Annotated in this window: 211 protein-coding genes, 3 tRNA genes, 1 pseudogene and 5 riboswitches (1 of these 220 only partly in view); of the genes and pseudogenes, 130 read left to right on the plus strand and 85 right to left on the minus strand. The window is 70.5% G+C overall.

The genetic code is table 11. From position 1 onward, the window contains the following. Positions 1 to 61 precede the first annotated feature (61 nt). The 6 genes from IE069_RS00005 to IE069_RS00030 form a co-directional block, all read right to left on the minus strand. Complete coding sequence (locus IE069_RS00005) at positions 62 to 1,036, minus strand: IS481 family transposase (protein ID WP_189348063.1); 975 nt, start codon at positions 1,034 to 1,036, stop codon at positions 62 to 64. A gap of 517 nt (positions 1,037 to 1,553) precedes the next feature. After that, positions 1,554 to 1,943, minus strand: coding sequence for a hypothetical protein (locus tag IE069_RS00010; RefSeq protein ID WP_189348064.1), 390 nt, complete (start codon positions 1,941 to 1,943; stop codon positions 1,554 to 1,556). Positions 1,944 to 1,966: 23 nt separating this feature from the next. Then, entirely contained in the window at positions 1,967 to 2,746 is a 780-nt protein-coding gene (locus tag IE069_RS00015) for an ABC transporter ATP-binding protein (RefSeq protein WP_189348065.1), read from the minus strand. Beyond that, positions 2,743 to 3,813, minus strand: coding sequence for a FecCD family ABC transporter permease (locus tag IE069_RS00020; RefSeq protein ID WP_189348066.1), 1,071 nt, complete (start codon positions 3,811 to 3,813; stop codon positions 2,743 to 2,745). The genes IE069_RS00015 and IE069_RS00020 overlap by 4 nt, the downstream gene beginning before the upstream one ends. Before the next feature lie 25 nt (positions 3,814 to 3,838). Beyond that, a complete protein-coding gene (locus IE069_RS00025) occupies positions 3,839 to 4,885 on the minus strand; it encodes an ABC transporter substrate-binding protein (protein WP_189348067.1) in 1,047 nt (348 codons plus the stop codon). 66 nt (positions 4,886 to 4,951) lie between these two features. Continuing rightward, positions 4,952 to 5,911, minus strand: a complete 960-nt coding sequence (locus IE069_RS00030) for an EamA family transporter (RefSeq protein WP_189348068.1) — start codon at positions 5,909 to 5,911, stop codon at positions 4,952 to 4,954. 71 nt (positions 5,912 to 5,982) lie between these two features. Between IE069_RS00030 and IE069_RS00035 the strand changes: the two genes are divergently transcribed. After that, positions 5,983 to 6,903 (plus strand): LysR family transcriptional regulator, encoded by a 921-nt coding sequence (locus IE069_RS00035; protein WP_189348069.1) that lies wholly within the window; start codon positions 5,983 to 5,985, stop codon positions 6,901 to 6,903. Here the strand turns inward: IE069_RS00035 and IE069_RS00040 are convergent. Continuing rightward, positions 6,900 to 7,661 carry a DeoR/GlpR family DNA-binding transcription regulator gene (locus IE069_RS00040; protein WP_189348070.1) on the minus strand — a complete coding sequence of 254 codons (762 nt, stop codon included), beginning with the start codon at positions 7,659 to 7,661 and terminating at the stop codon, positions 6,900 to 6,902. The two genes, IE069_RS00035 and IE069_RS00040, sit on opposite strands and share 4 nt — an antisense overlap. Before the next feature lie 30 nt (positions 7,662 to 7,691). Here IE069_RS00040 and IE069_RS00045 point away from each other — a divergent pair, with 30 nt between their 5' ends. Together IE069_RS00045 and IE069_RS00050 are read left to right on the plus strand one after the other, a co-directional pair. Beyond that, positions 7,692 to 8,876 (plus strand): MFS transporter, encoded by a 1,185-nt coding sequence (locus IE069_RS00045; protein ID WP_189348071.1) that lies wholly within the window; start codon positions 7,692 to 7,694, stop codon positions 8,874 to 8,876. Continuing rightward, on the plus strand, positions 8,873 to 9,634 hold the full coding sequence (locus tag IE069_RS00050; RefSeq protein WP_189348072.1) for a class I SAM-dependent methyltransferase: 762 nt from the start codon (positions 8,873 to 8,875) through the stop codon (positions 9,632 to 9,634). The genes IE069_RS00045 and IE069_RS00050 overlap by 4 nt, the downstream gene beginning before the upstream one ends. 26 nt (positions 9,635 to 9,660) lie before the next feature. Here the strand turns inward: IE069_RS00050 and IE069_RS00055 are convergent, their stop codons facing one another. Continuing rightward, on the minus strand, positions 9,661 to 10,446 hold the full coding sequence (locus tag IE069_RS00055; protein ID WP_189348073.1) for a GAP family protein: 786 nt from the start codon (positions 10,444 to 10,446) through the stop codon (positions 9,661 to 9,663). Between the two features lie 118 nt (positions 10,447 to 10,564). On the opposite strand from IE069_RS00055, the gene IE069_RS00060 reads away from it, so the two are divergent. Both IE069_RS00060 and IE069_RS00065 read left to right on the plus strand, forming a co-directional pair. Beyond that, entirely contained in the window at positions 10,565 to 11,776 is a 1,212-nt protein-coding gene (locus tag IE069_RS00060; protein WP_189348074.1) for a sensor histidine kinase, read from the plus strand. After that, entirely contained in the window at positions 11,773 to 12,429 is a 657-nt protein-coding gene (locus IE069_RS00065; protein WP_189348075.1) for a response regulator, read from the plus strand. The genes IE069_RS00060 and IE069_RS00065 overlap by 4 nt, the downstream gene beginning before the upstream one ends. A 12-nt stretch (positions 12,430 to 12,441) precedes the next feature. Here IE069_RS00065 and IE069_RS00070 read toward each other — a convergent pair whose 3' ends face one another. Continuing rightward, a complete protein-coding gene (locus tag IE069_RS00070) occupies positions 12,442 to 12,813 on the minus strand; it encodes an iron chaperone (RefSeq protein WP_189348076.1) in 372 nt (123 codons plus the stop codon). Between the two features lie 68 nt (positions 12,814 to 12,881). Between IE069_RS00070 and IE069_RS00075 the strand changes: the two genes are divergently transcribed. Together IE069_RS00075 and IE069_RS00080 are read left to right on the plus strand one after the other, a co-directional pair. Continuing rightward, positions 12,882 to 13,319, plus strand: a complete 438-nt coding sequence (locus IE069_RS00075) for a VOC family protein (RefSeq protein ID WP_189348077.1) — start codon at positions 12,882 to 12,884, stop codon at positions 13,317 to 13,319. An 84-nt stretch (positions 13,320 to 13,403) separates the two neighbouring features. Further along, positions 13,404 to 16,490 (plus strand): alpha-mannosidase, encoded by a 3,087-nt coding sequence (locus tag IE069_RS00080; protein WP_189348078.1) that lies wholly within the window; start codon positions 13,404 to 13,406, stop codon positions 16,488 to 16,490. A 269-nt stretch (positions 16,491 to 16,759) separates the two neighbouring features. Here the strand turns inward: IE069_RS00080 and IE069_RS00085 are convergent, their stop codons facing one another. Both IE069_RS00085 and IE069_RS00090 read right to left on the minus strand, forming a co-directional pair. Further along, positions 16,760 to 17,476: a hypothetical protein gene (locus tag IE069_RS00085; RefSeq protein ID WP_189348079.1), complete on the minus strand. Its 717-nt coding sequence runs from the start codon at positions 17,474 to 17,476 to the stop codon at positions 16,760 to 16,762. A 186-nt stretch (positions 17,477 to 17,662) separates the two neighbouring features. Further along, positions 17,663 to 18,754: an LOG family protein gene (locus IE069_RS00090; protein ID WP_189348080.1), complete on the minus strand. Its 1,092-nt coding sequence runs from the start codon at positions 18,752 to 18,754 to the stop codon at positions 17,663 to 17,665. A gap of 296 nt (positions 18,755 to 19,050) precedes the next feature. Here IE069_RS00090 and IE069_RS00095 point away from each other — a divergent pair, with 296 nt between their 5' ends. From IE069_RS00095 to IE069_RS00130, 8 genes are all read left to right on the plus strand, one after another. Further along, positions 19,051 to 20,355: an endonuclease/exonuclease/phosphatase family protein gene (locus IE069_RS00095; protein ID WP_229790843.1), complete on the plus strand. Its 1,305-nt coding sequence runs from the start codon at positions 19,051 to 19,053 to the stop codon at positions 20,353 to 20,355. Positions 20,356 to 20,398: 43 nt separating this feature from the next. Further along, positions 20,399 to 21,196, plus strand: a complete 798-nt coding sequence (locus IE069_RS00100) for a hypothetical protein (protein ID WP_189348081.1) — start codon at positions 20,399 to 20,401, stop codon at positions 21,194 to 21,196. A gap of 92 nt (positions 21,197 to 21,288) precedes the next feature. After that, complete coding sequence (locus IE069_RS00105; protein ID WP_189348082.1) at positions 21,289 to 22,152, plus strand: glycerophosphodiester phosphodiesterase; 864 nt, start codon at positions 21,289 to 21,291, stop codon at positions 22,150 to 22,152. Continuing rightward, complete coding sequence (locus tag IE069_RS00110) at positions 22,143 to 22,874, plus strand: AzlC family ABC transporter permease (RefSeq protein WP_189348083.1); 732 nt, start codon at positions 22,143 to 22,145, stop codon at positions 22,872 to 22,874. The genes IE069_RS00105 and IE069_RS00110 overlap by 10 nt, the downstream gene beginning before the upstream one ends. Then, positions 22,871 to 23,194 carry an AzlD domain-containing protein gene (locus IE069_RS00115; RefSeq protein ID WP_189348084.1) on the plus strand — a complete coding sequence of 108 codons (324 nt, stop codon included), beginning with the start codon at positions 22,871 to 22,873 and terminating at the stop codon, positions 23,192 to 23,194. Before IE069_RS00110 ends, IE069_RS00115 begins: the two co-directional genes overlap by 4 nt. A 203-nt stretch (positions 23,195 to 23,397) precedes the next feature. Then, positions 23,398 to 25,095, plus strand: a complete 1,698-nt coding sequence (locus tag IE069_RS00120) for an ABC transporter substrate-binding protein (protein ID WP_373287775.1) — start codon at positions 23,398 to 23,400, stop codon at positions 25,093 to 25,095. Positions 25,096 to 25,188: 93 nt separating this feature from the next. Continuing rightward, on the plus strand, positions 25,189 to 26,193 hold the full coding sequence (locus tag IE069_RS00125; RefSeq protein ID WP_189348085.1) for an ABC transporter permease: 1,005 nt from the start codon (positions 25,189 to 25,191) through the stop codon (positions 26,191 to 26,193). Next, complete coding sequence (locus IE069_RS00130; RefSeq protein ID WP_189348086.1) at positions 26,190 to 27,173, plus strand: ABC transporter permease; 984 nt, start codon at positions 26,190 to 26,192, stop codon at positions 27,171 to 27,173. The genes IE069_RS00125 and IE069_RS00130 overlap by 4 nt, the downstream gene beginning before the upstream one ends. A 76-nt stretch (positions 27,174 to 27,249) precedes the next feature. On the opposite strand, the gene IE069_RS00135 is transcribed toward IE069_RS00130, so the two are convergent. Then, on the minus strand, positions 27,250 to 28,179 hold the full coding sequence (locus tag IE069_RS00135) for an NAD(P)-dependent oxidoreductase (protein WP_189348087.1): 930 nt from the start codon (positions 28,177 to 28,179) through the stop codon (positions 27,250 to 27,252). 112 nt (positions 28,180 to 28,291) lie between these two features. Here IE069_RS00135 and IE069_RS00140 point away from each other — a divergent pair, with 112 nt between their 5' ends. The 3 genes from IE069_RS00140 to IE069_RS00150 all read left to right on the plus strand — a co-directional run bounded on the left by IE069_RS00140 (position 28,292) and on the right by IE069_RS00150 (position 31,825). Then, positions 28,292 to 29,353, plus strand: a complete 1,062-nt coding sequence (locus tag IE069_RS00140) for a D-2-hydroxyacid dehydrogenase (protein WP_189348088.1) — start codon at positions 28,292 to 28,294, stop codon at positions 29,351 to 29,353. Next, positions 29,353 to 30,174: an IclR family transcriptional regulator gene (locus IE069_RS00145; RefSeq protein ID WP_189348089.1), complete on the plus strand. Its 822-nt coding sequence runs from the start codon at positions 29,353 to 29,355 to the stop codon at positions 30,172 to 30,174. Before IE069_RS00140 ends, IE069_RS00145 begins: the two co-directional genes overlap by 1 nt. 199 nt (positions 30,175 to 30,373) lie before the next feature. Next, positions 30,374 to 31,825 (plus strand): MFS transporter, encoded by a 1,452-nt coding sequence (locus IE069_RS00150; RefSeq protein WP_189348090.1) that lies wholly within the window; start codon positions 30,374 to 30,376, stop codon positions 31,823 to 31,825. Positions 31,826 to 31,848: 23 nt separating this feature from the next. Here the strand turns inward: IE069_RS00150 and IE069_RS00155 are convergent, their stop codons facing one another. From IE069_RS00155 to IE069_RS00165, 3 genes are all read right to left on the minus strand, one after another. Next, positions 31,849 to 32,355, minus strand: coding sequence for a methylated-DNA--[protein]-cysteine S-methyltransferase (locus tag IE069_RS00155; RefSeq protein ID WP_189348091.1), 507 nt, complete (start codon positions 32,353 to 32,355; stop codon positions 31,849 to 31,851). Beyond that, positions 32,352 to 33,974 (minus strand): DNA-3-methyladenine glycosylase 2 family protein, encoded by a 1,623-nt coding sequence (locus IE069_RS00160; protein ID WP_189348092.1) that lies wholly within the window; start codon positions 33,972 to 33,974, stop codon positions 32,352 to 32,354. The genes IE069_RS00155 and IE069_RS00160 overlap by 4 nt, the downstream gene beginning before the upstream one ends. A 65-nt stretch (positions 33,975 to 34,039) precedes the next feature. Continuing rightward, positions 34,040 to 34,930 carry a VOC family protein gene (locus tag IE069_RS00165; RefSeq protein ID WP_189348093.1) on the minus strand — a complete coding sequence of 297 codons (891 nt, stop codon included), beginning with the start codon at positions 34,928 to 34,930 and terminating at the stop codon, positions 34,040 to 34,042. 304 nt (positions 34,931 to 35,234) lie between these two features. Between IE069_RS00165 and IE069_RS00170 the strand changes: the two genes are divergently transcribed. After that, on the plus strand, positions 35,235 to 36,206 hold the full coding sequence (locus IE069_RS00170; protein WP_189348094.1) for a PDDEXK family nuclease: 972 nt from the start codon (positions 35,235 to 35,237) through the stop codon (positions 36,204 to 36,206). A gap of 79 nt (positions 36,207 to 36,285) precedes the next feature. Here IE069_RS00170 and IE069_RS00175 read toward each other — a convergent pair whose 3' ends face one another. Continuing rightward, positions 36,286 to 37,995 carry a dipeptide ABC transporter ATP-binding protein gene (locus tag IE069_RS00175; protein ID WP_189348095.1) on the minus strand — a complete coding sequence of 570 codons (1,710 nt, stop codon included), beginning with the start codon at positions 37,993 to 37,995 and terminating at the stop codon, positions 36,286 to 36,288. Positions 37,996 to 38,129: 134 nt separating this feature from the next. Between IE069_RS00175 and IE069_RS00180 the strand changes: the two genes are divergently transcribed. Beyond that, the gene (locus IE069_RS00180; RefSeq protein WP_189348096.1) at positions 38,130 to 38,462 is read left to right on the plus strand and encodes a nuclear transport factor 2 family protein; all 333 of its coding nucleotides are present in this window, start codon (positions 38,130 to 38,132) and stop codon (positions 38,460 to 38,462) included. A 118-nt stretch (positions 38,463 to 38,580) separates the two neighbouring features. On the opposite strand, the gene katG is transcribed toward IE069_RS00180, so the two are convergent. The 4 genes from katG to IE069_RS00200 form a co-directional block, all read right to left on the minus strand. Beyond that, positions 38,581 to 40,758: a catalase/peroxidase HPI gene (gene katG / locus IE069_RS00185; protein WP_189348097.1), complete on the minus strand. Its 2,178-nt coding sequence runs from the start codon at positions 40,756 to 40,758 to the stop codon at positions 38,581 to 38,583. A 21-nt stretch (positions 40,759 to 40,779) separates the two neighbouring features. Then, on the minus strand, positions 40,780 to 41,214 hold the full coding sequence (locus IE069_RS00190; protein WP_189348098.1) for a Fur family transcriptional regulator: 435 nt from the start codon (positions 41,212 to 41,214) through the stop codon (positions 40,780 to 40,782). Between the two features lie 130 nt (positions 41,215 to 41,344). Next, on the minus strand, positions 41,345 to 41,878 hold the full coding sequence (locus tag IE069_RS00195; RefSeq protein ID WP_189348099.1) for a P-loop nucleotide/nucleoside kinase family protein: 534 nt from the start codon (positions 41,876 to 41,878) through the stop codon (positions 41,345 to 41,347). Between the two features lie 108 nt (positions 41,879 to 41,986). After that, positions 41,987 to 43,429 (minus strand): amino acid permease, encoded by a 1,443-nt coding sequence (locus tag IE069_RS00200; protein WP_189348100.1) that lies wholly within the window; start codon positions 43,427 to 43,429, stop codon positions 41,987 to 41,989. A gap of 207 nt (positions 43,430 to 43,636) precedes the next feature. On the opposite strand from IE069_RS00200, the gene IE069_RS00205 reads away from it, so the two are divergent. From IE069_RS00205 to IE069_RS00215, 3 genes are read left to right on the plus strand one after another with little or no spacing between them, the layout of a single operon-like run. After that, positions 43,637 to 43,951 (plus strand): thiamine-binding protein, encoded by a 315-nt coding sequence (locus IE069_RS00205; protein WP_189348101.1) that lies wholly within the window; start codon positions 43,637 to 43,639, stop codon positions 43,949 to 43,951. Further along, positions 43,951 to 44,508, plus strand: a complete 558-nt coding sequence (locus tag IE069_RS00210; protein ID WP_189348102.1) for a GNAT family N-acetyltransferase — start codon at positions 43,951 to 43,953, stop codon at positions 44,506 to 44,508. The genes IE069_RS00205 and IE069_RS00210 overlap by 1 nt, the downstream gene beginning before the upstream one ends. Positions 44,509 to 44,516: 8 nt before the next feature. Continuing rightward, positions 44,517 to 45,380 (plus strand): spermidine synthase, encoded by an 864-nt coding sequence (locus IE069_RS00215; protein ID WP_373287776.1) that lies wholly within the window; start codon positions 44,517 to 44,519, stop codon positions 45,378 to 45,380. A gap of 104 nt (positions 45,381 to 45,484) precedes the next feature. On the opposite strand, the gene IE069_RS00220 is transcribed toward IE069_RS00215, so the two are convergent. Continuing rightward, positions 45,485 to 46,912, minus strand: a complete 1,428-nt coding sequence (locus IE069_RS00220) for an NCS2 family permease (protein ID WP_189348103.1) — start codon at positions 46,910 to 46,912, stop codon at positions 45,485 to 45,487. Between the two features lie 135 nt (positions 46,913 to 47,047). Between IE069_RS00220 and IE069_RS00225 the strand changes: the two genes are divergently transcribed. The 4 genes from IE069_RS00225 to IE069_RS00240 all read left to right on the plus strand — a co-directional run bounded on the left by IE069_RS00225 (position 47,048) and on the right by IE069_RS00240 (position 51,203). After that, a complete protein-coding gene (locus IE069_RS00225; RefSeq protein WP_189348104.1) occupies positions 47,048 to 48,028 on the plus strand; it encodes a universal stress protein in 981 nt (326 codons plus the stop codon). A 114-nt stretch (positions 48,029 to 48,142) separates the two neighbouring features. Continuing rightward, positions 48,143 to 49,333, plus strand: coding sequence for a type III polyketide synthase (locus IE069_RS00230; RefSeq protein WP_189348105.1), 1,191 nt, complete (start codon positions 48,143 to 48,145; stop codon positions 49,331 to 49,333). Next, a complete protein-coding gene (locus IE069_RS00235; protein ID WP_189348106.1) occupies positions 49,334 to 50,020 on the plus strand; it encodes a class I SAM-dependent methyltransferase in 687 nt (228 codons plus the stop codon). Further along, positions 50,013 to 51,203, plus strand: coding sequence for an FAD-dependent oxidoreductase (locus tag IE069_RS00240; RefSeq protein ID WP_229790844.1), 1,191 nt, complete (start codon positions 50,013 to 50,015; stop codon positions 51,201 to 51,203). Before IE069_RS00235 ends, IE069_RS00240 begins: the two co-directional genes overlap by 8 nt. 56 nt (positions 51,204 to 51,259) lie before the next feature. Here IE069_RS00240 and IE069_RS00245 read toward each other — a convergent pair whose 3' ends face one another. From IE069_RS00245 to IE069_RS00260, 4 genes are all read right to left on the minus strand, one after another. Continuing rightward, the gene (locus IE069_RS00245) at positions 51,260 to 52,354 is read right to left on the minus strand and encodes an NAD(P)/FAD-dependent oxidoreductase (protein ID WP_189348107.1); all 1,095 of its coding nucleotides are present in this window, start codon (positions 52,352 to 52,354) and stop codon (positions 51,260 to 51,262) included. A 173-nt stretch (positions 52,355 to 52,527) separates the two neighbouring features. Then, a complete protein-coding gene (locus tag IE069_RS00250; protein ID WP_189348108.1) occupies positions 52,528 to 54,129 on the minus strand; it encodes a C40 family peptidase in 1,602 nt (533 codons plus the stop codon). Between the two features lie 210 nt (positions 54,130 to 54,339). Beyond that, positions 54,340 to 55,269, minus strand: a complete 930-nt coding sequence (locus tag IE069_RS00255; RefSeq protein ID WP_189348109.1) for a cation diffusion facilitator family transporter — start codon at positions 55,267 to 55,269, stop codon at positions 54,340 to 54,342. Continuing rightward, positions 55,269 to 55,640: a metallopeptidase family protein gene (locus tag IE069_RS00260; protein ID WP_189348110.1), complete on the minus strand. Its 372-nt coding sequence runs from the start codon at positions 55,638 to 55,640 to the stop codon at positions 55,269 to 55,271. Before IE069_RS00260 ends, IE069_RS00255 begins: the two co-directional genes overlap by 1 nt. A gap of 127 nt (positions 55,641 to 55,767) precedes the next feature. Here IE069_RS00260 and IE069_RS00265 point away from each other — a divergent pair. The 4 genes from IE069_RS00265 (at position 55,768) to IE069_RS00280 (ending at position 57,358) form a co-directional block, all read left to right on the plus strand. Continuing rightward, positions 55,768 to 55,840, plus strand: a tRNA-Glu gene (locus IE069_RS00265). A 97-nt stretch (positions 55,841 to 55,937) separates the two neighbouring features. Beyond that, a tRNA-Asp gene (locus IE069_RS00270) sits at positions 55,938 to 56,011 on the plus strand. Positions 56,012 to 56,062: 51 nt separating this feature from the next. Next, positions 56,063 to 56,138: transfer RNA gene (locus IE069_RS00275), tRNA-Phe, on the plus strand. 119 nt (positions 56,139 to 56,257) lie between these two features. After that, positions 56,258 to 57,358: an SDR family oxidoreductase gene (locus tag IE069_RS00280; RefSeq protein WP_189348111.1), complete on the plus strand. Its 1,101-nt coding sequence runs from the start codon at positions 56,258 to 56,260 to the stop codon at positions 57,356 to 57,358. A gap of 81 nt (positions 57,359 to 57,439) precedes the next feature. Here the strand turns inward: IE069_RS00280 and IE069_RS00285 are convergent, their stop codons facing one another. Then, the gene (locus IE069_RS00285; RefSeq protein WP_189348112.1) at positions 57,440 to 60,850 is read right to left on the minus strand and encodes a glycoside hydrolase; all 3,411 of its coding nucleotides are present in this window, start codon (positions 60,848 to 60,850) and stop codon (positions 57,440 to 57,442) included. Between the two features lie 128 nt (positions 60,851 to 60,978). Further along, positions 60,979 to 62,013 (minus strand): LacI family DNA-binding transcriptional regulator, encoded by a 1,035-nt coding sequence (locus IE069_RS00290; protein WP_229790845.1) that lies wholly within the window; start codon positions 62,011 to 62,013, stop codon positions 60,979 to 60,981. Between the two features lie 131 nt (positions 62,014 to 62,144). On the opposite strand from IE069_RS00290, the gene IE069_RS00295 reads away from it, so the two are divergent. The 6 genes from IE069_RS00295 to IE069_RS00320 all read left to right on the plus strand — a co-directional run bounded on the left by IE069_RS00295 (position 62,145) and on the right by IE069_RS00320 (position 68,814). After that, positions 62,145 to 63,098 (plus strand): carbohydrate ABC transporter permease, encoded by a 954-nt coding sequence (locus IE069_RS00295; protein ID WP_229790846.1) that lies wholly within the window; start codon positions 62,145 to 62,147, stop codon positions 63,096 to 63,098. Between the two features lie 2 nt (positions 63,099 to 63,100). Next, on the plus strand, positions 63,101 to 64,003 hold the full coding sequence (locus tag IE069_RS00300) for a carbohydrate ABC transporter permease (protein WP_189348113.1): 903 nt from the start codon (positions 63,101 to 63,103) through the stop codon (positions 64,001 to 64,003). Positions 64,004 to 64,052: 49 nt separating this feature from the next. Then, complete coding sequence (locus IE069_RS00305; RefSeq protein ID WP_189348114.1) at positions 64,053 to 65,363, plus strand: ABC transporter substrate-binding protein; 1,311 nt, start codon at positions 64,053 to 64,055, stop codon at positions 65,361 to 65,363. A gap of 94 nt (positions 65,364 to 65,457) precedes the next feature. Further along, positions 65,458 to 67,491 (plus strand): beta-galactosidase, encoded by a 2,034-nt coding sequence (locus tag IE069_RS00310; protein WP_189348115.1) that lies wholly within the window; start codon positions 65,458 to 65,460, stop codon positions 67,489 to 67,491. A gap of 218 nt (positions 67,492 to 67,709) precedes the next feature. Continuing rightward, positions 67,710 to 68,582 carry a carbohydrate kinase family protein gene (locus tag IE069_RS00315; protein WP_189348116.1) on the plus strand — a complete coding sequence of 291 codons (873 nt, stop codon included), beginning with the start codon at positions 67,710 to 67,712 and terminating at the stop codon, positions 68,580 to 68,582. 31 nt (positions 68,583 to 68,613) lie between these two features. Then, on the plus strand, positions 68,614 to 68,814 hold the full coding sequence (locus IE069_RS00320; protein WP_189348117.1) for a hypothetical protein: 201 nt from the start codon (positions 68,614 to 68,616) through the stop codon (positions 68,812 to 68,814). A 52-nt stretch (positions 68,815 to 68,866) separates the two neighbouring features. On the opposite strand, the gene IE069_RS00325 is transcribed toward IE069_RS00320, so the two are convergent. Further along, positions 68,867 to 69,022, minus strand: coding sequence for a hypothetical protein (locus IE069_RS00325; RefSeq protein WP_189348118.1), 156 nt, complete (start codon positions 69,020 to 69,022; stop codon positions 68,867 to 68,869). On the opposite strand from IE069_RS00325, the pseudogene IE069_RS00330 reads away from it, so the two are divergent. Next, a pseudogene (locus IE069_RS00330) lies at positions 69,007 to 69,213 on the plus strand (transposase); the annotation flags it as partial. The gene IE069_RS00325 and the pseudogene IE069_RS00330 overlap by 16 nt on opposite strands. On the opposite strand, the gene IE069_RS00335 reads toward IE069_RS00330, so the two are convergent. Genes IE069_RS00335 through IE069_RS00350 form a run of 4 tightly spaced genes read right to left on the minus strand, consistent with a single transcriptional unit; the run spans position 69,210 to position 72,434 of the window. Further along, a complete protein-coding gene (locus IE069_RS00335; RefSeq protein WP_189348119.1) occupies positions 69,210 to 69,659 on the minus strand; it encodes a thioesterase family protein in 450 nt (149 codons plus the stop codon). The pseudogene IE069_RS00330 and the gene IE069_RS00335 overlap by 4 nt on opposite strands. After that, positions 69,656 to 70,630: a 3-hydroxyacyl-CoA dehydrogenase NAD-binding domain-containing protein gene (locus tag IE069_RS00340; protein WP_189348120.1), complete on the minus strand. Its 975-nt coding sequence runs from the start codon at positions 70,628 to 70,630 to the stop codon at positions 69,656 to 69,658. The genes IE069_RS00335 and IE069_RS00340 overlap by 4 nt, the downstream gene beginning before the upstream one ends. Next, positions 70,627 to 71,535, minus strand: coding sequence for a beta-keto acid cleavage family enzyme (locus IE069_RS00345; RefSeq protein ID WP_189348121.1), 909 nt, complete (start codon positions 71,533 to 71,535; stop codon positions 70,627 to 70,629). The genes IE069_RS00340 and IE069_RS00345 overlap by 4 nt, the downstream gene beginning before the upstream one ends. 41 nt (positions 71,536 to 71,576) lie before the next feature. After that, positions 71,577 to 72,434 carry a TetR/AcrR family transcriptional regulator gene (locus IE069_RS00350; RefSeq protein ID WP_189348122.1) on the minus strand — a complete coding sequence of 286 codons (858 nt, stop codon included), beginning with the start codon at positions 72,432 to 72,434 and terminating at the stop codon, positions 71,577 to 71,579. Positions 72,435 to 72,604: 170 nt separating this feature from the next. Here IE069_RS00350 and IE069_RS00355 point away from each other — a divergent pair, with 170 nt between their 5' ends. From IE069_RS00355 to IE069_RS00375, 5 genes are read left to right on the plus strand one after another with little or no spacing between them, the layout of a single operon-like run. Beyond that, positions 72,605 to 73,180: an Asp23/Gls24 family envelope stress response protein gene (locus IE069_RS00355; RefSeq protein WP_229790847.1), complete on the plus strand. Its 576-nt coding sequence runs from the start codon at positions 72,605 to 72,607 to the stop codon at positions 73,178 to 73,180. After that, positions 73,177 to 73,383 carry a hypothetical protein gene (locus IE069_RS00360; protein ID WP_229790848.1) on the plus strand — a complete coding sequence of 69 codons (207 nt, stop codon included), beginning with the start codon at positions 73,177 to 73,179 and terminating at the stop codon, positions 73,381 to 73,383. Before IE069_RS00355 ends, IE069_RS00360 begins: the two co-directional genes overlap by 4 nt. Then, positions 73,380 to 73,736, plus strand: coding sequence for a hypothetical protein (locus IE069_RS00365; RefSeq protein WP_189348123.1), 357 nt, complete (start codon positions 73,380 to 73,382; stop codon positions 73,734 to 73,736). Before IE069_RS00360 ends, IE069_RS00365 begins: the two co-directional genes overlap by 4 nt. Beyond that, positions 73,733 to 74,332 carry an Asp23/Gls24 family envelope stress response protein gene (locus tag IE069_RS00370; protein WP_189348124.1) on the plus strand — a complete coding sequence of 200 codons (600 nt, stop codon included), beginning with the start codon at positions 73,733 to 73,735 and terminating at the stop codon, positions 74,330 to 74,332. The genes IE069_RS00365 and IE069_RS00370 overlap by 4 nt, the downstream gene beginning before the upstream one ends. Positions 74,333 to 74,344: 12 nt before the next feature. Next, on the plus strand, positions 74,345 to 75,010 hold the full coding sequence (locus IE069_RS00375) for a protein-tyrosine phosphatase family protein (RefSeq protein ID WP_189348125.1): 666 nt from the start codon (positions 74,345 to 74,347) through the stop codon (positions 75,008 to 75,010). A gap of 76 nt (positions 75,011 to 75,086) precedes the next feature. Here IE069_RS00375 and IE069_RS00380 read toward each other — a convergent pair whose 3' ends face one another. From IE069_RS00380 to IE069_RS00390, 3 genes are read right to left on the minus strand one after another with little or no spacing between them, the layout of a single operon-like run. Next, a complete protein-coding gene (locus IE069_RS00380; RefSeq protein WP_189348126.1) occupies positions 75,087 to 76,841 on the minus strand; it encodes a glycoside hydrolase family 13 protein in 1,755 nt (584 codons plus the stop codon). A 58-nt stretch (positions 76,842 to 76,899) separates the two neighbouring features. Further along, positions 76,900 to 77,766 (minus strand): DUF8083 family protein, encoded by an 867-nt coding sequence (locus IE069_RS00385; RefSeq protein ID WP_189348127.1) that lies wholly within the window; start codon positions 77,764 to 77,766, stop codon positions 76,900 to 76,902. Between the two features lie 2 nt (positions 77,767 to 77,768). Then, the gene (locus tag IE069_RS00390) at positions 77,769 to 78,572 is read right to left on the minus strand and encodes an exodeoxyribonuclease III (protein ID WP_189348128.1); all 804 of its coding nucleotides are present in this window, start codon (positions 78,570 to 78,572) and stop codon (positions 77,769 to 77,771) included. 293 nt (positions 78,573 to 78,865) lie between these two features. On the opposite strand from IE069_RS00390, the gene IE069_RS00395 reads away from it, so the two are divergent. Genes IE069_RS00395 through IE069_RS00405 form a run of 3 tightly spaced genes read left to right on the plus strand, consistent with a single transcriptional unit; the run spans position 78,866 to position 80,981 of the window. Then, positions 78,866 to 79,279: a GntR family transcriptional regulator gene (locus IE069_RS00395; protein ID WP_189348129.1), complete on the plus strand. Its 414-nt coding sequence runs from the start codon at positions 78,866 to 78,868 to the stop codon at positions 79,277 to 79,279. Continuing rightward, positions 79,276 to 80,220: an ATP-binding cassette domain-containing protein gene (locus IE069_RS00400; RefSeq protein ID WP_189348130.1), complete on the plus strand. Its 945-nt coding sequence runs from the start codon at positions 79,276 to 79,278 to the stop codon at positions 80,218 to 80,220. Before IE069_RS00395 ends, IE069_RS00400 begins: the two co-directional genes overlap by 4 nt. Next, positions 80,217 to 80,981, plus strand: coding sequence for a hypothetical protein (locus IE069_RS00405; protein WP_189348131.1), 765 nt, complete (start codon positions 80,217 to 80,219; stop codon positions 80,979 to 80,981). The genes IE069_RS00400 and IE069_RS00405 overlap by 4 nt, the downstream gene beginning before the upstream one ends. A 179-nt stretch (positions 80,982 to 81,160) precedes the next feature. Here IE069_RS00405 and nadE read toward each other — a convergent pair whose 3' ends face one another. Continuing rightward, positions 81,161 to 81,982, minus strand: coding sequence for an NAD(+) synthase (gene nadE / locus IE069_RS00410; protein WP_189348132.1), 822 nt, complete (start codon positions 81,980 to 81,982; stop codon positions 81,161 to 81,163). Positions 81,983 to 82,138: 156 nt separating this feature from the next. Here nadE and IE069_RS00415 point away from each other — a divergent pair, with 156 nt between their 5' ends. After that, a complete protein-coding gene (locus IE069_RS00415; protein WP_189348133.1) occupies positions 82,139 to 83,110 on the plus strand; it encodes a phosphodiesterase in 972 nt (323 codons plus the stop codon). A 128-nt stretch (positions 83,111 to 83,238) separates the two neighbouring features. Then, positions 83,239 to 84,255, plus strand: coding sequence for a proline racemase family protein (locus tag IE069_RS00420; RefSeq protein ID WP_189348134.1), 1,017 nt, complete (start codon positions 83,239 to 83,241; stop codon positions 84,253 to 84,255). Between the two features lie 149 nt (positions 84,256 to 84,404). Here IE069_RS00420 and IE069_RS00425 read toward each other — a convergent pair whose 3' ends face one another. Together IE069_RS00425 and IE069_RS00430 are read right to left on the minus strand one after the other, a co-directional pair. Then, positions 84,405 to 86,036: a stealth family protein gene (locus IE069_RS00425; protein ID WP_189348135.1), complete on the minus strand. Its 1,632-nt coding sequence runs from the start codon at positions 86,034 to 86,036 to the stop codon at positions 84,405 to 84,407. Next, the gene (locus IE069_RS00430) at positions 86,037 to 86,495 is read right to left on the minus strand and encodes a MarR family winged helix-turn-helix transcriptional regulator (protein ID WP_189348136.1); all 459 of its coding nucleotides are present in this window, start codon (positions 86,493 to 86,495) and stop codon (positions 86,037 to 86,039) included. A 104-nt stretch (positions 86,496 to 86,599) separates the two neighbouring features. Here IE069_RS00430 and pyrE point away from each other — a divergent pair, with 104 nt between their 5' ends. Next, the gene (gene pyrE / locus IE069_RS00435; RefSeq protein WP_189348137.1) at positions 86,600 to 87,160 is read left to right on the plus strand and encodes an orotate phosphoribosyltransferase; all 561 of its coding nucleotides are present in this window, start codon (positions 86,600 to 86,602) and stop codon (positions 87,158 to 87,160) included. Between the two features lie 4 nt (positions 87,161 to 87,164). After that, positions 87,165 to 87,680 (plus strand): GNAT family N-acetyltransferase, encoded by a 516-nt coding sequence (locus IE069_RS00440; protein WP_189348138.1) that lies wholly within the window; start codon positions 87,165 to 87,167, stop codon positions 87,678 to 87,680. A gap of 144 nt (positions 87,681 to 87,824) precedes the next feature. Here IE069_RS00440 and IE069_RS00445 read toward each other — a convergent pair whose 3' ends face one another. Then, on the minus strand, positions 87,825 to 88,484 hold the full coding sequence (locus tag IE069_RS00445) for a hypothetical protein (protein WP_189348139.1): 660 nt from the start codon (positions 88,482 to 88,484) through the stop codon (positions 87,825 to 87,827). 657 nt (positions 88,485 to 89,141) lie between these two features. Between IE069_RS00445 and IE069_RS00450 the strand changes: the two genes are divergently transcribed. After that, positions 89,142 to 90,371 carry an AlbA family DNA-binding domain-containing protein gene (locus IE069_RS00450; protein WP_189348140.1) on the plus strand — a complete coding sequence of 410 codons (1,230 nt, stop codon included), beginning with the start codon at positions 89,142 to 89,144 and terminating at the stop codon, positions 90,369 to 90,371. 156 nt (positions 90,372 to 90,527) lie between these two features. On the opposite strand, the gene IE069_RS00455 is transcribed toward IE069_RS00450, so the two are convergent. Further along, positions 90,528 to 91,568, minus strand: coding sequence for a magnesium and cobalt transport protein CorA (locus IE069_RS00455; RefSeq protein ID WP_189348141.1), 1,041 nt, complete (start codon positions 91,566 to 91,568; stop codon positions 90,528 to 90,530). A 59-nt stretch (positions 91,569 to 91,627) separates the two neighbouring features. Continuing rightward, positions 91,628 to 92,797, minus strand: coding sequence for an ROK family transcriptional regulator (locus tag IE069_RS00460; protein ID WP_189348142.1), 1,170 nt, complete (start codon positions 92,795 to 92,797; stop codon positions 91,628 to 91,630). 135 nt (positions 92,798 to 92,932) lie between these two features. On the opposite strand from IE069_RS00460, the gene xylA reads away from it, so the two are divergent. Next, entirely contained in the window at positions 92,933 to 94,123 is a 1,191-nt protein-coding gene (gene xylA, locus IE069_RS00465) for a xylose isomerase (protein WP_189348143.1), read from the plus strand. Positions 94,124 to 94,165: 42 nt separating this feature from the next. Further along, on the plus strand, positions 94,166 to 95,548 hold the full coding sequence (gene xylB / locus IE069_RS00470) for a xylulokinase (RefSeq protein ID WP_189348144.1): 1,383 nt from the start codon (positions 94,166 to 94,168) through the stop codon (positions 95,546 to 95,548). A gap of 42 nt (positions 95,549 to 95,590) precedes the next feature. Here xylB and IE069_RS00475 read toward each other — a convergent pair whose 3' ends face one another. From IE069_RS00475 to IE069_RS00510, 8 genes are all read right to left on the minus strand, one after another. Next, positions 95,591 to 96,874, minus strand: a complete 1,284-nt coding sequence (locus IE069_RS00475) for a type II toxin-antitoxin system HipA family toxin (protein WP_189348145.1) — start codon at positions 96,872 to 96,874, stop codon at positions 95,591 to 95,593. After that, positions 96,871 to 97,314, minus strand: coding sequence for a helix-turn-helix domain-containing protein (locus IE069_RS00480; protein ID WP_189348146.1), 444 nt, complete (start codon positions 97,312 to 97,314; stop codon positions 96,871 to 96,873). Before IE069_RS00480 ends, IE069_RS00475 begins: the two co-directional genes overlap by 4 nt. A gap of 451 nt (positions 97,315 to 97,765) precedes the next feature. Beyond that, on the minus strand, positions 97,766 to 99,187 hold the full coding sequence (locus tag IE069_RS00485; RefSeq protein ID WP_189348147.1) for a GntP family permease: 1,422 nt from the start codon (positions 99,185 to 99,187) through the stop codon (positions 97,766 to 97,768). After that, complete coding sequence (locus IE069_RS00490; RefSeq protein WP_308425362.1) at positions 99,184 to 100,020, minus strand: triose-phosphate isomerase family protein; 837 nt, start codon at positions 100,018 to 100,020, stop codon at positions 99,184 to 99,186. Before IE069_RS00490 ends, IE069_RS00485 begins: the two co-directional genes overlap by 4 nt. Before the next feature lie 6 nt (positions 100,021 to 100,026). Then, complete coding sequence (locus tag IE069_RS00495) at positions 100,027 to 100,992, minus strand: 3-hydroxyacyl-CoA dehydrogenase family protein (protein ID WP_189348148.1); 966 nt, start codon at positions 100,990 to 100,992, stop codon at positions 100,027 to 100,029. Between the two features lie 36 nt (positions 100,993 to 101,028). Then, complete coding sequence (locus IE069_RS00500; RefSeq protein WP_189348149.1) at positions 101,029 to 101,493, minus strand: ribose-5-phosphate isomerase; 465 nt, start codon at positions 101,491 to 101,493, stop codon at positions 101,029 to 101,031. Between the two features lie 21 nt (positions 101,494 to 101,514). Continuing rightward, positions 101,515 to 103,236, minus strand: a complete 1,722-nt coding sequence (locus tag IE069_RS00505; RefSeq protein WP_189348150.1) for a dihydroxyacetone kinase family protein — start codon at positions 103,234 to 103,236, stop codon at positions 101,515 to 101,517. Then, positions 103,233 to 104,288 (minus strand): sugar phosphate isomerase/epimerase family protein, encoded by a 1,056-nt coding sequence (locus tag IE069_RS00510; RefSeq protein ID WP_189348441.1) that lies wholly within the window; start codon positions 104,286 to 104,288, stop codon positions 103,233 to 103,235. The genes IE069_RS00505 and IE069_RS00510 overlap by 4 nt, the downstream gene beginning before the upstream one ends. A gap of 116 nt (positions 104,289 to 104,404) precedes the next feature. On the opposite strand from IE069_RS00510, the gene IE069_RS00515 reads away from it, so the two are divergent. Further along, positions 104,405 to 105,088, plus strand: a complete 684-nt coding sequence (locus IE069_RS00515) for a GntR family transcriptional regulator (RefSeq protein ID WP_189348151.1) — start codon at positions 104,405 to 104,407, stop codon at positions 105,086 to 105,088. A gap of 40 nt (positions 105,089 to 105,128) precedes the next feature. Here IE069_RS00515 and IE069_RS00520 read toward each other — a convergent pair whose 3' ends face one another. The 4 genes from IE069_RS00520 to IE069_RS00535 are packed head-to-tail and all read right to left on the minus strand — an operon-like array spanning position 105,129 to position 110,685. Continuing rightward, positions 105,129 to 107,540, minus strand: coding sequence for a glycoside hydrolase family 3 N-terminal domain-containing protein (locus IE069_RS00520; RefSeq protein WP_189348152.1), 2,412 nt, complete (start codon positions 107,538 to 107,540; stop codon positions 105,129 to 105,131). 28 nt (positions 107,541 to 107,568) lie between these two features. Further along, the gene (locus IE069_RS00525) at positions 107,569 to 108,405 is read right to left on the minus strand and encodes a carbohydrate ABC transporter permease (protein ID WP_189348153.1); all 837 of its coding nucleotides are present in this window, start codon (positions 108,403 to 108,405) and stop codon (positions 107,569 to 107,571) included. Beyond that, positions 108,405 to 109,340 carry a carbohydrate ABC transporter permease gene (locus IE069_RS00530; protein WP_373287777.1) on the minus strand — a complete coding sequence of 312 codons (936 nt, stop codon included), beginning with the start codon at positions 109,338 to 109,340 and terminating at the stop codon, positions 108,405 to 108,407. Before IE069_RS00530 ends, IE069_RS00525 begins: the two co-directional genes overlap by 1 nt. A 10-nt stretch (positions 109,341 to 109,350) precedes the next feature. Then, on the minus strand, positions 109,351 to 110,685 hold the full coding sequence (locus IE069_RS00535) for an ABC transporter substrate-binding protein (RefSeq protein WP_189348154.1): 1,335 nt from the start codon (positions 110,683 to 110,685) through the stop codon (positions 109,351 to 109,353). Positions 110,686 to 110,863: 178 nt separating this feature from the next. Between IE069_RS00535 and IE069_RS00540 the strand changes: the two genes are divergently transcribed. Then, a complete protein-coding gene (locus IE069_RS00540; protein WP_189348155.1) occupies positions 110,864 to 111,877 on the plus strand; it encodes a LacI family DNA-binding transcriptional regulator in 1,014 nt (337 codons plus the stop codon). Positions 111,878 to 111,900: 23 nt separating this feature from the next. On the opposite strand, the gene IE069_RS00545 is transcribed toward IE069_RS00540, so the two are convergent. After that, entirely contained in the window at positions 111,901 to 112,560 is a 660-nt protein-coding gene (locus IE069_RS00545; RefSeq protein ID WP_189348156.1) for a DNA alkylation repair protein, read from the minus strand. Between the two features lie 13 nt (positions 112,561 to 112,573). Next, positions 112,574 to 112,927 (minus strand): MerR family transcriptional regulator, encoded by a 354-nt coding sequence (locus IE069_RS00550; RefSeq protein WP_189348157.1) that lies wholly within the window; start codon positions 112,925 to 112,927, stop codon positions 112,574 to 112,576. Positions 112,928 to 113,169: 242 nt separating this feature from the next. On the opposite strand from IE069_RS00550, the gene IE069_RS00555 reads away from it, so the two are divergent. Further along, positions 113,170 to 114,690: a SulP family inorganic anion transporter gene (locus IE069_RS00555; protein ID WP_189348158.1), complete on the plus strand. Its 1,521-nt coding sequence runs from the start codon at positions 113,170 to 113,172 to the stop codon at positions 114,688 to 114,690. Between the two features lie 72 nt (positions 114,691 to 114,762). Here IE069_RS00555 and IE069_RS00560 read toward each other — a convergent pair whose 3' ends face one another. Continuing rightward, entirely contained in the window at positions 114,763 to 116,352 is a 1,590-nt protein-coding gene (locus tag IE069_RS00560; protein ID WP_229790849.1) for a peptide chain release factor 3, read from the minus strand. An 81-nt stretch (positions 116,353 to 116,433) separates the two neighbouring features. Between IE069_RS00560 and IE069_RS00565 the strand changes: the two genes are divergently transcribed. The 3 genes from IE069_RS00565 (at position 116,434) to IE069_RS00575 (ending at position 118,138) form a co-directional block, all read left to right on the plus strand. Beyond that, the gene (locus IE069_RS00565) at positions 116,434 to 116,814 is read left to right on the plus strand and encodes a hypothetical protein (protein WP_189348159.1); all 381 of its coding nucleotides are present in this window, start codon (positions 116,434 to 116,436) and stop codon (positions 116,812 to 116,814) included. A 37-nt stretch (positions 116,815 to 116,851) separates the two neighbouring features. Then, positions 116,852 to 117,256, plus strand: coding sequence for a hypothetical protein (locus IE069_RS00570; RefSeq protein WP_189348160.1), 405 nt, complete (start codon positions 116,852 to 116,854; stop codon positions 117,254 to 117,256). Between the two features lie 78 nt (positions 117,257 to 117,334). Further along, entirely contained in the window at positions 117,335 to 118,138 is an 804-nt protein-coding gene (locus tag IE069_RS00575) for a MerR family transcriptional regulator (protein WP_189348161.1), read from the plus strand. Positions 118,139 to 118,172: 34 nt separating this feature from the next. Here IE069_RS00575 and IE069_RS00580 read toward each other — a convergent pair whose 3' ends face one another. Together IE069_RS00580 and nhaA are read right to left on the minus strand one after the other, a co-directional pair. Further along, positions 118,173 to 119,993, minus strand: a complete 1,821-nt coding sequence (locus IE069_RS00580; protein ID WP_189348162.1) for an SLC13 family permease — start codon at positions 119,991 to 119,993, stop codon at positions 118,173 to 118,175. A gap of 180 nt (positions 119,994 to 120,173) precedes the next feature. Next, positions 120,174 to 121,532: a Na+/H+ antiporter NhaA gene (gene nhaA, locus IE069_RS00585; RefSeq protein WP_189348163.1), complete on the minus strand. Its 1,359-nt coding sequence runs from the start codon at positions 121,530 to 121,532 to the stop codon at positions 120,174 to 120,176. A 207-nt stretch (positions 121,533 to 121,739) separates the two neighbouring features. Here nhaA and IE069_RS00590 point away from each other — a divergent pair, with 207 nt between their 5' ends. Further along, positions 121,740 to 122,345 (plus strand): TrmH family RNA methyltransferase, encoded by a 606-nt coding sequence (locus IE069_RS00590; protein WP_229790889.1) that lies wholly within the window; start codon positions 121,740 to 121,742, stop codon positions 122,343 to 122,345. 36 nt (positions 122,346 to 122,381) lie between these two features. Here the strand turns inward: IE069_RS00590 and IE069_RS00595 are convergent, their stop codons facing one another. Next, positions 122,382 to 124,262 (minus strand): HNH endonuclease, encoded by a 1,881-nt coding sequence (locus IE069_RS00595; RefSeq protein ID WP_189348164.1) that lies wholly within the window; start codon positions 124,260 to 124,262, stop codon positions 122,382 to 122,384. Between the two features lie 186 nt (positions 124,263 to 124,448). On the opposite strand from IE069_RS00595, the gene IE069_RS00600 reads away from it, so the two are divergent. The 11 genes from IE069_RS00600 (at position 124,449) to fdhA (ending at position 134,980) form a co-directional block, all read left to right on the plus strand. Further along, on the plus strand, positions 124,449 to 125,804 hold the full coding sequence (locus IE069_RS00600; RefSeq protein ID WP_189348165.1) for a lipase family protein: 1,356 nt from the start codon (positions 124,449 to 124,451) through the stop codon (positions 125,802 to 125,804). A 219-nt stretch (positions 125,805 to 126,023) separates the two neighbouring features. Beyond that, positions 126,024 to 127,046 (plus strand): class II fructose-bisphosphate aldolase, encoded by a 1,023-nt coding sequence (gene fbaA / locus IE069_RS00605; protein ID WP_189348166.1) that lies wholly within the window; start codon positions 126,024 to 126,026, stop codon positions 127,044 to 127,046. Positions 127,047 to 127,054: 8 nt separating this feature from the next. Next, entirely contained in the window at positions 127,055 to 127,474 is a 420-nt protein-coding gene (locus tag IE069_RS00610) for a DUF3151 domain-containing protein (RefSeq protein WP_189348167.1), read from the plus strand. Positions 127,475 to 127,559: 85 nt separating this feature from the next. Then, entirely contained in the window at positions 127,560 to 127,991 is a 432-nt protein-coding gene (locus IE069_RS00615) for an SRPBCC family protein (RefSeq protein WP_189348168.1), read from the plus strand. A 99-nt stretch (positions 127,992 to 128,090) separates the two neighbouring features. Next, complete coding sequence (locus IE069_RS00620; protein ID WP_189348169.1) at positions 128,091 to 128,495, plus strand: DUF6507 family protein; 405 nt, start codon at positions 128,091 to 128,093, stop codon at positions 128,493 to 128,495. Then, entirely contained in the window at positions 128,492 to 129,946 is a 1,455-nt protein-coding gene (locus IE069_RS00625; protein ID WP_189348478.1) for a hypothetical protein, read from the plus strand. Before IE069_RS00620 ends, IE069_RS00625 begins: the two co-directional genes overlap by 4 nt. Positions 129,947 to 129,984: 38 nt before the next feature. Further along, entirely contained in the window at positions 129,985 to 130,488 is a 504-nt protein-coding gene (locus IE069_RS00630; RefSeq protein ID WP_229790850.1) for a hypothetical protein, read from the plus strand. Next, positions 130,485 to 131,789 (plus strand): hypothetical protein, encoded by a 1,305-nt coding sequence (locus IE069_RS00635; RefSeq protein WP_189348171.1) that lies wholly within the window; start codon positions 130,485 to 130,487, stop codon positions 131,787 to 131,789. Before IE069_RS00630 ends, IE069_RS00635 begins: the two co-directional genes overlap by 4 nt. Before the next feature lie 86 nt (positions 131,790 to 131,875). Further along, entirely contained in the window at positions 131,876 to 132,940 is a 1,065-nt protein-coding gene (locus IE069_RS00640) for a hypothetical protein (protein WP_189348172.1), read from the plus strand. A gap of 57 nt (positions 132,941 to 132,997) precedes the next feature. Further along, positions 132,998 to 133,621, plus strand: coding sequence for a thymidine kinase (locus IE069_RS00645; RefSeq protein WP_189348173.1), 624 nt, complete (start codon positions 132,998 to 133,000; stop codon positions 133,619 to 133,621). Between the two features lie 141 nt (positions 133,622 to 133,762). After that, on the plus strand, positions 133,763 to 134,980 hold the full coding sequence (gene fdhA, locus IE069_RS00650; RefSeq protein ID WP_189348174.1) for a formaldehyde dehydrogenase, glutathione-independent: 1,218 nt from the start codon (positions 133,763 to 133,765) through the stop codon (positions 134,978 to 134,980). Between the two features lie 83 nt (positions 134,981 to 135,063). On the opposite strand, the gene IE069_RS00655 is transcribed toward fdhA, so the two are convergent. From IE069_RS00655 to IE069_RS00665, 3 genes are all read right to left on the minus strand, one after another. Continuing rightward, complete coding sequence (locus IE069_RS00655) at positions 135,064 to 135,492, minus strand: hypothetical protein (protein ID WP_189348175.1); 429 nt, start codon at positions 135,490 to 135,492, stop codon at positions 135,064 to 135,066. A 105-nt stretch (positions 135,493 to 135,597) separates the two neighbouring features. Then, positions 135,598 to 136,170: a TetR family transcriptional regulator gene (locus tag IE069_RS00660; RefSeq protein ID WP_189348176.1), complete on the minus strand. Its 573-nt coding sequence runs from the start codon at positions 136,168 to 136,170 to the stop codon at positions 135,598 to 135,600. Positions 136,171 to 136,201: 31 nt separating this feature from the next. Then, positions 136,202 to 136,705 (minus strand): Lrp/AsnC family transcriptional regulator, encoded by a 504-nt coding sequence (locus IE069_RS00665; RefSeq protein ID WP_189348177.1) that lies wholly within the window; start codon positions 136,703 to 136,705, stop codon positions 136,202 to 136,204. 118 nt (positions 136,706 to 136,823) lie between these two features. On the opposite strand from IE069_RS00665, the gene kynU reads away from it, so the two are divergent. The 16 genes from kynU to IE069_RS00745 all read left to right on the plus strand — a co-directional run bounded on the left by kynU (position 136,824) and on the right by IE069_RS00745 (position 155,217). Beyond that, on the plus strand, positions 136,824 to 138,101 hold the full coding sequence (kynU, locus tag IE069_RS00670) for a kynureninase (RefSeq protein ID WP_189348178.1): 1,278 nt from the start codon (positions 136,824 to 136,826) through the stop codon (positions 138,099 to 138,101). A 48-nt stretch (positions 138,102 to 138,149) separates the two neighbouring features. After that, the gene (locus IE069_RS00675) at positions 138,150 to 139,592 is read left to right on the plus strand and encodes an amino acid permease (RefSeq protein ID WP_229790851.1); all 1,443 of its coding nucleotides are present in this window, start codon (positions 138,150 to 138,152) and stop codon (positions 139,590 to 139,592) included. A gap of 261 nt (positions 139,593 to 139,853) precedes the next feature. After that, positions 139,854 to 140,630, plus strand: coding sequence for a GVDTG sorting domain-containing protein (locus IE069_RS00680; RefSeq protein ID WP_189348180.1), 777 nt, complete (start codon positions 139,854 to 139,856; stop codon positions 140,628 to 140,630). A 36-nt stretch (positions 140,631 to 140,666) separates the two neighbouring features. Further along, positions 140,667 to 141,410, plus strand: coding sequence for a class F sortase (locus IE069_RS00685; protein ID WP_189348181.1), 744 nt, complete (start codon positions 140,667 to 140,669; stop codon positions 141,408 to 141,410). 163 nt (positions 141,411 to 141,573) lie between these two features. Further along, on the plus strand, positions 141,574 to 142,764 hold the full coding sequence (gene bioB, locus IE069_RS00690) for a biotin synthase BioB (protein WP_189348182.1): 1,191 nt from the start codon (positions 141,574 to 141,576) through the stop codon (positions 142,762 to 142,764). Then, entirely contained in the window at positions 142,761 to 144,176 is a 1,416-nt protein-coding gene (gene bioA / locus IE069_RS00695) for an adenosylmethionine--8-amino-7-oxononanoate transaminase (RefSeq protein ID WP_189348183.1), read from the plus strand. The genes bioB and bioA overlap by 4 nt, the downstream gene beginning before the upstream one ends. Then, on the plus strand, positions 144,173 to 145,423 hold the full coding sequence (locus IE069_RS00700; RefSeq protein ID WP_229790852.1) for an aminotransferase class I/II-fold pyridoxal phosphate-dependent enzyme: 1,251 nt from the start codon (positions 144,173 to 144,175) through the stop codon (positions 145,421 to 145,423). Before bioA ends, IE069_RS00700 begins: the two co-directional genes overlap by 4 nt. Then, positions 145,420 to 146,502 carry a cytochrome P450 family protein gene (locus tag IE069_RS00705; protein ID WP_189348184.1) on the plus strand — a complete coding sequence of 361 codons (1,083 nt, stop codon included), beginning with the start codon at positions 145,420 to 145,422 and terminating at the stop codon, positions 146,500 to 146,502. Before IE069_RS00700 ends, IE069_RS00705 begins: the two co-directional genes overlap by 4 nt. After that, entirely contained in the window at positions 146,499 to 147,233 is a 735-nt protein-coding gene (gene bioD, locus IE069_RS00710) for a dethiobiotin synthase (protein ID WP_229790853.1), read from the plus strand. Before IE069_RS00705 ends, bioD begins: the two co-directional genes overlap by 4 nt. Before the next feature lie 186 nt (positions 147,234 to 147,419). Further along, positions 147,420 to 148,709, plus strand: a complete 1,290-nt coding sequence (locus tag IE069_RS00715; RefSeq protein WP_189348185.1) for an adenylosuccinate synthase — start codon at positions 147,420 to 147,422, stop codon at positions 148,707 to 148,709. A 99-nt stretch (positions 148,710 to 148,808) separates the two neighbouring features. After that, positions 148,809 to 149,798, plus strand: a complete 990-nt coding sequence (locus tag IE069_RS00720; protein WP_189348186.1) for a GNAT family N-acetyltransferase — start codon at positions 148,809 to 148,811, stop codon at positions 149,796 to 149,798. Between the two features lie 38 nt (positions 149,799 to 149,836). Beyond that, positions 149,837 to 151,114 carry a glutaminase gene (locus IE069_RS00725; RefSeq protein WP_189348187.1) on the plus strand — a complete coding sequence of 426 codons (1,278 nt, stop codon included), beginning with the start codon at positions 149,837 to 149,839 and terminating at the stop codon, positions 151,112 to 151,114. Next, positions 151,111 to 152,793, plus strand: coding sequence for an ABC-F family ATP-binding cassette domain-containing protein (locus tag IE069_RS00730; RefSeq protein ID WP_189348188.1), 1,683 nt, complete (start codon positions 151,111 to 151,113; stop codon positions 152,791 to 152,793). The genes IE069_RS00725 and IE069_RS00730 overlap by 4 nt, the downstream gene beginning before the upstream one ends. A gap of 173 nt (positions 152,794 to 152,966) precedes the next feature. Beyond that, the gene (locus IE069_RS00735) at positions 152,967 to 153,746 is read left to right on the plus strand and encodes a carbon-nitrogen hydrolase family protein (protein WP_189348189.1); all 780 of its coding nucleotides are present in this window, start codon (positions 152,967 to 152,969) and stop codon (positions 153,744 to 153,746) included. Between the two features lie 234 nt (positions 153,747 to 153,980). Continuing rightward, positions 153,981 to 154,532 carry an RNA polymerase sigma factor gene (locus IE069_RS00740; protein ID WP_189348190.1) on the plus strand — a complete coding sequence of 184 codons (552 nt, stop codon included), beginning with the start codon at positions 153,981 to 153,983 and terminating at the stop codon, positions 154,530 to 154,532. Continuing rightward, complete coding sequence (locus tag IE069_RS00745) at positions 154,525 to 155,217, plus strand: hypothetical protein (protein ID WP_189348191.1); 693 nt, start codon at positions 154,525 to 154,527, stop codon at positions 155,215 to 155,217. The genes IE069_RS00740 and IE069_RS00745 overlap by 8 nt, the downstream gene beginning before the upstream one ends. A gap of 141 nt (positions 155,218 to 155,358) precedes the next feature. On the opposite strand, the gene IE069_RS00750 is transcribed toward IE069_RS00745, so the two are convergent. The 4 genes from IE069_RS00750 to IE069_RS00765 form a co-directional block, all read right to left on the minus strand. Next, a complete protein-coding gene (locus IE069_RS00750; RefSeq protein WP_189348192.1) occupies positions 155,359 to 155,856 on the minus strand; it encodes a CoA-binding protein in 498 nt (165 codons plus the stop codon). Then, positions 155,853 to 157,235, minus strand: a complete 1,383-nt coding sequence (locus IE069_RS00755; RefSeq protein ID WP_189348193.1) for an O-acetylhomoserine aminocarboxypropyltransferase/cysteine synthase family protein — start codon at positions 157,233 to 157,235, stop codon at positions 155,853 to 155,855. Before IE069_RS00755 ends, IE069_RS00750 begins: the two co-directional genes overlap by 4 nt. Then, entirely contained in the window at positions 157,236 to 158,423 is a 1,188-nt protein-coding gene (gene sfnG, locus IE069_RS00760; protein ID WP_189348194.1) for a dimethylsulfone monooxygenase SfnG, read from the minus strand. A 120-nt stretch (positions 158,424 to 158,543) separates the two neighbouring features. Beyond that, positions 158,544 to 158,638: riboswitch (SAM riboswitch) on the minus strand. 65 nt (positions 158,639 to 158,703) lie between these two features. Continuing rightward, a complete protein-coding gene (locus IE069_RS00765; protein ID WP_189348195.1) occupies positions 158,704 to 159,453 on the minus strand; it encodes a ZIP family metal transporter in 750 nt (249 codons plus the stop codon). 96 nt (positions 159,454 to 159,549) lie between these two features. Here IE069_RS00765 and IE069_RS00770 point away from each other — a divergent pair, with 96 nt between their 5' ends. The 4 genes from IE069_RS00770 to IE069_RS00785 all read left to right on the plus strand — a co-directional run bounded on the left by IE069_RS00770 (position 159,550) and on the right by IE069_RS00785 (position 162,394). Further along, on the plus strand, positions 159,550 to 160,668 hold the full coding sequence (locus IE069_RS00770) for a DNA glycosylase AlkZ-like family protein (protein WP_189348196.1): 1,119 nt from the start codon (positions 159,550 to 159,552) through the stop codon (positions 160,666 to 160,668). After that, positions 160,665 to 161,168: a DUF2087 domain-containing protein gene (locus IE069_RS00775; protein WP_189348197.1), complete on the plus strand. Its 504-nt coding sequence runs from the start codon at positions 160,665 to 160,667 to the stop codon at positions 161,166 to 161,168. The genes IE069_RS00770 and IE069_RS00775 overlap by 4 nt, the downstream gene beginning before the upstream one ends. Before the next feature lie 31 nt (positions 161,169 to 161,199). Next, positions 161,200 to 161,751, plus strand: a complete 552-nt coding sequence (locus IE069_RS00780; RefSeq protein WP_189348198.1) for a histidine phosphatase family protein — start codon at positions 161,200 to 161,202, stop codon at positions 161,749 to 161,751. An 88-nt stretch (positions 161,752 to 161,839) separates the two neighbouring features. Continuing rightward, the gene (locus IE069_RS00785; RefSeq protein ID WP_189348199.1) at positions 161,840 to 162,394 is read left to right on the plus strand and encodes a hypothetical protein; all 555 of its coding nucleotides are present in this window, start codon (positions 161,840 to 161,842) and stop codon (positions 162,392 to 162,394) included. Positions 162,395 to 162,443: 49 nt separating this feature from the next. Here IE069_RS00785 and IE069_RS00790 read toward each other — a convergent pair whose 3' ends face one another. Continuing rightward, entirely contained in the window at positions 162,444 to 162,869 is a 426-nt protein-coding gene (locus IE069_RS00790; RefSeq protein WP_189348200.1) for a LapA family protein, read from the minus strand. Between the two features lie 180 nt (positions 162,870 to 163,049). Here IE069_RS00790 and IE069_RS00795 point away from each other — a divergent pair, with 180 nt between their 5' ends. From IE069_RS00795 to IE069_RS00815, 5 genes are all read left to right on the plus strand, one after another. After that, positions 163,050 to 163,568, plus strand: coding sequence for an RNA polymerase sigma factor (locus tag IE069_RS00795; protein WP_189348201.1), 519 nt, complete (start codon positions 163,050 to 163,052; stop codon positions 163,566 to 163,568). Then, the gene (locus tag IE069_RS00800; RefSeq protein WP_189348202.1) at positions 163,565 to 164,167 is read left to right on the plus strand and encodes a methylated-DNA--[protein]-cysteine S-methyltransferase; all 603 of its coding nucleotides are present in this window, start codon (positions 163,565 to 163,567) and stop codon (positions 164,165 to 164,167) included. The genes IE069_RS00795 and IE069_RS00800 overlap by 4 nt, the downstream gene beginning before the upstream one ends. Further along, the gene (locus IE069_RS00805; RefSeq protein WP_229790854.1) at positions 164,160 to 164,864 is read left to right on the plus strand and encodes an alpha-ketoglutarate-dependent dioxygenase AlkB family protein; all 705 of its coding nucleotides are present in this window, start codon (positions 164,160 to 164,162) and stop codon (positions 164,862 to 164,864) included. The genes IE069_RS00800 and IE069_RS00805 overlap by 8 nt, the downstream gene beginning before the upstream one ends. Before the next feature lie 90 nt (positions 164,865 to 164,954). After that, positions 164,955 to 165,317: a hypothetical protein gene (locus tag IE069_RS00810; RefSeq protein WP_189348203.1), complete on the plus strand. Its 363-nt coding sequence runs from the start codon at positions 164,955 to 164,957 to the stop codon at positions 165,315 to 165,317. 46 nt (positions 165,318 to 165,363) lie between these two features. Beyond that, positions 165,364 to 165,768, plus strand: a complete 405-nt coding sequence (locus IE069_RS00815; protein WP_189348204.1) for a hypothetical protein — start codon at positions 165,364 to 165,366, stop codon at positions 165,766 to 165,768. A 15-nt stretch (positions 165,769 to 165,783) separates the two neighbouring features. On the opposite strand, the gene IE069_RS00820 is transcribed toward IE069_RS00815, so the two are convergent. Further along, complete coding sequence (locus IE069_RS00820) at positions 165,784 to 167,172, minus strand: M23 family metallopeptidase (RefSeq protein WP_189348205.1); 1,389 nt, start codon at positions 167,170 to 167,172, stop codon at positions 165,784 to 165,786. Positions 167,173 to 167,281: 109 nt separating this feature from the next. Continuing rightward, on the minus strand, positions 167,282 to 169,327 hold the full coding sequence (acs, locus tag IE069_RS00825) for an acetate--CoA ligase (RefSeq protein ID WP_229790855.1): 2,046 nt from the start codon (positions 169,325 to 169,327) through the stop codon (positions 167,282 to 167,284). Between the two features lie 5 nt (positions 169,328 to 169,332). Beyond that, positions 169,333 to 169,448: riboswitch (SAM riboswitch) on the minus strand. 104 nt (positions 169,449 to 169,552) lie between these two features. On the opposite strand from acs, the gene IE069_RS00830 reads away from it, so the two are divergent. From IE069_RS00830 to IE069_RS00840, 3 genes are all read left to right on the plus strand, one after another. Next, positions 169,553 to 170,179 carry a hypothetical protein gene (locus IE069_RS00830; protein WP_189348207.1) on the plus strand — a complete coding sequence of 209 codons (627 nt, stop codon included), beginning with the start codon at positions 169,553 to 169,555 and terminating at the stop codon, positions 170,177 to 170,179. A gap of 81 nt (positions 170,180 to 170,260) precedes the next feature. Beyond that, the gene (locus IE069_RS00835; protein ID WP_189348208.1) at positions 170,261 to 170,890 is read left to right on the plus strand and encodes a hypothetical protein; all 630 of its coding nucleotides are present in this window, start codon (positions 170,261 to 170,263) and stop codon (positions 170,888 to 170,890) included. 36 nt (positions 170,891 to 170,926) lie between these two features. Beyond that, positions 170,927 to 171,529, plus strand: a complete 603-nt coding sequence (locus IE069_RS00840) for a hypothetical protein (RefSeq protein WP_189348209.1) — start codon at positions 170,927 to 170,929, stop codon at positions 171,527 to 171,529. Positions 171,530 to 171,550: 21 nt separating this feature from the next. On the opposite strand, the gene IE069_RS00845 is transcribed toward IE069_RS00840, so the two are convergent. From IE069_RS00845 to IE069_RS00855, 3 genes are all read right to left on the minus strand, one after another. Beyond that, on the minus strand, positions 171,551 to 172,471 hold the full coding sequence (locus IE069_RS00845; protein ID WP_189348210.1) for an ABC transporter permease: 921 nt from the start codon (positions 172,469 to 172,471) through the stop codon (positions 171,551 to 171,553). 3 nt (positions 172,472 to 172,474) lie between these two features. Further along, entirely contained in the window at positions 172,475 to 173,503 is a 1,029-nt protein-coding gene (locus tag IE069_RS00850; RefSeq protein ID WP_189348211.1) for an aliphatic sulfonate ABC transporter substrate-binding protein, read from the minus strand. Positions 173,504 to 173,631: 128 nt separating this feature from the next. Further along, positions 173,632 to 174,450 (minus strand): ABC transporter ATP-binding protein, encoded by an 819-nt coding sequence (locus IE069_RS00855; RefSeq protein ID WP_229790856.1) that lies wholly within the window; start codon positions 174,448 to 174,450, stop codon positions 173,632 to 173,634. 5 nt (positions 174,451 to 174,455) lie between these two features. After that, positions 174,456 to 174,548, minus strand: a riboswitch (SAM riboswitch). Positions 174,549 to 174,770: 222 nt separating this feature from the next. Beyond that, positions 174,771 to 174,872: riboswitch (SAM riboswitch) on the plus strand. 7 nt (positions 174,873 to 174,879) lie between these two features. Between IE069_RS00855 and IE069_RS00860 the strand changes: the two genes are divergently transcribed. From IE069_RS00860 to IE069_RS00890, 7 genes are all read left to right on the plus strand, one after another. Beyond that, a complete protein-coding gene (locus IE069_RS00860; protein WP_189348213.1) occupies positions 174,880 to 176,172 on the plus strand; it encodes an acyl-CoA dehydrogenase family protein in 1,293 nt (430 codons plus the stop codon). Positions 176,173 to 176,345: 173 nt separating this feature from the next. Next, a riboswitch (SAM riboswitch) is annotated at positions 176,346 to 176,441 on the plus strand. Between the two features lie 6 nt (positions 176,442 to 176,447). After that, a complete protein-coding gene (locus tag IE069_RS00865; RefSeq protein WP_189348214.1) occupies positions 176,448 to 177,284 on the plus strand; it encodes a methionine ABC transporter ATP-binding protein in 837 nt (278 codons plus the stop codon). Beyond that, the gene (locus tag IE069_RS00870) at positions 177,277 to 177,963 is read left to right on the plus strand and encodes a methionine ABC transporter permease (RefSeq protein ID WP_229790857.1); all 687 of its coding nucleotides are present in this window, start codon (positions 177,277 to 177,279) and stop codon (positions 177,961 to 177,963) included. Before IE069_RS00865 ends, IE069_RS00870 begins: the two co-directional genes overlap by 8 nt. A 9-nt stretch (positions 177,964 to 177,972) precedes the next feature. Then, positions 177,973 to 179,391 carry an LLM class flavin-dependent oxidoreductase gene (locus IE069_RS00875; protein ID WP_189348215.1) on the plus strand — a complete coding sequence of 473 codons (1,419 nt, stop codon included), beginning with the start codon at positions 177,973 to 177,975 and terminating at the stop codon, positions 179,389 to 179,391. Continuing rightward, on the plus strand, positions 179,388 to 180,638 hold the full coding sequence (locus tag IE069_RS00880) for an acyl-CoA dehydrogenase family protein (RefSeq protein WP_189348216.1): 1,251 nt from the start codon (positions 179,388 to 179,390) through the stop codon (positions 180,636 to 180,638). Before IE069_RS00875 ends, IE069_RS00880 begins: the two co-directional genes overlap by 4 nt. A gap of 31 nt (positions 180,639 to 180,669) precedes the next feature. Next, positions 180,670 to 181,560, plus strand: coding sequence for a MetQ/NlpA family ABC transporter substrate-binding protein (locus tag IE069_RS00885; protein ID WP_189348217.1), 891 nt, complete (start codon positions 180,670 to 180,672; stop codon positions 181,558 to 181,560). Positions 181,561 to 181,592: 32 nt separating this feature from the next. Next, a complete protein-coding gene (locus IE069_RS00890; RefSeq protein ID WP_189348218.1) occupies positions 181,593 to 182,489 on the plus strand; it encodes a MetQ/NlpA family ABC transporter substrate-binding protein in 897 nt (298 codons plus the stop codon). A 91-nt stretch (positions 182,490 to 182,580) separates the two neighbouring features. Here the strand turns inward: IE069_RS00890 and IE069_RS00895 are convergent, their stop codons facing one another. The 4 genes from IE069_RS00895 to IE069_RS00910 form a co-directional block, all read right to left on the minus strand. Further along, the gene (locus IE069_RS00895; RefSeq protein WP_189348219.1) at positions 182,581 to 184,734 is read right to left on the minus strand and encodes an alpha-galactosidase; all 2,154 of its coding nucleotides are present in this window, start codon (positions 184,732 to 184,734) and stop codon (positions 182,581 to 182,583) included. Positions 184,735 to 184,825: 91 nt separating this feature from the next. Then, complete coding sequence (locus IE069_RS00900) at positions 184,826 to 186,151, minus strand: ABC transporter substrate-binding protein (protein WP_189348220.1); 1,326 nt, start codon at positions 186,149 to 186,151, stop codon at positions 184,826 to 184,828. A 73-nt stretch (positions 186,152 to 186,224) separates the two neighbouring features. Next, complete coding sequence (locus tag IE069_RS00905) at positions 186,225 to 187,145, minus strand: carbohydrate ABC transporter permease (protein WP_189348221.1); 921 nt, start codon at positions 187,143 to 187,145, stop codon at positions 186,225 to 186,227. A 12-nt stretch (positions 187,146 to 187,157) separates the two neighbouring features. Further along, the gene (locus IE069_RS00910; protein ID WP_189348222.1) at positions 187,158 to 188,126 is read right to left on the minus strand and encodes a carbohydrate ABC transporter permease; all 969 of its coding nucleotides are present in this window, start codon (positions 188,124 to 188,126) and stop codon (positions 187,158 to 187,160) included. A 159-nt stretch (positions 188,127 to 188,285) separates the two neighbouring features. On the opposite strand from IE069_RS00910, the gene IE069_RS00915 reads away from it, so the two are divergent. From IE069_RS00915 to IE069_RS00925, 3 genes are read left to right on the plus strand one after another with little or no spacing between them, the layout of a single operon-like run. Continuing rightward, the gene (locus tag IE069_RS00915; RefSeq protein ID WP_189348223.1) at positions 188,286 to 189,509 is read left to right on the plus strand and encodes a Gfo/Idh/MocA family protein; all 1,224 of its coding nucleotides are present in this window, start codon (positions 188,286 to 188,288) and stop codon (positions 189,507 to 189,509) included. Positions 189,510 to 189,531: 22 nt separating this feature from the next. Further along, positions 189,532 to 190,545 (plus strand): LacI family DNA-binding transcriptional regulator, encoded by a 1,014-nt coding sequence (locus IE069_RS00920; protein ID WP_229790858.1) that lies wholly within the window; start codon positions 189,532 to 189,534, stop codon positions 190,543 to 190,545. A 20-nt stretch (positions 190,546 to 190,565) separates the two neighbouring features. Continuing rightward, entirely contained in the window at positions 190,566 to 190,883 is a 318-nt protein-coding gene (locus IE069_RS00925; protein WP_189348224.1) for a CHY zinc finger protein, read from the plus strand. A gap of 9 nt (positions 190,884 to 190,892) precedes the next feature. Here IE069_RS00925 and IE069_RS00930 read toward each other — a convergent pair whose 3' ends face one another. Next, positions 190,893 to 191,555, minus strand: coding sequence for a nucleoside/nucleotide kinase family protein (locus IE069_RS00930; RefSeq protein ID WP_189348225.1), 663 nt, complete (start codon positions 191,553 to 191,555; stop codon positions 190,893 to 190,895). 159 nt (positions 191,556 to 191,714) lie between these two features. On the opposite strand from IE069_RS00930, the gene IE069_RS00935 reads away from it, so the two are divergent. Beyond that, positions 191,715 to 193,343 carry a mannitol dehydrogenase family protein gene (locus IE069_RS00935; protein WP_189348226.1) on the plus strand — a complete coding sequence of 543 codons (1,629 nt, stop codon included), beginning with the start codon at positions 191,715 to 191,717 and terminating at the stop codon, positions 193,341 to 193,343. Positions 193,344 to 193,421: 78 nt separating this feature from the next. Here the strand turns inward: IE069_RS00935 and IE069_RS00940 are convergent, their stop codons facing one another. After that, the gene (locus IE069_RS00940) at positions 193,422 to 194,360 is read right to left on the minus strand and encodes a sugar-binding transcriptional regulator (RefSeq protein WP_189348227.1); all 939 of its coding nucleotides are present in this window, start codon (positions 194,358 to 194,360) and stop codon (positions 193,422 to 193,424) included. A gap of 204 nt (positions 194,361 to 194,564) precedes the next feature. Between IE069_RS00940 and IE069_RS00945 the strand changes: the two genes are divergently transcribed. The 3 genes from IE069_RS00945 to IE069_RS00955 are packed head-to-tail and all read left to right on the plus strand — an operon-like array spanning position 194,565 to position 197,813. Further along, positions 194,565 to 195,944 carry an ABC transporter substrate-binding protein gene (locus tag IE069_RS00945; RefSeq protein ID WP_189348228.1) on the plus strand — a complete coding sequence of 460 codons (1,380 nt, stop codon included), beginning with the start codon at positions 194,565 to 194,567 and terminating at the stop codon, positions 195,942 to 195,944. 3 nt (positions 195,945 to 195,947) lie between these two features. Beyond that, on the plus strand, positions 195,948 to 196,913 hold the full coding sequence (locus tag IE069_RS00950) for a carbohydrate ABC transporter permease (protein WP_189348229.1): 966 nt from the start codon (positions 195,948 to 195,950) through the stop codon (positions 196,911 to 196,913). Between the two features lie 3 nt (positions 196,914 to 196,916). Further along, entirely contained in the window at positions 196,917 to 197,813 is an 897-nt protein-coding gene (locus IE069_RS00955) for a carbohydrate ABC transporter permease (RefSeq protein ID WP_189348230.1), read from the plus strand. Here IE069_RS00955 and IE069_RS00960 read toward each other — a convergent pair. From IE069_RS00960 to IE069_RS00975, 4 genes are all read right to left on the minus strand, one after another. After that, a complete protein-coding gene (locus IE069_RS00960) occupies positions 197,806 to 198,693 on the minus strand; it encodes a TIM barrel protein (RefSeq protein WP_189348231.1) in 888 nt (295 codons plus the stop codon). The two genes, IE069_RS00955 and IE069_RS00960, sit on opposite strands and share 8 nt — an antisense overlap. After that, positions 198,690 to 199,523 carry a carbohydrate ABC transporter permease gene (locus tag IE069_RS00965; protein ID WP_189348232.1) on the minus strand — a complete coding sequence of 278 codons (834 nt, stop codon included), beginning with the start codon at positions 199,521 to 199,523 and terminating at the stop codon, positions 198,690 to 198,692. Before IE069_RS00965 ends, IE069_RS00960 begins: the two co-directional genes overlap by 4 nt. After that, on the minus strand, positions 199,523 to 200,356 hold the full coding sequence (locus tag IE069_RS00970; RefSeq protein ID WP_229790890.1) for a carbohydrate ABC transporter permease: 834 nt from the start codon (positions 200,354 to 200,356) through the stop codon (positions 199,523 to 199,525). Before IE069_RS00970 ends, IE069_RS00965 begins: the two co-directional genes overlap by 1 nt. A 199-nt stretch (positions 200,357 to 200,555) precedes the next feature. Beyond that, positions 200,556 to 201,875 carry an ABC transporter substrate-binding protein gene (locus tag IE069_RS00975; RefSeq protein ID WP_189348234.1) on the minus strand — a complete coding sequence of 440 codons (1,320 nt, stop codon included), beginning with the start codon at positions 201,873 to 201,875 and terminating at the stop codon, positions 200,556 to 200,558. A gap of 282 nt (positions 201,876 to 202,157) precedes the next feature. On the opposite strand from IE069_RS00975, the gene IE069_RS00980 reads away from it, so the two are divergent. From IE069_RS00980 to IE069_RS01035, 12 genes are all read left to right on the plus strand, one after another. Then, positions 202,158 to 203,183 (plus strand): SIS domain-containing protein, encoded by a 1,026-nt coding sequence (locus IE069_RS00980; protein WP_229790859.1) that lies wholly within the window; start codon positions 202,158 to 202,160, stop codon positions 203,181 to 203,183. Between the two features lie 19 nt (positions 203,184 to 203,202). Further along, on the plus strand, positions 203,203 to 204,066 hold the full coding sequence (locus IE069_RS00985) for a PfkB family carbohydrate kinase (protein WP_189348451.1): 864 nt from the start codon (positions 203,203 to 203,205) through the stop codon (positions 204,064 to 204,066). A 38-nt stretch (positions 204,067 to 204,104) separates the two neighbouring features. Next, positions 204,105 to 205,199 (plus strand): LacI family DNA-binding transcriptional regulator, encoded by a 1,095-nt coding sequence (locus tag IE069_RS00990; protein ID WP_189348235.1) that lies wholly within the window; start codon positions 204,105 to 204,107, stop codon positions 205,197 to 205,199. Positions 205,200 to 205,234: 35 nt separating this feature from the next. After that, positions 205,235 to 206,305, plus strand: coding sequence for a LacI family DNA-binding transcriptional regulator (locus tag IE069_RS00995; RefSeq protein ID WP_189348236.1), 1,071 nt, complete (start codon positions 205,235 to 205,237; stop codon positions 206,303 to 206,305). 108 nt (positions 206,306 to 206,413) lie between these two features. Then, complete coding sequence (locus tag IE069_RS01000; protein ID WP_189348237.1) at positions 206,414 to 207,742, plus strand: extracellular solute-binding protein; 1,329 nt, start codon at positions 206,414 to 206,416, stop codon at positions 207,740 to 207,742. Beyond that, the gene (locus IE069_RS01005) at positions 207,739 to 208,701 is read left to right on the plus strand and encodes a carbohydrate ABC transporter permease (protein ID WP_189348238.1); all 963 of its coding nucleotides are present in this window, start codon (positions 207,739 to 207,741) and stop codon (positions 208,699 to 208,701) included. Before IE069_RS01000 ends, IE069_RS01005 begins: the two co-directional genes overlap by 4 nt. After that, a complete protein-coding gene (locus tag IE069_RS01010) occupies positions 208,698 to 209,630 on the plus strand; it encodes a carbohydrate ABC transporter permease (protein WP_189348239.1) in 933 nt (310 codons plus the stop codon). Before IE069_RS01005 ends, IE069_RS01010 begins: the two co-directional genes overlap by 4 nt. A 29-nt stretch (positions 209,631 to 209,659) precedes the next feature. Then, positions 209,660 to 211,195 carry an arabinosylfuranosidase ArfA gene (gene arfA / locus IE069_RS01015; RefSeq protein ID WP_189348240.1) on the plus strand — a complete coding sequence of 512 codons (1,536 nt, stop codon included), beginning with the start codon at positions 209,660 to 209,662 and terminating at the stop codon, positions 211,193 to 211,195. A gap of 32 nt (positions 211,196 to 211,227) precedes the next feature. Then, the gene (locus IE069_RS01020) at positions 211,228 to 211,653 is read left to right on the plus strand and encodes a CoA-binding protein (RefSeq protein ID WP_189348241.1); all 426 of its coding nucleotides are present in this window, start codon (positions 211,228 to 211,230) and stop codon (positions 211,651 to 211,653) included. After that, a complete protein-coding gene (locus IE069_RS01025; RefSeq protein ID WP_229790860.1) occupies positions 211,650 to 212,078 on the plus strand; it encodes an MmcQ/YjbR family DNA-binding protein in 429 nt (142 codons plus the stop codon). The genes IE069_RS01020 and IE069_RS01025 overlap by 4 nt, the downstream gene beginning before the upstream one ends. A 74-nt stretch (positions 212,079 to 212,152) precedes the next feature. Then, positions 212,153 to 212,473: a putative quinol monooxygenase gene (locus IE069_RS01030; RefSeq protein ID WP_189348242.1), complete on the plus strand. Its 321-nt coding sequence runs from the start codon at positions 212,153 to 212,155 to the stop codon at positions 212,471 to 212,473. Between the two features lie 144 nt (positions 212,474 to 212,617). Beyond that, positions 212,618 to 215,005, plus strand: a complete 2,388-nt coding sequence (locus tag IE069_RS01035) for a LuxR C-terminal-related transcriptional regulator (RefSeq protein WP_189348243.1) — start codon at positions 212,618 to 212,620, stop codon at positions 215,003 to 215,005. 356 nt (positions 215,006 to 215,361) lie between these two features. Here IE069_RS01035 and IE069_RS01040 read toward each other — a convergent pair whose 3' ends face one another. Beyond that, positions 215,362 to 216,375, minus strand: coding sequence for a hypothetical protein (locus tag IE069_RS01040; protein WP_189348244.1), 1,014 nt, complete (start codon positions 216,373 to 216,375; stop codon positions 215,362 to 215,364). A 153-nt stretch (positions 216,376 to 216,528) separates the two neighbouring features. On the opposite strand from IE069_RS01040, the gene IE069_RS01045 reads away from it, so the two are divergent. The 4 genes from IE069_RS01045 to IE069_RS01060 all read left to right on the plus strand — a co-directional run bounded on the left by IE069_RS01045 (position 216,529) and on the right by IE069_RS01060 (position 220,581). Beyond that, positions 216,529 to 217,194, plus strand: a complete 666-nt coding sequence (locus tag IE069_RS01045; protein WP_189348245.1) for a TetR/AcrR family transcriptional regulator — start codon at positions 216,529 to 216,531, stop codon at positions 217,192 to 217,194. Further along, positions 217,194 to 218,153 carry an ABC transporter ATP-binding protein gene (locus IE069_RS01050; protein ID WP_189348246.1) on the plus strand — a complete coding sequence of 320 codons (960 nt, stop codon included), beginning with the start codon at positions 217,194 to 217,196 and terminating at the stop codon, positions 218,151 to 218,153. Before IE069_RS01045 ends, IE069_RS01050 begins: the two co-directional genes overlap by 1 nt. Continuing rightward, complete coding sequence (locus IE069_RS01055) at positions 218,150 to 219,766, plus strand: ABC transporter permease (RefSeq protein WP_189348247.1); 1,617 nt, start codon at positions 218,150 to 218,152, stop codon at positions 219,764 to 219,766. Before IE069_RS01050 ends, IE069_RS01055 begins: the two co-directional genes overlap by 4 nt. An 83-nt stretch (positions 219,767 to 219,849) precedes the next feature. Then, positions 219,850 to 220,581, plus strand: coding sequence for a VOC family protein (locus IE069_RS01060; RefSeq protein ID WP_308425363.1), 732 nt, complete (start codon positions 219,850 to 219,852; stop codon positions 220,579 to 220,581). A gap of 51 nt (positions 220,582 to 220,632) precedes the next feature. Here the strand turns inward: IE069_RS01060 and IE069_RS01065 are convergent, their stop codons facing one another. Next, positions 220,633 to 221,676, minus strand: coding sequence for an alpha/beta hydrolase family protein (locus tag IE069_RS01065; RefSeq protein WP_189348249.1), 1,044 nt, complete (start codon positions 221,674 to 221,676; stop codon positions 220,633 to 220,635). After that, a complete protein-coding gene (locus tag IE069_RS01070; protein WP_189348250.1) occupies positions 221,669 to 223,048 on the minus strand; it encodes an ABC transporter substrate-binding protein in 1,380 nt (459 codons plus the stop codon). Before IE069_RS01070 ends, IE069_RS01065 begins: the two co-directional genes overlap by 8 nt. 268 nt (positions 223,049 to 223,316) lie before the next feature. Between IE069_RS01070 and IE069_RS01075 the strand changes: the two genes are divergently transcribed. Continuing rightward, positions 223,317 to 224,232, plus strand: partial view of a pyridoxal-phosphate dependent enzyme gene (locus tag IE069_RS01075; RefSeq protein ID WP_189348251.1) — the 5' portion only. Its footprint extends 104 nt past the window's final position; the window shows 916 of its 1,020 coding nt (coding positions 1-916); its start codon is at positions 223,317 to 223,319; the stop codon falls past the right edge of the window.

Genomic DNA, 224,232 nt, shown 5'->3' on the forward strand with positions numbered 1-224,232 from the left:
GGTCCGCGACAACCAGCCGCGGACCGCTCAACTCTGCCTCTTGACAAGAACAACCTACATATCAGGTGTACTGACCTCGACCGTTGTTGACGCGGTCGATGGGAGCTTTACCTCCGATGCCGAGGTGGGCTCTGTCTAGGTTGTAGTAGTCGAGCCAACCTGACAAGGCCGCTGTGCGGTCGGTGTTCGATGCCCAGGGGCGTGCGTAGGCCCACTCGTTGGCCAGGGTGCGGTTCAGTCGCTCGACTTTGCCGTTGGTCCAGGGGCAGTGCGGGCGGATGAACTTCTGCTTGATGCCCCGGCTGCTCAGTGCCTCTCGGAAGGCCCGCGAGTTCCGGTAGGCGAAGGCGTTGTCGGTGATGACCCGCTCGATGTCTATGCCGAGCCCGGTGTAGAACGCGATCGCGCGTTCGATGAAGCCGGCGCTGGTGGTGCCTTTCTCGTCGTCGTGGACCTCGAGATAGGCCAGGCGGGAGTGGTCGTCGACGGCGGCGTGGACGAAGTCGTAGCCGGCGCCGCGTTTGCTCGTCGGGCGTTCACCGCGCCCGTGCGCGCGCCATCCGCCGCCGTCGGGGATGCGGCCGAGTTTCTTGACGTCGACATGGATCAGCGATCCGGGATGGTCGTGTTCGTAGCGGCGCCCCGACCGGCGGGAAGCGCGGATGACCGCCCCGGTCACCGGGTCCAGTTCACGCAGCAGCGGCATCTGGTTCCGGCGCAGGACCCTTCCGACCGTCGAGGCCTGCATGCCGAGCCTGCTCGCGATGAACACCGGCCCGCGGCGGGTCAACTCGCGCATGATCCGCACCCGGGTCTCCTGGCAGGCGCGGGTACGGTGCGGATGGCTGCGGGCGACGCTGGAACGGTCCCGCAGACCGGGCAGGCCGTGCTCGCGGAACCTGCGCCACCACCGCCACGCGGTCGTGCGAGAGACACCCATCTCGGACGCTACATGGGCCACCGCGCGCCCGGACTCGATACGCCGGACCATGGTCATTCTTCCGGCTGGAGTCAGCCGGGCGTTAGCGTGGGACATGAGAGACCTCCGTGGGAACGAGCTGAAGAATTAGACAGCTACAACTCGACCCCGGAGGTCTCTCCTACGTCAACAACGGTCCGGGCCAGTACACCTAGGGCAGGGCTTTGTCGAGGCGTTTCCTGCCGACCCGGTCCAGGACCACGGCATGGTGGTCGGTTTTGCCGACGGCGAGGCCGATGAAAACATCGACGGTTGCGGGATCATCGTCTTGCCTTCCTGGGAGCAGGGACTTCCAGCGGGTACGACGGTGCTGGCTTGTCCTGCGGCTCCAAGGCTCGGTATCCACGTCACAGCCGATTTGGACGGTAGTTCTCACTTCCGCATCCGGCCTTTATTAGCTATGTCCTCTGTGCCTATCGAACGCCGGTGACAACGCCCCCCCGTGTGAAGTCTCCCGGATCATTGGCGACTGGGGGCAGGAATCATGCCGGGGCCGACAGGCCAGCAACCTCTAAAGTCGCATTTTCGGGGGCGGCTGAGAAGGCAACGGGGGATTCGTGGGGAGCGGGGCTTGTCAGGCGGCGTATGGGCGGCGGGCGGCGACTTTGAACTCGGGCGCGCCATCGCCCGGGAGCGGCTCGATCTCCCAAACGCGCGCCGGGATCTCAGTCCCCGCGGCCGTGCGGTAGGCCTCGACGCTAAGGGTCCAAGCCGGTGCGGCTTCCGATGCGGTGAGGGCGGCCTCGGCGTCGGAGAAGTCGGAGAAGACCACGCGCACGTCGGTGGTGGTCGCGGATGGTAACGCGTGGTCGGCGCCTATCAGCCGCCGGCGCGTCCGCTCGCCGGGCCCGTCCGGTCCAGCCGGCTCCGCGCCCGGCACCCGCAGCCTGGCCCCGCGGAACAGGTGGGTGTGGGAGGCGTGCAGCACCAGGCCCGCCTCGCCGCCGCCCGCAGTCCCTGCCATGGTGCCCATCCTAGGGCGGACGGTCAATGCGCGGCGAGCGCCGCGGGCTCGAAGGAGATCGCAACCCGGCCGCGGGCGTCGTCGTACCGGACCTCCGCGTCCACCTCGTAGACGTCGCGGATCAGCGCCGGGGTGAGCACCTCGCGCGGGGTGCCGCCGGCGACCACGGCGCCGTCCTTGAGGACCACCAGCTGGTCGCAGAACATCGCGGCCAGGTTGAGGTCGTGCAGCGCCACAATGCTCGTGACCGGCAGCCGCGTGACCAGCGTGAGCAGCTCGAGCTGATGCCGGATGTCCAGGTGGTTGGTGGGCTCGTCGAGCAGCAGTTCGCGGGGTTCCTGCGCCAGGGCGCGCGCGATCTGCACGCGCTGCCGCTCGCCCCCGGAGAGCGTGTGCCACAACCGGTCCGCCTTGTCGGCGAGCCCGGTGTGCTCGAGGGCGCGCACGACGGCGGCGCGGTCCGCCTCCGGGTCCCCGCCCCACGTGCCGCGGTGCGGGATGCGGCCGAGCCGGACGACGTCCTCGACCAGGATGTCCATGTCCGTCTGCGCGTGCTGGCTGACCACGGCGACCGCGCGGGCGATGCTCCGGCGGGGGATGGAGGAGAGGGCCTCGCCGTCGAGCCGGACCGTGCCGGCGGACGGCTTGGCGACGCCCTGCATGAGGCGCAGCAGCGAGGACTTGCCGGAGCCGTTGGGGCCCAGCAGGCCCACCGTGTCCCCGGGGGCGGGGCGCAGGGTGACGCCGTCGACCACGAGCGTCCCCTCGCGGGACCAGCTGACGTTCTCGGCGGCGAGGCTCATGCGGCCCTCCGGCGGCGGGCGAGCAGCGCGATGAACACGGGCACGCCGATCAGGGCGGTGCCCACGCCGACGGGCAGCGGGGTCGGGGCGAACGCGACGCGCGATCCGGCGTCGACCCAGACCATGAAGATGGCGCCCAGCACGGCCGTCGCCGGCACGATCCGCGTGTGCCGGGACCCGAAGAGCAGGCGGGCCGCGTGCGGCAGGACGAGGCCGACGAACCCGATCGCCCCGGCCACGCTGACCAGGGTGGCGGTGATGAGGGCCGTCATGAGCAGCAGCAGGAGGCGGACGCGGCGCACGTTCAGGCCGAGCGAGGAGGCGACCTCGTCGCCGAAGGCGAACGCGTCGAGCGCGTGGGCGTAGCGCAGGCAGATCAGCGTGCCGGCCGCGACGACGGACAGGCACAGGGCGACGTCGTTCCAGCGCACGCCCTCGAGGGAGCCGAGCAGCCAGAACATGACGCCGCGGGTCTCGTCCGAGTCGGCGAACGCGAACACGATCAGCGAGGTCAGCGCGGAGAACAGCTGCGTGCTGGCGACGCCGGCGAGGACCACGCGGTCGTTGCCGCCGCCGGCCATCTTCGAGAGGCCGAGGACCAGAGCGAACGCCACCAGCGCGCCGATGAACGCGCCGCCGGAGAGGCCCAGCGCGGCGCCGCCGAGGCCCAGCACGCCGACAGCGACGGCGCCCGTGGACGCGCCCGAGGAGACGCCGAGGACGTACGGATCGGCGAGCGGGTTGCGCAGCAGCGACTGCATGATCGCCCCGCACAGGCCCAGCCCGGCGCCGCACGCCGCGGCCACCAGTGCGCGGGGCAGGCGCTCCTGCCACACGATCGCGTCCTCGGTGACGCGGACCGGGATGTCGGCCTCGGCCAGGTGGTTCAGAAGCACGTCGCGGACGTTGACCAGCGACACGTCGGCGGGACCGAGCGTGATCGCGACGCCGACGGAGAACGCGAGCAGGGCGATCCCGCCGAGCGTCAGGCCCGCCGCCGTGAGGATCGTGCGCGCACGACGGCGGCCGCCCGCCGCGGGTGCGGCGGACGCGGCCGGTGCCGGCACGGGGTCGGCTACGGGTGCGACGGTGCTAGTCAGCGTTCTGTTCCTTCCAGAATTCGCCGATCTTCTCGAGCCCGTCGACGAAGCGGATGGACGGGTTCATCTCCGCGCCGTGCAGGGCGATGTAGCGCTCGTTCTCCACGGCGTCGAGGGTGCTGGTCAGCGGGTCCGACTCGAGGAACTCGATCTTGTCCGCCAGCAGGTCGCCGGGGAAGCGGTTGCGCTGCAGGTCGCCGAGGACCAGGACGTCCGGGTCCTTCTCGACGACGGTCTCCCAGCCGGTCGCGGGCCAGTCGTCGGCGGTGTCCGCGAACGAGTTCTCCATCCCGGACATCTCGGCGAGCATGGCCGCGGAGCCGTAGCCGCCGGCGACGTACGGGGTGCGGGTGTCGGCGAACCAGAAGGCCACGGTGGCGCCGTCGGCGTCCACGCCCTCGAGGGCGGCGTCCGCGCGCGCCTGCAGGTCGGCGACCAGGGCCTCGCCGCGGGACGGGACGTCGAAGATGGCCGCGAGTTCGCGGATCTCCGTGTAGAGCGACTCGACCTCGAGCAGCTGGGTGCGGGTCCCGCCGCCGTTGATGATCAGGTCGCCCTCGCAATCCGTGGGGGAGAGGTAGGACTCGATGCCGGTCTCCGCGAAGCGGTCGCGGGTCGCGACGCCGTTCTCGCCCAGGTGGCGGCCGAACGAGGCCGTGATGAAATCGGGGTCGGCGTCGAGGACGACCTCGTAGGTCGGGGCGTTGTCGGCCAGGCGCGGCACGTCGGCGTTCGCCGCCTCCAGGCCCGGCAGGACCGGGTCGGTCCACGAGGCCGTGCCGGCCACGCGGTCCTCGAGCCCCAGGGAGTAGAGGATCTCGGTGGAGTTCTGGTCCAGGGAGACCACGCGCTCCGGCGGCGCGTCGAGAGTGACCTCGACGCCGCAGTTCTCGATCGTCAGCGGGTACTCGGTGGAGCCTTCGCCTCCGGCGGCCGCCGATGCGGACGGCTCATCGACGGGTTCGGAGGCGCCGCAACCGGTGGCGGCGAGCGCCAGCGTCGCCGCGATGGCGGCCCAGGCGGCCGAACGAATCTTCATCAACTTGCTCCCGTGGATCGTCTGGTGGGACCGAGACGCCGCACCGGGAAGACAGTTTAGCCTGCCCTAAGTTGATTTGGTAAATGAATCGTCATGAATGTCGATCGATGCCGGCGGGCGCGTCCCGCCGTCGAGTGCCGGCCGCCGCCGGCCCGGACGCCGCAGCGATGACGCGGAACCGACCAGCACTCCGGCGACGATCAGCACGCCGCCGACCAGCTCGCCGGCGCTCGCCTCCTCGCCGAGCAGCAGCCATGCCGCGCTCATGCCGAAGACCGGGACCAGCAGTGAGAACGGTGCGACGACGCCGGCCGGGTGGCGCGCCATGAGCCACGTGAAGATGCCGGAGCCGAGCACCGTCCCGATCAGGACCGTGTAGGCGAGGCCGGCCAGCGCCGCGATGCCCGCCGGGGTGCCGAGCCCGGTGAACGAGGCGGCGATCGCCTCCGGGCCCTCGGCGGCCAAGGACAGGGCGAGCATTGGAAGCGGCGGGACCACCGACATCCACAGGGTGAGGTGCAGCGGGTTCGAGGGCCGCGCCCGGCGGTTGCAGACGTTGCCGATGGCCCAGCCGAAGGCGCCGGCCAGAGTCAGGAGGAAGGGCAGCAGGCTCGCCGACTCCCAGCGCTGCCAGCCGACGATCGTGAGGCCGCCGACCGCGATCGTGATGCCGGCGATGCCGAAGGGGCCGATCCGCTCCCGCAGGAAGAGCGCACCCAGCAGGACCGTGAACGGCGCCGAGGCCTGCAGCACGAGCGAGGCCAGCCCCGCCGGCATGCCGATGGACATGCCCCAGTACAGGAAGAGGAACTGGAGGGTGCCGAAGCCGAGGCCGTAGCCGACGAGCCACCGGGTCGCGACGTCGGGGCGGGGGATCAGGATGATCGTCGGCACGGCGAGAAGAGCGAAGCGCAGCGCCACGAGGAAGAGCGGCGGGAACACCTGGAGCGAGGCGTCGATGGCGATGAAGTTCAGGCCCCACATGAGGGCGACTGAGACGGCGAGCAGCCGGTGGCGGGTGGGCATGGAATCATCCTCGCCGCTGCCTTCTTGAAGGACAATCGACAAATTTGGAAAGTACTCTGTAGGTTGTCTTCATGGAATACCGCCACCTGGAGTTGCTGCGCGAATTCGCCGACCGCGGCAGCGTCACCGCCGTCGCCGAGGCGACGTACCGGACGCCGTCGGCCGTCTCCCAGCAGTTGAAGACGGCCCAGCGCGAGGCGGGCATGGCGCTTGTCGAGCCCGCCGGCCGCGGCCTGCGACTGACCGGGGCCGGGCGGCTGCTCGCGGAGGGCGGGGCGGATCTCGCGACCGCCCTGGCGAGGGTCGAGGCGCGGTGGGACGCGTTCCGGGGCGAGCCGACCGGCGTCGTGCGCATCGCGGCGCTGCCCAGCGCGGCGACGTTCCTCATGCCGCCAGTGCTGCGGGGGCTGGGCGGCACAGGGATCGAGGTCGAGGTCAGCGACTACGACGTCGCCGAGGCCGAGTACGCGGACCTCGCCGCCGACAACGACATCGTGGTCGCCCACAGCCTGACCAGCGTCCGCCCCGCGGGAACGCGCGGCGAGTCTGTGGTGCCGCTCGCCCGCGAGCCCCTCGACGTCGCCATGAACGCCGCGCACGAGCTCGCCGGCCGGGACCATCTCACGCCCGCCGACGTCGCCGGCTGCGCGTGGATCGGCGTCCCGGTCGGGTATCCCTTCGACACCGTGCTCGAATCCGTGAGCGCCGAGACCGGTGCCGACCTCGACATCCGCCAGCGGATCCGCGACAACCGGCTCATCGAGGCACTGGTCGCCGACAGCGACCTCGTGGCGATCCTTCCCCGGTTCACGACGCCCACGGGCGGCGGGCTCGTGCTGCGGGAGCTGCGCGGGGCCTCGTCGGTCCGGCACGTGTCCGCCGTGATGCGGCCGGACCGCGCGGAGCGGCTCTCCGTCCGGACCGTCCTGGAGGCCCTGCGCGCCTCCGCGGCCGACACCGAGCGCCGCCATGAGGCCGGACCGCCGGCCTAGGCGTCGATATCCACCAGCTCGACCCCCGCCGCCGCCAGCCAGGCAGCCGCGTCGGCGGGTGCGCCGCTGGTGACGACCACGTCGACGGCGTCCGACGGGCAGACCGCGAACGTCGCCGTCATCCCGAGCTTCTCCGCCGTCGTGACGGCGATGACGCGGCGGGATGAGGCGAGCGCCGCCTTCTTGAAGTCGGCGTCCTGCATGCTGGTCGCCGTCAGGCCGATCTCCTCGCCCCAGGCGCACACGCCGAGCACGGCGACGTCCGCCCGGAAGTCGAGGACGTCGCGCGCCGCGCGGTGCCCCTTCCACGACAGCTCGTCCCCGTTCAGCTCGCCGCCGGGTGTCACGATGCGGGTCCCCGGGCGCTCGCCGAGCGCGGCGGCCCCGTGGATCGACAGCGGCATGGCCGTCAGGTCCCGCCCCGCGGCGGCGCGGGCGACCGCGGCGCACGTGGTGCCGTCGTCGATGATGACACTCGAGGCGTCGGGGATGAGGCCGGCGGCCGCGGCGCCGATGCGCTGCTTGAGGGCGGTGTTCGTCTCCTGCCGGACCTGGTACGGCAGGCGCGCGCCCCGGGCGGGCAGGCCCACCGCGCCGCCGTGGGTCCGGCGCAGCACCCCCTGGAGGGCCAGTTCGTCCAGATCGCGCCGGACGGTCATGGCCGAGGCGCCCGTGGCCCGGACCAGGTCGGCGACCCGGACCTCCGCCGTCCCCCGCACGGCGTTGATGATCGTTTTCTGCCTGATCGCACGTTGCATGTGTTTGATTCCACCGGAAGACTGCGGCGTATGCAATCCACACCCTCGCTCCGGCGGGCGCGCCTGTCCGCCATGCTGGCCTTCGCCACCAACGGCGCCCTGCTCGCGACGCTCCTCGCCCGCTACGCCGAAGTCCAGGACCTGCTCGGCGTCGGGACCGGCCTCTTCGGGCTGCTCGTCGTCGGCTACGTCCTCGGCGGCGCCGGGGCCTTCAACCTTCCCGGGGTCGTCCTGCGCCGGTTCGGGATGCGGGCCACGACCACCGTCGGCACCACCTGGGTGGCCGCCGCACTCTTCCTCGCGGTGGTCGGGATCGTCATGGGCCAGCCCTGGCTCTTCTTCGCGGCCCTGGTCCTTGCGGGCGCCGCCGACACCTGCGTCGACGTCGGGCAGAACGCCCAGGGCCTCAGGGTCCAGCAGGGGTACGGCCGTTCGCTGATGAACTTCATGCACGCCGGTTGGAGCATCGGCGCGGCGCTCGGCGGCGCCGTCGGCACTCTCATGGCGACGCTCGACGTGCCGCTCCTGGCGCACATCGGCCTCTGGGGCGCGGTCTGCATCGGATCGATGTGGTGGGCCTCCCGCGGATTCCTCGCCGACGGGACCGCGGCCGCCGGGGACGCCCCCGCGGAGTCTCTGCGCGGGCGGCACGTGATGAAGATTCTCGTCCCGCTCGCCCTCGTCGCGCTGGCCGGGATCAGCGTCGAGGAGATCGCCAACAACTGGTCGGCGATCCTCCTCGCCACCGAACGCGGAGTCCCGCTGGGTTCCGCCGGCATCGGCCTGAGCGTCCTGCTGGCCGCGCAGTTCATCGGCCGCCTCCTCGGCGACCGTTTCATCGACGCGCTCGGATCGCACCGCGCGCTGCTGATCAGCCTGGGGGTCGTGGTCGCGGGGATGCTGGCCGCGGCGTGGGCGCCGAACGCGGCGACGACCCTGCTCGGGCTGGCGCTCGCCGGCCTCGGCTGCGCGGTCACGGTCCCGGTGGCCTTCGCCGAGGCCGACGCCGTCCCCGGGCTGCCGCCCCACGCCGGTGTCACCTGGATCAGCTGGGCCATGCGGGCCGCCACGATTACCCTCGCGCCCACCATCGGCGGCATCGCCACCCTGGCCTCCCTGCCGGTCGCGCTGACCGTGGTGACGGGCATCGCCGTCGTCGCACTGGTGCTCCAGCTCGGCAAACGGCCCCGCGCGGGCCGGGAGGCGGCGTCGTGAGGGCCTTCGACGACCTGGTGGCGGAGGCGGCCGCCGCCGACGTGACCGGGTGGGGGTTCGAATTCCTGGACGGCCGGGCCGCCGAGGAGCGGCCGTGGTGGGGGTACGTTCGGCAGCAGGCCGACGCGCTGTCCCAGTCTGAGGCGGCGCTCGACCTCGACACCGGTGGCGGGGAGGTGCTCGCCGAAGCGCTCGAGCTCGCCGCGCGGCGGCCGTCGGCGACCGCCGCGACCGAGGGGTGGGAGCCGAACCTGCTGCGGGCGCGCTCCCGGCTCGAACCGCTCGGCGTGCGCGTAGCGGCGGCGGCCCCCGGCGAAGCGCTGCCCTTCGCCGCCGGCGCCTTCGACCTCGTGACGAGCCGGCACCCGGTCGCGCCGGACTGGGCCGGGACCGCGCGCGTCCTCGCATCCGGCGGGCGGTACCTCGCCCAGCACGTCGGCCCTGCCTCGGCGTTCGAGCTCGTCGAGTACTTCCTCGGCCCGCAGCCGGAGGCCCGGAAGGGGCGGGACCCGGAACGCGAGGCCGAGCAGGCCCGGGCCGCCGACCTGGACGTGGACGAGCTGCTCACCGCGCGCTGCCGGATGGAGTTCCACGACGTCGGCGCGGTGGTCTGGATCCTGCGCAAGTGCCCGTGGTGGGTCCCCGACTTCACGCCCGAGCGCTACGCGGCGAAGCTGCGCGCTCTCGACGCCCGGCTGCGGCGGGAGCCCTTCGTCGCCCACTCGACGCGGCACCTGATCCGCGCGACGCGACGCTGAGCCGAACGCCGCCGTCGTCCTGAATCTCAGGTGACGCCGAGGCCGCTGAGGGCGTTCAGGCCCAGCAGCACCCCGAGGATGCCGACGACCCAGCCGATCGTCGCCCCGGCGTGCCTGCTCAACCAAGCTTCGAGGCGCCGCAGCGGAGCATCGACGACACGGTGCGCCACCAGGCGTCCCAGAACCACCAGCACGGCGGGCAGCAGCATGACCGCGCAGTAGAACAGGATCAGCACGATGCTGCCAGGCCAGGCCGGACCGGTGCCGGCGACCAGCCCGATGCCGGCGAGATACGGCAGCAGTGTCGGCAGCTCGAGCCCGACGGCGATGAACGCCAGCCCCAGCAGCGGCCCGAATCCGCCGGGCCCGTCGCCGACGGCGCGCTGCCTGAACCGGGTCATCCGGCCGGCGTTCCCCCGGCGCTCGTCGCGCCGCCGCTTGGCCTCCTTTCCGGAGGCCGTCATCGGGTCGAGCCGGAAGCTGTAGGCGAGCAGGCCGGCACCGACCGCGAGCTGTCCCACGAGGAGAGGCGAGGACTCCCCGGCGCGTTCGACGGCCCGCACGAGCCCGTCGCCGAAGAGGCTCAGCGCCCCGAGGAGGACGACGCCGACCGCCGCGTAGGCCCCGCCGACGACGGCGAGATAGGCGGCGATCCGGCCGGCGCGCAACCTCCCGGGAGCCAGAGCCAACCAGAGCGGGATGAGCAGCGTGCCGAAGCTCGTGGAGTCGAGCAGCGCCAGCACGGCGAGAACGCCCAGGAGCGGAGCGGGTCCGTCGCCGCCGAGCGCGGCCGCCACGTCTATTTCCGTCATGATCGAATCCTCCCGCGTGGCCGGCCGCCGGGGCATCGGTCCGAAGGAGGGAACGCCCGCGGGGCCATCCCCCTTAAGTTGGAGGACGCGGAGGCGCTGCCCGTGGTCCAATACAAGCATGCCCGCCCTGTTCGCCAGCAAGCACCTGCAGACCGCCGTCACCCTGGTGCTGTCCGTGCTGCTCGTCGCCGCCGGCTGGACGGGGATGTTCAACGTGGGGTGGTGGGAACCGGGGAACCGGCCCTCCGGGTGGTGGCACCTGCTGCCGCTCGCCCTCATGGTCCTGCCCCTGCTCGGCAAGCACCGCAGGCCCGTCGCCTCCCTGGTGGCGGCCGTCCCGATAGTCGCGGCCGACGTCGCACTCGGCGGCAGCGTGGGGATCTGGCTGTGCGTCGCCGACTTGATCTACCACGTGGGGCTCAGGGCCTCACCGGGAGCCGTCCGGGCGGTCGCCGTCGTTTTCGGTGTTGGCAGTGTCGGAGCCGTCGTCGCGTCGTGGGTCGTCCAGGGGCCGTCAGCCGCGGTCGGCGCCGGTGTGAGCGCGGTGGCCCTGCTGCTCATGCCCCTCTGGTGGGCGTCGGAGGTGCGGCGCGGGTACCCGCTCTGGCCGCAGGGCTACGCGCGCAACGAGCTGGAGGCCGAGCGGAGCGCCGTACTGTTCGAACTGCACGAGCGCCAGCAGCAGGCCGCGGTCGACGCCGAACGCCGCGGCATGGCGCGCGAGCTCCACGACACCGTGTCCGCGGAGATCTCCGCGATTGCACTCACGGCCGGCGCCGCGCTCGCCGGGGACGCGGACGAGGCCCGCGACCGGCGCGCGCTCGGGACGATCCGCGCCACGAGCGTCGGAGCCCTGGAATCGCTGCGCTCCATGGTCGCCCTGCTGCGATCCTCCGACTCGGGGGAGACGACGACACAGCTGCTGGGGGAGCCCGGGGCAGACTGGGACGACGCGCTGCACCGGGCCGAGACCCTGGGGCTCGACCTCGGCGTCGAGGGGCACCCGCCCGAATCGCTGCACCCGCGGGTGCGGCACGCCCTGACGCGGGCCCTCGGCGAGGCCCTGCACAACGCGGCCAAACACGGGGCCGGCGACGCCGCCGTCGTCGTGCGCGCCGACGAGGACACCGTGACGCTGACGGTCACGAACCGGATGCCCGTCGACGCTCCCGCGCGGGTCCGCGGGACCGGGCTCATCGGGATGCGCGAGCGCGTGAGCGCCGCCGGCGGGACCATGACGGCCGGGCCGGCGCCGGACGGGAGCGGGCGGTGGCGCGTCGACGTCGAGGTGCCCAACACGCGGGCCGCCGAGCGGGAGGAAACGGGATGAGCGGGACGGTGATCCGGGTGCTGATCGCGGACGACCACGCCAGCGTGCGGGCGGGGCTGCTGCTGCTGCTCGGCATGGCCGGCGACATCGAGGTCGTCGGGGAGGCCGCCGACGGCGCGCTGGCGGTCGCCCAGGAGCGCGCCCTGCGGCCCGACGTCGTCCTGATGGACGCGCGCATGCCCGGGGTCGACGGCGTCGAGGCCACCCGGCGGATCGTCGCGAACGCCGGCGCGGACGTGCTGATGCTGACGACGTTCGACCTCGACGAGATCGTCTTCGGCGCGCTCAAGGCCGGGGCGGCCGGGTTCCTGCTGAAGACGGTGGAGCCGCAGGACCTCTTCACCGCGATCCGCCGGGTCGCCGCGGGTGACGGGGTCGTCGCGCCCGAGGTCACCCGCCAGGTGCTGCGCCGGTTCGCCGCCGCGCCCGAGCCGGGGCCGGAAGCGCGCCCGGCGTACGCCCACGACCTGACACCCCGGGAGACCGACGTGCTGGTCGCCCTCGGGCAGGGGAAATCGAATGCGCAGATCGCCCAGGAGTTCGTGATCTCGTTGGCGACGGTCAAGTCCCATGTCTCCAGCGTGCTGGCCAAGACCGGCACGTCGAGCCGCATGCAGGCGGCGATCGAGGCCCGCCGGGTCGGTCTGGTCTGAGCGGGCCGGGCGCTACATCCAGAGCACGTTGCGGCGCTCGTGCTCCTCGACGCGGTACCGGAACATGCGCTCCAGCAGCTCGGCCGGGAGCGGGGCGCCGTAGGGCAGCCGGATCGAGCCCTTGCCGGTCCCCCAGCCGTCCAGGTCCGGAAGGAAGGCCTCGAGCGTGCTCGGGGTGAAGACGATGTTGGCGTGCGCGGTGTGCCCGGAGAACATGTAGAGGATCGTCCCGCTCGCGTGGACGTAGGCGGGCTGGTTCCAGCGCACCTCCTCGGTGGTGCCGTTCGCGTCGTCGCGGCACAGCGACCGCAGCCGGGTGAGCAGGTCCAGCGCGGAGCCCTCGAAGCCGGACAGGTACTCGTCGACACTGCTGATCTTCGCCATGGCACGATTCTGGATCCTCGGCCGCCGGAAGTCGAGACATGCGCCGGCATCCGGCGTAGCCTGCCTCCATGAGCGCACTCGGCCAGCAGGCCCACTTCATCACGCTGTCCACGCCCGACCTGGACGCGTCCCGCGAGTTCTACGTCGACGCCCTCGGCTGGGAGCCGCTCCTGGACGTGCCCGGCGAGATCATCTTCTTCCAGATCGCTCCCGGCACCGTCCTCGGGCTCTTCGACGCCGACAAGTTCGGCCAGGACCTCGGCGGCGCCCCCGCCGCCGGCGCCAGCGGCGTCACGCTCGCCCACAACGTCGGCACCCGCGACGGCGTGGGCGACGTCGTGCGCCAGATGGAGGCGGCCGGAGGCCGCGTGCTGACGCCGCCGGAGGACGGGGCGTTCGGCGGGATCTTCCACGCCCACGTGGCCGACCCCAACGGGGTGGTCTGGGAGATCGCCCACAACCCCGGCTGGACCGTGCGCGACGACGGCCGGGTCGTCCTCGGATGATCACCTGACTCCGCCGTCGGTGACCCGCGCGGACTCCGGCTATAGATTGGGGTGCAACGGGAAGCACCGACGATGGGAGCCCCAATGCACGACGACGTCCCCCTGACCGTCGGCCGCGCCACGCGCGTGCTCGCCGAGCGGATCCGGCCGGCCGTGCACGCTGTCAGCGTGCCTCTGACCGCGGCGTGCCGCGCGCTGGACGGCGAGCCGATCGCCCCCGCGGACGGGCTGGCCCTCGACTTCGGCGAATACGCCGTGGGCGAGACGTGGGGCCCGGCCTGGGGGACCACCTGGTTCCGGCTGACCGGGCGGATCCCCGCGGACTGGGCGGGCGAGCGGGTGGAGGCCGTGATCGACCTCGGCTTCGACGCCGACCTGACCGGCTTCCAGTGCGAGGGCCTCGTCTACCTGCCGGACGGCACCCCGGTGAAGTCCCTGAACCCGCGCAACCAGTGGGTCGTGCTGGCGGAGGAGGCCGAGGGCGGCGAGCGCGTCGAGTTCTACATCGAGGCCGCGTCCAACCCCGTGCTGCTCGACCGTCACCCGTTCCTGCCGACGCAGCAGGGCGACGTCCGGACGTCGTCGGCGGAGCCCCTGTACACGTCGCGGCGCATGGACCTGGCGGTCTTCGCCGCCGAGGTGCACGAGCTCGCCCTCGATCTCGAGGTCCTGCTCGAGCTGCAGGCCGAGCTGCCGGAGACCTCGCCCCGCCGGATGCGGGTGCTGCAGGCGCTCGACGACGCCCTCGACGCCCTCGACCTGCAGGACGTCCGCGGCACCGCGGACGCGGCCCGCCGGGAGCTCGAGCCCGCGCTGGCCTCCCCGGCGGAGTCCTCCGCCCACCGGATCAAGGCGATCGGCCACGCACACATCGACTCCGCGTGGCTGTGGCCGGTGCGCGAGACGATCCGCAAGGTCGCCCGCACCGCCTCGAGCATGACCGCGCTGATCGGCGAGACGGACGACTTCCTCTACGGCATGTCGAGCGCGCAGCAGTTCGCGTGGCTCAAGGAGCACCGCCCGGAGGTCTTCGCCCGGGTCAAGGAGGCGGTCGACGCCGGCCGTTTCGTCCCGTTGGGCGGCATGTGGGTCGAATCGGACACGGTCATGCCATCCGGCGAGTCCTTGGTGCGACAGTTCCTGTACGGACAGCGGTTCTTCGAGCGCGAGTTCGGGATCCGCTGCAAGGGCGTGTGGCTGCCGGACAGCTTCGGCTACTCGCCGGCCCTGCCGCAGCTGATGCGCCGGGCCGGGTTCGAGTGGTTCTTCACCCAGAAGATCTCGTGGAACCAGGTCAACAGGTTCCCGCACCACACGTTCGACTGGGAGGGCATCGACGGCTCCCGCGTCTTCAGCCATTTCCCGCCCATGGACACCTACAACTCCCGGCTCTCCGGCGAGGAGCTCGCCCGCGCGAGCCGCCAGTTCCGCGAGTCCCGCCACGCCACCTCATCCATCGCCCCGGTCGGCTGGGGCGACGGCGGCGGCGGCGCCACCCGCGAGATGACCGGCAAGGCCGCCCGCCTGCGAGACCTCGAGGGCAGCGCCCGCGTCGAGTGGCAGCACCCGGACGACTTCTTCGAGGGCGCCAAGGCGGAGCTGCCGTCCCCGCCCGTCTGGGTGGGGGAGCTCTACCTGGAGCTGCACCGGGCCACGCTCACGAGCCAGCACCAGATGAAGCAGGGCAACCGCCGCACCGAGCACCTGCTCGTGGCGGCGGAGCTCTGGGCCGCGACCGCCGCGCTGAACACGGACGTCGAGTACCCGTACGAGCAGCTGGACCGCCTCTGGGAGACGGTGCTCCTGCACCAGTTCCACGACATCCTGCCGGGCACCTCCATCGCCTGGGTGCACCGCGAGGCGGCCGCGAGCTACGCCCGCGTCGAGGAGGATGCGCGCGCGATCGTCACCGGCGCCCTCGCGGCCCTCGCCGGTTCCGGCGACGACCGGCTCGTCGCCAACGCCTCCGCGTTCGACGCCCCGGCGGCCGGGGTTCGCGCGGTCCCGGCCGGCGGCATCGCCGCCGCGGGCACCGTGCACGACGACGCCGCGGCAGCGGGTGCGCCGGTGAGTGTTGCGGAGGGTGCGGGCGGGCTGGTGCTGGACAACGGCGTCGTGCGCGTGGCGCTGGACGCGGCCGGGCACGTGGTCTCCGCGGTCGAGGCGGCGACCGGGCGCGAGGCCGTCCCGGCAGGGGAGAGCGCCAACGTGCTGCGCCTGCACCAGGATTTCCCGAACAGGTGGGACGCGTGGGACATCGACCGCTTCTACCGGAACACCGTGACGATCATCGACGGTGTCGACGAGCTCACGCACGCGGCGACTCCGTCAGGAGGGGCGGCCGTGACGATCCGGCGCAGCTTCGGCGAATCGCGGGTGACGCAGCGGCTGGTCCTCGAGCCGGGGAGCCGGACCCTGCGGATCGAGCAGGAGACGGACTGGCACGAGACCGAGAAGTTCCTCAAGGCCGCGTTCCCGCTCGACATCGCCGCGCGGGAGACGGTCGCCGAGACCCAGTTCGGCGTCCAGCGGCGGCCCACGCACACGAACACGAGCTGGGAGGCCGCGAAATTCGAGACCTCCATGCACCGGTTCGTGCTGGTCTCCGAGGAGGACTTCGGGGTCGCGCTGGTCAACGACTCGATCTACGGGTTCGACGTGCTGCGGGACGTCGTGGACGGCGACGCGACCACGACGATCGGGCTGTCGCTGCTGCGGGCGCCGCGCTTCCCCGACCCGGAGACCGACCAGGGCCGCCAGAGCCACGTGTACGGGCTGATGGTCGGCGCGGACATCGCCTCCGCGACCGCGGAGGCGACCGTGCTGAACACGCCGCCGCTCGAATTCTCCGGCGATGCCGCGCGCGCCGGGGCACTGCGGCCGGTGGTCGCGGTCGCCGGCGGCGCCGGGACGGCTCCGGTGCGGTCCGCGGTCAAGCTGGCCGCCGACCGGTCCGGCGACGTCGTCGTGCGCGTCTATGAAGCCGAGGGGCGGCGCGGCGAGGCCGTGCTGCAGCTCGACCCGGAGCTCGGGTTCCGGGCGGCCGCGGCCGTCTCCCTGCTCGAGGAGCCGACGGATGATGCCCCGGAGCTGGCCTTCGATGCCGCCGCGGCGGAGGTGCGGTTCCGGATCCGGCCGTTCGAGGTCGTCACGGTGCGCCTGAGCCGCTAGCCGGCCCCGTCCAGGGGCCGGGGCGGGGGAGCGCGAAGGAGCCCTCCGGGCCGTGGCGGCCGGGAGGGCTCCTTCTCTGCTCGGATCGGGGCGGGTCCGCGGATCCAGTGGTTACAGTGCGACGTCCACGACTGCGTCCAGGGCGGCCTCGACGTCGGCGGCCGCATCGGCTGCGATGTCGGCGGGGGTCGGACCGGCCGGTGAAACGCGGAAACGCCCGCGGATCGACGTGATCCGCGGGCGCTTCCGGGCGGTGCGGCGTGCGGAGTCTAGAGCAGGCCGCCGATGATGCCGGTGACCAGGCCGGTCAGAGCCTTGAGGACGTCCTGGACGGCGTCGAGGAGGCTGATCTCCACGTCCGGGACCACAGCGCCGGCGTCGCCGAGGGCGCCATCGATGATCTCCTGGACGTCGGCCTCCAGCTGGGCCTCGACCGCGGCGTCGATGGAGCCGTTCTCGGTGAGCTCGGCCGTCACGGTCGCCTCGACCAGGTCGCCGACCTGGACCAGGATGTCCGCGACGACGCCGATGCTGAGGCTGCCGTCGGCGACGAGGGCCTGAAGCTGCGTGTAGACCTGGGCGACGACCTGGTCGGAAACCTCGGCGGCGACCTCGGCGATGGCCTCGGCGTCGAGGTCTGCCGGGATCTCGATCGCGGAGAGGTCCAGGTCGGTGGTGTCCAGCTCCGGCAGCTCGCCGACCGGCAGGTCCGCCGGCAGCTCGCCCACGGGCAGGTCCGCCGGCAGGTCGGCCGGGAGATCGACCGGCAGGTCTCCGACCGGGAGGTCCGCAGGCAGGTCGCCGAGCGGCAGGTCGGCGGGGAGGGAGTCCAGTGGCAGGTCGCCGACTGGGAGTCCTCCGACGGGCAGGTCGGCGCCCGGGGCGGTGGGGAGGTCCACGGGGGCGGCGGAGGCGGCTGCGGCGCCGGTGAAAGTGAGGGAGGCGGCGGCGACGATCGCGGCGCCGGTGCGGGTGAAGTTCTTCATACTTTTGCTCCTTCGCGTCGGTCGCCGGTCCCGGTGACCGACGACTGCCCGACCACGCTATGGGCTACTGACTAGTACGAATAGAGGTTGAATCAAATTTAATTTGGTCGCTTCTTCGAGTTCGCGGAGCGTTTCCCGGACTGTCATTTATTTGTGACACGAATGGTCCGTTCGTTGGCTGATCGACTATTCGGAGAGGATCTCGGCGGCATCGTCGACCGTGTCGACCAGGTGTACGTGCCGCTCCATGGGCCGCCCGGCGGCGAGTGCGTGTAGCAGTGCCCAGGCGGGGAAACGCTCTGTCCAATACTCCCGGCCGACCAGGACCATGGGGGCGACCGTCTCTTCGGAGGCGTAGTAGTTCTCGCACGCGTCCTGGAAGATCTCCTGCACGGTCCCGCCGGCGCCGGGCAGGAAGACGATCCCGCGGTTGCAGATCTGCAGCAGGATCGCCTCGCGCAGCGCGTTCCGGAAGTATTTCGCGATCGCCGTGGCGAAGAGATTGGGCGGCTCGTGCCCGTAGTGCCACGTCGGGATGCCCAGCGATTCGCCGGCTGCCTCCGCGACCGCCGGATCGCTCAGGACCCGGCGGGCCGCGCCCGCCCAGGCGTCCACGGACGGCTTGAACGACGGCGCCGCCGCCACGACTCCCAGCGCCTCGCGCACCCGGTCCTCGCCCAGGCCGCTGAGACGGGCCCCGAGGTTGGCCGCCTCCATCGCGCCGGGACCGCCGCCCGTGGCGACCGTCAGCGACTGGCCGAGGCGGAAGCCGAGCCGGGCAGCGTCGTCGTACGGGCCGGATCCGCGGGTGGCCGCATGGCCGCCCATGACGCCGACGAGTGCCCGCCCGGCACTCCATTCGTCGAGGGCGGCGTCCACGGAGTAGTCGTGCAGGGAGCGGGCCATGGTCGAGCGCGGCCCGCGGGCCGTCTGCTGCCACGCGAACGCGCGGCCGTCGAGGCTGTCCTCGTAGACGGGGGCGTCGTAGAGCTCGTCCGCGGTGTAGAGGGACGGCCGGTGCACGTCGACGGGTGCGCTGTCGACACGGGGCAGGATCAGGGCCCCGCGGCGGGCGTGCTCCGCGGCCGCCGCGGGCTCCAGCTCGCAGCCGGCGAACGTCGTCCTGGCGGTGTTGCAGCGCGCCAGTGCGCCGGTGTGCGCGCGCAGGTCGAGGCCGAGCAGGCGCCAGCCGGTCAGGTCGGTCGTGCCGCCGGCGAGACGGCGGTTCAGGTCGGCGAGGGCGTCGACGGCGACGAAGCGTCCGCGGGCGGGTTTCATGGCATGTCCTGACAGTCGAATTCGAACCGGTTTGTCCGTGTGATAGAACTGTTAAAGCGTCAGGCGGAGCAAAGTCACGGAACATATCAATCACGCAACGATGGATTCACCGCAACGTGTGACCCGCCTGAACACTTTCTGAGAGCGTACCCATCGCCGACGGCCCGCGATCGGCGTGATTCGGGGAATGTCGAGTTTGGTCCACTCGTCATCCACAAGTGAAACGCTTCACATCAAGTGTCCACAGGCTGTCGTTCTCCCTGAAACGGGCCTCCCGCGTCCCCTACGCTGGTCCCATGCGCTCACTCAAGCGGGCAGCCTTCGCTGTCATGACGACCGCCGCACTCGCGGCGGCCTCTGTCGTGCCCGCGCATGCCGCTCCGCCGGTGGAGGCGGCCCCGACCCCGCTCGTTTCGAGTGTCCTCCCGGCCGTGCACAGCATGACCCAGGAGGATTCCGTGGATTCCCAGACGTCGAGCGAGTCGGGTGTCCGCGTCGCCACCTACAACGCCTCGCTGTTCGGCGGGGCCGAGGGCGAATTGATCGGCGACCTGGTCAGCCCCAACAACTCGCAGGCCCAAGCGGTGGCCGAGGTCATCCAGCGCACGGCCCCGGACGTCCTGCTCGTCAACGAGTTCGACTATGACGCCGAGAAGACGGCCGCCAGTCTCTTCCGCGACAACTACCTGGCCGTCTCGCAGAACGACCAGCCGGCACAGGACTACCCGTACATGTACGTGGCGCCCTCGAACACGGGCGTCCAGACGGGAGCCGACCTGAACCAGGACGGCACGGTCGGCGGCCCCGACGACGCCTTCGGGTACGGCGAGTTCGAGGGGCAGTACGGCATGGTCCTGTACTCCAAGTACCCGATCCTCACCGACGAGGTGCGCACGTTCCAGAAGTTCCTCTGGAGCGACATGCCGGAGAGCAACCTGCCCACGGACTACTACGGGGAACTCATCAGCGGGGTCCTGCGCCTGAGCAGCAAGTCGCATTGGGACGTCCCCATCGACGTCGACGGCCGCACCGTCCACATGCTGGCCGCCCACCCGACGCCCCCGGCGTTCGACGGCGCCGAGCAGCGCAACGCGCGCCGCAACCACGACGAGATCCGCTTCTTCGCCGACTACATCTCCGGCGGCGAGGCCTCCGCCTACATCTACGACGACGCCGGCGTCAGGGGCGGCCTGGCCGAGGGGGAGGACTTCGTCGTCCTCGGAGACCTCAACGCCGACCCGCAGCGCGGCGACTCCTACGACAACGCGGTGATGAGCCTGCTCTCCCACGAGAGCATCACCGACCCGGAGCCGTCCTCGCGCGGTCCGGTCGCGAACGGGCGGCCGACCATCGGCTCCTTCCTCCAGCGCGGCGCGCCGCAGTCCGAGGGCTACCGCTCGCGCACCCTGCGCACCGCCGACTTCGGCGGATCCACCGGTGCGCTCCGCGTCGACTACGTGCTCCCGTCCAAGACGCTCGGCGTGAACGACGCCGGCGTCTTCTGGCCCGCGCCCAACCAGCCAGGCGCCGATCTCATCGGCATGAACCCCGTCCGCAGCAGCGACCACCGGCTCGTGTGGGTCGACCTCGAGACGCGCTAGCGAGCCGGTGCCGATCTTCGGCCGGCTGCCCTAGAGTGGCCTTGTGAAGGAAAAGCTCCCCGACGTCGTCCTCGGTCCCGACGGCAAGCCCGTCGCCGGCCTGCAGGGCGCCATCATGAAAGCCCTCGGCGTCCAGCGCCCCCTCGTCATCAAGTACCTCGAGTACCTGCGCCGCAAGCACCCGGGTGCGAGCGCGCACGAGCTCGGACGCATCGTCGAACGCGACTACCGCGTCGCCGTCACGGGAAGCGGCGCCGCCGTCGGCGCCACCGCCGCAGTCCCCGGGATCGGCACGGTCACCTCGCTCGGACTGTCGGCGGCGGCCACCGTCGGCTTCCTGGAGGCCAGCGCCCTCTACGCCCAATCGCTCGCCGAGCTGCACGGCATCACCGTCGAGGACCCGGCCAAGGCGCGCGTCCTGGTGATGGCGGTCGTCATGGGAGACGAGGGGTCCTCCATGATCTCCGCGCTCACCCACCAGGCCGCCGGCCGCGGCGCCGGACCGGTCCAGGGCTGGGGCTCCGTCTTCGGGGCCTCCAGCCAGCGGGGCCTCTGGGGCGGGATCGCGGCCAAGATGCAGAAGCGGTTCCTGCGCAAGGTTCTCGCCACCCAGGGCGCCTCCACGGTCGGGCGTCTCGTGCCCTTCGGCGTGGGCGCGGCCATCGGCGGCGTCGGCAACCACCTGCTCAGCAAGAAGGTCATCGAGGCCTCCCGGCTGGCCTTCGGAGCGCTCCCGGAGACGATCCCCGCGGAGGTCGCCGACGGCCAGCTGACCAGCCGGGCCATCGAGGACGTCGAGCGCGAGCTGGAAGCCGAGCGCCGACGTCGCACGGGCGAATAGGCGCCGGCGCGCGCCCAGAACTCACGCGACGTTCGCCCCGACTTCACGTGCGCTTCGGGCGGCGACGGCGCCGGTGAACGTACCGTAGGAGCATGTACACGGTATATGCGCACCGCGGCTCCAGCGGAACGTACCCGGAGCACACCCGGGCGGCCTACCTGCATGCCCTCGCCGAGGGGGCCGACGGGGTCGAATGCGACGTGCATCTGAGCGCCGACGAGGTGCCCGTCTGCTTCCACGACTCCTCCGTGGAGCGGACGTCCAACGGGTCGGGGTCCGTGGCGTCGAAGACGCTCTCCCAGTTGCGCCGGCTCGATGTCGTCTCCTGGAAGGGCGTGCGGATCCCGGAGCAGTACGGGGCCGCCAGCCAGCAGGTCGTCACTCTCGAGGAGCTGATCGACCTCATGCGGCGCGCCCGGCGCGAGGTCGGGCTCGCGATCGAGCTCAAGCACCCGAGCCCGTTCGGCCGGCGCCTCGAGGAGTCCGTGCTGACCGTGCTGATGCGCAACGGCTGGGACCCGGAGACGTCCCGCATCGGCAACATCAAGGTGTCGCTGATGAGCTTCGACCCGGACGCGATCGACTACCTGCTCGACACCGTCCCCGGCTACCACCTGTGCCAGCTGATCTCCGTTCTCGACGACGAGAAGGCGCGCGGGCTCGGGCTCATCACGCGCAATGCCGTGCGGTACCTGATGCGCCGCGTCCACCAGGGCGCCCTGAAGCACCTCGACGCCGGAGCGGCGGGGATCGCGGGGCCGGGCGTGGCCTACGCGCGCCAGCATCCCGACGTCGTCCGCCGGTGGGTGGGGCGCGGGCTGCGGGCCCGCGTCTGGACGGTCAACACCGAGGAGGACGCCGAGTTCCTGGCGTCCCTGGGGGTCACCGAGTTCACCTCCGACGTGCCGGGGCGGATCAAGCACTTCCTGGCCAATAAACTGGAGGCATGCGCCTAGAGTCCCCCACGCCCGCGGTCCGGATCGCACTTTCGGTCTCTGTCGCGACAGGCCTGTACGGGATCTCCTTCGGGGCCCTCTCCGTCGCGGCCGGCCTGAACCTGTGGCAGACCATTGCGCTCAGCGCACTGATGTTCACCGGCGGCAGCCAGTTCGCATTCATCGGCGTGCTCGCCGGCGGCGGTGCCGGGCTCGCCGCGTTCGGCGCCGCCACACTCCTCGGCGTGCGCAACGCGATCTACGGGATGCAGATGAACGTGATGCTGCGCCCGCGCCGCGCGCGCCGCTTCCTCGCCGCGCACGTGACCATCGACGAATCGATCGCGGTCGCCGCCGGCCAGAGCGAGTTGACCGAGGCCAAGCGCGGATTCTGGTGGGCCGGACTCGGCGTCTTCGCCCTGTGGAACGTGTTCACCGTCCTCGGCGCGGTCCTGGGCGACGCGCTGGGCGACCCCGCGGTCTGGGGGCTTGACGGCGCCGCCGTCGCAGCATTCCTCGCGTTGCTGTGGCCGCGGCTGAAGAGCAGGGACCCGGTCGCCCTCGCCGTCGTGGCCGCGGTCGTCACGATCATCACCATCCCGGTGGTCCCGTCCGGGGTGCCCATCATGATCGCCGCGGTCGTCGCCGGTCTCTGGGGATGGCTCGGTTCGGGGCGCTCGGCGCCGGCGGGGGATGCCGCGCCCGGGACCTCCGAGACGGAAACCGAGGGGGAGCGCGCATGAGCGGGGAAACGAGCCTGTGGATCTGGGTGCTGGCGGCCTGCGCGGCGGCCTACTGCATCAAACTCGTCGGGTACCTCGTGCCCGCGAAGGTGCTCGACAACCCGCGCATCGTGCACGTCGCCGGCGCGGTCACGATCGGGCTGCTGGCGTCGCTGACCGCGGTGAACACCTTCGCCTCGGGAGCGGAGATCGCCTTCGACGCACGCGTCGGCGCCCTGATCGCGGCGGGAATCGCACTGCTCCTGCGTGCGCCGTTCCTCGTCGTCGTCATCGTCGGCGCGGCCGCGGCGGCCGGCCTGCGGCTGCTCGGCATCGGCTGACCGCCGGTACCCGTCCGGGGAGAACCGGCCGGAATCTCCGATTCCCGTGGTTTATGTCACATGTCTTTCACGTTTTGGGGTTAGGCTCGATGTGAGCCCGATCACCACCGCAGGTGTCCCGGGTGCAGACCCCCTCCATCACGGGGTCGCTGCGGCTCGATTCGTCGGGGCGCGGTGGATCGACTCGACCTACAGGAGAAGCCATGACCATGGATGGCCCGAACACCACCGGCTCGCGCCGCCCGCGGCGCCGGCTCGCGGCACTGACCGCGACACTCGCGATCGGCGCCCTGGCCCTCTCGGCGTGCGCCGAGAGCCAGCGCGAAGACGATGGCGGAGGCGGCGGAGACAGCGACGTCGACTCGACGTTCATCTTCGCGGCGTCTTCGGACCCGCAGTCACTCGATCCGGCGTTCGCCTCCGACGGCGAGTCGTTCAGGGTCTCCCGCCAGATCTTCGAGGGGCTCGTCGGCGTCGAGTCCGGCACACCCGACCCCGAGCCGCTGCTCGCCGAGTCGTGGGATCAGTCGGAGGACGGGCTGAGCTACACGTTCGACCTCAAGGAGGGCGTCACCTTCCACGACGGAACCGAGTTCAACGCGGAGGCCGTGTGTGCGAACTTCGACCGCTGGTTCAACTTCGAGGGGATCCAGCAGGCCGAGTCGGTCGGCTACTACTACAACGCCCTGTTCAAGGGGTACGCGGACAGCCCGGAGAACGCGGTCTACGAGGCGTGCTCCGCCGACGACGAGCTGACCGCGACGGTGACGCTGGCGAAGCCGTTCGCCGGCTTCATCGCCTCGCTGTCGCTGCCGGCGTTCGCGATGCAGTCCCCGACCGCGATGGAGGAATTCGGCGCGGACGACATCTCCGGCACCGAAGAGGCCCCCGTCCTCTCCGAGTACGCCACCGGGCACCCGGTCGGCACCGGCCCCTTCAAGTTCGAGTCCTGGCAGACCGGCCAGCAGATCGAGCTGAGCGCCTACGAGGACTACTGGGGTGAACAGGGCCAGGTGCAGGAGATCATCTTCCGCGTCATCGACGACCCGACCACCCGCCGCCAGAGTCTCGAAGCCGGCGACATCGACGGGTACGACCTCGTGGCCCCGGCCGATACCGCATCGCTGAAGGACAAGGGCTTCAACGTCATGGCCCGCGACCCGTTCACGATCCTCTACCTCGGCTTCAACCACAAGATCGAGGAGCTCTCCGACCCGCTGGTCCGCCAGGCGATCGCGCACGCGATCGACAAGGAGGCCCTCGTCGCGCAAACCCTGCCCGAGGGCACCGAGACGGCCACGCAGTTCATCCCGGACTCCGTCAACGGGTACAACGACGACGTGACCGAGTACGAGTACGACCCTGAGAAGGCCAAGGACCTGCTGGCGGAGGCCGGCTATGAAGACGGCTTCGAGCTCGACTTCAACTACCCGACGGGCGTCTCCCGTCCGTACATGCCGACCCCGGAGCAGGTCTTCTCCAACATCTCGGCCCAGCTCGAGGAGGTCGGCATCACGGTCTCGCCGCAGCCGAACAAGTGGAGCCCGGACTACCTGGACCGCATCCAGGGCGGCGCCGACCACGGCATCCACCTGCTGGGCTGGACGGGCGACTACAACGACACCGACAACTTCGTCGGCGTCTTCTTCGGCGGCCAGAAGCCGGAGTTCGGGTTCGAGAACAAGGAGCTCTTCGACAAGCTCGCCGAAGCACGCAAGATTCCGGACGTCGAGGAGCAGACGCCGCTCTACGAGGAGATCAACGCGGACATCGCCGAGTTCCTGCCGGCGATCCCGCTGGCCCACCCGGCACCGTCGCTCGGCTTCAGCCCGCGCGTCGAGTCCTACCCCGTCAGCCCGGTGAACGACGAGGTCTTCAACGAGATCGTCCTGTCCGAATAAGCGCGGTCCCCGCGCGGGAGGTGAGAGCACGACGGCGGCCGCGCGCCGCCGTCGTGCCCGCGCTCCCGACCAACTCATCTGGAGAGGACACCCGTGCTCCGTACGATCGGCCATCGGCTCGCGCTGCTGGTTCCCACACTCTTCGGCCTGTCGCTGTTGCTGTTCCTGTGGGTGCGCAGCCTGCCCGGCGGGCCCGCAACCGCACTCCTCGGCGACAAGGCCACCCCGCAGGCGGTGGCGCGCATCAACGAGCTGTACGGCTTCGACAAGCCGTTCATCGAGCAGTACGCGACCTACATGGGCAAGCTGCTCAGCGGCGACTTCGGCGTCAGCCTGCGCACGGGCCGGCCCGTGCTCGACGAGTTCGCCACGCGCTTCCCGGCCACCCTGGAGCTGACGGCGATCGCGCTGGTGTTCGCCGTCGGTCTCGGCATCCCGCTCGGCTACTGGGCGGCGAAGCACGTCGGGCGCTGGCAGGACCAGCTCTCGGTGTTCCTCTCGCTCGGCGGGGTGGTGGTGCCCGTGTTCTTCCTGGCGTTCATCCTCAAGTGGATCTTCGCGATCCGTCTGGGCTGGTTCCCGACCGACGGCCGCCAGGACCCCCGGATCGACGCCACCCACTACACCGACTTCTACCTGCTCGACGGCCTGATGACCCAGGAGTGGGACGCCGCGTGGGACGCGTTCATGCACCTGGTCCTGCCGGGCATCGCGCTCGGCACCATCCCGCTGGCGATCATCGTGCGCATCACGCGGGCCTCGGTGCTCGAGGTCGTGAACGCCGACTACGTGCGCACCGCCCGCGCCAAGGGCATCGGCGCGAACCTGATCCGCAACCGGTTCGTGCTGCGCAACGCGATGCTGCCGGTGACCACCACGATCGGCCTGCAGCTCGGCCTGCTCATCTCCGGAGCCGTGCTGACGGAGACGGTGTTCGCGTTCAACGGGATCGGCCGGTTCCTGCGCGATGCGATCTTCTATCTCGACTATCCGGTCCTGCAGGGCTTCATCATCTTCATCGCGGTGATCTACTCGCTGATCAACCTGCTGGTGGACGTGTCCTACAACCTGATCGACCCGAGGGTGCGTGTGCAATGAGCCAGAACCTTCCTCCTTCCGCGGGCGACGGCCCGGCCCCCGTTCCCGGTACGACGACGGCGGCCGGCGCCCCGGCTCCCACCGGAAAGGCGCCGGGGCCCGAGGGGCGCGGCACCAGCGTGTGGGGCGATGCCTTCATCCGGCTGCGCCGCAATCCCGCTGCGATCGTCGGGGCCGTGATCGTGGCCCTGTTCCTGCTCGTGGCGGTGCTCGCGCCGATCCTGGCCCCGTTCGGCGGCGAGGACCTGCCGGGCCGCCGCGAGATCACCCCGACGAACATCCCCGGCCCCGGCGAGGTGGAGGGGTACGTCCTCGGCCTCGACAGGTTCGGCGGGGACGTGCTCTCGAAGCTGATCTGGGGTGCGCAATCCTCGCTCATGATCGGCATCGTCTCCACGGCGTTCGGGCTGGTCGGCGGCATGATCCTCGGGCTGCTCGCCGGCGGGATCGGCGGCTGGGTCGACAACGTGATCATGCGCTTCGTCGACATCCTGCTCTCCGTCCCGAACCTGCTGCTGGCCGTGTCCATCGCCGCGGTGCTGGGCCAGGGCGAGTACGCGATCATGATCGCGATCGGCGTCTCCGCCGTGCCGATCTTCGCGCGCCTGCTGCGCTCGTCGATCCTGGCGCAGAAGGGCTCCGACTACATCCTCGCCGCGCAGACCCTGGGATTGAGCCGGCGGACCATCACGATGAGCCACCTGCTGCCGAACTCGATCGGCCCGGTCATCGTCCAGGCGACGCTGACGCTGGCGACGGCGGTCATCGACGCGGCGGCCCTCTCCTTCCTGGGCCTCGGCGGCGGCGTCCCCTACGAGGCCGAGTGGGGGCGCATGCTCACGTACGCGCAGGCCGAACTGAGCATCGCGCCGCAGCTCGCGTTCCTGCCGGGCATCTGCATCGCGATCACGGCGCTCGGCTTCACGCTGCTGGGCGAGTCCCTGCGCGAGGCGCTGGACCCGAAGTCCCGCGCCCGATAGCCGGAGGTCGACTGCGTTCTGGGGGATGGACCGGCCGTTCCGTCCCCCAGAACGCAGTCGACGCCGCTTCGTGTGGCTAGCGCTCGGCGACGAACCGGCGGGTGACGGCCATGTCGCGGTCGCCGAGGCCCGCCGCGACGATCTGGGCGAAGGACTCGCGCAGGGCCGGCAGCAACGCGGCCCGGGTGGCGGTCGCCTCGGCCACCTCCAGCCCGCACTCCAGATCCTTCAGCAGGTATTTGGCGGCACCCGAGGGGCTGTCGTCGCGGGACACGAGCTTGTCCTTGCGGGTGTCGAGCAGGCGCGATGACGCGTAGCCGTGGCCCAGCAGATCCCACATCTGGCCGACGTCGATCCCGGAGCGCTCCGCCAGCACCGTGGCCTCCCCGAGGGCCAGGATGGTGGCGCTGACCACCAACTGGTTGCAGGACTTGGCGACCTCTCCGGCGCCGAGCGGCCCGAGCCGCACGGGCGTCCCGCAGGGGGCGAGGGCGCGGGCGGCGCGCCCGCAGTCGGCCTCCGTCCCGCCCATCATGATCGAGAGGGTGCCGGCCATCGCGCCGTCCTCGCCGCCGGAGACCGGCGCGTCGACGAGGCGCACGTCGGCACCGGCCGTCTCCGCGAGCCGCCCGCCGAGCTGCTGGATGCCCGGCGCCGAGCACGTCGAGCCGACGATCACGAGCAGCGGATCGGCGCCCTGAGGCCGGTCCGCGGCGCCGGCGAGGAGGCCCGCCGGCCCGTCCAGCAGGTCGATCACCTGGGGGAGGTCGGGGACCATGAGCAGCACGGCGTCGCAGGTGCGCGCGAGCGAGGCGGCGTCGTCGTGCCAGTCGATGGCGGCGGCGGGGGAGCCGAGCAGACGCTCGGTCATGACGTCGCCGCGCGGCCGGCGGGCGGTGACGGCCGCGCGGCCGTGGCCGGCGGCGAGGTGCCGGGCCATGGGCGCGCCCATGGCGCCGAGTCCGATGACGCCGACGAGCGGCGAGGCGTGATCCGGGCGCGTCATTGCAGCGGAGGTCCTTCGGTCGGGGACGGTGCACGTGCGGCCAATACAGTGAACGATGTTCAACTGGTTGTCCAAACAGCTATGCTGGGGGCAACAGGAAGGATACCCGCACATGAGTGCTACCTCACAGAGACTACAGGTCGGCATCGCCGTCGACCTCCCGGCCGAAGATTGCGACCTGATCGAGCAGCTCGAGCCGCGGGTGACGGTGCTGCGCCGGCCCGACCTCAACCGGCCGGCACGCTGGGACGCCGACTGGGAAGGCGAGCCCGGCTTCACCCGCACGCCGGAGCAGGAGCAGGAGTTCGCCGAACTCCTCGCCGGGGCCGACGCCCTCTTCGGGATCCCCGACGTCGACCCGGCGCTGCTCGCGCGGACCGTGCGTGCCAACCCGCGGCTGCGGTGGGTGCACACGACGGCGGCCGGCGGCGGCGCGCAGGTGCGCGCGGCCGGTCTGGGGCGCGAGGAGCTCGAGCGCGTCGCGTTCACCACCAGCGCGGGCGTCCACGGGTCGACGCTCGCCGAGTTCGCCCTGTTCGGCGTGCTGGCGGGAGCCAAGGAGCTCCGCCGGCTCGAGCGCGACCAGGCGGCGAAGCTCTGGCCCGTCGAGCGCCGCTACATGCGCCACCTGGACGAGATGACCGTGCTCGTCGTGGGTCTCGGCGGGATCGGCGCGGCGACCGCCGCCCGCTTCGCGGCCTGCGGGTCCACCGTGTGGGGCACCTCCCGCAGCGGCCGGCCCGTCGACCATGTGGAGCGGGTCGTCCCCCTCGACGAACTGGCCGACGCGGCGGGCGAGGCCGACGCGATCGTCGTGACGCTGCCGGGCACCGCGTCGACCGAGAAGCTCATCGGCGCGGACGTCCTCGCCGCCGTGAAGCCGGGGACGATCCTGGTCAACGTCGGCCGCGGCACCGTGGTCGACGAGGAGGCGCTGGTGTCCGCGCTGGACGACGGCCGGATCGGCTTCGCCGCCCTCGACGTCTTCGCGACGGAGCCGCTGCCGGCGTCCAGCCCGCTGTGGGAGCACCCGAACGTCCTCGCGAGCCCGCACACCGCCGCCCTGAGCCGGCACGAGGCGCGCCGCATCGCGAAGCTGTTCGCACAGAACGCCACCCGGCTGCTCGACGGCGAACCGCTGCGCAACCGCGTCGACACCGTGGAGTTCTACTGATGCCGCGCGAAGCGGGCGACGATCCCGGCGCGACGTCGACGCGGACCGCACGCGATCCCGCCCCCGCCGTGACCCGTGCGCTGGGCATCATGACGCTGCTCGCCGACGCGGAGGGCAAGCCGCTGCCCCTGAGCGAGATCTCGCGGGGTCTCGGCCTGGCGAAGTCCTCCTGCGCGAACCTGTGCCAGGCGCTCGAGGACGGCGGGATGATCCGCCGCGTCACCGAGGGCTTCGCGCTGGGCCGCCGGACCGCCGAGCTGGGCGGCGCGTTCGCCGTCCAGTTCAACCAGGTCCGCGAGTTCTTCGGCCTCGTGGCCGCCTCGCCCACGCTGCACTCCGAGGTCGTGCAGATCGCCATGCTCGACGGCGCCGACGCACTCTACCTGGCGCGGCACGAGGGCCGGGCGCCCTACCGCTTCGGCACTCCGCTCGGGTCGCGGCTGCCCGCCGTCTTCACGGCCGCGGGCAACGCGCTGCTCTGCGGTCTGGGCGACGAGGAGCTCGAAGGGCTGCTGGGCGACCGGCTGCCGGCCAGTTCCGGCGTCGACGGCCTGGCCCTGACGCTGCCCGCGCTGCGCGACCGCCTGCAGGAGGCCAGGGAGCGGGGCTACGCCGTCGACGAGGGGCACTCCATCGTCGGCCTGCGCGGCGTCGCCGTGCCCCTGCCGGCCTGGGCGCCCGGGGATCCGCCCCTGGCCATGGGTGCGGCCATCCCGTCCGACCAGGCCGACCCCGCCCGGATCGCCGCGATCGGGACCGCCCTCCGGGAGGTGGCGGCGCGCCTCGAGAATCCGTGGCGGGCGCGCACGGCCGTGGGCTGAGCCGCCCCGCGCTTGGACGCGTCATGACGAGCGCGGGTCGGCATCGTGCCGGTCCGCCGCCCGTCATGGCGCGTTTCTGCGTTCACCCTGACGCGGGCGGCACCACGCCGCCGTTCAATATGTTGTACAGCGTTCGCGTAAATGGTAGTTTCTTTCAAGCAGCACGGATGTGACCACCATCACTCGTCGAAGGAGACCCATGCAGACCCCACCAACACCCGCCGCGGCGGACGAAGACGCGGAGTACGCCGACAACCTGCGGCGGGCAACACTCGCCTCCAGTATCGGCAGCGCCCTGGAGTATTTCGACTTCGCGCTCTACGGGCTGGCGACGGCCCTGATCTTCAACGTCCTCTTCTTCCCGCAAGAGGATCCGGCGATGGCCACCGTCGCGGCCTTCGCCACCTTCGGGGTCGGGTTCGTCGCCCGGCCGTTCGGAGGGCTCTTCTTCGGCGTTCTCGGCGACAAGTTCGGCCGCAAGATCGTCCTCGTCATCACGATCGTCCTCATGGGAGGAGCCTCCACGCTCATCGGGGTCCTCCCGACGTACGAGACGGCCGGCCTCTGGGCTCCCGCACTGCTCGTGGTGCTGCGTCTCCTGCAGGGCTTCGGAGCCGGCGCCGAGCAGGCCGGGGCCACGGTCCTCATGGCCGAGTACGCCCCCGTGCGGCGGCGGGGGTTCTTCTCCGCCCTGCCGTTCATCGGCATCATGGCCGGCGTGCTGCTCGCCGGGCTCGTCTTCTCGCTGTTGACCATGCTCCCGGAGAGCGCGTTGATGACGTGGGGTTGGCGCGTGCCGTTCCTCGCCTCGTTCCTCCTGATCGTCCTGGCGGTCGTGATCCGTGCGCGGCTCCATGAGACTCCCACGTTCGTCGAGATGGAGAAGCACGAGCAGGTCGCGGACCGCCCCCTCCGCGAGATGTTCAAGCACGGATTTCCTTCGGTCCTCGTCGGCATCGGCCTGCGCATGGGCGAGAACGGCGGTTCGTACATGATCCAGGGACTGGCGCTCAGCTTCTTCGTGACGGTCGTCGGGCCGGAGGCGGACAAGAGCCTGCTCACGTGGGGCGTGACCATCGGATCGCTCATCGGCATGATCACGGTGCCGGTTTCCGGCGCTCTGTCAGACCGCTGGGGCCGCCGGGTCGTATACCGCGCGGGCGCCCTGTTCATGCTGGCCTATTCGTTCCCTGCGTGGTGGGCCTTGACGTTGGGCAGCTACCCCATCGCGATCGCCGTCATCGCGATCGGTATCGGGGTGGCCGTGTGCACCATGCTCGGGCCGCAGTGCGCCATGCTGCCCGAACTCTTCGGCAGCCGCCACCGCTACTTGGGCGTCGCGATGGCGCGCGAGATCTCAGCCGTCCTGGCCGGCGGTCTGGCCGGCGTCCTCGGGGCGTACCTGATCGCCATCACCGACGCCAACTGGATCGTGCTCGCCGTCTACATGGCCGTCCTTGCGACGATAACCGTTGTCTCGACCTTCCTCGTTCCGGAGACGCTCCGGCGCGACCTCAGCCGCACCGACGACGCAGTCAAGATCTCCCGCGTCGAGGCCGGCGACGACGTCTGGCTGGGTGGCAGCCAGCCGGTGGCGGCCGGCGCGGTCACCTCCGAGACGACCTTCTCGGCCGTCCGCAGCGGGCAGTAGGGCGCGTGCCCGGGCCGTTCGCTTCAGAGCAGCGCCGCGCCCTCGAGTGCGAGCAGGAAGCGCTTGCGCTCCTCGCCGCCCGCATACCCGGTGATCTTCCCGTCGGCGGCGAGGACGCGGTGGCACGGGACCACGATGCTCAGGGGGTTTCGTCCCACCGCCTGCCCGACAGCCTGCGCCCCGCGCGGCGAGCCCACGGCCGCGGCCAGCGATCCGTAGGTGGTGGTGGATCCGCGGTCGATGCGGCTCAGCAGGTCCCAGACCGCCCGTTGCCCGGGCGTGCCCGCGGGGTCCAGCGGCAGGTCGAAGCCGGTGCTGCGGCCGGCCGCGTAGGCGGCGAGCTGGGCCGCGGCGTCGTCGAGCAGCGCATCGTCGCCCGGCGCCACCCGTTCGCCGAGCTGGGCCGTCGTCGGCGGGTAGCGGTGGTCGCCGAACCAGATCCCCGTCACGGCGCCGCCGTCGCCCGCGATCGTCAGGGCCCCCAGCGGCGTCGCGGTCAGTGCGGGCGCTTCGGCGATCAGGTGCCTCATGGTTTTCCTCCGGGCGTCGTCGCGGGTGTTGGGGCGGGCGTCGCGGCCCACAGGTGTGCGGCGGCGTAGGAGCGCCACGGCCGGGTGCCGTCGAGCGCCGCGCTCAGGGCGCTGCGGCCCTCCGCGATGCCCAGGGCCCTGGCGTTGTTCGCCAGCGCGACGTCGCCGCCGAGGTCCACGTCGGGATCCCCCAGCGCACGGAGCCGCGTGTAGGCCAGGGTCCACGGGCCGATGCCCTTGACCCGCGCGAGTCGCTCGAGCAGATCGCCCGGCGGCGCGTCCGGGGTGCCCGCGAGCAGCGTCAGCGCGTCCTCGATTGTTCTGCGGCGCGACGCCGGTCCGCGGAACCAGCCGTCCAGCGTCGCGAGTGCCTCGCCCGCCGAGGGGAACGGGCGCAGCAGAGAGGACGACGTCGGGGCCCCGCCGTCGTCGTGCCGGTTTCCGGGCGGCGCCCCGCCGTTGACGGCCCCGACCGCGGCGGCCATGAGGCGCTGGCCGGCGGCCACCGTGATCTGCTGGCCGGTGATGGCGCGGAGCGCGGCCTCGTGCAGGGTCGGGATGCCGGGGATCCGCGTCCCGGGGCGGGCGGCAACGAGCGGGCGCAGCCACGGGGTACGGCCCAGTGCGGCTTCGATCCCGGGCACGTCGGCGTCGGCGTCGGCCAGGTGGCGTGCCGCGGCAACGGCCGCGGCGAGATCGCGGGCGTCGTCGAGCGTGAGCCGCGCCCGCAGCACGCCGGAGGCGTCGGGTCCCAGCCGGACCACACCGCGGGCGTGCGGCAGGGCGAGCGCGCGCACGTAGTTCCCCTTGTCGAAGCGGTCCAGGCCGGTGACGGTGCGGGCCGCGAACCAGGAGGCCAGTCCGCCCCAGTTCAGGTCTCCGCGCACGATCAGCCGGGCGCTGAGACGGACCGGGGCATCGCCCACGCGGCCCGGGGCGGCTGCCGACCGCCGGGCCGCCGTGCGCAGCTCGACGGGGGACCGGCCGAAGACGGAGCGGATCGTGTCGTTGAACTGCCGCACGCTGCCGAAGCCGGCCGCGAACGCGACGTCCGCGACCGGCAGGTCGGTGGACGCCAGCAGTCGGAACGCGCCGCGGGCACGCCGGGATCGGGCGTGGGCGACGGCCGGCGCGCCGGTGGACTCGACCAGCGCGCGGTTCAGCGTCCGCACCGAGACGCCCAGGTGCGCGGCCAGCGCAGGAACCGTCGACAAGGCCCCGGTGGCGCCGGATGCGTCGGGGGAGCCGCCCGCGTCGGCGGCCCCGCCGCCGTCGGAATCCAGGGCCCCGTCCGCGATCAGCGCCTGCGCCCGGCCGGCGAGCGTCGCGGCGGGGTCCCACGCCGCCGACCCCGGCAGCGCCTCGGGGAAGCAGCGCAGGCACGGGCGGAAACCCTGCACCTGCGCCTCGGCGGCAGTCCGGAGGAAGCGCACGTTCTCCCGCTTCGGGGTCGGAGCCGGGCAGGACGGGCGGCAGTAGATGCTGGTGGTCAGCACGGCCGTGTAGAAGGCGCCGTCGAAGCGGGCGTCGCGGGCATCGATCGCCGTGTACTTCGCGTCGAAGGGCAGGGCGTCGAAGGGCAGGGCGTCGAAGGCGGCCGCGCCACGGGTGCTGGTCATGGGTTCATCCTGCCGCACGCGCGCCGTTCGCGCTGGCGGAATTCGGTCACGGGCCTCGGGGCCGGTCAGCCGGCGGTCACGCGCAGGGCGTTCCTCCAGGGGTCCTCGAAGGTCACCGTGCGGCCGTCGTCGTGCTGGGCGACGCCGTGGGAGGCGAGGCGCTCGCGCAGGGCGCCCACCGCGTCGCGGTCCGGAAGGACGAGGTCGATCTCGCCGAGGCCCAGCGACGGCTCGCGACCCGTCGCCCCGCGCGAGGACCACGTGTTCGCCGCGATGTGGTGGTGGTAGCCGCCGACCGAGAAGAAGGCGGCGGTGGTGCCGATGGTCGCAGTCAGGTCGAAGCCGACGACGCCCGTGTAGAAAGCGCGGGCGGTGGCGACGTCGCCGACTTTGAGGTGGACGTGGCCGACCCCGGCGTCGTGCTCTCCGGCCGGCGCGGCGAGGGCGGACGCGGTGAGGTTCTCGCGCAGGTAGGCGTTCGGGTCGAGGAAGACCGTGTCCATCCGGACGCGGTCCCCGTCCCACGCCCAGGTCTCGCGCGGGCGGTCGAAGTAGAGCTCGACGCCGTTGCCCTCCGGGTCGTCGAAGTAGAACGCCTCCGAGACCAGGTGGTCCGAGGACCCGACGAAGCGTCCCGGGTACGCGGTGGCGACCTTGTGGACCGCAGCCGCCAGATCGGCGCGGGTCTCGAAGACGATCGCCGTGTGGAAGAGGCCGGCCGCGCCCTCCGGGGCGTGCCTCAGGGCGGGCGCGTGCTCGAGGATCACCGCGGGCCGGCCGCCGCGCCCGAGGACCGCCGATGACCCTTGCTGCGCGATCACGCCGAGGCCGACGGCGTCGGTGTAGTAGTGGATCATTCCGTCGAGGTCGGCGACCTTGAGGGTGACGGCTCCGACGTCGCTGCGCGCGTCGAGGCGGTCGCGGGTGTCGTCGAGGGTGTTCAGCGGGCTGGTCATGAGTGCCTCCGGTGGTGGGCGGGTGCGGAGCTGCGTCCGCCATTTACTTGAAGGAACAACTAAATCGCAGCGTCTATTCCGGAGGGGGCCGTCTGCGCTGCCGTTCACGAGCGAGGGGGTCGGCAGGGGTTCGGTCGCGCTGTCCTGCTCCTGCGGCAGATTCTCGGGCACCGATAGGAGCGTCACCTTCGTTTTGAGCGATGAAACGGCCTCCCCGCCGCGCAGAACGAAGTTGACCCGGCGTGAGGCGCGGCCGGGCTGTGGATAACGTCGGGTCCGCCGGATTCTCGTCGAAGATGGAAGCATGCCCCTGCGCCGACCGCTGCCGAGCGAGCTGCAGGGCCGCGTCTTCACGGCGCGGCAGGCCGTGGACCTCGGGGTGTCCCGCAGCCGGCTGCGCGCCGCCGATGTCACCCGGCTGGCCACCGGGGTCTACGTCCACGACGTCGAGGAACCGACCGAGCTCGCGCAGGTGGCCGCCCTGCGGTACTGGCGCCCCGACCTGTGGCTGACGCATGCCAGTGCGGCGCGGACTTTCGGCCTCTGGGTCCCGCCTGCAGTCGAGCGGGATGCGCGGCTCCACGTGAGCCTGCCGCAGGGGCGGCGGACGGTCACGGCTGGCGGGGTGTCCGGACACACGCTGATCGCCGGGCCCGACGAGGTCCTCCGGTTCGACGGCGTCCCGCACGCGCCGCAAGGTCTGGCGGGTGCCGTCTCCTCGCCGGCACGCACGTGGCTCGATCTGGCACCGCTGCTCTCGATCGAGGAGCTGGTGGTCCTCGGCGATCAGCTGGTCCGCCGTCCGTACCTCCGATTCGATGGGCGGCGCACGCCGTGGGCCACCCGCGACAGCCTGACTGATCTGCTTGCCGCCCATGCGCAGGTGGCGGGGGCGGTGCGGGCGCGCGAGGCGTTGAAGCTCGTCCGCGTCGGTGCGGACTCGCCGCCGGAGACGCGGATGCGCCTGGCGATCCTGCGCGCGGGCCTGCCGGAGCCGGGGCTGCAGGTGCGCCCGAATCCTGGCGACCGGCATGCGATCCCGGCCGATCTGGGGTACCGGGAGCATCGGATCGCCCTCCACTACGAGGGCGGGGGCCACCGTTCGCCGGATCAGCTCGAGCGGGACATCCGGCGGGATGAGGCCTTCAGCGCCAGCGGGTGGACCAATCTGCGGTTTACGAGCGTGGACGGCCGGCAGGGGTTCGGTCGCGCTGTCCTGCTCCTACGGCAGATTCTCGGGCACCAGCGGGAGCGTCACCTTCGTTTTGAGCGATGAAACGGCCTCCCCATCGCCCGGAACGAAGTTGACCCGGGTCTGCGCGGTGGGCTGCGGTGCGCGGGCGGGGTCCGCCCGGTCAGGCCGCGTCGCCGTCCAGGTCGATCCGCAGCTCGTTGCCCGGGATCGACGCGAGCAGGCGCCGCGTGTACGGGTGCCGCGGGTTCGTGAAGATCTCCTCGCTCGACGCCGCCTCCACCAGTTCGCCGTCCTTCATCACGCAGACGAAGTCGGAGATCAGGCGCACCACCGCGAGGTCGTGCGAGATGAACAGGTAGCTCAGCCCCATGTCCTTCTGCAGGTCGCCGAGAAGCTTGAGGATCTGGTCCTGCACCAGAACGTCGAGCGCGGACACCGGCTCGTCGCACACGATCAGCTCCGGCTCGAGCGCCAGCGCCCGCGCGATCGCCACGCGCTGCCGCTGCCCGCCCGAGAGCTCCGAGGGATACCGCCGCATCATCGTGGTCGGCAGCGCCACCTGCTCCATGAGCTTGCGCACGCGCTCCCGCCGCTCCGTCGGCGTTCCCCGCTTGTAGGCCTTCAGCGGCTCCTCGATGATCCGGCCGATCGTGAACATCGGGTTCAGCGACGAGTACGGGTCCTGGAACACCGGCTGCACGCGCTGCCGGAAGTCGTTCAGCGCCGCCTTGTCTAGCGTCGCGACGTCCTGCCCGTCGAACGTCATCGACCCGCTGGTCGGGTCGATCACCTTCAGGAGCATGCGCGCCGTCGTCGTCTTGCCGGACCCGGACTCGCCCACGATCGCGACGGTCGATCCGCGCGGGATCTCGAGGGAGACGTCCTTCGCCGCGTAGAAGTCCTCGCGCGATCCGCGCCGTTTGTAGACCTTGGTCAGGTCGCGGATCTCCACGATGTTGTCCGTCGCCTGCGCGGGCGCGTCGTCCGGTACGACGTCGGCCGCGGCCTTCGCGCGCTCGTCGCGGTCCGTGGCGTAGGCCCCTGGCAGCAGTCGCGCGGCCGCCACCGAGGGGGCCGCCGCGACGAGGGACCGGGTGTAGGGGTGCTGCGGGTCCTCGAGCAGCTGCTTCGCGTCGCCGGCCTCGACGACGCGGCCGCGGTGCATGACCACGAGTTCCGAGGCGCGCTCGGCGGCCAGCCCCAGGTCGTGGGTGATGAGCAGGACCGCGGTGCCGAGGTCCTCGGTCATCTGCTGGAGCTGGTCCAGGATGACCTGCTGGACCGTGACGTCGAGTGCGCTGGTCGGCTCGTCGGCGATGAGCAGGCGCGGCTGGCAGGCGAGGCCGATCGCGATCAGTGCGCGCTGGCGGAGGCCGCCGGAGAACTCGTGCGGGTACATCTTCGCGCGGCTCTTCGCGTCGGGGATGCCGGCCGCCTCGAGGGTTGCGACGACCTTCGCGTCGACGTCCTTCTTGGTCGCCATCCCGTGCGCCAGGAGGGTCTCTGCGACCTGGGTGCCGATCTTGGAGACCGGGTTCAGGTTGGACATCGGGTCCTGCGGAACCATGCCGACGTGCTTGCCGCGGATCTGCTGCAGCTCCGACTCCGGCAGGCCCACGAGCTCGCGGCCGTCGAGTTTGATGCTGCCGCCCACCCGGGCGTTCGAGGGCAGGAGCCCGATGGCGGCCATCGCCGTCGTGCTCTTCCCCGACCCGGACTCGCCCACGATGGCGAGCGTGCGGCCCGGCTCGAGGGTGAGGCTCGCGCTCTGGATGGCCGAGACCTCGCCGTGCGTGGTCTTGAAATCGACGGACAGGTCGGCGATCTCCAGTAGTGGGGTGGCCCCGGCGTCGGGCTGCGAATCGGTCATGGGTCCATCCTGCCTCAAATATGTGGCAGATGTGCTTCACGTCACACCGGGCGTGCCGCGGCCGGTCCTCACGCGACCGCAGACAGCAGCGCGGTGCGGGGCTATGCTCGGAACCACCGAGGAGAGGAGCGATCATGACCACCGTCCCCGAACCCGTCGCCTCCTTCATCGAGGCGGTCAACCGGCACGACGGCGACGCCTTCCTGGACGCTTTCGCGCCGGACGGCTTCGTCGACGACTGGGGCCGCGTCTTCACGGGCCGCGATGAGATCCGGGCGTGGAGCGACGCCGAATTCATCGGAGCCCGCGGCGTCCTGACCGTCGAGGAAGTCGACGAAGTCGAGTCCGCGCCTGAGGAGATCGAGGTGATCGGCGACTGGCGCAGCCAGCACGCGAACGGGCGGTCGAAGTTCACCTTCGCCATCGCCGGCGACAAGCTGGCGTCCATGACGATCCGCGCGGGCTGACAGCCCGGAACACGTGTGGCCGCCACCCTGAGGGGTGGCGGCCACGCGTTTCAGTCCGCGGGGCTGCGCCCGCGAGAAGCCGGAGGGGCCGGTTCCCGGCTAGGGGACCGGCTCCCGACTACTTCTTCAGGTCGAAGCGGTCCAGCTCCATGACCTTGACCCATGCGGCGACGAAGTCGTTGAGGAACTTGTCGGCCGCGTCGTCGGAGGCGTACACCTCGGCGATGGCGCGCAGCTCGGAGTTGGCGCCGAACAGCAGGTCCACACGGCTGCCCGTGAGGCCCGTGCTGGACGTGTAGGTCCGCTCGTCCTCGGAGGCGGTCCACTCGACGCCCAGCTCGAGCAGGTTGACGAAGAAGTCGTTCGTCAGCGCGCCCGGGGTGGACGTGAAGACGCCCAGGTTCGAGCCGTCCCAGTTGTTGCCCAGCGTGCGCAGGCCGCCGACGAGGACGGTCATCTCCGGTGCGGACAGCTTCAGCTGGTTGGCGCGGTCGATCAGCAGGTACTCGCTCGGCAGCTTCAGGTAGCCCGAGTCGTGGTTGCGGAAGCCGTCGGCGACCGGCTCGAGCCAGGCGAACTGGTCCAGGTCGGTCTGCTCCTGCGTGGCGTCGACGCGGCCCGGCGTGAACAGAACCGTGATCTGCTTGCCGGCCGCCTTCGCGGCCAGCTCGACACCCACGCCGCCGGCGAGGACGACGACGTCGGCGAAGGAGACCTTCACCGGTGCCGTGGCGTTGAACTCATCGGTGATGGACTCGAGGGTCTCGAGGACCGGCTTCAGTGCGGCCGGGTTGTTGGCCGTCCAGTTCACCTGCGGCTCGAGGCGGATGCGGCCGCCGTTGGCGCCGCCGCGCTTGTCGGAGCCGCGGAAGGTCGAGGCGGCCTTCCAGGCGGTGGAGACGAGCTGGTCGACCGTCAGGCCCGACTCGGCGATCTGCTGCTTCAGGGTGCCGATCTCGGCGGTGCCGATGACCTGCTCCGGTGCGGCCGGAAGCGGGTCCTGCCAGATCAGGTCCTCGTTCGGGACCTCCGGGCCGAGGTAGAGCGGCTTCGGGCCCATGTCGCGGTGGGTCAGCTTGAACCAGGCGCGGGCGAACGCGTCGGCGAACGCCTCCTGGTCGTCCTTGAAGCGGCGCGAGATCGGCTCGAAGCCCGGGTCCATGCGCAGGGCCAGGTCCGAGGTCAGCATGCGCGGCTCGCGCTTGCCGTCCGAGTGGGCCATCGGCACGAGGCCGTCGCCGCCGCCGTTCTTCGGGCGCCACTGCATGGCGCCGGCCGGGGACTCGAAGAGCTCCCACTCGTACGCGAAGAGGATGTGGAAGAACTCGTTGTCCCAGCGGGTCGGGTGGTAGGTCCAGGTGACCTCCAGACCCGAGCCGATGGTGTCGTCGCCGGAGCCGGTGCCGAAGGAGGACTTCCAGCCCAGGCCCTGGTTCTCGAGCGGCGAGGCCTCGGGGTCCGTGCCCTTGTGGCTCTCGGGGGCCGCGCCGTGGGTCTTGCCGAAGGTGTGGCCGCCGGCGATCAGCGCCACGGTCTCCTCATCGGTCATGCCCATGCGGGTGAACGTCTCGCGGACGTCGCGCCCGGAGGCGATGGGGTCCGGGTTGCCGTTGGGGCCCTCCGGGTTCACGTAGATGAGACCCATCTGCACGGCCGCCAGCGGCGCCTCGAGCTCGCGGTCGCCGGTGTAGCGCTCGTCGTCGAGCCACACCTTCTCGGGACCCCAGTAGATGTCCTCGTCCGACTCCCAGACGTCCTCGCGGCCGCCGCCGAAGCCGAAGGTCTTCAGGCCCATGGTCTCCAGGGCGACGTTGCCGGCCAGGATGAAGAGGTCGCCCCAGGAGATCGACTGGCCGTACTTCTTCTTGACCGGCCACAGCAGGCGGCGGGCCTTGTCCAGGGAGACGTTGTCAGGCCAGGAGTTCAGGGGGGCGAAGCGCTGCTGCCCGCGCCCGCCGCCTCCGCGGCCGTCGTGGCTGCGATAGGTGCCGGCGGAGTGCCACGCCATGCGGATCATGAACGGGCCGTAGTGGCCGAAGTCAGCGGGCCACCAGTCCTTGGAATCGGTCATGGCCTCGGCCAGGTCCGCCTTCACGGCGTTCAGATCCAGGTTCTTGAAGGCCTCGACGTAGTCGAACTCCTCGCCCAGCGGGTTGGTCACCGGCTGGTCCTTGGACAGGATCTTCAGGTTCAGCTTGTTCGGCCACCAGCCGCTGTTGGTGGAGCCGGCCGTCGGCTGCGACGTGGCGCCGTGCATAACCGGGCACTGGCCGACAGATGTTGCGGTTTCAGTCATGACAATCCTTTCGGAATTGCTTCAGGGGGCTTTGGTTGTGGCGGTGCATGCGGGGCACAGGCCCCAGTAGATGACCTCGGCTTCGTCGATGTCGAAGCCGTGGTCGTCCGGAGCGTGGAGACACGGGGCTTTGCCGCGGGCGCAGTCGACGTCGACGACGACGCCGCACTGTCGGCAGACCAGGTGGTGGTGGTTGTCGCCCACCCGCGACTCGTACCGTGTCAGCGACCCCGCGGGCTGGATGCTGCGCAGCAGGCCGGCTTGGGTCACGGCGCGCAGGGCGTCGTACACGGCCTGCCGGGAAACCTCCGGCCGGGTCTCGTGAACGGCGCCCAGAACGGTGTCCGTGCTCGCATGCGGGTGTGCCTCGACGGCCTGCAGCACGGCGACCCGGGGGCGGGTGACGCGCAGGCCAGCATCACGCAGCTGGTGCTCGTGATCTGTCTCGGTCCGCATGTCCCTCAATCTACCCGCTTTCTGGACACAGTCAAGATTAGGCGGGAAATTGTCGGGTGCTGTTCACCCGCCGGTCAGGCGCGGGGACGCCCGCCGACGCAGGGTCTGGTGGTCGCCTCGCGCGCGGACGTCACGGAGTCGTGGCGGCCTCCACGAGCGATTCCGCCCGCGCGGCCAGTTCCGCCGCCGTCGCGTGCCGCGAGTCGAGCACGTGCCGGGGGTCCTTCCAGAGGGCGAGCTTGAGCCGGCGCCGGTTCAGCGACACCCACGTGGGTGCGCCGATGAGCTGGTCTTCGGCGCGTTTGCGCTGCTGCAGGCGCATGCGGTGCACCGTGGGGTCGGAGCAGACGACCTCGAACCACGTGAGCTCGGCGCCGGTCCGCGCGGCCAGCCGCTTCCACTGCCCGCGCGCCTCCGCAGAGTCGTTCACCGCGTCGATCACGACGTCCAGCCCGTTGCGCAGCTGCGGTTCGGCGGCCGCTTCGACCGCGGCGTACGCGGCGTGCCCGGTCGGCTGCCGGTTCTGCTGCACTCCCGCCGACACGATCGCGGCCTCCAGCGGGTCCACGCCGAGCAGCACGGCGCCCAGGCGCGCGGCGAGGGCCGCCGCCGTCGTCGACTTGCCCGTTCCGGGCAGCCCGGCGAGGGCGATGAGTCGGGCCACGGGATCCACCTCCGCCTGTGTCTTCGAGCGCCAGACGACGACGGCGTGGCAGCCTCGTCGTGTTCGACGATTCTGCCACGCCGTGCGGCGGTCAGACGGTGACCGGCCCTAGTCGCGCAGGGCCAGCTCGGGGCGCACCCGTCCGGAGGCGCCGACGAACAGCTTGTAGCCGACGAGCAGCAGCGCGATCCAGATGGCGCCGACGGTCAGGGCGGCCTGGCCGGCCGGCGTGAACGCCAGGATGACGACGATCAGGCCCATGAAGCCCAGGCCGACGAAGTTCAGCACCGGCCAGAGCGGGGCGGTGAACCCTCCCGGCTTCTCGCCGTTCCGGGCCATCTCGCGGCGCATGTTGTGGTGCGCCAGCAGGATCGACGCCCACGTGAACACGGTCGCGAAGGTCGCGATCGACGCCACGATCAGGAACAGCTGGTCCGGGATCCAGAGGTAGACGAACAGTCCGACGACGAGGCAGCAGGCCACGATCGCGACGGGCTGGACGGGCACGCCGGCCTTCGAGATCCGGCGGAAGGAGGCCGGTGCGTGGCCCTGGTCGGCGAGGCCGTACATCGTGCGGGAGGCGGCGTAGGTGATCGAGTTCATCGCCGACAGCGCCGCCGAGAGGACCACCGCGTTGATGACGTGCGCGGCGCCCGGGATGCCGAGCACGGAGAAGACCTGGACGAACGGGGACTCGCCCGAGCCGATCTCCGTCCACGGGATCAGCATCAGCATCACGCCGATGGTGAGGATGTAGAACACCAGGATGCGGACCGGGACCGTGTTCACGGCCTTCGGGATGGCGCGGGCCGGGTCGTCGGCCTCGCCGGCGGTCATGCCGAGCGTCTCGACGCCGCCGAAGGAGAAGACCACGATGCCGAGGCTCATCACGATGCCCCAGACGCCGAACGGGGCGAAGCCCGAGTGCTCGAAGAAGTTGTGGGGCCCGGGGGTGAAGCCGCCCAGGCTCACGCCGCCGATGATCAGGGCGAGTCCGCCGACGATCATCGCGACGATGGTGACGATCTTGATGAGCGTGAACCAGAACTCCAGTTCGCCGAAGACCTTCACCCGCAGCAGGTTCAGGCCGCAGATCAGCACGAGGGCGGCCACCATCCACACCCAGCCAGGGGTTTCGGGGTACCACATCTTCATGTACATGGCGGCGGCGGTCATGTCGGCGATCGCGACGATGATCATCTCGAACGCGAACGTCCAGCCCGTCAGGAAGCCCGCGAGCGGGCCGATGTAGCGGCCGGAGTACTGGGCGAAGGAACCGGCGACGGGATGGCGGACGGCCATCTCGCCGAGCGCGCGCATCACGGCGTAGACCGCGCAGCCGGCGATCAGGTACGCGATCAAGACGGCCGGCCCGGCGGCCTGGATCGTCTCCGACGACCCGTAGAACAGCCCGGTTCCGATGGCGGAGCCGAGGGCGATGAAGCGGATGTGCCGCAGCGAGAGCTTGCGATCGAGCTCGTTGGCGGCGGGGTCCGGACTCGTCGTCGAGCCGGGGCCGTTGTCGTGCACGGCGGTCTTGCTGGAGGTCATGTTGTTCCTCGTGGTTGCTTGCCTGGCCGTAACAAAGGGTGGTTGCCACGGCTGGGATTGCCCGATTGGAGCAGCGTCCAGTGTTCCATGAGATGAGCGTTCCGTCACAATTGACCAGGTCGTGCTTGCATGAAGTGCACCCTTCGAGATAGGTGGACACGGTGCGCGTGTAGCGCGCACGCGCGCCGAGATGGCAGGGTTGTGGGCATGATTGCCGCCTTTTCCGTAGCCCCCATGAACGCCCAGGACGCGGACGGGTCCGTCCACGACGCCGTGGCCGCCGCCGTCCGCGTGGTCCGCGAGTCGGGCCTGCCCAACCGCACCTCGTCGATGTTCACCGAGATCGAGGGCGAATGGGACGAGGTCATGGATGTCGTCAAGCGCGCCACCGCGGCCGTCACCGCCGTCAGCGACCGCGTCTCGCTCGTCCTCAAGGCCGACATCCGCGCCGGCCGCACGGGTGAGATCGACGGCAAGGTCGAGCGCCTCGAGCGTGCGCTCGCGGACGAGGCGCACTCCTGATGCCCCAGCACAGCTACGCCATCCGCAAGGCCACGCCCGAGGACATCCGCGGCACGCTCGAGATGAAGCTCGCCGCGTGGCGGGAGACCTACTCCGACCGGCGGCCCGAGTCCTTCTTCTCCGCGGAGGAGGCCCGGCGGGAGGAGCTCGTGGCCTGGTGGACCAACGGCCTGGAGGCCGGGGCCGAGTTCTGGATCGCGGTCGACACCGACGGCGAGATCGTCGGCTGCGCCGGCGGGGCGCCGGCCACGGACGACGACGCCGACACGGGGGTGGGGCTCGAGCTGCAGATGCTCTACGTGCGCTCCTTCGCCCAGGGGACCGGCCTCGGCGAGCAGCTCATGGCGACCGTGATCGGCGACGACCCCGCTCTCGTCTGGGTGCTCGAGGGCAACGGCCGGGCCATCCGCTTCTACGAGAAGCACGGCTTCGCAGCGGACGGGCGCGTCGAACCCCTCGCCGACGAGGGCGGCGGGCTCGACTGGACCGGCCTCAACGAACTGCGGATGGTGCGCGGCGCCGTGACCGGCACGCTCTCCGACGGCGCGGCGGGCTAGGCACCGGCGTGGGCGGCCGGCGTCGTACCCCGAAGACCAAGGGCGGTGCGCGGAACGCGGCCGAGGCCGTCAGCACGCTGACCGACGGCCCCGTCGAGGGCGAGTTCGAGATCGACACCGGCACCGCGCGGCTGGAGCGCGACCGGTTCAGCACCGGGTGGATCCTGTACGTCAACGGCGTGCCGTCGTCGCACGTCGACCTGGCCGCGCCCGAGCAGCTCGACTTCGAGTACATGCGGTGGATCGCCGCGCTGATGCGTGCCCGGTTCGCCCCGGACGACTTCGGCGAGCGGAAGCTGCGCGCCCTGCACCTCGGCGGCGGGGCGTGCTCGATGGCGCGCTGGGTGCATGCGACGTACGAGGCGCGCCAGGTGGTCGTCGAGCTCGATGGGAAACTGGCCGACTACGTGCGCCAGTGGTTCGACCTGCCGCGCGCGCCGCTGCTGCGCCTGCGGCAGGGCGAGGCGGGCCAGGTGCTCGGGTCGCTGACGGAGGCCACGCGCGACGTCGTCATCCGCGACGTGTTCGCCGGGGACGCGACCCCCGACGCGCTGACGGGGGAGGAGACGGCGCGCGACGCCGACCGCGTGCTCGACGCCGGCGGCCTCTACATCGTGAACTGCGGCGACAGGCCGGACCTCGCCAACTTCCGGCGCGAGGCGGGCGTGCTGCGTTCGGTGTTCGGGCACGTGGTGGCCGTCGCCGACCCGGCGATGTTCAAGGGGCGCCGGCGCGGCAACGTGATCATCGCCTGCTCGCAGGAACCCGTGGTCGCCGAGGTGGCCGCCGCGGGCCTGCGGCGTGAGCTGCTGGGCGGCGGGGTGCCCGCGGCCTACTGGGACGAGGAGAAGGTCCGCGCCTTCGCGGGCTGAGGTGTGCCGACTTGCGCGCGGTGCCGATCCTCCGGGGTCAGCAGGTGCGCTTTCCGGGAAGATCGGCTCCGCGTTTCAGGGGTGGGGCGTCCAGCCCGGCCGGGTCAGGCGATGGCCTGCTCGATCACTCCGATGCCGAAGAAGAGGACGAAGGCCGCGGCGACGACCCACATGAGCGGGTGGACGTCCTTGGCGCGGCCCTGGATGGCGCGCAGGAAGACGAACGAGACGAAGCCCGCACCGATGCCGTTGGCGATCGAGTAGGTGAACGGCATCAGCGTGAACGTCAGGAAGGCGGGCAGGGCGACGCCCCAGTCGGCCCAGTCGATCTTCGCGACCTGCGTGATCATCATGAAGCCGACGACGACGAGCGCCGGGGCGACGGCCTCGAACGGCACCAGGTGGATCAGCGGCGTCAGGAACATGGCGAGTACGAACAGCACGCCGGTCACGATCGAGGCCAGACCCGTGCGGGCGCCCTCGCCGATGCCCGCGCCGGACTCGACGTAGAGCTGGCTCGAGGACGTGGAGGCGCCGGCGCCGGCGATCGCGCCCGCGGCATCGACCAGGAGCACGCGGTCCACGTTCGGGATGTTTCCGTCCTTGTCGACGGTGCCGGCCTCGTTGGCCAGGCCCACCATGGTGCCCATGGCGTCGAAGAAGATCGAGAGCAGGATGACGAAGGCCAGGAGGGCGGCCGCCGTGACGCCCATGTTCGCGAACGCCCCGAAGACGGAGACCTCGCCGATCAGCGACAGGTCCGGCGAGGACCACTCGGGCATGGAGGGGACCACGAGGGACCAGCCCTGGGGGTTCTCGACGCTGGAGCCGATGTCGAAAACGAGCTCCAGGATGTTCGCCAGCACGGCCGAGACGACGATGCCGATGAGGATCGCGCCACGCACCTTGCGGATGACGAGGGCGCTGGTCAGCAGCAGTCCGACGACGAAGACAAGGATCGGCCAGCCGAGCAGCTCGCCGTCGAAGCCCAGGCCGACCGGGACGGTGGTCCCGGCGGCGTCCGGGATGCGGCGGACGAATCCGGCGTTCACGAGGCCGATGAGCGCGATGAACATGCCGATGCCGACGACGATCGCGGTCTTCAGCGACGGCGGGACGGCGCGGAAGACGGCCGTCCGGAAGCCCGTGAGCACCAGGATCAGCATGGTGACGCCCGCGATGAGCACCAGGCCCATCACGTCGGGCCACGTCAGGCCGGGGTTGGTGGCCACCGTGATCGCCAGGAACGCGTTGACGCCGAGGCCGGTCGCCATGGCGAACGGGTGCTTGGCCCAGGCGCCCATCAGGATCGTCATGATGCCGGCGACGAGGGCGGTGGCTGCGGCCACGCGGGCCGGGCCCAGCTCGGCGCCGGTCGAATCCGCCCCCGAGAGGATGAGGGGGTTCAGCACCACGATGTAGCTCATCGCGAAGAACGTCGCGACGCCGCCGCGGATCTCCTGGGAGACGGAGGATCCGCGTTCGGAGATCATGAAGTAGCGGTCCAGTGGACCCGCCCCGGATTTTGGCATGAAGCGGTCCCGTAGACCCGTTCCCGATTTTGGCATGAATACATGGTATGGCGAGTTCTTTTGCGTTCTAGACCACACCTAGGGAAAGGTGAACAATATAACTACGGCGTTAGCCACTCACGAAGGAGTCGGACGATGACTGAGAACCCCAGCGAAGGTGTTACGGACCCGGACCGCGCCGGAGGCAAGGCGGACGGGATCATCGTGGGCGTGGACGGCTCGGAAGCCGGCCAGTGCGCCCTGAAATGGGCAGCTGACGAGGCGCGACGTCGCGGTCTCCCGCTCAACATCGTCACCGCCTACACCATCCCGGTGTTCGCGGCCTCGAGCATGGACGCCGGCTACGCCACCCTGGACGACGACGTCATCCGCGAGGGCGCCGAAGAGGTTCTGCACGAGGCGACTCGCGACCTCGACCGGGCCGGCCTCGAGGTCCGGACCCGGCTCGAGTCGGGCGATCCGGCGGGCGTGCTGCTCGACCTGAGCGAAGATGCGGACCTGGTCGTGGTCGGCACGCGCGGCCGCGGAGGGTTCGTCGGCCGCATGCTCGGATCGGTCAGTTCCGCGCTCCCGGCGCACGCCAAGTGCCCGACCGTGGTCGTGCCGCAGTGCGTCAGCGACGTTCCGGCGGATGCGCCCCAGCGGCGCGACGTCGTCGTGGTGGGCGTGGACGGCTCCGAGCGGGCCCGGCACGCGGTGCTGATCGCTGCCGAGCGGGCCGACCAGCGCGGCGTCCCGCTGCGCGTGGTCTGCGGCATCCCCCCGGTCAGCGGGGCGCTGGCGTGGATGCCGGCGACCGTCGACCAGGAGGCGCTCGTCGCCGACATCGAGGTGCAGCTGGGCAACGGTGCGCGCTGGCTGAAGAGCCACTTCCCGACGCTGGAGATCGAGACGGAGGCCGTGAACGGCCCGCCGATCGAGATGCTGCTCGAGGAATCGGAGCGGTGCCGCCTCACGGTGGTGGGCACGCGCGGCCGCGGCGGATTCGCGGGCATGCTGCTCGGCTCGACGAGCCAGGGCGTCCTGCACCACGCCCGCGGGCCGGTCCTGGTGGTCCCGGACCTCGACGATCCGCGCCTGCACAACCGTTCCGACTTCGACACCCCGGCGGAGTAGACGACGGCCGCCGGGGCCGCCCGAACCTGGGTGTTGACGAGGAATAACAGCCTCGGGGCGGGTCCGGCGGAGAATTCTGTTGTCTTCGGGCGGCCGCTCGCCTAAGAATGAACCATGACAGTGCTGCTGAGGTCCCTCGAAACCGCGCTCCCGTCGACCGTCATGGTCCAGTCCGAGGTGCGCGACGTCTTCGCGGAGCAACCCGGGCTGACCCGCCTCGGCCGACGCCTGGTCGGCGCCGCCTTCGACTCGTCCGGCATCGACACCCGCTACACGGCCGTGGAAGAGCTCACGCTGCAGCAGAAGACCGAGAACCCGGTCTTCTTCGACTCCGAGACTATGGAGATCCTCCGGCCCGGCACCAAGGCGCGCAACGAGCTCTACGCCGAGGCCGGGACCGGGCTCTTCGTCGGCGCCGCGCAGAAGGCCCTCGACGCCGCCGAGGAGATCGGGCCCGACGACGTCACGCACGTGGTCACCGTCTCCTGCACCGGCTTCTTCAACCCGGGCCCCGACTACAAGATCGTCCGCGCCCTCGGCCTGCGCCCCTCCGTCCAGCGCTACCACCTCGGTTTCATGGGCTGCTACGCCGCGTTCCCGGCGCTGCGGGCCGCCAAGTCCTTCTGCGACGCCGACCCCGACGCCGTCGTCCTGGTGGTGAGCGCCGAGCTCTGCTCGCTGCACGTGCGCTCGTCGAACGACCCGGACACGATCGTCGGCACGTCCCTGTTCGCCGACGGCGCGGCCGCGGCCGTGGTCTCCGCGCGCGGCGACCTCGCGCCGCCGTCGCGCCCGTACCTGACGCTCGACTGCTTCGAGACCACCCTGACGCCCGTCGGCGAGGAGTCGATGGCGTGGAACATCGGCGACGAGGGCTTCGAGATGGTCCTCGGCAACTACGTCCCGCACATCATCGACGACCACATCGTCGGGGCGCTCGCCCCGCTCCTCGAGAGCGACGAGTCGCTGCACGGCGTCGACTACCACGAGATCGAGCACTGGGGCATCCACCCGGGCGGCCGCAGCATCCTCGACAAGGTGCAGGCCAGGCTCCGGTTGAGCGACGCGCAGCTGGTGCCGGCGCGGGAGACCCTGCGCGACTACGGGAACATGAGCAGCGCGACGGTGATGTTCGTGCTCAAGCACATCCTCGACCACCCCGGTGCCGGGCGGCCGGGCGGGGAGCCGGACATGGAGCCCTCCACCGCGGAGTCCGACGCCGGCCGGGCGGAGCGGGTCTGCGCGATGGCGTTCGGCCCCGGCCTGACGGTGGAGACCGCGCTCCTGACGAAGGTCTCCGCCTGAATGGACTTCCTGGCCCGGCGCGACGAGCACGTTCTCGAGCAGATGGACCGGCCCGACTGCGACCCCGCTCGGCTGGCGAACACCTACCGCCAGTTCCGCCTGGTCAACGCGGTGGTGTCCGGCTGGCGCCGCACGTGGGTGTCGCGGATCCGCCCGGTCCTCTCCACGTCGCGCACCACCACGCTGCTCGACGTCGGCTCCGGCGCCGGCGACATCCCGCGCGCCTTCGCCCGGTGGGCGGCCCGCGACGGGCTCGCGCTCCAGGTCACGGCGATCGACCCGGACGAGCGCGCCGACGCCTACCTGCGCTCGCTGCCGCCGGTGCCGGGCCTCACCCACCGGCGCGCGCACACCGCCGATCTGGTCGCCGAGGGCGCCCGGTACGACGTCGTCACCTCCAACCACCTGCTCCACCATCTGGACGCCGCGCAGCTGGGCGGGCTGCTCGCCGACTCGGAGGCGCTCGCCGGCCGGCTGGCGCTGCACAGCGACATCGCGCGCACGCGCCTCGGCTACCCCCTGTTCTCGGTGGCGACGCTGCCGTTCCGGGATTCGTTCATCCGCGAGGACGGCCTGACCTCGATCCGGCGCAGCTACCGGCCCGCCGAACTGCGGGCCGTCGTCCCGGACGGGTGGCGGGTCGAGACCCAGACCCCCTTCCGGAACCTGCTGGTCCACCGTGCCTGACCGCCCCGTGCCCGGCGAACGCGCGACCACGCGCCCGGTGCTCGGGCGGCCCCTCCCGGAGCGGGCCGACGTCGTGGTGGCCGGCGCCGGGCCCGTGGGCCTCTACGCGGCGATCCTGCTCGCCGGGGCGGGTCTCGACGTCGTCGTCCTGGAGCGGCGCCCGGAGCGCAGCGGGCACTCGCGTGCCATCGGCATCCACCCGCCGGCCCTGGCCGCGCTGGAGCGGGCGGGCGTCGCGGACGAGCTGATCGCGGGCGGCGTCCGCATCCCAGGCGGCGAGGCGCGCAGCCGGGGCCGCGCGGTGGGGGAGCTCTCCTTCGGCGCCGTCCCGGGCCGGCACCCGTACGTCCTCGCGCTGCCCCAGTTCCAGACGGAGGGCATCCTCGAGCGCCGGCTGGCCGATGCCGCGGGCGCGGCGCTCCACCGGGGTGTGGAGGTGCGCGGCCTGCACCAGGAGCCGGACCGGGCGGTGCTCGTCACGTCCCACGGGCAGATCGCGGCCCGGTTCGTCGTCGCCGCCGACGGCGCCCGCAGCACGGTCCGCGCCGCCGCCGGGATCCGCGCACCCGTGCGCACCTACCCCGACACCTACGCCATGGGCGACTTCCCCGAGACCGGCGCGGACGAGGACCGGGCGGTGCTCTACCTGGAGCGGGCGGGGATCGTCGAGTCGTTCCCGCTGCCCGGCGGCACCCGGCGCTGGGTCGCGCGGACGCGCTCCCTGGTCGAGCGGCCGACGGCCGGCTGGCTCGCCGCGACCGTCGCGGAGCGCACCGGCGTCGTGCTGGACCCGGAACGGAATTCGATGCTCAGCTCCTTCTGCGTGCGCCGCCGCATCGCGGACGAGTTCGTCGCCGGCCGTGTGGCGCTCGCCGGCGACGCCGCGCACGAGGTCAGCCCCATCGGCGGGCAGGGCATGAACCTCGGCTGGCTGGACGCGGCGATGCTCGCCCCGCTCGTCGCCGCCCGGCTGGACGGGGACGACGCCGGGGCCGGCCTGGCCGGGTACGGCACCGTCCGCCGCCGGGCGGCCCGCGCGGCGGCGCGGCAGGCGCACCTGAACATGATGCTCGGCCGCCCGCTGCCCGCACCGCTGCTGGGGCTGCGCAACGGGGCGATGGGACGGGCGGCGTCCCTTCCCCGGGTGCACGACGCCGTCGCGCGCGTCTTCACGATGCACTGAGCGGCCGGGCGGCGTCCCGGATTCGTCGCCGACGACGACGGTGCGGCGGCCGGCGGCTACTGCCGGGCCGCGCCGAGGCGGGACGCGGGCCGCAGCAGCTCCGGCACGGCGCCGGTCAGGGCCGTCTCGGCGAGGGCCTCGCCCAGCGCCGGCGCCAGCTTGAACAGGTTGTGCCCGGCCACCGCGGTGACCGGGCCGGCGGACCAGATCCCGACCCCGTCGTCGCCCCACGGCAGCGTGGTGACGAAGCAGTGGACGTGGCTCAGGGGCTCCGGGTCCAGTCCGGGCAGGGCGCGGCGGACGTACTCGGCGGTGCGCGCGGCCAGCCTTTCCAGCCCGGCCGGGTCCTCCAGCCGCCCGTCCGGCGACACCGGCGTGGTCTCGCCCAGGCCGACCGAGTAGCGGTGGTCGTCCTCGGCCGGGGCGGCGTAGATTCCGGTCTCGCCGAACGCGCCGCTGCCGTCCTGGAGGGTCGGCAGCGGCGCGTCCGCCGGGTTGCGGACGGCGAAGCCGACCCTGACGTGCGCGCTCAGTTCGACGGGGAGGTCCAGGCCCGCCCCGCGCGCGAGCGGGGCCGTGCCGCGCCCGGCGCACAGCACGACGTGGTCGAAGGTGTCGATGCCGGTGCCGGTGCGGATCTCCGCGGTCCCGGCTCCCAGCTGCCGGACGGAGAGGACGTGGTCCGCGACCAGATCGGCGGAGAGGGCGTCGGAGAGGGCGTCGATCGCCACGAGCGTGTGGATGGCGCCGCCGTCGGCGTCGAGCATGGCCGGCCCGGAATAGGCAGCGAGCAGGGGCATCCGGTCCGCGAGTCCGTCCGCGTCCAGTCGGGCGGCCGGGGCGTCCGCGGCCTGTTCCAGGAGGGCGAGCTTGTCCTCGACACCCGCCCCGATGGCCACGGCGTCGCCGGGGGAGATCAGCCGGCGGCCGAACTCCTCGGACCAGCCCCGCCACTTCGCCCGGCTGCGGCGGGCGAACGCGGCCAGCCGGGCGTCGTCGTGCGCGTGCCGGAAGATCCGGGACTCGCCCGCGGACTGTCCGCCGCCGGGCGCCCCCGATTCGTAGACGACGACGTCGGCGCCCCGCCCGCGCAGAGCTTTGGCCGCCGAGAGCCCGATGATGCCCGCTCCCACTACTGCAATGCGTGTCATGGCGCCAGCGTAGGCGCGTCGGACGCCCGCGTCGACCGGGACGATCGCGATCGCCGTGACCACGTTCTCCCGGCTCGGCCGCGCCTGTTCAGGACCAGGGCTGACGATCAGGGCAGTTCGGCCGACGGGGACGCGGTACTTCCGGCCGCCGTGAGCCGCCGGTCTTCGGATCGCTAGTAGCGGGCGCCGTACGCGTAGATGTTGTTGACGTAGCTCAGCGGCGTGACGGAGATGCCCACGTTCGGGTTGCGGGCGTGCACCACCTGGCCGTTCCCCAGGTAGATGGCCACGTGGTAGAACGAACTGCCGCCGTTGGAGCTGGAGAACACCAGGTCGCCGCGCTTGAGCTGGTTCAGCGGGACCTTGATCGGAGCCGAGTGGAACTGCTGCGTCGAGGTGCGCGGCAGCGAGACGCCGCCCTGGCGGAACGCGGACTGCGTGAAGAGCGAGCAGTCGAACTGCCACGGCGGGTTGCCGCCGTAGAGGTAGGTGTAGCGGTCGTCCTTGGCGATGTTGATCGCCCAGGAGATGGCCGGCTCGTACGCGGAGCTGCCCGATCCGGGGGCCGGTGCCGGCTCCTGCGTGGGGGTCGGCTTCGGAGTCGGTTTCGGCTTCGGCTTGGGCGCGGCCGTCTTCGTCGGGGTGGGCTTGGGCGTCGCAGTCTTGGTCGGCGTGGGTTTCGGAGCGGCCGTCCTGGTGGGCTTCGGCGTCGGCTTGGGCGCGGCAGTCTTCGTGGGGGTCGGCGCCGGGGCCGGGGCTGCGGTCCTGGTCGGCTTGGGGGTCGGCCTCGGTGCCGCCGGCTCGGCGGACGGGGTGGGGCGCGTGACCACGCTTGGGCCGGGCTCGGCGTCCGGGACCGCGGGCGGCGGGGCCGGAAGGTCGGGCTCCTGGCCGGCGGGCGCCGGGACGGCGGCGGGCACGACGCCGGGATCCTGCTCGCGCGCCTGCTCGAGCTGCTGCTCGCGCTGCTCGCTTTCCCGCGCCTCGATGCGTTCCGACTCCTCGCGGGCGGTGGTGTCGCGGAGGGTTGCGAGCTGGTTGATCAGCCGGTCGCGGGTGCGCTCCTGGTCGGCCAGGGCGGTCTCGTAGTTCGCCTGCTCGCGTTCGGCCTCCTCGAGCGCGGCCGCGCTGACGCCGGCGGCCTCCTCGGCGGCTTTCTCGACGGCGGCCGCGTAGTCCTCCCACGCCGTCCAGAGGTTCGCGGCCTCGTCGGCCGAGGCCAGGGTGTGGGCGCGGTTGGTGGCGAGCGCGGTCATGGTGGACGTCTTGTAGAGGACGTCGTTCGCCTCGCTCTGGGTGAGGAGCGCGGAGACGGCCGGGTTCACGCCGCCGTTGCGGTACAGGTCCCCGGCGAGCTGGCCGACGGCTGTCCGGCTGTCCTCGAAGTACTGCTCGGCGGCTTCCGCGTTCTTGCGGGCGTCGTCGGCGGCGGCGTTGCGCTCGGCCAGGACCTCCTGGGCGGCGGTGGCGGACTCCTGGTCGCCCAGAGCGGCGGCCTCGGCCTCGGCGACGCGGCCGCTGGCCTCGAAGATCAGGGACTCGACGCGCTCGATCATGGCCTTCAGCTCGGCCGGGTTGCCCCGGGCGGCCTCGATCTCCGCCGCGGACGGCAGCTTCGCCGCGGCCGCGGGGGCCGCGGGCAGCGAAACGCCGGCGAGCACGGACGCGGGGGAGCCCTGCTGGGGCGAGGCGGCCGCCGTCGTACCGGTCAGGGACGCGCCCGCGACGAGGGCGAGCGCGCAGAAGGCGACGGGCAGGGTGTGCCGCTGGGCCATGGGTGATCCTCACGAGTGAGCGCAGGTGCGAGTCCGGATCCGTACCCCGGGTGCGGGGTCCGGCGGGGCGCGCCGCGAAGGCGCACCAACTGCGAGAATAGGGCACCAGAGCCCCACGAGCAACAAGATTCACACGAACCCCAGTAATCACATATGTGTCATTCCCGAAGTGGAATATACGACGTCGGTGCGCCGCGTCCGCGGCGGGGTTCAGTCGTGCGTGGGGTGCTCGTGGCGGGTGTGCTCGGCCGGCTCGAGCTGGAACGTGCAGTGCTCGGTGTCGAAGTGCGATCCGAGGCATCCGGTGAGGGCGTCGAGTACCTCGTCGGCCCGGGTGGCGGAGAAGTGGTCGGCGTCGAGGACGATGTGCGCCGAGAGGACGGGGACGCCCGAGGTGATCGTCCACGCGTGCAGGTCGTGGACGTCGACGACGCCGTCGATGCTGATGATGTGCTCGCGGACCGTGTCCAGGTCGACGTGGCGCGGCGTGGCTTCCAGCAGCACGTCGACGACCTCGCGCATGAGCGACCAGGCGCGCGGCAGGATCATCGCCGCGATGGCGAGGGAGGCAATAGGGTCCGCCAGCGGCGACCCCGTCAGGGCGATGACGATCGCCGCGGCGATGACGGCCAGGGAGCCGAGGGTGTCGCCGAGGACCTCGAGGTAGGCTCCGCGCAGGTTCAGGCTCGCCTTGCGGCCGCTGTGCAGGATGCCGAGGCTGGCGAGGTTCGCCGCCAGGCCGATGCATGCCGCGACGAGCATGGGAGTCGGCGCCACCGTGGCCGTCTCGCCGAAGCGGCCGATCGCCTCGATGGTGATGACGACGGCGATCACCACCAGCGCGGTCGCGTTCGCCAGCGCGGCGAGCACCTCGGCGCGCTGCCAGCCGAACGTCCGCTTGTTCGTCGCCGGGCGGGTGGCGACCCACGCGGCCAGCAGCGCGATGCCGACGCCGGCCGCGTCGGAGAGCATGTGGCCCGCGTCGGCGAGCAGCGCGAGCGACCCGGAGACGGCGGCGCCGATCAGCTGCGCGACGACGCCGAGCAGGGTGATGACGACGACGGCGGCCAGCTTCCTGCGGTGCCGGCCCGTCGCGGTGCCTCCCGTGAGGCCGTGGCTGTGTCCGTGGTCGTGCCCCATCAGCCCCACCCGAGTTCGTGCAGCGTCGCGTCGTCGATGCCGAAGTGGTGGGCGACCTCGTGCACGACCGTGATCGCCACCTCGTCGACGACCTCCTCCTCCGACTCGCACATCTCGAGGATCGGCTCCTGGTAGATGAAGATCCGGTCCGGCATCGCCACCTCGCCCCAGTCCATGCCGCGCTCGGTGAGGGGGACGCCGTCGTACAGTCCGAGCAGGACGGTGTCGGGATCCTCGTCGGGGCCCGGCTCGTACCGGTTCTCGATGAAGATGACGACGTTGTCCATGACGTCGCGCAGCCGCGACGGGATGTCGTCCAGTGCTCGCGAGACCGCGTCCTCGAACGCGTCGTCGTCCATGAGAAAGGCCATGGATCGACTCTAGCTTTTCCGTCCCCGCTGGTGGGATTCGCGTGCGGCGGGACGGGTTTTGTGTTGGGCGCGGGCGTGCACTATAGTTTTACTGGTTCGCTCGCGGCTCGTCCGCGCAGCGGCGAAGGCCCCCATCGTCTAGTGGCCTAGGACACCGCCCTTTCACGGCGGCGACACGGGTTCGAATCCCGTTGGGGGTACTGAGATCTAGATCACGAGGAATCGATTTGCGCAGGCAAAAATGATTCTGATAGGGTTTAGATCTTGTGAGCGAGGCGCTGCTTCGCAAACAACACTGGCCCTGTAGCGCAGCTGGTTAGCGCGCCGCCCTGTCACGGCGGAGGTCGCGGGTTCAAGTCCCGTCAGGGTCGCTGAGATGTTCCGGCAACGGAAGATCGTGGTGATCATCAGTGATGATGCCAGGCTCTGTAGCTCAGTTGGTAGAGCGTTCGACTGAAAATCGAAAGGTCACCGGATCGACGCCGGTCGGAGCCACCAGCTAGAAAAGCCCCCGGAGGGATTCCCTCCGGGGGCTTTCTCGTGCCCGGGCCAGCCGATGACAAGAAGCCGGAATCCCGCTGCGGAATAAATGAACGGCGTGGTCTCTTCAACCGACCATGGCATCAACCGCGAACACTGAACATCCAACCCCACCTCGGACAGCGCTGATCGTGGGCGCCTCGGGCATCGCCGGCTCAGCCGTCGCCCGCCAGCTCATCGCTGACGGCTGGGAGGTCGTCGCGCTCTCGCGCAGCGCCTCCTCGGCACCGGGCATCCGCGGAGTCGCCGCTGACCTGCGCGACCCGGAGAGTCTGCGCAGCGCGCTGGCCGACGAGCACCCCACCCACGTGTTCTTCACCGCCTGGCAGAAGCAGGACACCGAAGCAGAGAACATCACGGTGAACGGGGGCATGCTGCGCGATCTCCTGGCGGCTCTCGCCCATGCGCCGCTCCAGCACGTGGCACTCGTGACCGGCCTCAAGCACTACCTCGGCCCCTTCGAGGCCTATGCCGCCGGCGCAACCCCCGACACGCCCTTCCACGAGGAGGAGCCGCGGCTCGAGGCGCCGAACTTCTACTACGCGCAGGAGGACGAGTTGTTCGCCGCCGCCCCCAACCAGGGATTCCACTGGTCGGTGCACCGGGCGCACACGATCATCGGCCACGCCGTCGGCAATGCGATGAACATGGGATTGACCATCGCGGTCCAGGCGACGCTGGCCAACGAGCTGGGCCTGGACTTCGTGTTCCCCGGCAGCGAGCAGCAGTGGAACGGGCTCACCGATATGACCGATGCCGGCCTGCTCGCCGAGCAGATGATCTGGGCGTCCACCGACCCGGCCGGCGGGAACGAGCCGTTCAACATCGTCAACGGAGACGTGTTCCGGTGGCGGTGGATGTGGCCGCGGCTGGCGGCCGACCTGGGTGTGGCACCCGAGCGGGTGGTCGGCTACGCCGATGCGCCGCGGCCGCTGGAGCAGCAGATGGCGCCGCACGAGGCCGCCTGGCCCGGGATCGCGGAGAAGCACGGGCTGGTCGAAGCCGACATCACCCGGCTCGCCTCCTGGTGGCACACCGACGCCGACCTGGGGCGCGACATGGAGGTCGTCACCGACATGGGCAAGAGCCGCGACGCCGGGTTCCTCGCCCACCGCCGCACGGAGCAGGCCTTCAAAGACCTCTTCGCCCGGTACCGGGAGGACCGCCTCATTCCGTAGGGGTGTGCTCGCACCTCGGAGTCAACGGGCTGCGTTGGCGGCCTCCCGGGCCTCGATGCGTCCGGGAGGCCGCCGTTCGCGTCAGTTGCGGCCGGGGCGGCCGTACTTTCCGGAGCCGCCGATTTCGAATTCCACCCGGTACTCCGTCCGGGATCCGTCGGCCGCCGTCACCGTGACCAGCGCCGTTCGATCCGGCATCTCGGCCTGCACGACGTCGACCTGCGCGTCCTGATCCGTGGGGGCAGCCGAGATCGCGGGGAAGCTGTCGCCGCGTGCTTCGTGTTCGCCGCCCTTCGGGATCTGGTAGGTGGTGGTCTCCGGGGCGAAGCCCTCGACGTCGACACCGCCGAGCATCAGCCGCCCGGCCGTGGAAACCTCCGAGGCGCCGGCAGCCAGGGCCGCGATCGCCACCTCGGCCACCACCATGTGCGTCTGCGGCCGGGCGTCGAGCACCACCCGCACCTGGTCCGCGGCGAGACCGCCGGTCTCGACCGTGACAACGGGGGCGGACCCGTCGGAGGACGTCACCTCGGTGTCCGGGGACGCGGTCCAGTCGCCGCCGTCGGCCCGCGTTTCGACGCGCAGCGATTCGGCCCAGGACTCGTGTGAGCCGTCCCGCCAGAAGTGCACCGTTACGGACTCGACCGCGGTGCTCGCGGCGAGATCGTACGTCAGCGCGTCCTGCGGGTTCTTGTCACCGGAGACCCAGTTGGACCAGGCCTTGTCCGCTACATCGCCATTCACGGTATCGGCCGCGTAGTAGCCGGGTTCGGTGAACGTGGTGTCGACGGTTGCCTGCGGAGCGACGTTGGCCGTCTCCGGTTCGGTCACGATCACGGTTGCGGTGGCCGGAAGCGGGGCGGCGTCCGGGTCGTTCGACGCGGCCAGGCCCTCAACCGTCACCGTGCCCGGGGTCGCGAGCGCCTCGTCGGTCAGCGTGCCCTCCTCCCAGGTCACGGCCGTGTCGAAGCGCTCGGACCCCGTGCCCACCTGGGCGGGAACGGCATCCGGCAGCCCGTCCGCAGCCGCCTGGGCGGAGACGCCGGCCCACGTGGTCGAGGAGACCGGGTCGACGGCGGCGAAGGTGCCGACGGCGATGGTCAGCTCGGCGTCGTCGAACGCGTTGCCGAAGATGTCCGTGCCCGCACCCGTCACGGTGGCTGTGCCCTTCCTGCTCCAATCGACGTCCTCGACGTCCCAGCGGACCTCGGCCGGGGCGCCCGGGCCATCCGCGTAGAGCGGCGTCGCGGTCCCGGGCAGGTCGGCGGGGACACCCGGCAGGGTCTGGACCGAGGCCGCCTCCACACCCTTCAGTTCGGTGCTGCGCAGGTCCCACAGCTGGTTCGGCCGGTTGGTCGCCGTCCACGTTCCCACGGCCGCGCCGGCGGCAGAGGATTCGCCGTCGACGTCCAGCGAGCGCGCATTCGCGACGTTGACCAGGGACCAGTCCGCGCCGTTGGTGGTCGTCGGAATCCACTGGAGGCTCTCGTCCTCCGCGGCTGCCGCTCCCGAGTCGCCGGCATCCGCCAGCCGCGTGGAGCCGTCCTCAGCGACGCCGAGTGCGCGCCCGTCGTCGTTCACCAGGGCGATGCGCTCCTGGTTGGTGAACCCCTCGGTCAGGCGGACGGCCGTCCACGACTGGGCCGCTGCGCCCTCCGGTGTCAGGGCGGCCGGCTCGATCGTCGTTGCCGCCGCGGCGTCCTCGCCGGCGGCCGTCAGGGCCTTTCCGGAGGCTTCGCCGAAGAGCTGGTAGCTCGCTCCGTCCTGGACGGGCGCTGCGTCCGCGGCCACCCCGGAGGCGCCCGTGACCTGCAGGGTCGTCACGGATTTCGCCGGCAGGGTCAGCGTCGCGGTGCGCGTGGCGGAGTCGACGGCGACCGGCTCGCCCGCCACCAGGGCGTTCGACGTCGGGTTCTCCGCGGGTGACTCGGTCGTGACCACGGGGGTGACGCGGGCGTCGTCGGACACGTCGCCGAAGGCGCTCAGATCCACGGTCACGGTTTCTGCGGCGTCCGAATGGTTGATGTGCACCAGGTCGACGCCGTCGCCGCCGCCGTTGAGGGCGGCGGTCGTGTTGTTGTCGCCCGCGGGGACGAACCGGTCGCCGGGCTCGAGGAAATGGGTGAAGTTCCGGACCGTGTTGAACTTCGAGTTGGTGAGGACCTCGCAGGACGGGTCCGCCTCGCCATCGGCGATGCGGCGGGCCGAATTGCCGTTCTCGTCGCAGTCGAAGTCCACCAGGACGCTGCCCCAGTTGCTGTTCTCCACCTTCTCCATGTTGTAGAGGTCCTCGACGGGCTGCCAGAAGACCCAGGCCTCGGGTTCGAGCTCGCGCATGTCGTCGACGATGCGGCCCGCCATGCCGAGCCCGTTCTCGATGTTGGTCAGGTTGTGACCGGTGGAGTCCCAGCTGCCCTCCACCTCGCTCATCCACAGCGGCTTGTCCGCGGCTTTGGCGATGTCCCGCACCACCACCCGGTCGCCCGTGCCGTAGGTGTGCACGTTGAGCTGTTCGACGGCGTCGCGCGCCTTCGGTCCGTACGCGTTCCAGTTCTGCGCGAACCGGGAGGGGTTGGTCTCGTCCATCGCCGAGATCGCGACGTCGGTCTCCGTCTGCGGTGCCTCGAGCCGCTCCGCCAGTGCTTCGATCACGCGCTCCTGGACCCCGGGCCCGATGTGCGCGCCCTCCTGCCGGCTGGCGGAGGTCGGCCAGCCGTCCTCGCCCAGGCGGGTGGACCAGTAGTCGGTGTTGGGTTCGTTGAACGGGTCCAGCGTGGCGAAGTCGATCCCGTGCTCGGCCTCGACGTGGTCCACGACCTCGGTCAGGTAGCCGACGAAGTCGTCGATGTCCTCGTCAGCGAGCTGCTCCGCGTTGCCGTCGTCGATTCCGCCGGAGACGAACCCGCTCTCGGTGAGGAAGTAGGGCGGGGAGTTGCTGAACGCCTCCCACACCATGTCGTCGCGTTCGGCGGCCAGTGCGTCGAGCCACCAGCGTTGGGTTTCATCGGCGTCGAAGTTGTAGGCCTCGGGGTCGTCCGGGTTCCACGCTGCCGCGTAGGCCTCGCGGTCCGCGTACTCGGCGGTGACGCCGTCGTCCGCGGCGTAGTCCGGATTCCACCAGCCGTCCACCGCGCCGCCCGGCCGCAGGTAGGCCGGCACGTCGACGGCGTTGCCGCCGCCGATGTTGTAGCGGGCGATGTTGAGGTTCAGGCCTTCGGGACCGAAGACCTTGTCGAACAGGTCGCGCCGGACGGCCTCCGGGTAGCCGCCCGTGGCGTTGGCGAACCAGACCAGACTGGTGCCCCAACCCTGGAACTCCTGGCCCTGGTATGCGGGGTTCGGCTTCAGGACGGTGCTTTCGGCGCTCGAATCGGCGCCGGCCGCGGAGGCGGACTCATGGGGAGCGGGGGCCGCGGCGGCGGTCGGAGCCCCCGCGGCGAGTGCGATGGCGGCTATCCCCGCGAGGGAAGCTCTGGCGCGGTGTGTCGTCACGGGTCGGTACCTTTCAGGCGAGCGAGGTGAGAAGTGTCATCGGTCACACCCGGGAGGATGTTTACGCAAACATAGCGGCCCGGCGACGTCCTGTGAAGCCCGCTGGCGGGAGACCGGCGTGAAGGAAGTCAGCCCCGGGGCGCGGCCGTGCTCTCGCGGACGACCAGTCGGGCGGGCACCAGCGAGGTGCCCGGCGGGTGCTCGCCGGTGCGCAGGTGATCGAGCACGCGGCTCACGCAGCGGCGGCCCACCTCGGCGAAATCCTGGTGGATCGTGGTCAGGGGCGGGGAGTAGGAGGGGGAGTCGGCGGTGTCGTCGAAGCCCACCACGCTCACGTCGCCCGGCACCTCGCGCCCGGCCTCGCGCAACGCCCGGTAGAGGCCCAGGGCCATCTGGTCGTTGGCGCAGAAGACGGCCGTGCACTCCTCGCGCCGCGCCAACTCCTGCCCGGCGGCGTACCCGGATTCGCCGCTCCAGTCCCCGCGGAGCAGGCCGGGCACCTCGCGCCCCGCCTCTTCCAGGGTGTGGCGCCAGGCCTGCACCCGCCGCTCCGCCGCGAACGAGTCCTCCGGCCCGGCCAGATGCCAGACGGTCCGGTGGCCCAGGTCCAGCAGGTGCCGGGTGGCACGCTGTGCGCCGTCGGCCTGGTCGGTATCAACCACGGTGTAGGCGTCGCCCGCATCGGAATCCACGACGACGACGGTCGGCACGCCCCGCGGCAACGTCACCTTGGCGCGATCGAGGAGGTGGACCTCCATGATGACGATGACCGCGTCGACGGCGAGCTCCTCGAGCCGCGTGAACGCGTTCTCGACGCCGCCGTGGGTCGGCAGGCCGACCGGGATGAGGGTGACCGCGTAGCCGGCTTCGGCCGCGGAGGTGGAGATGGCCTCGATAGTCCGCAGATTCCCCAGGGGGGCGAGGGAGAACGTGATGACGCCGATGGTGCGGAAGGAGCCGAGCTTGAGGGCGCGGGCAGCGCTGTTGGGGCGGTACCCCAGTTCGTCCATGGCCAAGTGGACCGCATGGCGGGTCTCCGGCAGAACGCCCGGGTAGCCGTTGGATACCCGGGACACGGTCTGCGAGGAGACCCCCGCGCGTTTCGCCACGTCGGCCATGGAGACGTGGCGCTTGTGGTGGCTTGCAGGGCGTCCCGAGGTCATGCGCTCCAGAGTACCCGGCCCCGAAAACAGTTGCGCAGGTCACATTCGCGCGTATGATGTTTACGTAAACATCAGTCGCATCCTTCGAGGCACGCGAAACTCCCCGCTCCAGAAACCGGAGGACCCATGGCATGAGCGTCACGTCATCGCAGATGCCCGCCGGGGCGGCAGCGCCCGCTACCCCGGATCCGGAACTCCCCGTCTCCCCACGTGCGGCTTCCACCAGAGGCCGATGGGCCGGCTGGTGGTTCCTGGGGCCCTTCATGCTGGTCTTCGTTCTGGTGTTCATCGCACCAGTTCTCTATTCGCTCTACCTGAGCCTCTTCCACACGCAGATGGTCGGCGGGACGCAGTTCGTCGGGTTCGACAACTACATCCGCGCGTTCAGCGATGGCGCGTTCTGGGCCGGGCTGCTGCGGGTGAGCGTGTTCCTGGTGATCCAGGTCCCGATCATGCTCGCGATCTCGCTTCTCGTCGCTCTCGCCGTCGACAGCGGCCGCCTCTACGGCCGGGACTTCTTCCGCATCTCGATCTTCATGCCCTACGCCGTCCCGGCCGTCGTCGCCAGCCTGATGTGGGGCTTCATGTACGGGACGCGCTTCGGCCTGGTGGGGAACCTGAACGACTTCTTCGGCTGGAACCTGCCGGACCTGCTGACGCCGGACTTCATCCTGCTGTCCATCGGCAACATCGTCACCTGGGAGTTCGTCGGCTACAACATGCTGATCTTCTACTCCGCCCTGCGCGTCATCCCGTCCTCGCTCTACGAGGCGGCGGCGATCGACGGCGCCGGCCAGTGGCGGGTCGTCGCCGCCATCAAGATCCCGGCGATCCGCGGCGCGCTGGTGGTCGCGACGATCTTCTCGATCATCGGGAGCTTCCAGCTCTTCAACGAGCCGGCGATCCTCCAGTCCCTGGCGCCGAACGCGATCTCGTCGTCGTTCACGCCCAACCTGTACGCGTACTCGCTCTCCTTCGCGGGACAGCAGCAGAACTACTCGGCGACCGTGGCCATCATCATGGGCCTGGTCACCATGGTCATCGCCTACGTGGTGCAGCTGCGCGGCATGAAGCAGGAGGCCTAGCCATGGCGCCCCCCACGCTCCGCGTCCCCGCTCCACGTCGAAGCAGGCTCTCGACGCCGTCGAATCCTCGGCGCAGCCCGCTGCTGACCGTCCTGACCGGAATCGTTCTGCTCTACTCACTGATCCCGCTTCTCTGGCTGCTGATCAACTCGACCAAGACCCAGGGCGATCTCTTCTCCACGTTCGGCCTGTGGTTCGGCAGGGAGTTCTCCCTGGTCGAGAACGTCTGGCGCACCCTGACCTACGACGACGGCATCTTCGTCCGCTGGCTCGGCAACACCCTGCTCTACGTCGTGGCCGGGGCCGGCGGCGCCACGTTGCTGGCCGTGCTCGGCGGATACGCGCTCGCCAAGTTCGACTTCCCGGGCAAGAAGGCGGTGTTCGCGGTCGTCATCGGCGCCGTCGCCGTTCCCGGCACCGCGCTGGCCGTCCCGACGTTCTGGATGTTCAGCGCCATGGAGCTGACCGACACCCCGTGGTCCGTCATCATCCCGTCGCTGATCTCCCCGTTCGGTCTGTACCTGATGTGGACCTTCGCGAGCCAGGCGATCCCGACAGACCTGATGGAGGCCGCGCGCATCGACGGCGCCGGAGAGTTCCGGACCTTCTTGCAGGTGTGCCTGCCGCTGCTGGCGCCGGGCACCGTCACGGTCATGCTCTTCACGATGGTCGCCACGTGGAACAACTACTTCCTGCCGCTGATCATGCTGCGCGACCCCGACTGGTACCCGCTCACGCTGGGGCTGAACCAGTGGAACTCGCAGGCCGGCACCGCCGGCGGCGACGCGATCTTCGACCTGGTGCTGACCGGATCGCTGCTCACGATCGTCCCCCTCATCATCGCGTTCCTCTTCCTGCAGCGCTTCTGGCAGTCCGGCCTGGCGGCCGGCGGCGTCAAGGAATAACACGTCTTCATCCCCGCGAACCACACCCTGTCAACGAGGAGAGAACCCCATGAGCACCAACCGCAGATTCCGCCGTCGTCTGGCCGCGGGCCTGTCCGTTGCCGCCGTCACGGCACTGGCCCTGAGCGCCTGTTCGTCAGGGGCGGACCCGGAGGCCGCCGCCGAGGAGGGCGGCGAACTGACCGTCTGGGCGTGGGACCCGACCATCGAGGACGTCGCCGCGGCCTACGAAGAGGAGAACCCGGCGGTGAGCGTCGAGGTCGTCAACGTGGGCACGGGCAACGACCACTACACCGCTCTGCAGAACGCGGTCAGTGCCGGCAGCGGCGGACCCGACCTCGCCCAGGTCGAGTACCAGGCCACCACCCAGTTCACTCTGGCCGAGGCCCTCGTCGACCTCACGGAATTCGGCGCAGACGAGCTCGACGGCACGTTCGCCCCCGGCCCGTGGGAAGGGGTCCGGTCGGGCGACGGCGTCTACGGCCTGCCGCTCGATTCCGGTCCCATGGCGCTGTTCTACAACCAGGCGGTGTTCGAGGAGCACGACATCGCGGTCCCGGAGACCTGGGAGGACTATGTGCAGGCCGGGCGCGACCTCCAGGCCGCCGATCCCGACGTGTACATCACCAACGACACGGGCGACGCCGGTCTGACGACGTCACTCATGTGGCAGGCCGGCGGCCACCCGTTCGACGTGGAGGAGACCACGGTCGGCGTCGACTTCACGGGCGAGGGCTCGCAGAAGTTCGTCGAGGCCTGGCAGCCGATGCTGGAGGAGGAGCTCATCGCCCCCATCAGCTCCTGGAGCGACGAGTGGTACCAGGGCCTCGGCGACGGCACGATCGCCTCGCTGGTCATCGGCGCGTGGATGCCCGGGAACCTCGAGGGCGGTGTCCCCGATGCCGCCGGCGACTGGCGTGTGGCCCCCATGCCGCAGTGGGGCGACTCCGGCTTCCAGACCGCTGAGCAGGGCGGCAGCGGCATGTCGGTCATGGCCGACAGCGAGCAGCAGGCCCTCGCCTACGACTTCCTGGAGTACGCCGCGGTGAACGGCGGCAAGGAGGTGCGCGTCGACGACGGCGTGTTCCCGGCCACCACCGCGGACCTCGAGAGCCCGGAGTTCCTGGAGCGCGAATACGAGTACTTCGGCGGCCAGCAGATCAACCAGGTGCTGTCCGAATCGTCCGCGGCCGTCGTCGAGGGCTGGGACTACCTGCCGTACCAGGTCTACGCGAACACGATCTTCAACGATTCGGTCGGCCAGGCCTATGTCGGCGGCACCTCCCTCGCCGACGGGCTCGCCGAGTGGCAGGACGCGCTGCTCGCCTACGGCGAGGACCAGGGCTTCACCCTCGAGTAGTCCCGCCGCGCCGGCGAGGGATCCCGTCGCCGGCGCGGCATGTGCGCCCGCCCGGCGGCCCGCGCCCCACCTACGAACACCCCAGGAGACCACCATGACCAGCCGCTGGCTGCGCCGCCCCGAAGGCACCCCCGAGAGACTGTCCTACGGGGCCGACTACAACCCCGAGCAGTGGCCGCGAGAGGTCTGGGACGAGGACGTGCGCCTCATGCGCGAGGCCGACGTCGACGTCGTGTCCCTGGCGATCTTCTCCTGGGCCCGCATCCAGCCCGCCGACGGGACCTGGGATTTCGAGTGGCTCGACGAGATCATGGACCTGCTCCACGCCAACGGCATCGGCGTCGACCTGGCCACCGCCACCGCCTCGCCGCCCCCGTGGCTGGCCGTGAAGCACCCGGAGATCCTGCCCGTGACCGCCGACGGCCGCACGCTCTGGCAGGGCGGGCGCCAGCACTGGCGCCCCACCTCGCCCGTCTTCCGCCGCTACGCGCTGGAACTCGTGGAGGCCCTCGCCCGCCGCTACCGGGACCACCCCGCGCTGGTGGCCTGGCACGTCAACAACGAGCTCGGCTGCCACAACGCCTACGACTACTCCGACGACGCCGCAGCCGCCTTCCGCAGGTGGCTGCGGGAGCGCTACGCCACGGTCGAGGCGCTCAACCACGCGTGGGGCACCGATTTCTGGTCGCAGCGCTACAGCGACTTCGAGCACGTGCTGCCCCCGCGGCTGGCGGCCTCCTACCCGAATCCCACCCAGCAGCTGGACTTCGCGCGCTTCAGTTCGGACGCGCTCAAAGACCACTTCGTCGCCGAGCGGGACCTGCTGCGCTCCGTGACGCCGGACGTGCCCGTGACCACCAACTTCATGGTCGTGGGCGACACCAGCTTCGCGGACTACGCGGACTTCGGCCGGGAGGTGGACTTCGTCTCCAACGACCACTACCGGCTGCCGGTGGACCACTCCCGCGACGAGCTCTCCTTCTCGGCGGCGTGGGTCTCCGGCGTCGCCTCCGGGGACCCGTGGTTCCTCATGGAGCACTCCACCAGCGCGGTCAACTGGCAGCCCGTCAACCGGCCCAAGCGGCCGGGGGAGCTGGAGCGCGACTCCCTGGCGCACGTGGCCCACGGCGCGGACGCCGTCTGCTATTTCCAGTGGCGCCAGTCGGCGGCCGGGGCCGAGAAATACCACTCGGCCATGGTTCCCCACGCCGGGCCGGACAGCCGCCTGTTCCGCGACGTCGTCGCCCTCGGGAAGCGCCTCGGCGAGCTGTCCGAGGTGGCCGGAAGCCGGCGCGCACCGGCGCGCGTGGCGATCCTCGTGGACTGGACCTCGTGGCGGGCCAGCGAACTCGATTCGCACCCCTCGGAGAATCTGCGCTACCGCGATGAGGCGTTCGACTGGTGGCTCGCGCTGGTCGACGCCGGCGTGCGCGCCGACGTCGTGCACGCCGGACAGGATTTCAGCGGGTACGACGTCGTGATCGCCCCCGTGCTCTACAGCGTTCCGGACGCGCTCGCCGAGGAGCTCGCCGCCTACGCGGCCGGCGGCGGGCACCTCGTCACCACCTACTTCTCGGGCATCGTCGACCAGGACGACCGCGTCCGGCTCGGCGGGTACCCGGGCGTGCTGCGCGAGCTGCTCGGCATCCGCGTGGAGGAGTTCCGCCCGCTGCACCCGCAGGAGACGGTCGACGTCGTCGGCCGCGCGGGTGCCGACGTCTCCGGTGCCGGCGACCTCTGGAGCGAGGTGGTCGACCTGGTCGACGACGCCACCGGGGTCGTCGCCGCCTTTGCCGGCGACGAAGAGCTCGACGGCCGCCCGGCGGTGACCCGTCGGGCGGCCGGCGCCGGCAGCGCGAGCTACGTTGCGACCAGACTGGACGCGCCGTCCCGGGCGGGCGTGCTGGCCGAACTGCTGGCACGCGCCGGCGTCGAGCCGGAGCTGCCCGAGCACCTGCGCGGCGCCGTCGAGGTCGTCGTCCGGCGCGGCGGCGACGCCGAGTACGCGTTCTACATCAACCGTACGGACGAGCCGCTGGACCTGACCGGAGTCGACGGCGATCCCGTCGGCGCGGGCCGCGGCTCCGTACTGGCAGCACGCGGGGTGGAGGTGCGCCGACGGGCCTAGGGCGTGTCTGACAAAGGTGCGGTCGTTTGGCTGAGAGCCTGGGATCGTGTCGCGTTTTCAGATGCTTTCGGATGCTCAGTGGTCGTTGATTGAGTCGATGTTGCCGCGCCCAACGGGGCGGCCGGGGCATCGGCTCGCGCTCGACGCTGATCGTCCGCTACGTGTCGCGCAGCCACGCCTCCGCATGATCACCTCACGTGATGTTGTTTGATGGGTCGATGAGCATTCTCGACCCGACCCAGGACGTCGTCGTCTGCGGTCCCGCCTCCTGGAACCACCTGATCAGCCTGGGTCGCCTGCCCGAACCGGTTCCGCACATGCAGTTCGCCGAGCGTTCCTGGCACACCGTCGGCGGCACGTCCGCGGGCAAGGCGGCGCATCTCGCCGGGCTCGGCATTCCCACCATGCTCCACGCGCCCCTCGGCCGCGACAAAGACGGCGAGCGCATCGCCGCGCGCCTACACGCTGCCGGTGTCGATCTGCGAGCGGTGGCGAGCGACCGCACCGAGAAGCACGTGAGTCTCATGGCGCGGGACGGGCGGGTCTCGCTGTACGTCGCGACCCCGTCGGCCCCGTCGGCCGATGACGTATCCTCCGCCGTATCCTCCGCGCTCGCGGCTGACGTCGCCGTGCTGGACTTGTCGGAGCTGGGGCACGCCGTGCTCCGGGACCTCGAGCACTCCCCGCACTGCCCCAGCATTTGGACCGACCTGCACGACTACGACGGCTCCGCAGCTTTCCACGAGCCCTTCCTGCGCGCCGCCGAGGTCGTCCTCATGAACGCAGATGCGACTGACGACGCCTGGGCGCTGCTCGCCTCCTGCGTCGCGCGCGGTCCGCGCCTCGCGGTCTGCACCCTCGGCGCGCAGGGCGCGATCGCCCTCGAGGCCGACGGAACGCGCCACGAGGTCGCGGCTGTGCCGGCCGAGGTCGTGGACACCAACGGCGCCGGAGACGCCTTCATGGCCGGTCTGCTGGCGGCCACCCTGCAGGGAGCGGACATCGACTCCGCGCTCTCCGCAGCGGCTGAGCAGGCGCGGGTTGCGATCGAGGGCGAGCACCTGCATCCCGCGCTACGGGCCGGGGGATGATTTCTCCGCCACATCTGCAGGTCGCGGGAATATGACGACGGCGCGCGCCGCGGTCCTCGTGTTGGTCCTGCTCCTGTCCGTGGCGATCGCGTCGTGCTCCGCGGCCGCGCGGGCACTTGCGACCATGCCCATGGCCCTCCTCACAGCCGCGGTGATGCTTGCGGTTGCGCTCGACGAGCCGTTCCTCGTGCGCGACGCCGAGACACGCGCACAGAAGCGCAGCGCGCGATGAACGTCTGGCGCGTACCGCTACTGGTCGTCACTCAGCAGACGACGGTGACCCGTCAATCAGCGTCGACGCGCGTCACGACGGAGCGCTCGCCCGTCGGCAGAACGCGCACGTCGGTCTGCGGCGCGAGCCGCGCGGCCGCGCGCCGGAAGTTCTCCGGATCGCGGTCCTTCTTCGTGAGGAGTCTGTCGCCCCAGGCGCCGCGGCTCACGCGGCGGCAGACCCGTCGAACTCGACGCCGCCGACTACCGGAACCGGAACGTCATCGAGCGCGGCTACTGCCGCATCAAGCAATGGCGAGGCCTCGCCACCCGCTACGACAAACACGCCGTGATCTACCGCGCCGCCATCGTCCTCAACACCGTCATCGCCTGGACCAAAACATTGTCAGACACACCCTAGGCGCCGATGCGGCGGCCGCTCCACTCCGGGACGGCCGCCGGCAGCGCCTCGATCCGCTCCGCGATCGCGGCGGGGAAGGGCGCGGCCCCGCTCCCGTCCACGTGCAGTGCCATGATCTCCTCGGTGGCCACGAGCTCGCCTCCGACGTGCATCTCGTAGGCCAGGTGCAGCTTCTTCGCACCCGAGGCGACCACGCGGGGCGTCACCTGCAGCGTCGCTCCGCGCGGCACCTCGCGCAGGTACCGCACATGGGCCTCCACGGTGTAGAGGGAGCAGCCGGTCGCCGCGCGGTAGTCGGCGTCGAGCCCCAGGTCCACCATGATCCGGTCCGTGGTGAACCCGAAGACCAGGACGTAGTAGGCCTCCGACAGGTGGCCGTTGTAGTCGATCCACTCCTCGGCGACCTCGGTCGTGTACGGCCTCAGCGCCGCATCCGCGGCGCTCACGGCTGCGGCACCGGGGTGGCCGCGCGGAGCCCCGCCGTGAGCCTGCGCAGCGCCACGATGCCTGCGTCGCGTTCGGCGACCAGGTCGGCGATCGTGTGCTTTCCGGTGGCCTCCTCGCACCCGGCGACGACGGCGTCGCGCAGCTCGCGGGTGAGCTCCGGCGCGGTCAGCCGGGTCCACGGCGACTTCAGCGACGGGCCGAAGTGGTCCAGCATGTGGCCCATGCCGCCGGGGCCGCCGGCGAGGTGGAACGTGAGCATCGGCCCCTGGAACGGCCAGCGCAGCCCCGGGCCGTCGGTGATGGAGCGGTCGATCTGCTCGACCGTCGCCTCGCCGTTCTCGACCATGTGCAGCGCCTCCCGCCACAGGGCCTCCTGCAGGCGGTTCGCGATGAAGCCGGGGACCTCGCGGTCCATGTGGATCACCGACTTGCCGATCCGCGTGTAGAAGTCGGCGGCCCAGGCCACCGCCGCGGCGGCCGTCCGGTCGCCGCCGACGACCTCGACCAGCGGGATCAGGTACGGCGGGTTGAAGGGGTGCCCGACGACGAAGCGCTCCGGGTGCCCGGCGACGTCCACCGCCATCTCCGTCATGCTGTACCCCGACGTCGAGGAGCCGATGACGACGCCGGGTGCGCACACGGCGTCGAGGTCTGCGAAGAGCCGGCGCTTGAGGGCCAGATCCTCTGGGGCGGACTCCTGGACGAAGTCCACGCCGTCCACCGCCTCGGCCAGGTCCGTGTGCACGCTCCAGGCTTCCTTGTCGGCGCCGTCGAGCATGTCGAGCTCGGCCAGGGCCGGCCACGCGGCGTCGATCAGCTGCGCGAGGCGGACGCCGGCGTCTGCGGCCGGGTCCCACACCTTGACGCGGTAGCCGCGGGCGAGGAAGTAGCCGGCCCAGCCCCCGCCGATGGTGCCGGCGCCGATGCAGGCGACGGTGCGGACGTCGTCGATTGCGGGGTGCTGGTTCACAGTCGTACTCCTTCGTGCGGCACCTGGACGTCGAGCTTGAGGATCTCGCGCGCCTCGTCGGGGGTGGCGACCTCGGCGCCGAGGTCCTCGATGATGGACACGGCCCGCTCGGTCAGGCCCGCGTTCGTGGCCTTGACCCCCTTGGAGAGGTAGAGGTTGTCCTCGAGGCCCACGCGGGCGTGCCCGCCGGCCAGCACGGACTGCGCGACCCACGGCAGCTGGTTGCGGCCGATCGAGAAGGACGTGAACTCGGCGCCGGCGGGGAGCATGTTCACCATGGCCTGCAGCAGCGCCGGATCGGCGGGCGCGCCGTAGGGGATGCCCATGCACAGCTGGTAGAGGGGCGGCGGGTCGATCAGGCCCTCCTCGACGAGCACGTTCGCGAACCAGAGGTTTCCGGTGTCGAAGATCTCCAGCTCGGGGCGCACCCCGAGGGTCTGGATCCGCTTCGATCCCTCGCGCAGCATGTCCGGGGTCGAGACGTAGAGGTTGGAGCCGTCGCCGAAGTTGAGCGATCCGCAGTCCAGGGTGCAGATCTCCGGCAGCAGCTCCTCGACGTGGGGCAGGCGGTCGAGCGCGTTGACCAGGTCGGTGCCCGGCATCTGCGTGGTCGGGTCCTGCGGGTCGATGACCAGGTCGCCGCCCATGCCGGCCGTCAGGTTGATGACCGGGTCGACGTCGGACTCCCGGATCAGCCGGACTGCCTCGCGGTAGTGGGCGACCTCGCGCGAGGACTGCTTCGTCTCGAGGTCGCGCACGTGGATGTGCACGACAGAGGCGCCGGCGCGGGCCGCGGCGATGGCGTCCGCGGCGATCTCCTCCGGGGTGACGGGCACGTGCTCGCTCTTGCCGGCGGTGTCCCCCGCGCCCGTGAGGGCGCAGGTGAGGATGACTTTGCGATTCATCTTGACTCCCTGTCAGGTGGTGTCGTGGTCGGTTCCGGGGTCTATCCGGCGCGGTTGAGGACCGCGCGGTCGAGGTAGTCGGAGATCCGCCGGCGCAGTGTCTTCGCGTCGAGGATTCCGGTCATGAGCTTGATGCCGAGGCCGTCGAGCAGGGAGGTCAGCTCGTCCGTCATCGCGTCCGCGTCGCCCGGCCGGAACCGGCCCTGCTCCTGCCCCTCGGCGATGGTCGAGCGGACCGTGGCCGACCAGCGGCGGTAGCTGCTGACGTAGTCCTCGTTGCCCGGCTCCTCGAGGGCCAGGCGGCTCCACGTCTGCAGCCAGATGGACCACTCCAGCCGCGCGGTCCGCCCGATGGGCGACTGCAGCTCCAGCAGGCGGGTCAGCCGGTCCCGGGGATCGGCGATGTCCGACAGCCACGCGATCTGGCGGTCGAACGCCAGCTTCACCGAGTAGCTCAGCGCCGCCGAGAACAGCTCCTGTTTGCCCGCGAAGTAGTAGTGCACGCTGGCGCTGGAGACGCCGGCCTCCTCGGCGATGTCGGCGATCCGCACCGCGTCGAAGCCCCGGCTCGCGAACAGCGTCCAGGCCGCTTCCACGACCATGCGCCGCCGCATCGCCACCTCGCCGGACGCCGGCGGGGCGGCCGCCGCGGCGGGCCGGGGCGGCGTCGCCGACACGTGGGACTGCTCGCCGAGCAGCCACTTGACGGTCACGCCGGTCGCGGTGGCGAGGGCCAGCAGCTCCTCCGCGTTGAACCTCCGCTGCCCGGAGAGGGACTTCGACAGCTTCGTCTCGTCGAGGCCCATCTGCGCGGCGACGCTGCGCTGGGAGTGGCCGCCCGAGTGGATGGCCTCCTTGGCGCGTTCGCCGACGCGCGGTGGTCCGGATATCTCGCTCATGCGGGAAACGCTACGCGCAACTTGCGTATACCGCAAGGCGTCCTGATGATGAGTCAGTCAAACTTGCGCAAGTTCTGCCGAACGTCCGTAGAGGCCCCGCCGGGGCGGCGGTAGGCTGTGAGAGTCGCACGTGAGGTGCGGCGCAGCACCCGTCGAAAGGCATGGCAGCCATGGTCTCCGAGCAGATTCCGCAGCAGGGCCCCGGCCCGGGATCCGGCCCGCCGCCTGCCGGCCGGAGCATGCCCGAGCCCCCGGCCCAGGCGCCGCAGGTTCCGGGCGCCACACACGTCTCCGAGGCCGCCGTCGCGCGCGTCGCCGCCGCGGCCGCGCGCGCGATCGACGGCGTCCACTCCCTCGGCACCGGAGCCGGGCGCGCGCTCGGTGCGCTGCGCGGGCGGGTCTCTGGAGCGCAGCACGAATCCACGGTCGGTGTCAGCGCGGAAGTCGGGCGCGAGGAGGTCGCCGTCGACCTCACCCTCATCGCCGACTACGGGCGCCCCCTGCACGCCATCGCCGCCGACGTCCGGACCGCCGTCTTCGCCTCCGTCGAGGAGCTCACCGGCCTGCGCGTCATCGAGGTCAACATCGAGATCGGCGACATCCACGTCCCCACCGCGAGCGGCTCCAGCCCGGCGACAGGGGCCATCCCGGCCGTGCCCGCAGCGGCCCGGCCGCCGGCACCCGGAACGCCGCCGGCCGGCGCTGAACCCGCGGACCCGACAACACCAGATGGAGAACGCGCATGAACTACATGCAACTTTCCCCCGTCGCCCTGAGCCTGCTCCTCGCGGCCGCCCTCGGCTGGGCGGCCCTCGAGCACGGTGCTGCCGGCTTCATCCTGATGGGCGTCTTCCTCGCCATCGGGCTGGTCATCGGCCGCATGGTGGACGGGCGGATCGACGCCCGCAAGTTCTGGGATCTGCTGACGGGACGGCGGTCGTCCTCGTGACCGCCCCCTCCGACCTGCCCGGCCACACGCGCGTCAGCACCCAGGCGCTCGCCAGCGCGGCCCGGGTCATCGCCGCCGACCTCTTCGCCGTGCCCGCGGCCCGCATCCACGTGGACCTCGACGACGACTACGGGAACCTCTCTATCGCCCTGAGCCTCCCGCTGCCGCTGGCGCCGCCCGCAACGACGCCCGCAGCGAGCGTGTGGGACCGCGCGGTCACCGTGCGCGACGACGTGCGCCTCCAGTTCGTGCGCCTCACGGGATCGCAGGTCAGCCGGGTCGACGTACGCGTGACCGGCGTCGTCCTGGAGCACTCCGGTGACGGGCGGCCGGCCGGGCGGAGGGTCGCATGAGCCGGTTCGAACCCCGCGACGCCGAGCGGGAGCGCTACTTCATCCAGCGGCGGCAGACGCATTCGGCCCGGTCGTTCGCGTCGATCGTCGCCGCCGTGCTCGTGGCGCTGATCTGCCTCTACTTCATGTTCGAGGCCGCACTGAAGTCGATCGGCCAGGACGTCTGGCTCAAGTCGCCGGGCCAGTGGTGGTCCTGGATCGCCGCGCTGCCGGGCGATGCCGGCGCCGGGCTGGTCGGCGCCGGGTCCCTGGTCCTGCTGCTGCTCGGGTTGTTCTTCGTGCTCCAGGGCCTGCTGCCCGGCCGCAAGGCGCGCCGCGCCATCGAGAACGACCGCGCGATCGTCATCATCGACCACGAGGTCCTCGCCTCGACCCTCGCCCGCCGGGCCCGCACCGAGGCCAACGTCAGCCCCGAACAGGTGATGGTCGCCGTCGCGCACGCCCACGTGGACGTGCAGGTCCGCCCGACCTCCGGCATCCCGGTCGACGCCGACGCCATCCGCGCCGCCGTCGCCGACGAGCTCGCCGAGAACCTCATTGACCCCGTTCCGCCCGTGACCGTCCGCGTCGCCGACACCGGCGTCGTCGGGCAGTAGAAGGAGCGCCGCATGAACCAGACACCCCGCGGACTGAACCGGACCCTGCTGATCCTGATCGGCGTGCTGTTCGCGCTCACGGGACTGCACGGCCTCCTCCTCGTCGCGCTGCCCGCGTACGCCGGCGGGTGGCACGAGGTCGCACTCGACGTCACGGCCGGCGTCGAGTCCGTGCTGGCCGCCACCACGCTGCCCGGCCAGCGGGACTCGTGGCTGTGGATCGTCGTCGCCCTCGTCCTGATCGCCGTGGTCCTGCTCCTGGCCGGCTGGATCTCCGTGCAGGGGCGGGGGCGCACCGGCGTCTTCGCCCGCGGCGAGGACCCCGCCGCCCGGTACGACGGCGTCAGCACGCCCGGCGCGGTCTCCCTCAGCGCCGCCGTGCCCGAGCAGGTGATGAGGGCCGCGCTGGCCGGCCGCAGCGACCTGGTGTCGGTCTCGGTGTCGACGTGGGAGCCGGTCGCGTTCGGGCGGGACGACGACGCGGCGTGGCGCGGCGACGGCGCCGGCCTGCAGATCAAGGTCCAGCCGCGGCTCGGGGCGGGCCCGCGGCGCATCGCCGAGGACATCGCCGAGTCCGTGCGGCAGATGGACCGCGCCCTCGGCCAGCAGGGGCCGGTCGTGATCCACCTGGCCTCCGGCGCGCGCACGCGCATGTCGCGGGCCGAACGCGTGCGCTGACGCGCGTGGCGGCTGCCGGCCGGAAACGCAGGAGGCCGCCCACCGGAACCGGTGGGCGGCCTCCTGCGCGTCGGGGTCAGGCCGTGAGCCAGACCGCCGCGTTGGGCGCCAGGGTCTCCGCGCCGCCCCTGTTGGAGAGGGCCTGCTCCTCGCTGACGACGAGGACGCCCGCGCCGTCGGGGAGCTCGAACGGCTCACCCGACAGGTTGGCGAGGACCTGGACCTTGCCGTTGCGGTAGGCCAGGATGCCGCGGGCGGGGTCGTTCGCCTCCGTCCACTCGATCGATCCGGAGCCCAGACCGAGCTGGGACCGCAGCGAGATGGCCTGGCGGTAGAGCTCGAAGGTCGAGCCCTCGACGTCCACCTGCTCGTCGGCGGCGTAGCGGGCGAAGCTCTCCGGCTGCGGCAGCCACGGTTCGCCGTCCGGGTTGTCACCCGAGAAGCCGTAGGCCGGCGCGTCCGCCTCCCACGGGATCGGGACCCGGCAGCCGTCGCGACCGCGCTCGGCGCCCTCGGTGCGGAAGAAGCTCGGGTCCTGGCGGACCTCGTTCGGCAGCGTGGTGTGCTCCGGCAGGCCCAGCTCGTCGCCCTGGTAGACGTACGCCGAACCCGGCAGCCCGAACATGATGAGCGACGCCGCGCGGCCGCGGGCCAGCCCGAGCTCCTCGTCCGGCTGCTCGTCGTCCGCGGAGATGCCCTTCGGGAACGACGTCGGATCGGCGAGCCCGTAGCGGGAGCTGTGGCGGACGGTGTCGTGATTCGAGAGGACCCACGTGGCCGGGGCGTTCACGGCCGAGGCCTCGTGCAGGGTCTCGACGACGTTCCCGTGGATTCGGGCCGCGTCCCAGCCGGCCAGCAGGAAGCCGAAGTTGAACGCCTGCTGCATCTCGTCGTCGCGCACGTAGCGGAAGATGCGGCTCATCGGCTCGACCCAGGCCTCCGCGACCAGCATTCGGTCGCCGTCGTAGCCCTTCAGGACCTTGTGCCAGGCCCGGTAGATGTCGTGCACGCCCTCCTGGTCGAAATACGGGGGAGCGTTGTCGCCGGACGGGGCCATATTGCCCTCGGCCGCTTCGCCGTCGATCTCGACGGATTCGTTGCCGGCGACCATCGCGACCTTCGCCGACCAGTCCGGCAGGCCCTCGGCCTTGACCATGCCGTGGGCGACGTCCACGCGGAAGCCGTCGACGCCGCGGTCGAGCCAGAAGCGCAGCACGTCCTCCATCTCGGCGCGGACTTCCGCGTTCTCCCAGTTCAGGTCCGGCTGCTTGGTGTCGAAGAGGTGGAGGTACCACTGGCCCAGGGCGCCGTCGGTGTTCGGAACGCGGGTCCAGGCCGGCCCGCCGAACAGCGACTGCCAGTTGTTCGGCGGCTCCTCGCCGTTCTCGCCCTTGCCGTCCCGGAAGATGTAGCGGTCGCGCTCGGACGAGCCCGGGGCGGCCACGAGCGCCGCCTTGAACCACTCGTGCTCGTCGGAGGTGTGGTTGGGGACGAGGTCGACGATGATCTTCAGGCCCAGCTCGTGGGCCTCGTTGAGCATCTCGTCGAAGTCGGCGAGCGAGCCGAAGAGCGGGTCGACGTTCCGGTAGTCGGCGACGTCGTAGCCGGCGTCGGCCTGCGGGGACGTGTAGAAGGGGGAGAGCCAGACGGCGTTCACGCCGAGGTCGGCCAGGTAGTTGAGGCGCTCGGTGACGCCGACCAGGTCGCCCATGCCGTCGCCGTTCCCGTCGGCGAAGGAGCGGGGGTACACCTGGTAGATGACCGCATCGGCCCACCAGGGGGAGTCGGCGTTGTCGGCTTCGGCTGGGGTGGATGCGGGCACGGAATTCATGGTGTTTCCCCTCGCGTCAAGTATGTGGTCGGCGCAACATGCTGCGGCTGCGGCCAGTCTAGTTGGAGCGGGCGTTCTGGCGCACCCGGACCCAGCGGTTGGTCAGCCGGCGGTAGGATGCCGCGGCGCCCACCATGTCGCCGTCGCCGAGCGAATCGATCCCGAGGCGCAGGTCCTGCGGGGAGTCGTCCGGCCAGACGTAGTCCGCCAGGAGGCCGTAGTCGAGCTCCACGATCGAGTCCTCGTGGAAGCTCTTCAGCCAGTCGCCCAGGGACGTCAGCTCGTCGAGGATGTCGAGCTCGGGGGCGTTGATGGCCAGCGAGGCCGCCGCCACCCGGGTCCGCTCGAGGACCTGGACCGCGGGCGCCGCCAGCCGGACGCCGAGCAGCGATTGCTCGTCCTCGTCGATCTCCACGTGGTCGTCCTCGCGCAGCGCGACGAACCAGGCCAGCGGGACGCCCCACACCGAGGTGCGGGTGTGCAGGTGGGCGACCTCGTCCGCGAACCGGTCCGGGTCGGTGCGCTCGGCGTTGGCGGCCCGGGAGGCCTCGGGCATCACCAGTGCCAGCACCTGCGGGCGCATCAGGTGGTCGAGCTGCTCTGCGGCGATGGTCGCGCGCGTCTGCACCTGGTCCGGGCAGAAGAACGGCGCGGTCACGCCGTCGGCCCCGGGGTAGTGCAGCACCCGGTACTGCTCCACGTCGGGGCCGGGGAAGGGGTCCGAGATCTCGCGCAGGATGCGTCGCAGCGACTCGGCGGCCAGGCGCTCCTCGAGCTCGGCGCGCGGCGTATCCCGCTGCTGGGCGATGACGAGCTGCGATTCGTCGTCGTACGCGCGCAGCGGTTCGAAGACGCGCAGGTGGGCCGACGGCGGCAGCCGGCGCCGCGCGGACGCCCCCTCGTGCTCCTGGCCCCCGGTCGCCATGCTCAGCCCAGCTCCACCAGCACGGGGGCGTGGTCCGAGGCGCCCTTGCCCTTGCGCTCCTCGCGGTCGATCGAGGCGCCCGTGACGCGCTCGGCGAGGGCGGGGGAGGCCAGGACGAAGTCGATGCGCATGCCCTCGCGCTTCGGGAAGCGCAGCTTGGTGTAGTCCCAGTACGTGTAGACGCCCGGACCGGGGGTGTGCGGGCGGACGACGTCGACGAAGCCGGTGTCGAGGAACGCGTCGAAGGCCGCGCGCTCGGGCTCGGAGACGTGGGTGAGCTCGTTCTCGACGAAGTAGTCGATGTCCCAGACGTCGTCGTCCTGCGGAGCGATGTTCCAGTCGCCCATCAGCGCGATCTGCGCGTCCGGGTTCTCGGCCAGCCAGCCGGCGGCCTGCCGGTTCAGGGTGTCGAGCCAGGAGAGCTTGTAGGGCATGTGCTCGTCCTCGCGGGCGCGGCCGTTGGGGACGTAGAGGCTCCAGACGCGGACGCCGCCGCAGGTCGCGGCGATGGCGCGCGGCTCCTGGATCGGGTCCTTGCCGCCCTTGCCGAAGGCGGGCTGGTCGGCGAAGGTGCGTTCGACGTCGTCGAGGCCGACGCGCGAGGCGATCGCGACGCCGTTCCACTGGTTCACGCCGAAGTGCGCGACCTCGTAGCCGTTCATCTCGAACAGCTCCCAGGGGAAGTTGTCGTCCTTGCACTTGGTCTCCTGGATGGCCAGGACGTCGGCATCGGTGCGGCGCAGCCAGTCTTCGACACGGTCGGCACGGGCGCGCAGCGAGTTCACATTCCAGGTAGCAATCAGCACGGCACCAACCTATCAATTGCGGGCGCGAGTGGAAGCCGGCCGCGATGAGTGGGCCCTGCCCCTGACCAGCACGCCGACGGTCGGGGTGGGTTCCGGACGGCGGATGTAGGCACCGGCGACCCGTTGACCGGGATTGATCGGCCCGGAAACCGGAGGTTCGCCACAGGTAGAGCGCGTGGAACCGGGTTGCTGGTGCGGAAGTGCTGCGGTATCGAGTCGCGGAGGCCGTTGGAGCGGCCGCGGCTCACGCTTGACGGATCGGTTGGTTGGTGCTTTGGTTAATTACATGAGTAATGAACCTAGCAACCGCGACGGGAAAGGGGCTGGTACGCGTGGATGACTCCAAGCCGATCTTCCTGCAGGTTGCCGAGCGCATCGAGGCCGGTGTGCTGGACGGGACCTACGCCGAAGAGGAGCAGGTCCCGTCGACCAACGAATTCGCCGCGTTCATGCGGATCAACCCGGCGACCGCCGGAAAGGGCATCACCCGGCTGGTCGAGTCGGGCGTCCTCTACAAGAAACGGGGCATCGGCATGTTCGTCACGAGCGGCGCACGCGCACAGCTTCTCGCAGCGCGGCGAGAGAGCTTCGCCGAACAGTACATCCACCCTCTGCTGCAGGCAGCCGCGCACCTCGACCTCGACTCCGACGAGCTGGTCGGCATGATCAGAGAAGCCACACACGAACCCCTGGGGGAACCGCGATGAGCACTTCACACGTCGTTCAGGTCTCGGGCCTGAACAAGAGCTACGGGAAGACCCGGGTCCTGACGGACCTCGACTTCAGCATCGAGGAGAACACGATCACCGGTCTGCTCGGCCGCAACGGCGCCGGCAAGACCACGATCATGTCGATCCTCGCCGGCCAGGAGCCGAAGTCAGGCGGACGCGTGAGCGTCTTCGGGGCCGAGCCCTTCGAGAACGCCGACGTCCTGGCCAACATGTGCTTCGTCCGCGAATCCCAGAAGTACCCGGAGGATTTCAAGACCTCGCACGTGCTCAAGACCGGCCCCTGGTTCTTCGAGAACTGGGACGCCGCCCTGGCGGACGAGCTCGTCGACGTCTTCCGCCTGCCCGTGAACACGCGCATCAAGAAGCTCTCGCGCGGGCAGCTCTCGGCGGTCGCCATCATCGTCGGCATGGCCTCGCGCGCGCCGCTGACGATCTTCGACGAGCCCTACCTGGGCCTCGACGCGACGGCGCGCGGGCTGTTCTACGACTACCTGCTGCGCGACTTCATGGAGCACCCGCGCACCATCCTCATGTCCACCCACCTCATCGACGAGGTCTCCAACCTCCTCGAGAAGGTCGTCGTGATCGACCGCGGCCGCAAGGTGCTCGACACCGGGGTCGACGAGGCCCGCGACGCAGCGTTCACCGTGGCCGGGGGCGCCCAGGCGATCGACGCCGTCGTGCAGGACCGCAAGGTGCTCCGCCGGCAGAGCCTCGGCGGGCTCGCTTCGGTCACGGTCGACGGGTTTGCCGACGAGGCGATCCGCGCCCGCGCCGCCCAACACGGCGCGGAGATCGGGGCCGTCGGCCTGCAGGACCTCGTCTCCGCGTACGGCCTGATCGACGACCCGGCCGCCGCAGCCATCACGGGTGAACCCCGAACCCGCCAGAACGCCACCGAGGAGGTCACGCGATGAGCACCGCCACCACGCACGCCGAACTGCCCGCACGCCACCGTCCGGGCTCGCTGTCCAAGATCGTCCGCCTGCACTTCGTCGACCGCTCCCGCATGATCGACGCGCCCCTGCTCATCATGGCCGGCGTCGCCGTTCTGATCATCGCGGTCATGCTGGTCCTGCAGTCCTTCACCGACGTCTCCCGCGCGGATCTCTCGGAGGGCTTCCGCTACAACCAGGCCGCGATCTGGTGCCTGAGCGGCTACATCATGAACGTCGGCGTCATGGCCTACGCGCGCACCATGCCGTACGCGATGGGCCTGGGTGCCACCCGCCGCCAATACTTCTGGGGCACCACGGCGGCCCTGGCGCTGGAGGCGCTGATCATCGCCGCCATGATGACCGTGTTCCTCTTCCTCGAGAAGGTCACGGGCCACTGGTTCACGGGCGCGCGCATGTTCGACACCTACCTGATCGGCGACGGCGACTACTCGAGCTTGTTCGTCCTGGGCTTCGGGATCGCGCTCGCGATGCTGTTCCTGGGCAGCCTCTTCGCAGCCGTCTACATGCGCTGGGGTCCGCCCGGCGTGATCGCCTCGATCGCGGTGATCGTCCTGGCGGTCCTCGGCGTGGTCTCGATGGTGCTCGGCTTCGACCTCGACGTCATCGCCTGGTTCACGCCGTTCGCATTCTGGAAGGTCGCCGGCGTGCTCGTGCTGGTCTCCGCGCTCGCCGCGCTCGGCTCCTGGGGCGTGATGCGCCGGGTCCCGGTCGGTCGCTGAGCCGGCACAGTGAAGAGGTACGACGACGGAGCCCGCCGAGCGCCGTCGTCGTACCACTGCGTGCGGGGACACCCTGCCGCGCCGAACGCGGAGCCGATCCGACACACTCGAAACGCTCGGTACCACGGCTTTTCGGCTCCGCGTTGGAGCGGTCGTCCTCTGCTATGCCGGAGTGCTCGTCAGCGCCACCAGGAATCGAGGATCGTGACCGGGACCGTGCGTTTGTGGCGGGTGATCAGGTAGCGCCGCTCCAGCTTCTCGGCCGTGGCCTCGTCGATCTCGCGGCCCTCGAGGAAGTCGTCGATGGCGTCGTAGGTCATGCCGAGCTCGTCCTCGTCTGAGCGGCCCGGCTGGTCGTCCAGCAGGTCGGCGGTCGGCACCTTCGACCACACCTGCTCCGGGGCGCCGAGGTGCTCGGTGAGCTGGCGGATCTGGCGCTTGTTCAGGCCGAAGAGCGGCAGGATGTCCGCGCCGCCGTCGCCGAACTTGGTGAAGAAGCCCGTCACGGATTCGGCGCCGTGGTCGGTGCCGACGACCAGCAGGTTGCGCTCGCCGGCCAGTGCGTACTGTGCCGCCATGCGCATGCGGGCCTTGGAGTTGCCCTTGTTGAAGTCGGAGATCTCGCGGTCCGTGGTCTGTGCGAACTCGGCCTCGAGCCCGTCGACGGCGAGTTTCACGTTGAACGTCCAAGTGGTGGACGGCCGGATGAATTCGAGGGCCCGCTGGGCGTCGTCCTCGTCGGCCTGCACGCCGTACGGCAGGCGGACCGCCACGAAGTCCGCCTCGTGCCCGTCGGACTGCAGGTCCTCGGCCGCCAGCTGGGCGAGCCGGCCGGCCAGCGAGGAGTCCACGCCGCCGGAGATGCCGAGCACGAACCCGGCGGTGCCGGTCGCGAGCGCGTACTCCCTGAGGAACTGGACGCGCCTCGCCACCTCCTCGGCAGGATCGATCTCGGGCGAAACGCCCATTTCTTCAACGATTCTCGCCTGCAGTTCGCGCATGCAGCCAGCATACCGGCGCGGTGCCGAACCGAGCTGAGGCGGAGGGGTGCGAAACAAGAAATTCACGCGCAGTCCTTGGCACGTTCTCAATGAACTGCTTGGATTGAATCAAGACCCGGCCCTCGGCAGCAGGGCACGTTGTAAGGACAGGCCGCCATGACCACTTCACGGTCCACCCCGCGCACCCCCGAACACCCTGCCCCGGAGCACTTCCTCCTCCACCTCAGCGACACCCACCTGCGGGGCGGCGACGCCGCGCTCGGCGGCACGATCGACGCCGAGGCCCGCCTGCAGATGATCTTCGCGGACCTCGAGGCCGCGGGATGCCGCCCGGAGGCCCTCCTGTTCACCGGGGACCTCGCCGACAAGGGCGAACCCGACGCCTACGCGAAGCTCCGGGCGATCGTCGAGCCCGCCGCCCGGCGGATGGGAGCCGACGTCGTCTGGGCGATGGGCAACCACGACGACCGCGGCGCCCTGCGCGCCGGCCTCCTGGACGAGGCGCCCAGCGCCGACCCGCTGGATACGGTGCACTGGCTGGGCGGGCTGCGCATCGTCGTCCTCGACACGTCGGTCCCCGGGGCCCACCACGGGGAGCTGACCGGCGGGCAGCTGGACTGGCTCGCGGCCGAGCTCGCGACCGACGCCCCGGAAGGCACCCTCCTGGCGCTGCACCACCCGCCGGTCCCGAGCGTCCAGCCGCTCGCGGTCCTCGTGGAGCTCCGCGGGCAGGCGGAGCTGGCCGAGGTGCTCCACGGCACGGACGTGCGCGCGATCCTCGGCGGGCACCTGCACTACTCGACGGCGGCGACTTTCGACGGCATCCCCGTCTCCGTCGCCTCGGCCACCTGCTACACGCAGGACCTCGCCGCCACCGTGGACGCCGAGACCGGCATCCGCGGCACCCGCGGCCGCGACTCCGCCCAGTCCTACAACCTGGTCCACGTCTTCCCGGACACGGTGGTGCACTCCGTGGTCCCGGCCGCCGGGGGAGAGGATTTCGGCGAGATCATGACCCCGCTCCAGGTCCAGCGGGTCCTGGAGGAGCACGGCATCCGGTACGACGGCGGGGCGGAGTCCGCGTCGGCCTGGCACCGGGGCGCCGTGCGCCAGGGCGCGCGGGGCTAGGAACTGGGCCGCCGACGGTCGCTGATTGCGCGTTTCGGAGCCCGGCTCCCGGCCCCCGGCCGCCGAATGGAGGTGTGATACCTCAGTTGGTTGAATAGGGTGGTTCCCACCTCCGGAGAAGGGCCGAGATGAAAACCCCGATCGCAAGTTCCGACTACCACACCGCCGGCGAGCCGTTCCGGATCGTCGAGTCGATCCCCTTCGAATTCGAGGGCGACACCGTGGCCGAGCGCCGTGCGAACGCCATGCGCGGCGGCGACATCGATTGGCTGCGCCAGGTGCTGTGCCTCGAGCCGCGCGGCCACGCCGACATGTACGGAGGGTTCATCACCCCGCCCGACGACGATGGCGCGGACTTCGGTGTGCTGTTCTGGCACAAGGACGGCTTCTCGACGGCATGCGGGCACGGGACGATCGCGCTCGGCGTCTGGGCCCTGCAGCGCGGCCTCGTGGCCCCGGATCCGTCAGGCTCCACCGACGTGACGGTCGACGTCCCCTCCGGCCGCGTCACGGCCCGCGTGCACACCGAGGGCGAGCGGGTGACCGCCGTCGACTTCATCAACGTACCGAGCTACGTTCTGGCCACGGACGTTCCACTCGCGACGTCCCGCGGTGAGGTCTCCGTGGATGTCAGCTTCGGCGGAGCCGCCTACGCCCAGGTCGACGCCGCGACGCTCGGACTGGAGGTGGCTCCGGAGAACGTCACCGAGCTGATCGCGATCGGCCGCGAGATCAAGTGGGCGCTGAACGATTCCGAGCACGCCCGCCACCCCTCGGACGACCGTCTGAGCGGCATCTACGGGACCATCATCCACGAGCGGCTCCCGCCCGGGGCCGACGGCGAAGTCCGTTACCGCAACATCACCGTGTTCGCGGACGGCCAGGTGGACCGCTCGCCGACCGGTTCGGGGACGGCCGCCCGCGTCGCCACGCTCGTCGCCAGCGGTGAGCTGGGCGACGGCGGTACGTTCGTCAACGAGTCCGTCGTCGGCTCGGCGTTCACGGCGCGCATTGCGGAACGACTTGAGGTTGAGGGTCGCGCCGCCGTCGTTGCCGAGGTGCGGGGCACGGCCTACAAGACGGGCGAGCACCGCTTCGAGGTGGATCCGCACGACCCGCTGGTCCCCGGGTTCGTGCTCCGCTGACCGGGTGATGCGGCTCCTGCGCCGCAAAGAACCTGCCGCCCCGCGCCGAGTAGTCACGAAATGCTGAGATTTCCACGGATCACAGCTCTCAGCGACGACTGGCTGGTGCCGGATCGCAGTCAGTGACGACTCGACCCGGGGCTGCAGGACTACGGCGTCTCGCGCTCCCACGGTGCCACGATCGGGAAGTACTTCTCGAGGAAGTCGGTCACGACCTCCTGCCGCTCCTTGGCGGAGACCTCGGGGAACGAACCGTCGTTGAGGCAGAAGAAGTCCTGGTTGCGCTTGCGCACCAGCTTCGACAGGCTGTCCAATCCGGAGAACATCGTGGTGTCGACGTACTTCACCTTCGCCCCCACCTTGGTCACGGCGCGCCCGGTGAGCAGCGCGTAGTAGTGGTAGAGCGAGTTCGTCACGGAGATGTTGTCCTTCGCGCGGAACCGGCTCGCGGCCGTGGACGCGAACTCCTCGGAGAACGTCTCCTCCATCTCGTGCAGGACGCTGCGGCGCAGCGGGGCCGCCGTGTGCTCCAGATGGCGCGTCGTGATGCGGCCGAACCGGTCGTGCAGCAGGCGGCGGTTCACGCGGGCCGCGTTCTCGAATCCCGAGCGGTCCAGGTGGTTGTCGCCGAGCCCGATCCGGGTCTCCGCCTCGATGAACTTGGTGATGCCGCCCGGGGAGAAGAACATGTCCGGTCCGAGCGGGCGCCCGAAGAACATGTCGTCGTTCGAGTACAGGAAGTGCTCGGAGAGGCCCTCGATGTGCTGCAGCTGCGCCTCGATGGCCTGCGAGTTGAACACGGGCAGCACGTCCGCGTCGCGGAAGTGGTCCTCGGCCCGAACGATCGTGACGTCCGGGTGCTCCGCGTCCAGCCACGCCGGGATCGGCGAGTCCGTGCAGATGTAGACGTGGCGGACCCACGGGGCGAACATGTGGATGGAGCGCAGCGCGTACTTCAGCTCGTCGATCTGCCGGTAGCGCGCCTCGTCGTCGTCCCCTTCGCCGACCACGACGTTCTCCATGAAGGAGGCCCGGTAGCGCTGGAAGTCCAGGTTGTTCCCGTCAACCCAGGAGAAGACGATGTCGATGGGGAAGTCGATGTCCGTCGCGTGGTCGGAGAACATGTTCTCGATCGTGGACCAGACGCGCCCGTACCGCTGGACGGTCCCGCGCACGGCCTCGTCGGCGGGGATCGTGCGGCGGGTCAGGGAGTTCTCGATGGGCAGCTTGACGGTGCCGTCGTCGTCGAACTTCCACAACTCCACCTGCACACCCGTGCCCTGGCCGTAGCCGAGGCCGCCGATCGGCTCGACGCGCGGGCGGTAGAGCCGGAACATGCGGGCCTTGGAGCTCAGGCTCAGCTTCCCGTCGGCGACCAGCAGCGCCTTGTCCCGGCGGGTGTCGACGCTCAGCGAGTAGAACGGCTCGTCCGCACAGGCCGTGACGAGGGCCGCGCGCAGGCGCTTGCGCTGCTTCCAGTCGACGGCCACGACGGGGCGCGCGTCGCTGCCGCGGACGAGCAGGTGCTCGATCCCGGCCGCGTCCAGGGCGTCGCGGACGAACAGCAGGTCGATCACCATCGCGTCGCTGGGCGTGATGGTCCGGTTGGCGAGGGCGTAGCGACCCTTGTGCCGTACGACGTCGTCGCGTCCGGAGAAGCGCGCGCTCGCCTCGGCGCTGGTCACCTCCGTGATCTCGCCGGTTCTCGATTCCGGCTCGGGCGCGGCGTGGTAGATCTCCGACGGGAATGCCGCGTTCTGGGGGTGACCGTGTGGGGTCATCTACTGACTCTCTCCTTCCGGGCCGGAACCGTCCCAGCCCAAGTTCTCCGCCATGCGCTGCAGGGAGCCCACGGTCGTCGCGTACTGCTCGGCTGTGATGCCGGCGCTGGAGGCCTCGCGCATGTTGGTGACGACCTCATTGAGCTTCTCCCAGCCCGTGCCGCCCTGGCCGCTGAGCGAGAGGACTCCGCCGTCGCTGACGATCCACCCGGACTCGATGAGCTCGGCCAGATGCTCGTCGAGCGTGTCCGGCTCGTCGGCGGGCGTCGGCGCCAGGTAGGGGCCGAGCGCGTGTGTGAGCTCGTCGTGGGTGGCGGGCTTCTTGGCGAGCGTGTTCAGCAGCTGCCACTGCAGCCGTGTGACTCCGTGCTCCTCGAGCACGACCGCGAACTGCTTCGCGATCAGGGAGTCCACGAGCTTCAGCCAGAAGCCGAGCGGGCGATCATGATTCTCGGTCACCTTGACCTCCTTCTGCGCGGGTCCTCGATAGGCCCAGCGTAGACCCTGGAACCCGTTCTGTCTTGGGCGGGCGTCGCGGCGCGCGAGACACTAGAATCGTGAACATGACTTCCCACGCTGACGCCCGCGCCCGCCTGCTCGAACTCATCAAGGAACTCGCCGTCGTGCGCGGCAAGGTGACACTGTCCTCCGGCAAGGAGGCCGACTACTACATCGATCTGCGCCGCATCACCCTGCACCATGAGGCCTCCCGTCTGGTCGGCGAGGTCATGCTGGGGCTGCTCGACGACGCCGGCATCGACTTCGAGACGGCCGGCGGCCTGACGATGGGCGCCGACCCGGTCGGCACCGCCCTGATGCACGCAGCGGGCGACCAGGACCGGGCGATCGACGCGTTCGTGGTCCGCAAGGCCCAGAAGTCCTACGGCATGGGCCGCCAGGTCGAGGGGCCCGGCGTGGACGGACGTGACGTCGTCGTACTGGAGGACACGTCCACTACTGGAGGGTCCGCACTGACGGCCGTCGAGGGCGTGCGCAAGGCGGGCGGAAACGTGAAGGCGGTGGCCGTGATCGTGGACCGCGACACGGGCGCCAAGGAGCGCATCGAGGCCGAGGCCGAGGTGCCCTACCTGTTCGCGTTCGGACTCGACGAGCTGGGCCTCTAGACCCATGACGGTGCGGGTCCGCGATTTCGGCCAAGACGACGCCGCGTTCCTGGGCGCCCTCGCCCGGGATCCACGGGTGGTCCGGTTCGTCGGCGACGGGACCGTCTGGTCCGATGCCTACATCGCCGAGCGCACGGCGCAGGCCCTGACGCCGGGAGCGTGGGGCGAGGTCGGGGCCACGCGCTGGGTCACGCTCTGGTGCGACGAGGCGGGCGAGGAGCCCGGCGAGCACCGCATCGGGCTCGCGCTGGCCATGTTCAAGGACCTGGGCGGAGATATCGGGGAGTGCACTGAGATCGGCTACTGGCTGGACCCGGACTTCTGGGGCTGCGGCCTGGCCAAGCCCATGGTCGCCGCGGTCGCCGACTGGGTCGAGGCCAACGCGGCGGAGCCCGGCGGACCGCACCTGGTGGCCAGGATCGCGCCGGACAACGCCGCCAGCGCGGCGACGGTCCGTGGGCTCGGCTTCGAGTACACGGGCGCGAGCGAGGGGCTCGACGTCTACACGCGCTCCCGCTAATGAATTCAGGTCTACTCGCCGTCGTCGGTGCCTAGCTCTGGAGGCCCAGTGCGAAGTAAGCCCAGTCTGTTGATGGCTGGTGCACTACGGACGCGCCCGATCTACACGAGTTGGTCTTGATGGAGAGCAGGCCAACGCCTGAACCTACGGGGTGGCCACTTCCACGTCCGCCCGGTCAATAGCCGCCAGCCAGGCCTCAAAGGCGTCGCGGACCTTGTTGTAGCTGGCAGTGTTTGATTTGCCGGACATGTCGACTCCTATAATAAGAAGAGATGCGTCGAATGCCAGGTCAGCGAGTTCAGTTCGTCCCAAACAGCTAGGGGAAGAATTCTCAGACAAGTTGGAAACTGTGTCATAAAATACCTCGACGGTTTCATGGTGATCGGTAGCACCGATACTCAGGATGACCATCTCCCATGATGACGCGACGAGTGCAATGGACGAGTCTGCGACGCACACGGATGGCGCCGTGTCCTGCCCTCCATATTCAGGGGGCAGCTTCTTAACCCGGGTTGCTAGGGCGGTCGCATAGTCGTCCAGAGTGCTGCCGGCGAGGCATGTCTCTCCGGCCTGAAGGGCGGCTAGCATCATCTCCTGAGCCGGAATGTCGAGCGATGCGTCCCCCTTCTCAACAACATCCACGACGGTCTGCGGTCCGGACGAAAGGTCATTGATTGCGTCGACGTAGAGCGGGTTTGCGATGTCCGCGAGTTCATCGAGCTCCTCTGCTAAATCCTTCGCAGCCTGATAGGCGCTGTTATCGATCTCCGCGGTGTTCATAATCTCGACGGTGTAGTCTGCCACTCGTAGTCCGAGCGCATTATCGCCGTTCCCGACCAAGCGGTCGCAAGTGGCCTTGCTCGATAGCGACTCAGATTCCGTTGAAAGTGCCGCGTTTGAGGATGAGGGCCCTGGAGTAGGCGAGGACGATGGTTCGGTCCCAGCAGAACCGCACCCAATTGTTGCCAAAATAAGCGGCAGGATGACATAGGTAGGCCGGTACTTCATAATTCCTCCCCAATATAGTGATTACGCATCTGTTGTATTCCTATCGAAGCCGTTTGGCTACCTCTGTGGCGCTCGACGATAGAGAACCAGTGGGCGGGCGTGACGCACCTTGCCGGGGGCGAGCTGGGTTCTTGTGGTCAAGGGCCCTGCGATGGCTGTCTTGTTTATGACTAGGGAACCATGGCGCTCTTGGCTGGATCGCAAGTGCCACAAACTAGTGAAATCGGCAAGACTCCGACAGCCGTGGACGCTCCGCGGTACGTCCTCCAAGAATTTGACTTGCTTGATTAAAGCGAGGATATGGCCGTATTTGTTTAAATCGAGATAGGAGGCCTCCTATCAGTAGATGCGGTGGACGAAATGATGAGCATACCGATGCGCTGGTCTGCCGTTTGTCGCTGAACTTTGAACTAGGAGCCGAACGTAGCCCTCGTCTGGCAGTATGCTGCCACCATGAAGTTCACTGCCCTCCACCGCGCACTCGGGCTGCCCCCTCAATTGCTCACGCTCGAGATTCTCCAGCAGGCCATGGAGGCTGGGGTGGCAGAGTCCGACGACTTGGACTGGAAATCGCAGCTGCCGGATCGAAAGAATCTCGCCCAGAGCGACGTGCCTAAGGACGTCGCAGCGATGGCCAACAGCGGCGGGGGGATTATCGTCTATGGAGTAGAGGAGCAGCAGAAGGCCGCCACGGGCCTAAAAGATACCGGCGAGCTCGACGAGGGCCACGAGCGCGCTCTCCGAAGTGTCGCCGTCACCGCGATATCTCCGCCCGTCTTCGGCCTTAAGATCCAGCGGCTCGGCACCCCCACTCAAGTCGTCGTCCTTGAGGTGCCAGCCAGCATCGACGGCCCCCACCTCATCTACCGCGGCGAATACTTCGGGGCTCCCGTCCGCAATGACGCCGACACCGTCTGGATGAAAGAACGTCAACTAGAAGCCATGTATAGGGCACGCTTCGACGAGCGCCGAAACGCCACAGAAGACCTTGACAACCTCTACGCCGAGCAGGCTCTGAGTCACGATATTGAAAGCCGAGCCTGGCTCATCGCCGTCGCACAACCCCGTCTTCCGGGACACTCCATCCGCCTGACTCGCGGTAAAGCCCAGAGCATAAGTCAACGTGCTGAAAAACTCGCGACGAACCACTTCACCCTTGACGGGCTGCGACCCTTCACCGAGTTGGGTATGAATCCACGCCGTGGTCTCCGTCGATGGAACACAAACAATCTGGGCACGGTCAGCGCCAATAGTGAAGCTTGGATTGCCATCCACGACAACGGGTCCGCTACTCTCGCGGTCGCTGTTGGCGGTCGCCGGAACCGCGATGACAGCAATGGTCCAGGCCAAGTTGAAGGGCATACGATCGAATACGCCCTCGCCGACTTCGGCGGACTTCTCCGCGCTTTGCAAGAGGCTTTCAGCCATGATGAGTACGGGGTTCGCATCGGCATAGAATGGGGAGGAGGGCCACTGTGCTTCCTCCTCGCGGACGGATTTGGCAACACTCGCCCAAACAATGGCCCCTCCATCCGTCGGTACGCCCCAGTGCGGTCGACACTCACGACTGGCGCAACATTGGACGAGTACCATCGCCAGATCTTCGCATTGACCGAGGACTGCCTGAATCAGGGAGGCATCACCGAGCTCCAAGTTCTAATCGAACCCACTCCTGATGACTAAGTCCCGAACGACTTCAAGAGGGGCACATCCCGTTGCCAGATACTGCCTAGAATGCTCCGGCAAAACCCATTTGTACCGCAGCATCGCTCAAACAGAACATGGGGCAATCTTCAATTCGGTCAGCTTGAACCCCGTCGAAGAAGATTCAACCGGGAATTACAACCATTTGTTGTGCCGGAAGACGGCCCAGAGGGTCACCCCGACGCCGAGCATGAGCCCGAGCGCCCCGTAGTAGCCGAACGGCCAGTCCAGTTCCGGCATGTTCTCGAAGTTCATCCCGTAGACGGCGCCGACCAGGCTGGGCGCGAAGATGATCGCCGCCCACGCCGAGATCTTCTTCATCTGTTCGTTCTGCTCGACTCCCGCCTGCGCGGCGGCCTGGGAGCTGAGCGTCGACGACAGCGACAGCGCGTTGGCCAGCAGGCTGCGCATCCCGGAGATCCGCTCGTTCAGGTGGACCACGTGGTCCTGCACGTCGGCGAGGTAGCGGTCCAGTTCGGTCGCCTCCGGCTCGTCCACCTCCGCGTCTTCCGGCGACGGGCCCCAGGCCGAGGCTCCCGTGGTGAGCCGGTTGCGCAGGGTCGTCATGACGCGTTCGAGCGGTGCCACGGCCTTCTGGAATTCGGTGACTTCGCGGAACAGCTCGTAGATGCGGCGCGAGACCCCGTAGTTCCCGGAGAACAGGTCCGCCTCGATCTCCTCCACGTCGACCTCGAGTCCGTCGGCGACGGGCTCGTACTCGTCGACGACCTGGTCGATGATGGCGTACTGGATCGCCACCGTTCCCATTGCCAGCAGGTCGGGGGAGCTCTCCATGCGGTGGCGCACGTTGGCCAGATCGGGGACCTCCGCCTGCCGCGCCGTGATCACGAAGTTCGGACCCGTGTAGACGTGCAATTCGCCGAACTCGATGGTCTCGACATCGTCCAGGTAGCGGGCGGGACGCAGCACCAGCAGGGTGTGGTCCCCGTAGGAGTCCATCTTCGCCCGCTGGTGCGATTCGAGGGTGTCCTCGACGGCGAGCGGGTGCAGCCCGAACTCCTCGGCGGCCGTGTTGATCTCCTCGATCGTGGGCCGGTACAGCCCGAGCCAGCACGTGCCGCCGCCGGAGCGCAGCTGCTCCAGCGTGGACTCGAAGTCGGGCGGCGTCTGCGTGCGCTGCCCGTGGACGTAGATGGCGCTGTCGACGATCGGCATGGTCCCAGACTAGGCCCGCCGCCGGCTGCGGACCATGAGCGGGCCCGGGCGCCCCCGCGCTACGCCTCGAACCGCCGGATCCACTCGGCCGGCGCGTCGAAGACCGGCTGAATGGCCCGCAGCGCCGCGCCCGCGAGCGAGGGGCGGGCCGCCGCCGTCGTCGTCTCGATGCGCACCCCGCCCGCCTCGACCGCGAGCGCGTGCCGGTCCAGCTGGGCGTTGACCAGCGGGGCGATGTCGGCCGCGAGGTGCCGGAAGTAGCCGCCGAGGACCACGGTGGGCAGGTCCACGATGTTCAGGACCTGCGACAGCGCGAGCCCCAGCGACGAGCCGATCCGCTCGATCGCGGCCTCCCGCGCGTCCCCCTCCAGTGACGTGAAGAACTCGGAGATGTAGCCGCTGCCCGTCTGCATCGACTGCTGCGCGATCGCCCAGTAGCTCGCGTACGCCTCCAGGCAGCCGCGCCGCCCGCACCGGCACTCGGGGCCACGCGGGTCCAGGCACAGGTGCCCGATCTCGCCGCCCCAGCCGTTGGCGCCGCGCTGGATGTCGCCGTCGACGACCACCGCCCCGCCGATGCCGCTCTCCCCGTACACGAGCACGAATCCCTCGCCGCGCCGGTTCACGATCTCCGTCTCGGCGACCAGCCGCGCGTCGTTCTCCACGCTCACGTCCAGGTCCTCGAGCCCGGGCGCGGTCTCGAGCAGCTCGGCGAGCGGCGCGTCCTCCCAGCCGAGGTTCGGCGCCGACTGCACCCGGCGCCCGTCCGGGCTCAGACGTCCGGGGACCGACACGCAGATCCCGCTGGTGCGGGTGTGGGGGTTGGCCGCCAGCAGCTCGGCGGCGAGGTCGGCGATCAGCACGACGGCGTCGCGCGGCGTGGGTGCCCGCGTCACGGGGGTCTCGGCCACGGCGACGACCTGCCGGCGCATGTCGATCATGTTCACCGCCACGTGGTCGGCGCTGACCGAGGCGCCGAGTCCGACGACGGCCGCCTGCGCGATCGAGACGGGTACGGAGGGGCGGCCGCCGGCGGCGCCTACGGCGCGGGTGGGGGCGTGCTCGATCAGGAACCCGGCGGCGAGCAGCTCGTCGACGAGCCGGGAGACGGTCGGCTTGGTCAGTCCGGTGGCCTGCGCCAGGGTGGCGCGGGAGAGCGGGGCGTCGGAGGAGGCGAGCGTGTTCAGCACGGTGCCCAGGTTGTGCTCCCGCACGTTCGTCAGCTGCATGGCCACCCTCTCCTCGATCGCGGTCTCCCGCCCGGCCGGCGCCCGCTGTCTCTACAAGGGTATTGCGTCGGGAGCCTTCAACGAGCATACTAAGTAATTATTCATAACTAATCGTTTTCACGGAAGGACCCCCGAATGATCACGCCTCGTCCCGAACACAAGTTCAGCTTCGGCCTCTGGACCACGGGCTGGGAGGCCCGCGACCAGTTCGGCCTCGCGACCCGCCCGGCGATCGACCCGGTCGACTCCCTGCACAAGCTCAAGGAGCTCGGCGCCTGGGGCTTCACCTTCCACGACAACGACGTGGTTCCGTTCGGCGCCTCGGCCTCCGAGCGCGACGCCATCCTGTCCCGACTGAAGGGCGCGATCGACGAGACCGGCCTCGTCGTCGAGATGGTCACCACCGACACGTTCGCCCACCCGGTCTTCAAGGACGGCGCGTTCACCTCCAACGACCGCGGCGTGCGCCGCTTCGGCCTGCGCAAGGTCCTCGAGAACGTCGACCTGGCCGCGGAGCTCGGCGCGAAGACGTTCGTCATGTGGGGCGGCCGCGAGGGCAGCGAGTACGACTCGTCGAAGGACCTGCTGGTCGCCCACGAGCGCTACGCCGAGGGCATCGACACCGTCGCCGGCTACATCAAGTCCAAGGGCTACGACCTGCGCATCGGCCTCGAGCCGAAGCCGAACGAGCCGCGCGGCAACATCTTCCTGCCGAGCATCGGCCACGCCCTCGCGTTCATCGCCGAGCTGGAGAACGGCGACATCGTCGGCGTGAACCCGGAGACCGGCCACGAGCAGATGGCCACCCTGAACTACAACCACGGCCTCGCCCAGGCCCTGTGGGCGGACAAGCTCTTCCACATCGACCTCAACGGCCAGCACGGCCCCATGTACGACCAGGACCTGGTCTTCGGCCACGGCGACCTGATCAGCGCGTTCTTCACGGTGGACCTGCTGGAGAACGGCTTCCCGTCCAAGCCGGGCGCCTACACCGGCGCCCGCCACTTCGACTACAAGCCCTCCCGCACGGAGTACACGGCGGGCCAGTGGGACGCCGCCGCGGCGAACATGGAGATGTACCTGATGCTCGCCGAGCGCGCGAAGTCCTTCCGCGCCGACCCGGAGGTCCAGGAGGCGCTCGAGGCCGCCGGCGTCAACGAGCTGGCGCAGCCGACCATCGCCGCGGGCGAGTCGCTGGCGGACCTGCTCGCCGACCGCTCCTCCTACGAGGAGTTCGACGCCGACGCCGCGGGCGAGCGGAACTACGGCTTCGTCCGCCTGCACCAGCTGGCCATGCGCCACCTGATCGGCTTCGGCGGCAAGTAGGCTGCCCTTGACCCGCCGACTCCCAGAACCGAGGATTCAACCATGAGCCGCACCCTTGTCGCCGGAATCGATTCGTCCACCCAGTCCACCAAGGTGCTCCTGGTCGACGCCGACACCGGCGAGGTCGTCGACGAGGGCCGCGCCAAGCACCCCGACGGCACGGAGGTCGACCCGCGGGCGTGGCTGGACGCGCTCGAGTCCGCCGGCGCCGGCCTGCTGGAGGAGGCCGCCGCGGTCGCCGTCGGCGGCCAGCAGCACGGGCTCGTCGCCCTGGACGAGAACGACGACGTCGTCCGGGACGCGCTGCTGTGGAACGATACCCGCTCGGCGTCCTCGGCCGAGGCGCTCATCGAGGAGATCGGCGGGCCCGAGGCGTGCGCGCAGGCGACCGGATCGCTGCTGGTCCCCTCGATCACGTCGACCAAGCTGCGCTGGGTGCGAGACAACGAGCCCGAGAACGCTGCGCGGATCAAGCGCGTGCTGCTGCCGCACGACTACCTGACCTGGCACCTGCGGTCCGACCGCACGCGCTTCACGACCGACCGCGGCGACGCCTCCGGCACCGGCTACTACTCGACCGTGGACGACGCGTGGGACCCGGCGCTCGCCGAGGCCGCGCTCGGGCACGCGTTCGAGCTGCCGGAGGTCGCCGCGCCGGACGCCGTCGTGGGGGAGACCGCGTGGGGCGCGAAGATCGCGCCCGGCACCGGCGACAACATGGCCGCCGCGCTCGGTCTGAATCTGAAGCCGGGCGACGTCTCCCTCTCGATCGGCACGTCCGGCGTGGCCGCCATGGTCTCGCCGACCCCGACGACGGATGCCAGCGGTCTGGTCGCCGGGTTCGCGGACGCGACGGGCCGCTACCTGCCACTGGCCTGCACGCTCAACGCCGCCCGCGTCCTCGACTTCGGCGCGCGCATGCTCGGCGTCGACCACGACCGCCTGGCGCAGCTCGCGCTCGAGTCGGTGCCGGGGGCGAACGGCGTCACCCTGCTGCCGTATCTCGACGGCGAGCGGACCCCGAACCGTCCGGACGCCACCGGCACGCTGACCGGCTTCACGAGTTCGACGTCGCAGGCCGACATCGCCCGGGCCTGCGTCGAGGGGCTGCTGTGCTCGCTGGCCGACGCCGTCGCGAACCTCGAGGAGTCGACCGGGACCAGCGCGGAGCGGATCTTCCTCATCGGCGGCGGCGCGAAGTCCGCCGCGGTGCGCGAACTGGCGCCGGCGATCCTCGGGCGCGACGTCGTCGTGCCGCCGGAGCGCGAGTACGTGGCGCTCGGCGCCGCCCGCCAGGCCGCCTGGGCGCTGACGGGCCGGCGGCCCGAGTGGGAGATCGCGGGTGCGAAGGTCTACTCGGCGGAGGCGACCCCGGCCGTGCTGGAGCAGTACCGCGCGCTGCGGGACAACACGGCCGGCTGGTAGGCCGCTTCGGCCGGCTCCGGAATCACGGCTCAGGCCCGGATCTCATGGATAGTTCCTGTCAAGCAGGGTCAGGGTCGAACCGCAGAGGTTTCTGATGGGGCCGCGAAGCCGTTCTGGGAGCAGGCTGCCGCTGGCTGCTTCAGCCTCTTCCCGCAGGACTTCGTCCAGCGCGTCGGGAATGAGAAGGGCCAGAGCCCGGACTGTTCCGACGATCCAGTCTTCGTCTATGCCGGAGTCGGCGGCGAATTTGGTCCAATGTTTGCGCGCCACCCGCCCGAATCTTCGCTCGCCACCGATGGCCATGGCGGATTTTCGCAGGCCGTCCTTCTTGCTCGGTATGCCGTCTTCAAGATATTCGTAGGGCAGCCCGGAGGCGATGTCGTAGAAGGGTGCCAAGGCGACCAGGCCGGGCGCAAGAATGATTGAGTAGTTCTTGGCATGCGCATCTGGTGCCCCCAGCAGGTAATTGCCGATCAGCCCTTCTGCGAACCGGTGGACTTCGGTCTCAGGAGCCCCTGACTCCCGGAGGGTTCGAACGATTTTCAGCGCAGACGGCCCCTTGGCGGATTCGTACTTGTATCTCGGGAGGGTCGACGTTGCTTGGCAGAGATCTTCTTGATGGATGCGAATCACGCGTCCGTTGTCGATGAGTCGGTCGTAGCGTTCGACGACGATGGCGGGAGAATCATCGAACTCCACGTATTCGCTCTGTGCGACGGGGAGCCCGGCCTTGCCGAGTGTTTTCAGGGACAGGTGCTCGTTGAGGGCCTGGTCCCTGAAGTCGTTGATACCGGGTTTGAGGATGTGCGTTGTGGGCTCGGCTCCAATGGCCTCGTGCCAGCCGTCCGCCCATCTGAGCGCGAATTTCGACTGGGCACCTGCCAGGGACCAGCGCTCTTTGTCAACGATCCATGATCCCTTGGGGTCGGAAGCAAGCGATCGCAGCCTGCGGCCGATGTCTCTCTCGGTGCACGGTATGAGGTCTCCCGTCTCAGCGAGTGCCATGTCAAGCTCGGATGGCCGTACGAATTGGACGGCTCCCGCGCATTCCAGTCCGATGTGCTCGAGCAGTGCAAAGGGGTTGGCCGGAGAGATGTCGAATGCTTGGGCAAGGGCTTGGCGCACGCCTTCTCCCTCTGGAAGCAGGCCCTCGATGAATGGGTCTGTTTTCCGCTTGGGATAGGGATCCGCGCGGTAGGGAAGGGCCACGGAAACCTCGTTCACGGGGTCCGCGTCGACCGAATACTGGAACGTGCGGTTGCCCTGGGTGCTCTGCTGCAGGACTCCGACGAGCTCTCCGTGGAGCAGAACGAGCAGCTCTTTCACGAGCGCTCTTGATCTGTCGTGTCGAGTGTGCCGGGGGTCCGGGACGATGATGCGCCTGAGCGTCGGAGGGCATCAAGAGCGTCTGCCGACGGGCTGGCGGATCGCCGTAGTGCTTTCAGTGCTTCTTCCCTTTGGCTGGTCGTCCGGCCCCCGGAGCGGCCAGGTGAAGAGGCTTCGGCATCCTGGGTGCGGTCACCCGAGAGTGATTTCGCCTGGTCGGGGCGCTCAGTGAGTTCGAATGAGAGGTCGAGTGCGCGCAGCACATCGAGCACCTTTCCAAGCTCGGCCCCTGTTCGTGCCCCTTGTTCAACCCCGATCAACCACTTGCGGGAGACGCCGGCTCGCGCGGCCAAGGCCGCCTGCGTCACGCCCGCTCTCACCCGAGCGTCGTGCACGGCGGTGCCCAACTGACGCTGCGTGGAGATGGCCCGCTTTCTCATGGTGTGAACATACCATCACATCGGGCGATGAGTACATACCGTCACGTTGGCGAATGTGTCGAATGTGTCACCAACTCAATTGTGAAGGTTTTGACACAACCTCGTGTGCGGGCGTCCTTTCTATCGGGCGGCGCCAGGTACGCCGTCGTTGGCGGAGTGTGCCCGGCCTCCTGCGTCGCGGCTCAAGCTGCGAGCTTCTCGAGCCCGTCGGCCACCGGGTCGGGCAGGCGCGTGCTGCCGCTGTGGCGGCGACTTGCCTCTTCGGTGGGGACGTCGACTGGTCCATGCACACGGAGGCGCCGCGTCGCGCGGCCAGATGATCCGCTCCTTTCCGGTCTGACGCGCAGGGCTCTCTCGTCCGCTGGTCGGAGGCGCCCAGTCAACCGGCTGCCCGGCAGCTCCGGGAGCGTTCGCCGTTCGGGGGCATAGCAGTAACTTCCCACCCGCCGCATCAGGCGACGATGGCGTATAGCACCCAGCAGAGCGCGAACGCCATGAAGCCCACCGCGGTCGCGATGACCGTCCACGTCGACAGCGCGACCTGCGTGGACAGCCCCAGGAACCGGCTGACCAGCCAGAACCCGGAGTCGTTGACGTGGGAGAACGTGATCGCGCCGGCGACGATCGCCACGACGATGCACGCGAGCGCCAGCGGCGACTGGTCCCCCGAGGCGGCGACGGCGGGCGCCATCAGGCCGGCCGCCGTCGTGCCCGCGACCGTGGCGGAGCCCTGGGCGACGCGCATGATCACGGCGATCAGGAATCCGGCCAGGATGAGCGGCATGCCGACGGCCTGGAGGCTCGAGGCCATGGCGCCGCCGATGCCTGTGGCCGTCAGGACGCCGCCGAAGATGCCGCCGGCGCCGGTGATGAGGATGATCGAGCAGACGGGGCCGAGCGCGTCGTCGACGACCTTCTCGATCGCGCCGCCGATCGGACCGTCGTGCCGGCGGACCACCAGCAGGTACATCGCCAGCAGGGTGGAGATCAGCAGGGCGATCGGGGTGTTGCCGATGAAGACCAGCACCTGCGCCCACGCCGCGTCCTGGGGCACGGACCCGGTGGCCTGCAGGGTCTTCAGGCCCGTGTTCATGAAGATCAGGACCAGCGGCAGCAGCAGCAGGCCCAGCACGGTCCCGAAGCGCGGCGGGTTCGGGTTGTGCTCCGGCGCGCTGCCGAGCAGTTCGGGCACGGGCATGCGCGGGGTCCGCGCGGCGAGGACCAGCGAGAGCCGGTAGCCGGCCACGTACCAGGTGGGCAGGCCGACGAGCAGCCCGACCATGAGCACCAGACCGACGTCGGCGCCGACGATCCCGGCGGCAGCCACCGGTCCGGGGTGCGGCGGAACGAGCGCGTGCATCACGAGGAACGCGCCCGCGGCCGGCAGCGCGTACCGCAGCAGGCCGCCGCCGACCCGCCGGGCCACCGTGTAGATGATGGGCAGCATGACGATGAAGCCGGCGTCCAGGAAGATCGGGAAGCCGAAGAGCAGCGACGCGACGGACAGCGCCAGCGGCGCCCGCTTCTCGCCGAACAGGCCGATCAGCTTGCCGGAGATGACCTGGGCGCCGCCGGAGGTCTCCACGATCCGGCCCAGCACGGCGCCGAAACCGACGAGCATCGCGACGTTGCCGAGCGTCTGGCCGAACGGGCCGACGATGGTGTCCAGCAGGTCGGCTGCGCTCACCCCGGCGGCGACCGCCGTCAGCAGGCTGACGATGATCAGCGAGAAGAACGCGTGCAGGCGCACCTTCATGATCAGGAACAGCAGCGCGGCGATCGCCAGGACGGCGATCAGCAGCAGCACGGGCACGGGCAGGGCCGCCTCGGGCGTCGTGGCCGCGGGCAGCGCGAGCGGGGTCAGCGGTGTCATGTGGTCTCCAAGCGGGGTCGGCGGGCGCGCGCCTCGTCGAGCACGGCGCCGAAGTTGGCGGGGTCGTGGGCGAAGCGGCCCAGGAAGAGGCCGTCGGCCTCGGGCAGTCGCGGCAGCAGGCCGGGGCCGGCGCTGCCGCCGTAGATGAGCGTGACCGGGCGGCCCGGTACGGTCAGCCGCTCGCGCACGAGCGCGAGGACGGCGTTGACGTGCGCGGGGGAGGCGGGCTCGGTGGCGCCGATCGCCCAGACGGGTTCGTAGGCGAACAGCACGGAGGCCGGGTCGGTCCCGGCTTCCGTCCCGGTGCCCAGTGCGGCGGCGATCTGCCGCAGGCAGTCCGCCGCCGCCTCCCCGGGCCCGCCCCGGCGCAGCTCGCCGACGCAGAGCAGCGGGGTCAGGCCGGCGGCGGTCGCGGAGCGCACCTTGGCGGCCACCACGGCGTCGTCCTCGCCGAAGTCGGCCCGGCGCTCGGCGTGCCCGATCTCCACGATCCGCACCCCGAGCTCGGCGAGCATCCCGGCGCTGACCTCGCCCGTCGCGGCGCCGTCACCGACGGCGCAGTTCTGGGCGGCCAGCCGGCAGCCGGTGCCGTCCAGGATCCGCGCCGCGGATTCCAGCACGGGGTACGACGGCGCCGCGAACGGGATCGCGTCCATCCCGCCGGACGCCGTCGTGCCGGGTGCGCCGTCCGCCGTCGTGCGGGGGGTGCCCTCGCCGCGGGCGAGGAGCTCGCGGCGGAGACCCTCCAGCCAGGCGAGGGAGCGCTCGTAGCCCAGGTACATCTTGGTGCTCACGCCGACGTAGACGGCGTCCGGGCGGTCGATCGTGGCCACGGGGTCCTACTCGGCGGCGCCGGGGTCCAGCGGTGCCGGCCCCAGGTCCTTGAGCAGCTGGCCCATCTTGACGTAGGCCTCGTTGCGGTAGGCGATCAGGTCGGCGAGCTTGTCGGCGGGGACGTCGAGGAAGCCGCCGCCCGACTTGGTGCCGAGCTGGCCGGCCTCGATCTTCTCCGCGAGGATCGCCGGCGTGGCGAAGCGCTCCGGGAAGTCCGACTGCAGGGACTTGTAGCAGAAGTTGTAGACGTCCAGCCCGGCCATGTCGGCGATCGCGAACGGCCCGAAGAACGGCAGGCGGAACCCGAACGTGGTGCGGACCAGGGTGTCGATGTCGTCCGGGGAGGCGACGCCCTCCTCGACCAGCTGCGTGGCCTCGTGGAACAGCGCGTACTGCAGGCGGTTGAGGACGAACCCGGTGACGTCCTTGACCACCGCGGTCTCCTTGCCGGTCTCCTCGACGTAGCCGACGGCGGTGGCGACCGCGGCCTCGGACGTGCCCTCGTGGGGGATGATCTCGACGCCCGGGATGAACGGGGACGGGTTGGAGAAGTGGATGCCGAGGAAGCGCTCCGGGTTCTCGACGGCCACGGCCATGTCCGCGATGGAGATGGTGGAGGTGTTGGAGCCGATGATCGCGTCCGGGCGGGCGGCCGCGGAGATCTGGGCCAGGATGCTGCGCTTGAGCTCGAGCTTCTCCGGGACGGCCTCCTCGATGAAGGAGGCGTTCGCGACGGCGTCCTCCAGCGACGGCGCCGCGGAGAGGTTCCGCGTCAGCGTCTCGGTGGCGCCGGCCGGGAAGAGGCCCTGCTCCTCGAACTGCTTCGATTCGGTGAGCAGGCGCTCCAGGTTGGTCTGCGCGGTGGCGGCGTCGGCGTCCGCGAGGGCCACCTTGGCGCCGGCGAGGGCCAGCACCTGGCCGATGCCGCCGCCCATGTAGCCGGAGCCGATGATCGCTACGTTGATATCCATGTGTTTGTCCTTTGGTCCGTAGGGGGTGGGCGGCGCTTACGCGTCCGGCTCGTAGGAGCAGATGGCGTCCACCTTGGCGGCGGAGGAGCTCTGCGGGTCGAAGGTGTGGCGCAGCCATTCGTCAGCGAGCTTCTTGGCCAGCTCCAATCCGATCACGCGCTGCCCGAAGGTCAGGACCTGCGCGTTGTTGCTGAGGATCGCGCGCTCCACGGAGTAGGCGTCGTGGGCGGTGACGGCGCGGACGCCGGACACCTTGTTGGCGGCGATCGCGACGCCGAGGCCCGTGCCGCAGATCAGCAGGGCCCGGTCGGCCTCGCCGGCGGCGACCTTGCGGGCCGCGGCCACGGCCACGTGCGGGTAGGCGGTGTCGTCGCCGGAGCCGACGCCGAGGTCGACGACGGACTCGACGCGGTCGTCCGCCTCGAGCCGGGCCAGCAGGGCCTGCTTGTACTCGACCCCGGCGGAGTCGTTGCCCATCACAATCCGGAACTTCTCACTCATGTTCGTCCTCGCTTCTCTTGGTCAGTTGGCGGTGCCGTCGGCAGCGCTTAGGGCTTCGGCCACGCCCGTGGCGATCAGCGCGAAGGAGTACGCCCCCGGGTCCGGGTGGCCCAGCGACTTCTCCGCTAGGGGGCGGGCGCGGCCCTTCTTCGGCCGCAGGTCCGCGGTGGCGCGGGCGGCCTCCGTCGCGACGCCGGCGGCTTCCGCCAGCACCTCGGCCACGCTTCGTCCCGCTGCGATCCCCGCGCTGACCGCGTCCGCGTAGGGGTGCAGGGCGTCGACCATCGTCTTGTCGCCGATCTCCGTCTTGCCGAGGTCGACCACGGCGTCCCGGAACGCCGCCGCCGCGGCAGCCGCGTCGGCGCCGTCGTGCTCCTCCTTGTTGCCGAGCACGCGCCCGACGGCCGCGATCCCCGCGCCCCACAGGGCGCCCGAGGTGCCGCCGGCCTTCTCGCTCCACGCGTCGCCGGCCGCGGCCAGGACGTCGCATGCGCTGCGCTCGCCGGCGGCGGAGCGGGCGGCCGCAGCCGCCGCCTCGACCCCGCGGCGCATGCCGATCCCGTGGTCGCCGTCGCCGGCGATCGCGTCCAGGTCGCCGAGCTCGCCCTCGTGCTGCACGACGACGTCGCGCGCGGTCTCGAGCAGGTCGGCTGCGGTCGTACCGAGGCGGGCGGAGGCCGCGGTCGCGGTTTCGTGCTCGTCGGCCGCCGCGGCCGCGGCACCGAACTCGCGGCGCGCTCCGGCGTCGACGCTGCCGCGCCGGAACGCCGGGGTGTCGGCGGGCGCGGTCCATAGGCGCTCGAGTTCGTCGTCGACCCAGAAGAGCGTGAGCGAGGCGCCGGACATGTCGAGGCTCGTGACCAGCTCGCCGCATTCGGGCTCGACGACCTCGTAGCCGGCGTCGGCGAGGAGCCGGTCCACGTGTCCGAAGAGCACGAACAGCTCCTCGTACTTCACGGTGCCGAGGCCGTTGACGATCGGCACCACGCGCGTCCCGGCCTCGTCGGGCCGGTCCTGCAGCAGGCGGGTGACGAGCAGCTGGGCGAGCTCGGCGGACGTCGGCAGCTCGTGGTCGGAGATGCCCGGCTCGCCGTGGATGCCAAGGCCCAGCGACATGGTGTCCGAGGGGACGTGGAAGAGCGGGGCGGCGGCACCGGGGAGGGTGCAGCCGTCGAAGGCCACGCCGAGGCTGCGGGTGCGGTGGTTCGCCTTCTCGGCCAGGCGCACCACCTCGTCCAGGCCGGCGCCCTCCTCGGAGGCGGCGCCGGCGACCTTGAAGACGGTGAGGTCCCCGGCGATGCCCCGGCGCTCGCCGAGGCGGTCCTGCGGGGCGCTCGCGATGTCGTCGGTGACGACGACGGTGCGGGTCTCGATGCCCTCGGCGATCAAGCGCTCCTGGGCCTGGCCGAAGTGCAGGACGTCGCCGGCGTAGTTGCCGTAGCTGAGCAGGACGCCGCCGCCGTTGGCCGCGAGCTTCGCCACCCGGTGGATCTGCCCCGCGGACGGGGAGGCGAAGAGGTTGCCGCACGCGGAGCCGGCCGCCAGCCCGGGCCCGACCAGGCCCGCGAAGGCCGGGTAGTGGCCGGAGCCGCCGCCGATCACGACGGCGACCTGCTCGTCCTTCATCTCGCTCGCGCGGACCACACCGCCGTCCACGCGCTCCAGGCGGTTCCGGTGGGCGGCGACGAGGCCGTCGATCGCCGCGTCGGCGAATCCGGTGGGGTCGTCGAAGATTCGTGTCATCGTCCCGGGGCACCCGCCTGGTTCGAAACGGAGAGGGAGGCGGCGTCGTCGTGCCCGCCGGCCTGCGCCGGAAGCGGCTGCTGCCGGCCCTGGGCGACGAGCGGGGTGCCGAGCTCGTAGTCGGCGGTCTTCGGCAGGATCCGGTTGCGCAGGTACTCCTGGTTGGTCGCGCAGACGCTGAGGCCGTCTCCTCCGTAGTGCTCGGCGCAGATGATGCCCTGGAAGCCGTGGGCGAGGGCGACCTTGAACGCCTCGCGGTAGCTGATGACGCCGGTCTCCAGCGGGGCGGGCATCGCCGAGTAGTGCCCGCGGGCGGTGTTCTCGTCGCGCAGGTAGTTCTTCACGTGCCAGTAGTTGGCGTACGGCATGGTCGTGGCGATGAGCTCGTGGATGTTCTCGATGGGGCGGTGCGGGCGCACCAGGTTGCCGAGGTCCGGGTTCAGGCCGACGTTCGGCAGGTCGATGTCCTGCAGGAGCCGCACGGCCGAGTCTCCGGTGCCGACGTAGGTGTCCTCGTACATCTCCAGGGAGAGCAGCAGGCCGAGCTCGGCCGCGTGGCGCCCGAGCTCGCGGATGCGGGTCACGGCGTTGCCCCAGGCCTCGGCGTCGCCCACGGGGTCTTTGTAGCCCTCGACGGTCCAGAACCACAGTTGCTTGCGCTGCGCCGCGGTCAGCGCCTGGTGCAGGCCGATCGAGACGACCTCGCTGCCCAGGTGGGCGGCGGCCTCGAGCGTGCGGTGGCTGTAGGCGAGGTTCTCCTCCCAGTTGGCCGCGTCGATGACGCTGCGGCGGATCGCCGAGATGGCGGGGGTTCCGACGCCGGCCGCGTCTGCGGTGCGCTTGAACTCGTCGAGGCGCTGCGTGGACAGGTCGCCCGGGCGGACCCACCCGTCGAAGAGGTCGACGTTGGAGAAGCCGGCCTCGCGGACCTCGGTGAAGACGTCCATCCACACGGACGCGTCCGCGTCCTGGACGGTGCCGCCGCCGGGCAGGTCGTGGGGGAACTGCAGCAGGGCCGCCGTGATGGGCCAGTCGGCCGCGGTGTAGGGCATGGTGTCTCCGTAGTCGTAGATCCTATTTCCTATAGGATCTACGGAAGTGTGATCCATGTCAACCTTCCGACCCGAGGAGTGCCCCTGTGAAACGCCGTCGAACATATGATGAAGCGATGAGTTCCGTCTTCCCCAGCAGCCCGATGCCCGGGCGCCAGGTCCTGGCCGACCACGTGCACGAGGAGCTGCTCGCCGCCCTGATCGACGGCCGGTTCGACGCCGGCGCGGCCCTCAGCATCGAGGGGATCGCCCGCGAGCTGGGCGTCTCGCCCACCCCGGTCCGCGAGGCCCTGGCCCGGCTCGAGCACACCGGCATGGTGCGCCGCGCGGCGCTCAAGGGGTACCGCGTCGCGCCGCTGATGACCGCGGAGGAGCACGGGCAGCTCGTCCAGGCGCGCAAGCTCCTCGAAGCGGAGAACGCCGAGCTCGCCTGCCGGCGGGCCGGCGGGGAGTTCGTCGAGCAGCTCCGCGAGTCGATCGAGCGGCTGCGAACGGCCCCGACCGGCGGCTCCTACAGCGAGTTCCGCGACTACTGGAAGGCAGACGAGGACTTCCACCGGCTCATCGCCGAAAACGCCGGCAACCCGTTCCTCCTCACCGCCTACCAGACCCTCGGCGGGCAGGTGCAGCGGTTCCGCCTCTTCGCCGGTCGCGGCGTGACGGACGCCCACTGCGCCATCGCCGAGCACACGGAGGTCCTCGAGGCCTTCGAGCGCGGGGACGCCGCGGCCGCCCGCGCCGCCATGGAGAAGCACCTCGACGGCGTCGGGCGGCGCGCGATCGAGGACAGCAGCGACTGACGATCGCCTCGTCTTGCCGCGCCTCGCCCCGCGCCGGCGGTCAGGACACGGCCACCGGAGCCTCCGGTGCGCGGCTGCCGGCGACCTCGCGCACGGTCACGGGGGTGTCCATGACGCGCCCCTCGGGAACCTCCCGCACCCCGCCGACAACCGCGAACGCTCCGGTCAACGGCAGGTCCTCGCTGCTGGTGCCGACCTCGACGCCGAAGGTGCCGGGCTCGACGATCCGCCGCCCGTCGAGGCCCGTGAACGACGTCCGGTCCGCGTGTACCGAGAACTCCACCCGCCGCGACTCGCCGGCGGCCAGCCGCACCTTCGCGAACCCCGTGAGGAGCCGCCGCGGGCGCACCACGGAGGCGACGTGGTCGTCGATGTACAGCTGCACGACCTCGGCGCCGTCGCGCTCCCCGGTGTTGGCGACCGTCGCGCCGACGGTGACGACGCCGTCGTTCGCGATCTCCTCCGCCGAGACGGACAGGTCCGAGACCTCGAACCGGGTGTAGGAGAGGCCGAACCCGAACGGGTACAGCGGCCGCGGGTCCAGGTTGGAGACGCCGTCCGAGTGCCAGCCCAGCGGCGGGGTGAGGTAGGTTCCCGGCTGGCCTCCGACGTGGTCGGGGATCTGCACCGGCAGCCTGCCGGACGGGTTGACCGCGCCGGTCAGCACGGAGGCCACCGCGGGCCCGCCCTCCTCGCCGGGCATGAACGCCTGCACGATCCCCGCCGCCCGGTCCGCAAACGCGCCGAGCGAGTACGGCCGGCCGGTGACGATCACCAGGACCGTCGGCGTGCCCGTGGCCAGCACGGCCTCGACCAGGTCGGCCTGCTTCCCGGGCAGGGAGAGGTCGACGACGTCGCAGCCCTCGCCCGAGGTGCCGCGGCCGAACAGGCCCGCCAGATCGCCGACCGTGACGATCGCGACCTCGGCGTCCTCCGCCGCGGCGACGGCCGCCGCGATGCCGGCGTCGTCCGGGTCAGTGAAGTCGACCCCGCGCTCGTAGGCGATGATCGCGTCCGCCAGTACCGGGTCCGCGCGCAGGGAGTCGAGGATCGAGGGCAGCTCGATGCCGTGCTCGTTCTCGCCGAAGAACCGGGAGAGCACGTGGTTGGTGAACGAGTAGCAGCCCAGGTGCGCCCGCGGCTGGGCGGCGGACGGTCCGACGACGGCGATGCGCGCCGGTGCGGCACTGTCGCCGCCGGCGGTGGCGGGCCGGGCACCCAGCGGCAGGACGCCGTCGTTCTTGAGCAGGATGACCGACTCCTCCGCCATCCGGCGGGCGTGGGCGCGGTTGCCCGGGGAGTCGAAGTCGACGACGTCCGCCGCCCAGTCCTGCTCCGGCGACCAGTCGGCGTCCAACAGGCCCAGCTCGGCCTTCTGGGTGAGCACGCGGCGGACGGCGGTGTCGAGGACCTGCGCGTCCAGGCGTCCGTCGGCGACGGCCGCGGCCAGGTGCCGGAACGCGTTGGTCTCCGGCAGCTCCACGTCCATGCCGGCCGCGATCGAGACGATGCCGGCGGCGTCCTGACTCTCGGCGATGCGGTGCATGGTCTCGAGGAAGCTCACGGCCCAGTAGTCGGAGACCACGGTGCCGGTGAAGCCCCAGCGGTCGCGGAGGATCCCGGTCAGCATCCGGTGGCTCGCCGCGGGCGCCTCGCCGTCGACGTCGGCGTAGGAGTTCATCACGGACTTCACGCCGCCCTCGCGGACGGCGCGCTCGAAGGGCGGCAGGACGACGTCCTCGAACTCGCGGGTGCCCATCGGCACCGGTGCGTGGTTGCGGCCGGCGCGGGAGGCGGCATAGCCGGCGAAGTGCTTCAGCGTCGCGTGCACGCCCGCGCCCTGCAGGCCCCGCACGTAGGCGGTGGAGAGTTCGGAGACCAGGTGCGGGTCCTCGCCGAGGGTCTCCTCGACGCGGCCCCAGCGGTAGTCGCGGACGACGTCGAGCACGGGGGACAGGCCCAGGTGAACGCCGACGTGCTTCATGTCGGAGCCGATGCGGGACGCCATGTCGCGGACCAGCTCCGGGTCCCAGCTGGCGCCCCACGCGATCGACGCCGGGTAGCAGGTGGCGCCCATCGTGGTGAAGCCGGTCAGGCACTCCTCGTGCGCCAGGGCCGGGATGCCGAGCCGGTTCGCGGCCACGACCTGCCGTTGCAGGTCCGCAAGCCGGCCCCGGCCCTCGGTCGGGTCGAGCGGTGCCGAGCCGAAGGCGCGGGTGATCTGGCCCAGGCCGCCGGCGATCTCCTCCTCGAAGCTCGGGTGGCCGGCGGAGAACGTGTCCTCCATGGGCGCGACGTTCCCGTCGCCGTCGTCGTTGCGCTCCTCGGGGCGGATCCAGGAGGAGCCGAGCTGGGAGACCTTCTCCTCGACGGACATCTCCGCCATCAGCGCCTCCACACGCTCGGCGACGGGCAGGCCGGCATCGCGCCAGGTGTTCCGGGGGTTGTTCATGGTGTTCCTTTGCGGTTCGTGGGCGTCGTTACTTGCTGAAGCCGGCCGTCAGGCCCGCCACGAGCTGGCGGCGGCCGATGATGTAGGCGGCGAGGATCGGGAGGCAGGAGAGGACGACGGCGGCGAGCACCGCCGGGATGTCCACCGCGAATTCGCCCTGGTAGGTCCACAGGGACAGCGGCAGCACCCGCACCTCGGAGCTCTGGGTGAGCACCAGTGGGAACAGGAAGCCGTTCCACACCTGCAGCGCGTCGTAGATGCCGACCGCCATGATCGCCGGCTTGGACAGCGGCAGCACCAGCTCGCGGAACATCTGCCAGTGGCTGGCGCCGTCGAGCGTCATCGCCTCGTACAGCGAGGACGGGATGTCGCGCAGGAAGTTCGTCAGGATCAGCACGCTGATGGGGATGGCGAACGCGATGCCCGGCAGGATCAGCGCCAGCAGGGAGTCGTAGAGTCCCAGCTGCACGATCAGGTAGTAGACGGGGATGATCGTCGCCTGGATCGGGATGGCGATGCCCAGCAGGAAGAGGCGGTGGCTGAACTTCGCGAATGCCCCGCGGTTGCGGACGATCACGTAGCTCGCCAGCAGCGAGATCAACAGCACGACGCCGACGGTCACCACCGTGACCAGCGCCGAGTTGAAGAAGTACAGCGCGAACTCGTTCTCGAGCACCCGGCCGTACGCGGCGAAGGTCAATTCCCGCGGCCACGCCAGCGGGTTGGCGCCGAAGTACTCCTGCCGCGGCTTCAGGCTGGTGACCAGGATGTAGTAGATCGGGACGATCGTCACCAGCAGCCAGAAGGTGGCGGCGAGTCCGCCGATGGCGTTGGGGGCCTGCCCGCCCGTTGTACGCAGATTCATCAGGCGCCCTCCTGCTGGCTTTCCATTTTGTCCGCCCCGCCGAGCCGGTTCAGCAGCAGTGAGATCACGAGGCCGACCACCACGAGGATCACGGCGATCGCGCTCGCCGGGCCCATCTGGTAGCTGCGGAATCCGGTGAGGTACATGTCCAGCGGCAGGATGCGGGTCGCGTTGCCCGGCCCGCCGTTGGTCATGACGAACACCAGGTCGAAGTACGTCAGCGAGCCGACGATCATCAGCGTCGAACTGGTGATGACGGTGTACTTGATCTGCGGGAGCGTCACGGAGAAGAAGGTGCGCACGCGCCCGGCGCCGTCGAGCATGGCGGCCTCGTACATCGACGTCGGGATCTGCTTGACGCCCGCCTGGTAGAGCAGCGAGTGGAAGGGGACGAAGCACCACGCGATGACGAAGATCAGCACGTAGAAGACCAGATCGGTGCTGCCGAGCCAGTCCTGGCTCAACCACGGGACGTTGAACGCGTTGGACAGGCCGAAGTTCGGGTCCAGCAGGGCCTTGAACGCGATGCCGACCGCGGCCGCGGAGAACAGCAGCGGCAGGAAGTACAGCACCGAGTACACGGCCCGGTACTTCTGGCTGCCGGCCATGAAGACGCCGAGCAGGATGGCGATCGGCGCCTGGGTCACGTAGGTCAGCACGGTCATGGCGAGCGTCAGCCACATGGCGTGCAGCGTCACCGGGTCGGAGAACACGCTCTGCCAGTTCGCGAGGCCGGCGAACGACGGCGTCCCGAGCCCGTCCCAGTTCGTGAGGGACAGTACGGCCACGCCGAGCAGCGGGATCAGGGCGAAGACCGTGAAGAAGGCCAGCGCGGGGGCCAGCATCCAGTAGCTCGGCCCGTCGGTCGTCGTCCGCCGCTGGCGCCGGCGTGCCGGAGCGGGCGGGGGGCTCACCGGAGCAGTCAGGGTACTCATCGGCATCCGGCTACTTGATCGTGGCGTTCATGTTGTCCACGAACTGCTCCGGCGTGACCGTTCCCTGGAAGATCTGCGAGAGGTTGGTCAGCAGTTCCTGTGCCTGATCCGGAGCCAGCGCCTGGTCCCACGAGAGCTGGAAGTTCGGCGCGTCCTGGACCATGCCGTAGGCGTAGTCCAGGAACTCCGCGTCCTCGCTGGCGGCGATGGCTTCCCCGGCGTCGTCGGTCGAGGGGACCAGCCCCAGCTCGATGAACTTGTCGATGGACTCCTCGTTGAGGGTGTACTCGTTCAGGTAGTCGAACGCGGCCTGCTGCTCCTCCTCGGAGGCATCTGCGGAGACGGCCCAGAAGTTGGCCGGGTTGCCGACGATGTTCGCCGGGTCGCCTGCGCCGCCGTCGACGGTGGGGAACGGGGCGAATCCCAGGTTGCCCTCCTCGTACCACTCCGGCGCGTCGGCTTTGAAGCCCGCGTAGACCCAAGACCCCTGCAGCAGCATCGCGGCCTTGTCCGTGTGGACCAGGGCGGCGTCCGCGTTGGCGTCGGCGACCACCGAGCCGTAGGAGTCGCCGAAACCGCCGGCGTCGACGAGCTCCTGGATCCTGGTGAGGGCCTCGGCCACCGCCGGGTGGCTCCACGCGTCCGGCTCGTTGTTCGCGATGGCCTGGAAGACCTCCGGGCCGCCGATGCGGTCGGTGAGGTACTGGATCCACATCAGGTACGGCCACTGGCTCTGGCCGGCGACGGCGAACGGGATGATGCCCTCCGCTTTGAAGGCCTCGACGGCGTCGAGCGTCTCCTCCCACGTGGTCGGCGGCTCGACGCCGACCTCGTCGAAGAGTTTCTCGTTGATGTAGAGAACCACGGGCTGCGTGCTGTTGTTCGGGACGGCGTACTGCGCCCCGTCCACCTCGCCGGCCTGCTCGATGGACTCGATCGCGCGGTCCTCGAGCGCGTCGACCTTGCCGGTCAGGTCGACGACGTTGCCGTTGGCGACGTAATCGGCGAGAGTGCCGCCCGACCAGTTGAAGATGAGGGTCGGGGCGTTGCCTGCGCCGACGGCGGTGCGGATCTTCTCTTTGTAGGCGTCGTTGGCGAAGAACTCGGCGGAGATCCCCTGATCGGGATTCGCCTCGTTCCACTGCTCGAAGGAGGCCTCGAAGGCGTCCTGCTGGGATCCCGTGAGGGTCCAGGCGGAGAAGCCGCCGGCGGTGGCCCCGCCGGGCTGTGCGCCGCCGCAGGCGGAGAGGGCGAGCGGGGCGATCAGTGCGGCGGACGCCAGGAGGCGGCGACGGGTGCCGCGCTTCTTCGTGGCTGGCGGGGTCGGATTCGCGGAGACGTGCATGGTGGATTCCCTCGATTTCTGCGGACGGCGGTGGTGCCTCAGCGACCCGTCGTCACGAAAGTTTCGGAAAGTTACTAATGGCGGACACAAGTTATAGTGTGCTGTGAGTCACGTCAAGTGCATCGCAGGCCAGGTGTTCGTCGGCCCGATCGGCGGCGCGGAGGAAGAGGAGGGATCGGTGACAGTTCGGCTTCAGGACGTCGCAGCGGCGGCGGGGGTGTCGACGGCGACAGCGTCGAAGGCCCTCAACGGGCGCGGCGACGTCAGTGAGACTGTCCGTCGAAAGATCACGAAAGTTGCGGAGGAGATGTCGTACGCACCGCGGCCGCGATCGCGGCCCGGCAGTTCGCATCCGCGGCTGACGATGGTCTTCGACCACTTCAGCAGCCCCTATGCCGTGGCGATCCTCAACGGGGCCATCCACGCGGCCAAGCGGGCCGGCGTCGACCTGGTGACCACCTGCATCGAGGGCGAGTCGGTCGGCCACGACGTCATGTCGATGGCGTGGCTGCGCGACCTCGTGAAAGACGGGGTGGCCGGCCTGATCGTCGTCACGACGTCGCTCGACGACGCCACCGTGCGCTGGTGCCGCAGGAACGCGCTGCCGCTCATCGCCGTCGACCCCGCCTCGCCGAACCGCGAGCACGTGGTGTCGATCGGCTCCACCAACTGGCAGGGCGGCAAGCAGGCCACCGACCACCTGATCGGGCTGGGGCACCGGCGGATCGGCATGGCGTGCGGCCCCGGCGACTCCGTCCCCGCGGGCGAGCGCCTCCAGGGGTTCCGGTCGGCGATGCAGTTGGCGGGGCTGGCAGTGGACGAGTCGCTGGTCGCGGGCGACGGGTTCACGCCCGAGGTCGGGCGCGTCGCCGCGCTGCGCATGCTGCACTCGGAGGATCCGCCGACGGCGATCTTCGCGGTGTCCGACGACGTCGCCCTCGGCGTGCTGCGGGCCGCGGAGGAGCTCGGGATCGGCGTCCCGGGGCGCCTCAGCGTGATCGGCTTCGACGACACGTCGGCGGCGTCGTGGATGTCGCCGCCGCTGACGACCGTCCGCCAGCCGCTCGGCTCCATGGGCCAGGTCGCGGTGGAGCGCGTGCTGGCGCTGGCGGGGGATTCCGAGCGGTTCGCCCACCCCTTCCAGTTGGAGACGCGGCTCGTGGTCCGCGAGTCGACGGCCGCGCCAGCCTGAAGGAGGGCCGCGGCGGATGCCGTCTACCCGGGCAGTTTCTCCTGCGCGGCACGCTGAATCGGGGTGGGCACCCGGTCGCCGAGTCGGTTGAGGAAGTCCTTCACCGCGTCCGGGGCGGCGCCGCCCGCGTGTTTGAGGGCGGTCCCGACCGGCTTGGCGACGAGCGGATCGGGATCGTGCAGGAGGCGCTCGGCGATTGTCAGGAGATCCGCGATCCCCTCCGTGTCCGGAGGGCGCGTATACGCCAGGGGCGCCGTGATCGCCGTGCGGCGCCGCAGCGGATCCTCTGATTCCGCGAGGGCGAAGAGTGGGCGCCGCGACCGATCGCGGAGGTAGTCGCCGACGACGCGCGGCGCGGCGCGGTCGACCATGTCCCATGCGTCGATCCGATCATGGCGTGCCAGATACAGTTCGTAGCGGTCCGCGCGCTCCGCCCCGGTCGCCCCGCGGGCGCGCACAGCGAAGTCGAGAATGCAGAAGGCTGCCAGACGCGGTTCGTACGCGGGCTCGTCCAGCAGCTCGTCCACCTGGGCCAGCGGTAGGCCGGTGAAGCGCTTGGCGATCCCGAAGAGCGTCCCCATGCGGACACCGAGTACCGGGCCGTCGCCGCGGTAGTGACGATTGGGGTGGGTGCCCGGATCGGCAACGGATTCGAGTTCGGCCAGCAGGTCCGCGGCGTTCATCGGCGCCTCCTCCCTAGGCGAGGTCGCGCAACTGGCTGACGAGGTTGGTGGCACGCTCGAGGTTGACTGCCATCTGCTCGCGCTTGGCCGCGACCTGCTCGGTGAACCCGCGCAGCCGGTCGCGGGCGGCGTCGTCGTCGGGGTCCGCCTCGGCGGAGTCGATCGCGTCGAGGATGCCGCGCATCTCCTCCAGCGAGAAACCCAGCGGCTTCAGGGTGCGGATGGCGAGCATGCGCCGCAGGTCGCTCTCCGAGTAGACCCGGTAGCCGCCCTCGGTGCGCGAGGCGGGGAGGAGGCCGACGTCGTCGTAGTGGCGAATGGTGCGCAGCGAGAGGCCCACGGCCTCCGAAAGTTCGCCGATCTGCATATCTCTCCTCGTCTCGAGTGGAGCGGGGCCGGATGGTGGCGTCCGTCACATTCCTTCAACCCTAACGTTACGTTAGGGTACGCTGGTTTCTGCCTGCCGGTGGCAGCTTCTGCCGTGAACCAGTGAAGCAGGCTCCATTCTACGAACTTCCACCACATCGACGTGGGCGGGCCGGCCTCGATCGGACCGCCCACGGCTGCGCGCCCTGCGGTCCCCGCCGCACCAGAAGAGGAAAGGCACGAATGTCTACGAAAGCCGCGTCCGCCGAGATGACGCCGATCGAGCGGCAGTCGGTCCTGCGCACGCTCCGATCGCCGCGTCTGCTGAAGACCGAGGTGCTGGCCGGCCTCGTCGTCGCCCTGGCCCTGATCCCGGAGGCGATCGCGTTCTCGATCATCGCCGGCGTCGACCCGCGGCTCGGCCTGTTCGCCTCCTTCACGATGGCTGTCACGATCGCCTTCGTCGGCGGGCGCCCGGCCATGATCACGGCCGCCACGGGTGCCGTCGCGCTGGTGATCGCGCCGCTGGTGGAGTCGCACGGCATCCAGTACTTCCTGGCCGCCGTCATCCTCGCCGGCATCCTGCAGATCGTGCTCGCCCTCGTCGGCGTCGCCAAGCTGATGCGTTTCATCCCGCGTTCCGTCATGGTCGGCTTCGTGAACGCGCTCGGCATCCTGATCTTCTCCTCGCAGGTTCCCGAGCTGATCGGCGTGCCGTGGCTGGTGTACCCGCTGACGGCGCTCGGGCTGCTGATCGTCTTCGGCCTGCCGAAGCTCACCAACGTGGTCCCGGCCCCGCTCGTGGCCATCGTCGTCCTGACCCTGATCACCGTGCTCGCCGCCATCACCGTCCCGACCGTCGGCGACAAGGGCGACCTGCCCGAGTCCCTTCCGTCCCTGCTGATTCCGGACGTCCCGTTCAACGTCGAGACGCTGCAGATCATCTTCCCGTTCTCGCTGGCGATGGCCTTCGTTGGCCTGCTCGAGTCCCTCATGACGGCCAAGCTCGTCGACGACATCACGGACACGCACTCGGACAAGACCCGCGAGTCGTGGGGCCAGGGCGTCGCGAACGTGGTCGCCGGCCTGTTCGGCGGCATGGGCGGCTGCGCCATGATCGGCCAGACCATGATCAACGTGAAGGCCTCGGGTGCCCGCACCCGCATCTCCACGTTCCTGGCCGGCTTGTTCCTGCTGATCCTGGTCATCTCGCTGGGTGACCTGGTGGCGGTCATCCCCATGGCGGCGCTCGTCGCCGTCATGATCTTCGTGTCGATCATGACCTTCGACTGGCACTCCATCATGCCGTCGACGCTCAAGCGGATGCCCAAGTCGGAGACCATAGTCATGCTGGCAACCGTCATCGGCACGGTCGCCACGCACAACCTGGCGATCGGCGTCGGTATCGGCGTGGTCATGGCGATGATCCTCTTCGCCCGCCGCGTCGCGCACTTCGTGACCGTCAAGCGCTCGGTCGCCGGCGAGGGCGACGACGCCGTGGCCACCTACGTGGTGGACGGCGAGCTGTTCTTCGCCTCCTCGAACGACCTCTACTACCAGTTCGAGTACGCGACCGATCCGGACAAGGTCGTCATCGACATGCACGCCTCGCACCTCTGGGACGCGTCGACGATCGCCGCACTCGACAGCATCCAGGAGAAGTACGAGCACTACGGCAAGGACGTCGAGGTCGTCGGCCTCAACGAGGCCAGCGTCGAGATGCGCACGCGCCTGGCCGGAAAGCTCAACGCCGGCGGCCACTGATCGCGCCGGCCACCGCCAGCGACGACGCCGAGGGCGCCCGCACCGGAGAACCGGTGCGGGCGCCCTCGGCGTTCAGTCCGCGAACAGTTCGGGCAGCTTCTCGAGGGCGCGCTCGAACTTCCACTTGTCGCGGAAGACGCCCACCACCTCGCCGTCGGGACGGTAGAGCAGGTCGGTGCCGAAGACCTGCTTGAGCGATTCGACGTTCGGGCCCTTCAGAGGGCGGGAGAGCTCGTAGGGGAGCAGCTCGTCGTAGGCCGTTTCGACGCCGAATTCGCGTCGCAGGCGCTCCTTGACGACCTCGAACTGCAAGTCCCCGACGGCACCGAGTACGGGGCCGCGCGGGCTGCCGTCCGGCGTGCGGAACACCTGCACGGTGCCGTCCTCCTCAAGCTGCGCGATGCCCTTGGCGAAGCGCTTCTGCTGGCTGGAGTCCGTGAGGCGGATGACGCGGAAGCGTTCCGGGTTGAACCGGGGCATCGGCGGGAACTCGACGCGCTTGCCGGAGTGCATCGTGTCGCCGATCTTCAGGCCGGTCACGTTGACGAATCCGACGATATCGCCCGGCCACGAGAGCGCGGCGGTTTCGCGTCCGCGCCCTACGAGGTGGTGGGCGTACTTGGAATTCAGGGGTCGCCCGGACTGGGCGTGGCGGATGTCCATGCCGCGCTCGAAGGTCCCGGAGTTCACCCGGACGATCGCGATCTGGTCCCGGTGGGCCGGGTTCATGCCGGACTGGACCTTGAAGACGTAACCGGAGAAGTCGGCCGTCAGGGCGCGGTCGTCTCCCGTGACGGCGGTGCGCGGCGACGGCGCGGGCGCGTGGGCTGCGATAAAGTCCATGACCGCCCGGACGCCCAGGTTGCTCGAGGCCGCGGTGAAGAAGACGGGAGTCTGCTCGCAAGCGGTGAAGTCCTCGTCGTCGAAGGCGCCGTTGAGTTCGCGGGCGAGAAGGGCGTTCTCGCTGGCGGCCGACCAGGCGCCGGGCTCGAGCCGCTCGTCGCTCGCGCCCTCGACGACCTCCTCGCGGGCCACGCGCGCCCCCGACTGCGTGGCCTCGTGCCACGTGTAGGTCTCCTCGCCCGGAGTCGTCAGACCCTGGAAGGCGCTGGGCAGGCCGACCGGCCAGTTCACGGCGACCGGGGTGCGGCCGGTCGCGTCCTGGATCTCGTCGAACAGCTCGAGCGGCTCCTTGCCGGGCCGGTCGCATTTGTTGATGACGGTGATGACGGGCAGGTCGAGGCGGCGGCAGGCGTCGAAGAGCTTGCGCGTCTGCGGTTCCATGCCCTTGGCGGCATCGATCAGCATGACGGTGAAGTCCACGGCCATCAGCACCCGGTAGGTGTCCTCGGAGAAGTCCGAGTGCCCGGGGGTGTCCAGGAGGTTGATGACCTTGCCCGCGAAGTCGAAGCGCAGCGCCGAGGAGCTGATGGAGATTCCGCGCTCGCGTTCGACGTCGTTCCAGTCGGACACCGTGGACTGCCGGCTCGCCTTGCCGTGCGTGACACCGGCTTCGTCGACCACCCGGGCCTGCAGCGCCATCGCCTCGGTCAGGGTGGACTTGCCGGCGTCCGGGTGAGAGATGACGGCGAAGGTTCGGCGCCGCGCGGTTTCGGTAGCGGGTCCGGCGTCGCCGCCGGCGGGGGAGTCAGTGTTCAGCACCCTCCAACGCTACCCCTTGCGCCGGGCGGCCGCCGGATCGTGTGGTGGAATGGCCGTATCCGCAACGCGCGAGGGGGAATCGTGGTCAGGCTCTACGGGCACGTGATCGGCGTCTGCTTCGGCGCCGCACTGACGGCCCTCGTCTTCTCGGTGGCGTTCGGGGTGCTCGTCTCAATCGCGCTCGCCGCACCCTTCCTGCTGGCCGGCACCCTGGCGACGCTCCTCCTCCGCGACCTGCCGGCGCGCCGGCTCAGCTGGCGTCAACTGAATGTGGTGGTCGGCTTGACGGTCGCCGTCCCCGTCGCGACGTGGCTGCCCGACCCCTGGTGGATGGCGGCGGGCGTGGCGCTCGGCGTGTCCGGCTATGCGGCCGTGGTGGTCTTCTGGAACCGGCAGGCGGACCAGCCCGAACCCGAGGATCCGCTGGCCGTCTTTGGCCCGCGCACCGGGCCTCCGGCCTGAGTTTCCCGCTACGGGGGCCGGGTGTAGCGTGCTGTCCATGAGCACTCACGACTGGGCTCCGCTCTGGGAGCAGCTGGAATCCGACCGCCCGAGCGACGCCGCTCTGCTGCGCGCGCCCACCCTCGAGGTGGGCTCGCCCCGGAAGCTGCCGGAGGAGTACGCGCTTTTCGAGGCCCCGCTGGCGGACTACGACGTCGTCGAGCTCACGCTCTTCGACCGCCCCGTCGCCCGCGGACGGGTCGCGTACGGTGACGGCTTCGCCGTCGTCGCGCCAGTTCTTCCCGTGCACGACGACGACGCGCTGGGGCCTGAGCACATCGGCGCCGTCGTCGAGCGCCTCGCGGACAACGCACACGGCGAGGGCGCCGAGACCGTCTACGCCCTGGTGGCCGCTGACGCCGTCGAGCACTACCGGGAGTTCGGCTTCGCCGACGCAGATTGAGGCGGCGCTGACCGACTCGCGGCCCGGGGCGTGGGACCGTCTTGACTCTCACACTGTGGCAGATGGGAGAACAGAAGCATGTTGTCCATCGGAGCGTTCGCGCGTATCGGCCAGGTCAGCCACCGCATGCTGCGGCACTGGGATGCGGCCGGGCTGCTGGTGCCTGCGCGCGTGGACGAGTTCACGGGGTTCCGCTCCTACGACCCGTCGCAGCTCGAGCGGCTGCACCGGATTGTCGCGCTGAGGCAGCTCGGGTTCGGTCTGGAGGACGTCGCCGATTTCCTCGAGGAAGGCGTCGACGCCGCCCGGATGGAAGCCCTCCTGCGCGCACGGAGGGCCGACGTCGAACGCGACTACCGGATCGCCGCGGCCCGGCTCGTGGACGTGGAACACCGGCTCCGCCTCATCGAAAGGGAGAAACACATGTCCACCGTCGAATTCGTCGAGAAGTCGCTGCCGCCGCTGCGGCTGGCCGCCGGGACCGCCGTCGTTGCGGAGCAGCCGGAGGTCGCCGGCGTCGTCGGGCCGCTGTTCGACCGGGTTGCGTCCGTCATCGGGTCCACGCCCGGCGCGCTGGAAACCCCGATCGCGCAGTACGACATGAGCGAGGAGGGCCTGCGCATCACCGCAGGGTACGTCTACACGGGCGGGCCGCGCGAGGGCGTGGAGATCGTCGAGCTGCCGCGCGTCGACCAGGCCGTGTGCGCGGTGCACCTGGGCGAGATGAGCCGCATCGCCGAATCCTGGCAGGCGATCCACGCTGAGGCGATCGCCCGCGGGCTCGCCGCGTCGGGGCCGTGCCGGGAGCTCTACCTGCGCGCTGACGGCGAGGACCAGTCCGGCTGGGTCACCGAGCTCCAGCAGCCCGTGGCCCCGGTCTGAGACACGCCGCCGGAGGAGTCGACCGTCCGGAGGCCTACCCCCACATCCACCAGATGGCGGTGCAGGTGGCCACCATCAGGATGAGGTTGAGTGGGGCCCCCACCTTCGCGAAGTCGGTGAACTTGTAGACGCCGGTGCCGAACACCATCGCGTTGGTCTGGTAGCCGACCGGCGAGAGGAAGCTGGTCGATGCCGCGAACATCACGGTCAGCGCTACCGCCAGGACCGGGATGTCGAGCGCCGTCGAGAGCGCGACACCGACGGGGACCAGAATGACCACGCTCGCATTGTTGCTGACGACCTCGGTGAGCACGGTTGTGACGACGTAGAGCGCCATCAGCACGAGCAGCGGATGCCACCCGGTCGCAGCCGAGGCGAGCACCTCGCCGATCCACTGCGCGCCACCGGACTTCGTCATGGCGATCCCCAGAGGGATCACGCCGGCCAGCATGAAGATGATCTCCCACTGCACCCCGCTCGTGAGGTCCTCGGCCGTGATGCAGCGGGAAACGGCCATCAGGACGACGCCGGCCAGCGCCGTCACCACGATGGGCAGCGGCGTGAGCGCGGCAGAGAGGACGACGGCGAGCATGATGGAGCCGACCAGCCACATTCGGCTGCGGTCGAATTCGTCCTCGAACTCGCTCAGCAGCACGAGGTCCGGCCGGCTGCGAAGCTGCGGCAGGTCCTTTTCGGCGGCCTCCAGCAGCACGATTTCGCCCACCCGCAGCTTGGTGTCCGCCAAGCGGGTGTCCTGCGTGCCGGAACCCTCGAGGCCGATGGGCCGGGCACGGTAGCGCCGCCAGAATCCGATGTCGGCAGAGCGGCGGCCGTTGAACAGCCAGCGGTTGCGCACCACCGCGCGCACAAGGTGCCCCTCCCGCGCGTGCCCGTAGTTGCCGTCCATATCGCTCGCCACGTGTACGTGATCGCTGGCCACGAAGTCGGCCACCTGACGTGTGGTCGCGTGGACGGTGACGATGTCGCCGTCTTCCAGCGGCATCGTCGCGGCAGGTTCGCTGTCGTGCCGAGTATCGCCTCTGGTGAGGCCCAAGATATCGGCGCCGATGTAATTGACGTTGTCAGCATCGGCCAGCGTGTTCCCGACGAGTTCACTGCCGTGCGGGATGCGCAGTTCGACGACGAACTGGGCGTCCTCGTCCGTTTCGCCGCCGCCCAGGTCGCGATTCGGCAGGAGGTGCCGACCGACAGTCACGAAGTACAACAGGCCGATCACGAGAATGAGTAGGCCGACCGGGGCGAATTCGAACATGCCGAGCGGGCGCCCGAACTGCGGCAGGTCCGCCAGGATGGCCACCGCCAGAATCGACGTCGAGGTGCCGATGACGGTGAGCATCCCGCCGAGCATGCCGAGGAAGCTGAGCGGGATGAGCGCTTTGGATGCTTTCAGGCCGATGCGTCGAGACAATTCGATGACGAAGGGGATCGCCACCGCCACTGCGGCAGTGTTGTTGACGAAGCCGGAGATGACGCCGACGAGCCCTGTCACCACCAGCAGGAAGCGGACCTCTGAATCGCCGACGAGGGGGACGATTTTGCGCCCGAGGACGTGCATCAAGCCGGACCGTTGAATGCCCGCGGAGAGCAGGAACATCGCCATCACCGTCACGGTGGCGGGATTGGAGAGACCGGAGAGCCCTTCCTCGACCGTCGGGAAGCTGCCGGCGAAGTCGAGCCCGGTGTCGCGCAGCCACGGCAGCTCTCCGATGAACGGGACGCAGATGACCAGCACCATGATGCCGAGCGAGGTGACGTAGAGCGGGAGCTTCTGACTGGCGAAGAAATACAGCGCGACCGCGATGATGGCGAAAACAACGGAGATCTCGACTGTCATGAAACCTGAGAGTAGCAGTGACCCGGCTCGCCCTACTCAGGATGAAGAACTCTCCTGAGCCTCGGCCGGCGCCACTGGACGGTGCCGGACCGGAGCCGAACACAGCGCAGCGGCCGCTCACCCGGAAAGGGTGAGCGGCCGCCGTCGTGAGTTCAACCCAACCCGTTGGCCGGGAGGGGACTACTTCCCGTTGTTCTCGTAAACGTCCGGGATGCCGTCCTGGTTGGCATCGACGGCCGCCTCGCGCTCGACGCGCTTGTAGTGGCGGTTGCGGGAACCGAGCAGAATCGCGGCCAGGATGGCGGCGAGCAGCGAGGCGGAGAGGATCGCCACCTTCGCGTGGTCGTTGTGCGGGCTCTCGAGGCCGAAGCTGAGCTCTGCCACCAGCAGGGAGACCGTGAAGCCGATGCCTGCCAGCAGGCCGACGCCGAAGAGGTCGATCCACTTGATCGACTTGTCGAGCTCGGCGTTCGTGAACTTCGCCATCAGCCAGGTCGTGACGAGGATGCCGAGCGGCTTGCCGAACACCAGGCCGGCGACGACGCCGATCGTGACGGTGTCGGTCAGCGCGGAGACGAAGCCCTCCGCGCCGCCGATCGCGACGCCCGCTGAGAAGAAGGCGAAGACGGGGACCGCGAAACCGCTCGAGATCGGGCGCAGGTGGTGCTCCAGATCTTCGGCGAGACCGTGGGTCGCGCCCTTGTCCTTGCCCTTCTGACTGACGAGCACGGGGACGACGAAGCCGAGGACGACGCCGGCGATGGTCGCGTGGATGCCGGAGGCGTGGAGGAGCGCCCAGGCGATGAAGCCCAGCGGCAGCAGGATGACCCAGGCGGCCCACTTGCTGGTGCCGAAGAAGTGACGGAACTTCTGCGCCAGGAACGCGTAGATGATCACGGGGACCAGGAAGAGCAGCAGCGGGGCGATCTCGATCTCATCGGTGTAGAAGATCGCGATGATCAGGATGGCGATGAGGTCGTCGACGACGGCGAGCGTCAGCAGGAAGATGCGCAGCGGCGACGGCAGGTGCGAGCCGATGATCGCCAGCACGGCGACGGCGAACGCGATGTCGGTCGCCGTCGGGATGGCCCAGCCGTGCAGGGCCGTGGCTGAGCCCATGTTGATGAGCGCGTAGATCCCGGCCGGGATCACGACGCCGCCGACAGCGGCCATGACGGGGACCATCGCCTTGGATGGTTTGCGCAGGTCGCCCGCGACGATCTCCTTCTTCAGCTCGAGTCCGACGAGGAAGAAGAAGATGGCCAGCAGGCCGTCCGAGGCCCAGTGGCCCAGGCTCAGGTCCAGGTGCAGCGACTCGATGCCGACGTGGAAATCGCGCAGCGAGAAGTAGGAGTCCGCGGCCGGTGAATTGGCCCAGATCAGCGCGATGGCGGCGGCGGCGACCAGCAGCATGCCGCCGACTGTCTCCTTGCGGAGGATCTCGCCGATGCGGCGGGACTCTGAGTACGTGCCCCATCCGATGAGCGGCCGGGAGGTCCCGTCCTCTTGCGGCGGCGTGGGCTGTGGCGAATTTGCCATATGAGAGTCAGTCCTTTTGGGGTCGATGAAAATTGTGCCGACCAGTCTTCCCGGCTCACCACCATCCATTCTAGGGGAGGCAGTGGCGCCGACCTCAATTAAGCTGGGTGGGTGAACCCTTCCGAGATCTCCGAGACGCCCGAGGGCGCCGCTGCCGCGGCTGCACCCGCTTCCACGACGACGCCGGCGCAGCCGCCGGCCCCCGAGGTGGGCGTCGGGCCATGGGAAGGCGAATGGCCCGACGGGGAGCACTGGGACCCCGACCTGCTGCGTGAGGGCGACCGGCGCAACGTGCTGGACGCGTACCGCTACTGGAATCATGACGCGATCGTCGCCGAGCTGGACACGCGCCGGCACGAGTTCCACGTCGCCATCGAGAACTGGCAGCACGACCTGAACATCGGCACGGTGGTCCGCACTGCGAACGCGTTCCTGGCCAAGGAGGTCCACATCATCGGACGCCGGCGCTGGAACCGGCGCGGCGCCATGGTGACGGACAAGTACCAGCACGTCCGCCACCACCCGACGGTCGACGAGTTCGTCGAGTGGGCGCGCGGCGAGGGGCTGGCCATCATCGGGGTCGACATCTTCCCGGACTCCCAGCAGTTGGAGACGTACGATCTGCCGCGCAATTGCGTGCTCGTCTTCGGGCAGGAGGGCCCCGGACTGAGCGAGGAGGTCCATGCTGCGGCGGAGACGACGCTCTCGATCGAGCAGTTCGGTTCGACCCGATCGATCAACGCGGCGTCGGCGGCCGGCATCGCGATGCACGCTTGGATCCGCCGTCACGTGTTCGGGCAGCGCACCAGCTGATTTCCCGGCCGCCCCTGCCGCGGTGCGGGCCCGTCCTCAGAACGGGCAGGGACGGAGGAACTCGACGAGGCGGTGCTCCATGCCCGCGACGAGCCGTGCGAATTCTTCATCCCTGCCGGAGGCCCGGGCTCTGCCGCGGCGGCGGTGCCCGAGGGAGGTGAGGATGAGGCCCGGCCCGTGCTTGAAGAGGTCCGTGCCCGGTTGGCCGGTGTCGATCTTGAGGGTGCGGGCGCGGATCATCGTGCTCAGCTGGCGCTTCGCCCGGTCGGGAACAGCGGCCCAGGGGGAGTCGGGCAGGGTGACGCGGCGTGTGCCCCAGAATGTTTCGACTTCGAGGGTGCCGTCTGGTTGCAGGTCGAAGGTCAGGAGTCCCCAGGACTTCAGCCGGTGGCATCTCTTGCAGAGACTCACGAGGTTCTCCAGCCGGGTCCTCCCGCCGTGCTGGAACTCGATCACGTGGTCGGGTTCGCACGCGCTGGCTCTCCGCCCGCAGCCGGGTACCCGGCAGGTCCGGTCCCGGAGCGCGAGGGCTCGGCGCATGGCTGCGGTGGGCCGGTAGGCGTCGGCGTCGAATCGGGTGATCTCGCCGCTCCAGGGATCCGTGACGACCCGCGTCCAGGTGCTCGACTGGGGTAGGAGCCGCTCCAGTTCGCTGATGTCGAAGGCCCCGAACCGCTCGGTCTCGGCCAGCCCGGATGTCGCCGCCGGGTGGTCGGCTGCGGCCCCGTCAAACTCGCCGGCGGCGGGTTCTGGGGTGGTCCCTGCGGAACCGCCTGCGCCGGAGTGGTCTGCGGCGGTGCGGTCCAGAGTGGCGAGCAGCGTGGCCGGGACGGTGATCGTGACCAGCGGCTTCACGTTGGCCAGACCGGCCGCTTCCGGGCCGGAGAGCAGCATGTCGACGAAGGCGTCGGCGCGGACCTGCCGTGCTGTCCGCGGTTCGCCGCCCTCTTCGGCGTCGTCCTCGAGGCCCCACTCGCCGAGGCCCTGTCCGTTGTCGTTCGCGTCGATCCGCGGAGTGCTCCCGGCGGCGGGGCCGTCCTGGAGGGCTGGGCGCGTGCGGGTTGCCGGGTTTGTCTGGGCGGCCGCGTACTCGGCCAGCCGGCGATCGATCGCCTCCGCGGCCGCCGTCGGAATGTAGGCGGTCAGGTAGCACATGCCGTTCTCGTCGGGTTCGACGGCCACGAACCTGTCTGCCCGCGCGCGGCCGTGCCGGACGCCGAACGGCTCGTCGAGTTCGCGCTCGAGGCGGCGCTTGCCGTGCCGCTCGAGTTGTCCCGGTGTCTTGCCGGTGGCACGATCCAGCACGTCGGCGCAGAAGCGGCGGCGCTGCGCCCGGCACTCGTCCCGTGCGGACTGGAGCGTCCGCTGGTGCTCCTCCACTGCCGCCGGATCGCCTTCATCAGGGGCCGCGACGTCGGCAGGCACGATCTTCGCCGCCAAGTCGACCACAGTGCGCGCGTGCGCCGGTCCGGTTTCCCCTGCTGCCAGCGCCTCGAGGACGGCGGGGACCTCGCCGACCAGCACCCGTGCGCGGGAGAGTTCGCGGGCCGCGCTCTGCCGGGCGATGCCGCGAACCGAGGCGATCTCCTGTGCCACCGCCTGCTCCGGGGCCGTCGAAGCGAGCCGGCCCGCGTTCACGGACCGGGCCATGCCCTCCGAGGACGCCGCAACCTCCTCGAGGTCGGCGGCCAGCGCTTCCTGCGCAGAGGTCTCGAGGCGGACGGCCGCTTCATACGACGCCGCCTCGGCGAAGCAGCGCAGCTGCTCTGCGAAGACGAGGAGGCCCTGCGGTCCCAGGCTCTCCGCCGCGACTTCCAGCGCCTTCCGTCCGGCAGGGGACGGCTCGTCGGGCGCGGCCGGCTCCAGGTCGAGGACTGCGTCCCCGATCCGGAACCGGAAGCGTTGCGAGTGGGCCATACCACCCATTATAGAAGATGTGTTCGATCAAGTGAAGAGCAGGGAGAGCCGATTGGATCCGTTTTCGAACCTCTTTACGGGGTGCACATCTGGGTCTAGTCTGTGACTCGGCTCACAGGTTACCCGCGAGTATCTTCACGGTGGAGCCGCCGGCAACGACGCCGCACCTCGATGACAGGAGTCCGCATGACCCGTTTCGAAACCCGCGCCCCGGACCGTGCACCCGTCCGCAGTGGAGGCGGCGCGTCCGCCCGCCGCCTCTCCATCAGCCTCACGGCGGTACTCGCCGCGGCGGCTCTCGTGGCCGCCGCAGGTCCCGCCCAGGCCACCGCCGACCCCGACGACCAGCAAGCCGTGACCGGCGAAGACCTGCAGCGCGAGGCGGCGCTCGAGAAGCTCGCCCGATCGGTCGACGGCGACTTCTACCTTCCTCCCTCCACACTTCCCGACGAGGACGGGGCCGTGATCCGCAGCGAGCCGGCCGAGTTCTACCTGGACCCGGTCCGGCTGATCGAGCCGGACGCGACGGTGACGCGCATCATGTACGCCTCCACGGACGCCCACGGCGATCCCATGGCCGTGACGGGCACGGTCCTGGTTCCCGAGAAGGCCTGGCGCGGCCCGGGCGATCGGCCGGTGGTCGGGTACGCGGCCGGCACCCAGGGCGCCGGCGACCACTGCGCCCCGTCCCGGCAGATGGCGATCGGGCAGGAGTACGAGGGCCCCATGGTGACCGCCCTCCTCGAGGCCGGCTACGCGCTGGCCCTCACCGACTACCAGGGGCTCGGTACCCCTGGCGCGCACAGCTACATGGTCCGCGCAGCGCAGGGACACGCGGTCCTGGACTCGGTGCGCGCCGCGCAGAACCTGGGCCTGACCGGCATCGACGCCGGAAATCCCGTGGCGCTGGTCGGCTACTCCCAGGGCGGCGGCGCCTCGGCCGCCGCGGCCGAGCTCGCCCCGGACTACGCCCCGGATCTGAACCTCAAGGGCGCGTACGCCGGCGCGGTCCCGGGCGACCTCCAGCAGGTCGCGGCGAAGATCGACTCGTCCCTCTACACGGTGTTCCTCCTCTTCGCCCTGTCCGCGCTCGACGCGCAGTACCCCGTCGACCTCGACTCCGTCCTCAACGACGCCGGCCGTCAGCGCCTCGCCGACGCCTCCGAGGCCTGCGTGGTCGACGGCCTGGCCGGTCACGCGTTCGTCGACACGTCCACCCTGACCTCGACGGGCGAATCCTTCACGGACCTGGTCGAGCGGGAGCCGTTCGCCCCGGTGCTGGCGGAGCAGCGGATCGGTGCGGGGCGCGCACCCGCAGTCCCGGTTCTGCTCTCCCACAGCGTGCTCGACGACGTCATCCCGTACCGCGCCGGGCGCGGAGTCGCCGAGCGCTGGTGCGCCAGCGGCGCCGTCGTCTCCTGGGAGACCACGGTCGCCCCGACGCACGTGGGCGGCTATGCGGCCGCCGTGCCGCGCGCGATGCTCTTCCTCGAGGCGCGATTCGCCGGCGTCCCGGCGTTCTCGAGCTGCTGGCGCCTCTGACCCGCGCCCACCGCACGGTACGACGACGGTGCGTTCCGTCGTCGTACCGTCCTGGGCGACGCTGCAACGGGGCGGGCTGCCGGGCGCCCGCGGACCGGCCGGTCCGTCAAGTAGGCGACCGCGCGCGAAACACGCCCGCCGGTGTGACGTCGCCTGCCCTAGGATGGTCTGCAGACAGTGTTGTCCCGACCTATTGAATTGCGAACGTCAGGAGACGGTATGCCCATCGCTACCCCGGACAAGTACAACGCCATGATCGATTCCGCGAAGGCCGGCGGATTCGCCTTCCCCGCGGTCAACGTGACCAGCTCACAGACCCTGAACGCCGCCATCCGCGGCTTCGCCGAGGCCGAGTCGGACGGCATCATCCAGGTCTCGACCGGTGGCGCCGCCTACTGGTCGGGCTCGTCGGTGAAGGACATGGTCGTCGGCTCGCTGGGCTTCGCGGCCTTCGCCCGCGAGGTCGCCAAGCAGTACGGCGTGAACATCGCCCTGCATACGGACCACTGCCCCAAGGACAAGCTGGACGGCTTCGTCCTGCCGCTGCTCGAGGCCTCGGAGGCCGAGGTCAAAGCCGGCCGCGACCCGATCTTCAACTCGCACATGTGGGACGGCTCCGCCGAGACCCTCGAGGAGAACCTGCGCATCGCCGCCGAACTGCTCCCGCGCTCCGCGGCCGCCAAGCAGATCCTCGAGGTCGAGATCGGCGCGGTCGGCGGCGAGGAGGACGGCGTCGAGAACGACATCAACGAGAAGCTCTACAGCACGGTCGAGGACGCGATGGCGACCGTCGAGGCGCTCGGCTCCGGTGAGAACGGCCGCTTCATCACGGCGCTGACCTTCGGCAACGTGCACGGCGTCTACAAGCCGGGCAACGTGAAGCTGCGCCCGGAGATCCTGGCCGACATCCAGAAGCAGGTCGGGTCCAAGATCGGCAAGGACAGCCCGTTCGACCTGGTCTTCCACGGCGGCTCCGGCTCCACCGAGAAGGAGATCGCCGATGCCGTCTCCTACGGCGTCATCAAGATGAACATCGACACCGACACCCAGTACGCCTTCACGCGCCCGGTGGCGGGCCACATGCTCGCCAACTACGACGGCGTCCTGAAGGTCGACGGCGACGTCGGCAACAAGAAGACCTACGACCCGCGCGTGTGGGGCGCCAAGGCCGAAGAGTCCATGGCCGCCCGCATCGTCGAAGCCGCGGGCCAGCTCGGCTCCGCCGGCAAGTCGATCAAGTAGGGCCGGTCATGAGCGACGCTCTCGGCAAGAACCTGCTCGGCATTCCGGAGACCCTCCTGCCGGAGGAGACGGACGTGGAGGCGAAGTTCGCCGCGGGCGAGGAAGCGGTGGACATCGCCGCGGCGCACCCGACGTCGTCCCTCGCCTGGGCGGTCCTCGCCGCGGAGGCGTACGACGGCGGCCACTACGTCGAGTCGTACGCCTACGCCCGCGTGGGCTACCACCGCGGCCTCGACTCGCTCCGCAAGGCGGGCTGGCGCGGACAGGGCCCGGTGCCGTGGACGCACGCGCCCAACCGCGGTTTCCTGCGCTCCCTCTACGCGCTGGGACGTGCGGCCGCCGCGATCGGTGAAACCGACGAGGTCGAGCGGATCAACCGCTTCCTCGACGACTCGGACCCGACCGCCAAGGCCGCGATCGAGGCCTGAGCCGCCGGCCGGCGTCGTACCGGCGCCAGCCGATCCTGCATCCTCCCCCTTCCGCAAGCACCGCGGAAGGGGGAGGATGTTTTTCATGGAGGCCATCACAGCACTCGAGGACGAGATCCTGATCCACCTGCCGGCGGCCCGCGTGTGGGACCTGCTGACCGACTGGACGGCCGCGCCGTTGTGGATGCCCGGCGTCGACAAGATGCACGCCGAGGGGCCCGCTGCGCCCGGACAGGTGCTGCGCTACGTGGCGGGCGAGCACGAGCGCAGGTTGTCCGTCGTGACGCTCGAGCCGGGCGGGGCGCTCACGTTGGCCACGGCATCCGATGGCGCCGACGTGCGCGTCGAGTACGGGTACCTGCTGGTCGCCGTGGGCGACCAGACCCGGATGCGGCTGCGTGTCGGAATCAGGGTCAACAACGACGGCGGCAACGCGGACGAGCTGCGGGAGGCACTGGTCGAGGCCGAGTCCGGCCAGCTCGAGGCCTTCCGGGCCTATGCGGAGAAGGCTCCGTAGGATCGCGCACCCCCATGGGGACTTCTCCCCATCGCTATATTCAACCTGATTCGTCTAATGTATGGAATCGGAGTTGGTTGATACGGCAGGAGGGTCCGAATGAGTTGGGAGCTCAACCAGAGCGCCGCGCAGGGCGCTGTCGATGGGACCAGGACGTCCTGGTCTGATCTGGACGGTCATGAGAACAAGATCCAGACGGCCATGAGCAACTGCGCGGAGGCCGCTGTTGAGGAGCGCATCTTCAATGCCTTGAACAAGCTCTACGACAATGCGGTCAACCCGTTGACCGTCACGATGATCAAGTCCGGCCGGGCCGCTGCGGACAGTGCGCAAGCCGTCATCAACGAGCTCAAAAACGCCAACGAGGAGATGACCGGCGAGTCCCAGCGGGTCGTCGCCGATGCCATCCAGGACTCCGGCAAGCTGCCCGACTACAATCCGGGTGAGGGGACGTCGACGACTCCCACCGTCGGCCCGCAGAAGTCAGGGGAGTACCAGGTATGACCTACGTCGTTCACTTTCCGTACAACTGGCCGGAGAAGATGCCGAAGCACTCCCAGTTGACAGACGACGCGCAGAAGCTCGGGAAGACGGGCGAAGACATTCTGACCGCCTACGACGACGCCGCGACCCAGTGGGGAGGACTGCCGAGTGCTTTGACAGTCGAAGGGGATGAAAAGCTTTTCATGGCCTTCACGACCAACGTCGCACCCTATGCCGATACGGTCAACACGTCCCTCACGGAGACCAAGAAGGCCCTGAAGGATTTCGCGGGCGAGGTAGAAGGCTTCAAGCCCCGGTGGCAGAACCTCAAGAGCGAGGTCGCGACGTACAACGCCCTCGAGGCCGAGCCGGACGTGGACGCGGACAAGGTGGACGGGGTGTCCTACCGGACGTACACCGAGAGCAACGACCTTTCCCAGCGCTTGATGGAAGCCCGTGACGACTACGTCGCCATGGTCGGCAGGTGCGTGACTGCCATCGAGAACGCTGATCCGTCGTTGGATCCCCTCTACACGAATTCGGGGCTCAAAGGTTTCTTGGAAGGGACCAAGAAGCAATGGAACCGAGCCCGAACAACCCTCCAGGTTGGGGCGGGCTTCAACGGGCACGACGGCAAAATCGGGTTCAAGTTCAATGCCGATAGCCCGGTCCCGACATCGATCACCGAGGTTATGCGCGGCCGCATCCCGAAGTGGTTGCCGGAGGATGTGAAAACCAAGCTCGAGAGCTACCTCCCCGAGAATCCCGCCAGGTACCAGGTGGCACCGGACGGCAGCGTCATGCGGTACGCCAATGGCGACCCGATCCCCGCATTCGTCTCATGGTCGGACCGGTTCCGGCGGTCCTCGGTCGGTCAGCTCATGAAGGACAAGTTCAATTGGCGGCTGCGTGGAGTGACTGACGCGACGGGCACCAAGACCCGGTTCCAGCTGAACACGAACATCAGGATGCCGGGCTGGGCGCAGCGCGGCAGCAGAGGCCTCCGTAAGGTCGAAGGCGCCGTCAAGAAGATCGAGGGCAACAAGTACGTCAAGGGCGCCGGCAAGGTCTTCGGAGTCGCCGAGGCAATCGGTGGGTACGCGGACGGATACGCCGAGGGGTACAACAACTCCTTGCGCGACCATCCGGACCGGACGCCGGGGGAGCATCAGAGGGAGGCGGCGACTAGCTCGGCCGTCCGCGGCACCACCGAGGTCGTCACGCAGGTCGCTTTCGGTGTCGGCGGGCGCGCAATCGGTACGGCTATCGGTGGCCCCGTTGGCGGTTTCGTGGGCGGTATCGTCGGCGATTACGTCGGCGGTAAGGTGGCACCACACGCCGCCGATATCGTCGACGCCTTCCGAACAGGCGGCTGGGAAGGCGGTGTCGACGAGATCAAGGAGAAGGGCGAAGCCTTCGTGGACGGCGCCAAGGATCTGGCGAAGAAGGCCGACCCGCGCAACTGGTTCTGACCGGCGCGGTCACCACACAGAGGAGCAAGAGGAATCGAATGGGAATGTCGACCGACGCGATTGTCTTCGCAGTTGTTGCACACCTCGTAGTCATCGCGTTCGTGACCCCCGGGTTCCGGGCTCTGACCGGGGCCCGGCGTGCTTGGACGGTCAAGCCGCCGTTCAACATCACCCAGTTGTCGCCGCGCAACACGTGGCCGTTCATGCTCGTGTGTGTGGCGGCAGCTCTGCTGCTGTCGACGCCGGCCACGTACTTCGAGGCCGTCGGCGACGAGGCCATGCGTCAGTTGTGGTGGAACCTTCCCTTCATCTGGATCCCGCTCCCCTTCATCATGCTTTCCTTCGTCTGGTGGCCGGCCAAGCTCGCGCCGCGCTGGTACCGCGAGTGGGTCGAGCGGGGAGGGCGGCGTGACGTCATGCCGTGGACCGATGCGGAGATCGCGGACGTTCAGGCCCTTCCTGAAGGGCGCCGAAAGAACAAGATCATGAAGGACATCGACTTGTGCCGTGGTCTCACGGCAGCCGAGAGGGCAGGGAAATGACAACGGTAACGGGCCGCAATGGTGTCCTCGCCATCGACATCGACGAGCCGTGGGTTGAGGGAGTCGTCGAGGACACTGTGGATCTTCTTGTCCACCTTCCCGCCGATCAGAATGGGAACTTCGCTCCCAACCTCGTGGCCCGCGCCTACCCGTTCGACGGTCTGGTCGATGAACTAGCCGGCCGGCTCGTCAGCTCTCTGCATGACAACCTCCACAAGGTGCAGGTCATCGACGTGCAGATGTGGCAGGGGCCCGAGACCCGAGCGGTCGTCTACTCGCACGTCTCACCGGCGTCGAAGACGCGCATTCGCTCAATGGATCTCATCAAATTTGAGGGGCGCGTAGCCATCCAGGTCACGATTTCCTCGAGTTCTCCGCAGTGGCCGGCGCTCCGGACGCATTTGGAAGAGGTCGCGAGGTCCGTCAGGGTCGTTGATGCCACGGCCGTCGAGACGCCGGCGGGGCCTGAGATCCAGTCGGAGTTCAATGTTCTCGACGCGCCATATGCCGAACAGGAGAGTGTCGAGGTCGTCGACTATTCGGGTGTCGCTGACAGACAGCCGTACCCGGTGGCGGACATGCCGACCGTCACAGATGCTGCGATGGACCTGTTGCAGCGCATGTCGGACGGCTACAAGATCGGACGCCTCGGTGCCGGCAAGGACACTGAAGCGCTGAGGACTCTCGAAGACGGCGGATTCGTCGAAGGGCAGTCCCTGACCGAGATTGGCGCGGCCTGTGCGGCACTGATGGACGAGGCCTCGGTGTCCTTGCACTGCTCGGCGACGCGCTCAACGGGCACGTCACAGCTTTTCGTATGGGCCGACGACTCTTTGGCCTTCGTCGTCGCGGGACGTGGTCCGGGCGCCGGACAAGAGGGGCCCGAACAAGGCACCTACAGCGCGTACGTCATTCCCCTTTACGAGGTCTCGACGAACATCGGCCAGTGGCTGGGACTGGCACCGGCATGGCAACTGGAGCTCGCACCGACCGTCATCGACGAGGGAACGCTCAATGCCCTGGTCATCCACGGCGAGCCCGCGCTCCCGGTCGGTGGCAACACGGCGTGGATCGATGCCGCCTCGCAACCGTGGGTCATGTGGACGCTGGAGGCGCGGAGCGAGGCGGGCGAGCTGGAACCGCTTACGTATTTCTCCGCCGGCCGCCGCGGCCAGTACCGCCCCGCCGACGTGGATCGGAACCACTACGCGCTGATTCCGCAGCCCACGATCACGGTCCAGGATCAGATCGAGGACCGCATCCAGGCCCTCCTCTTCGACCGCCCGGTCCAGATGGTCTGACCGTCCGGCGATGGGGAGTTCTCCCCATCGCCGGACCACGCCACCCCTGCCACGATGGTGGGGTCAAGGGCGCCGGAAGTCGGGAGTTGGGAATCATCGCGGTTTTCGGAGTACTCCTGCTCGTCGTGGGCGGCGCGTTCGTCGCGGCCGGCGTCCTCACCTACCGAGGCGCCTGGCGTCCGCTCAACGCCTACTTTCCCTGCTTGGGCTCCGGCATCCTCTTCATGGGGTGCGGGATCCTGCTGTGGGGTGGTCTGGCGGTGACTACCGGGACCCTGACGCGCGGCGGCACCCGCGAGCTCGTCTCGGCGCTCCAGTGGGTATTCAGCTTCGCCGGATTCGGCGCTTTCCTGCTCTTCGCTGCCGGCGTCTTCTTCGGCTGCGGCCACCTGCCCCGCCGGCTGCGCCCCCGGTGGATGACCGACGCGGACGGCACCACCGACCCCGTCGCCGACGGCGGATTCGCCGTCTCGCTGCCGCGCTGGTCCGCCGCGGCGACCGGTGCGACGCTCGCCGCCAGCCGCGGGCCGCTGCTCGCCCCCGAGGCCGTGGACTGGCTCCACCGGAACTGGTCGGGGCGCCGCTGGGCGCGTTTCGGCGCGACTGTGGCCGCCGCGCCCCTGCGCGCGCTCGGCATGGTGGACGACGACGGCCGGGCCGCACCCGAGGTCCTGCTCGCCTCCCAGCCGCTCCAGTCGGGCGCGACGACGGCGTACATCGTCGCATTCCAGCCCTGCCCGGGCGCGGCCGGGCCGCGCGCGGCCGAGATGATTCTGCGGCTGGGGGCGCGCAACGCCGTCGTACTGTGGCAAGAAGAAGCGCGGCAGGCGCAGCAGGGCGGCCTCGACGACGACCGCAGCCTCCGCCAGCGCCTGGACGCGCTGACCGGGTACGGCCGCCGGCGCGGGGTCGACGCGGCATACCGGGTGGACTTCGTCGTGCCCGAGGCGGCCGGCGCCTGGATCGCGGACTTCCTCGCCGCCACAGGGGGAGCGGGAGCGTCGTGGCGGATCTTCCTCGACCGCGACCAGTCCCTCTCCCTGACGCAGGGCGGGCACCACGGCGAGTACGTGACCGGGAGCGGGAGAACTGTCACGGCCGAAGGGCTCGGCCGGAAGCTCGACGCGACGCTGCGGGCCGCGCCCGCATAGAATCGACGGCGGCGCCGGACGATCCGCTGCCATCCAGTCGAAGGGAGCCGGTGGACGGTGGCGAAGCTCTATTTCCGCTACGGGGCGATGAACTCGGGCAAATCGACCGGCCTGCTGCAGGCGGCGTTCAACTACGAGGAGCGCGGCCAGCGGGTCCTGCTGGCCAAGCCGGCCGTCGACACCAAGGGCGACCGGACGATCGTCTCCCGGCTCGGCGTCTCCCGCGAGGTCGACTTCACCATCCATCCCGACGAGCCGGTGCGCAGCCTCTTCGCCAAGCACGCCGCCGGCGACGACCCCGATGCGCTGGTCACCCACGTCGACGTCGAGCCCGTGGCCTGTCTGCTGATCGACGAGGCGCAGTTCCTGACCCGCGAACAGGTGGACGACCTGTTGCGCATCGCGGTGCTCGACTCCGTCCCCGTGCTCGCCTACGGCATCCGCACCGACTTCCGGACCGACGCGTTCCCGGGCGCGGCACGCCTGATGGAGCTCGCGCACACCCTCGAGGAGCTCAAGACGATCTGCCGGTGCGGCCGCAAGGCCGTCTTCAACACCCGACGGGTCGGTGAGACGTTCGTGTTCGACGGCGACCAGGTCGCGATCGACGGGCAGGACGTCAGCTACGAGTCGCTGTGCGCGACCTGTTATCTGGAGGTTTCGGGCGGGCGACTCGGCTGATGGGACGCGCGGTGGTGCACCGCTCGTCGACCAATGTGCCGGAGCATCGCTCTACCTCTTGACAGGGCCCGTGGCGGGTCAGCAGACTGACTGATACCCGATTAGTAATCGACTGATATTTCAGAGAATGGCGGCTCGAAGATGAGTAACAAGGCAGTCAGCTACGCAGGTCCCGGCAAGGTCGAGGTCATCGACACCCCCTACCCGGAGTTCGAACTCAAGGACGGCCCCGGCGTCAACCCGGCCAACATCGGCCGCAAGGTGCACCACGGCGTCATCCTCAAGACGATCGCCACCAACATCTGCGGCTCGGACCAGCACATGGTCCGCGGCCGCACCACCGCGCCCGAGGGGCTCGTCCTCGGCCACGAGATCACCGGCGAGGTCGTCGAGGTCGGCCGCGACGTCGAGTTCCTCAAAGTCGGCGACGTCGTCTCCGTCCCGTTCAACATCTCCTGCGGCCGCTGCCGGAACTGCAAGGAAGGCCAGACCGGCATCTGCCTGAACGTGAACCCGGACCGCCCGGGATCGGCGTACGGCTACGTCGACATGGGCGGCTGGGTCGGCGGCCAGGCGGAGTACGTGCTGGTCCCGTACGCCGACTGGAACGCACTGAAATTCCCGGACCGCGACCAGGCGATGGAGAAGATCCTCGACCTGACCATGCTCTCGGACATCTTCCCGACCGGATTCCACGGGGCGGTCGGAGCCGGCGTCGGACTCGGGTCGACGGTGTACGTCGCCGGCGCCGGCCCCGTGGGGCTGGCCGCGGCCACCTCGGCCCACCTGCTCGGCGCGGCGACCGTGATCGTCGGCGACCTCAACGCCGACCGGCTGGCCCAGGCCCGCAGCTTCGGCTGCGAGACCGTGGACGTCTCGCTCGGCGATCCGGGCGAGCAGATCGCTCAGATCCTGGGCACCCCCGAGGTCGACTGCGGCATCGACGCCGTGGGCTTCGAGGCACGCGGCCACGGGCACGACGCCGGGAAGGAGCAGCCGGCGACCGTGCTGAACTCGCTCATGGAGATCACGCGTGCCGGCGGCAGCCTGGGTATTCCGGGCCTCTACGTGACCGGCGACCCGGGTGCTTCGGACGAGGCGGCCAAGGCCGGCTCCCTGTCGATGCGCTTCGGCCTCGGCTTCGCCAAGTCCCACACGTTCGTCACCGGCCAGTGTCCGGTGATGAAGTACCACCGCGGGCTCATGCAGGCGATCCTCTCCGACAAGGTGAACATCGCCGCCAACGTGAACGCCACGGCGATCTCCCTCGACGACGCCCCGAAGGGCTACGCCGCGTTCGACGAGGGTGCCGCGCAGAAGTTCGTGCTCGACCCGCACGGACTCATCTCCAGCAACTGACCCCTGCGACGACGGTGGCACCCGTCGTCGTCGTCGGTGCGCGGCCGCCGCCCGGGACGGGATACCGTCCCGGGCGGCGCCATTCAGCGCTGCTTGTGCGAGGCGTCCCGTCGCCGGATCAGCAGGCCGACGGCGATGCCGAACAGGCCCACCGACAGCGGGCTCAGGGCGCCCGCGGCGAAGACGGCCTCGGGTGGGGCGAACGCGGCGAGCGTCTGCCACGTCGGCCCCGAGAGCATCGCGCCGAAGACCATGCACGCGGCTATGCTGATCGCGACGCCGGAGGCGGCCGTGGTGGACGCGCGGGCCATCAGGACCGCCCCGAGTGCCAGGGCCGCGACGACGAGCGCGAATCCGAAGCGCACGAAGAGGTGGGAGCCGCTGGCCATCGCGAGCACCAGGAATTGGTTGCCGACGAAGAACACGCCGGCACCGACACCGAGCCCGCCGACGAAGTGGACGACGCCGCTGAAGAACGACGTCGTGTGGGTTCCTCCGATGGCCGTGGTCATCACAGCACCTGCTTCCCCGTGTCCGCCCTGCACTGTTCTCTCAGTGAAACGCCGGGCGCGCGCGGAGTCAATGGCTAGCGGCGCACCGGGTCGCCGTCGGGGTGGCTACGGTGCCCCGACCGCCGGAAGCAGGCCGTCCAGGGCGCGCTCCAACGCCCACCGGAAGTCCGGGGCGTCCGTGCCGGAGACGGCGAAGTCCGCCCGGTTCTGCGCCTCGGCGATCGAGCCGAGCACGTGGTTCACGATCAGCGACTGCGCGCTCACCGCCCGCTCGGCCGGCAGTCCCGCCGCCGCGAACAGGTCCGTCAGCCGGGTCAGCGGAGTGAGGCGCTCCGGCGCCAGCACCCGCGCCACGTGCACGACCTCCGCGCTGTCCGGGATCGGCAGCAGCAGCGTGTGCAGTGAGGAGGCCAGGTGAAGGATGCTGCCGCGAGCGGCAGCCGGGGTGACGGCGTCGTGCACCGCCCCGGCGGGGCCTCCCGCGCCGAGCGCGGGGGTGTCCATGAGCGCGGAGGCGACCTCGACGAGGAGCTCCTGCTTGTTCTTGACGTGCCAGTAGAGGGCGCCGACCTGGACGTCGAGGTCGCGGGCCAGCCGGCGCATCGAGAGGTCCGCGAGGCCGAAGTCGCGCAGGATGCCGACGGCCGCGGTCACTACGGTCTCCTGTGTCAGCGCCATGGGTTCCAGTCTAGGCGGAGCGCGGGGGCGTTCACGCGCCGTCTCCGCCCGGCTCGAGCTGCTCGAAGACCAGCGACGTCTGCGTGGTGGCGAAGACCGGGTTGGCGCCGAGATGGGCGGCGATGAAGTCCCGCAGCGACTCCACGGTGGCGCACATGACGTGCACGTGCAGGTCGGACGTGCCGCCCAGGACGAAGACGTCGGTGACCTCCGGCAGGTCCCGCAGCCGGCGCGCGGCCGGCAGCATCCGGTCCCGCATCTCCGGCCGGAGGACCACGGAGATGACGGCGCGGATCTGCAGCCCGAGCGCCCGCGGGTCGACGTCGGCGTGGTAGCCGCGGATGATCCCCGCCTCCTGCAGCGCGCGGACGCGCCCCAGGCAGGTGGAGGGCGCCACGCCGGCCCGTGAGGCGAGCACGTTGTTGGGCAGGCGCGCGTCGCGGGTGAGTTCCCGCAGGATCGCCAGGTCCGTCTCATCGAGCCGAACAGGATTCTGGCGGGCGTGGTAGTTGTCGATGCCCTGCGAATTCAGCACGGAATGACACCTCTTTTATTTGTGGTTATTCGGATCTACTGCATTTCGATTCCCTTCGATTCTACGATGGCCTGAACGGCGAGTCGCACCCGACTCCTCAGACATCCCGAAAGGCCCCATGGATTCGACGATCTCGACCCACGACCGCTCACGCTGCGCAGACCGCGACGCGAACGACCCCCTGGCCGGGTTCCGGTCCCGCTTCCTGCTGCCCGACGGCGTCGTCTACCTGGACGGCAACTCGCTCGGTCCGCGTCCGGTGGGGGCCGCCGAGCGGGCCGCCGGGGTGATCGAGCAGGAATGGGGCGAGGGGCTGATCCGGTCCTGGAACACGGCCGGCTGGTTCGAGCTGCCGCGCCGGCTGGGGGACAAGATCTCCCGGCTGATCGGCGGGGGCGACGGGGAGGCGGTCGTCACCGACACCACCACCCTGAACCTCTTCAAGGCGCTGTCCTCCGCCGTGCGCATCCAGCAGCAGGACGCGCCCGGCCGCCGCGTGATCGTCACCGAGCGGGACAACTTCCCCACGGACATCTACATCGCCGAGGGCCTCGCCGACCTGCTCAACTCGGTCGGCGGCGGCTACGAGGTCCGCCTCATCGACGACGAGCTGAGCCTCGAGGCGGCGCTGGACGACGACGTCGCCGTCGTCTCGCTCTCCCACGTCAACTACCGCACGGGCTCCATGTGGGACATGGCGTCCGTGACCGCGCAGATCCACGACGCCGGCGCGCTGGCGATCTGGGACCTGGCCCACGCCGCCGGCGCCGTGCCCGTCGCGCTGAACGCGGCGGACGCCGACTACGCGGTCGGCTGCACCTACAAGTACCTCAACGGCGGGCCGGGCTCGCCCGCGTTCATCTGGGTCAACCGCCGCCACCAGAACCGCTTCTGGCAGCCGCTCTCCGGCTGGTGGTCCCACGCCAGGCCGTTCGCGATGGCCGACGGCTACGAGCCCGACAACGGCGCCGGCCGGTTCCTGTGCGGGACCCAGCCGGTCATCTCCCTGGCCACCCTCGAGTGCGGCCTGGACATCGCGCTCGAGGTCGACGAGGCCGAGCTGCGGGCGAAGTCGCTCGCCCTGACGGACCTGTTCATGGAGCTCGTCGAGGAGCGCTGCGCCGGCCACGGCCTGAAGTTCATCACGCCGCGCGGGCACGAGGACCGGGGCAGCCATGTGAGCGTCGAGCACCCCCAGGCCTACGCCGTCGTCAGCGCCCTGATCGAGCGCGGCGTCATCGGCGACTACCGGGAACCGGGCGCCATGCGCTTCGGCTTCACCCCGCTCTACACGTCCTACACCGACGTGTGGGACGCCGTCGAGCACCTGCGCGACATCCTCGACACCCGCGCGTGGGAGGCGCCCGAGCACCAGCGCCGCAACGCCGTCACCTGATCACCCCCATCACCGCATCCAGACAACGAGGTCACGATGAAATCAAGCATGGAACAGCTCGCCGAGCGCGAGCAGGGGCTCTCCCGGGGGCTGACCGGGCGTCAGCTCAGCATGATCGCGCTGGGCGGCGCGATCGGCACGGGGCTCTTCCTCGGCAGCAAGTTCGCCATCGGGTTCGCGGGCCCGAGCGTCCTGGTCAGCTACGGGATCGGCGGTGTGATCGCCCTGCTGGTCATGGGCGCGCTCGCCGAGATGACGGCGAGCCACGCCACCACCGGGTCCTTCGGAGCCTTCGCCGAGCACTACATCGGGCCGCTGGCCGGCTTCATGGTGAAGTACCTCTACTGGTCCTGCATCGTGCTGGCCGTCGGCACGGAGGTGACGGCGGTCGGCGAGTACATGCAGCACTGGTTCCCAGCGGTGCCGCCGCTCGTCTGGGTGCTGGCCTTCTCCGCGCTCCTGCTGGGCGTGAACATGATGAACGTCAAGGTCTTCGGCACGCTCGAGTACTGGCTGTCCGCCACCAAGGTGTTCGCGATCGTGGCCTTCATCGTCGTGGCCGCGTCGCTGGTGTTCGGCGGCGACGAGTCATACGGCTTCCACCACTACACCAGCGAGGGCGGCTTCTTCGCCGGCGGCTTCACCGGGCTGTGGTTCGGCGTGATCGTGGCGATCTTCTCCTACCTGAGCATCGAGATGATCGCGATCGCCGCGGGCGAGGCGAAGGACCCCGGAACGGCCGTGAAGAAGGCGTTCAAGGTGACGATCGTCCGACTCTTCCTCTTCTACATCGCCACCCTGGCCCTGATCCTGGCGATCGCCCCGGTGTCCGCGCTGCTCGCGGGCGGCAGCCCGTTCGTGACCGTCATGCAGGTGGCCGGCATCCCGTTCGCGGACTCGCTGCTGAACTTCGTGCTGATCGTCGCGGCGCTCTCCGCGATGAATTCCCAGCTGTACATCTCCACGCGCATGATGTTCTCGCTCTCCCGCGGCGGGCAGGCGCCCCGCGCCTTCGGCGTGCTCCGGAAGAACGGCGCCCCCGTGAACGCGCTGCTGCTCTCGGCGGCCGGCGTCGCGGTGGCGGCCATCGTGTACGCGGCCAACCCGGAGTCGGGCTTCACGATCATGATGGCGTTGTCGATGTTCGGCGCCATGAGCACCTGGATGATCATCTTCGTCACCCACCTGTTCTTCCGCCGCGCGCACCGCCGCACCGGCGCCGCCCTGGCCTACCGGCTGCCGTTCTATCCGGCCGGCTCGGTCCTGGGCGCCCTGCTGATGCTCGCCCTGCTCGTGACCACGCTGTTCACCGAGGAGTTCCGGATGACGCTGGTCTTCGGCGTCCCGTTCGCGGTGCTGGTCGTCGTCGCCTACTTCGTGATGCGCCGGCGCGGCGCGCGCGGCGACGGCGGCCCCGAGGCCCGGCACGACGACGTCGCACCCGACGAGGTGCCCGAGGAGACGGTCGGCGAGCCGGTCCGCGGCGGCTGAGGCGGCCGGCGGGGCGTCGCCCTGGCAACGAATCGGATCCGAGGGGGTCGGCGCAGTGCGCCGGCCCCCTCGCGGCTTCGGCGAGGTGGTGCGCCGGGCCGGCCGGAGTCGCCGGGATCGCGGATTCCGAGGTCCGCAAAAACTTTCTTCGTGTTTTTCCAATCCGCTCGGCCGTCGGCTCCGAATGTGAATTGCAACACAACGCAAATTCAGGAGCTCTGGTGCTGTCACAGGTGATGGCACCCCAACGGAAGGACTTCCATGAAGAAGCTACAACTGCTCGCCGTACCAACGCTGGCGCTGGGCATGCTGGCCGCCGCGGCTACCGGCGCGTCGGCCGACACCCACGCCGAGACGTACCAGGCCGAGCTCGAGGAACTGAACGGAAGCGGCGGGTCCGGTTCCACGATGATCCGCATCTCGGGAGACCAGGCAACCGTCTCCCAGGAGGTCAGCGGCCTCGCCGAGACGTTCGACGGCAACCCGTACCCGCACGTCCAGCACATCCACATCACCACCGACACCCAGGGGCAGTGCCCCACCCCGGATGCCGACGAGAACGGTGATGGGATTGTCGACACCCCCGAGGGTGGCCCGTCCTACGGCATGGTGGGCACCACGCTCTCGACCTCCGGCGACACCAGCGCCGGGGCCGCAACGGACCTGACGGTCGCGGGCATGGGCGGCAGCTTCAGTTTCGAGCGCACGTTCACGATGAATGCCGAGACCATCGAGGCGATCGAGGCCGGCAACGGCACCGTCGTCGTCCACGGGCTGGACCCGGCAACGCTGAGCGAGGAGGCCGCCGGGGCCATGTCCACCCTGGCTCCGGAGCTGCCCCTCGCGGCGACCGCGCCCGCACTGTGCGGGACGCTGACCGCGTCGCAGATGGACATGCCGATCGGCAACCCCGAGACCGGCGGTGGCAACACGGCCGGTATGGACTCCGAGATGATCGCCCTCGGCGGAGGCCTCGTGCTGGTCGCTGCGGGAGCCGGTGTCTACATGGTCCGCCGCCGCCAGGCGGGTCAGGGCTAACCACGGCGCAAGCAAACCCAGGAAGGAACGATCACCATGAGGCATGCCCGGAACAAAGCCGCCAGGGGACGCTTGATCGCCTTGGCGCTCATCGTCACAGCCGGGGTCCTCGGTTCCATCCTGGTCGGAGTCGGGGTGAGGGGGGAGGCGCCTCCCCCCTCGCCCCCGGCTTCCGAGGCCCTCGATGCCGGATCGGCTTCGGCCGCGCCGACGTCGAGGCAACCGCGGGACAGCACCCCCGCGCCGAGCGCGGAACCGAGCCGGACGGCCGAGCCCGCGCCCCCGGTCGCGGCACCGGAACTCATCCTCGACAAATCGCAGCCGACCAGACTCAGCATCCCCTCGATCGACGTGGACACCGACCTGATGAATGTGGGTCTCCAGGCCGACGGAACCATCGGTGTCCCGCCGCTGCTGGCGGACTCGCCGGCCGGCTGGTACGACCGCGGACCGTCCCCCGGCGAGCAGGGGCCGGCCGTGATCCTCGGCCATGTCACGGCCCTGAACCAGGAGGGCCCGGCGGTGTTCTTCAAGCTCGGGGCGTTGCGCAAGGGCGACGAAGCCTCGGTCACCCGCGCCGACGGCACGGTGGCCGTCTTCACCGTCACCCGGGTCGTCCAGACGCCGAAACCCGACTTCTCCACCATGGACACCTACGGCAACACCGACGACGCCCAGCTGCGTCTGATCACCTGCGGGGGAACCTTCGATGAGAGCACCGGCCGCCACGCGGACAACATCGTCGTCCATGCCGAGTTGACGTCCACCCGGGAGGCGTAGCCGACGCTTTGAGCGGGGCCGGTCCCGCCTGTAGGAGGGGCCTCACGTCAGCAGCGCCGGCTGCGCGATCATCGCGCGCACGGGCGGGTCCGTCCGGCGCCGGCCCCTCGTGGTGTAGCCTTTTCCCAGAAATTGAACACTGTTCAAGAGAAGGGGCACGGCTATGGAACAACTGGTCGAGACGGCGGACGCCGCGGACCTCGTGGACCGCATCGACGCGGGGCACGCACTGACCGGGACGGAGGCGCTCGCCGTCCTCGCGACGCCGGACGCGGAGACGCTGGCTCTGGTGCTGCAGGCCGGGCGCCTGCGCCGGCGGCACTTCGCCGACACCGTCAAGGTCAACTACCTGGTCAATCTGAAGTCGGGGCTCTGCCCCGAGGACTGCACGTACTGCTCCCAGCGGCTCGGCTCCGACGCGCAGATCCTCAAGTACAAGTGGCTCTCCACGGAGGACGCCGCCGAGCAGGCCGGGCTCGGCGTGCGCGGCGGGGCCTCGCGGGTCTGCCTCGTCGCTTCCGGCCGCGGGCCCACCGACCGCGACGTGGGCCGCGTGACCGACATGATCGAGCGCGTCAAGGACGAGAACCCCGGCGTCGAGGTCTGCGCGTGCCTCGGCCTCATCAAGGAGCGGCACGCGAGCAAGCTCGCGGCCGCCGGCGCCGACGCCTACAACCACAACCTCAACACCGCGGAGTCCAAGTACGACGACATCTGCACCACGCACACCTACGCCGACCGCGTGGCGACCGTCGAGGCCTCCAAGACCGCCGGCATGTCCCCGTGCTCGGGCCTGATCGTCGGCATGGGGGAGAGCGACGAGCAGCTCGTGGAGGCCGCGTTCGCCCTCCGCGACCTCGACGCCGACTCCGTGCCCGTCAACTTCCTGATGCCGTTCGAGGGCACTCCGCTGGAGGGCACGTGGGAGCTGACCCCCCTGAAGTGCCTGCGCATCCTCGCGATGGTGCGCCTGGCCTGCCCGGACCGCGAGGTCCGCATCGCCGGGGGCCGCGAGATGCACCTGCGCTCGCTGCAGTCCGTCGCCCTCGAGGTCGCGAACTCGCTCTTCCTCGGCGACTACCTCACCAGCGAGGGCCAGGCCGCCGAGGCGGACCTGGAGATGATCGCCGATGCCGGCTTCCGCGTCCTCGGCCGCCCCGAGCGCCCGGCGGCCGCGTCGTCGTGCGCGGAGAGGGAGGCAGAGCCGGCCGCGCACGCGTGCGGCACGGGCTGCTGCGGGTCGCGGGACGACGACGCCGAGGCGCCCGCCGCTGAGACCTCTGCCGCCGAGACCCCCGGCTCGCCCGTCCTGCGCCGCCGCGGCGCGGGAACGGCCGCAGCGCCCAACGCATGAGCGGCGCGGGACTGGTCGCGCAGGACACGGGACTGCTCGCGCAGGACACGGGACTGCTCGAGCGGGGAGGGGGACTGCTCGAGCGCGACGCCGGCCTGCTCTGGCACCCGTACGCGCCGCTGGACGGCGGCGCACTCTACGGGGTGACCGGCGCTTCCGGCGCGTGCCTCACGCTGGACGACGGCGTCCGCGAGCGCCACGTCGTCGACGGCATGGCCTCGTGGTGGTCCGCCGTCCACGGTTACGGCCACCCCGTCCTCGACGCGGCCGCCGCCGCCCAGATCGGCCAGTTCAGCCACGTCATGTTCGGCGGCCTCACGCACGCGCCGGCCGTCGGGCTCGCCGAGCGCCTGGCCCGGATCGCGCCGGCGGGGCTCGACCACGTGTTCCTGGCGGACTCCGGGTCGGTGAGCGTCGAGGTCGCGCTCAAGGTGGCGCTGCAGTACCAGGCCGCATCCGGCCGGAGCGCGCGCCAGCGGTTCCTGGCCGTGCGCGGCGGCTACCACGGGGACACCTTCGCCGCGATGAGCGTGTGCGACCCCGTCGACGGCATGCACTCGGCCTTCCCCGGCCTGGTCGCCGAGCAGGTGTTCGTTCCGCGCCCGCCGGCCGCGCGGCTCGTCGGCGACGGGCCGGAGGGTGGTCGGTGGGAGTACGACGACGACGCGCTCGCCGCGTGGGAGGCCAACCTGGAGCGCATCGCCGCGGCCGAGGAGGGCTCGCTCGCGGGCATCATCGTCGAGCCCGTCGTCCAGGGCGCCGGCGGCATGCACTTCTACCCGCCGGCGGCCCTGCGCGCGCTGCGCCGCGTCGCCGACCGGTGGGACCTGGTGCTCATCGCCGACGAGATCGCCACCGGGCTCGGCCGGACCGGCCGCCTCTGGGGGTGCGACTGGGCGGGCATCGCCCCCGACGTGCTGTGCGCGGGCAAGGCCCTCACCGGCGGCTACCTCACGCTCGCGGCCGTGGTCTGCAGCACCCGCGTGGCGCGGGCGGTCTCCGACTCCGAGCACCGCGCGATCCTGCACGGGCCCACCTTCATGGGCAACCCGCTCGCGTGTCGCGTCGCCTCCGCCTCGCTGGACCTGCTGACCGTCCCGGAGCACGACGGCGGCCCGCCGCCCTGGCAGGTCTCCGTCGCCGCCCTGCACCGCGGGCTCACCGCGGCGCTGGCCCCGGCCCGGGCGCTGTCCAGCGTGCGGGAGGTGCGCGTCCTCGGCGGCATCGGCGTCGTCGAGCTGGGCGGGTCCGTCGACGTGACCGCCGTGACGAGGGCCGCCGTCGAGGCCGGCGCCTGGGTGCGGCCGTTCCGGAACCTCGTCTACGTCATGCCGCCCTACGTCGCGTCGCCGGCGGAGGTCGCGCAGCTCGGGGACGCGGTGACCGGGGCGATCGCGCAGGTGCACGGATGAGCGCCGGCGCAGGTCCCGTCGGCGCAGGGCTCGGCGGGTCAGGATCCAGCGCCGTGGATCCCGCTGGCGCAGGACCGGCCGCTGCAGGGCCCGCCGGTGCGATGGGGCGCTGGATCGCCGACCGGGCGCGGGTGCGCGCGGCCCGGGGCGGATCGCGGGCGACCCGCGTCGCGGCCGGCCTCTACGACCTCGCCTCCAACGACTACCTCGGCCTCGCCCGCGACCCGCGTCTGGCAGCCGCGGCCGCCGCGGCGGAGGCCGAGTTCGGGACGTCCGCGGCGGCCAGCCGCGTCGTCGTCGGCACTCTGGCCGTGCACGAGGAGCTCGAGGCCGCCTTGTGCCGGCTGACCCGGCGCGAGCACGCGCTCGCCTTCTCGAGCGGGTACGCCGCCAACCTGGGGCTGCTCGCGTCCCTCGGCGGCCCCGGGACCCTCATGGTGCTCGACGAGCACGCCCACGCGAGCCTCATCGACGGCGCCCGGCTCTCCAGGAGCGGGACCCGCACCGCCGCGCACAACAGCTGCGACGACGTCGCCCGCCTCCTCGCGGGCCGGCGCGAACCGCGCGCCGTGGTGGCCGTCGAGTCCGTCTACTCGGTCCTCGGCGACGCCGCCCCGCTCGCCCGGCTCGCAGAGGTGTGCGCCGAGCACGACGCCGTACTGGTGGTCGACGAGGCCCACTCGATCGGCGTGCACGGCGCCGGCTCCGTGCACGCCGCCGGGCTCGCGGGCGACCCCCGCGTGGTCGTGACCGCGACGCTGTCCAAGGCCCTCGGCTCCCAGGGCGGGGCCGTTCTGGGAGCCGGGGACTTCGGCGCCGCGCTGCGCGACCACCTCGTCAACACCGCCCGGACCTTCGTCTTCGACACCGGCCTCGCCCCGGGCGCCGCGGCCGCCGCCGCGGAGGCCGCGCGCATCGCCGCCGCCGATGGCTCGCTGCCGGACCGGCTCGCGGCCCGCTCGCGGCAGATCGTCGCGGCGCTCGCCCCCGTGGCCGAGCTCGACGTCGGCTGCGGGGCCGTGCACTCCGCGCGGATCGGGTCCGCGGCAGCCGCCGCCGACGCCGCCGGGCAGCTGCGCCGCCTCGGCATCGCGGCCGGCTGCTTCCGGCCGCCGAGCGTGCCCGACGGCGTCTCCCGGCTGCGCTTCACAGCCCGGGCCGCCCAGGACCGGCACGAGCTGGGCCGCGCGCTCGCCGTCGTCGCCGACGTGCTGACCACCATCGACCGACAGGAGCCGGCGGCATGAGCACCTACCACCGCGTGCGCGAACCTGCGTCCGTGAAAGACGTCCTGGAGCGGACCGGGGAGTTCGAGCCCACGAACGCGCTGACCGCCGTCGTGCCGCTCGGGCCCGAGGCGCTGCGCATCCTCGCCCGCGTGGGCTTCTCGCTGCCGCCGGTGCTCGCGTCCGAGACGGGCGCGGAACACCTGCGCGTGCGCCGGATGATGGCCGGCTTCTTCAGCCCCGGCAAGGTCTCCGCCGTGACGCCGGCCGTGCGTGAGCTGGCCCGCGACGCGGCCGCCGGCGTGCGGGCCCGGTTCGACGCCGGCGCCCACGTGGACCTGGCCGCCGGGCTCGCCGACCCGGTCCCGCCCGAGATCATGAGCCGGCTGATCGGAACCGGGAACCCGCCCCTGGCGGAACTCAAGCGGTGGAGCCGGGACTCGCTCGAACTGTTCTGGGGCTGGCCGGACGAGGCCCGGCAGGTGGAGCTCGCGAAGAGCGCCGCCGAGTTCTACGCGTGGCTGCGCGGGAGCGTCCGGGCGAGCCGCGGGACGGAGTCACTCTTCGGGGTCCTGCACGCGGGGGGACTGGACGAGCGGCGGATCTGCTCGCTCGGCTACTTCCTCGTCATCGCGGGCCAGGAGACCACGGCGCTGCTGATCAACACGGTCCTCTACCGGAGCCTGCGGGACCGCGGGGTCTGGGCCGCGTGCCGGGACATGGACGCCGCCCGCGACCAGGTGAGGCGCGTGCTCGCGACGGAGTCCTCCGTGCACACGTGGCGCCGCCGGGTGGTCGCGGACGCCGTGGTCGACGGGGTGCGGCTGCCGGCCGGGGCCGAGATCCTGCTCGAGCTCAGCGGGCACCACCCGGCCGCGGACGGCACGGGGTACGGGCTGGCCTTCGGGCACGGCCTCCACCGGTGCCTGGGCGCGCGACTGGCCGAGCTCGAGGCCGTCGTCGTCCTCAACGAGGCCGCCCGCGCGCTGCCGGACGCCGAGGGTGCGGGCGGGGACCCGCCGTGGCTGCGGCTGCTGTCCTTCCAGGCCCCGCTCACGGTGGGCGCGGCGGCGCCGAAGCTGGCGGGAGTCGGCTCGTGATCCTCGCGGTGACCGGGACGGACACCGGCGTCGGCAAGACGGTCGTGACCGCCGCCCTCGCGGCCGCGCTGGCCGGCACCGGGCACACGGTGGCGGTCTACAAGCCGGTCCAGACCGGGGAGCCACCCGTGGCGGACGCCTCGCCCGGCGCCCCGCGCGGCGGGGACATCGGCGAGGTCGGGCGCCTGGCGGGGCCCGGCGTCGTCCTCTCCGAGGGGGCCCGGCTGGCCGAGCCCATGGCTCCGGTCGCGGCCGCGGCCGCCGAGGGGTGCGGTCTGCCCGGACTCGAGACGCACCTGGCGCAGATCGAACGGCTGCACGGGCGGGCCGACGTCGTGCTGGTGGAGGGGGCCGGAGGCCTCCTGGTCCAGCTCACGGGCGCCGGGGACACGATCGCCGACGTCTGCCTCGCCGCCGGTGGGCGCCTGGCCGTGGTGGCCCGGCCCGGCCTGGGGACGCTCAACCACACGGGGCTGACCCTCGAGGCCGCGCGGGCGCGGGGTGTGGAGACGGCCGGCGTCGTGCTCGGCAGCTGGCCCGCGCACCCGACGCCCGTGGAGGTCTCCAACCGCGCCACGCTGCGGCAGATGTGCTCGGACGCCGGTATCGGGTGGTGGGGCGCGTTGCCGGAGGGCGCGGGGTCGTGGGGATCCGGGCGGTTCACGCGCGAGGCGCTCCGGTGGTTCGTCAAACGACGCGTCGAAGTCGCATCGGCGGGTCCGCTCCGGTAAACTCGGGGCGTAAGAGCCCCTGACTCTTACGAACCGGCGCGCCCCGAACGAGGCGGCGGCCGCACGCAAGAGGCACAGGGGCTTACGTGTGTCCGGTTCGCCCGGAACCCGGTTCCGCGCCGCGTCGCACAGCTGCGACCAGCGCACCCAAGGACCGGACGCTGACCGAGCAAGGGGGAGGATCCCATGCCAGCAATCGTGATCGTAGGCGCCCAGTGGGGCGATGAAGGCAAAGGCAAGGCCACCGATCTCCTCGGTGGACGCGTGGACTACGTGGTCAAGCCCAACGGCGGCAACAACGCCGGCCACACCGTCGTCGTCAACGGCGAGAAGTACGAGCTCAAGCTCCTTCCCGCCGGCATCCTGTCCCCGAACGCCACCCCCATCATCGGCAACGGCTGCGTGGTGAACCTTGAGGCGCTCTTCGAGGAGATCGACGGGCTCGAGGCCCGCGGCGCCGACACCTCCAAGCTGCGCGTCTCCGCCAGCGCCCACCTGGTCGCCCCGTACCACCAGACCATGGACAAGGTGACCGAGCGCTTCCTCGGCAAGCGCGCGATCGGCACCACCGGCCGCGGCATCGGGCCCGCGTACATGGACAAGATCGGCCGCCTCGGCATCCGCGTGCAGGACGTCTTCGACGAGTCGATCCTGCGCCAGAAGGTCGAGGGCGCGCTGCGCCAGAAGAACGAGCTGCTGCTGAAGATCTACAACCGCCGCAGCGTCGAGGTCGAGGAGATCGTCGACTACTTCCTCTCCTTCGCGGACCGCCTGCGCCCGCTCGTCATCGACTCGACGTTCGTCCTCAACGAGGCCCTCGACGCCGGCAAGGTCGTGCTGATGGAGGGCGGCCAGGCGACGTTCCTCGACGTCGACCACGGCACCTACCCGTTCGTCACCAGCTCCAACCCGACCGCGGGCGGCGCGTCTGTGGGCTCGGGCATCGGCCCGACCCGCATCAACCGCTCCGTCGGCATCATCAAGGCCTACACCACGCGCGTGGGTGCCGGCCCGTTCCCGACCGAGCTGTTCGACGACTGGGGCATCTACCTGCAGAAGACCGGCGGCGAGTTCGGCGTGAACACCGGCCGTCCGCGCCGCTGCGGGTGGTACGACGCCGTGCTGGCGCGCCACGCCTCGCGTGTCAACGGCTTCACGGACTACTTCCTCACCAAGCTGGACGTGCTCACGGGCATCGAGCAGATCCCGGTCTGCGTGGCCTACGACGTCGACGGCGTCCGGCACGACGAGATGCCGATGACGCAGACCGACTTCCACCATGCGAAGCCGATCTTCGAGTACTTCGACGGCTGGACCGAGGACATCACGGGGGCCAGGACCCTTGAGGACCTGCCGGAGAACGCCCGCAAGTACGTGCTGGCGCTCGAGGAGCGCTCCGGGGCGCGTTTCTCCGCGATCGGCGTCGGGCCGGACCGCGAGCAGACGATCGTCAGGAACGACCTGATCAAAGGCTAGGAATTCCCTTTTCGAGGCCGTGTCCCCTTTGTGGGGCACGGCCTCTTCTGTACGCTCGCGGGGTAGTCTTGTCAAGGACTTATAGATAAGGATGCATCAATGGGGGAGATCCGGCTTCGGCGACTCGTGGCGGCCGACGAGGAGCTGCTGCGCGCAGCGACGCACGCCAACATGAACTGGCGCGGCCGGGAGCGGTTCACCTATCGGCAGATCGACAGCCAGTCCCACTTCAGCCACTACAGCCGCTTCGACCCGGAACGCGGCGACTTCGGCCTCGTCGCCGAGAGCGACGGCCGGCCGGTCGGCGTCGTGTGGTGCCTCTTCCTCACCGCGGACCACCCCGGCTACGGGTACATCGGCGACGGCGTCCCCGAGCTGAGCCTCTGCGTCTGGTCCGGCTACCGGGGCCTCGGCCTCGGGCAGCGGCTCCTCAGCGGGGCGCTCCATGCCGCACGCGAGCAGGGCGTGAAGCGGGTGAGCCTCAGCGTCGAATCCGGCAACACGACGGCCGTGGGCCTCTACCGGCGCGTCGGGTTCCGGCGCGCCCCCGAGGCCATCGACGACGGCACGTACTCCATCGAGCTCTCCGGCGTCGCCGTCCGCCCCGAGCGGCCTCAGGAGAGGGACCGGGTCCGCGCCGTGGTGGCGGCGGCGTTCCCGACCAACGAGGAGGCGGACCTCGTCGACGCCCTGCGTCCGGAGCCGGAGTGGCTCCCCGGCCTCTCCTGGGTGGGGGAGGACGAGGCGGGCGGCGTCGTCGCCCACGCCCTGCTGACACGCTGCCGCATCGGCGACGCGGACGCGCTCGCGCTGGCCCCCTGCGCGGTGGTCCCCGGACAGCAGCGCCGCGGCGCCGGCACCGCAGTGATCAACGGCGCCCTCGAGGCGGCCCGGGCGACGGGCGAGCGCTACGTCGTCGTCCTGGGCCATCCCGGCTACTACCCCCGGTTCGGGTTCCGTCGGGCCGCGGACTTCGGCGTGCACCTGTCGATCGACGTGCCGGACGACGCGCTCATGGTGCTGGATCTGGCCAGCGAATGGGACGTCCCGGCCGGTCGCGTCGGCTACGCGGCGCCGTTCGGCCTCTGACCGATTCGGGTCTTGCGGCCGGTGGCTAGGATCGGATCATGCGATCACCGATACCCGACTACCTGGCCGAGGTCCTCGAAGAGGTCCGGGGTGACGAGCGCGGAGACGTCGCCGACTACATCCCCGAGCTGGCGCGGGCGAATCCGGATCTGACGGCCATCGCGCTGGCCACGGTGGAGGGATCCGTCTACTGCGTCGGCGAGGCTGGCCGCGAGTTCTCCATCCAGTCGATGTCCAAGCCCTTCACCTATTCGCTGGCCCTCGGCGACCAGGGGTTCGACGACGTCGCGGCGCGCATCGGCGTGGAGCCCTCGGGTGAGGCGTTCAACGAGATCTCCCTGGAGGCCGGCACCGGGCGCCCCCTCAACCCCATGATCAACGCCGGCGCCATCGCGGCGCACTCGCTCGTCCGGGCGTCCTCGACGGCCGAGCGCGACCGCCGCGTGCTGGAGCACTACTCCGCCTTCGCCGGGCGCGAGCTGGGGGTCGCGGAGGAGGTCTTCGAATCCGAGCAGTCGACCGGCCACCGGAACCTCGGACTCGGCCACCTGATGAAGGCGTTCGGGATCATCGACGACGACCCCGTCGACGTCGTCAACGGCTACATCCGGCAGTGCTCGGTCTCCGTCACGGTCCGCGACCTGGCCCACATGGCCGCCACGCTCGCCAATGCGGGCGTCCAGCCGGTGACGGGCGAGCGGGTCGTGCGTGCCGACGTGGTCCGCCACGTGCTCAGTGTGATGACCAGCTGCGGGATGTACGACGCCGCGGGGGACTGGCTGACGACCGTGGGCATCCCGGCCAAGAGCGGCGTGGCCGGCGGGATCATCGGCGTCCTGCCCGGTCAGGTCGGCGTCGCGGTGTTCTCCCCGCGCCTCGACGTCCACGGCAACAGCGTCCGCGGCATCCGGGTGATGGAGCGGCTCTCCCGCGACCTGGGCATGCACCTGATGGAGGCGACGCGGCCCTCGAGGTCGGCCATCCGCGACCACCGCGTGGAGAGCGTCAGGGGTGAAGACGTGACCGTCTACGAGCTCCAGGGCGACCTCGTGTTCGTCAGCACCGAGTCGCTCATCCGGCACGCCGTCGAGAACCCGCCGTCGACGCGGATCGTGGTCTTCGACCTGCACCGCGTGGACGAGATCTCCGACGTCGCGCGGAAGATGTCGGCCGAGGCGGCCCGGCGGATGAAGCTCGACGGACACCGGGTCGTGTTGGTCGACCCGAACGGGGTGCTCCCGTCCTTCGATCTGGGCGACGGGACGACGCCGGAGTACAGCTCGAGCATCGCTGACATCGACGTCTCCCCGCGATGACCCGCCCGCCCGCCTCGCCCCGGCCGCACCGCGAGTGCGTCCTGCGCGGCGCGACCGCCCGGTGGGCCGAGCGCGTCGTCCTGCGCGACGTCGACCTCGCCGTCGGTCCGCGCGACCGCCTGGGCCTGGTCGGCGACAACGGCGCCGGCAAGTCGACCCTGCTGGGGCTGATCGCCGGCACCGTCGAACCCGCGGACGGGGAGCGGCGGGTCGAGATCCCCGGCGGCCTCGCCTTCGCGGAGCAGCGTCCGACGTTCGCGCCCGGCGCGAGCGTGACCGGCGCCCTCGACGCGCTCCTCGCCGACCTGCGCCGCCTCGAATCGGAGGTGCGGACGCTCGCGGAACAGGCCGCGCTGGCCACGGGCGCCGAGCAGCAGCGGCTGCTGGCGCGGCTGGGCCGGGCCACCGACGCCTTCGAGGCGCGCGACGGCTACGGGGTCGAGACGCGGCTCGACGCGGCGCTCGAGCAGCTGGGACTCGGCGACCTCGAGCGGTCCCGCCCCGTCGCCGAACTCTCCGGCGGGGAGCAGGCCCGCCTGGCCCTGGCCGCCGCCCTCTCCGCCGAGGCCGAGCTGCTCCTGCTCGACGAGCCGACCAACGACCTCGACGAGGCCGCCATGGACTGGCTCGAGGCGCGGCTCGTCGAGCACCGCGGTGCGCTCGTCGTCGTCACCCACGACCGAGACTTCCTCGACCGGGTGGCCGCCGACATCGTCGCGATCGACGACGGCAGGCTCACCCGCTACGGCAGCGGGTACGCCGGCTATCTCGACGCCCGCGCCGCGGAACGACGGCGCCTCGCCGGGGAGCACGAGGCCTGGAAGCGCGACCTGGCGCGGAACCAGGAGCTGGTCGAGGCGAACTCGTCCCGGCTCGACGCCATGCCGCGCAAGCAGGAGAAGCCGGGTTTCGGCCACGGGTCTTTCCGCGCCCGCGGCCGCGACCACGGGGCGCGGAGCAGGATCCGGATCGCCAAGGAACGTGTCGAGCGGTTGCGGGACGAACCCGCGCCGCCGCCGCCGGAGCCGCTGCGCTTCGCGCCGGCGTTCGCGGCCGCCGAGAATGAGCGGGAGGAAGGCGTCGTCCTGACCGCCGAGGGCGTCGTGCTGGGCAGCGCCGAGTCGCCGCCCCGGCTGCGCCTCGAACGGCTGGAGGTCGCGGCCGGCGACCGCTGGCTCGTCTCCGGCCCGAACGGTGCGGGCAAGACGACACTGCTCCGGGTCCTCGCCGGCGAGCTGGCCCCGGACGCCGGCTCCGTCGTCCGCCGGGCCGGGACCCGCACCGGATGGCTGCACCAGGACTTCTCCGCCCGGTCCCGCCGGCCGCTGCTCGACGCGTTCGCCGCCGCGATCAGAACGTACCGCGAGGATGCGGTGCTCCCGCTGCTGCGCTCCGGGCTGTTCGGCCGCGACGATCTGGGCCGGCCGGTCGTGGACCTCTCCGTCGGCCAGCGGAGGCGGTTCGAGCTCGCCGTCGCCGTCACCGCGCCCAGCGACCTCCTGCTCCTCGACGAGCCCACGAACCATCTGGCGCCCGAGCTCGTGGAGCAGCTGGAGGACGCCCTCGAGGACTACCCGGGCGCCGTCGTCACCGTCACCCACGACCGGCGCTGGCGCCGCCGGGCCGCCGGCGGCCAGCGGCTGGACGTCTCGCCGGGCGGCGTCGTCTCCCGCGGGTGAGGCCGGGGCCGCGGCCTCACCTGCCGTGGTGGCCGAATCGTGACCCGCCGGGAGCGCGGGCGGCGCGTCACGCCATCGTCATGGGGTCGGCGAATCGGTAGGCTGGTTCACACTCACGCAGGTGGTGAGTCGAGAACCGGCCGTGGGCCGTCGGCGCATTTGAGGAGGCGACGATGAAGATCAGCGTGGCACAGTTGAACCCGTCGGGGGATCTGCAGGACAACCTCGACGTCGTGAAGCGGTTGACGCGCCGTGCCCGCGACGAGGGCGCCGACCTGGTCCTCTTCCCCGAGGAGACCATGTTCACGATCCGCCACGTCGAGGGCGACCTGCGCGAGGCCGTGGACCGCGACTGGTCGACGTTCGTCCAGCAGCTCAGCCTGCTGGCCGCCGAGGAGTCGATCGCGATCGTCGCCGGCGGCTACGAGTCCAGCGGCGAGGCCCGCCCGTACAACACGGTGGTCGCCGTCGACGGGACGGGGCGGATCGTCACCACCTACCGCAAGGTCCACCTCTTCGACGCGTTCTCCTACAAGGAGTCCGAGCGCATCAAGCCGGGCGACCCCGACGGCGTCGGCGTGATCGAGGTCGACGGCCTCCGGTTCGGCGTCATGACCTGCTACGACATCCGGTTCCCGGAGCTCGCCCGCCGGTTGACCACGGAGGGCGCCGACGTGCTGCTCGTCGCCGCCGCCTGGTTCAAGGGCGATCACAAGGTCGAGCACTGGGAGACGGTCCTGCGCACCCGCGCGATCGAGAACACCGTCTGGGTGGCCGCGGCCGGCACCTCCTCGACGAACACCGTGGGGCACTCCGCCGTGATCGACCCGATGGGCATCCCGGTGGACTTCCTCGACGATGAGACTGAAGCGCTCGTCACAGTCGACGTCACACGGAAACGCATCGACGAGGTCCGGGAGTTCCTCCCCGTCCTCGCGAACCGCCGCCTGTAGACCCCCGATGGGCTATCGGAAAACCCCGTAATCACGGGGATCCGGGGCGGTTGAGAAGAAAGTTCGGAAAAGTTCGGTCCGATGCGTAACCCCGGAGGGGGTCGGGGCGATGACGTATATGGAGCCGGGCTGAGAGTTTCCCCCCAACGATTTTCAGCCCGGCTCCTTTATAACTAATTCATAACTTCGCACTACACTGGTTCGAGACAGTCGTCGACGAACCTGAGGAGTGCAGTGGCCGCCATCTTGACGGATGACGTGCTCGAGCAGGCTCGGCACGGAGACTCCGGCGCGCTGACCGCCATCTATCAGAACCTGGCCGGGCCGGTTCACGGATACTTGGCGGCGAAGGGACTTGAGGACCCGGAGGCTGCGGCCCAGGAGGTGTTTCTCACCGTGTTTGCTCGCCTCGCCGACGTGACCGGCGGAGTCGCAGGGCTCCGAAAGTTCACCTTCTCCATCTCGCATGCCCGCATGGTCGACGCCACCCGGGCCCGCGCCCGCGCCCCCCGGATCGTCGAATACGAACCCGCCGTCGATCCCCGCGTCGAGACCTCTCCGCAGGACGAACTGCTCGCCCAGCTCGAATCGGGCCACCTGGCGCAGGCGCTCGACTCGCTCGTCTCCGACCAGCGGGAATGCGTCATGCTGCGCATCGTCGCCGGTATGACCATCGACGAGACAGCTGACATCATGGGCAAGTCCGCCGGTTCTATCAAGCAGTTGCAGCGCCGGGGCCTGCTGTCCCTGAAGAAGACGCTCGAGGAGGTGGACGGCGATGACTGAACCGGAGCAGAACTCCTTCGATCTCGACGCCCTGCTCGAGGACGCCGGCGCGGCCGACGACGCCCGGCTGCGCGGCGCCGTCGAATCGCTGCATGCTGCCGGCTCGCTGCCGGCGCCCCGACCCACCGGAGCCCTGGCCGATCTGCTGGACGGCAGGAAGACCGCCGCCGAGGCGGCCAGCGCAGCCGGCATCGCGACGGACGCGGACGCCGAAGCGGACAACGTCCTCGGCTTCGACCCGGCGAAGCCCCGCAAGCGCCGTGGCGGAGGCGCCGTCACGGGCGGCATGACGGTCGTCGCGCTCGCGGCGGCGGCCGGACTGGCCGGCGTGGCCGCGGCCGACGTCGCGCCCCGCGCTGCGGCACCGGTGGTGAGCGTGACCGTGCCGCCTGGCGAGCTGGAGCACGAACCCGAGCGGCCGAACATCGACGCCACGAAGGCGCCCGAGCCGGAGCCCGAACGGGTGGTCAAGCGGACCCCGGCGCCGACGCCGACGCCCGAACCCGTGCAGCAGCCCGCTCCCGCACCCGAGCAGGTACCGGTGCAGGAACCCGTGAAGAAGCCGGACAAGCAGGAGAAGGTCCTCAACCCCGGGCAGCCGGCCAGCACGATGCCGAAGACCGTCAAGATGGGCTCGAAGTCCAACGGGCGCGGGAAGAAGCACGGCCGGACGCCCGGCAGGTAGTCCGGTCGGAAGCAGAGCGCCGGTAGTCCTCCGGCGCGAGGGCCCGGCGGTCCGGTGCCGGCGCCGAGGGGCGCACACGACGAGGGGGAGGAGCCGCATCATGCGGTTCCTCCCCCTCGTCGTTCGCTCAGCGCGCCCCGGTCAGGCGAGGACCTGGCGCTTGGCGCTGATCACGCCCGTGTTGAAGCCGGCCAGGTGCAGGCCGCCGTGGAAGCGGGCGTGCTCGATCTTCACGCAGCGGTCCATCACGACGTCCAGGCCCGCGGCCTCGGCGTCGCGGGCGACGTCCTCGTGCCAGGAGCCCAGCTGCAGCCACAGCGTCTTCGCGCCCGCGGCCTTGGCCTCCTCCAGCACGCCCGGCAGGTCGTCGTGCTTGCGGAAGACCTCCACCAGGTCGGGGGACTCCGGCAGGTCGGCCAGCGACTTGAAGACCGGCTGGCCGAGGATCTCGTCCAGGACCGGGTTCACGAAGTAGACCTTGTACTTCGACGAGGACAGCAGGTAGGTCGCTACGAAGTAGCTCGCCCGCGAGGGCTTGTTCGAGGCGCCCACGATCGCGATCGACGTCGTCCTGCGCAGGATTCCCAGGCGGTCGGCCGCGTTCGGGCCCTCCCAGGTGCGTGTCTGCTCGGTGCTCACTTGGCTGCTCCCATCTGCGCGGCTGGTGCGGCCGACGGCACGGCGCACGCGGCGCCGTCGTATGCGGTCTCGGCGGACGACGCCGTCGCCTCCGCGCGCTGGGAGGCGTCGAGGGCCTGGTCGAGGTCCCAGAGGATGTCCTCGACATCCTCGATGCCGACCGAGAGCCGGATGAGGTCCTCGGGGACGCCGCCGGCCACGAGCTGCTCGGGTGTGAGCTGCTGGTGGGTCGTCGACGCCGGGTGCAGCACCAGGGTGCGGGCGTCGCCGATGTTGGCCAGGTGGCTGGCCAGCTGCAGCGCGTTGATGAAGCGGGCGCCGGCCTCGCGGCCGCCCTTGACGCCGAAGCTGAAGACCGAGCCGACGCCCAGCGGGAACAGCCGCGCGGCGCGCGCGTGCTGCGGGTGGCTCGGCAGGCCGGCGTAGTTCACGTAGGACACGCGCGGGTCGGACTCGAGCCACTCGGCGACCTTGCGCGCGTTGGCGACGTGGCTGTCCATGCGCTGGGCGAGCGTCTCGACGCCCTGCAGCAGCTGGAATGCCGACTGCGCCGGCAGCGACGGGCCGAAGTCGCGCAGCTGCTCGCTGCGCAGCTTGGTCAGGAAGCCGTACTCGCCGAAGTTGGCCCACCAGGAGACGTTGCCGTAGCTCGGCACCGGCTCGGTCATGGTCGGGAACTTGCCGTTGCCCCAGTCGAACGTGCCGGACTCGACGACGACGCCGCCGAGCGTGGTGCCGTGGCCGCCGAGGAACTTGGTGGCGGAGTGGATGACGATGTCCGCGCCGTGCTCGATCGGGCGCAGCAGGTACGGCGGGGTCAGCGTCGAGTCGACGACGAGCGGGACGCCCGCGGCGTGCGCGACGCCGGCCAGGCCCTCCAGGTCGACGACGTCGCCCGAGGGGTTGGCCACGACCTCCGTGTAGACGGCCTTGGTGTTCTCCTGGATGGCCGCGGCGAAGTCGGCGGCCTCTGTGGAGTCGACGAACGTGGTCTCGATGCCGAACCGGCGCAGGCTCACGTCGAGCTGGGTGATCGTCCCGCCGTAGAGCTTCGAGGACGCGACGATGTGGTCGCCCGCCTGGGCGAGGGCGGCGAAGGTGACGAACTCGGCCGACATGCCCGACGCCGTCGCCACGGCGCCGATGCCGCCCTCGAGGGCCGCGATGCGCTCCTCGAAGGCCGCCACGGTCGGGTTGCCGATGCGGGAGTAGATGTTGCCGTACTTCTGCAGGGCGAACAGGTTGGCGGCGTCGTCGGTGTCCTTGAACACGAAGCTCGTGGACTGGTAGATCGGGACGGCACGCGCGCCGTGTTCGGCGTCCGGCGTGCCGCCGGCGTGCAGAGCGCGGGTGCGGAACCCGAACTGGTGGTCGGTCATTTAGCGCAGGGCCCCTTCGAGGTTGGTGACGGGAAGCAGGTCGGTGTTCAGTTCGGTGCCGTTCTTGCGGGCGAGGTCCGCCTCCATCTCGCGGACGATCGGCAGGATGTCGCGGCCGAACGCCTCGACCTCCTCCTGGAAGTGCAGGTAGCAGGTAAGCATGAGGTTCACGCCGATCTTCTTGAACTCGATGATGCGTTCGGCGATCTGCTCGGGCGTGCCGATGAGCTTCGAGCGGAAGCCGTCGTTGTACTGGACCATGTCCTCGAACGTCGAGTCCGCCCACATGCCCTTGCCGTCCTTCGTGGACTGCCCGGCCTCCTTGACGGCCTCGGAGAAGCCCTCGACGGCGGGGCGGTGCGCCTTCGCGATGATCTCGCGCAGCGTCTCGGTCGCCTCGGCCTCGGTGTCGCGGGCGATGACGAAGCCGTTCAGGCCGAACTTCGGCGGCTTCGGGGCCCGGCGGCCCGCAGCGGCGGAGGCGACGACGCCGGCGATGTTCTCCTGGAAGCCCTCGAGCGAGCGGCCGTTGGAGAAGTACCAGTCGGCGGTCTTGCCGGCGGCGGCCTGCGCGGCGGTGGAGTTGCCGCCGAAGAAGACCTCCGGGTGCGCGCGGCCTGCGATGTCCAGCGGCGGCGGGTTCAGGGTGAAGCCGTCGATGTTGTAGTAGTCGCCCTGGTAGGAGAAGTCCGTCTCCGTCCAGAGGCCGCGCAGGATGTCGATGAACTCGGCGGTGCGGACGTAGCGCTCGTCGTGCTCCAGCCAGTCCAGACCGAACTTCGTGAACTCGTCCTTGAGCCAGCCCGAGACGATGTTCACGGCGGAGCGCCCGCCCGAGATGTGGTCCGCGGTGATGATGAACTTCGCCAGCACGCCCGGGTGCCACATGCCCGGGTGGACGGCGGAGATGATGTTCAGGCGCTCGGTGGCGCCGAGCAGTGCCAGCGAGAAGCTCGTGGCCTCGTGCTGCTTGTCCGCGCCGTAGCTGGCGGCGTAGCGGGTCTGGGTCAGCGCGTACTCGAAACCGGAGTTCTCTGCGATGCGGGCCAGCTTCTTGTTGTAGTCGAAGTCCCAACTGGTGCGCTGCTCGATGGTCGAGACGACCAGGCCGCCCGAGACATTCGGGACCCAGTAGGCGAACTTCAGCGGGGATTCCAGATCGGCGATGGGGCTGGGGGAGGTGCTCATCGAAGCTCCTTGCATACGAGCGCACGTCGTGTCGGCCACACCGTGCGCGGTGTTGGGGCTCCCGAGGACAACGACGATCCCGGCGCGGGCTGCGCCTGCGGATCAAGAAAGCGTGATGCTTCTCCATCGTCTCTGGCAGTAGCACCTTTCCGGAGGATTCCGGATGGTTGCTGCGGCGTCGTAGAGCCAGATCTCTCAGCCGCTCGGGATGGTTGCCTCCCCAGTGTGACGTCACAAACCGCCGTGCGGCAAGCAATGTTTACGCACGTTGCGTTCCGTGTCAGATCGAATCCAGGCAGAGGGCCGTCGCGAATCCGGCGGCTGCGGTCACCCCGGTCGCGAGGTGCTGCTTCTCGAAGGCCTCGGGGATCATCGTGTCGACGATCATGGCCAGGATCGCGCCCGCGGCCAGCGCGTTGATGGCCGCCACGATCCCGGCCGGGGCCGTCTGCAGGGCGACGAACCCGACAAGGGAACTGGCCCCGGCGAGCAGCGCGATGACCGTCCAGATCCCGAAGACGTAGGCGGCGCTGCGACCGGCCCGCTTCATGCCGGCCGCACTCGAGAGGCCCTCCGGGACGTTGGAGAGGAAGACGGCGCCGAGCATCGCCGGGTTGACGGACCCGGCCGTCACCATCGACAGCCCGAGCACGAGTGATTCGGGGACGCCGTCGAGCAGCGCGCCGACCGCGATGGCCGTGCCGCTGCCGGGGACCTCGTGTTCGGCCGGCTGCTGGCCGCCGGAGCGCTTGCGGTGCCGGGCGCCGCGCCGTGCCAGCCACGCGTTGGCGCCCACGAACGCCACCGCGCCGACCATGAATCCGGCGATCGTGACGGGGAGGCCTCCGGAGGCGACGGCGTCGTCGACCAACTCGAAGGCGAGCGCGGAGAAGAGCACGCCGGCGCCGAAGGCCATGATCGCCGCGACGACCTTCTGCGGGACCTGCCAGATCCACGCGACGGCGCACCCGAGAAGCAGGGCCAGCCCGCCGAGCAGGCCGGCGGCGAAGGCGCTCATCCACTCTGGCATGCCATCCTCCTCCAGCGGGTCCGGTCGGCCTCAGCCTAGCCGGATCCGGCCCAGCGTGTCGTCCACTGTGCGGGAGGGCGTCGGTAGGGTGGGGCCATGATCGAGTTGTCCGCCGCCGAGGCCCGCCGGGCCGTCGTCAACGCCCACTTCGCCCCGGAGGCGGCCGACGCGCTCGACGTCCTGCGCAACGAGCGGCTGATCCAGCTGGACGGCATCAGCCGCGTCGACAAGGCCCACCGGCTGGCGGCGTCGGCCCGCCTGCCGGCCCGACGCCCGGCGTCAGCGTACGACGACGCCCTCTGGGACGCGCGCGAGGCGGTGTCGTTCGAGACCTTCACGGACGTGGCGTGCCTCTTCCCGATCGAGGACTGGCCGCTCTTCGAGCTCTCCCGGCAGCGGTTCCGCGACCACTTCGCCGCGAAGGGGTCGACTCCGCCGGCCGAGCTGAAGCGGGACATCCTGCGCATCGTCGCCGGTGCAGAGGGCGGCGCGACGATCGGCGACATCGAGGACGGCGGCCCGCGCGGCGGCAGCTGGGGGTGGAGCGAACGCCAGAAGGCCGCCGAGTTCATGCTCTGGTGCGGCGAGCTCGTGTGCACGCGGCGGACGGGCATCAAGCGGCTCTTCGACCTGCCCGAGTCCCGCATCCCGACCCACCTCTTCGAGGCGAGGCCGCACCGCGAGAAGATGCTGACCGGGCTCGTGGCGTCCGCCCTGCGGGCGCTCGGCGTCGCCACGGTCCCCGACCTGCGCCGGCACTACCGCTTGAGCACCGAGGAGGTGCAGACGGGGCTGGAAGGCGCCGGCGCCGTCGTCGTGCAGGTCGACGGGTGGGGCGAGGACGCGTACAGCCTCGGCGAGCCGGACACGGCGGCCGTCGCGACCACGCCGACGCGGGGCAGCCGGCTGATCGGGCCGTTCGACAACCTGCTGCGCAACCGCAAGCGGGCGGCGCGGATCTTCGGCTACGAATACCTGTTCGAGGCCTACGTGCCCCAGGCCAAGCGGCAGTACGGGGCGTACGTGATGTCCGTGCTGCACGGGGACCGGTTCGTCGGCCGTGCCGACGCCCAGCGCACGGGCCGGGACGTGAACCTGTGGCGCGTGTTCGGCGAGGACGGGGCGCCGCAGCGCAGCGTGAGAGCCGCGGCGCGGCGCGGCGGGACGCACCTGGCGCGGCAATTGGGAGGAGAACTGAGGATGGGGGAATCATGAGTGCACCGGATTGGCGGCGCCTGGTCGCCGTGCTGGCGAGCCAGGACCAGCGCGAAGTGCTCGCGCACCTGCTGCTCGGGCAGGACCCGGAACCCGCGCTGGCCGCGCTGAAGCCCAAGGTCAGGACGAAGACGCGGGCCGCGCTCCTCGCCTCCGAGGTGGTCGACGCGGACGACGACGGCCGGCTCGCCCTGCGCGCCGGGGCCTTCAAGGCGATGCTTGCCGCGTCCGCGCCGGCGCGACCGGAGGGGATCGAGCGGTTCCGCGACGGGCGGCGGATCGTGCAGTTCCCCGCGAACGCGACCGAACGGTTCGAGCTGCTGGAGCGCGTCGCCGAGGAGGCGATGCGGCCCGGCGAGGAGCTCTCCGAGCGCGACATCAACGAGCGGCTGGCCGCGTTCCACGAGGACACCGCGCTCGTGCGCCGCTACCTCGTGGACCACGGGCTGATCCGGCGGAGCCCGGACGGCGCCGTCTACGTCCGTGACGGACGGAACTGACGGCTGCGCGGCGCGGCGCTAGGCTGAAGCCATGGCTAATCGACTGGTGATGGTGCGGCACGGGCAGACCGACTGGAACGCCGAGGGCCGGCTGCAAGGCCAGGTCGACATCCCCCTGAACGGGACCGGGCGCGCGCAGGCACGCGACGCGATCGGCGAGATGCACGCCCTCGGACTGGAATCGGGAGGCTGGGACATGGTCGTCTCCTCCCCGCTGGGACGCGCCGCCGAGACCGCCCGGATCATCGCCGACGGGCTCGCGCTGCCCATCGGGGAGACGGACGCCGGGCTCCTCGAGCGCTCGTTCGGCACCTCCGAGGGCGTCGAGGCGTGGGGGCTGACCGACGAGGAGAAGGCCGGGATCTTCGCCGTGGCGGAGCCGGAGGACGAGGTGGCCGGCCGCGGCATCGACGCGCTGCGCCGCATCGCGCAGCTGTACCCGGGGCAGAACGTCCTGGTGGTCGCGCACGGCACGCTCATCCGCCTGACGGTGGACGCGCTCACCGGTACCGAGTGCCCGCGCCTGGACAACTGCGAGGCCGTCGAGGTCGACACGGCACTGATCGCCGAACCGGCGGTCTGAATCGCGCCGGTTCCGACTCGCCGTGGCTCCGGGGCGGGCGCCGGGCTAGGGTGACATCATGAGTCACCGACAGGCCCCGAGGGCCGCCATGACTGAGCGTATCCGCCGTCGGAGCGCAGGTGCCGCCGCTCTGCTGGCCGCGACGGCGCTCGCCGGGTGTTCCGGCGGAGCCGGGCCCGAGCCCTCGACCGCCCCCGTCTCCGATTCGACCTACGACGCCGCCATGGAGGCGTTCGGGTACGCGCGGGCCGACGACGGGTGGACGCGGGCGTCCTACGCCTCCGTGGTCCTGGGCGGAACAGCCGCAGTGTGGTCCGGCGGGGCGGAGGATGGAGCGGTCCGCACCGACCAGGACGGTCCCGTTCTGGCCGCCGGCGACTACTACTTCGAGCTCAAGTGCTACGGCGTCGAGATCCCCGGCGACGGCGTCTCCGTCACGTGGGACGTGGCCTTCGGCGAGGATCCCGCGGTGGCGGAAACCGCCGGCTTGAGCTGTCCGGCGGGCGAGGTGACCACCGCGCTGAGTCCCGTCGACGTGGCGGAGCCGCAGAACGGCCTCCGCATCGAGGTCGCGCCTCTCGACGGCGTCACCGCCGTCGTCGACTACGCGGTCTACGAGGGCGAGATGCCGCCCCAGGAGTGAGTGGAGCCCGGGCCGCTGCCGGCGCGGAGGCGGCCGCCGCGGGCCGCGATCAGCGCTTGGCGGCCTTGCGCTGGCGCCGCTTCTGGGCCTTCAGGGCGATGATGCGCCCCGCCCCGGCCAGGGCCACGATGATGCCGCCGGCGACCGCCGCGGCGAGGACAGTCAGGCCTACGTTCACGGTGCCCTCCCACGCGAAATAGCGCAGCGTGGTGGTGTCCTGGTTCTGCGCGATGAAGATGATCAGCAGGATGAGCACGAGCAGCGAGAAGATCGTCGTCGTCCAGATGGCGCCCGAGCGGGTCGTCGTCATCCGGTCCTGGTAGTCCTCGGACGCCGGCGTCTCCTGCTTGGTCGGTGCGAGCTCGACCTCGGGGGTTGCGGAGTCGGCGGGCACCACGTCCGACGCGGTGTCCTTCGGCGACTCGATGTCCCCGGTGGTGTCCCGGTGCTCCGGCTTGGGCTCCTTGGTGGCCATCTTCTTCCTCCCGTGACGAGTCGACGTGTCCGCCTGGCGCGGCCCCTTCCACTGATGAAACTACACGTCAAGTGGGCTTGGGGCCATGTGCTGCCGGCGCCTGTCACCTAGTGTTGTGAAAAAGTTTGCAGACGGACCTCACGCCGGGCCGTCGGCAGTCGTCTACAGGGTGTGAGGAATGTGAACCAGAGTGCACCGCGGGACGGCCTGCCGCCGTTCGAGCGCGTCGTCGAGCGGCACGGCGTCGCCGTGCTGCGCCTGTGCCGGGCGCTGGTCGGCACCCAGGAAGCCGACGACGTCTGGCAGGACGCGTTCCTCGCCGCCCTGCGCGCCTACGGCGGGTTGGACCCGTCGGCCAATCTCGAGGCGTGGCTCGTGCGCATCGCCCGCAACAAGGCGGTCGACCACCTGCGGGCCGCCGGCCGCCGCCCGGACCCCGTCGAGGCGCTGGAGTACGACGACGGCGCGCACTCGGGCGGGCGCGGCGGTGCCGACGAGGACACCGGCGTCTGGGACGAGGTCGCCCGCCTGCCCGAGAAGCAGCGCAAGGTGATCGCCTACCGCTACCTCGGCGGACTGACCTACGCCCAGATCGCCGACATCATGGGCGGAAGCACCGACTCGGCCCGACGCGCCTCGGCCGACGGCATCGCCAAACTCAGAAGTACCGAGCTGAACGCCGGGAGGAACCCGAAATGAACTCCACCGCCGAAGACACTGTGCGCGTCGGCCTGCTGAAGGCGCGCCTGGCCACGACCGCCGCCGAGCGCGGGGACCTCGACGTCGCCTACCGGGTGGTGGACTCGCCCGTCGGCCCCCTGCTCCTCGCCGCCACCGGGGCGGGACTCGTGCGGGTCGCCTTCGCGAGCGAGGACCACGACGCCGTCCTCGAGACCCTCGGACGCAGGATCAGCCCGCGCATCCTGAACGCGCCGGCCCGCCTCGACCCCGTCGCGGAACAGCTCGACGCCTACTTCGCCGGCAGCCGGCGCTCCTTCGACCTCCCCGTGGACTTCGCGCTCTCCTCCGCCTTCCGGCGGACCGTCCAGGAGCACCTGCCGGACATCGCGTACGGCCGCACCGCGACCTACAAGGAGGTGGCAGAACTCGTGGGCAACCCCAAGGCGGTGCGCGCGGTCGGCACGGCCTGCGCCACCAACCCGCTGCCCGTCGTCGTCCCCTGCCACCGCGTCCTGCGCAGCGACGGCGGGCTCGGCGGGTACCTCGGCGGGCTGGACGCCAAGACCACTCTGCTGGAGCTAGAGGGCGCGCTCGGCGAGGACGCCGGCCGTGGGTGAGGGGCCCGCACTGTTCGACGCCGACTTCGGCGGCGGGGGCCCGCGCGAGGTCGCGCCCGGGGCGGTGCACGTGCCCGGGTGGCTCGACCTCCGCGCCCAGCACTGGATCGCCGAGCAGTTCCGCGCATGGGCGTCCGGCCCCGTCCCGCCCCGCGGCGCCAAGGTGCGGGGCCACGAGATGTCGGTCAAGACCGTCTGCCTCGGCTGGCACTGGCAGCCCTACAAGTACACGCGCGAAGCCACGGACGTGAACGGCAACCGCGTGCTCGACGTGCCCGACTGGATGGTGCGCATGGGCCGGAAGGCGCTCGCCGACGTCGCCTGGCGTACACCGTGGGACGCGGGGCGGAGCGCCCCCGACTACGCCCCGGACACGGCGCTGGCGAACTTCTACGACGAGTCCGCCAGGATGGGCATGCACCAGGACAGGGACGAGCGCTCCCTCGCGCCGGTCGTGTCGGTCTCCATCGGCGACGCCTGCACGTTCCGATTCGGCAACACCGAGAACCGGAACAAGCCGCATCAGGACGTGACGCTGGCGTCGGGGGACCTGTTCGTCTTCGGCGGTCCGGCGCGGCTCGCCTACCACGGGGTCACCCGGGTCCTCCCGGGCACCGCGCCCGCCGGGTGCGGGGTGGCCGGTGGCCGGATCAACATCACGTTGCGCGAGACGGGGCTCGACGGCCGAGGCACCTGACGGGCCGATGGACAGCCCGGGGACCCTGTGGTTCTCTGGAACGAGAGGCCGGGCCGCCCCGCAAGGCGCCCGCGGAACGAGGAGGCGCAGGTGCCGGAACAGGCCTACCGGACGCTGTCGGCGTTCTGCCTGGCCGGCGTCCTGGCGGGCATCGCCGCCCGGCCGAGCCTCGGCTGGGGCGGGGCGCTCACCGGCATCGTCGCCTGCGTCGTCGTGATCCTGGTCGTCAAGCCGCGCGACCCGGAGCAGCGGAGGATCTACCTCCGCCCCGGCGAGAACATCGGGCGCTGGGCGCTGTTCCTCCCCGTGTGCGGGAGCCTCAGCACCCTCATCGGCGGTTTCACGGAGGGCAGCACGAACTTCGCCGTCTCCATCCTCCTGTTCGTCGGCTACATGGCCGCCGGCCAGCGCTACTTCCTGGCCGTCGAGGAGGCCGACCGGCGGGCCGAGTGACACGCGCCATGCGGTAGCGTGGTCCCGTTCTCGACGAAGGGCAGACATGTCACCCAGGGCCTACCGATACGCGTCCAGCGCCAGCTACGCCGTGGCGATGGCGGTCATCGCGCTCATGCCATCGATCGGGAAGACCGCCACGTTCGTCGTCGCGGGGCTGGCCCTCGCCGTGGTCGTGGCGGTGCCTCTGGCCGATCGGGCGGTGCGCGAACGGTATGCGAATCCCGGCCTCCACGCCGGAGACGGCCTGCTGCTGCCCTTCGCCGTGGCGATCGCCGCGACCTTCATCGCCCGCAGCGACCCCGGGATCTGGAACATCGGGCTGGGCCTGCTGACCCTCGTGGTCGGCTACTTCATGGGGTTGAGCTTCTGGCGGCAGGCGCTCGACCGCGCCGAGAAGGCCCGGGAAGCCGATAACGCCCGCGAAGCCGAGCCGGACGGCGGCCACTAGAGAGGCCGCCCGCAGTTATCCGCCGAGCAGCTCTTCGACCGGCTCGAGCAGGGAACCGGCCGGATCCGTGCTCGGGGCGACCGTGGATTCGACCGCCGGTTCGGCTGACGGCGACTCGGACGCCGGCGCTGAGACCTGCGTCGGTTCGCTCGGGGGCTCGGGTTCGGGAGTCGGTTCCGGGGCGGGCTGCGACGACGGCGCCGGAGACGTCGCCGGTGCCGTGCTCGGCTCGGCTGGTTCGGTCGGCACCGGGGTGCTGCTCTGCGTCGGCGAGGGCTCCGTCGGCGTGGGCGTTGGTTCCGGTGCCGGCTTGGTCGGAGTCGGTGTCGGTGACGGGGAGGGTGTCGGTTTCGGCGAAGGCGACGGCACCGGTGTTCCCGACGGCTCGGGCTTCGGCTTCGGAGACTCGGTCGGCGTCGGCGTCGGTTTGGGCTTGGGCGTCGGCTTGGGCTCCGGAGACTTGCTGGGCGACGGCGACGGTGTCGCGGTGGCCTTGTCGCCGGGTGCGGGCGTCTCCGAGGGCTTCGGTGCGGTGGAGCCCGCCGGAACCAGCGGGGCCGGCTCGTCCGTGGCGGGATCGCGCGGCGGGTTGATCGAGTCCCGCAGCCGCTCGCGCTCCTCGGGCGACAGCGGCACCGGCTGTCCCGGAACGCGCGGGACGAAGTAGGCCGGATCGGTCCAGCGGCCGTCGCGGTAGACCTCGAAGTGGACGTGGCAGCCGGTCGAGTTCCCGGTGGTCCCGGCCAGCGCGATCAGGTCGCCCTGCCGCACCTTGTCGCCGACCTTGGCCACCAGACGCGAGTTGTGGCTGTACGCGGTCTCGATGCCGCTGCCGTGGTCGATGCGCACGCGGTATCCGGAGTGCCCGGCCCATGCCGACTGCGTGACGGTGCCCGCCTCCGAGGCGCGGACCGGGGTGCCGCACGACACAGCGTAATCCTGGCCGATGTGGATGTGCGAACCGGGTCCCGTCGGGTTCTTCCGCCACCCGAAGAGGCTGGTCAACCGGAACGACGCGACCGGGTGCGCGAGTTTCAGTTCTCCGGGAAGCCCCGCGTCGGCGCCCTGCCAGTCGACTGCGGCGGCGGCAGTGGACCTCACCGATTCGCCGTCGGCCGCGCTGCCGTCGGCGAGGATCTCCGGGCGCTCGGCGCTCAGCTTCCCGTCCGTCCCCACGATCACCGGGGCGACGGTGAACGGGTCCGGGTCGGGCGGGATGTCGACGCCTGCGGTCGCCGTCTCGCGCGGCGGTTCGAGCGAGATGCCCACCGCCTGCGGTCCGGAGAGCGCGGCCAGCGAGAGCCCCAGGATGGCGAACGTCGAGACGCTCCGAGCTGTGACCAGAGGCGGACGCGCATGACGGCCGCTTCGACGTGCAGGATCCGACCTCGAGGAGTCCGCCATGGTTATCCCTTGCCCAACTGATGGTGCCCGAAAATAACGATCTGACATCAACGCTAGTCACATTTCGGACTCCTGAACAGAGTTTCCCGGCAAACTCTGAGGAAAGGTGTTACCCGGCGTCGCAGATGCGGCGGATGTCCTCGACGCAGGGCTCGTTCTGCAGGCTCGTGGTGTCGCCCAGGGCGGTCTGCTCGAAGAGCTGCGTCAGCAGCCGGCGCATGATCTTCCCCGAGCGGGTCTTGGGCACGTCCGGCACGAAGACGATGTCCCGCGGCTTGGCGATCGGCCCGATCTCGGCGGCCACGTGGTCCCGCAACTGCACGACGACGTCGCGGTGCGCCGCGCTCAGCGACGCGTCGGCCGCGGTGCCGCGGACCAGGGTGCCGACGAGGGACTTGTCGCTGGGAACCACGAACGCCGTGGCCGCATGACCGGTTTTCGCGTCGTGGGACGGGCAGACGCCGGCCTCGACGACCGCGGGGTGGGAGACGAGCGCCGACTCGATCTCGATCGTGGACAGCAGGTGTCCGGAGATGTTGATCGCGTCGTCGATGCGGCCCAGGATCCAGGTGTCGCCGTCCGCGTCGAACTTCGCGCCGTCGCCGGCCAGGAACCAGCCCTGTTCCGCGTACTGCTCCCAGTAGGACGTGAAGTAGCGTTCGGGGTTGCCCCACACGGTGCGCGCCATCGACGGGCCCGTGGCGGTGAGCACGATGTTCCCCTGCACGCCCGCGGGGACCCGGGCGCCGTCGTCGTCCACGATGTCCGTGGCGACGCCCGGCAGGGCGCGCGTGCCGGAGCCGGGCTTGAAGGCCGGGTCGGACGGGCGGGGGGAGAGGACGGTGGCGCCGGATTCGGACTGCCACCAGGTGTCGACCATGGGGATGCCGGCCTGCGGATCGGCCGGGTCGAGCGAGTCGCGCCCGACCTGCGCGCGCAGCCACCGCCAGGCCTCCGGATTGACGGCCTCGCCGACGGTTCCGGCCAGGCGGATGGAAGAGAGGTCGTGCCCGGCGGGGATGCCGTCGGGGAACCAGCCCATGAGGGAGCGGACCAGAGTGGGCGCCGTGTAGTAGCTGGTCACGCCGTAGCGCTCGATGATCTCGAAGTGCCGGCCGGGGTGGGGCGCGTTCGGGACGCCCTCGTAGATCACCTGGGTGACGCCGTTGGAGAGCGGCCCGTAGATCTCGTAGGTGTGCGCGGTGACCCACGCGAGGTCTGCGGTGCACCAGTGGACGTCGTGCTCGCGCTGCGCGGGATCCGGGTGGGAGAAGAGGTACTCGTGGGACCAGCTGGCGTTCGCGAGGTAGCCGCCGGTGGTGTGGACGAGGCCCTTGGGGCGGCCCGTGGTGCCGGAGGTGTACATGATGAACAGTGGCGTCTCGGAGTCGAACGCCTCCGCCGCGTGCGTGCGCGGCTGGGTGTCGACAACGTCGTGCCACCACACATCGCGGCCCTCGGTCCACGGGATGTCGGTTTGGCCGGTCCGGTTGACCACCAGCACGTGCTCGATGCTGTTCTCGCCCGCGACGGCGGCGTCCGCGTTCTCCTTCACGGGCACCGCGGCGCCCCGGCGGAACTGGCCGTCCGTGGTCACGAGGAGCTTGGCGCCGGTGTCCTCGACGCGGAACTTCAGCGCCTCGGCCGAGAACCCGCCGAAGACCAGCGAGTGGATGGCCCCGATGCGCGCGCAGGCCAGCGTGATGACCACCGTCTCGACCAGCACCGGCAGGTAGACGACCACGCGGTCGCCCTTGGTCACGCCGAGCGCCTCGAGCGCGTTGGCGGCCTGGCTGACGAGCTCGGTGAGCTCTGCGTAGGTGACCGTGCGGGTGTCGCCCGGCTCGCCCTCGAAGTGCAGGGCGACCTTGTCGCCGCGCCCGGCCGCCACGTGGCGGTCGGCGCAGTTGACCGCGGCGTTCAGCCGGCCGCCGTCGTACCAGGAGATCTGCGGGCCGCGCTTCGCGGCCGGGTCGGCGGGCACCCACGTGTGGGTGGTGTGCCAGTCGGTCTCCCAATCGAGGCGCCGCGCGGCGGCGTCCCAGTGCGCGAGGCGCTCGGCCTCGGTCCAGCGCTGCTCGGCGGCTTCGGCCTCGGTGCGCGCGGTCAGGTTCGGGGCGGCGGGTACGACGGCGGCGGGTACTGCAGTGCTCATGATCAACTCCATCGGTCCTGGCGGTAGCACCATGCCGGAAGCGCGGCCCCGTGAAGGGCGCGGTCCCGGGTGGTTGCTGCGGCGTCGACGAGCCAGATCTCTCGGCCGCTCGGGATGGTTTCCCCACCACTAAACGCCGGTACGCGGCGCGGGGCAAAACGGGTGACGCGGCGCGCAACAATGTGATGGGTTCCGGCGCAGCGCCACGTGCGGCAGAATCGCAGTATGGACCCTGCAGGACACAACGACGACGGCGCCACCGCGCCCGCGCCCACTCGCGCCGCGCCGGGGGTCTCGGAGGGGCAGCGGCGGGCGTTCGTCGAGCGGATCCTATGGACCTTCGCCGGCGGCGCGGCGGTCTATGCGCTGCTGTTCGCGTTCGTGTACGGCGGGTTGGGCCATCTGGTGGTCGGGCAGCCGCCGGCACTGATTGTGACGCTGTCCATCGGGGTGTTCCCGGTCCTGATGATGCTGGCCGGCTACCTCGTCGCACATCCCGTGGAAGCGTACCGGGGCGCGGCCGTCATCGGACTGATTCTGGGAGTGCTGCTCGCAGTGACGGGCTTCTCCGGGGGCCCTGTCCACGCGGTCGTCGGCGTGGGGTTGCTCCTGTGGGCGTTCAAGACGCGTGAACAGATCCTCGTCTGGGCTGGCGTCACGAGCCTGGTGCTCGCGGTGGCCAATGTTTTTCTCGGCGGATTCATGGTTCCGCCCGCTTATAGCGGTTCGGGGGCGGAAGACTTCGGGCCGTTGTTCACGGTTTCGCCGTACTGGGTCGGTCTGTTCGGGGCTGTCGTGCTGGGTGTCATGGCGCACTACCAGCGGCGGAGGCGTGCTCGTAGTCGGGGATGAGGCCGCCCCGGGCGATTCACGGACCGTTTGGTGCCGCTTGGCCCGCTCGTGCAGGATGTAGGAGTGGATACGACTGCAGGGATGAGAAACAAGTTGCCCGATATGGGGGAGGGTGATGATTCCGCTGCGACGGAGCACCCCGAGACCCAGTCGGCGCCAGGCGAAACGGACCGGCTCGCCGCCAGAGTGTTGTGGATCCACGCGGTGGCGGTGGTCATCGCCTTGGCGCTACCGCTCGGATTGACGGCCGCGGATGGCGGACCACCGCGGCTGGCCGACGTTCTGTACGTGGCCAGCCTGCTGCTGCCGCTGGCCGTGGCCGAGGCCGTGTTCGTCGCCGCCCGCAAAATGCCGGAGCACCGTCCGGCAGCCGTGGCGGGCTTCTTCCTGGGTGCGGTCTTCTTGGTGGCTGCCGTCCCTTTCGCCGCCTGGGCCGTCCCGGGGTACATCGGCCTCGGGCTGCTCTTCTGGGCGTGGAAGCTCCGGCGGTCCACTCTGCTCCTCGGCGGCGTGGTGGCAGTCATCGCCAGCGCCGTGCCGGAAGTCTGGTGGCAGCTCTCGGCTCCCGCGTCCTCTGCGGACTACGCCGTGCCGGGCGGGCCACCGGCCGGCACGCCGGGCCTGATGCCCGCCCTCGCGCTGGCCGTGGTGGCGACGCTGGCCGCTCTCGCGTGGTGGACGAGGCGGAAGCGGGATCGTTACGCGTCCTAGCTGGACGCGGCGGCAGGTGGGAAGAAGAATCGGCCCATGGGGACAAAAGATACGCAGAAACGTGAGTCCGGTGCCGGGGCGTCTTCGGCACCGTCGTTTCCGGAGCCCGACGCCGCCCGGGACGACGCGTTCGCCGTCCGGCTGCTGTGGATCTTCGCCGTGGCCTACCTGCCGAGTCTGGTGCTGCAGGCGGTCCTGACGGCGATGAGGCCGACCCAGCCGGCAACCGCTTGGCCACTCTGGCTCTCCGTGTTCGCGGCAGCGATGCCACTGGCCGCCGCCGCCGCGGTCCTCGTGGTGTCGCGCCGGTTTCCCGAGTTTCGCCGAACCGCACTCATCCTCACCTGGGTGATGCTTGCCGGGACGGCACTCTCCTTCCTGACGGGCCAAACGTCGCTGATCCTCGTCGTCCAGCTGGTGGCCTGGGCACTCCTCCTGCGCCACCGCCTGGTCATGATCGGTGCCGCGGTGGCCTTCGCGGCCCTCGTCATCCCGTCGATCATGGTCTCGGTGGGCATGGAGTTCCCCGGCAGGCTGTACGTGATGGACGTCTTCTCCTGGCTCAGCAGGGTTGCGCCCCCGCTGGCGCTCGGCGCGCTCGCCGTCGTTCTGGACCGCCGGGACCGGGCCGGTACGTAGCCAGCGGGCGGCCCGGCCGGCTCAGGCCCAGCGGGCGATCGCCCAGCGCTCCACCACGCCCACCAGCGCGTCGGAGATCTTGCCGAAGACAGCCAAGAGGACGATCGCGAGAATCAGCCGGTCGGTGCGCCCGTTGTACTGCGAATCCGTGAGCAGGAAACCCAGCCCCATCGACGAGGCGATGAGTTCCGCCGCGACCAGGAACAGCCAGGCCTGCGCGAGGGCGAGCCGCAGGCCGGAGAAGATCGACGGGACGACGGCGGGCAGCTGGACCGTCGTCAGCAGCCTCACGCCCCGCAGCCCGAACGCGCGCGCCGCCTCGACCAGGTTCTGATCCACGTGCCGCAGCGCCAGGTACACCGTGGTGAACACGGGGAAGAACGCGCCGATCGAGATCAGCGTGACCTTCGAGTCCTCGCCGATCTGCATCCACAGGATGAGCAGGGGCACCCACGCGAGCGACGGCACGGCACGGAAGGCGCCGATCGTCGGGCTGAACAGCGCGTCCGCGACCCGGGAGAGCCCGACCAGCGAGCCGACCGCGAGGCCGAGCAGCCCGCCGATCGCGAACCCGAGCAGCACGCGCTGCGTGGAGATGCCGATGTGGTTCCACAGCTCACCGCGCTGGATCAGCTCGGCGGCCGCGTTCCAGACCGAGGCCGGGGTGGGCAGCTGCACCGACGTGAACACGCCGGCCGCCGTCGAAAAATGCCAGGCGGCCAGCACGACGACGGGCACGACGAGCCCCAGCAGCACCCGCCCGCCCGTGGTGTTCAGCAGGCGCGCGCCGGCGCGTGGCGGCTTTCCGCCCGGCGCCGGCGCAGCCTCGGGTGAGGCACCCGAGCCCGCCGCGCTGGACCCGTACGAGCCCACCGTGGCTTGGGCGGTGCCTCCGTTGACCTGGGGGCTCCGGCGACCTTGCGTTTCCTCAGCGGCACTCATGGACTACTCCTTGATGGTCGACGCGTCGGCGTTCTCGGCGAAGGACGGGTCGAAGAGTGTGTCGAGGGCCTCGTCGATGCTCGACTGCTCGGACACGTCGCCGATCTCGACGAAGATCGGGCCCACGGCCTCGAGGACCTTCCGTTGCGCATCCCCCGGGACGGGGTCGACGTCGAGGTTCGAGCGCTCGAGGATCACCTTGTTCGCGATGGCCGGCTCGAGGCCCGCCTCGTCCGCGAGGATCTGCGCCGTCTCCTCCGGGTGCTCCGCGGCCCATTCGCGGGCCTTCTGGTACGCGTCGATCACGGTCTGGGCGAGCTCGGGCTCGTTCTCCAGGAAGTCCTCGGTGGCGTTCAGGAACCCGTAGGTGTTGAAGTCCAGATTCCGGTACGTCAGCTCGGCGCCCTCCTCCTCGGCGCCGGCCATGATCGGGTCCAGCCCGGCCCAGGCGTCGACGGAGCTGTTGTTGAGAGCTCCCCAGCCGTCGGCGTGCTGGAGGTTCTCGACGGTCACGTCGTCGACCGTCAGGCCGTGCTCCTGCAGCGCCTGAACCAGGAAGAAGTACGGGTCCGTCCCCTTGGTGGCGGCGATCTTCTTGCCCTTCAGGTCCTCGACCGAGTCGATGTCGGAGCCGGCCGGAGTCACGATCGCGGACCATTCCGGCTGCGAGTACATGGCGATGGTCTTGATCGGTGTCCCGTTCGCGCGGGCCAGCAGCGCGGCGGAGCCGGCCGTCGAGCCGACGTGCAGCGCGTCGGAGCGCAGCCCCTCGTTGGCCTTGTTCGAGCCCGCGGACTTCAGCCAGTTGACCTCCACGCCCTCGTCCTCGAGCGTCGCATCCAGCCAGCCCTGATCCTTGATGATCAGGCTGAGCGGGTTGTAGGTCGCGTAGTCGACGTTGAGGGTCTCGGTGCCGCCGCCGGCGGCGTCGGGCTCGGCGTTCTCGCCGGCGCAGCCGGTCAGTGCGACGGCGGCGGCGACCGTGGTCAGGCCCAGCAGGCGGCGGCGGGTGACGGTGTTCAAGATGCTCATGATGTTCCTTCTTGCGTGTCGAGTGCGTGGTGAGAGTGTGCGAAAGCGACGCGTGGCCTCGGGGCGCGACCTCGGGGAGCGCCGGCAGGGGACGGGCGCGCCAGGGGGCGGCCGTCGTCGTGCGGGAATCAGTGGCGGTGGGAGTCGACGCCCAGGTTCTCCAGGAGCGTCGAGCGCAGGGCGCCGAGCTCGGCGGAGGAGCGGTCCCGCGGGCGGGTGCCGGGGACGTCGATCACGTTGGCGACGCCGGCACCCTCGTGGCCGCCGGTGGGGCTGAGGACGAGGATCCGGTCGGCGAGCTGCAGGGCCTCGTCCACGTCGTGGGTGACGAGCAGGATCGTGGCCGGGTGCTTGGCGTGGATGTCCAGCAGGAGGTCCTGCATCTTGAGCCGGGTGAGCGCGTCGAGGGCGCCGAACGGCTCGTCGAGCAGCAGCACGCCGGGCCGGCGGGCGAGGGCCCGGGCGAGGGATGCGCGCTGGGCCATCCCGCCTGAGACCTCCCGCGGACGGTGGTCGGCGTATGCGGAGAGCTCGACGTGCTCGAGGAGCTCGTCGACGTGGGCGGCGCCGGCGGCTTTGCCCGTCCCCTTCGGCAGGCCGAGGGCGACGTTCCGGCGGATCGTCTGCCACGGGAGCAGACGCGGCTCCTGGAACGCGAAGGCCGAGGTCTCGCTCAGCCCGGTCACGGGGGAGGAGTCGATCCGGACGGTGCCGGAGGTCGGAGTTTCGAGGCCCGCGACGGCGCGCAACAGCGTGGACTTGCCGCAGCCGCTCGGGCCCACGATGGCCAGCACCTCGCCGGCGCGGACGGAGAAGTCGACGCCGTTGAGGACGATGCGTTCCCCGAAGGACTTGGTCACGGACTCGAAGGTGACGGGCAGGGCGCGCTCGGAGGCCACGGCGTCGTCGGTGCGGACGTCGTCGGATACGGACAGCGTGGAAGTCATGATCATCTCCATCGGTCCTGGCGGTAGCACCTTTCCGGGGTCCCGGGTGGTTGCTGCGGCGTCGTCGAGCCAGATCTCTCAGCCGCTCTGGATGGTTGCGGACTCAACTAAATACGGCGGGCACCGGTCGCTGCAAGAGATGTGAAGGGCGCATGACGTCATGTTGCGGAAACCGGGGCGCTATATGACTCGGTGAGACGCGCGATGAAGCGTTTGCGTGCCCTGGAGGGGGCGCCGAGGCGCTGTGTGACGACTTTTCGGGCGGCAGTCCGTCCCGGCTTGTCTCGCTGTGTCGCCGTATGGCCCAATAGAATGCAACGAAACCATCCAGAGCGGCCGAGAGATCTGGCTCGACGACGCCGCAGCAACCCCCCAACCGGTTCACCGGGACGGGAAGGTGCTCACGCCAGAACCGATGGAGGAACTTTAATGGGCGTTTCCGCCGACCCCAACCGTCACACGTCGCACGACGACGAGCCGCGCCTGCTGCTCAAACTCACGCCGGGCACGCCCCAGGGGGACCACTACGACCGGCTGGCCGACCGCTTCCGCCCCGTCTTCGCGCGGATCGCCGAGGGTGCCGCCGAGCGCGACGCGCTGCGGCGCCTGCCGATCGAGCAGGTCGGCTGGCTCAACGCCGAGCGCTTCGGCGCCCTGCGGCTGCCGGTCGAGGCCGGCGGCTACGGCGCCTCCCTCACCGACTCCTTCCGGCTGCTCATCGAGCTCGCCGAGGCCGACTCACAGGTCGCCCACCTGCTGCGCGCGCACATCGCGTTCGTCGAGCAGATCCTCGTCCACCCGGACGAGGCCGTGCGCAAGAAGTGGATCGACCGCATCGCGGCCGGCCAGCTCGTCGGCAACGCCTACGCGGAACGCGGCGGCAACCGTATGGGCACGTGGAACACCCAGCTCAACGTCACCCCGTACGGCGTGACCGTCACCGGGCAGAAGTACTACTGCACGGGCACGATCTTCGCGGACTGGACGGTCGTCGCGGCCGCGAACCCGTCGGCGCCCGGCCGGCACCTCGCGGTCGTCTCGACGCACCACTCGTCCGTGTCGATCTACGACGACTGGGACGGCTTCGGCCAGCAGCTCACCGGCACCGGATCCACGGTGTTCGACGAGGTCCCCGTGGACTCGCTGTTCGGCCCGGCCGAGCAGCCGCACTTCCCGGAGTCGTCGATCTTCCAGCTGGTGCTGCTGGCGGTGCAGGCCGGCATCGCGCGGGCGACCCTCGCCGACGCGCGGGCGGCAGTTCAGGCCCGGACCCGCGCGTTCAACACCGGCACCGGTGTCGCCCTGCGCGACGAGCCGCAGGTGCTGCAGCTGATCGGCGAGATCTCCGCGAGCGCCTTCGCGGCGGAATCCGTGGTCCTCGCCGCGGTCGGGGAGGTCGAGGGCCTCTTCCAGCAGGACGCGCTCACGGGCCAGGAGACCTACACGGCGTGCGAGCTGGTCGCGAACCGCGCCCAATCGGCCGTCCAGCCGCTGGTGCTCGCCGCGGCGTCGAAGCTCTTCGACGGCCTCGGCGCCTCGTCGACGTCGAGCCAGTGCAACTTCGACCGGCACTGGCGCAACGCGCGGACCATCGCCACGCACAACCCGGCGATCTACCGGGCGCGCATCATCGGCGACTACGAGGTCAACGGGACGCCCCCGGCGACGCACGAGTCGGCCGGCGAGGCGCCGTCGTCGTACGTGTACCCGGTCAACCACTGACAGCATCCCCCTCCCGGCAGGGGAGGGGTGCGCCCGGCCGTGCCCGTAACAGTCGGTCACAAGATGAAATGAGTCGACTCATTCAGGGCAATGCGACGCCTCGTGACCCCGTGTGGCCCGTGGTTTGGCCCAGATGACCGCCGTCCCAAAAACTGGTTTAACAAACGCATAGCAAACCATCCAGAGCGGCCGAGAGATCTGGCTCGACGACGCCGCAGCAACCATCCGCCTCCAGCGCGGAAAGGTGCTACCGCCAGGAACGATGGAGGAGAAGAATGATCAGTATCCGCAACGTGTCCACGCGATTCGCCGGCAAGGGCGGTGAAGAAGGCTTCACCGCGGTCGACGACGTCTCGCTCGAGATCCCTGCCGGATCGGTCCAGGGCATCATCGGGTTCTCCGGTGCCGGGAAATCGACCCTGCTGCGCAACATCAACCTGCTCGAGCGCCCGACCTCCGGCCACGTGCTCGTCGACGGCGTCGACCTGACGGGACTCGGCGACGAGGAGCTGCGCCGCGAGCGCCACCAGATCGGCATGATCTTCCAGCACTTCAACCTGCTCAACAACCGCACCGCGGTGGAGAACGTCGAGCTGTCCCTGAAATTTGCGGGCGTGAAGAAGGCGGCGCGCCGCCGCCGCGCCCACGAGGCCCTCGAGATCGTCGACCTCGCCGAGAAGGCGAAGTCCTACCCGGCCAAGCTCTCCGGCGGCCAAAAACAGCGCGTCGCCATCGCCCGTGCCTTGGTGACCAAGCCGAAGGTGCTGCTCTGCGACGAGCCGACCTCCGCCGTCGACCCGCGCACCACCGCCTCGGTCCTGCAGTACCTCGCCGACATCAACCAGCAGCTCGGCATCACCACCGTGGTGGTCACGCACGAGCTCAACGTCGTGAAGTCGATCGCCGACAACGTCGCCGTCATGGACGCCGGTCGCGCCGTCGAGCGCTTCGCCGTCGACGACCTGAACTCCGGGCGCTTCCACCCGCAGACGGAGATCGGGCGCTACCTACTCGACGACGACCTGCACATCACCCGCACGCCGCTGGCCGAACGCAGCCGGCACACCGCCGCCAAGGGCGCGGCCGAGACGAAGGAGCACGCCGGTGTCTGATATCGCAGGCTTCGACATCGCCCGCATCATCGAGCTGCTGCCGGAGGTCGGTGTCGCGCTCGGCCAGACGTTCGTCATGCTGCTCGTCGCGATCCCGATCGCCATCCTGATCGGCACGCCGCTGGGCGTCTGGCTCTACTCGGCGTCCCCGACCGGGCTCAAGCCGCGCCCGAAGCTGCACCGGGTCGTCGACTCGCTCGTGAACGTCATCCGCTCCTTCCCGTTCCTGATCCTGCTGATCGCGATCATCCCGGTCACCCGGTTCGTCGTGGGCACCACGGTGGGCACGGCCGCGGTGATCGTCCCGCTGACCATCAACGCGATCCCGTACTTCGCCCGCTTCGTCGAGCAGAACATCACCCAGCTCGGCGCCGGCGTCGTCGAGGCCGCCCGCTCGATGGGCGCCACCCGCGGCCAGATCGTCCGCGACGTCCTGCTGGTCGAGGCCCGCCCGGCGCTGCTGGGCTCGATCACCATCATGACCGTCAGCTTCATCAGCTACTCCGCGATGGCCGGCCTGGTCGGCGGCGGCGGCATCGGCGACTTCGCGATCCGCTACGGCTACTACCGGTACGAGACCGCGGTCATGCTCTTCGCGATCGTGCTGATGATCGTCCTCGTCCAGGCCGTGCAGATCGGCGGCACCCGCTGGGCCCGCCGCCTCGACAAGCGCCACTAGGAGACCCCCATGGCCACTTTCACGCAACGACCGCGGCTGCTGCTCAGCGCGTTCGTCATGAACACCCCCAACCACATCCTCGGCGGCCACTGGCGCCGCCCCGACGCCCAGCAGCACCGCTTCAACGAGCTGGCGCTCTGGCAGGAGACGGCGCGCGTCCTCGAGGACGCCAAGTTCGACGCCCTCTTCTTCGCGGACGTCTCCGGTCTGTACGGCGAGTACGACGGCGGCCACGACGCCCACGTGCGCAAGGGCCTGCAGGTGCCCGCGAACGACCCGCTCGTGCTGCTCTCGGCCCTGGCCGCGGGGACCAGTGACATCGGCCTGGCGCTGACGAGCTCGATCATCCAGAACCACCCGTTCCAGTTCGCGCGCCAGCTCTCCACGCTGGACCACCTCTCCGGCGGCCGCGTCGCCTGGAACGTGGTCACCAGCGTGCTCGAGAACGCGCACCGGAACTTCGGCGGCGCCGGCCTCGCCAAGCACGACGACCGCTACGAGTGGGCCGAGGAGTACGTCGAGGCCGCCTACGCCCTGTGGGAGGGGTCGTGGGAGGACGACGCCGTCGTCGCGGACAAGGCGAGCGGGCTCTACGCCGACCCGGCCAAGGTGCACCGCATCGACCACGCCGGACAGCGCTACAGCATCGAGGGCCCGCACCTGGTCTCGCCGAGCCCGCAGCGCACCCCGTTCCTCTTCCAGGCCGGGTCCTCGGACCGCGGCCGGCAATTCGCTGGGCAGCACGCCGAGGCGACGTTCATCTTCGCCCCCGGCCCGGACCACGCCCGCCGCAACGCGGAGAAGTTCCGCGAGCAGGCGGTCGCCGCCGGCCGCTCGGGTGAGGACCTGAAAGTCTTCGCCGGCCTGTCCTTCCTCGTCGGCAGCACCGAGGCCGAGGTCAAGCGCAAGCAGGCCGAGTTCGACGAGTGGCTCGACCTCGACTACATCGTCGCCCACATCGGCGGCGGCATGGGGATCGACCTCGGCGGACTCGACCTCGACACCCCCGTCGGCCAGCTCGAGACCGAGGGCAACCAGGGCCACCTGGAGACGATCCGGCGCCTCGCCCCGGACGGCAAGCCGACCCTGCGCCAGATCGCCCGCTCCCGCGCCTACGGCCAGCAGATCGCCGGCACCCCGGAGCAGATCGCGGACACTCTGGAGGACTGGCAGGACGCCGGCGTCGACGGCATCAACGTCCTCAACCACGTCCTGCCCGACTCCTACGTCGAGCTCGCCGAGGGACTGCTGCCGGAGCTGCGCCGCCGCGGCCTCGCCCAGAGCGAGTACGCGCCGGGCACGCTCCGCGAGAAGGTCTTCGGCCGCGGGGACCGCCTGCCGGGCAGCCACCCGGCGGCCGGATACCGCACCAGCGTCCCCGCCCGCGCGGCCGGCGGGACGCACGATCTCCAGGAGGCCGGCGCATGAGCGGCTACGAGGTGGTGCGCGAGCGCTTCGCGCCGATCTTCGCCGACATCGCCGCGGGTGCGTGGGACCGCGACCGCGAGCGGATCCTCCCGCACGAGCCCGTCGCCGCTCTCGACGCCGCCGGCTTCGGCGCCCTGCGCGTGCCCGCCGAGCGCGGCGGGTACGGCGTCACCGTCGAGACCCTGACCCGGCTGCTTGTCGACCTGGCCGCCGCCGACTCCAACGTCGCCCACCTCTACCGATCGCACTTCGGGTTCTCGGAGACCCTGCCGTGGCAGGCGCTTCAGGTGCGCGAACGCTGGTACCCGCGCCTCGTCGCGGGCGAGACGGTCGGCAACGCCTCGACCGAGATCGGCGGCAACGCGCTCGGCACGCTGAACACCACCCTGAAGCGCGCCGGCGACGGCTGGGAGCTGACGGGGGAGAAGTTCTACTCCACGGGAACGATCTTCTCCGACCACACGCGCGTCAGCGCCCAGGTGATCGGCACGGACGGCGAGCCGACCGCGGAACGGCAGTTCGCCGTCGTGCGCGTCGACGACCCGGGCGTGCGCGTGCACGACGACTGGGACGGGTTCGGCCAGCGCCTCACGGGCACCGGCACCACGGAGTTCGACGGCGTCGCGGTCCACCCGCTCGACGTCCTGCCCCGTGTGCGCGGCACCCAGGAGGCGGTGCACGAGGCGGCGTTCTTCCAGCTCGTGCTGCTCGCCGTGCAGGCCGGCATCGCCCGGGCTGCACGCGACGACGCGGCCGCGGGCGTGGCCCGGCGCTCGCGCACGTTCAACACGGGCTCCGGCAAGCCGTTCCGCGAGGAGGACCTGATCCAGGCCGAGGTCGGGAAGATCGCCGCGCAGGCGTTCGCGGCCGAGGCGACGGTGCTGGCCGCCGCCCGCGCGATCGACGCCGCGTGGGACCTGTGCGCGGCCGGCGGGTTCTCGACGGACCCCGCCGACGTGCCCGAGGCGGCATTTACCGCCGAGCTCGCCGTGGAGGCCGCGCACGTGACCGTCCCCGACCTGGCGCTCTCCGCCGCGCAGGCCCTGTTCCAGACGGTCGGCGCCTCCGCGACCAGCACCTCCAAGGGCCTCGACCGGCACTGGCGCAACGCCCAGACCGTCGCGACCCACAACCCGATCGCCTTCCGCGCCCGCTCGCTGGGCGACTTCCACATCAACGGGGCCGCCCCGGTGGGCCTGAACGCCATCGGCGAGGCGACGCCGTCGCACTCGACGGCCACCGCCTGACTCGCACGCACCACCACTCTTGAGGAGAACCATGCCCGAAACCAATCTGACCACCGGCCGCCGCGGCTTCCTGCGCGGGGCGATCGGCCTCGGCGCGCTCGCCGGACTCGGCGGCCTGAGCGCGTGCGGCGCCTCCGCCGCCGGCGGCGACAAGAAGATCACGATCATCGCGACCGAGACCGCGCCCTGCCAGGAGCCGATCAAGATCGCCCAGAAGCTGCTCGCGGAGCAGGGGTGGGAGCTCGAGCCGACGTTCGTCACGGACATCGTCCAGCCGAACATCGTCGTCGCCCGCGGCGAGTTCGACGCGAACTACTTCCAGCACGGCGCCTACCTGGAGCAGTTCGCGAAGGACAACGACCTGGAGCTCGAGGGCTCCTTCTACACGTACTCCTCGCCGGCGGGCCTGTGGTCCGCCGAGTACGGCGACATCGACGAGCTGCCCGAGGGCGCGCGCATCGCGCTGCCCGTGGACCCGGCGAACAACGGCCGCGGCATCAAGCTGCTCGCCAAGGCCGGCCTGCTGGAGATCGACGAGTCCAAGTCCGTCATCCACCTGTCCCAGAAGGACATCAAAGCCAACCCCCGCGGGTTCGAGTTCATCGAGGTGGACCAGCAGTCGCTCGCGACGACGTTCGAGGACGTCGACGCCGGGTTCATGTTCGTGCGCCTGGCCGGCGAGATCGGCCTGACCCCGGAGGACTCGATCGCGTTCGAGACCATCGAGGACTCCCTGCCCTACATCAACCTCGTGGCCGGGCAGCCGGGCTTCCGCGACTCGGAGAAGGGCACGGCCCTGCGCGAGGCCATCCAGTCGCCCGAGGTCCGCGAGTGGTTCGAGGGCTACATCGACGGCGCCCTCGGCACCCCGTGGGACCGCGACCTGGACGCCGACTTCGCCGAATGGGCCACCGAGGCCTGAAGCGACCAAGAGACAGACACGAAGGAACCTTCATGACCAGCACACCAGCATTCGCGTCCGCGACCAGCCGGCGCGGCTTCCTGCGCGGCGCCCTCGGCGTCGGCGCCCTCGCCTCCGTCAGCGCCTTCAGTGGTTGCGGCCTGACCGGCGGCGGCAGCACGGCCGAGAAGACGATCAAGATCATCGTCACCGAGTCGGCCCCGTACCAGGAGCCGGTCAAGATCGCCCAGGGCCTGCTGGCGGAGCAGGGATGGACGCTCGAGCCGACCTACGTGACCGACATCGTCCAGCCGAACATCGCCGTGGCCAACGGGGAGTTCGACGCCAACTTCTTCCAGCACGGCGCCTACCTCGAGCAGTTCTCCGCCGACAACGACCTGGACCTGGAGGCGTCGTTCTACGTGTACGCGTCGCCGGCCGGGCTCTGGTCCAGCAAGTACGCGTCCGTGGACGAGCTGCCGGACGGCGCCCAGGTGGCCCTGCCCGTCGACCCGTCGAACAACGGGCGCGGGCTGAAGCTGCTGGCCCAGGCCGGGGCGATCGAGGTCGACGAGTCGAAGTCCGTCATCCACCTCTCGCAGAAGGACATCACCGCCAACCCGAAGAACCTCGAGTTCGTCGAGGTCGACCAGCAGTCGCTGGCCACGACGTTCGAGGACGTCGACGCCGGGTTCATGTTCGTCCGGCTGGCCGCGGAGATCGACCTGACCCCGGAGACGGCGCTGGCCTTCGAGTCGACCGAGGACTCGCTGCCGTTCATCTGCCTCGTCGCCGGCCAGCCCGGCTTCGCCGAGACGGAGAAGGGCCGGGCGCTGCAGGGCGCCCTGCAGTCGCCGGAGGTCGAGGCCTGGTTCGGAGAGTACATCGGCGGCGTCCTCGAGACCCCGTGGGACCGCGATGTGGAGGCGGACTTCGCCGAGTGGGTCTAGGAACGCGTCGCCCCACGCGCCGTTAGACGGGCAGGGCCCCGGCGCCGGATCTTCCGGTGCCGGGGCCCTGCCCGTCCAGGCGAAACCTTCGTCAGGCCTGCAGTGCGTGCAGCAGGAGCGCGTGCTCCGGGTTCAGCACGGGCAGCTGGACGCCCACGTGCTCGAGGTACGCGCCCGTGGCCGTGAACGCGCCGTCGCGCAGCCACGCCGGCGGTTGGATCTGCGTGAACGTGTTCGCGTAGTCCGCGTCCGCCTCGGTCGGCAGCACGGCCGCGACTCGGTAGGTGCGCTCCGGATCCAGCCCCGGCAGCGGCGCGGTCCCGGGCATCTCCGCGTACGACGACGCCACGCTCACCGCCGCGAACAGCCCCTCCGCGCGGTCGCTCCCCACGACGCCGTGCAGACGCAGCGCCTCGTCGGCTAGGTCCGCGTTGACGCGCGTCCCCGAGTGCAGCAGCGCCCGGTGCTCCTTGTAGAGGGCGATGGCCCGCTTGAGCGTCTCCCGCTCCGCGCCCGTCGCCTGCCGCACGTCCCACTCCATCCCGAAGTGTCCGAACAGGGCGGTGATGGCCCGGAACGAGATGTCGTGCACGCGGCCCGTGGTGTGCGAGTGGGTGGGCCCCACGTGGGAGCCGACGAGCTCGGGCGGCAGCACGGACTGCGTCCACCGCTGGATGGTCTGCCGCTCCAGGGCGTCGTTGCAGTCCGAGGCCCACACGCGGTCCGTGCGCTCCAGGATCCCGAGGTCGACGCGGGCGCCGCCAGAGGAGCAGGACTCGATCTCGACCCCCGGGTGCGCGGCCCGCAGCTCGTCGAACAGCCGGTACGCTGCCAGGGTCTGTTCGTGCACCGAGGAGAGGCCGCCGCTGCCGTGCTCGGTGAGGTCTCGGTTCTGGTCCCACTTCAGGTAGGCGATGTTGTTGCCGGCCAGCAGGGCGTCCAGCTGGTCGAACACGTGCCGCCACGCGCCCGGGTTGGTCAGGTCGAGGATGTGCTGCTGCCGCCACTCGAGCGGCAGGCGCGCCCCGGGGCCCGCAGCCGGTCCGACGACCCAGTCCGGGTGTTCGCGGGCCACATCGGAGTCGAGGTTCACCATCTCCGGCTCGACCCACAGCCCGAACTCCATCCCGAGCCCGTTCACGGCCTCGATGAGCGGCGTCAGCCCGTCGGGCCAGAGCTGCGAGTCCACGACCCAGTCGCCCAGGCCCGCGGTGTCGTCGCGGCGGCCGGCGAACCAGCCGTCGTCGAGCACGAACCGTTCGGCCCCGAGCTCGGCGCCGGAGGCGGCCAGCTCGGTCAGCGCGTCGAGCCGGTGGTCGAAGTAGACGGCCTCCCACGTGTTGAGCACCACCGGGCGGACGCGGCCGCTGGTCGTGTCCACGTGGTGGTCGCGGGCGCGGAACCAGTCGTAGAACCGCGTGCTGACGCCGTCGAGCCCGCGGTCCGAGTAGGCCGCGAAGAACGCGGGCGTGCTGTAGCTCGCGCCGGGTTCGAGCACGACCTCGCCCGGGCCCAGCAGCTCGGACGCGCCGAGCATCCGCCGGCCGTCGGCGAGCTGCTCGACGAACTGCTCGTGGTTGCCGCTCCACGCGAAGTGCGCGGCCCATACCTGCCCGGTGCGGTTCGCGAACCCGGGCGTGCCGAGGGCGGTCAGCAGCGAGGAGTCGTGTCCCGTGCGCCCGTGCCGGCCGGAGCGCACCCACGTGCCCTGGCGCAGTCGCGCCCGCTGCGGGTGCTTCTCGCGGCACCAGCGCCCGGTCAGATCCAGCACCTCGTCCGCCTGCCGGGACACCGGCACGACGACGGCCAGCTCGTCGAGCTGGTACGGGTCAGTGCCGCGGTTGCTCAGCGTGTGGGCGGCCTCGAGCAGCCCGCCCGGGTGCAGGCGCAGGTGCGTGGCGAGCGTGAGCCCCAGGGCGTCGTCGTGTTGGGTGACTGTGACGGCGTCGGCGGTTGCGTCGACGTTGGTGACGCGCAGGGCGGGGGAGAAGCCATGGCCGGCGCGGCCGTCGACCACGAACGAGCCGCGCAGGCCCGGGCGGCCCGGCCAGCCGGACGAGGCCTGCGGGACGAGGCCGGCGACGATCGGCACGTCGAGGGCCGAATTCGGGATCGGTGGCAGCAGTGCCCCGGGATCGGGGACGGTGGGGCCGAGGTCGGCGCCGTAGTGCGCGATCTCGACCTGGCCGGCGGGGAAGTGAAGCAGCAGGCTTGTGCCGGCGGCGCGGAGGTAGACGGGGTCCATGGGGTGGTTCGCTTTCGCTGAAGTGGGACGCGCGGCGCGCCGGGGTGGGCCCGGCGCGCCGCGGAGGAGGTGTCGGCGTTGTGGTCGTGGGCTACTCGAAGAGCGCGTTGACCTGGTCGTTGGCGCCGGTCAGGGAGCTCGCCGGAACCTTGCCGGAGACGACGGCGTCCATCGCCGGGGCCATGATGCCGTCGATCTGGGAGGCGTGCGCGGTGATGGGGAAGAGGAACGTGCTGTCGTCCTCGACGTGCGTGGTGAACGGGGAGACGTCGATGCCCTGGGCCTCGTAGGCCGCGGCGGCCTTCTCCGCGGAGGTCGTGACGGCCGGGAAGACGACAGCCGCCTCCGCGACGACGTCCTGGCAGTCGGTCGATCCGAGGTAGGCCACGAACTCCGCGGCCTCCTCCGGCTGGTCGGTGCCGGCGTAGATTGAGTCGGCGAGGCCGTTGAACATCGAGGCGCGCTCGCCGGACGGGCCGGTGGGGGTCGGCGCGATGCCGACCTCGACGCCGTCGTACCCGGTGTACTGGCCGATCATCCACGAGCCGTTCGCGTTGAGCGCGGACTTGCCGGCCGCGAACGTGTCCGCCATGGACGCGCCCACGGTGGTCTCGAGCTGCGGCATGAAGCCTTTGTCGGCGAGCGAGGCGAACCAGTCCATCGAGGCCTGGAAGTCCGGGTCGTCGTAGTTGTAGTGGGTGCCCCACGGGTTCTCGTCGGTGTGTGTCCACCCCGTGGTCCCCGTCAGGTAGCTCCACTCGGTCTGGCCCTGGCCGGATCCGGCGCCGTTGAGGCCCAGGCCGTAGACGGCGACGTTGTCCTTGTCGAAGCCGGCCTCGTCGCCGCGGACGCCGTTCTTGTCGACGCTCAAGTGGGCGATGACCTCTTCGTAGGTTCCCCCGTCGTCCGGGTTCCAGCTCAGGTCGGTCAGGTCGTCCGGGGTGTAGCCGGCGTCGTCGAGCATCTCCTCGTTGTAGAAGAGGGCGATCGTGTCCCAGTCCTTCGGCAACCCGTAGCGGTTGCCGTCCTCGGCGACCCAGAGGTCTGCGAGGCCCTCGTTGTAGATGGAGGTGTCGACGTCGGCCGTGGCCTCGGCGTCGTCGAGGGCCAGGAGCTGGCCGTTGGCCACGAACTCGGGGTAGCGGGAGAGGTGGTTGGTGAACACGTCGGGCGCGGTGTCCGCGACGAAGCCGTTGGTCAGCGAGCCCCAGTAGTCGTCCCAGCCCATCTGGGTGACCTCGACCTCGATCCCGGTGGACTCGGTGAAGTCGGCGGCGCACTGCTGATAGGCGGGGAGTTGGTTGGCGTCCCACAACCAGTAGTCGAGGGCGTCGCTATTGCCGCCGTCGCCACCTCCGCCGCAGGCGGTGAGGGCCAGGGTTGCGACGCCGATCGCGCCGAGTGCTGTTCTACGCATCAGGGTATTCCTTTCGAGGGGCGGCGGGCGTTGCCCGCCGTGAGTGGGTGCGGTGATGGATGGTCTGCTGGGGCTACTTGACGCCGGAGAAGCCGATGGAGTTGACGATCTTCTTGCCGAAGATCATGAAAAGGGTCAGGACGGGCAGGGCGGAGACCAAGGTGGCCGCCATGAGCCCGGACCAGTCCGGCGCGCCCTGCGGGGACTGGGACTTGAAGACGCCGAGGCCCACGGTCAGGACGCGGACATCGTCGGAATTGCCGACGAGCAGCGGCCAGAAGTACTCGTTCCACTGCTGGATGAACGTCAGCAGGACCAGGGTGGCGATCGGGGCGGCCGCGTTCGGGAGGATGATCTGGAAGAAGATGCGGAGGTGCTTCGCGCCGTCGAGCATTGCGGCCTCCTCCACCTCGCGGGACATGTTCATGAAGAACTGGCGCAGGAAGAACACGGCGAACGGGGTCATGAAGATGAAGGGCAGGACCATGCCGAGCATCGTGTTCAGCAGGCCGAGATCCTTGATGAGCAGGAAGTTCGGCAGCGCCGTGAAGATCGGCGGGACCATCATGGTGGCCAGGAAGGCCCCGAAGACGACGTTGCGGCCCTTCCAACGCAGGCGGGCGAACGCGTACGCGGCCATCGCGCTGAAGAAGACGGCCCCCGCGGTGGAGAGCGAGGCGAAGATGACCGAGTTGCGCAGGTAGACCCAGAAGTTGATGTCTGCCCCCGAGCCGCCCTGGGCGATGGCGTCCTGCGTGGACTGGAGACCGAAGACGCGGGCGAAGGCGCCGAAGTTCAGATCGACGGGCAGCAGGCTCGAGGCGTTGGCGGCCAGCGACGCGTTCATCGACAGGGACGTGCGCAGGACCCAGTAGAACGGCAGGATCGACACGGCGATGGCGAGCAGCAGCAGGATCCAGGGGACGACGTCGCGCCACGGGAGGCGCTTGGTGCGGCGCTCGTAGGAACGGTGCGGGGAGCGGGTGATTGGCATGGTCGTTTCTCCTTAGCCCAGGTCCGACTCGTTGCCGCGCAGGAACTTCATCTGGACGAAGGCCACGAGGACGAGGATGAGGAAGAGGATGACGGCGAGGGCGGAACCGTAGCCGAACTGCGACTCGGTGAACGCCTTCTGGAAGATGTAGTACTGCATGACGCGGCTCGCGTTGATCGGGCCACCCTGCGTGGTGACGGCGACCGTGTCGAATACCTGGAAGGAACCGATCACGGTGACCACCAGGACGAGCACCAACACGGGGCGCAGCAGGGGCAGGGTGATGCGGAAGAAGGTCTGCACGGCGTTGGAGCCGTCGAGGCTCGCCGCCTCGTAGAGCTGCTTCGGGATGACCTGCAGGCCGGCGAAGATGAGCAGAGCCGTGTAGCCCATGTGGCGCCACGTATTGATGAGGGCCTGCGTGGGGATCGCCCACTCCTCGCTGCCGAAGAACGCGACGCGGCTGCCGCCGAGCGTCTCGAGGACGTGGTTGACGATGCCGATCTGGTAGTCGAGGAGCCAGAACCACAGCAGGGCCGCGATCACGTTGGCCATGAGGTAGGGCAGCAGGAGCATGCCGCGGATCAGCGTCGACTTGGCGATGCGCTGCATCAGCAGCGCGATGCCGAGGGCCAGCAGGGTCTGCAGCACGATGTTGATGACCACGTACTGACCGGTGACGCCGAGCGCGTTCCAGAACAGGGGATCGCGGGCGATTGCCTCGTAGTTCTCGGTCCCGATCCAGGTCGGGTCGCCCAGGATGTTGTACTCGGTGAAGCTCAGGTAGACGCCGCGAATCATGGGCACCAGGAAGAAGACCACCAGGCCCAGCAACGCCGGGGCGATGAAGAACAGTGCGGCGGGTAGGTCTCCCCTAGTGGGGCTCCAGCCGAGGCGGCCCGGACGGCGGCGGCCGGTTGCTGTCCGCGACGGCGCAGGCGGCTGGTGCGCGCCTTCGCCGGTTGCTGTGGGGGTACTCATCTTCGCTTGCCTCCGAATGTGAGGTGACTAACAGTTGGCGACGAATCTACTTGAGTAGCTATTGGAGTGCAAGGGGTAGATCCGTATAAATTCGGGGTTGATTAACTCATGTCGTCCAACCTGTTGACCCGAGTAGATTTTGCGTGCAGGATGTTCGGCATGACGTTTTCACTGGGAATTGTTGGTGCCGGTCAGTTCGCCGGCGTGTTCGCCAAGCTCTTCGCCGCCCACCCCGGCATAGACCGCGTGTACGTTACGGACGTGATCGCGGAGCGTGCCGAGGCCCTCGTGGACCGCCTGGGTCTCGAGGGGACGCACGCGGACTTCGAGGCGCTGCTCGCCAGCGACGTCGACGCCGTGGCCCTCTTCACGCAGCGCTGGACCCACGGGCCGCTCGTCGTGCAGGCGCTCAAGGCCGGCAAGCACGTGTACTCGGCGGTGCCCATGGCTGTCTCCGAGGAGGAGATCGCCGCCATCATCGAGGCCGTGAAGGAGACCGGCCTGACCTACATGATGGGGGAGACCAGCCAGTACAACCCGGCGACGGTCTACGCCCGCGCCCGCCACGCCGCCGGCGACTTCGGGCGCATCATCTACGCCGAGGGCGACTACGTGCACGACATGGACCTGGGGTTCTACGACGCCTACAAGTACTCGGGCGGCGAGGGCTGGAAGCAGACGGCCAGCTACCCGCCGATGCTCTACCCGACGCACTCGGTCGGCGGCGTCCTCGGCGCCATCGGCGGCCGCGCGACGAGCGTGAGCTGCATCGGCGTGAAGGACCAGCGCGGCGACGGCGTCTTCGACAAGTCCGTGAGCATGTTCGACAACGACTTCTCCAACGCCACGGCCCTCTTCGAGCTCGAGGGCGGCGGCAGCATGCGCATCAACGAGATGCGCCGCGTCGGCTACCCCTCGCATCTGCGTGAGTCCCGTTTCCGGTACTTCGGCACCGAGGCCAGCTTCGAGCAGCTTGCCGAGGTCAGCGTGTGGCAGGACAAGGAGGCCGTCACGGACGTCAGCTCCCAGCTCGCCACCGGCGCGACGGTGGGGGACAACGACGCCGCGCTTGCCGACGTCGCCCCCGCGCTGCGCGACGCGTTCGCCTCCGGCATGGCCGAGGTGCACGACGCGTCCCGTCTGCCGGAGGAGTTTGTTGGTCTGCCGAACGGGCACGAGGGCAGCCACCACTTCCTGGTGGACGACTTCGTCACCGCCGTGAACAGCGGCGCCCTGCCGCCCGTCAACGCGTGGGTCGCCGCCCGCTACACCCTGCCGGGCATCGCCGCACACGCCTCCGCGCTGCGCGGCGGCGAGCGGCTGCCTGTCGCCGATTTCGGTGATCCGGTGGTGCCGCAGCGCCCCGCTGCATCCCGCGGATAGCGGGGTGGGTACGATGGCGGGTGTGAACTCTACCTCAAATGGCGCCAAGGCCAGCGTGACGCGCAAGGATGTCGCGCGCCTGGCCGGCGTCAGCACCGCCGTCGTGAGCTACGTGGTCAACGGCGGGCCGAAGCACGTCGCGCCGGCGACGGAGGCGAAGGTCCGCCAGGCCGTGGAGGCGCTCGGCTACCAGCCGAACGCCGCCGCGCGCGCCCTCAAACTCGGGTCGTCGGAGATGCTCGGCATGGTGGTCCCGGACGCGACCAACGCCTTCTTCGCCTCTATGGTCCGCGCCGTGGAGAACGCGGCGCTTGAGCGAGGATTCGCCGTCCTGTTCGCCGATTCGGACGGGTCGCTGCGCACCGAGCGCCGGCTCGTGAAGAATCTGGTCAACCGCCGGGTCGACGGCGTCTTCCTGTGCAGTGTGCTCGCCGACCCGGACTTAGGCGACCTGGCGCGCGCCGACATCCCGGCCGTTCTGCTCAACCGGAGCGTCGAGAGCCCGGCGTTCAGCTCCGTAGGCGTGACCTTCGAGGAGGGGGCGCGCCGCGCCGTCGAGCACCTGATCGGACACGGCCACCGCGATGTCGGACTGATCATGGGCACGTCGACGGTCGAGGAGCTCGACGGCCGCGAGGCCGGGTGGCGGCGGGGGCTTGAGGAGGCCGGCCTGCCCGAGGGAGCGATCATCCGCTCCGAATTCACGCGCGAGGGCGGCTACCGCGCCGGGCAGCGGTTCCTCGCGGCCAAGGAGCGCCCGCCGGCGGTGTTCGTCAGCTCCGACCTGCAGGCGATCGGCTTCATGCGCGCGATCCTCGAAGCCGGCCTGCGGGTACCGGACGATCTGGCGATCTTCGCGTTCGACGGTTCTCCGGAGTCGGCCTACAGTTGGCCCTCGCTCAGCACAGTGGTCCAGCCGGTCGAGGAGATGGCCCGCGCCGCCGTGGACGCGCTGTTCGCCTCCCGTGGCGGCGGGGAGGTCGAGCACCGCGTCTTCGACGTCGAACTCAGGCCCCGCGCGTCCTGCGGCTGCTGACGCGCCGCTAGGCTGGAGGCATGGCTGGGATCCGGGTGCGCGGCGCCGTCGTCGACGACCAGACCCGCTGCGCGCACTACGCCGGAGAGCTCGACGTGGTGGCCATCCGGTTCTACTGCTGCCGCGAGTACTATCCGTGCCACCTCTGCCACGAGGAGGCCGCGGGCCATTCCGCACGCGTCTGGCCGCGCGGCCAGCGGGATGAACCGTCGATCCTCTGCGGGGTGTGCCGGCACGAGCTGACGATCGCCGAGTATCTGGCGGTCTCCGGCTGCCCGCGCTGCGGGGCCGGATTCAACCCCGGGTGCGCGCTGCACGCGCACCTCTACTTCGGGTGACCGGCGCGCTCAGGCACAGGGGATGACGCGGTCCGCCCGGTCCCGGGTGCGCTCGACGATCCGCGCATTGACCTCATCAGTGCCCGACACCCAGGCCCTCGCCGCCTCCGGGCTCTTGCCGAACAGCTCGTGCCGGGCGACGAGTCGCTCGAGGCGCACGTCCGGAGGCGGATCCACGAACCAGATCTCCGCGCAGATCTCCCGCAGCCGGCGCCAGGGGTCGGCCTCGGCCAGCAGGTAGTTGCCCTCGGTGATGATCAGCCGGGCCGTCGGCGGGATCTCGAGTCCGGCGGCGATGGGCTCCTCCAGGTCGCGTTCGAACCGGGGCGCGAATACCGGGCGGTCGGCCTCGCTGCCGAGGCGGCGCAGCAGCGCGACGTAGCCGTCGGCGTCGAACGTGTCGATCGCGCCCTTGCGCTCGAGGGCGCCCCGCGCGGACAGGACGCGGTCGCTCAAGTGGAACCCGTCCATCGGCACGACGGCGGCCGCCGCGCCGAATCGTTCCGCGAGGAGGGTGGCGAGCGTCGATTTCCCCGCGCCGGGGGAACCCGCGATGCCGAGGAAGACGCGCCCCTGCGCCTGCTCGAGAATCTGTGCGATCCGCTCCACCGCGGTGCCGAGCGCGGAGTCGCCTCGCGGATCCAGGAGCCCGGGCGGGAGCGTGTTGTGCATGCAGGCAGTGTATTGGCTGCCGGCCCGGCCGGCATCTTGCTCATCTGAGACATCAGCTGCGCTCAAATGTTATGCTCGACTCGGGCAATGTGTCCCGCCTCACCATTCCGGGGCCGCGACGCCGGAGAACACCGACGAAAGAGAACGGGGAGCACCACCATGAGCCAGTCACATCCGGAGCAGAACGCGGCAGGGGCCACCCGCGCGGCCGTGGACGGCGGGGCGGGCGGCGCCGTCGTCGACCTGAACGCGCAGAACCTGCCGAGCATCGGGGCCAACGGGCGCGGGGTGCAGACCCCCGCGTTCGCGCTCGATGCGCGCAGCGTCGGCGTCGTCCACTTCGGCGTGGGCGGGTTCCACCGCGCACACCAGGCCCTCTATCTCGACCGGCTCATGCAGCAGGGGCGCGCGCTGGACTGGGGGATCTGCGGCGTCGGCCTCATGCCGCACGATGCCGCCATGCGCGACGCGCTGACCGCCCAGGACGGGCTCTACACGCTGGTCGAGAAATCACCCGATGGCACCCGCGCGGCCCGCGTCGTCGGCTCGGTCGTCGAGTACCTCTACGCCCCCGACGGCCCCGAGGCGGTCCTGGCGCGGCTGACGGATCCGGGCGTCCGCATCGTTTCGCTGACCGTCACCGAGGGCGGCTACAACTACAACCCCCGCACCGGCGAGTTCCTGGCCGAGACCCCCGCCGTCGCCGCCGATCTCGCCGCGGAACCGGGGGGAGAAGCACCCCGGACCACGTTCGGGTACATCACCGAGGCGCTGCGCCGCCGTCGTGCCGCCGGGACGGCACCGTTCACGGTGATGAGCTGCGACAACATCCAGGGCAACGGGCACCTGGCGCAGAAGGTCTTCACCGCGTTCGCGGACCTGAAGGACCCGGAGCTGGGCGCCTGGGTGCGCGAGAACGTGCGGTTCCCGAACTCGATGGTCGACCGGATCACCCCCGTCACGACGGACGCCGACCGCGAGGCCGTGGCGGCGGAGTACGGGATCGGGGACCGCTGGCCGGTGGTGTGCGAGGACTTCATCCAGTGGGTACTCGAGGACGACTTCCCGACGGGCCGCCCGCCCTTCGAGGAGGTGGGTGTGCAGGTGGTCGACGACGTCGAGCCGTACGAACTCATGAAGCTGCGCCTGCTCAACGCCACCCACCAGGCCATGGCGTACACGGGCCGCCTCGCCGGCTACCGCTACGCGCACGAGGCGACGCAGGATCCGCTCTTCGCCGAGTTCTTCGCCGCCTACATGGACCGCGAGGCGACGCCGACGCTGCGCCCGGTGCCCGGAATCGACCTGGACGCATACAAGCGCCAGCTGCTCGAGCGCTTCTCCAACGAGCAGGTCCGCGACACCCTCGCGCGCCTCTGCGCCGAGTCCAGCGACCGCATCCCCACCTGGCTGGTCCCGGTTATCGTGCACAACCTCGCCGCCGGCGGGCGGGAGCAGGCCGGGTACGACGGCGCGGCCACCGCGCGCGGTCCGGTCGCCCTGAGCGCCGCGATCGTCGCGTCGTGGGCACGCTACGCCGAGGGCGTGGACGAGGCCGGCGAGCCGATCGAGGTCGTCGACCGGCTCAAGGACCGCGTCATGGCGGCGGCCGCGAAGCAGGACGAGGACGATCTGGCGTTCCTGCGCGACCCCGAGCTCTTCGGCGACCTGGCCGAGCACGAGGAGTTCACGCGGCACTACGTCGCGGCGCTGCGCAGCTTCAAGACGGCGGGCTCGCGCGCGACGCTCGAGGTGCTGCGCGACTCCGGCTGGTCCACCCTGGTCTGACGCCTCCGCGGACGTGGGACGCGCTGGTCGTGGGGACGCGGGCCTCGGCGCAGCGTGGGTCACCGGCCGGCTCCGGGGCTACGCGGCGTCGAGGCCCGCGTGCTCCGCGAGGGCGGCCGCCAGGTCCCCGTCGATCACGAGCCGCTGGATGAAGCCGCCGCGCAGCGCCGCCAGGACGCCGGGCAGGTTGTCGAGCCCGTAGGCGATCGCGACTGTGGTCGTGGCGGCGCGCAGCTGGTCGATCGTCACCGCGATGACCCGGCCGTCGAGGCCCGCGTCCACGTGCTCGCCCGTCTCCGTCAGCAGCCGGCCGGAGATCTCCGCGACGGCCCCTGCGGCGGCGATCGAGGCCCGCTCCTCCTCGGAGACGCGCGCCCAGACGGTGGATCGGCCGGACGTCCACGTGCCGATCGCGACCATGGCGATGTCCAAGTGGTCGGCCTTCGCCTGCGCCTCGGAGATCTCCGGCAGCCGGCGCAGGCTCGACGCGAGCTGTGCGCTCTCGACGATCAGCGGGGCCGGCAGTGGCCAGGTCCGTCCGCCGGCGGCGGTGCCGAGCTGGTGGATCAGCTGGCCTGAGCCGGCGTCGTTTCCGAACCGCAGGTCTCCCGCGAGCTGCACGACGTCGCACGTCGGCAGCTGCCCGAGGTGCGTCGTCATGAGGCTGAGTGTGCGGGACCAGGAGACGCCGATCGTGCAGCCCTTCCGGGCGAGCGAGTCGAGCGTCGCCGCCGCCTGCACGGCCACGGCCTCCCGCGCGGATCGGCCCGCGGGTTCGCGCGCGATGTCGACGCCCTCGACGCCGAGGACCGCGGCCAGGGCGGCCGCGTCGATCTGCGTGTGCGCGGGGCGGTGGATCGTGATGTCCACGACGCCCTCGCGGCGGGCTTCGTCCAGGTAGCGCGCGACCTGGAAGCGGGAGATGCCGTGCTCCTTGGCGATCTCCACCTTCGACGTGTTGTCCAGATAGTAGGCCGTGGCGATATCGGCCAGCAGCTCCTGATGCGTCGTCGACATGGTGTCAGATCCTTGGGAGTCGGAGGGGGCGCGCGACCGGCGTGACTCGGACGCTCGGACCGCTCAAATGAGCGGTCGTGACCTCTTCGAGTATGCCACTCTTGCTCATTTGATCAAATGTGGCTACAGTCACATATCAGATGAGCGTGTGCGATTGATCATCTGAGCAACACGCCTGCAGCCAACACGAGGAGCGCCTCCACCATGAATCGTCAACGCGCCCGACGCCTCGGCGACCTGTCGCTGAGCCGCCGCGGACTGCTGGGTCTGGGACTCGGTGCAGCAGCCGCCACCGGACTCTCCGCCTGCGGGGCGAGCGGATCGCAGCAGAGCCAGGAGATCGTCGTTGCGATCGTCTCGAACCCGCAGATGCAGGACGCGATCTCGCTGATCGACGACTTCCGCGCGAAGAACCCCGGCATCAACGTCCGCTTCGTCTCCCTCCCGGAGAACGAGGCCCGCGCCAAGATCACCGCATCCGTGGCGACGGGCGGCGGCGAGTTCGACGTCGTCATGATCTCCAACTACGAGACCCCCATGTGGGCCGAGAACGGATGGATCACCGACCTGGTGCCCTTCATGGACTCCACCGACGGCTACGATCGTCAGGACTTCATCCCCACCATCCGCGAGGCCCTGTCCGTCGGCTCGGGCCAGTACTCGGTGCCGTTCTACGGCGAGTCCTCCTTCCTCGTCTACCGCCAGGACCTGTTCGACGAGGCGGGCATCTCGATGCCGGACCAGCCGACCTGGACGCAGATCCAGGAGATCGCCGCCGAGATGCACGACCCGGGGAACAACTTCTCCGGCATCTGCCTGCGCGGCCTGGCCGGCTGGGGCGAGGTCATGGCCCCGCTGAACACCGTCATCAACACGTACGGCGGCCGCTGGTTCGACGAGGCGTGGAACCCGCAGCTGGACAGCCCCGAGGTGCACGCCGCGGTCAGCGACTACGTCAAGCTGGTGCGCAACCACGGGCAGCCCGGCGCGGCGACCTCCGGCTACGGCGACTGCCTGACCCGGTTCTCCCAGGGCAATGCGGCCATGTGGTACGACGCCACGGCGATGGTCTCCTCGGTGGAGGACCCGTCGTCGTCCCTGGTGGTCGGCAAGACGGGCTACGCGCTCGCCCCCGTGAAGGAGACCGAGTCCGCCGGCTGGTTGTACACGTGGGCGCTCGCGATCCCCGAATCCAGCCAGCGCAAGCAGGCCGCCTGGGACTTCATCGCGTGGATGACCAACAAGGAGTACTTCCAGCTCGTCGGCAACGAGATCAGTTGGGAGCGCCTGCCTCCGGGCAGCCGTCAGTCCACCTATGAGATCCCCGAATACGCGGAGATCGCCGAGGCCTACGCCGGTCCGACGCTCACGGCGATGGGCCAGGCCAGCCAGGAGACCTCCATGGTCCAGCCCGTCCCGTACCCCGGAATCCAGTTCGTGGGCATCCCCGAGTTCCAGGACCTCGGCACACGCGTCGGCCAGCAGATCTCGGCCGCGATCGCGGGCAGCCAGAGCGTCGAGGAAGCCCTCGAGCAGTCGCAGAGTTTCGCCACGTCGGTGGCCCGAACCTACATGGAAGGCTAAGTCATGAGCACCGATCTCACCACCGGCTCCGGTGCCGACCGGGCCGCGACCGGCGCGCCGGGCCGGGATCCGGAGGGCCCCGACGCCCGCCGGGCCGCCCGCCGCGAGGGCTGGTCCCGCCGCCTGCCGCTGCTGCCCGCGCTGATCTTCACGATCCTCGTCACCCAGATCCCGTTCGCGATGACCATCTGGTATTCGCTGCGGTCCTGGAACCTGCTGCGCCCCGACGGCGAGACCTTCGTCTGGTTCCGGAACTTCGTCGACATCTTCATGGACTCGACGTTCCGCGGCGCGGCCCTGAACTCGATCATCATCACGCTCGGCTGCGTCTTCGCGGCCCTCATCCTGGGCACCCTGTTCGCGATCCTGCTGGACCGGGAGTTCCTGGGCCGCGGCGTGGTGCGCACCCTGCTCATCACCCCGTTCCTCATCATGCCGGCGGCGACGTCGATGCTGTGGAGCGTCTCCCTGCTGAACCCCAGCTTCGGCCTCCTGAACTGGGTGATCGGCCTCTTCGGCGCCGGCCCGATCGACTTCACCTCCCAGATGCCGCTGTTCTCCGTGATCATGGCGCTCGTCTGGCAGTGGACCCCGTTCATGATGCTGCTGATCCTCGCCGGCCTGCAGGCCCAGCCGAAGGACGTGCTCGAAGCCGCGGCACTCGACGGCGCCGGCTGGGGCAAGACGTTCCTGTTCGTCACGCTGCCGCAGCTGCGCCGCTATATCGAGCTGTCCGTGCTGCTGGGCGCGATCTACGTCGTCAACACGTTCGACCAGATCTACCTGATGACGGCCGGAGGCCCCGGCACCGCGAGCGCCAACCTGCCGTTCTACATCTACCAGCGCGCATTCCTCGGGTTCGACGTCGGCCAGGCCGCCGCCATGGGCGTCGTCACCGTGATCGCCACGATCATCATCGCCACCTTCGCGCTGCGACTGATCTTCCGCAGCTTCGACACCAAGGACTGAGCCATGGCCACCACATTGACCTCACCCACCCCCGCGCGGGGCGCGGCCGGCAACGCCCCCACGGCCGGCAGGCAGCGCCGCCGCAGCGGAGGATCCGCGAGCGGAAGCCTGCTGACGATCCTCACCTGGCTGCTCGCGCTGGTCTTCTTCGCACCCGTGCTCTGGATGGTCTCGACGTCGTTCAAGCAGGAGAACGCGGCCGCCTCGACGCCGCCGACCTTCTTCTTCGAGCCGACCTTCGAGCAGTATGCGGCAGTGCTCGCGCAGAACGCCGGGCCGTACTTCGCCAACTCCCTGATCGCGACCGGCGTCTCGACGCTGCTGGTCATCGTGCTCGCAGTGCCGGCGTCCTACGCGCTGAGCATCCGGCCCGTGAAGAAGACCTCCGACGTGCTGTTCTTCTTCATCTCCACCAAGATGCTGCCGGTGGTCGCGGTGATCATGCCGATCTACGTGATCTCGGGTCGGCTGCACGTGCTCGACAACGTGTGGACGCTCGTCATCCTGTACACGTCGATGAACCTGCCGATCGCGGTCTGGATGATGCGCTCCTTCTTCCAGGAGGTCCCGGGCGAGGTGCTCGAGGCCGCCCAGATGGACGGCGCCGGGCTCATGAAGACCCTGCGCTCGGTACTCATCCCGATGGTCACCCCTGGCATCGCCGCGACGGCGCTGATCTGCGTGATCTTCTCCTGGAACGAGTTCTTCTTCGCGCTCAACCTGACCGCGGCGAAGGCCGCCACCGTACCGGTGTTCCTGATGGGCACCATGACCAGCGAGGGCCTGTTCCTCGCGAAGCTCTCCGCCGCGAGCGTCCTGGCGTCGCTCCCGGTGGTCCTGGCCGGTTGGGCCGCTCAGAAGCAACTCGTCCGCGGCCTGTCCATGGGCGCGGTCAAGTAGGCCGGGAAGCGGGCGCGCGGTGCCCGGGCGCCGGGCCGGCCGCCGTCGTTCCGGCTCGCTCGATCGCTGCGAGCGAGCGCTCCAGCGCCGAGCGAGGGTCCTGGGCGTAGCGGCCGTCGCCGAAGAGCTCGACGGTAGCGTGCCCCGCGTACCCGTGGTTCTCGAGCGCCGCGACGATCTCGGCGAGCGACAGCTCGCCGTCACCCCACGCGAGGTGCCCGGCCGGGGCGCCGTCGATGAGGTGGACGTGGCGCACGTGCTCGCCGAACAGCGAGAAGTAGTCTTCGACCGTATCGCCCGCGACGGCGGCGGCGACGGTGTCCAGAACCACGCCGAGGTTGGGCGCCGCGACGTCGTCGAGCATGCGCCGGGCATCAGCGGCCGTTGTGACCAGGTTCGACTCGACGCGCTGGAGGGGTTCGAGTACGCACGTGAGGCCGAGTTCCGCGGCGTAGCCGGTGACCTCACCCAGTCCGTCGACGGCACGCGACCACCCCGAGGCGCGCGGCTCGTCCTCGCCGCCGCGGCCGGACGTGAGGAACAGCAGGTCCGAGCCGAGCTCGATCGCCAGCTCGGCGGCGCGGCGGAACATCGCCAGGCTCTCCGCGCGCAGCCGGGGATCCGGCGAGGCGAGGTTGACCGGGTAGGCCACCTGCTCCGGCGTGAAGCAGACAACCTGCAGCCCTCGGGCCGCGGCGGCGGCCCGGATGCTGCGCGCCGCGGCGTCGTCCAGCCAGGGCACGTGCGCGTGCGGGGCGATGCCCCACAGTTCGACGGCGGTCCGGCCGAGGCCGGCGAGGTCGTCGAAGCAGCGCTCCAACGGCAGATGTTGGTACCCGAAGTTGGAGCCGGCCACGCGGTCGATCAGCGGCGCTGTCACTTCCCGATCCCCTCGGAGAGGCCCTTGATGAAGTACCGCTGGCTCGCGAAGAACAGGACGATGACTGGCAGCGCGGCGACGACCATGCCGGCGAACACCACGGGGTAGTCGGTGCCGTGCTTGCTGAGGAGGCTGGTCAGGCCCACGGGGAGGGTTTGCACGCCAGTGCCGCTCGTGAAGACCATCGCGAACAGGTACTCGTTCCACGCGAAGAGCACGTGCAGGATCACGGTCGAGATGATGATCGGCTTGCACATCGGCAGCGTGATGCGCCAGAACGTAGTCCAACGGCTGGCGCCGTCGACCTCCGCCGCTTCATCGACCTCGCGCGGCAGATCGATCATGTAGGCGCGGATCAGGAACGTGGTGAACGGGATGCGGAACGCGGTGTAGAGGATGAGCAGGGCCCAGAAGGTGTTGTAGAGGCCCATCGCCTGGAACATGCGCACGAGCGGGACAAGGGCGACCGCCGGGGCCAGCATCAGACCGCCGAGGATGAGGCCGGAGACGGTCCGGCCGAATGGCATCCGCACGCGCGTTAGCCCATAGGCCGCCCACGCGCTGATGAAGACGGTCGCGATCGTCGACGTCACTGTGACGAGCACGCTCGCGGTTAGGTAGTCGCTGACGCCGCGGTTCCACGCGGTGACGTAGTTCTCCCAGTTCAGCTGCAGCGGCAGCGCGAACGGGTTGCCGAAGAGCTCAGTGTTGGTCTTGAAGCCGTTGAGCACCATCCACAGCAGGGGGTAAGCGACCACGACGACGAGCGCGAGCAGGAACGACCACATGAAGACGCGACTGATCGCGCTGAAGAATCCGGTGCGGGTCATCAGAAATCCACCCTTCTGCGCTTCGTGTACCAGAGCTGGCCGAGCGCGACGATGAGCGTCACCACAAAGATGACGGTGGCGATCGCGGCGGCGTAGCCGAAATCGTTGCGGACGAATCCGCTGCGGTACAGCCAGGTCGCGAGCACCTGCGTCGAGTTGTTCGGGCCGCCGCTGGTCATCACCATGACCTCGTTGAAGACCTGGAAGGCGCCGGAAATCGTCACGATGACCATGAGCCCGGTCATCTCCCGCACCAGCGGCACGGTGACGTGGAGGAATCGGCGCACCGGGCCGATACCGTCAATCGCGGCAGCTTCGTAGAGCTCCGAGGGGATGCGTTGGATCGCGACGGCGAACAGCAGGGTGGAATATCCGAAGCCCTGCCACTGGCTCATGGCGATGATCCCAACCATGGCCGTGGACTCCTGCCCGAGCCACGGCTGTGTCAGGGCGCCCAGACCAACGGCCTCGAGCAGGTGGTTCAGCATCCCGAGGTTCGGCTCGTAGATGAAGTAGAACAACAGGCCGGCGACCGTGAGGGAGATCGCCGACGGGACGAAATAGATGGCCCGGAGCGCCTTGCGCCAGCGCATGCTGCGCAGGCTCTCGATCATCGCGGCGAGCACGAGAGCGCCCGCCACTTGGAAGGCGATCGACAGCAGCGCGTAGAGCCCGTTGTTGGCTAGGGCGCTCCAGAAAACGGCATCGCCGAGAAGCTTCTCGTAGTTCTCGAGCCCCACGAACTCGGAAGTCCCCGAGTAGATGTCCCATTCCTGGGTTGAGAAGGCCAAGTTCTGCGCGAGCGGGAGGTAGACGAACACCGCCAAGAGCACGAGTGCAGGGAGGACCCATGCGAGGCCCAGAGCGCGCGACTTCCAGGTGCGTCCGGTCCCGGAGCCGACCGCACCACGCCGCCAGCGCCGAGTCGTCGTCCTCCGTGCCGGCCGATCGGCGGGGCCGAACAGTGTGGAGGAGGAGGCAGGTTCCGTGCCGCCAGAGGTCACAGGGTCCTCACCCTGCGCCCCTTGGACGTCACTTGGCGTCGGCGTTCGCTGCGCGAACACTTTCGAGCACCTCTTCGGGTGTGGAACTGCCGCTGATGATCGCCTCGCCGCCCGCGAGCCAGGCATCCGCGACCTCGGGGACCGTGATGGTGTCAAGCCAGACGACGAGCTGCGAGGCCTCGTTCACCTGCGTGATGCCCTCGAACACGGCCTTGCTCGAAGTTTCTTCGGTCACCGCGCCGATGACGGTGCTGGGCTGGCCGTAAGGCGATGAGGAGAGGGTCTTGGCGTTTTCGGGCTCGGTCACGAACTTCATGAAGTCCGCGGCCAGGGCCGCCTGCGGCGATTTCGCGTTGATGAGGTAGCCCTCGGGGGAGCCCTCGACCGCGTTCGGGTCGCCAGCGGCGTCGGCAGGTGCGGGAAGCGGGAAGATGCCGAAGTCCTCGGTGCTGAGCTTCGCGTCCTCGACGGTCACGGTGTCGAACTCCAGCACCTCTTGGTAGTACATGGCCGCGCGGCCGCCGGCGAGAGCCTCCTGCGCGGTGGTGTAGAGGACGCCGTTGGTGCCACTGCCGCTGTCAGTGCACTCGTTCACGAGGGTCTTGAACTGCTCGAGGGAGCGCACGTACCCGGGGTCGGTCCACTCTGCCGTCTCCGGATCGAAGTCGGCGTGGAGGACATCGCTCGGCACGTTGTAGGCGAACAACTGCTGCAGGTAGTGCAGCGCCGGCCAGCCGTCCTTGTTGCCGAAGGCGATCGGCTCATAGCCGGCCTCGCGCAGCGGCCCGCACGAGTCGATGAGCTCGTCGAAGTTCGTCGGGACCTCCACACCGGCCTCGGCGAAGGCAGCCTTGCTGTAGCCCATGAACTTGCCGTTGTTGTAGAGCGGGACACCGTAGAACTTGCCGTCGTACTCGAAGGCGGAGAGGGACGCCTTGCCGAAGCGGTCACCCCACTCGGTGCCGGGGGCGATGAGGTCGGTGAGGTCGGCGGCGAGTCCACCCCCGACGAAGTTCTCCGCCCAGTCGCCCGCCCACGTGAAGTAGACGTCCGGCAGGGCACCCGACGCGGTCAGCGTCTTGGTCTTGTCTTTGATCGACTGGTCCGTCTCCTGGATGAGCTCGATCTCGACCTCGGGGTGCTCGGCCTCGTAGGCCGTGGCCAGGTCGTCGAAATACGTCTCCAGCGGTTCGCCGGCGAACTTCGTGAGGAGCGAGAGCTTGCCCTCGTACACGGGTTCGGCGGTGACGTCAGCTGCCGGCTCGGCGGCGCCTCCGCCGCAAGCGGTGAGCGCGATGAGGGCCGCGGCGGCCGTCGCGGCGAGTGGGATGGTGCGGTTTCTGCGCATATCTGCCTCTCTGAAGGGGCGGGCACTGTGCCGCCGGGTAGCGGCCGCCGATCCGCCATTGGAACGAACGGTGAGTAGCTTTCAGGCGAGTGTAGCGAAAAGCTGATACCGGTACCACCCCCAATTTCCAGTTCGAGTCAATTTAGTCCTTTTGGGTACGGAATCAAGGGGGTGATTGACGAGACTTCACGGCATGTGTCACGATGATCCACACCTGATACCGGTACCACATTGGGGCTCGACGGAGGGCCTCGCCCCGGATCACTCGAAAGGAATCAGACAATGCTCGGCTCCAAGGATCAAACACTGCTCGGCTTCGACGAGAACGAATTGCGAACTCAGCTGGCCAGCACCGTCGCCCTGCGCCCGCAGATCGAGCAGCTCGTCGACGAGCTGCTCGCACAAGGCATCGACAACGTCCTCCTCGTCGGCGCTGGAGGCACCTACTCGCAGATGTGGCCGTACGAGCTGCTGGCCCGCGAGCGTTCGACGTTCTCCGTCCGCGCGGCGATCGCGGCCGAACTCGTGGTCACCGGCGACGCGCTGCTCGGCGAGCGCACCGCCGCCGTGTTCACGTCGGTCTCGGGCACCACCGAGGATGTGGTGCGCGCCGTCGAATACGTCAAGGAGGCCGGTGCGACGACGATCGCTTTCACCGGGTACCCCGAGTCGCCGATCGCGACCGGCGTCGACCACGCCCTGATTTCCGAGCCCAAGGCCTGGCCGTTCGACATGCAGCTGTTGCTGTTCGTCGGTCGCCTGCTCTTCCAGCGCGGAGAGTTCGACGCTTATCCCGCACTCGCCGACGAGCTCGTGCACCTGCCGGACGCCATGGTTGAGGTCGCACGCCAGGCCGAGCCGGCTGCGGCGGCATTCGCCGAGGCGCACCGGGACACCGACTACTACTTCCTCACCGGCGGCGGGCCGCTCTGGTCCTTCACCTACCTCTACTCGATGTGCATCCTCGAGGAGATGCAGTGGCTGCGCACGACCCGCGTGCACAGCGCCGAGTTCTTCCACGGCTCCCTCGAACTCCTCGAGGAGGACACCGCGGTGATCGTGTTCCAGGGTGAGGACCGGTCCCGGCCGCTGACCGACCGCGCCGAGGCCTTCACCAAGCGCATCTCGAAGGACGTTTCGGTGTTCGACACCCGCGACTACGAGCTCGCCGGCTTCAGCCCAGAGAGCCGCGCCCTGATCGCACCGATCGTGCTGGACACCGTGATGGGCCGGGTCAGCAAGCACCTCGAGCGGGTCCGCAACCACTCGCTCGACCTGCGCCGCTACTACCGCGTCCTCGACTACTGACTGAAAGGGGGACCGCGTGATGCGCGTCCTCGGCTTCGGCGACAACATCGTCGACCGTTTCCTCGATCGGGGAATCGACTATCCCGGCGGGAACGCGGTCAACGTCGCCGTCTATGCACGCCGGTTGCAGGTGCACGCCGAGTACCTCGGCGTGTTCGGTGACGACGAGCTCGGCCGCTTTCTCCGGCAGGCGATCGAGGAAGAGGGGGTGGGTACGCCGCGCTGCCTCGTCCGCAGCGGGGAATCGGGGGTTTCCTCGCTGCGGGTCATCGACGGCGAGCGGGTGTTCTCCGGTTGGAACGGCGGGGGCGTGACCGTCCGCGAACCGATCAACCTCGACGGCAGCCGCGAGGCGTACGCGGCGGGCTTCGACGTCGTGCACTCGAGTGTGTACTCGGGCACGGAGGCGGAGCTGCCGCGCCTGCGTGCACACGACGTGCTGGTCAGTTTCGACCTCTCCAGCGAGCCGGAGTTCCGCGCCCCGGACTACCTCGACCGCGTCTCGCCGTTCACCGATCTGGTGCTGCTCTCGTGCGAGGGTCTCGACGAGTTGGAGGCGTTTGCGCTGCTCGACGACGCGGTGCGCCGGGGTGCGGGGCTCGCGCTCGGCACCCGGGGCACCGGCGGCGCGCTTGTTACGGATGGCCGGCTGCGCTGCAGCGCCCCGGCTCAGCGCATCCCGGACGACGACGTCATCGACACCATGGGCTGCGGTGACGCGTTCCTCGCGGGTTTCCTCGTCGCGCTGCACGGTGCGGGCTGGCGGCGCCGCAGCAACCCGACGGCGCCGCAGCTGCAGGCGGCACTCGAGGCCGGTGCGGCGGCGGCGCGGGAGCAGTGCTTGGTCGAGGGCGCGTTCGCGCGCGGCGCCACCCACGACTAGCATGTGGTGAACCTGTGACGTGGAAAGGGGCGAGGGCGATGACCTCCGAACACTCCGCTCGACCGACGATTTCGGACGTTGCCGCGGAGGCCGGGGTCGGGCGCTCGACGGCCGCGCGAACCCTCGGCGGCTACGGCTACGCCAGCGAAGAGGTGCGCGAGCGCGTCCTCGCCGCGGCGGAGCGGATCGGCTACCGTGCGAACGCCTTGGCCCGCAGCGTCTCGACCGGCGTCAGCCACACCCTCGGATTGATTGTCGCCGACCTCGCGAACCCGTTCTTCGGCGGCGTCGCACGCGGCATCTCCGACGCCTCGCGGGAACGCGGCTTCGACACACTCGTGCTCAGCACCCACGAGGATCTCGCTGAAGAAGTGGCCGCGACGAACGTCCTCATCGACAAGCGCGTCGACGGCATCATCGTGGCCTCGGCCGCCCTGGAAGCGGGGGCGGCGGGACACATCGAGCAGGCGCGGTCGAGCGGCATCCCCGTGGTGTTGGTCGACCGCGCGGTGCCCGGCCTCGACATCGACGCCGTCGTCATCGACAACCGGGCCGCGGCGCGCGACGCCGTCGCCCACCTCGTCGCCGCGGGGCACCGGCGCATCGGCTTCGTGTGGGGGCCGCCGCTGGCGGAGCGGCCGCGGCGGCGCCGCGATTTGGTCGGGGTCGGCACGGGCAACCAGTGGACCGACGGGGAGCGGCTGCAGGGATATCTCGATGCGCTCGACGACGAGGGGCTGGCGTTCGACGTCGAACTCGTGATGGTCGGCGCCAAGACCGAGGAGAACGCGCAGGCCGAGGTCGCCCGCATGCTGGAACTCCCGGAGCCGCCGACCGCGTTATTCTGCACCGAGAACGACGCGATGACGGGCTCTCTGCGCGCCCTGCGGAATGCCGGATCGCGAGTGGGTGAGACCATGTCCCTCATCGGGTTCGACGACTCCTCTTGGGCCGCGGTCATGGAACCGCCACTGTCGATGATCGAGCAGCCGACGCTGGCGTTGGGTGCAAAAGCGGCTGAGGTGCTGTTCGCCACGATCGATGCCGGAAGCCGCGGCGGCGCACCCGAGCTGCACACCCTTGAGACGCGATTCATCGCGCGCGCGTCCGTCGCTCCGCCGAACGTCAACTAGGCGTGGGACACGGGGGCGCGGCATATGCTGAACAGATGCCTCACATCACTCCCGGTGCGGGCGCCAAGCGTGCCACCATGAAGGACGTCGCCGCACTGGCCGGCGTCTCGCCGAAGACCGTCTCGAACGTGCTCACCGGCTCCGCCGGCGTCCGCGAGCCCACGCGCCGCGTCGTCGAGGAGGCCATGCAGTCGCTCGGCTACGTGCCCAACCTCAGCGCGCGCGGCCTGCGGAACGGGCGGACGGGGGTCATCGGGTTCGCGCTGCCGGACCTGGCGACGGCGTTCTCCGCCACCCTGACGCACGCGATCGTGCAGGTCGCGCACGAGCGCGGCCTGGCCGTACTCGTCGAGGAGACGGCCGCCGATCCGACCCGCGAGCACCAGCTCGTGGCCCGCGCGCGGGAGCACTCCATCGACGGGCTCATCCTGAACCCGGTCCGCCTGGAGGACAGCGTCGTCGAGTACCTGGAGCACCTGCCGCCGGTCGTCCTCATCGGGGAGGTCGAGCAGTACAAGACGGACCGCGTGTTCGTCGAGAGCCGCGCCGCGGCCCGGCAGATGACCGAGCACCTCATCGAACGGGGCGCCCGGCGGATCGCGGTGATCGGCGGTTCGCAGGGTGTCCGCCCGGGGCTCGCCACGTCCGGGCTGCGGCTCCGCGGCTACCTCGAGGCGCTGGAGGGCGCCGGCATCGAGCCGGACCCCGGCCTGCAGATATCCGTGCGCCAGTGGACGATCGAGGCCGGCGCGGCTGCGGTCCGCGAGCTGCACGCCGCGGGCGAGGCCTTCGACGCGCTCCTGTGCTTCACCGACTCGATGGCCCTCGGTGCCCTCCACGCCCTGCACGAGCTGGGCCTGCAGGTGCCCCGCGACGTCCTCGTGGCCGGTTTCGACGACGTCGAGCACGCGCGCTACGCCGTTCCCGGCCTGACGACCGTCGGGTTCGACCACGTCGCCTACGTGACCGCGGCGCTGGACCTTCTTCAGCGGCGGATCGACGGCCGCGACCTGGCCGCGCAGGCGGTTCCGGTGCCGCACCGGTTGATCGTCCGGGACAGCACGTCCGCGAGCCCGGCCGGCGTCGGCGACTCCAGCCGCAACTAGCGGAGCCACCCGCCCGCGTCTCTGTGAAAATACTCGAGGGTACGTCTTGCGACTCCGATTACATCGATGTAAATTGGCTGCAATCTTCGTCACAAGGAGTCGAGATTCATGCTGACAACGCACGTAAACCGCAGACGCTTCCTGAGCGCCGCTGCAGCCATCGTGGGCGCGGGCGCCCTCGGGGCCTGCTCGGCGGCCCAGGGAGCGGACGGTCGCATCCTGCAGTTCTGGCACCTGCTGAGCGGCGGCGACGGCGTCACCATGGCCGGTCTGATCGACCAGGTCAACGCCGCCCACGCCGGGTTCGATGCCAAGCCGACGGTGCTCGCCTGGGGTGCGCCGTACTACACCAAGCTCGCTATGGCGGGCGCCGGGGGCCGGGCGCCCGAGGTGGCGATCATGCACGCCTCCCGGGTCCCCGGCTACGTCCCGGGCGGCCTGCTGGATCCGTGGGACAAGGAGCTCCTGGCCTCCCACGGGGTCGGCGAGGAGCAGTACTCGCAGCCCGTCTGGGACAAGTCGCACGTCGGCGGCGAGCTCTACAGCGTCGCGCTCGACGCGCACCCGTTCATCATGCTTTACAACAAGGAGCTCTGCGCGGAGGCCGGGGTGCTCGACGCCGACGGCCGGCTGAAGGCGACCGGAACGCCCGAGGAGTTCCTCGCCCTGGGCCGGGAGCTCTCCGCGGTGAGCGAGGGTCACGGCATGTCCTTCGGCTATCTCGGCAGCGGCTCGCAGATGTGGCGCCTCTTCTACACGCTCTACTGCCAGCAGGGGGTCGCCATGGAGCTGCCGCAGGGAGGGGAGGCGCAGATCGACGAGGACGCGGCCGTCACCGCCCTCGAATTCATGCAGCAACTGCTCGACGGCGAGGTCGCCGCGGCCCAGAACGACGAGGACAACGCGATCGCGGAGTTCGCCACCGGGCGCAGCGCGATCCTCTTCACCGGCGTCTGGGAACTGCCCACGATGCAGAAGGAGGGGATCGACGTCGGCGCCGCGGCGATCCCGACGCTGTACTCCCAGCCCGCGGTCTACGCCGATTCGCACTCGTTCGTGCTGCCGCGGCAGATGAACGCCGATCCCGAGCTGCGCAAGATGACGTACACGTTCGTCGCCGACCTGCTGTCCCGGTCCACGGAGTGGGCGGCCGCCGGTCACATCCCGGCCTACCTCCCCGTCATCGAGAGCGACGCGTACGCGAAGCTCGAGCCGCAGTCCGACTACTCCGATGCCGCCAACCACCTGGTGTACGACCCGCCCGCCTGGTTCACGGGGTCCGGCTCCAACTTCCAGAGCGACTTCGGCCAGACCGTCCAGAGCGTCCTGATGACCGGATCGGACCCGAGGCCCGCGGTCAGGGCCTTCAAGAAGCAGCTCGACGCCATCCTGGCCAAGCCCAATCCCACCGACCCGGAAGGGGAGTGGTCCGCATGAGTCACGCCGCCACCGAAACAAAGGGCGCCCGCGGGCCGGCGGCCGCCGTCGCCGGCGCGGCCGGAGCGGTCCCGCCGACCGGCGTCAAGCGGTTCCGCGAGGCGCGCGTCGCGTGGATCTTCCTCGCCCCGTTCATGATCGCGTTCCTGCTCTTCCTCGTCTGGCCGATCCTGCACGGCTTCTACCTCAGCTTCACGGATCAGTCGCTCACCGGCGCCGGAGGCGGATTCGTCGGCGGAGCGAACTACGCGGAGGCCTTCGGCGACGCGACGATGTGGCGATCGCTCGCCAACACGGTGCTGTTCACCCTCATGTCGACGGTCCCGCTCGTGGCGATCGCGCTGGTCATGGCACTGCTCGTGGACACCGGCCTGCCGGGCCAGTGGCTGTGGCGCCTGTCCTTCTTCATGCCCTACCTGCTGGCCTCCACGGTGATCTCGCAGATCTGGGTGTGGATCTTCAACCCGTCGGTCGGCGCGGCCAACGAGCTGCTGCGGGCGGTCGGACTCGAGCCCATCGCCTGGCTGCAGAACGAGAGCACCAACCTGACGGCGATCGTCATCGCCACCGTCTGGTGGACCATCGGGTTCAACTTCCTGCTCTACCTCGCGGCCCTGCAGAACATCCCGGGCCACCAGTACGAGGCGGCGGAGCTCGACGGCGCCGGCAAGCTGCGGCAGGTCTGGTCGATCACGCTGCCCCAGCTCGGCCCCACGACCGTCGTCGTCCTCATCCTCCAGATCCTGGCGTCGCTCAAGCTGTTCGATCAGGCGTACCAGATGATGGGCGGCATCTCGAGCGACACCACCCGGTCCATCATCCAGTACATCTACGAGGCCGGGTTCGTCGGCTACCGGTTCGGCTACTCGGCGGCGATCTCCTACGTCTTCTTCGCCGCCATCATCATCGTCGGCATCCTCCAGGCCGTACTGCTCCGGCAGAGGAAGGCGGAGAAATGAGCACCACCATCGAAACTCCCGATCCCGTGGCGGATCCGCCGGGAACGGCCCGCCCGGTCAAGGGGCACCGCGTCGTCAGATCGAGCCGGATGGCAGGAGCGAAGCGCTTCTCCGGGCTGCGCATCGTCGCCTTCGCCGCACTGGCCCTCATGGCGGTCGGCTGGCTGCTGCCGTTCCTCTGGGCCGTCGCCACGGCCTTCAAGACCGAGACGGACGCGGCCTTGGGCGGCCTGGACTGGATCGGCGAATCCGGGGCGACCGCGGAGGCGTTCGTCTCCATCCTCTCCCAGGGCAACATCTGGGTGTGGGCGTTCAACAGCCTCTGGACCTCCGTGGCGATCACCGCCATCACGGTGTTCATCTCCGCGTTCGCGGCCTACGCGTTCTCCCGGCTGGACTTCCGCGGCCGGCGCTGGATGTTCGTGGTGATCCTCGCCTCGATCGTCATCCCGCCGCAGGTGCTGATCATCCCGCTGTTCTACCAGATGCTCGCCTTCAACCTGGTGGACACGCACTGGGGACTGATCCTTCCGCAGGTCGTCATGCCGGCGATGGTCTTCATCCTGAAGAAGTTCTTCGACGCGGTCCCGATCGAGCTCGAGGACGCGGCCAGGGTCGACGGCGCCACCCGGTTCCGCATCTTCTGGTCGGTCGTGCTGCCGCTGTCGCGCCCGATCCTCGGAGCGGTGTCGATCTTCGTGTTCATCAACGCGTGGAACAACTTCCTCTGGCCGTTCATCGTCATCAACGACACCCTGCTGATGACGCTCCCGGTCGGCCTGCAGACCGTCATCAGCGCCTACGGCGTCCAGTACGCCCAGATCATGGCCCAGGCCGTCCTGGCGTCCCTCCCGCTCATCATCGTCTTCCTGCTGTTCCAGCGGCAGATCGTCAAGGGCGTCGCCACGACCGGCTTCGGCGGCCAGTAGCGACCCCCCCAGAATCTCGAAGGAGAAAAATGACTCAAGCACGCATCACCCTCGACCGCGATTTCACCATCGGCCCCGTGCCGCGACGCCTCTTCGGCTCGTTCGTCGAGCACATGGGCCGCTGCGTCTACACGGGCATCTACGAGCCCGGCCACCCGCAGGCCGACGCGCAGGGCTACCGCCGCGACGTCCTCGAACTCGTCAAGGAGATGGGGCCGACCGTCGTCCGCTACCCCGGCGGCAACTTCGTCTCCGGCTACCGCTGGGAGGACGGGGTCGGCCCGCGGGAGGACCGCCCCGTGCGGATCGACGGCGCGTGGCACTCGATCGAGACCAACGCGTTCGGCCTCCACGAGTTCGTGGACTGGGCCAAGCTGGCCGACGTCGAGGTGATGGAGGCCGTGAACCTGGGCACCCGCGGTGTCGAGGAGGCCCGCTCCCTGGTGGAGTACGCCAACCACCCCTCCGGCACGTACTGGTCCGATCTGCGGCGCAAGAACGGCGCCGAGGACCCGTTCGACATCAAGCTCTGGTGCCTCGGCAACGAGCTGGACGGCCCGTGGCAGATCGGGCACAAGACCGCCGACGAGTACGGCCGGCTGGCCCAGGAGACGGCGAAGGCCATGCGCCTGGTCGACCCGTCGATCGAGCTCGTCGCCGTCGGCTCCTCGAACCGGCAGATGCCCACGTTCGGCTCGTGGGAGCACTCGGTGCTCACGCACACCTACTCCGAGGTCGAGTACATCTCGATGCACGCCTACTACCAGGAGCACGCCGGCGATGCGGCGTCGTTCCTGGCCGAGGCCGTGGACATGGACGAGTTCATCGACGGCGTCATCTCGACGATCGACGCCGTGAAGGCGGCCGGCAAGCACAAGAACCAGGTCGACATCTCCTTCGACGAGTGGAACGTCTGGTACCAGCGCGGTCTCGAGACCGAGGACCAGCCGCACAAGGTCGCGGCGGGCTGGAAGCCCTACCCGCGGCTGATCGAGGACGCGTACAACGTGACGGACGCGGTCGTCGTCGGAACGTTCCTGAACAGCCTGCTGCGCCACGGCGACCGCGTGACGATCGCCAACCAGGCTCAGCTCGTCAACGTGATCGCCCCCATCCGCTCCGAGGAGGGCGGCCCGGCCTGGCGGCAGTCGAGCTTCTGGCCGTTCGCCCGGATGGCGGCCCTGGCCAGCGGCCAGATCCTGCGGCTGGCCGTCGACTCCGGCAAGGTGCCCACGGCCAAGTTCGGCGACGTCGACGCGGTCGACGCCGCGGCCACGTGGGACGCCGAGCGCGGCACGATCGCCGTCTTCCTCGCGAACCGCTCGCTCGAGGAGTCCGCCGAGGTCGAGCTCGACCTGCGCGGGCTCGCCGCGGACCGGATCACGCGCGCCGAGGTCCTCACGATCCCGGCCGGCGGCGACCGCCTCACCGCGAACACCGAGGACAACCAGGACGCCGTCGGGCTCACGCGGCTTGAGTCCGTCGGCATCGAGGACGGCAAGGTGCGCGCGACGCTGCCGAAGCTCTCGTGGGCCGTCGTGGAGATCGCGGCTGCGGCGTCGTAGCCTCTCCGCGCGGGCGGGACTAGGGTGGGTCCATGGACCACCGTGCTCACCACTCCAACGACCCGGCGGTCATCAAGCGCCTGATGACCACGCCGGGCCGCTGGGCCGTGGTCGGGCTGACGAACAACCCCGCCCGCGTCGCGCTGCCCGTGGCCACGTGGGTGCGGGACCACCTGGGCATGGACATCGTCCCCGTGAACCTGAGCGGCGAGGACGTCCTCGGCCGGCCGGGCCACACCCGGCTGGCCGAGATCGAGGGCCGCATCGACGTCGTCGACTGCTTCGTGAACTCGGCCAAGGTCGGCGACATCGTCGACCAGGCCATCGCGATCGGTGCCGGGGCCGTCTGGATGCAGCTCGGGGTGATCGACCAGGCCGCCGCCCAGCGGGCGAAGGACGCAGGGCTCGACGTCGTGATGAACACCTGCCCGAAGATCGAGGCGGTGCGGCTGCCGTGAGCGGCGGCCTCACGACGGCGGCCGTGCGCGGGATGTGCCTCGCGCTGCCGGGGGCGTTCGAAGACCAGCCGTTCGGGCCGGACACCCTGGTCGTCAAGGTGCGCGGCCGCGCCGCGACCCGGCCCAGGATGTTCGCCCTGATCTGGGGCGGGGAGCGCGCCCTCGCCTCCGGCACGGCGGAGGGGCCGGCGCGCATGAACCTGAAGATCGAGCCGGCGCTGGGGGACCAGCTGCGGGCGGCGCATCCCGAGATCACGCGCGGCTACCACATGAACAAGCGCCACTGGGTGACGGTGGCCTGCGGTGCCGGCCTGCCGGAGGCCATGGTCCGGGACATGGTCGAGGACTCCTACGACCTCGTGGTCGAGTCCCTGCCGGCCGCGGACCGCGAGGCGCTCGGTTGGCGCTGCTCGGCCGGCGGATGACGGGTAGCCGGAATCACGGCCGGACCACCGGCCCGCCCATGGCATCCGTCCGGTGCCGAGAATAGGGTGGGGGGATGATCTTCATCGTCGTCAAGTTCAAAGTGAAGCCCGAGTCCGCCGAAACCTTCGTCGAGGCCACGCGCCCGTTCACCGAGGCCACCCGCGCGGAGGCCGGGAACCTCTGGTTCGACTGGTCCCGCAGCCTCGAGGACGCGAACGAGTTCGTCCTCGTCGAGGCCTTCGAGGACGGCGCAGCCGAGGCGCACGTGGGCAGCGACCACTTCGCAGCCGGCCTCCAGGCCATGCGCCCCCACCTGGTCGAGACCCCGCGCATCATCAGCCGCCAGATCGAGGGCGACGGCTGGGACGCCATGGGCGAGCTGCAGATCGGCTGACGGCCCGGGCCGGGGTGCGGGCGCGCCCCGGCCCGGGCCGCAGCCCGCCCCCGGCGCTCCCCGCCGGGAAGCTTCGAGCTTCAACTTCGTGCTACCTTGGTGCCGGAATTGCTGGGGGGCAATCAGAATTGCGGGTCATCAGACATGGTTGAATCAGCCGGCGTCGTCGGACGTCCGCGCCTGTTGGAACGTCTCGAACGGCCGAACGCCGTCACGATCGTCCAGGCGCCGCCCGGCTACGGGAAAACCGCCCTCCTGAGCGATTGGGCCGCGCGCACGCCGACGGCGCGGATCGCGCCCGCCGAGGACCTCCTGCCGCGCCTCGCGGAGGGCGCCGGGGGGACCATCGTCGTCGACGACTTCGCCCGCCACGAGACCGCCGCGCTCGCCGAGAACATCGTCACCGCACTGGGCCGGCCCGGCGCGCCCCGCCTGGTCGTGGCGACCCGCTCCACGCCGCTGCTGCGGATGTACGCGTGGGACCGCGGGCTCGACGTCGGCACCGTCGGCGCCGCCGACCTGCTCGCCACCGAGACCGAGCTCGCCGACATGGCCTCCGCCTGGGGCGCCGCGGGGGCGGCCGATCTGCACGCCCCGACGGGCGGCTGGCCCCGCGTGGCCCGACTCCTCGCCGAGGAAGGGGCCGCCGGCGACTACCTCCGCGACGCCGTCCTCGCCCGCCTCGACCGCGAGACGCTCGCGTTCGCGCTCGCCCTCTCCGCCAACCGCCGCCTCGCCCCGGCCCACCGCCGCGTCTCGCCGGGCACCGGTGCGCCGGCCTCGGACGCGTTCGAGCGGCTCCTGGACGCCGGCGTCGTCCAGCGCCGTCCCGACGGCAGCGACCAGGTCGCGCCCGTCATGGCGGCCGCCCTGCGGCGGCTCGTGCCCGCGGAGGAGGCGCTCCCGTGGCACCGCGCGCTCGTGGAGGAGCTGGGGCACGACGGCGACGCCGCCTCCCTCGCGCCCCAGATGGAGCACGCGCGGGCGAGCCGGGACTGGGCGGTGCTCGCCCAGCTGTGGACGCGGCACGGGCTGCGGCTGCTGGAAGTCGACGAGTCCGCCGTCGAGCGCGTGTACGGCGACGTGCCGGCCGCCGCCATCGCCGCGTGGCCCGCGCTGACGCTGCCCGTCGCGACCGCGCGGGCCATGCGCGAGAAGCGCCCGTTCCACGACGTGCAGCCCGTGATGTGGGAGGCGGCGAGGAGGACGGCGCAGCAGTTCGAGGGGCCCGGCATGGACCACGGCGGCGACCTCGAGAAGTACATCTTCTTCGCGGCGACGGCCCTCGTGGACGCCAGGATGGACGGCCGCTGGGAGGAACAGCGGCGGATCGGCGAGGCGGCCGAGGAGCGGTACCGCGCCGAGCGCGGCTCCGTTCCCGACAGCCAGCGCTATGCGTGGTTCCTGCTGCAGGTGTTCTTCGGCGAGGTGACGGCCGGCGAGTCGACGCGCGCGAAGACGGCCGGGCGCAAAGTGCACCTGGTATCGCACGATGCCCCGGAATCGCGGTTCTCGACGGCGGCCGCCGCGGCCGCGATGTGCGCGCTCGCCACGCTCGAGGGAGCGGCCAGCGACGCTGCCTACTGGGGCGAGCAGTATGCCGCCGTGACGCGCGAGGACGCGTGGGGATACGGGTACGCGACCAGCCTGTTCGCGCTGGTGCGCGCGATGCGGGCCGTCGACCGGCTGGACCTCGCGGCCGCCGAGGCGGCCCTGGCAGAGGCCGGGGACCCGCGGTGCGACTTCGAGTTCTGGCCGTTCGCGCTCGTGCCCCGCACCCAGCTGGCCCTGCTGCGCGGGGAGCCGGCCGACATGCTCGACGAGATCGGCCACGTCGTCGCCACCCATCAGGGGCAGTACGACGCCGGCGGGTGGGGGACGCGCGTCGTCGCCTGCCTGCGCGTGGAGCTGCTGACGGCGCTCGGCGAGGTGGGGCAGGCCCTCGAGGTGGCGGAGAGTGTCGCCGGCGAGTCGACGGCGATCGTCCCGCTCGTCGCCCGCGCCCACCTGGTCGCCGGCGACGCGGCACGGGCCTACGAGCTGGCCCGGCAGCCCCGTTGGGACGCCGACGTGACCCCGCGGACCCGGCTCGGCCGCCTCCTGGTGACGGCGGCGGCCGCCGAGCAGCTGGGGGACCACCGCGGGGCCGACGCGGCGTTCTCGGCGGCGGTCGCGCTGTCCGGGACCACGGGCCTGATGGCCACCGTGGTCAAGCTCCCCCGCTCGGTGCGGCGGACCCTGCTCGAGCGGCACCGCCGCGCGCTGAGCGAGGACTCGCTCGAGCGCCTGTTCGAGTTCCGCGAGGTCTTCGAGACGAGCGTCGAGCCGGTGCGCCTGACGCCGCGGGAACGGGTGGTCCTGAAGGAGATGGCGCGCTCGACGACCCTGCAGGAGATCGCCAAGAAGTTGACCGTTTCAGCAAACACGGTTAAGAAACAGGCCATCTCGGTCTACTCCAAGCTCGGCGTCCACGACCGCGAGGCCGCGCTCGAGAGGGCCAGGGCGCTCGGCCTGCTGCCCCCGCTCGACTGAGCCGGCGGTCGGCCCGGGAGGCTGCCGGTCAGGTGGGACGCAATATTTCCCGTTCTGCGCCGTTTGTGACGCGACCGTGACAGACGGGGACCAAAGGTGGACCAATTGCTGCGCTGATTCGTCCAATCGTTCGCAGCAACCGCGTCGAAGCGTCAGAATGGACGTGGGTCCTGCGGGGCCCTGGCAGAGGCGCGACCGCCTGCCTGGTCTGTTGGGGGGACCGGGCGGAGTTCCGCCGAGGCCGACCGAGAGGACGACCTGGAATCTTGGGGGAGAGCACCGGGTCCGTTCCCGGCCGTGGCGGTCCGCAGTCAGCGGGTGATGCGCACCGCCACGCCGGTTCGGCCGTCGAAGCCCTAGGGGCGCGCCTTCCAGATCGCGGTGAACGATCCGTAGCCGCCGTCGAGTTCGCATTCGCCGTCGATCCCGTAGCCCGGGTACTTCCCGTCGAGTTCCGCGCCCAGCTCTTTGAGCGTGCAGGCCCACTTGCCCGCCACCTTCACGGTCGACCCGTTCTTCGAGTCCCAGTCCTCAGCGATCCGGGTCGTGTGGTAGAGGCTGCGCACGGTCTCGCAGTCGACGTTGACCGACTCGTACACGAACGTCGTCCCGTCGCACTCCTGCTTCTCCGCCTTCTCCGGGTGGTACTGGAGCGAGCCGAGCATGTGCACGATGTCGGCGTACTCCTGCGTGAGCGCGTAGTCCTCCGCCGCCTGCTCGGCGTCGTCGACGCGGTCCGGCATCTCGGCGATGCCCAGGTCGGCGCGCCCCTCGAAGCGCAGCGGTCCGGCGAGCTTCGGGTACCCCTGGGTGCCGCCGCCGAGCGGCAGCTGGTAGCCGGGGGCGTGCTCCTTCGAGACCTTCTTGTCGGAGACCAGTCCGTAGCTGGCGATGCTGTCCGCGTTCGGGTGCGTCACGAGATCGAGGACGACGGCGGTCGTCCCGCCGCCGAGCACGTCGGCGTCGGGTGCCGCGACGCTGTCGATCGGCGTGAAGGAGGATCCCGGGATCGACGCGAGCGTGCTGCGTCCCGGGTTCTGCTGCAGCGTCGCCAGCACCCGGCCGTCCAGGTGGCTCACCTCGTAGCCGGCGATGCCGGTGCTCGAGGAGTTCCCCGTCGCCTCGAGGGTCGTGACCCTCCAGTCCTCGTGGGCGAGGAAGGACATGTCCCCGGTCTCGGTCGGGACCCTCCGCCAGGCCTCCTCCGGGGAGGGCTCCGCCTTCGCGGTCGGCTGCGCCTCGGTCGGCTCCGCCTGCTCGAAGGCCTTGGGGAAGACGTCCGCGAGCGCCTCGCATCCGGTGAGGGCCGTGGTCGCCACCAGGGCGACACCGGCCAGTGCCAGTCGCTGTCGTGTCCGCCGTGCGCTCATGCCACCACCCTAGCCATGCCGGCCGGTGCTGACATGGCTGAACGGCAAAGGTGAGCAAACTGTGACACGAAGTCCCCGCCCCGCCTGTTGACGCCGGATTGAACGCGCGTATAGTGAACTGAACAAGCGTTCAATCACGGACTGGAGGCCGGCATGGCGCCGTCGGACATCACCACGCGGGCCCGGATCCGCGACGCGGCGATCGAGCAGATCGCGCGCAAGGGCTACGGCGTGAGCATGCGCGTCATCGCCGACGCCGCCGGGGTCAGCCTGGGGCTCATCAACCACCACTTCGGCTCCAAGGACGGCCTCCGCGCCGCCTGCGACGACCACGTGCTCGAGACCATCATGAACGTCAAGAGCGAGACCATGCGGGGCGGGGCGGTCGCGGCCATGGCGGCACTCGGCAAGATGGAGGAGTACGTGAACCCGACCGCCTACTGCCTGCGGGCCATCGCCGCCGGCGGCGACGTCGCCCAGCGGATCGTCGACCACTTCGTCGCGGACGCGAAGGCCTGGGTGGGGGAGGCCGTCGCGGACGGGACCCTCCGGCCGTCGGTCGACGAGGAGGCGCGCATCCGCTTGATGACCCTCCAGGGGTTCGGGGCGATGCAGCTTTTCCTCTCCCAGCGCGTCGGCTCCGCCGACGCCGAGCTCGGTCCCGCCGGTCTCAACGCCCTGCTGGACGACTACCTGAACGAATACGGACTGGTCATGCTGGAGATGTACACCTTCGGGCTCTTCGCCTCGTCCGACATGTTCGACGCCTTCCGGGCCGCGGGGCCGAACCCCCGCGCCACCACGACCGAGGAGCACTGATGGAACCCGTCATCGAGATCGAGAAGCTCGTCAAGAACTTCGGCAGGGTCCGGGCGCTCGACGGGCTGAACCTGACCGTCGCGCCGGGCGAGGTCCACGGCTTCCTGGGGCCCAACGGCGCCGGCAAGTCCACGACGATCCGCGTCCTGCTCGGCCTGCTGCGCGCCGACGCCGGCACCACCCGGCTCTTCGGCGGCGACCCGTGGAAGGACGCCGTCGACCTGCACCGCCGCCTCGCGTACGTCCCGGGCGACGTGACCCTCTGGCCCAAGCTCACCGGCGGCGAGGCCATCGACCTGCTCGGAGGCCTCCGCGGCGGCCTCAACGCCACCCGCCGCGGAGAACTGCTCGAGCGCTTCGACCTCGACCCCACCCGCAAGGGCCGGACCTACTCCAAGGGCAACCGCCAGAAGGTGGCCCTCGTCGCGGCCCTGGCCTCCGACGTCGACCTGCTCATCCTCGACGAGCCGACCTCCGGGCTGGACCCGCTCATGGAACTCGTGTTCCAAGAAACGGTGCGCGAGGCGGTCGCCCGCGGGGCCACGATCCTGCTCTCCAGCCACATCCTCGCCGAGGTCGAGGCGCTCTGCTCGCGCGTCACGATCATCCGCGACGGGGCCGACGTGCAGACCGGCACGCTCTCCGAGCTGCGCCGGCTCACCCGCAGCAGCGTGGTCCTCGACGCCGACGTCGCCCCGGACGAGCTGAGCGTTCTGGACGCCGTCCACTCGCTCACCGCCGACGACTCCCGGCTGCGCTTCAGCGTCGACGACGGCGGCATGGGCGCCGTGCTCTCAGTCCTCGCCGGGCGGACGGTGCGGTCCCTGACGGCGACGCCGCCGAGCCTCGAGGAGCTGTTCGTCCACCACTACGGCGCCGCCGCGGACCGCAGCGGCAGCGACGGGGCCGGCCGCGGCGCCGGCGCCGAGACGACGCGGAAGGCGGCGCATCGGGCATGAGCACCGCCTTCGCCGGAACGGGACGGCTCGCCGTCTCCATGCTGCGCGCGGACCGCGTCCGCGTCCCCGTCTGGGTCCTGGTCATGGTGGCCTTCGTCGCGTACGCGGCGGGCGGCATCCCCGCCGTCATGGGCGAGGAGGGCCTGCAGGCGCGCGCCGAGGTCATGAAGGAGCCGGCCGGGGCGATGATGGCCGGGCCGGGCTACGGGATCGAGGACTACTCGATCGAGATCCTCATGGCCAACGAGATGCTCGGCATGTTCGCCGTCATGGTGGCCATCATGTCGCTCCTGCTGGTGGTGCGGCACACCCGCGCCGAGGAGGAGGCCGGCCGCACCGAGCTGGTACGCGCGGCCCCCGTCGGCCGGTACGCGCAGCTGACGGCGGCGCTGATCGTGCTCGTCGCGGCCAACGCCGCCGTCGCTCTCGGGATGGGCGCCGCCCTGGTCGGCACCGGCATGGAGCCCGTGCTGGACGCCTGGGTCTTCGGCGCCGGGCTCGGCGCGGTCGGCCTGGTGTTCGGCGCGGCCGCGGCCCTGACCGTCCAGCTGAGCTCCAACGCCCGCGCCGCCTCCGGCATGGCCGGCGCCCTGGTCGGCGCCGCGTACGTCCTGCGGGCCGTCGGCGACGCGCAGGCGCCGGGCGGCAGCGTGCTCTCCTGGCTGTCGCCGATCGGGTGGGTTCAGCAGATGCGCATCTTCGCCGGCCTGCGCCTGGAGCCGGCCTGGCTCGCGGCGGGCGCCGTCGTCGTGCTGGTGTCGGCGGCGTACGCACTCGCCGCGCGTCGCGACGTCGGCGCCGGACTGCTGCCGGAGCGCCGCGGGCGCGCGAACGCGACGCCGGCCGGCCGCACGCTGCTGGGGCTGACGGCCCGGCTCGAGCGGCCGCGCCTGGTCTGGTGGGCGGTCGGCCTGTTCGTGTTCGGCGCCCTGACCGGCTCGCTCGCCGGTCCGATGTCCGAGGTGATGCGCGAGCAGCCGCAACTGCTCGCCGTCCTCGGCGTGGACCCGGGCGACGACGACGCCATGGCCAACCTGGTCTCCGAGGCGATGGGCATGTTCCTCATGTTCTTCGCCATGGCCGTCGCGGTCTACGCCGCGGCCGCCGCCCGCGGGCTGCTCGGCGACGAGACCGCCTGCCGCAGCGAGCTCGCGCTCTCGGCCGTGATGCCGCGTGCCTGGTGGCTCGGGGCGCCGCTGCTGGTCTCCCTGCTCGGCAGCACAGCGCTGCTGGTGGTCTCCGGCGTCGGGCTCGGCGCGGGGGCCTCCGCCGCGATCGGTCCCGCCGCCGTCGGGGACTTCGCGCTCGCCGCTCTCGCGTACGCCCCGCTGCTGGCGTGCTGGGCGGCGGCGGCGATGCTCCTCTACGGCGCGGGCCGGGGTTCGGCGGTGCTGTGGGTGGCGCTGATCGCGGCGTTCGTGATCGGCATGTACGGCCGGCTGCTCGACGTGCCGCAGGCCGTGCAGGACGCCGAGCCGTTCAGCATGGTCGACGCCATGGCGCTCGTCGGCGGCGACGGGGACTGGACGCCGCTCTGGGTCGCGGGGATCGTCGCCGCCGTGCTCTCGGCGGCCGCGATGATCGCATTCCGCCGCCGGGACCTGGCGGCGTAGCTGCCCTCTCCGGGCGGCCGCCCGCTGCGCCCGGCCGGCATCGACGCGCCGTTCCCGCGCCGGTAGGCTCCGTCGACATGGGCATGCAACTCGTTCAGGTGAATTTCAAGGCGCGCGACCACGAGCGGATCGGCCGGTTCTGGGCGGACGCGCTCGGCTGGGGCCTCTCCAGCGAGGGCCCCGGCGTGAGCAACGTCGAGCCGCTCGGATTCGACTGGCCGGACCCGAGCGCCCTGTGCGTGGACGTGGTCGCGGTCCCGGACCCGGAGGCGGTGGCCTACCGGGCGCACCTGGACCTCGCGAGCGAGTCCGCGGAGCACCAGGCCGAGCTCGTCGCGCGGCTGAAGACGCTCGGCGCGCGGGAGGCGGACATCGGCCAGGGCGACGTGCCGTGGACCGTGATGGCCGACCCGGAGGGGAACGTGTTCTGCGTGCTCGAGCCGCGGGACGTGTACCGGGACACGGGGCCGGTCGCCACCGTCGTCGTCGACTGCGCGGACCCGCGGGCCATGGCCGCCTTCTGGGGTGCGGCGACGGACTGGACGGTGCACGAGGCGGACGACGAGCACGCGCGCCTGCGCTCCGCCCGCGGCGTCGGGCCCTACCTCGAGTTCCTGCGCACGCCCGACCCCCGGGCTGACCGGCACCGCCTCCACCTCGACCTGCTGCCGTACCCCGGCGGCGACCAGGCCGCCGAGGCGGACCGGCTGCGGTCCCTCGGCGCGCGCGACGCCGACGTCGGCCAGGGCGACGCCCCCTGGCTGTGCCTCGCCGACCCGGAGGGCAACGAGTTCTGCATCCTGGGCCGGCGTTGAACCGCGGCTCCGGAGCGTCGCGGCTTCCGGGCCGGTCGCCCCGGGACCGGGCTACCGTGCGCCGGCGAGGTGCTCGACGAGCCGCGGGTGGATGACGCGGCCGTCGACCCGGTGGCCGCCGTCGTGCTCGGCGACCGTCAGCGCGCCGCCGGCCCCGTAGGCGCGCTCGAGGGACGCGGCCGCGGCCCGGAACCCGGCCAGCGGGAAGATCCGGTCCGCGCGCCCGGTCTCGATCAGCAGCGGCCGCGGCGCGAGCCCCGCCAGTACGTCGGGCATCTCGCCGGTCCGCGCGAGCCCGGGCACGTAGTTGCACGGGCAGTGGCGCATCGCCAGGATGCTCTGCGCGTACGTGTTCGCGTACGCGGACAGGGCGACGGCCCGCACCCGGTGGTCGACGAGCCCCAGACACGAGGCGAGCAGCGAGCCGCCCGAGTGCCCGGCCGCGCCCAGCGGAGCGCCGGGATCGAGGCCCAGGCCCGCCAGCGAATCGAGCACGGCGGTCAGCTCCGCGAGACGCGCGCCGGCCAGCGAGAGCCCCGCGAACGCCAGGTGCCGGGTCAGCCGCGCGCACGCCGACGGTTCGTCCGGGGCCGTGTCGGCCGCCGAGCGCCGCTGCCCGAACCCCACGACATCCGGCACGACGACGTTCGCCCCCAGCGCGGCCAGCGACTCGGCGAAGTGGCCGTGGCCGTCGCTGCGGTCAGGGTCGGTGCCGCCGTCCTCCGTGAGGCCCACCAGCTGGCGGCTGCCGTACCCGTGCCCGTGCAGCGCGAGGACGGTCGGCGCACCCGGCGCCGCCCGGTGCGGGCGCAGCACGTAGGCCGCGAACGGCATGCCCGGGTACGCCCCCAGCTCCCAGCGCTGCCGGGTGTACCCGGGCCCGGCCGCCTCGTCGAGCAGGCGCGGCGTCACGGGCCCCGACGCGTCGATGAGGGAGCGGAACGGAACGGCCAGGGACGCGAGGTGCGCCGCCGCCGTCGTACCGGACGCAGGCGGCGACGGCGGGCGGCGGCGGACGCGCTCCAGCAGGGGCTCGGCGCCGACACCGCGGGACGGGTCGCCCGTGGCGTCCGGCGGGGACGGGGCGTCAGGCACTCTCGATCATGCCCGCGACCTCGGCGGTGAACGCCTCGGCCGCCTGCGCGGGGGACGCCTGCTTGAAGAGCACCTGCTCGAGGTGGCGGGACAGGACGTTCTGGGCGTCGCTGCTGCCCTGCGGCGGGACCACCGGGGTGCCCGCGATCTCGGGTTCGATCTCGGACATGAAGTCGAGGAACGCCCGGTCCGGTGCCTCGAGGACGTCCATGACGGCGTCCTCGGTGGCGCTGTTGGCGGGTGCGCCCCGGTCGACGCGCAGGATGGCGGCGGCCTCGGGGTCGTTGACGAGGAAGTCCAGGAAGGAGACGGCCGTCGGGTTGGAGGCGGCCCCGGCGCCCAGCGACCAGAACATGGTGGGCTTGAAGTAGGCGCCGTTCTCCGCCGCGGCCCCGGCGGCGCTCGGCGGGCGGAGCATCACCAGGTCGCTGCCGGTGGTGGCGGCGAACGAGCTGAACTGGTTGGCCCACGACCACGTCATCCCGGCCTTGTTGGTGCCGAAGGCGGACTGCTCCAGCGGGACGCCCTGCTCCTCGGCTGCGCCGGCCGCGCCGAGACCGGCCTCCGTGTCCATCAGGTCGAGCAGGTAGGCGAACATCTCCGTCAGCGTCCGCGTCCGGTAGCCCAGGCCGCCGTCCGCGGAGTAGAGGTCCTCGCCGTGCTGGCGCAGCCACGTGACGAGGTAGGCCTCGTTGACCCCGTAGACGGTGCCGACCGTGTCGGCGCGCGAGGCCTGGATCTCGCGGGCGATCCGCGCGTAGTCCTCCCACGTCCAGGTGGTGTCGTCGGGGAGGTCGACGCCGGCGTCCGCGAAGACGGCCCGGTTCGCGAGGACGCAGTAGCTGTTCTGGCCGGTACTGATCCCGTAGAGGGTTCCGCCGACCGTGCCGGCCTCCAGAGCGCCGGCCGAGACCGTCCCCAGATCGAGCCCGTCGACGGCTCGCAGGTCGGCGAGGATGCCGCGGCCGCCGTACTCGGAGATGTACTTCTGGTCCATGTTGATGATGGCGGGCTCGTCGCCGGCCGCCGCCTGCGTGGCCAGCCGGTCCCAGTAGCTGCCCCACTGCCCGGGCTCGCCGTCGATCGTCGCGTCGGGGTGCTGCGCGAGGTAGGCCGCGATGACCTCGTCGGTCTGCCGGTTCAGGTAGTCGTTGCCCCACCAGGCGAAGCGCACGGGCCCGCCGCCGCTGGATGCGTTGCCGCTGGAGCTCGCTGCGGTCTGCCCGCCGCACGCGGCCAGCACGCCGGCGGCGCCGAGGCCGAACCCGCCGGCCAGGACGGACCGGCGCGAGAGGGCGTGGCGGCCGCGCGGTCGGACCGATGCCCGCGTTGCGCCTCGGGAGGTGCGGTGGAAGGCGGTGGGGTTGCCCATGGGAGTTCTCCATTCACGTCATCGGGATGGTGCGTTCGTTTGTTCCCGACAGGCTACGGCGCGCCCGGGCGCGTGGGGAGGGAACCGTCCGGATGGGCACCACGCCATACCTGGCGGGCATGGCTCCACGAAAGGAAAACTGAACGCCAGCCGTTAATTCGCCGCGAAATCCGGCGAATGCCGTGCTCCCGGGCAACCGTGGGACATGATGTGTCGAGACCGCGCGTGTCGCGCGGATCACTGCACGTGACGAGTCGAGGGGGTTCCGATGATTACTCCGGATGGAAGGGACTGGCTGCAGACGCCGGTCGTGGAGCTGGACCGGCTGTTCCCGGACGCGGGGGCGCGGATCTTCGCCAAGCTGGACCAGCTGCAGGTCGCCGGCAGCACCAAGGAGCGCACGGCGGCCTCGCTCCTCGACGGGGCGGAGGCGGACGGGCGGCTGCTGCCCGGCGGGACCGTCGTCGAGTCGAGCTCCGGCAACCTCGGGATCGCGCTGGCCCGGCACTGCGCCCTGCGCGGCTACCGGTTCGTCGCCGTCGTCGACGCGAACGCGAACGCCGCCGCCGTGCGGATGATGACGGCGTTCGGGGCCGGTGTCGAGCGCGTGGCGCCCGCGGACGGCAACCTGCTCGCCGCCCGTCGTCGCCATGTGCAGGAGCTGCTCGCCGAGATCGACGGCGCGGTCACGACGGATCAATACGGGTCGCCGTACAACCCGCGCGCCCACGAGACGTCGACCATGCCGGAGTTCCTCGCCGCCGCCGGCACCCTGGACACGCTCTTCGTCGCCACCAGCACCACCGGGACGCTCGTGGGCTGCCACCGCTACCTGCGCGCCCACGGGCTGGGCACGCGGCTGGTCGCGGTCGACGCCGCGGGCTCCGTGCTCTTCGGCGGCGCCCCGGCCCCGCGCCGCCTGCCCGGGCTCGGCGCCGGCATCCTGCCCGCGCTGCACGACCACGCCCGCCCCGACGAGACCGCCAGCGTCCCCGAACCCGATATGATCTGGGGCTGCCGCCGTCTGGCCCGCACGGAGGGGCTCCTCGCGGGGGCGTCGACCGGCGCGATCGTCGCCGCCCTCGCCCGCCACCTGGCCGGGCCCGGCGCCGCGCCGGGGGAGCGGGTGGGCCTGCTCGTCCACGACTCGGGAGTGCCCTACCTGGACACCGTGTACGACGACG

It is taken from the genome of Zhihengliuella salsuginis, assembly GCF_014651715.1.
Lineage (GTDB): Bacteria > Actinomycetota > Actinomycetes > Actinomycetales > Micrococcaceae > Zhihengliuella > Zhihengliuella salsuginis.

Bases quoted from the DNA above. Each gene is read 5' to 3' on its own strand.
- IE069_RS00005 (WP_189348063.1), bottom strand. From the start codon at position 1,036: ATGTCCCACGCTAACGCCCGGCTGACTCCAGCCGGAAGAATGACCATG.
- IE069_RS00010 (WP_189348064.1), bottom strand. From the start codon at position 1,943: ATGGCAGGGACTGCGGGCGGCGGCGAGGCGGGCCTGGTGCTGCACGCC.
- IE069_RS00015 (WP_189348065.1), bottom strand. From the start codon at position 2,746: ATGAGCCTCGCCGCCGAGAACGTCAGCTGGTCCCGCGAGGGGACGCTC.
- IE069_RS00025 (WP_189348067.1), bottom strand. From the start codon at position 4,885: ATGAAGATTCGTTCGGCCGCCTGGGCCGCCATCGCGGCGACGCTGGCG.
- IE069_RS00030 (WP_189348068.1), bottom strand. From the start codon at position 5,911: ATGCCCACCCGCCACCGGCTGCTCGCCGTCTCAGTCGCCCTCATGTGG.
- IE069_RS00035 (WP_189348069.1), top strand. From the start codon at position 5,983: ATGGAATACCGCCACCTGGAGTTGCTGCGCGAATTCGCCGACCGCGGC.
- IE069_RS00040 (WP_189348070.1), bottom strand. From the start codon at position 7,661: ATGCAACGTGCGATCAGGCAGAAAACGATCATCAACGCCGTGCGGGGG.
- IE069_RS00045 (WP_189348071.1), top strand. From the start codon at position 7,692: ATGCAATCCACACCCTCGCTCCGGCGGGCGCGCCTGTCCGCCATGCTG.
- IE069_RS00055 (WP_189348073.1), bottom strand. From the start codon at position 10,446: ATGACGGAAATAGACGTGGCGGCCGCGCTCGGCGGCGACGGACCCGCT.
- IE069_RS00060 (WP_189348074.1), top strand. From the start codon at position 10,565: ATGCCCGCCCTGTTCGCCAGCAAGCACCTGCAGACCGCCGTCACCCTG.
- IE069_RS00065 (WP_189348075.1), top strand. From the start codon at position 11,773: ATGAGCGGGACGGTGATCCGGGTGCTGATCGCGGACGACCACGCCAGC.
- IE069_RS00070 (WP_189348076.1), bottom strand. From the start codon at position 12,813: ATGGCGAAGATCAGCAGTGTCGACGAGTACCTGTCCGGCTTCGAGGGC.
- IE069_RS00075 (WP_189348077.1), top strand. From the start codon at position 12,882: ATGAGCGCACTCGGCCAGCAGGCCCACTTCATCACGCTGTCCACGCCC.
- IE069_RS00080 (WP_189348078.1), top strand. From the start codon at position 13,404: ATGCACGACGACGTCCCCCTGACCGTCGGCCGCGCCACGCGCGTGCTC.
- IE069_RS00085 (WP_189348079.1), bottom strand. From the start codon at position 17,476: ATGAAGAACTTCACCCGCACCGGCGCCGCGATCGTCGCCGCCGCCTCC.
- IE069_RS00090 (WP_189348080.1), bottom strand. From the start codon at position 18,754: ATGAAACCCGCCCGCGGACGCTTCGTCGCCGTCGACGCCCTCGCCGAC.
- IE069_RS00095 (WP_229790843.1), top strand. From the start codon at position 19,051: ATGCGCTCACTCAAGCGGGCAGCCTTCGCTGTCATGACGACCGCCGCA.
- IE069_RS00105 (WP_189348082.1), top strand. From the start codon at position 21,289: ATGTACACGGTATATGCGCACCGCGGCTCCAGCGGAACGTACCCGGAG.
- IE069_RS00110 (WP_189348083.1), top strand. From the start codon at position 22,143: ATGCGCCTAGAGTCCCCCACGCCCGCGGTCCGGATCGCACTTTCGGTC.
- IE069_RS00115 (WP_189348084.1), top strand. From the start codon at position 22,871: ATGAGCGGGGAAACGAGCCTGTGGATCTGGGTGCTGGCGGCCTGCGCG.
- IE069_RS00120 (WP_373287775.1), top strand. From the start codon at position 23,398: ATGACCATGGATGGCCCGAACACCACCGGCTCGCGCCGCCCGCGGCGC.
- IE069_RS00130 (WP_189348086.1), top strand. From the start codon at position 26,190: ATGAGCCAGAACCTTCCTCCTTCCGCGGGCGACGGCCCGGCCCCCGTT.
- IE069_RS00135 (WP_189348087.1), bottom strand. From the start codon at position 28,179: ATGACGCGCCCGGATCACGCCTCGCCGCTCGTCGGCGTCATCGGACTC.
- IE069_RS00140 (WP_189348088.1), top strand. From the start codon at position 28,292: ATGAGTGCTACCTCACAGAGACTACAGGTCGGCATCGCCGTCGACCTC.
- IE069_RS00145 (WP_189348089.1), top strand. From the start codon at position 29,353: ATGCCGCGCGAAGCGGGCGACGATCCCGGCGCGACGTCGACGCGGACC.
- IE069_RS00150 (WP_189348090.1), top strand. From the start codon at position 30,374: ATGCAGACCCCACCAACACCCGCCGCGGCGGACGAAGACGCGGAGTAC.
- IE069_RS00155 (WP_189348091.1), bottom strand. From the start codon at position 32,355: ATGAGGCACCTGATCGCCGAAGCGCCCGCACTGACCGCGACGCCGCTG.
- IE069_RS00160 (WP_189348092.1), bottom strand. From the start codon at position 33,974: ATGACCAGCACCCGTGGCGCGGCCGCCTTCGACGCCCTGCCCTTCGAC.
- IE069_RS00165 (WP_189348093.1), bottom strand. From the start codon at position 34,930: ATGACCAGCCCGCTGAACACCCTCGACGACACCCGCGACCGCCTCGAC.
- IE069_RS00170 (WP_189348094.1), top strand. From the start codon at position 35,235: ATGCCCCTGCGCCGACCGCTGCCGAGCGAGCTGCAGGGCCGCGTCTTC.
- IE069_RS00175 (WP_189348095.1), bottom strand. From the start codon at position 37,995: ATGACCGATTCGCAGCCCGACGCCGGGGCCACCCCACTACTGGAGATC.
- IE069_RS00180 (WP_189348096.1), top strand. From the start codon at position 38,130: ATGACCACCGTCCCCGAACCCGTCGCCTCCTTCATCGAGGCGGTCAAC.
- katG (WP_189348097.1), bottom strand. From the start codon at position 40,758: ATGACTGAAACCGCAACATCTGTCGGCCAGTGCCCGGTTATGCACGGC.
- IE069_RS00190 (WP_189348098.1), bottom strand. From the start codon at position 41,214: ATGCGGACCGAGACAGATCACGAGCACCAGCTGCGTGATGCTGGCCTG.
- IE069_RS00200 (WP_189348100.1), bottom strand. From the start codon at position 43,429: ATGACCTCCAGCAAGACCGCCGTGCACGACAACGGCCCCGGCTCGACG.
- IE069_RS00205 (WP_189348101.1), top strand. From the start codon at position 43,637: ATGATTGCCGCCTTTTCCGTAGCCCCCATGAACGCCCAGGACGCGGAC.
- IE069_RS00210 (WP_189348102.1), top strand. From the start codon at position 43,951: ATGCCCCAGCACAGCTACGCCATCCGCAAGGCCACGCCCGAGGACATC.
- IE069_RS00220 (WP_189348103.1), bottom strand. From the start codon at position 46,912: ATGCCAAAATCCGGGGCGGGTCCACTGGACCGCTACTTCATGATCTCC.
- IE069_RS00225 (WP_189348104.1), top strand. From the start codon at position 47,048: ATGACTGAGAACCCCAGCGAAGGTGTTACGGACCCGGACCGCGCCGGA.
- IE069_RS00230 (WP_189348105.1), top strand. From the start codon at position 48,143: ATGACAGTGCTGCTGAGGTCCCTCGAAACCGCGCTCCCGTCGACCGTC.
- IE069_RS00235 (WP_189348106.1), top strand. From the start codon at position 49,334: ATGGACTTCCTGGCCCGGCGCGACGAGCACGTTCTCGAGCAGATGGAC.
- IE069_RS00245 (WP_189348107.1), bottom strand. From the start codon at position 52,354: ATGACACGCATTGCAGTAGTGGGAGCGGGCATCATCGGGCTCTCGGCG.
- IE069_RS00250 (WP_189348108.1), bottom strand. From the start codon at position 54,129: ATGGCCCAGCGGCACACCCTGCCCGTCGCCTTCTGCGCGCTCGCCCTC.
- IE069_RS00255 (WP_189348109.1), bottom strand. From the start codon at position 55,269: ATGGGGCACGACCACGGACACAGCCACGGCCTCACGGGAGGCACCGCG.
- IE069_RS00260 (WP_189348110.1), bottom strand. From the start codon at position 55,640: ATGGCCTTTCTCATGGACGACGACGCGTTCGAGGACGCGGTCTCGCGA.
- IE069_RS00280 (WP_189348111.1), top strand. From the start codon at position 56,258: ATGGCATCAACCGCGAACACTGAACATCCAACCCCACCTCGGACAGCG.
- IE069_RS00290 (WP_229790845.1), bottom strand. From the start codon at position 62,013: ATGACCTCGGGACGCCCTGCAAGCCACCACAAGCGCCACGTCTCCATG.
- IE069_RS00295 (WP_229790846.1), top strand. From the start codon at position 62,145: ATGAGCGTCACGTCATCGCAGATGCCCGCCGGGGCGGCAGCGCCCGCT.
- IE069_RS00300 (WP_189348113.1), top strand. From the start codon at position 63,101: ATGGCGCCCCCCACGCTCCGCGTCCCCGCTCCACGTCGAAGCAGGCTC.
- IE069_RS00305 (WP_189348114.1), top strand. From the start codon at position 64,053: ATGAGCACCAACCGCAGATTCCGCCGTCGTCTGGCCGCGGGCCTGTCC.
- IE069_RS00310 (WP_189348115.1), top strand. From the start codon at position 65,458: ATGACCAGCCGCTGGCTGCGCCGCCCCGAAGGCACCCCCGAGAGACTG.
- IE069_RS00315 (WP_189348116.1), top strand. From the start codon at position 67,710: ATGAGCATTCTCGACCCGACCCAGGACGTCGTCGTCTGCGGTCCCGCC.
- IE069_RS00320 (WP_189348117.1), top strand. From the start codon at position 68,614: ATGACGACGGCGCGCGCCGCGGTCCTCGTGTTGGTCCTGCTCCTGTCC.
- IE069_RS00345 (WP_189348121.1), bottom strand. From the start codon at position 71,535: ATGAATCGCAAAGTCATCCTCACCTGCGCCCTCACGGGCGCGGGGGAC.
- IE069_RS00350 (WP_189348122.1), bottom strand. From the start codon at position 72,434: ATGAGCGAGATATCCGGACCACCGCGCGTCGGCGAACGCGCCAAGGAG.
- IE069_RS00355 (WP_229790847.1), top strand. From the start codon at position 72,605: ATGGTCTCCGAGCAGATTCCGCAGCAGGGCCCCGGCCCGGGATCCGGC.
- IE069_RS00360 (WP_229790848.1), top strand. From the start codon at position 73,177: ATGAACTACATGCAACTTTCCCCCGTCGCCCTGAGCCTGCTCCTCGCG.
- IE069_RS00370 (WP_189348124.1), top strand. From the start codon at position 73,733: ATGAGCCGGTTCGAACCCCGCGACGCCGAGCGGGAGCGCTACTTCATC.
- IE069_RS00375 (WP_189348125.1), top strand. From the start codon at position 74,345: ATGAACCAGACACCCCGCGGACTGAACCGGACCCTGCTGATCCTGATC.
- IE069_RS00380 (WP_189348126.1), bottom strand. From the start codon at position 76,841: ATGAATTCCGTGCCCGCATCCACCCCAGCCGAAGCCGACAACGCCGAC.
- IE069_RS00385 (WP_189348127.1), bottom strand. From the start codon at position 77,766: ATGGCGACCGGGGGCCAGGAGCACGAGGGGGCGTCCGCGCGGCGCCGG.
- IE069_RS00395 (WP_189348129.1), top strand. From the start codon at position 78,866: ATGAACCTAGCAACCGCGACGGGAAAGGGGCTGGTACGCGTGGATGAC.
- IE069_RS00400 (WP_189348130.1), top strand. From the start codon at position 79,276: ATGAGCACTTCACACGTCGTTCAGGTCTCGGGCCTGAACAAGAGCTAC.
- IE069_RS00405 (WP_189348131.1), top strand. From the start codon at position 80,217: ATGAGCACCGCCACCACGCACGCCGAACTGCCCGCACGCCACCGTCCG.
- nadE (WP_189348132.1), bottom strand. From the start codon at position 81,982: ATGCGCGAACTGCAGGCGAGAATCGTTGAAGAAATGGGCGTTTCGCCC.
- IE069_RS00415 (WP_189348133.1), top strand. From the start codon at position 82,139: ATGACCACTTCACGGTCCACCCCGCGCACCCCCGAACACCCTGCCCCG.
- IE069_RS00420 (WP_189348134.1), top strand. From the start codon at position 83,239: ATGAAAACCCCGATCGCAAGTTCCGACTACCACACCGCCGGCGAGCCG.
- IE069_RS00425 (WP_189348135.1), bottom strand. From the start codon at position 86,036: ATGACCCCACACGGTCACCCCCAGAACGCGGCATTCCCGTCGGAGATC.
- pyrE (WP_189348137.1), top strand. From the start codon at position 86,600: ATGACTTCCCACGCTGACGCCCGCGCCCGCCTGCTCGAACTCATCAAG.
- IE069_RS00440 (WP_189348138.1), top strand. From the start codon at position 87,165: ATGACGGTGCGGGTCCGCGATTTCGGCCAAGACGACGCCGCGTTCCTG.
- IE069_RS00450 (WP_189348140.1), top strand. From the start codon at position 89,142: ATGAAGTTCACTGCCCTCCACCGCGCACTCGGGCTGCCCCCTCAATTG.
- IE069_RS00455 (WP_189348141.1), bottom strand. From the start codon at position 91,568: ATGCCGATCGTCGACAGCGCCATCTACGTCCACGGGCAGCGCACGCAG.
- IE069_RS00460 (WP_189348142.1), bottom strand. From the start codon at position 92,797: ATGCAGCTGACGAACGTGCGGGAGCACAACCTGGGCACCGTGCTGAAC.
- xylA (WP_189348143.1), top strand. From the start codon at position 92,933: ATGATCACGCCTCGTCCCGAACACAAGTTCAGCTTCGGCCTCTGGACC.
- xylB (WP_189348144.1), top strand. From the start codon at position 94,166: ATGAGCCGCACCCTTGTCGCCGGAATCGATTCGTCCACCCAGTCCACC.
- IE069_RS00480 (WP_189348146.1), bottom strand. From the start codon at position 97,314: ATGAGAAAGCGGGCCATCTCCACGCAGCGTCAGTTGGGCACCGCCGTG.
- IE069_RS00485 (WP_189348147.1), bottom strand. From the start codon at position 99,187: ATGACACCGCTGACCCCGCTCGCGCTGCCCGCGGCCACGACGCCCGAG.
- IE069_RS00495 (WP_189348148.1), bottom strand. From the start codon at position 100,992: ATGGATATCAACGTAGCGATCATCGGCTCCGGCTACATGGGCGGCGGC.
- IE069_RS00500 (WP_189348149.1), bottom strand. From the start codon at position 101,493: ATGAGTGAGAAGTTCCGGATTGTGATGGGCAACGACTCCGCCGGGGTC.
- IE069_RS00505 (WP_189348150.1), bottom strand. From the start codon at position 103,236: ATGACACGAATCTTCGACGACCCCACCGGATTCGCCGACGCGGCGATC.
- IE069_RS00510 (WP_189348441.1), bottom strand. From the start codon at position 104,288: ATGCCCTACACCGCGGCCGACTGGCCCATCACGGCGGCCCTGCTGCAG.
- IE069_RS00515 (WP_189348151.1), top strand. From the start codon at position 104,405: ATGAGTTCCGTCTTCCCCAGCAGCCCGATGCCCGGGCGCCAGGTCCTG.
- IE069_RS00520 (WP_189348152.1), bottom strand. From the start codon at position 107,540: ATGAACAACCCCCGGAACACCTGGCGCGATGCCGGCCTGCCCGTCGCC.
- IE069_RS00525 (WP_189348153.1), bottom strand. From the start codon at position 108,405: ATGAATCTGCGTACAACGGGCGGGCAGGCCCCCAACGCCATCGGCGGA.
- IE069_RS00530 (WP_373287777.1), bottom strand. From the start codon at position 109,340: ATGAGTACCCTGACTGCTCCGGTGAGCCCCCCGCCCGCTCCGGCACGC.
- IE069_RS00535 (WP_189348154.1), bottom strand. From the start codon at position 110,685: ATGCACGTCTCCGCGAATCCGACCCCGCCAGCCACGAAGAAGCGCGGC.
- IE069_RS00545 (WP_189348156.1), bottom strand. From the start codon at position 112,560: ATGAACGCCGCGGACCTGCTGGCCGAACTCGAATCCGTTGCCGATCCG.
- IE069_RS00550 (WP_189348157.1), bottom strand. From the start codon at position 112,927: ATGCAGATCGGCGAACTTTCGGAGGCCGTGGGCCTCTCGCTGCGCACC.
- IE069_RS00555 (WP_189348158.1), top strand. From the start codon at position 113,170: ATGTCTACGAAAGCCGCGTCCGCCGAGATGACGCCGATCGAGCGGCAG.
- IE069_RS00570 (WP_189348160.1), top strand. From the start codon at position 116,852: ATGAGCACTCACGACTGGGCTCCGCTCTGGGAGCAGCTGGAATCCGAC.
- IE069_RS00575 (WP_189348161.1), top strand. From the start codon at position 117,335: ATGTTGTCCATCGGAGCGTTCGCGCGTATCGGCCAGGTCAGCCACCGC.
- IE069_RS00580 (WP_189348162.1), bottom strand. From the start codon at position 119,993: ATGACAGTCGAGATCTCCGTTGTTTTCGCCATCATCGCGGTCGCGCTG.
- nhaA (WP_189348163.1), bottom strand. From the start codon at position 121,532: ATGGCAAATTCGCCACAGCCCACGCCGCCGCAAGAGGACGGGACCTCC.
- IE069_RS00595 (WP_189348164.1), bottom strand. From the start codon at position 124,262: ATGGCCCACTCGCAACGCTTCCGGTTCCGGATCGGGGACGCAGTCCTC.
- IE069_RS00600 (WP_189348165.1), top strand. From the start codon at position 124,449: ATGACCCGTTTCGAAACCCGCGCCCCGGACCGTGCACCCGTCCGCAGT.
- fbaA (WP_189348166.1), top strand. From the start codon at position 126,024: ATGCCCATCGCTACCCCGGACAAGTACAACGCCATGATCGATTCCGCG.
- IE069_RS00610 (WP_189348167.1), top strand. From the start codon at position 127,055: ATGAGCGACGCTCTCGGCAAGAACCTGCTCGGCATTCCGGAGACCCTC.
- IE069_RS00615 (WP_189348168.1), top strand. From the start codon at position 127,560: ATGGAGGCCATCACAGCACTCGAGGACGAGATCCTGATCCACCTGCCG.
- IE069_RS00620 (WP_189348169.1), top strand. From the start codon at position 128,091: ATGAGTTGGGAGCTCAACCAGAGCGCCGCGCAGGGCGCTGTCGATGGG.
- IE069_RS00625 (WP_189348478.1), top strand. From the start codon at position 128,492: ATGACCTACGTCGTTCACTTTCCGTACAACTGGCCGGAGAAGATGCCG.
- IE069_RS00630 (WP_229790850.1), top strand. From the start codon at position 129,985: ATGGGAATGTCGACCGACGCGATTGTCTTCGCAGTTGTTGCACACCTC.
- IE069_RS00635 (WP_189348171.1), top strand. From the start codon at position 130,485: ATGACAACGGTAACGGGCCGCAATGGTGTCCTCGCCATCGACATCGAC.
- fdhA (WP_189348174.1), top strand. From the start codon at position 133,763: ATGAGTAACAAGGCAGTCAGCTACGCAGGTCCCGGCAAGGTCGAGGTC.
- IE069_RS00655 (WP_189348175.1), bottom strand. From the start codon at position 135,492: ATGACCACGGCCATCGGAGGAACCCACACGACGTCGTTCTTCAGCGGC.
- IE069_RS00660 (WP_189348176.1), bottom strand. From the start codon at position 136,170: ATGGCGCTGACACAGGAGACCGTAGTGACCGCGGCCGTCGGCATCCTG.
- kynU (WP_189348178.1), top strand. From the start codon at position 136,824: ATGGATTCGACGATCTCGACCCACGACCGCTCACGCTGCGCAGACCGC.
- IE069_RS00675 (WP_229790851.1), top strand. From the start codon at position 138,150: ATGGAACAGCTCGCCGAGCGCGAGCAGGGGCTCTCCCGGGGGCTGACC.
- IE069_RS00680 (WP_189348180.1), top strand. From the start codon at position 139,854: ATGAAGAAGCTACAACTGCTCGCCGTACCAACGCTGGCGCTGGGCATG.
- IE069_RS00685 (WP_189348181.1), top strand. From the start codon at position 140,667: ATGAGGCATGCCCGGAACAAAGCCGCCAGGGGACGCTTGATCGCCTTG.
- bioB (WP_189348182.1), top strand. From the start codon at position 141,574: ATGGAACAACTGGTCGAGACGGCGGACGCCGCGGACCTCGTGGACCGC.
- bioA (WP_189348183.1), top strand. From the start codon at position 142,761: ATGAGCGGCGCGGGACTGGTCGCGCAGGACACGGGACTGCTCGCGCAG.
- IE069_RS00700 (WP_229790852.1), top strand. From the start codon at position 144,173: ATGAGCGCCGGCGCAGGTCCCGTCGGCGCAGGGCTCGGCGGGTCAGGA.
- IE069_RS00705 (WP_189348184.1), top strand. From the start codon at position 145,420: ATGAGCACCTACCACCGCGTGCGCGAACCTGCGTCCGTGAAAGACGTC.
- IE069_RS00715 (WP_189348185.1), top strand. From the start codon at position 147,420: ATGCCAGCAATCGTGATCGTAGGCGCCCAGTGGGGCGATGAAGGCAAA.
- IE069_RS00720 (WP_189348186.1), top strand. From the start codon at position 148,809: ATGGGGGAGATCCGGCTTCGGCGACTCGTGGCGGCCGACGAGGAGCTG.
- IE069_RS00725 (WP_189348187.1), top strand. From the start codon at position 149,837: ATGCGATCACCGATACCCGACTACCTGGCCGAGGTCCTCGAAGAGGTC.
- IE069_RS00730 (WP_189348188.1), top strand. From the start codon at position 151,111: ATGACCCGCCCGCCCGCCTCGCCCCGGCCGCACCGCGAGTGCGTCCTG.
- IE069_RS00735 (WP_189348189.1), top strand. From the start codon at position 152,967: ATGAAGATCAGCGTGGCACAGTTGAACCCGTCGGGGGATCTGCAGGAC.
- IE069_RS00745 (WP_189348191.1), top strand. From the start codon at position 154,525: ATGACTGAACCGGAGCAGAACTCCTTCGATCTCGACGCCCTGCTCGAG.
- IE069_RS00755 (WP_189348193.1), bottom strand. From the start codon at position 157,235: ATGACCGACCACCAGTTCGGGTTCCGCACCCGCGCTCTGCACGCCGGC.
- sfnG (WP_189348194.1), bottom strand. From the start codon at position 158,423: ATGAGCACCTCCCCCAGCCCCATCGCCGATCTGGAATCCCCGCTGAAG.
- IE069_RS00765 (WP_189348195.1), bottom strand. From the start codon at position 159,453: ATGCCAGAGTGGATGAGCGCCTTCGCCGCCGGCCTGCTCGGCGGGCTG.
- IE069_RS00770 (WP_189348196.1), top strand. From the start codon at position 159,550: ATGATCGAGTTGTCCGCCGCCGAGGCCCGCCGGGCCGTCGTCAACGCC.
- IE069_RS00775 (WP_189348197.1), top strand. From the start codon at position 160,665: ATGAGTGCACCGGATTGGCGGCGCCTGGTCGCCGTGCTGGCGAGCCAG.
- IE069_RS00780 (WP_189348198.1), top strand. From the start codon at position 161,200: ATGGCTAATCGACTGGTGATGGTGCGGCACGGGCAGACCGACTGGAAC.
- IE069_RS00785 (WP_189348199.1), top strand. From the start codon at position 161,840: ATGACTGAGCGTATCCGCCGTCGGAGCGCAGGTGCCGCCGCTCTGCTG.
- IE069_RS00790 (WP_189348200.1), bottom strand. From the start codon at position 162,869: ATGGCCACCAAGGAGCCCAAGCCGGAGCACCGGGACACCACCGGGGAC.
- IE069_RS00800 (WP_189348202.1), top strand. From the start codon at position 163,565: ATGAACTCCACCGCCGAAGACACTGTGCGCGTCGGCCTGCTGAAGGCG.
- IE069_RS00815 (WP_189348204.1), top strand. From the start codon at position 165,364: ATGTCACCCAGGGCCTACCGATACGCGTCCAGCGCCAGCTACGCCGTG.
- IE069_RS00820 (WP_189348205.1), bottom strand. From the start codon at position 167,172: ATGGCGGACTCCTCGAGGTCGGATCCTGCACGTCGAAGCGGCCGTCAT.
- acs (WP_229790855.1), bottom strand. From the start codon at position 169,327: ATGAGCACTGCAGTACCCGCCGCCGTCGTACCCGCCGCCCCGAACCTG.
- IE069_RS00830 (WP_189348207.1), top strand. From the start codon at position 169,553: ATGGACCCTGCAGGACACAACGACGACGGCGCCACCGCGCCCGCGCCC.
- IE069_RS00835 (WP_189348208.1), top strand. From the start codon at position 170,261: ATGAGAAACAAGTTGCCCGATATGGGGGAGGGTGATGATTCCGCTGCG.
- IE069_RS00840 (WP_189348209.1), top strand. From the start codon at position 170,927: ATGGGGACAAAAGATACGCAGAAACGTGAGTCCGGTGCCGGGGCGTCT.
- IE069_RS00845 (WP_189348210.1), bottom strand. From the start codon at position 172,471: ATGAGTGCCGCTGAGGAAACGCAAGGTCGCCGGAGCCCCCAGGTCAAC.
- IE069_RS00850 (WP_189348211.1), bottom strand. From the start codon at position 173,503: ATGAGCATCTTGAACACCGTCACCCGCCGCCGCCTGCTGGGCCTGACC.
- IE069_RS00855 (WP_229790856.1), bottom strand. From the start codon at position 174,450: ATGACTTCCACGCTGTCCGTATCCGACGACGTCCGCACCGACGACGCC.
- IE069_RS00860 (WP_189348213.1), top strand. From the start codon at position 174,880: ATGGGCGTTTCCGCCGACCCCAACCGTCACACGTCGCACGACGACGAG.
- IE069_RS00865 (WP_189348214.1), top strand. From the start codon at position 176,448: ATGATCAGTATCCGCAACGTGTCCACGCGATTCGCCGGCAAGGGCGGT.
- IE069_RS00875 (WP_189348215.1), top strand. From the start codon at position 177,973: ATGGCCACTTTCACGCAACGACCGCGGCTGCTGCTCAGCGCGTTCGTC.
- IE069_RS00880 (WP_189348216.1), top strand. From the start codon at position 179,388: ATGAGCGGCTACGAGGTGGTGCGCGAGCGCTTCGCGCCGATCTTCGCC.
- IE069_RS00885 (WP_189348217.1), top strand. From the start codon at position 180,670: ATGCCCGAAACCAATCTGACCACCGGCCGCCGCGGCTTCCTGCGCGGG.
- IE069_RS00890 (WP_189348218.1), top strand. From the start codon at position 181,593: ATGACCAGCACACCAGCATTCGCGTCCGCGACCAGCCGGCGCGGCTTC.
- IE069_RS00895 (WP_189348219.1), bottom strand. From the start codon at position 184,734: ATGGACCCCGTCTACCTCCGCGCCGCCGGCACAAGCCTGCTGCTTCAC.
- IE069_RS00900 (WP_189348220.1), bottom strand. From the start codon at position 186,151: ATGCGTAGAACAGCACTCGGCGCGATCGGCGTCGCAACCCTGGCCCTC.
- IE069_RS00905 (WP_189348221.1), bottom strand. From the start codon at position 187,145: ATGCCAATCACCCGCTCCCCGCACCGTTCCTACGAGCGCCGCACCAAG.
- IE069_RS00910 (WP_189348222.1), bottom strand. From the start codon at position 188,126: ATGAGTACCCCCACAGCAACCGGCGAAGGCGCGCACCAGCCGCCTGCG.
- IE069_RS00915 (WP_189348223.1), top strand. From the start codon at position 188,286: ATGACGTTTTCACTGGGAATTGTTGGTGCCGGTCAGTTCGCCGGCGTG.
- IE069_RS00925 (WP_189348224.1), top strand. From the start codon at position 190,566: ATGGCTGGGATCCGGGTGCGCGGCGCCGTCGTCGACGACCAGACCCGC.
- IE069_RS00930 (WP_189348225.1), bottom strand. From the start codon at position 191,555: ATGCACAACACGCTCCCGCCCGGGCTCCTGGATCCGCGAGGCGACTCC.
- IE069_RS00935 (WP_189348226.1), top strand. From the start codon at position 191,715: ATGAGCCAGTCACATCCGGAGCAGAACGCGGCAGGGGCCACCCGCGCG.
- IE069_RS00940 (WP_189348227.1), bottom strand. From the start codon at position 194,360: ATGTCGACGACGCATCAGGAGCTGCTGGCCGATATCGCCACGGCCTAC.
- IE069_RS00945 (WP_189348228.1), top strand. From the start codon at position 194,565: ATGAATCGTCAACGCGCCCGACGCCTCGGCGACCTGTCGCTGAGCCGC.
- IE069_RS00950 (WP_189348229.1), top strand. From the start codon at position 195,948: ATGAGCACCGATCTCACCACCGGCTCCGGTGCCGACCGGGCCGCGACC.
- IE069_RS00955 (WP_189348230.1), top strand. From the start codon at position 196,917: ATGGCCACCACATTGACCTCACCCACCCCCGCGCGGGGCGCGGCCGGC.
- IE069_RS00965 (WP_189348232.1), bottom strand. From the start codon at position 199,523: ATGACCCGCACCGGATTCTTCAGCGCGATCAGTCGCGTCTTCATGTGG.
- IE069_RS00975 (WP_189348234.1), bottom strand. From the start codon at position 201,875: ATGCGCAGAAACCGCACCATCCCACTCGCCGCGACGGCCGCCGCGGCC.
- IE069_RS00980 (WP_229790859.1), top strand. From the start codon at position 202,158: ATGCTCGGCTCCAAGGATCAAACACTGCTCGGCTTCGACGAGAACGAA.
- IE069_RS00985 (WP_189348451.1), top strand. From the start codon at position 203,203: ATGCGCGTCCTCGGCTTCGGCGACAACATCGTCGACCGTTTCCTCGAT.
- IE069_RS00990 (WP_189348235.1), top strand. From the start codon at position 204,105: ATGACCTCCGAACACTCCGCTCGACCGACGATTTCGGACGTTGCCGCG.
- IE069_RS00995 (WP_189348236.1), top strand. From the start codon at position 205,235: ATGCCTCACATCACTCCCGGTGCGGGCGCCAAGCGTGCCACCATGAAG.
- IE069_RS01000 (WP_189348237.1), top strand. From the start codon at position 206,414: ATGCTGACAACGCACGTAAACCGCAGACGCTTCCTGAGCGCCGCTGCA.
- IE069_RS01005 (WP_189348238.1), top strand. From the start codon at position 207,739: ATGAGTCACGCCGCCACCGAAACAAAGGGCGCCCGCGGGCCGGCGGCC.
- IE069_RS01010 (WP_189348239.1), top strand. From the start codon at position 208,698: ATGAGCACCACCATCGAAACTCCCGATCCCGTGGCGGATCCGCCGGGA.
- arfA (WP_189348240.1), top strand. From the start codon at position 209,660: ATGACTCAAGCACGCATCACCCTCGACCGCGATTTCACCATCGGCCCC.
- IE069_RS01020 (WP_189348241.1), top strand. From the start codon at position 211,228: ATGGACCACCGTGCTCACCACTCCAACGACCCGGCGGTCATCAAGCGC.
- IE069_RS01030 (WP_189348242.1), top strand. From the start codon at position 212,153: ATGATCTTCATCGTCGTCAAGTTCAAAGTGAAGCCCGAGTCCGCCGAA.
- IE069_RS01035 (WP_189348243.1), top strand. From the start codon at position 212,618: ATGGTTGAATCAGCCGGCGTCGTCGGACGTCCGCGCCTGTTGGAACGT.
- IE069_RS01040 (WP_189348244.1), bottom strand. From the start codon at position 216,375: ATGAGCGCACGGCGGACACGACAGCGACTGGCACTGGCCGGTGTCGCC.
- IE069_RS01045 (WP_189348245.1), top strand. From the start codon at position 216,529: ATGGCGCCGTCGGACATCACCACGCGGGCCCGGATCCGCGACGCGGCG.
- IE069_RS01050 (WP_189348246.1), top strand. From the start codon at position 217,194: ATGGAACCCGTCATCGAGATCGAGAAGCTCGTCAAGAACTTCGGCAGG.
- IE069_RS01055 (WP_189348247.1), top strand. From the start codon at position 218,150: ATGAGCACCGCCTTCGCCGGAACGGGACGGCTCGCCGTCTCCATGCTG.
- IE069_RS01060 (WP_308425363.1), top strand. From the start codon at position 219,850: ATGCAACTCGTTCAGGTGAATTTCAAGGCGCGCGACCACGAGCGGATC.
- IE069_RS01070 (WP_189348250.1), bottom strand. From the start codon at position 223,048: ATGGGCAACCCCACCGCCTTCCACCGCACCTCCCGAGGCGCAACGCGG.